The organism is Anaeromassilibacillus sp. SJQ-1, from assembly GCF_046693725.1.
In the GTDB taxonomy this organism is placed as follows: Bacteria; Bacillota; Clostridia; order Oscillospirales; family Acutalibacteraceae; genus Anaeromassilibacillus.
In genome coordinates this window covers 1-230,686 of record NZ_JBKEIV010000048.1, presented here as the reverse complement: position 1 = coordinate 230,686, position 230,686 = coordinate 1, and the positions used below count along the sequence as shown (strand labels likewise).

At 49.0% G+C, this 230,686-nt stretch carries 177 protein-coding genes, 1 tRNA gene, 4 pseudogenes and 1 other annotated feature (1 of these 183 cut by a window edge); of the genes and pseudogenes, 114 read left to right on the top strand and 68 right to left on the bottom strand.

From position 1 onward, the window contains the following. From ACGCCZ_RS14650 to ACGCCZ_RS14635, 4 genes are all read left to right on the top strand, one after another. Positions 1-1,849, top strand: the 3' portion of a protein-coding gene (locus ACGCCZ_RS14650) for a heavy metal translocating P-type ATPase (protein WP_054324628.1). Its footprint begins 50 nt before the window's first position; 1,849 of the gene's 1,899 nt are visible here — the last part of the coding sequence; its start codon lies beyond the left edge, outside the window; its stop codon occupies positions 1,847-1,849. A 197-nt stretch (positions 1,850-2,046) separates the two neighbouring features. Continuing rightward, positions 2,047-3,819, top strand: a complete 1,773-nt coding sequence (locus tag ACGCCZ_RS14645) for an ABC transporter ATP-binding protein (RefSeq protein ID WP_054324629.1) — start codon at positions 2,047-2,049, stop codon at positions 3,817-3,819. A gap of 345 nt (positions 3,820-4,164) precedes the next feature. Next, positions 4,165-4,866 (top strand): hypothetical protein, encoded by a 702-nt coding sequence (locus ACGCCZ_RS14640; RefSeq protein WP_411656394.1) that lies wholly within the window; start codon positions 4,165-4,167, stop codon positions 4,864-4,866. Between the two features lie 21 nt (positions 4,867-4,887). Continuing rightward, positions 4,888-5,310 carry a hypothetical protein gene (locus tag ACGCCZ_RS14635; protein WP_411656393.1) on the top strand — a complete coding sequence of 141 codons (423 nt, stop codon included), beginning with the start codon at positions 4,888-4,890 and terminating at the stop codon, positions 5,308-5,310. A gap of 1,226 nt (positions 5,311-6,536) precedes the next feature. Here the strand turns inward: ACGCCZ_RS14635 and ACGCCZ_RS14630 are convergent. Together ACGCCZ_RS14630 and ACGCCZ_RS14625 are read right to left on the bottom strand one after the other, a co-directional pair. After that, the gene (locus tag ACGCCZ_RS14630) at positions 6,537-7,223 is read right to left on the bottom strand and encodes an alpha/beta hydrolase (protein ID WP_054323826.1); all 687 of its coding nucleotides are present in this window, start codon (positions 7,221-7,223) and stop codon (positions 6,537-6,539) included. Between the two features lie 266 nt (positions 7,224-7,489). Then, positions 7,490-7,855, bottom strand: a complete 366-nt coding sequence (locus ACGCCZ_RS14625) for a DUF6483 family protein (RefSeq protein ID WP_054323825.1) — start codon at positions 7,853-7,855, stop codon at positions 7,490-7,492. 176 nt (positions 7,856-8,031) lie between these two features. On the opposite strand from ACGCCZ_RS14625, the gene ACGCCZ_RS14620 reads away from it, so the two are divergent. Together ACGCCZ_RS14620 and ACGCCZ_RS14615 are read left to right on the top strand one after the other, a co-directional pair. Further along, positions 8,032-8,406: a sulfite exporter TauE/SafE family protein gene (locus ACGCCZ_RS14620; RefSeq protein ID WP_082402155.1), complete on the top strand. Its 375-nt coding sequence runs from the start codon at positions 8,032-8,034 to the stop codon at positions 8,404-8,406. Then, positions 8,403-8,789: a sulfite exporter TauE/SafE family protein gene (locus tag ACGCCZ_RS14615; RefSeq protein WP_054323824.1), complete on the top strand. Its 387-nt coding sequence runs from the start codon at positions 8,403-8,405 to the stop codon at positions 8,787-8,789. The genes ACGCCZ_RS14620 and ACGCCZ_RS14615 overlap by 4 nt, the downstream gene beginning before the upstream one ends. 120 nt (positions 8,790-8,909) lie before the next feature. Here ACGCCZ_RS14615 and ACGCCZ_RS14610 read toward each other — a convergent pair whose 3' ends face one another. Further along, complete coding sequence (locus ACGCCZ_RS14610) at positions 8,910-9,680, bottom strand: heparan-alpha-glucosaminide N-acetyltransferase (protein ID WP_054323823.1); 771 nt, start codon at positions 9,678-9,680, stop codon at positions 8,910-8,912. A 112-nt stretch (positions 9,681-9,792) separates the two neighbouring features. On the opposite strand from ACGCCZ_RS14610, the gene ACGCCZ_RS14605 reads away from it, so the two are divergent. Beyond that, entirely contained in the window at positions 9,793-10,173 is a 381-nt protein-coding gene (locus tag ACGCCZ_RS14605; RefSeq protein WP_054323822.1) for a thioesterase family protein, read from the top strand. Positions 10,174-10,425: 252 nt separating this feature from the next. After that, the gene (locus tag ACGCCZ_RS14600; RefSeq protein WP_054323821.1) at positions 10,426-11,574 is read left to right on the top strand and encodes a hypothetical protein; all 1,149 of its coding nucleotides are present in this window, start codon (positions 10,426-10,428) and stop codon (positions 11,572-11,574) included. Positions 11,575-12,793: 1,219 nt separating this feature from the next. Here the strand turns inward: ACGCCZ_RS14600 and mnmA are convergent. After that, positions 12,794-13,861: a tRNA 2-thiouridine(34) synthase MnmA gene (mnmA, locus tag ACGCCZ_RS14595; protein WP_411656392.1), complete on the bottom strand. Its 1,068-nt coding sequence runs from the start codon at positions 13,859-13,861 to the stop codon at positions 12,794-12,796. Continuing rightward, complete coding sequence (locus ACGCCZ_RS14590; RefSeq protein WP_054323819.1) at positions 13,858-14,439, bottom strand: hypothetical protein; 582 nt, start codon at positions 14,437-14,439, stop codon at positions 13,858-13,860. Before ACGCCZ_RS14590 ends, mnmA begins: the two co-directional genes overlap by 4 nt. Positions 14,440-14,714: 275 nt before the next feature. Here ACGCCZ_RS14590 and ACGCCZ_RS14585 point away from each other — a divergent pair, with 275 nt between their 5' ends. Beyond that, positions 14,715-15,368 carry a CpXC domain-containing protein gene (locus ACGCCZ_RS14585; RefSeq protein WP_411656391.1) on the top strand — a complete coding sequence of 218 codons (654 nt, stop codon included), beginning with the start codon at positions 14,715-14,717 and terminating at the stop codon, positions 15,366-15,368. A gap of 49 nt (positions 15,369-15,417) precedes the next feature. Beyond that, a complete protein-coding gene (asnB, locus tag ACGCCZ_RS14580) occupies positions 15,418-17,268 on the top strand; it encodes an asparagine synthase (glutamine-hydrolyzing) (RefSeq protein ID WP_411656390.1) in 1,851 nt (616 codons plus the stop codon). A 455-nt stretch (positions 17,269-17,723) separates the two neighbouring features. Here asnB and ACGCCZ_RS14575 read toward each other — a convergent pair whose 3' ends face one another. Further along, complete coding sequence (locus ACGCCZ_RS14575; RefSeq protein ID WP_411656389.1) at positions 17,724-18,899, bottom strand: hypothetical protein; 1,176 nt, start codon at positions 18,897-18,899, stop codon at positions 17,724-17,726. A gap of 898 nt (positions 18,900-19,797) precedes the next feature. Between ACGCCZ_RS14575 and thiT the strand changes: the two genes are divergently transcribed. Both thiT and ACGCCZ_RS14565 read left to right on the top strand, forming a co-directional pair. Beyond that, on the top strand, positions 19,798-20,367 hold the full coding sequence (thiT, locus tag ACGCCZ_RS14570; protein ID WP_054323817.1) for an energy-coupled thiamine transporter ThiT: 570 nt from the start codon (positions 19,798-19,800) through the stop codon (positions 20,365-20,367). A gap of 161 nt (positions 20,368-20,528) precedes the next feature. Then, a complete protein-coding gene (locus ACGCCZ_RS14565) occupies positions 20,529-21,014 on the top strand; it encodes a hypothetical protein (protein ID WP_054323816.1) in 486 nt (161 codons plus the stop codon). 232 nt (positions 21,015-21,246) lie between these two features. Here the strand turns inward: ACGCCZ_RS14565 and ACGCCZ_RS14560 are convergent, their stop codons facing one another. From ACGCCZ_RS14560 to ACGCCZ_RS14510, 11 genes are all read right to left on the bottom strand, one after another. Next, complete coding sequence (locus ACGCCZ_RS14560; protein ID WP_054323815.1) at positions 21,247-21,918, bottom strand: hypothetical protein; 672 nt, start codon at positions 21,916-21,918, stop codon at positions 21,247-21,249. A 48-nt stretch (positions 21,919-21,966) separates the two neighbouring features. Continuing rightward, positions 21,967-22,554 (bottom strand): hypothetical protein, encoded by a 588-nt coding sequence (locus tag ACGCCZ_RS14555; RefSeq protein WP_054323814.1) that lies wholly within the window; start codon positions 22,552-22,554, stop codon positions 21,967-21,969. 402 nt (positions 22,555-22,956) lie between these two features. Beyond that, positions 22,957-23,325 (bottom strand): hypothetical protein, encoded by a 369-nt coding sequence (locus ACGCCZ_RS14550; protein ID WP_152918339.1) that lies wholly within the window; start codon positions 23,323-23,325, stop codon positions 22,957-22,959. 2,358 nt (positions 23,326-25,683) lie between these two features. Then, positions 25,684-25,935: a DUF2007 domain-containing protein gene (locus ACGCCZ_RS14545; protein ID WP_082402153.1), complete on the bottom strand. Its 252-nt coding sequence runs from the start codon at positions 25,933-25,935 to the stop codon at positions 25,684-25,686. A gap of 9 nt (positions 25,936-25,944) precedes the next feature. Further along, positions 25,945-26,688 carry a hypothetical protein gene (locus ACGCCZ_RS14540; protein ID WP_411656388.1) on the bottom strand — a complete coding sequence of 248 codons (744 nt, stop codon included), beginning with the start codon at positions 26,686-26,688 and terminating at the stop codon, positions 25,945-25,947. Between the two features lie 300 nt (positions 26,689-26,988). Continuing rightward, positions 26,989-29,898: a transcription-repair coupling factor gene (mfd, locus tag ACGCCZ_RS14535; RefSeq protein WP_411656387.1), complete on the bottom strand. Its 2,910-nt coding sequence runs from the start codon at positions 29,896-29,898 to the stop codon at positions 26,989-26,991. Further along, positions 29,823-30,479: a hypothetical protein gene (locus tag ACGCCZ_RS14530; protein WP_411656386.1), complete on the bottom strand. Its 657-nt coding sequence runs from the start codon at positions 30,477-30,479 to the stop codon at positions 29,823-29,825. The genes mfd and ACGCCZ_RS14530 overlap by 76 nt, the downstream gene beginning before the upstream one ends. A gap of 754 nt (positions 30,480-31,233) precedes the next feature. Beyond that, the gene (pth, locus tag ACGCCZ_RS14525) at positions 31,234-31,842 is read right to left on the bottom strand and encodes an aminoacyl-tRNA hydrolase (RefSeq protein ID WP_411656385.1); all 609 of its coding nucleotides are present in this window, start codon (positions 31,840-31,842) and stop codon (positions 31,234-31,236) included. A 301-nt stretch (positions 31,843-32,143) separates the two neighbouring features. Further along, a complete protein-coding gene (locus ACGCCZ_RS14520; RefSeq protein ID WP_054323807.1) occupies positions 32,144-33,100 on the bottom strand; it encodes a ribose-phosphate pyrophosphokinase in 957 nt (318 codons plus the stop codon). 52 nt (positions 33,101-33,152) lie between these two features. Beyond that, entirely contained in the window at positions 33,153-33,416 is a 264-nt protein-coding gene (locus ACGCCZ_RS14515) for a hypothetical protein (protein ID WP_411656384.1), read from the bottom strand. Continuing rightward, positions 33,310-34,191 (bottom strand): sugar phosphate nucleotidyltransferase, encoded by an 882-nt coding sequence (locus ACGCCZ_RS14510; RefSeq protein WP_411656383.1) that lies wholly within the window; start codon positions 34,189-34,191, stop codon positions 33,310-33,312. The genes ACGCCZ_RS14515 and ACGCCZ_RS14510 overlap by 107 nt, the downstream gene beginning before the upstream one ends. Before the next feature lie 338 nt (positions 34,192-34,529). Here ACGCCZ_RS14510 and ppdK point away from each other — a divergent pair, with 338 nt between their 5' ends. The 4 genes from ppdK to ACGCCZ_RS14490 all read left to right on the top strand — a co-directional run bounded on the left by ppdK (position 34,530) and on the right by ACGCCZ_RS14490 (position 39,866). Beyond that, positions 34,530-37,157, top strand: coding sequence for a pyruvate, phosphate dikinase (gene ppdK, locus ACGCCZ_RS14505; protein ID WP_054323806.1), 2,628 nt, complete (start codon positions 34,530-34,532; stop codon positions 37,155-37,157). A 442-nt stretch (positions 37,158-37,599) separates the two neighbouring features. Then, complete coding sequence (locus ACGCCZ_RS14500; protein ID WP_054323805.1) at positions 37,600-37,833, top strand: helix-turn-helix domain-containing protein; 234 nt, start codon at positions 37,600-37,602, stop codon at positions 37,831-37,833. Between the two features lie 570 nt (positions 37,834-38,403). Further along, positions 38,404-39,543: a DUF5050 domain-containing protein gene (locus ACGCCZ_RS14495; RefSeq protein WP_411656382.1), complete on the top strand. Its 1,140-nt coding sequence runs from the start codon at positions 38,404-38,406 to the stop codon at positions 39,541-39,543. A 248-nt stretch (positions 39,544-39,791) separates the two neighbouring features. Beyond that, a tRNA-Arg gene (locus ACGCCZ_RS14490) sits at positions 39,792-39,866 on the top strand. 141 nt (positions 39,867-40,007) lie between these two features. Here the strand turns inward: ACGCCZ_RS14490 and ytaF are convergent. After that, entirely contained in the window at positions 40,008-40,652 is a 645-nt protein-coding gene (gene ytaF, locus ACGCCZ_RS14485) for a sporulation membrane protein YtaF (RefSeq protein ID WP_054323803.1), read from the bottom strand. A gap of 222 nt (positions 40,653-40,874) precedes the next feature. Here ytaF and ACGCCZ_RS14480 point away from each other — a divergent pair, with 222 nt between their 5' ends. The 5 genes and pseudogenes from ACGCCZ_RS14480 (at position 40,875) to ACGCCZ_RS14460 (ending at position 46,252) form a co-directional block, all read left to right on the top strand. Further along, positions 40,875-41,387 carry a ferritin gene (locus tag ACGCCZ_RS14480; protein WP_411656381.1) on the top strand — a complete coding sequence of 171 codons (513 nt, stop codon included), beginning with the start codon at positions 40,875-40,877 and terminating at the stop codon, positions 41,385-41,387. 107 nt (positions 41,388-41,494) lie between these two features. Next, complete coding sequence (locus ACGCCZ_RS14475; protein ID WP_411656380.1) at positions 41,495-42,346, top strand: trypsin-like peptidase domain-containing protein; 852 nt, start codon at positions 41,495-41,497, stop codon at positions 42,344-42,346. A gap of 662 nt (positions 42,347-43,008) precedes the next feature. Next, positions 43,009-43,929 (top strand): CorA family divalent cation transporter, encoded by a 921-nt coding sequence (locus ACGCCZ_RS14470; protein WP_085531341.1) that lies wholly within the window; start codon positions 43,009-43,011, stop codon positions 43,927-43,929. 336 nt (positions 43,930-44,265) lie between these two features. Beyond that, positions 44,266-45,705 (top strand): MATE family efflux transporter, encoded by a 1,440-nt coding sequence (locus ACGCCZ_RS14465; protein ID WP_411656379.1) that lies wholly within the window; start codon positions 44,266-44,268, stop codon positions 45,703-45,705. Beyond that, positions 45,648-46,252: pseudogene (locus ACGCCZ_RS14460) on the top strand (AAA family ATPase). Before ACGCCZ_RS14465 ends, ACGCCZ_RS14460 begins: the two are co-directional and overlap by 58 nt. 157 nt (positions 46,253-46,409) lie before the next feature. Here the strand turns inward: ACGCCZ_RS14460 and ACGCCZ_RS14455 are convergent. Continuing rightward, entirely contained in the window at positions 46,410-47,210 is an 801-nt protein-coding gene (locus ACGCCZ_RS14455) for an HAD family hydrolase (protein ID WP_411656378.1), read from the bottom strand. A gap of 25 nt (positions 47,211-47,235) precedes the next feature. Here ACGCCZ_RS14455 and ACGCCZ_RS14450 point away from each other — a divergent pair, with 25 nt between their 5' ends. Genes ACGCCZ_RS14450 through tadA form a run of 3 tightly spaced genes read left to right on the top strand, consistent with a single transcriptional unit; the run spans position 47,236 to position 49,001 of the window. Then, on the top strand, positions 47,236-47,439 hold the full coding sequence (locus tag ACGCCZ_RS14450; protein WP_411656377.1) for a hypothetical protein: 204 nt from the start codon (positions 47,236-47,238) through the stop codon (positions 47,437-47,439). A 2-nt stretch (positions 47,440-47,441) separates the two neighbouring features. Further along, entirely contained in the window at positions 47,442-48,485 is a 1,044-nt protein-coding gene (locus ACGCCZ_RS14445) for a CPBP family intramembrane glutamic endopeptidase (RefSeq protein ID WP_411656376.1), read from the top strand. 18 nt (positions 48,486-48,503) lie between these two features. Continuing rightward, positions 48,504-49,001, top strand: a complete 498-nt coding sequence (gene tadA / locus ACGCCZ_RS14440) for a tRNA adenosine(34) deaminase TadA (protein WP_411656457.1) — start codon at positions 48,504-48,506, stop codon at positions 48,999-49,001. A gap of 179 nt (positions 49,002-49,180) precedes the next feature. Here the strand turns inward: tadA and ACGCCZ_RS14435 are convergent, their stop codons facing one another. The 3 genes from ACGCCZ_RS14435 to ACGCCZ_RS14425 all read right to left on the bottom strand — a co-directional run bounded on the left by ACGCCZ_RS14435 (position 49,181) and on the right by ACGCCZ_RS14425 (position 50,717). Then, the gene (locus ACGCCZ_RS14435) at positions 49,181-49,972 is read right to left on the bottom strand and encodes a Cof-type HAD-IIB family hydrolase (protein ID WP_054323795.1); all 792 of its coding nucleotides are present in this window, start codon (positions 49,970-49,972) and stop codon (positions 49,181-49,183) included. Then, the gene (locus tag ACGCCZ_RS14430; RefSeq protein ID WP_054323794.1) at positions 49,965-50,183 is read right to left on the bottom strand and encodes a helix-turn-helix domain-containing protein; all 219 of its coding nucleotides are present in this window, start codon (positions 50,181-50,183) and stop codon (positions 49,965-49,967) included. Before ACGCCZ_RS14430 ends, ACGCCZ_RS14435 begins: the two co-directional genes overlap by 8 nt. Before the next feature lie 327 nt (positions 50,184-50,510). After that, positions 50,511-50,717 carry a hypothetical protein gene (locus tag ACGCCZ_RS14425; protein ID WP_411656375.1) on the bottom strand — a complete coding sequence of 69 codons (207 nt, stop codon included), beginning with the start codon at positions 50,715-50,717 and terminating at the stop codon, positions 50,511-50,513. Between ACGCCZ_RS14425 and ACGCCZ_RS14420 the strand changes: the two genes are divergently transcribed. Next, the gene (locus ACGCCZ_RS14420) at positions 50,707-51,129 is read left to right on the top strand and encodes a hypothetical protein (protein ID WP_411656374.1); all 423 of its coding nucleotides are present in this window, start codon (positions 50,707-50,709) and stop codon (positions 51,127-51,129) included. The two genes, ACGCCZ_RS14425 and ACGCCZ_RS14420, sit on opposite strands and share 11 nt — an antisense overlap. A 344-nt stretch (positions 51,130-51,473) precedes the next feature. On the opposite strand, the gene ACGCCZ_RS14415 is transcribed toward ACGCCZ_RS14420, so the two are convergent. From ACGCCZ_RS14415 to gpr, 3 genes are all read right to left on the bottom strand, one after another. Then, complete coding sequence (locus ACGCCZ_RS14415) at positions 51,474-51,644, bottom strand: hypothetical protein (protein ID WP_153802345.1); 171 nt, start codon at positions 51,642-51,644, stop codon at positions 51,474-51,476. 25 nt (positions 51,645-51,669) lie between these two features. Beyond that, positions 51,670-52,728 (bottom strand): stage II sporulation protein P, encoded by a 1,059-nt coding sequence (gene spoIIP / locus ACGCCZ_RS14410; protein WP_242967175.1) that lies wholly within the window; start codon positions 52,726-52,728, stop codon positions 51,670-51,672. Between the two features lie 198 nt (positions 52,729-52,926). Then, positions 52,927-53,742: a GPR endopeptidase gene (gpr, locus tag ACGCCZ_RS14405; protein WP_054323791.1), complete on the bottom strand. Its 816-nt coding sequence runs from the start codon at positions 53,740-53,742 to the stop codon at positions 52,927-52,929. Positions 53,743-53,861: 119 nt separating this feature from the next. Between gpr and rpsT the strand changes: the two genes are divergently transcribed. Continuing rightward, a complete protein-coding gene (gene rpsT, locus ACGCCZ_RS14400) occupies positions 53,862-54,125 on the top strand; it encodes a 30S ribosomal protein S20 (protein ID WP_054323790.1) in 264 nt (87 codons plus the stop codon). A gap of 210 nt (positions 54,126-54,335) precedes the next feature. Then, on the top strand, positions 54,336-54,488 hold the full coding sequence (locus tag ACGCCZ_RS14395; RefSeq protein ID WP_162838196.1) for a hypothetical protein: 153 nt from the start codon (positions 54,336-54,338) through the stop codon (positions 54,486-54,488). 221 nt (positions 54,489-54,709) lie between these two features. Here ACGCCZ_RS14395 and spoVAE read toward each other — a convergent pair whose 3' ends face one another. Next, positions 54,710-55,066, bottom strand: a complete 357-nt coding sequence (gene spoVAE, locus ACGCCZ_RS14390) for a stage V sporulation protein AE (protein ID WP_054323789.1) — start codon at positions 55,064-55,066, stop codon at positions 54,710-54,712. A gap of 197 nt (positions 55,067-55,263) precedes the next feature. Here spoVAE and ACGCCZ_RS14385 point away from each other — a divergent pair, with 197 nt between their 5' ends. The 5 genes and pseudogenes from ACGCCZ_RS14385 to hemW all read left to right on the top strand — a co-directional run bounded on the left by ACGCCZ_RS14385 (position 55,264) and on the right by hemW (position 59,313). After that, the gene (locus tag ACGCCZ_RS14385) at positions 55,264-55,761 is read left to right on the top strand and encodes an immunoglobulin-like domain-containing protein (protein WP_054323788.1); all 498 of its coding nucleotides are present in this window, start codon (positions 55,264-55,266) and stop codon (positions 55,759-55,761) included. Between the two features lie 177 nt (positions 55,762-55,938). Next, positions 55,939-56,097, top strand: a complete 159-nt coding sequence (locus tag ACGCCZ_RS14380) for a glycosyltransferase (protein WP_152918340.1) — start codon at positions 55,939-55,941, stop codon at positions 56,095-56,097. A gap of 263 nt (positions 56,098-56,360) precedes the next feature. Further along, a complete protein-coding gene (gene lepA / locus ACGCCZ_RS14375; protein ID WP_411656373.1) occupies positions 56,361-58,031 on the top strand; it encodes a translation elongation factor 4 in 1,671 nt (556 codons plus the stop codon). Beyond that, positions 57,913-58,202: pseudogene (locus ACGCCZ_RS14370) on the top strand (hypothetical protein). The gene lepA and the pseudogene ACGCCZ_RS14370 overlap by 119 nt, the downstream one beginning before the upstream one ends. Beyond that, complete coding sequence (gene hemW, locus ACGCCZ_RS14365) at positions 58,195-59,313, top strand: radical SAM family heme chaperone HemW (RefSeq protein ID WP_411656372.1); 1,119 nt, start codon at positions 58,195-58,197, stop codon at positions 59,311-59,313. The pseudogene ACGCCZ_RS14370 and the gene hemW overlap by 8 nt, the downstream one beginning before the upstream one ends. 372 nt (positions 59,314-59,685) lie before the next feature. Here the strand turns inward: hemW and ACGCCZ_RS14360 are convergent, their stop codons facing one another. From ACGCCZ_RS14360 to hrcA, 5 genes and pseudogenes are all read right to left on the bottom strand, one after another. Then, positions 59,686-60,435, bottom strand: coding sequence for a GNAT family N-acetyltransferase (locus ACGCCZ_RS14360; RefSeq protein WP_054323787.1), 750 nt, complete (start codon positions 60,433-60,435; stop codon positions 59,686-59,688). Between the two features lie 249 nt (positions 60,436-60,684). Further along, positions 60,685-61,833, bottom strand: a complete 1,149-nt coding sequence (gene dnaJ, locus ACGCCZ_RS14355; RefSeq protein ID WP_411656371.1) for a molecular chaperone DnaJ — start codon at positions 61,831-61,833, stop codon at positions 60,685-60,687. 252 nt (positions 61,834-62,085) lie between these two features. After that, the gene (gene dnaK / locus ACGCCZ_RS14350; protein WP_054323786.1) at positions 62,086-63,930 is read right to left on the bottom strand and encodes a molecular chaperone DnaK; all 1,845 of its coding nucleotides are present in this window, start codon (positions 63,928-63,930) and stop codon (positions 62,086-62,088) included. A gap of 80 nt (positions 63,931-64,010) precedes the next feature. After that, positions 64,011-64,607, bottom strand: a complete 597-nt coding sequence (grpE, locus tag ACGCCZ_RS14345) for a nucleotide exchange factor GrpE (protein WP_054323785.1) — start codon at positions 64,605-64,607, stop codon at positions 64,011-64,013. A gap of 51 nt (positions 64,608-64,658) precedes the next feature. Further along, positions 64,659-65,698: pseudogene (gene hrcA, locus ACGCCZ_RS14340) on the bottom strand (heat-inducible transcriptional repressor HrcA). Between the two features lie 250 nt (positions 65,699-65,948). Between hrcA and ACGCCZ_RS14335 the strand changes: the two are divergent. The 3 genes from ACGCCZ_RS14335 to ACGCCZ_RS14325 all read left to right on the top strand — a co-directional run bounded on the left by ACGCCZ_RS14335 (position 65,949) and on the right by ACGCCZ_RS14325 (position 68,263). Continuing rightward, the gene (locus tag ACGCCZ_RS14335; RefSeq protein ID WP_411656370.1) at positions 65,949-66,074 is read left to right on the top strand and encodes a hypothetical protein; all 126 of its coding nucleotides are present in this window, start codon (positions 65,949-65,951) and stop codon (positions 66,072-66,074) included. Positions 66,075-66,473: 399 nt separating this feature from the next. Then, positions 66,474-67,166 (top strand): iron-sulfur cluster assembly scaffold protein, encoded by a 693-nt coding sequence (locus tag ACGCCZ_RS14330; protein ID WP_054323784.1) that lies wholly within the window; start codon positions 66,474-66,476, stop codon positions 67,164-67,166. Between the two features lie 89 nt (positions 67,167-67,255). Then, positions 67,256-68,263, top strand: a complete 1,008-nt coding sequence (locus tag ACGCCZ_RS14325) for a GGGtGRT protein (protein ID WP_054323783.1) — start codon at positions 67,256-67,258, stop codon at positions 68,261-68,263. Between the two features lie 62 nt (positions 68,264-68,325). On the opposite strand, the gene ACGCCZ_RS14320 is transcribed toward ACGCCZ_RS14325, so the two are convergent. After that, positions 68,326-68,466, bottom strand: coding sequence for a hypothetical protein (locus ACGCCZ_RS14320; protein WP_411656369.1), 141 nt, complete (start codon positions 68,464-68,466; stop codon positions 68,326-68,328). A gap of 1,178 nt (positions 68,467-69,644) precedes the next feature. Here ACGCCZ_RS14320 and ACGCCZ_RS14315 point away from each other — a divergent pair. Then, on the top strand, positions 69,645-70,136 hold the full coding sequence (locus ACGCCZ_RS14315; RefSeq protein ID WP_054323781.1) for a sigma-70 family RNA polymerase sigma factor: 492 nt from the start codon (positions 69,645-69,647) through the stop codon (positions 70,134-70,136). Positions 70,137-70,232: 96 nt separating this feature from the next. Then, on the top strand, positions 70,233-71,105 hold the full coding sequence (locus tag ACGCCZ_RS14310; RefSeq protein WP_054323780.1) for a DUF3298 and DUF4163 domain-containing protein: 873 nt from the start codon (positions 70,233-70,235) through the stop codon (positions 71,103-71,105). A gap of 1,115 nt (positions 71,106-72,220) precedes the next feature. Here ACGCCZ_RS14310 and ACGCCZ_RS14305 read toward each other — a convergent pair. The 13 genes and pseudogenes from ACGCCZ_RS14305 to tet(W) all read right to left on the bottom strand — a co-directional run bounded on the left by ACGCCZ_RS14305 (position 72,221) and on the right by tet(W) (position 83,479). Next, positions 72,221-73,840: a recombinase family protein gene (locus tag ACGCCZ_RS14305; RefSeq protein ID WP_000945966.1), complete on the bottom strand. Its 1,620-nt coding sequence runs from the start codon at positions 73,838-73,840 to the stop codon at positions 72,221-72,223. 111 nt (positions 73,841-73,951) lie between these two features. Then, a complete protein-coding gene (locus ACGCCZ_RS14300; RefSeq protein WP_000427739.1) occupies positions 73,952-74,140 on the bottom strand; it encodes a transposon-encoded TnpW family protein in 189 nt (62 codons plus the stop codon). Positions 74,141-74,154: 14 nt separating this feature from the next. Further along, entirely contained in the window at positions 74,155-74,994 is an 840-nt protein-coding gene (locus ACGCCZ_RS14295) for an ATP-binding protein (protein ID WP_000200031.1), read from the bottom strand. Continuing rightward, positions 74,991-75,785, bottom strand: a complete 795-nt coding sequence (locus ACGCCZ_RS14290; protein WP_001205019.1) for a replication initiator protein A — start codon at positions 75,783-75,785, stop codon at positions 74,991-74,993. Before ACGCCZ_RS14290 ends, ACGCCZ_RS14295 begins: the two co-directional genes overlap by 4 nt. A gap of 72 nt (positions 75,786-75,857) precedes the next feature. Continuing rightward, positions 75,858-76,244 carry a cysteine-rich VLP domain-containing protein gene (locus ACGCCZ_RS14285; protein ID WP_411656368.1) on the bottom strand — a complete coding sequence of 129 codons (387 nt, stop codon included), beginning with the start codon at positions 76,242-76,244 and terminating at the stop codon, positions 75,858-75,860. Next, positions 76,234-77,901, bottom strand: coding sequence for a relaxase/mobilization nuclease domain-containing protein (locus tag ACGCCZ_RS14280; RefSeq protein WP_009249723.1), 1,668 nt, complete (start codon positions 77,899-77,901; stop codon positions 76,234-76,236). Before ACGCCZ_RS14280 ends, ACGCCZ_RS14285 begins: the two co-directional genes overlap by 11 nt. Beyond that, positions 77,873-78,271: a plasmid mobilization protein gene (locus ACGCCZ_RS14275; protein WP_001126628.1), complete on the bottom strand. Its 399-nt coding sequence runs from the start codon at positions 78,269-78,271 to the stop codon at positions 77,873-77,875. The genes ACGCCZ_RS14280 and ACGCCZ_RS14275 overlap by 29 nt, the downstream gene beginning before the upstream one ends. A 646-nt stretch (positions 78,272-78,917) precedes the next feature. Next, the gene (locus ACGCCZ_RS14270) at positions 78,918-79,109 is read right to left on the bottom strand and encodes a hypothetical protein (protein WP_000841357.1); all 192 of its coding nucleotides are present in this window, start codon (positions 79,107-79,109) and stop codon (positions 78,918-78,920) included. 131 nt (positions 79,110-79,240) lie between these two features. Further along, on the bottom strand, positions 79,241-79,438 hold the full coding sequence (locus ACGCCZ_RS14265) for a helix-turn-helix domain-containing protein (RefSeq protein ID WP_001909500.1): 198 nt from the start codon (positions 79,436-79,438) through the stop codon (positions 79,241-79,243). Then, positions 79,431-79,853: pseudogene (locus tag ACGCCZ_RS14260) on the bottom strand (sigma-70 family RNA polymerase sigma factor). The gene ACGCCZ_RS14265 and the pseudogene ACGCCZ_RS14260 overlap by 8 nt, the downstream one beginning before the upstream one ends. A 170-nt stretch (positions 79,854-80,023) precedes the next feature. Further along, positions 80,024-80,791 (bottom strand): class I SAM-dependent methyltransferase, encoded by a 768-nt coding sequence (locus ACGCCZ_RS14255; RefSeq protein ID WP_000456787.1) that lies wholly within the window; start codon positions 80,789-80,791, stop codon positions 80,024-80,026. Positions 80,792-81,022: 231 nt separating this feature from the next. Then, a complete protein-coding gene (locus ACGCCZ_RS14250) occupies positions 81,023-81,478 on the bottom strand; it encodes an XRE family transcriptional regulator (RefSeq protein ID WP_001071126.1) in 456 nt (151 codons plus the stop codon). A gap of 81 nt (positions 81,479-81,559) precedes the next feature. Next, on the bottom strand, positions 81,560-83,479 hold the full coding sequence (tet(W), locus tag ACGCCZ_RS14245) for a tetracycline resistance ribosomal protection protein Tet(W) (protein WP_411656367.1): 1,920 nt from the start codon (positions 83,477-83,479) through the stop codon (positions 81,560-81,562). A gap of 1,035 nt (positions 83,480-84,514) precedes the next feature. On the opposite strand from tet(W), the gene rlmB reads away from it, so the two are divergent. The 12 genes from rlmB (at position 84,515) to ACGCCZ_RS14185 (ending at position 96,754) form a co-directional block, all read left to right on the top strand. Next, on the top strand, positions 84,515-85,285 hold the full coding sequence (gene rlmB, locus ACGCCZ_RS14240; protein WP_054323832.1) for a 23S rRNA (guanosine(2251)-2'-O)-methyltransferase RlmB: 771 nt from the start codon (positions 84,515-84,517) through the stop codon (positions 85,283-85,285). 16 nt (positions 85,286-85,301) lie between these two features. Further along, positions 85,302-88,949, top strand: coding sequence for a hypothetical protein (locus ACGCCZ_RS14235; RefSeq protein ID WP_411656366.1), 3,648 nt, complete (start codon positions 85,302-85,304; stop codon positions 88,947-88,949). 15 nt (positions 88,950-88,964) lie between these two features. Beyond that, the gene (locus ACGCCZ_RS14230) at positions 88,965-89,576 is read left to right on the top strand and encodes a pentapeptide repeat-containing protein (RefSeq protein WP_054323777.1); all 612 of its coding nucleotides are present in this window, start codon (positions 88,965-88,967) and stop codon (positions 89,574-89,576) included. A gap of 450 nt (positions 89,577-90,026) precedes the next feature. After that, positions 90,027-92,342 carry an anaerobic ribonucleoside triphosphate reductase gene (locus tag ACGCCZ_RS14225; RefSeq protein WP_411656365.1) on the top strand — a complete coding sequence of 772 codons (2,316 nt, stop codon included), beginning with the start codon at positions 90,027-90,029 and terminating at the stop codon, positions 92,340-92,342. Between the two features lie 26 nt (positions 92,343-92,368). Beyond that, positions 92,369-92,563, top strand: a complete 195-nt coding sequence (gene nrdD / locus ACGCCZ_RS14220) for an anaerobic ribonucleoside-triphosphate reductase (RefSeq protein ID WP_411656364.1) — start codon at positions 92,369-92,371, stop codon at positions 92,561-92,563. After that, positions 92,544-93,053: an anaerobic ribonucleoside-triphosphate reductase activating protein gene (gene nrdG, locus ACGCCZ_RS14215; RefSeq protein ID WP_054323776.1), complete on the top strand. Its 510-nt coding sequence runs from the start codon at positions 92,544-92,546 to the stop codon at positions 93,051-93,053. Before nrdD ends, nrdG begins: the two co-directional genes overlap by 20 nt. A gap of 224 nt (positions 93,054-93,277) precedes the next feature. Then, a complete protein-coding gene (locus ACGCCZ_RS14210) occupies positions 93,278-93,421 on the top strand; it encodes a hypothetical protein (protein WP_153802344.1) in 144 nt (47 codons plus the stop codon). Positions 93,422-93,491: 70 nt separating this feature from the next. Further along, entirely contained in the window at positions 93,492-93,722 is a 231-nt protein-coding gene (locus tag ACGCCZ_RS14205) for a hypothetical protein (RefSeq protein ID WP_411656363.1), read from the top strand. A gap of 187 nt (positions 93,723-93,909) precedes the next feature. Continuing rightward, positions 93,910-94,911 (top strand): hypothetical protein, encoded by a 1,002-nt coding sequence (locus tag ACGCCZ_RS14200; protein WP_411656362.1) that lies wholly within the window; start codon positions 93,910-93,912, stop codon positions 94,909-94,911. Positions 94,912-94,987: 76 nt separating this feature from the next. Further along, a complete protein-coding gene (locus ACGCCZ_RS14195) occupies positions 94,988-95,494 on the top strand; it encodes an ATP-binding cassette domain-containing protein (protein WP_054323772.1) in 507 nt (168 codons plus the stop codon). Further along, a complete protein-coding gene (locus ACGCCZ_RS14190) occupies positions 95,491-95,925 on the top strand; it encodes a hypothetical protein (protein ID WP_054323771.1) in 435 nt (144 codons plus the stop codon). The genes ACGCCZ_RS14195 and ACGCCZ_RS14190 overlap by 4 nt, the downstream gene beginning before the upstream one ends. A gap of 223 nt (positions 95,926-96,148) precedes the next feature. Next, positions 96,149-96,754 carry a hypothetical protein gene (locus tag ACGCCZ_RS14185; protein WP_152918333.1) on the top strand — a complete coding sequence of 202 codons (606 nt, stop codon included), beginning with the start codon at positions 96,149-96,151 and terminating at the stop codon, positions 96,752-96,754. Between the two features lie 135 nt (positions 96,755-96,889). Here the strand turns inward: ACGCCZ_RS14185 and ACGCCZ_RS14180 are convergent, their stop codons facing one another. Beyond that, on the bottom strand, positions 96,890-98,305 hold the full coding sequence (locus ACGCCZ_RS14180) for a TrpB-like pyridoxal phosphate-dependent enzyme (RefSeq protein ID WP_054323769.1): 1,416 nt from the start codon (positions 98,303-98,305) through the stop codon (positions 96,890-96,892). 46 nt (positions 98,306-98,351) lie between these two features. Then, positions 98,352-98,598, bottom strand: a binding site (T-box leader). Positions 98,599-98,783: 185 nt separating this feature from the next. Here ACGCCZ_RS14180 and ACGCCZ_RS14175 point away from each other — a divergent pair. The 16 genes from ACGCCZ_RS14175 (at position 98,784) to ACGCCZ_RS14100 (ending at position 117,003) form a co-directional block, all read left to right on the top strand. Next, positions 98,784-99,560, top strand: coding sequence for an enhanced serine sensitivity protein SseB C-terminal domain-containing protein (locus ACGCCZ_RS14175; protein ID WP_054323768.1), 777 nt, complete (start codon positions 98,784-98,786; stop codon positions 99,558-99,560). Then, the gene (locus tag ACGCCZ_RS14170) at positions 99,561-100,355 is read left to right on the top strand and encodes a DNA-3-methyladenine glycosylase family protein (RefSeq protein WP_054323767.1); all 795 of its coding nucleotides are present in this window, start codon (positions 99,561-99,563) and stop codon (positions 100,353-100,355) included. Positions 100,356-100,588: 233 nt separating this feature from the next. Then, positions 100,589-101,527: a class II fructose-1,6-bisphosphate aldolase gene (gene fba, locus ACGCCZ_RS14165; RefSeq protein ID WP_054323766.1), complete on the top strand. Its 939-nt coding sequence runs from the start codon at positions 100,589-100,591 to the stop codon at positions 101,525-101,527. Between the two features lie 620 nt (positions 101,528-102,147). Beyond that, on the top strand, positions 102,148-104,214 hold the full coding sequence (locus ACGCCZ_RS14160) for an elongation factor G (RefSeq protein ID WP_054323765.1): 2,067 nt from the start codon (positions 102,148-102,150) through the stop codon (positions 104,212-104,214). 298 nt (positions 104,215-104,512) lie between these two features. Continuing rightward, the gene (locus ACGCCZ_RS14155) at positions 104,513-105,040 is read left to right on the top strand and encodes a hypothetical protein (protein ID WP_143255200.1); all 528 of its coding nucleotides are present in this window, start codon (positions 104,513-104,515) and stop codon (positions 105,038-105,040) included. A 61-nt stretch (positions 105,041-105,101) separates the two neighbouring features. Continuing rightward, positions 105,102-105,653, top strand: a complete 552-nt coding sequence (locus ACGCCZ_RS14150) for a hypothetical protein (RefSeq protein WP_085531396.1) — start codon at positions 105,102-105,104, stop codon at positions 105,651-105,653. 354 nt (positions 105,654-106,007) lie between these two features. After that, the gene (locus ACGCCZ_RS14145; protein WP_054323762.1) at positions 106,008-106,694 is read left to right on the top strand and encodes a DUF4830 domain-containing protein; all 687 of its coding nucleotides are present in this window, start codon (positions 106,008-106,010) and stop codon (positions 106,692-106,694) included. Between the two features lie 164 nt (positions 106,695-106,858). Next, positions 106,859-107,572 (top strand): pseudouridine synthase, encoded by a 714-nt coding sequence (locus ACGCCZ_RS14140; protein WP_085531398.1) that lies wholly within the window; start codon positions 106,859-106,861, stop codon positions 107,570-107,572. A gap of 228 nt (positions 107,573-107,800) precedes the next feature. Further along, positions 107,801-108,913: an ABC transporter ATP-binding protein gene (locus ACGCCZ_RS14135; RefSeq protein WP_411656361.1), complete on the top strand. Its 1,113-nt coding sequence runs from the start codon at positions 107,801-107,803 to the stop codon at positions 108,911-108,913. 210 nt (positions 108,914-109,123) lie between these two features. Further along, entirely contained in the window at positions 109,124-110,209 is a 1,086-nt protein-coding gene (locus tag ACGCCZ_RS14130) for a PucR family transcriptional regulator (protein WP_054323759.1), read from the top strand. A gap of 351 nt (positions 110,210-110,560) precedes the next feature. Continuing rightward, entirely contained in the window at positions 110,561-111,253 is a 693-nt protein-coding gene (ftsE, locus tag ACGCCZ_RS14125; protein WP_085531402.1) for a cell division ATP-binding protein FtsE, read from the top strand. Beyond that, positions 111,240-112,196, top strand: a complete 957-nt coding sequence (ftsX, locus tag ACGCCZ_RS14120; RefSeq protein ID WP_411656360.1) for a permease-like cell division protein FtsX — start codon at positions 111,240-111,242, stop codon at positions 112,194-112,196. The genes ftsE and ftsX overlap by 14 nt, the downstream gene beginning before the upstream one ends. Then, on the top strand, positions 112,186-113,427 hold the full coding sequence (locus ACGCCZ_RS14115) for a murein hydrolase activator EnvC family protein (RefSeq protein WP_143255201.1): 1,242 nt from the start codon (positions 112,186-112,188) through the stop codon (positions 113,425-113,427). Before ftsX ends, ACGCCZ_RS14115 begins: the two co-directional genes overlap by 11 nt. 198 nt (positions 113,428-113,625) lie before the next feature. Beyond that, positions 113,626-113,790 carry a hypothetical protein gene (locus ACGCCZ_RS14110; RefSeq protein ID WP_153802343.1) on the top strand — a complete coding sequence of 55 codons (165 nt, stop codon included), beginning with the start codon at positions 113,626-113,628 and terminating at the stop codon, positions 113,788-113,790. Between the two features lie 59 nt (positions 113,791-113,849). Then, positions 113,850-115,214, top strand: coding sequence for a murein hydrolase activator EnvC family protein (locus tag ACGCCZ_RS14105; protein WP_411656359.1), 1,365 nt, complete (start codon positions 113,850-113,852; stop codon positions 115,212-115,214). A gap of 364 nt (positions 115,215-115,578) precedes the next feature. After that, positions 115,579-117,003: a S41 family peptidase gene (locus ACGCCZ_RS14100; RefSeq protein ID WP_411656358.1), complete on the top strand. Its 1,425-nt coding sequence runs from the start codon at positions 115,579-115,581 to the stop codon at positions 117,001-117,003. Positions 117,004-117,252: 249 nt separating this feature from the next. Here ACGCCZ_RS14100 and ACGCCZ_RS14095 read toward each other — a convergent pair whose 3' ends face one another. Further along, entirely contained in the window at positions 117,253-118,806 is a 1,554-nt protein-coding gene (locus tag ACGCCZ_RS14095) for a TasA family protein (RefSeq protein ID WP_411656357.1), read from the bottom strand. A 776-nt stretch (positions 118,807-119,582) separates the two neighbouring features. Between ACGCCZ_RS14095 and ACGCCZ_RS14090 the strand changes: the two genes are divergently transcribed. Beyond that, positions 119,583-120,005, top strand: a complete 423-nt coding sequence (locus ACGCCZ_RS14090; RefSeq protein ID WP_085531415.1) for a GtrA family protein — start codon at positions 119,583-119,585, stop codon at positions 120,003-120,005. A 63-nt stretch (positions 120,006-120,068) separates the two neighbouring features. Further along, on the top strand, positions 120,069-121,451 hold the full coding sequence (locus ACGCCZ_RS14085) for a glycine--tRNA ligase (RefSeq protein ID WP_411656356.1): 1,383 nt from the start codon (positions 120,069-120,071) through the stop codon (positions 121,449-121,451). A 250-nt stretch (positions 121,452-121,701) separates the two neighbouring features. Here the strand turns inward: ACGCCZ_RS14085 and ACGCCZ_RS14080 are convergent, their stop codons facing one another. From ACGCCZ_RS14080 to ACGCCZ_RS14070, 3 genes are all read right to left on the bottom strand, one after another. Beyond that, entirely contained in the window at positions 121,702-122,826 is a 1,125-nt protein-coding gene (locus tag ACGCCZ_RS14080; protein WP_411656355.1) for a DUF3298 and DUF4163 domain-containing protein, read from the bottom strand. Between the two features lie 698 nt (positions 122,827-123,524). After that, positions 123,525-124,247, bottom strand: a complete 723-nt coding sequence (gene ymfI / locus ACGCCZ_RS14075; RefSeq protein ID WP_054323830.1) for an elongation factor P 5-aminopentanone reductase — start codon at positions 124,245-124,247, stop codon at positions 123,525-123,527. An 18-nt stretch (positions 124,248-124,265) separates the two neighbouring features. Continuing rightward, the gene (locus tag ACGCCZ_RS14070) at positions 124,266-124,988 is read right to left on the bottom strand and encodes a 16S rRNA (uracil(1498)-N(3))-methyltransferase (RefSeq protein WP_054323748.1); all 723 of its coding nucleotides are present in this window, start codon (positions 124,986-124,988) and stop codon (positions 124,266-124,268) included. A gap of 210 nt (positions 124,989-125,198) precedes the next feature. Between ACGCCZ_RS14070 and ACGCCZ_RS14065 the strand changes: the two genes are divergently transcribed. From ACGCCZ_RS14065 to ACGCCZ_RS14055, 3 genes are all read left to right on the top strand, one after another. Further along, positions 125,199-125,543 (top strand): PadR family transcriptional regulator, encoded by a 345-nt coding sequence (locus ACGCCZ_RS14065; protein WP_054323747.1) that lies wholly within the window; start codon positions 125,199-125,201, stop codon positions 125,541-125,543. Between the two features lie 2 nt (positions 125,544-125,545). Then, the gene (locus ACGCCZ_RS14060) at positions 125,546-126,055 is read left to right on the top strand and encodes an HAAS signaling domain-containing protein (RefSeq protein WP_411656354.1); all 510 of its coding nucleotides are present in this window, start codon (positions 125,546-125,548) and stop codon (positions 126,053-126,055) included. Positions 126,056-126,376: 321 nt separating this feature from the next. Next, entirely contained in the window at positions 126,377-126,889 is a 513-nt protein-coding gene (locus ACGCCZ_RS14055; RefSeq protein ID WP_411656353.1) for a VanZ family protein, read from the top strand. Between the two features lie 117 nt (positions 126,890-127,006). Here the strand turns inward: ACGCCZ_RS14055 and ACGCCZ_RS14050 are convergent, their stop codons facing one another. After that, a complete protein-coding gene (locus ACGCCZ_RS14050; protein ID WP_085531429.1) occupies positions 127,007-128,380 on the bottom strand; it encodes an NCS2 family permease in 1,374 nt (457 codons plus the stop codon). Positions 128,381-130,071: 1,691 nt separating this feature from the next. On the opposite strand from ACGCCZ_RS14050, the gene mgtE reads away from it, so the two are divergent. Then, positions 130,072-131,421, top strand: a complete 1,350-nt coding sequence (gene mgtE, locus ACGCCZ_RS14045) for a magnesium transporter (protein ID WP_082402148.1) — start codon at positions 130,072-130,074, stop codon at positions 131,419-131,421. A 92-nt stretch (positions 131,422-131,513) separates the two neighbouring features. On the opposite strand, the gene ACGCCZ_RS14040 is transcribed toward mgtE, so the two are convergent. The 13 genes from ACGCCZ_RS14040 to ACGCCZ_RS13980 form a co-directional block, all read right to left on the bottom strand. Then, on the bottom strand, positions 131,514-132,443 hold the full coding sequence (locus ACGCCZ_RS14040) for a cation diffusion facilitator family transporter (protein WP_175055203.1): 930 nt from the start codon (positions 132,441-132,443) through the stop codon (positions 131,514-131,516). 106 nt (positions 132,444-132,549) lie between these two features. Further along, the gene (locus ACGCCZ_RS14035; RefSeq protein WP_054323742.1) at positions 132,550-133,164 is read right to left on the bottom strand and encodes a polymer-forming cytoskeletal protein; all 615 of its coding nucleotides are present in this window, start codon (positions 133,162-133,164) and stop codon (positions 132,550-132,552) included. Between the two features lie 12 nt (positions 133,165-133,176). Further along, positions 133,177-133,806: a DUF4004 family protein gene (locus ACGCCZ_RS14030; RefSeq protein ID WP_158088910.1), complete on the bottom strand. Its 630-nt coding sequence runs from the start codon at positions 133,804-133,806 to the stop codon at positions 133,177-133,179. Between the two features lie 358 nt (positions 133,807-134,164). Next, positions 134,165-134,509 carry a hypothetical protein gene (locus tag ACGCCZ_RS14025; protein ID WP_085531444.1) on the bottom strand — a complete coding sequence of 115 codons (345 nt, stop codon included), beginning with the start codon at positions 134,507-134,509 and terminating at the stop codon, positions 134,165-134,167. 1,836 nt (positions 134,510-136,345) lie between these two features. Further along, complete coding sequence (locus ACGCCZ_RS14020; RefSeq protein ID WP_054323739.1) at positions 136,346-136,993, bottom strand: D-sedoheptulose-7-phosphate isomerase; 648 nt, start codon at positions 136,991-136,993, stop codon at positions 136,346-136,348. Continuing rightward, positions 136,990-137,970 (bottom strand): ROK family protein, encoded by a 981-nt coding sequence (locus tag ACGCCZ_RS14015; RefSeq protein WP_411656352.1) that lies wholly within the window; start codon positions 137,968-137,970, stop codon positions 136,990-136,992. Before ACGCCZ_RS14015 ends, ACGCCZ_RS14020 begins: the two co-directional genes overlap by 4 nt. Positions 137,971-138,087: 117 nt before the next feature. Beyond that, on the bottom strand, positions 138,088-139,080 hold the full coding sequence (locus ACGCCZ_RS14010) for an ABC transporter substrate-binding protein (protein ID WP_054323738.1): 993 nt from the start codon (positions 139,078-139,080) through the stop codon (positions 138,088-138,090). 57 nt (positions 139,081-139,137) lie between these two features. Then, positions 139,138-140,184 (bottom strand): ABC transporter permease, encoded by a 1,047-nt coding sequence (locus tag ACGCCZ_RS14005; protein ID WP_054323737.1) that lies wholly within the window; start codon positions 140,182-140,184, stop codon positions 139,138-139,140. A gap of 53 nt (positions 140,185-140,237) precedes the next feature. Continuing rightward, positions 140,238-141,755, bottom strand: coding sequence for a sugar ABC transporter ATP-binding protein (locus tag ACGCCZ_RS14000; RefSeq protein WP_054323828.1), 1,518 nt, complete (start codon positions 141,753-141,755; stop codon positions 140,238-140,240). Positions 141,756-142,078: 323 nt separating this feature from the next. Further along, positions 142,079-143,593 (bottom strand): ATP-binding cassette domain-containing protein, encoded by a 1,515-nt coding sequence (locus ACGCCZ_RS13995; protein WP_411656351.1) that lies wholly within the window; start codon positions 143,591-143,593, stop codon positions 142,079-142,081. After that, a complete protein-coding gene (locus ACGCCZ_RS13990; protein WP_198945581.1) occupies positions 143,590-144,627 on the bottom strand; it encodes a sensor histidine kinase in 1,038 nt (345 codons plus the stop codon). The genes ACGCCZ_RS13995 and ACGCCZ_RS13990 overlap by 4 nt, the downstream gene beginning before the upstream one ends. A 19-nt stretch (positions 144,628-144,646) precedes the next feature. Beyond that, a complete protein-coding gene (locus tag ACGCCZ_RS13985) occupies positions 144,647-144,904 on the bottom strand; it encodes a helix-turn-helix domain-containing protein (RefSeq protein ID WP_411656456.1) in 258 nt (85 codons plus the stop codon). Further along, positions 144,796-146,244 (bottom strand): response regulator, encoded by a 1,449-nt coding sequence (locus tag ACGCCZ_RS13980; protein WP_411656350.1) that lies wholly within the window; start codon positions 146,242-146,244, stop codon positions 144,796-144,798. The genes ACGCCZ_RS13985 and ACGCCZ_RS13980 overlap by 109 nt, the downstream gene beginning before the upstream one ends. A 338-nt stretch (positions 146,245-146,582) precedes the next feature. On the opposite strand from ACGCCZ_RS13980, the gene ACGCCZ_RS13975 reads away from it, so the two are divergent. The 11 genes from ACGCCZ_RS13975 to ACGCCZ_RS13925 all read left to right on the top strand — a co-directional run bounded on the left by ACGCCZ_RS13975 (position 146,583) and on the right by ACGCCZ_RS13925 (position 161,872). Continuing rightward, the gene (locus ACGCCZ_RS13975) at positions 146,583-147,782 is read left to right on the top strand and encodes an ROK family transcriptional regulator (protein WP_411656349.1); all 1,200 of its coding nucleotides are present in this window, start codon (positions 146,583-146,585) and stop codon (positions 147,780-147,782) included. Positions 147,783-148,309: 527 nt separating this feature from the next. Further along, positions 148,310-151,258, top strand: a complete 2,949-nt coding sequence (locus tag ACGCCZ_RS13970; RefSeq protein ID WP_411656348.1) for a GH92 family glycosyl hydrolase — start codon at positions 148,310-148,312, stop codon at positions 151,256-151,258. Next, positions 151,210-154,356, top strand: coding sequence for a glycoside hydrolase domain-containing protein (locus tag ACGCCZ_RS13965; protein WP_411656347.1), 3,147 nt, complete (start codon positions 151,210-151,212; stop codon positions 154,354-154,356). Before ACGCCZ_RS13970 ends, ACGCCZ_RS13965 begins: the two co-directional genes overlap by 49 nt. Before the next feature lie 290 nt (positions 154,357-154,646). After that, positions 154,647-155,861, top strand: a complete 1,215-nt coding sequence (locus ACGCCZ_RS13960) for an ROK family transcriptional regulator (RefSeq protein ID WP_054323730.1) — start codon at positions 154,647-154,649, stop codon at positions 155,859-155,861. Positions 155,862-155,973: 112 nt separating this feature from the next. Then, positions 155,974-156,882: a type I phosphomannose isomerase catalytic subunit gene (locus ACGCCZ_RS13955; protein WP_411656346.1), complete on the top strand. Its 909-nt coding sequence runs from the start codon at positions 155,974-155,976 to the stop codon at positions 156,880-156,882. A 32-nt stretch (positions 156,883-156,914) separates the two neighbouring features. After that, positions 156,915-157,880, top strand: a complete 966-nt coding sequence (locus ACGCCZ_RS13950) for an ROK family protein (protein ID WP_054323729.1) — start codon at positions 156,915-156,917, stop codon at positions 157,878-157,880. A 238-nt stretch (positions 157,881-158,118) separates the two neighbouring features. Then, positions 158,119-158,757: a CARDB domain-containing protein gene (locus ACGCCZ_RS13945; RefSeq protein WP_054323728.1), complete on the top strand. Its 639-nt coding sequence runs from the start codon at positions 158,119-158,121 to the stop codon at positions 158,755-158,757. Positions 158,758-158,805: 48 nt separating this feature from the next. After that, positions 158,806-159,600 (top strand): matrixin family metalloprotease, encoded by a 795-nt coding sequence (locus ACGCCZ_RS13940; protein ID WP_054323727.1) that lies wholly within the window; start codon positions 158,806-158,808, stop codon positions 159,598-159,600. 443 nt (positions 159,601-160,043) lie between these two features. Beyond that, complete coding sequence (locus ACGCCZ_RS13935; RefSeq protein ID WP_152918329.1) at positions 160,044-160,565, top strand: hypothetical protein; 522 nt, start codon at positions 160,044-160,046, stop codon at positions 160,563-160,565. Positions 160,566-160,670: 105 nt separating this feature from the next. After that, entirely contained in the window at positions 160,671-161,267 is a 597-nt protein-coding gene (locus ACGCCZ_RS13930) for a hypothetical protein (RefSeq protein ID WP_054323725.1), read from the top strand. Between the two features lie 446 nt (positions 161,268-161,713). Further along, complete coding sequence (locus ACGCCZ_RS13925) at positions 161,714-161,872, top strand: hypothetical protein (RefSeq protein WP_411655044.1); 159 nt, start codon at positions 161,714-161,716, stop codon at positions 161,870-161,872. Positions 161,873-161,899: 27 nt separating this feature from the next. Here the strand turns inward: ACGCCZ_RS13925 and ACGCCZ_RS13920 are convergent, their stop codons facing one another. Next, positions 161,900-167,212, bottom strand: a complete 5,313-nt coding sequence (locus tag ACGCCZ_RS13920; RefSeq protein WP_411656345.1) for a glycoside hydrolase family 97 catalytic domain-containing protein — start codon at positions 167,210-167,212, stop codon at positions 161,900-161,902. Positions 167,213-167,520: 308 nt separating this feature from the next. Between ACGCCZ_RS13920 and ACGCCZ_RS13915 the strand changes: the two genes are divergently transcribed. The 4 genes from ACGCCZ_RS13915 to ACGCCZ_RS13900 all read left to right on the top strand — a co-directional run bounded on the left by ACGCCZ_RS13915 (position 167,521) and on the right by ACGCCZ_RS13900 (position 172,377). Then, positions 167,521-168,732, top strand: a complete 1,212-nt coding sequence (locus ACGCCZ_RS13915) for a reverse transcriptase family protein (RefSeq protein ID WP_411656344.1) — start codon at positions 167,521-167,523, stop codon at positions 168,730-168,732. A 493-nt stretch (positions 168,733-169,225) separates the two neighbouring features. Beyond that, positions 169,226-171,448 carry a GH25 family lysozyme gene (locus ACGCCZ_RS13910; RefSeq protein WP_161803712.1) on the top strand — a complete coding sequence of 741 codons (2,223 nt, stop codon included), beginning with the start codon at positions 169,226-169,228 and terminating at the stop codon, positions 171,446-171,448. A gap of 184 nt (positions 171,449-171,632) precedes the next feature. Next, positions 171,633-171,893 (top strand): ASCH domain-containing protein, encoded by a 261-nt coding sequence (locus ACGCCZ_RS13905; RefSeq protein WP_082402294.1) that lies wholly within the window; start codon positions 171,633-171,635, stop codon positions 171,891-171,893. A 31-nt stretch (positions 171,894-171,924) separates the two neighbouring features. Further along, positions 171,925-172,377: a GNAT family N-acetyltransferase gene (locus ACGCCZ_RS13900; RefSeq protein ID WP_054324826.1), complete on the top strand. Its 453-nt coding sequence runs from the start codon at positions 171,925-171,927 to the stop codon at positions 172,375-172,377. Positions 172,378-173,560: 1,183 nt separating this feature from the next. Here ACGCCZ_RS13900 and ACGCCZ_RS13895 read toward each other — a convergent pair. Next, a complete protein-coding gene (locus ACGCCZ_RS13895; RefSeq protein WP_054324827.1) occupies positions 173,561-175,315 on the bottom strand; it encodes a hypothetical protein in 1,755 nt (584 codons plus the stop codon). 289 nt (positions 175,316-175,604) lie between these two features. On the opposite strand from ACGCCZ_RS13895, the gene ACGCCZ_RS13890 reads away from it, so the two are divergent. From ACGCCZ_RS13890 to pgsA, 15 genes are all read left to right on the top strand, one after another. Then, entirely contained in the window at positions 175,605-177,392 is a 1,788-nt protein-coding gene (locus tag ACGCCZ_RS13890; protein WP_411656343.1) for a hypothetical protein, read from the top strand. A gap of 180 nt (positions 177,393-177,572) precedes the next feature. Next, entirely contained in the window at positions 177,573-184,322 is a 6,750-nt protein-coding gene (locus ACGCCZ_RS13885; RefSeq protein ID WP_411656342.1) for a glycoside hydrolase family 38 C-terminal domain-containing protein, read from the top strand. Positions 184,323-184,822: 500 nt separating this feature from the next. After that, positions 184,823-185,863, top strand: coding sequence for a peptidyl-prolyl cis-trans isomerase (locus tag ACGCCZ_RS13880; RefSeq protein WP_411656341.1), 1,041 nt, complete (start codon positions 184,823-184,825; stop codon positions 185,861-185,863). A 73-nt stretch (positions 185,864-185,936) separates the two neighbouring features. Then, complete coding sequence (locus ACGCCZ_RS13875) at positions 185,937-190,157, top strand: carboxypeptidase regulatory-like domain-containing protein (protein ID WP_411656340.1); 4,221 nt, start codon at positions 185,937-185,939, stop codon at positions 190,155-190,157. A gap of 1,499 nt (positions 190,158-191,656) precedes the next feature. Beyond that, positions 191,657-191,896 (top strand): hypothetical protein, encoded by a 240-nt coding sequence (locus tag ACGCCZ_RS13870; RefSeq protein WP_411656339.1) that lies wholly within the window; start codon positions 191,657-191,659, stop codon positions 191,894-191,896. Next, entirely contained in the window at positions 191,881-193,026 is a 1,146-nt protein-coding gene (locus ACGCCZ_RS13865) for a VCBS repeat-containing protein (RefSeq protein WP_411656338.1), read from the top strand. Before ACGCCZ_RS13870 ends, ACGCCZ_RS13865 begins: the two co-directional genes overlap by 16 nt. 128 nt (positions 193,027-193,154) lie before the next feature. Beyond that, the gene (locus tag ACGCCZ_RS13860; RefSeq protein WP_054325017.1) at positions 193,155-193,859 is read left to right on the top strand and encodes a response regulator transcription factor; all 705 of its coding nucleotides are present in this window, start codon (positions 193,155-193,157) and stop codon (positions 193,857-193,859) included. 36 nt (positions 193,860-193,895) lie between these two features. Further along, positions 193,896-195,344 carry a sensor histidine kinase gene (locus ACGCCZ_RS13855; RefSeq protein ID WP_054325015.1) on the top strand — a complete coding sequence of 483 codons (1,449 nt, stop codon included), beginning with the start codon at positions 193,896-193,898 and terminating at the stop codon, positions 195,342-195,344. Between the two features lies 1 nt (position 195,345). Next, positions 195,346-196,335: a DUF1385 domain-containing protein gene (locus ACGCCZ_RS13850; protein ID WP_085531478.1), complete on the top strand. Its 990-nt coding sequence runs from the start codon at positions 195,346-195,348 to the stop codon at positions 196,333-196,335. Next, positions 196,332-197,114: a N5-glutamine methyltransferase family protein gene (locus ACGCCZ_RS13845; protein ID WP_411656337.1), complete on the top strand. Its 783-nt coding sequence runs from the start codon at positions 196,332-196,334 to the stop codon at positions 197,112-197,114. Before ACGCCZ_RS13850 ends, ACGCCZ_RS13845 begins: the two co-directional genes overlap by 4 nt. Before the next feature lie 1,489 nt (positions 197,115-198,603). After that, complete coding sequence (locus ACGCCZ_RS13840; protein ID WP_411656336.1) at positions 198,604-198,867, top strand: hypothetical protein; 264 nt, start codon at positions 198,604-198,606, stop codon at positions 198,865-198,867. 528 nt (positions 198,868-199,395) lie between these two features. Beyond that, positions 199,396-200,571: a recombinase RecA gene (gene recA, locus ACGCCZ_RS13835; protein WP_082402315.1), complete on the top strand. Its 1,176-nt coding sequence runs from the start codon at positions 199,396-199,398 to the stop codon at positions 200,569-200,571. A 27-nt stretch (positions 200,572-200,598) separates the two neighbouring features. Next, positions 200,599-201,243, top strand: coding sequence for a regulatory protein RecX (locus ACGCCZ_RS13830; RefSeq protein ID WP_054324993.1), 645 nt, complete (start codon positions 200,599-200,601; stop codon positions 201,241-201,243). Beyond that, entirely contained in the window at positions 201,221-202,543 is a 1,323-nt protein-coding gene (gene rimO / locus ACGCCZ_RS13825; protein ID WP_085531484.1) for a 30S ribosomal protein S12 methylthiotransferase RimO, read from the top strand. The genes ACGCCZ_RS13830 and rimO overlap by 23 nt, the downstream gene beginning before the upstream one ends. 25 nt (positions 202,544-202,568) lie before the next feature. After that, complete coding sequence (gene pgsA, locus ACGCCZ_RS13820; protein ID WP_085531487.1) at positions 202,569-203,168, top strand: CDP-diacylglycerol--glycerol-3-phosphate 3-phosphatidyltransferase; 600 nt, start codon at positions 202,569-202,571, stop codon at positions 203,166-203,168. 43 nt (positions 203,169-203,211) lie between these two features. Here the strand turns inward: pgsA and ACGCCZ_RS13815 are convergent, their stop codons facing one another. Continuing rightward, the gene (locus tag ACGCCZ_RS13815; RefSeq protein ID WP_054324991.1) at positions 203,212-203,556 is read right to left on the bottom strand and encodes a helix-turn-helix domain-containing protein; all 345 of its coding nucleotides are present in this window, start codon (positions 203,554-203,556) and stop codon (positions 203,212-203,214) included. A gap of 194 nt (positions 203,557-203,750) precedes the next feature. Between ACGCCZ_RS13815 and ACGCCZ_RS13810 the strand changes: the two genes are divergently transcribed. The 7 genes from ACGCCZ_RS13810 (at position 203,751) to ACGCCZ_RS13780 (ending at position 210,840) form a co-directional block, all read left to right on the top strand. Next, positions 203,751-204,842 carry a TasA family protein gene (locus ACGCCZ_RS13810; protein WP_411656335.1) on the top strand — a complete coding sequence of 364 codons (1,092 nt, stop codon included), beginning with the start codon at positions 203,751-203,753 and terminating at the stop codon, positions 204,840-204,842. 533 nt (positions 204,843-205,375) lie between these two features. Beyond that, positions 205,376-206,044: a serine O-acetyltransferase EpsC gene (gene epsC, locus ACGCCZ_RS13805; RefSeq protein WP_054324989.1), complete on the top strand. Its 669-nt coding sequence runs from the start codon at positions 205,376-205,378 to the stop codon at positions 206,042-206,044. A gap of 148 nt (positions 206,045-206,192) precedes the next feature. Further along, positions 206,193-207,602, top strand: coding sequence for a cysteine--tRNA ligase (gene cysS, locus ACGCCZ_RS13800; RefSeq protein ID WP_054324988.1), 1,410 nt, complete (start codon positions 206,193-206,195; stop codon positions 207,600-207,602). A 150-nt stretch (positions 207,603-207,752) separates the two neighbouring features. Then, entirely contained in the window at positions 207,753-208,211 is a 459-nt protein-coding gene (ybaK, locus tag ACGCCZ_RS13795) for a Cys-tRNA(Pro) deacylase (protein ID WP_054324994.1), read from the top strand. A gap of 42 nt (positions 208,212-208,253) precedes the next feature. Next, positions 208,254-208,988: a hypothetical protein gene (locus tag ACGCCZ_RS13790; RefSeq protein ID WP_054324987.1), complete on the top strand. Its 735-nt coding sequence runs from the start codon at positions 208,254-208,256 to the stop codon at positions 208,986-208,988. Between the two features lie 43 nt (positions 208,989-209,031). Further along, positions 209,032-209,331 (top strand): hypothetical protein, encoded by a 300-nt coding sequence (locus ACGCCZ_RS13785; protein WP_411656334.1) that lies wholly within the window; start codon positions 209,032-209,034, stop codon positions 209,329-209,331. Positions 209,332-210,633: 1,302 nt separating this feature from the next. Then, positions 210,634-210,840: a DUF6514 family protein gene (locus ACGCCZ_RS13780; protein WP_054324911.1), complete on the top strand. Its 207-nt coding sequence runs from the start codon at positions 210,634-210,636 to the stop codon at positions 210,838-210,840. Between the two features lie 197 nt (positions 210,841-211,037). On the opposite strand, the gene ACGCCZ_RS13775 is transcribed toward ACGCCZ_RS13780, so the two are convergent. Beyond that, positions 211,038-212,342, bottom strand: coding sequence for an MFS transporter (locus tag ACGCCZ_RS13775; protein WP_411656333.1), 1,305 nt, complete (start codon positions 212,340-212,342; stop codon positions 211,038-211,040). Positions 212,343-212,865: 523 nt separating this feature from the next. Here ACGCCZ_RS13775 and ACGCCZ_RS13770 point away from each other — a divergent pair. From ACGCCZ_RS13770 to ACGCCZ_RS13745, 6 genes are all read left to right on the top strand, one after another. Continuing rightward, positions 212,866-214,401, top strand: coding sequence for a hypothetical protein (locus ACGCCZ_RS13770; RefSeq protein ID WP_054324912.1), 1,536 nt, complete (start codon positions 212,866-212,868; stop codon positions 214,399-214,401). A gap of 191 nt (positions 214,402-214,592) precedes the next feature. Next, complete coding sequence (locus ACGCCZ_RS13765) at positions 214,593-214,745, top strand: hypothetical protein (RefSeq protein ID WP_411656332.1); 153 nt, start codon at positions 214,593-214,595, stop codon at positions 214,743-214,745. Positions 214,746-214,884: 139 nt separating this feature from the next. Then, a complete protein-coding gene (locus tag ACGCCZ_RS13760; RefSeq protein ID WP_054324914.1) occupies positions 214,885-215,088 on the top strand; it encodes a DUF6514 family protein in 204 nt (67 codons plus the stop codon). A 499-nt stretch (positions 215,089-215,587) separates the two neighbouring features. Beyond that, on the top strand, positions 215,588-221,143 hold the full coding sequence (locus ACGCCZ_RS13755; protein WP_411656331.1) for a glycoside hydrolase family 2 TIM barrel-domain containing protein: 5,556 nt from the start codon (positions 215,588-215,590) through the stop codon (positions 221,141-221,143). A 301-nt stretch (positions 221,144-221,444) separates the two neighbouring features. After that, entirely contained in the window at positions 221,445-228,467 is a 7,023-nt protein-coding gene (locus ACGCCZ_RS13750; protein WP_411656330.1) for a glycoside hydrolase family 97 catalytic domain-containing protein, read from the top strand. Positions 228,468-230,271: 1,804 nt separating this feature from the next. After that, positions 230,272-230,523 carry a hypothetical protein gene (locus ACGCCZ_RS13745; RefSeq protein WP_411656329.1) on the top strand — a complete coding sequence of 84 codons (252 nt, stop codon included), beginning with the start codon at positions 230,272-230,274 and terminating at the stop codon, positions 230,521-230,523. Positions 230,524-230,686: the final 163 nt, after the last annotated feature.

Sequence of the window (230,686 nt, the reverse complement as noted above, 5' to 3'; positions counted from 1 at the left end):
TCTTCTGGTGGTCGCGGCATTGGCCCCGGTGGATGGAATTTTTAAATTGATTCTCTTCTTGATTCCATACGCCATCATCGGCTGGGATGTTCTGTGGAAAGCGATACGGAATATTGCGCATGGCCAGATCTTCGACGAGAATTTTTTGATGGCCATTGCCACAGTGGGTGCTTTTGTCGTCGGGGAATACCCGGAGGGTGTCGCGGTCATGCTGTTCTATCAGGTGGGCGAGCTGTTTCAAAGTTATGCAGTGGGTCGTTCCCGCCAGTCGATCACTGCTTTGATGGACATCCGTCCGGATTATGCCAATATAGAACAGGATGGAAAGTTGGTACAGGTTGACCCGGAGGATGTGGCGGTGGGCGATACCATCGTGATAAAAGCCGGTGAAAAGATCCCGCTGGATGGTGTGGTTTTGGAGGGGAGTTCTGCTGTGGACACAGCTGCGCTTACCGGGGAATCCCTGCCGCGGGATGTAGTTCCTGGGGATGATGTTGTCAGCGGCTGTATCAACCAAAGCGGCCTGTTGAAAGTACGTGTTACAAAGGTATTTGGGGAATCTACCGTAGCAAAAATTCTCGACCTTGTAGAAAACTCGAGCAGCAAGAAGGCGCGTGCAGAGAGCTTTATTACGCGTTTTGCACGGTACTATACCCCTGTTGTCGTCATTGGCGCCGTCCTGTTGGCGGTTTTACCTCCTCTCTTTTTCGGCGGCGATTGGAGCGATTGGCTGCAACGCGCATTGATCTTCCTGGTGATTTCGTGCCCGTGTGCTTTGGTGATTTCTGTGCCATTGAGCTTTTTCGGAGGAATCGGCGGTGCATCAAAGCAGGGAATTTTGGTAAAGGGCAGCAATTATCTGGAGGCATTGGCAAAAACAGAGGTTGTGGTCTTTGATAAGACTGGAACCCTGACCAAGGGAACCTTCAAGGTCACGGCTGTGCATCCGGATCAGATCAACGAAGAAAATCTTTTGGAGCTGGCAGCATTGGCGGAAAGTTATTCGGAACATCCCATTTCGCGCTCTCTGCGTGAGGCGTACCGCCAGCCAGTGGACACATCCCGTGTGTCGGAAGTGGAAGAAATCTCCGGACATGGTGTGCGTGCAAAGGTGGATGGGCGTGAGGTATACGCAGGAAATAGCAAATGGATGGATCAAATCGGAGCAAAATGGCACAATTGCCACCGCACGGGTACGGTTGTACATGTAGCGGTCGACGGCACTTATGCTGGCCACATTGTGATTTCGGATGAAGTCAAGCCCGACGCAGCTTCTGCGGTTGCAGCCTTGAAGCGGGAAGGTGTTAAAAAGACCGTCATGCTCACAGGCGATCGAAAAGCTGTAGGTGAAGCGGTCGCGCGAGAGATCGGAATCGACGAAGTGCATGCGGAACTTCTCCCGGGAGATAAGGTCCACCAGGTGGAACGCCTGCTCGACGGAACGAGCGAGAAAGGAAAGCTGGCTTTTGTCGGCGATGGAATCAACGATGCACCGGTATTATCTCGAGCAGACATCGGAATTGCAATGGGCGGCCTTGGCTCGGATGCCGCGATTGAGGCAGCAGATATTGTATTGATGGACGATAAGCCGTCCAAGTTGGCGGCAGCGGTGCGTATCTCGCGGAAAACACTGCGGATTGTACGGCAGAACATTGTATTTGCTTTGGGCATTAAATTGTTATTCCTGGCTTTGGGCGCCTTTGGCTTGGCCAATATGTGGGAGGCAGTTTTTGCGGATGTCGGCGTATCCGTCCTGGCAATTCTGAATGCTTCGCGTGCGCTTCGGACTTCTAGCCAGGATGTACCGGCGCCGGATATGCCGGTAAGTATGCAAAAAAGCAATGCATAAAACGACTTCTATAAAAACGTATCTGAAAATTCTTCATAATTTTTCTTGAAATTGAAGCGCTGGATTCTATCAAAAGAATTCAGCGCTTCAATTTGTGTGCCCAGAAACGAACAGAAAAAAACTTTTGAGTGGACAAGGAGCAATAGATGCGATAAACTGAATGAAAGAAAAGACCAACGATAAGGAAGCGATGCGCCATGAGAAGGAAAATGCCCCTTTTCTCCTTGACCAAACAGATTTTTGGCTTATTGCAAAAACGGCAAAAGCGTTCTTTTTGGATTGTCTTGCTGATTCTCGCGGTTTCAGCAGGATTGAGCCAGATTTTGCCCTTGGCGGTTGGCTATTTGACCGATCGTGTGCTTGTAGACCGGGCAAATATTTCCTTTCAAACTACCGTACCAGTCCTTCTGGTGATCCTGATCACCAGTGTGGTCAATGAGGTCATCAAGGTGATCCGCAGGTTACTGGTGGAGGATGCCTCGACGCAGGCGGAGAAAGAAGCTCGCAATCGGGCGGCAGCCTCCCTGATGCTTGCCCCTATGCGTTACTTCCGGCAAAACATGACCGGAAATATCCATGGGAGATTGAATCGCAGCATCGAGGGAACGACAAAACTCGTCAAGCTAATCTTTATGGATTTTGCACCGGCAGTTGCGACTGGCATTGCAGCGGTGTTTGTGATCTTCTCCCAACTGCCGTGGCAGGTGGCATTGCTGATGGTTCTGGTCGTACCAGTCGGCACACTTATTGTGATGCGTCAGATTTCCACACAGAAAGGAATCCGCGTAGAACTTCTACAAACCAAAGCAGATCTGGATGGGACAATGGTGGAACTTCTAGGCGGGATGGAAACCATTCGATCCATGGACAGTGCGGAGATCGAGTGCGCGCGGATCGACCGGCGGTCGGAGGCCTTGCGAACCAAAGAGATGAAACACCACCGGGCAATGGCTTTTTATGACTGCCTGAAGTTTATCAATGAGGCGGCGTTTAACGTAGCGGTGATTGGGATTTCCGTCTTGCTCGCTTTTCAGGGGGCGATCAGTGTTGGTACCGTACTGACTGCTTATCTTTGTTTTACACAGTTGACCGGACCACTGCGTGAACTACACCGCATCCTCGACGAGGTCTCGGAATGTACGGTTTTGGCAAGCGATTACTTCCAGATTTTGGGGATTCCTAAGGATTTCTCCTATGCAGTACAGGGAGAAAAGCGTGTGGAGAAATGGGATTCGAACGATATTCAAATGCAGCATCTGCGTTTCCATTACGCGGAGGAACCGGATAAACCGATCCTGGAAGATCTGAATTTACAGGTCGGTGCGGGCAAATTTATTGGGATTGCTGGGCCGAGCGGATGTGGAAAGTCCACTGTTACAAAAGCGATCGATAAATTGGAGGAAACAGAGGGTACGATTACCATCGGTGGCTATGACCTGGCGGCGCTTACCCGTGCAGATTTGGCGGAAGCTGTGGTATTGGTGCCGCAGGTTCCATTCCTCTTCGCAGATACCATATTTCACAATATCTGTTATGGGATAAAGAGGGAAGTTACTCTGGAAGAGGTACGAGAGGCCGCTCGCCGTGCTTCGATTGATGCAGATATTATGCAGATGCCTGGGCAATATGCGTTTCTGGTGGCAGAGGCCGGACACAATCTTTCAGGCGGACAGCGCCAGAGGATTGCGTTAGCACGCGCCTTTTTGAGGACGCCACGAATCCTCATTCTGGATGAAGCGACATCTGCGCTGGACAATACATCGGAAAAGCAGATTCAAGTGGAATTTGAGCGGATGAAGGAGGTCTACGGGACCACCATTCTATCCATCGCACACAGGCTTACAACACTAAAAAATTGCGATCAAATTGTTGTGATGGACCACGGAAAGATCGTTCAACAGGGCACGTATGATTCGTTGAGAGAACAGCCTGGTCTGTTCCGGGATATGAGCTTGGGAATTGTTCAATAGAATTACCTCCTAGACCGGTGCTTGCCGTATAGAGAATCGGTAAGAATCAACAGCGCCAAGAGGAAATGTAAATACCGGGTGGGGCATAGCTATAGAGAAGCAGTAGGCGATGCAAGGGAAAAGGGAACGAGGCCATCTGTCGCCGTTTAGGAAAAGGTGCGATAACCGGATGGACATAGGCGCAGAAAACCAGCAGGCGGAGAAAGAAAAGACGGGATCAGGAAAACCGAAGGGCTGTTTGCCGTTGTCGATGGAAAGGCGCGACGGGCGGATGGGTATAGGCGCAGAAAAACAGTAAGTGGAGAAAGAAAAGACGGGATTAGGAAAACCGAAGGGCTGTTTGCCGTGGTCGATGGAAAGACACGACAGCGGATGAACATAGGCGCAGAAAACCAGCAGGCGGAGAAAGAAAAGACGGGGATCAGGAAAATCGAAGGGTTGTTTGCCGTTGTCGAGGGAAAGGCGCGACGGGCGGATGAACATAGGCGCAGAAAACCAGCAGGCGGAGAAAGAAAAACGGAATCAAGGAAACCGAAGGGTTGTTTGCCGTTGTCGAGGGAAAGGCACGACGGGCGGATGGGTATAGGCGCAGAAAAACAGCAAGTGGAGAAAGAAAAGACGGGATTAGGAAAACCGAAGGGCTGTTTGCCGTTGTCGAGGGAAAGGCGCGACGGGCGGATGGACACAGGCGCAGAAAACCAGCAGGCGGAGAAAGAAAAACGGAATCAAGGAAACCGAAGGGCTGTTTGCCGTTGTCGAGGGAAAGGCGCGACAGCGGATGAACATAGGCGCAGAAAAACAGTAAGTGGAGAAAGAAAAGACGGGATTAGGGAAACCGAAGGGCTGTTTGCCGTTGTCGAGGGAAAGGCGCGACGGGCGGATGGGTATAGGCGCAGAAAAACAGTAAGTGGAGAAAGAAAAGACGGGATTAGGAAAACCGAAGGGCTGTTTGCCGTTGTCGAGGGAAAGGCGCGACGGGCGGATGGACACAGGCGCAAAGATGTAATAGAAGACGGTGAAGAAAAGCAGATATGCGTTGGCCAGTAAAAGAGGACTAGGAGGAAAAACATGGATTCAAATATGGTCTTTTGGTTTCAAGGATTTGAAAAGGGAATTGCTGCATTGGAGCAGATAGAACGGGAGAAATTGTTCCGTGCATGTGGAAAAAATTGTGTCCAGCAGGGCACGCTTGCCTTTTATCAGGAGCTCTATCAGGCAGCCGGTGGGGATGTACATCGCTTTTTTACAGCTGTGAATGAGTTTCCCGGTCTGAGGAGCGAGACAATTGAGGAACAAAAAGCATATTTCTTTTCGTTTGAGCAATGTTCATGCGTTCTCTACACAGAGGGATATGTTCGGTCTCCCCTGTTGTGCGAGTGCTCTAGGCAGAGCATCCTGTTTGCTTTAGAAACGCTTTGGCCCGATAAGCGCTTTCGAGTGGAGCCGAATGGGACAATTTTGAGTGGCTCGAAGAATGTAAGTGGAAAATAATACTGGAATAAAGGGAATACATATCTGACGAAAAATCGAATAATTGTAAGCCATTTATGTTAGACTGCTTATAAAAAAGAGCAGCCGTAAACAAGTTTCTGTTTCAATGCTTGGATTTCACTATAAAAGCAGCCGATACCTGGACATACGATTTGTCAATCGCGCATCCAGTTTCCGGCTGCTTTTTACTTGACTTTTTGGATTTCTGTACTTCACTCGATTTTGATTCTCTAGTATTTTTTTAACCATTTGGGTTTTAGAAAAATAGCTTTAGCAAGTGATTAGCAAGTGGTATATTCAATAAGAAGACCTCTCGCGACTGCCGTCCCTGTGCTTCTTCATACCCAACAGACATGAAAACAATTTATACACAAGGAACCAATTCAACAGATATATACAGGGCTGTGGAAAATAGGGGAAACAGACATATCCTTAGAGTAATTAACCGCCGAGCTCTGAATATGGAAAAGAAAGCGAACGTCTGACTGCGAGGGCAATCGACATAATTCTGCATATAGAAACCGATTCAACAGATATGTACAGGACTGTGGAAAATAGGGGAAGCAGATATATCTGTAGAGTAATTAACCGCCGAGTTCTGAATATGGAAAAGAAAAAGAGAGTCTGACTGCGAAGACACCAACATAATTCTGCATAAAAACCGATTCAACAGATACATACAGTGCTGTGGAAAATAGGGGCAGCAGACATATCTGTAGAGTAATTAACCGCCGAGTTCTGAATATGGAAAAGAAAAAGAGAGTCTGACTGCGAGGACACCAACATAATTCTGCATAAAAACCAATTCAACAGATATATACAGGACTGTGGAAAATAGGGGAAGCAGATATACTCGTAGAGTAATTAACCGCCGAGCTCTGAATATGGAAAAGGAAGAGGAAGTCTGACTGCGAAGGCAATCGACATCATTCTGCATATAGAAACCGATTCAACAGATATGTACAGGACTGTGGAAAATAAGGGAAACGGATATACCCGTAGAGTAATTTAACTGCCGAGCTCTGAATATGGAAAAGAAAGAGGAAGTTTGACTGTAGGGGCAATCGGCATCATTTTGCATATAGAAACCGATTCAACAGATATATACAGGATCGTAGGAAATAGGGTAAAGCGCCATATTCGCAGAGTGATATAATCGTTGATCTCCGAATGCAGTGGGAACAGGACATCACTTGCTCGCTTTTCCCGGCAGTATCCACTTCACATCACCGGCAGAGCCAGTCCAAGGCCTTCTCAAAACGCCCCGGGATGTTACAAAAATGTCCGCCCGGATTCCATTCCAATGTGCAGGGGACTTGAGATTGCAGGAAGCGGTAGATCTCGCGGGTACAGTTTCCTACGCGAGCCATACGTGGATTGCGAGCTTTTTCTTCTGCAACGCCTAAGGATAGATAGACGCGATGGACCACCGGATGCAAAGCATTTGACAAAAAGAAATCAACCGTTCCATCGTACCACAGGGAACCGGAAAGACAGCCAATCTGACCAAATGCACCACACTGTGTCCCGCTCCACAAAGCATGGAGACCACCAAGCGAATATCCTATCAGTGTTGTGTGGGCCGCTTCTTGGGTGATGGGCAAGTCTTGGCGTGCCTCAGGTAGAAGTTTCTCGGTCAAAAAACGCAAGTATTCCTCTCCTTCTCCCGTAAAACATGGAGTTCTTTGGGAAAGAGCAGGCGCTTTCCAGGGGGTATACTCGCGGTTTCGATCCAACGGAGGCACTGCCAAAAAGACAAATCCGATTGGTGTTTTTCGGGAAAACAGAGCGTCAAAATTCGCGGCGGGCATGTCGCCATCGTTGGAAAGCACCAGCGGGAATCCGCCCGCTGGAATTTTGCGATCTGGTACAAATAGGGAACAGGCACGCCCTGCTAAAGAAATATACTGCATAAAAACTCCCCCTAAAGGCTCTTTTTGGCAGAAATATACTTGATAAAAGGATCGCGCTCCATAACTCTTCCGGAAAGGGGGGCGTTCGAAGGACCATTTACATGACTTCCTTTAGCATTCCCTTACAGAAATTTCTTTGCCCTCTTTTACAGATACGCATGCAATTGTTCATAATGGATCGTTCCATTGCCTATAGAATGTAGGTAAGGCCTGTACCCATTGTCAAGACAATCTGCCTTGTTTACCTGACAGGCAAATCTGGCTAACTACCATGTAAACTGTATACCAAAGAATTTCGTCACAGACTGCAAACCCTCTTCAATCTCTTGACGCGAGTAGTTGTGCGCTTCGAGATAAGCGTCGTCAAACTGATTTAAGCGGGAATAAAAGGCCAGAGCCAGCTCTAACATGTGCAGACGCGAGGAGTCCAGCTCCTCATAAAGGCGGTTTTCAGCTTCATTGATCTTACCCTCATCCAGCATGCGAATCAATTCAATGTAGAGTTGGTCGGAATCCGAAAGCTTTTCCTTTTCGACAATTTCATAATCCGGCTTATCTTTTCCAAATAGGAGACGCGCCAAGACAATACCAATCATTTCAATTTGCCGTAAAATCCAATCCTGTTGAAACATGCGCATCCCCCTTTTTTCTTTTTATCATAGCACAACCTTTGCTGAGGAACAAGATTGTCTTATCTATTTGTATAAATAATAATTATTAATACAAATTGTAGTAAAATGAAATCGGAATAAAACGAGACTTTTTTCAAAAGATAACCGGAGAGAACTGCAAAAGAGGGAGCAAAGGCATGAAGATGGAAAAGTTGAGCAGTTTAAAAAAGTTTACCCCCGCGCTGATTGGTACGCTCTGTGGAATGCTAAACGGCCTATTTGGCGCGGGCGGAGGTATTGCTGCTGTACCATTGCTAAAAGCATCGGGAATTCCACTCAAGAAAGCACACGCTACTTCTTTGGCGGTCATCCTACCGATCTCCCTCGTCAGTGCCATCTTATATTTGGTCAACGGAGCGATCCAGTTTTCCGATGCTTGGCCTTATTTGCCGGGAGGACTACTGGGGGCGATTTTAGGGGCGCTATTGATGCAGAAGATCCCAGATAAACTCCTGCGTAAAGCCTTTGGCGCCTTCATGATTTATGCAGCCGTGCGGCTGCTTCTGCGATGAGCGGGTGGTTAATCGCAGGGATTGCCAGCCTGATTGCCGGTTTTGTCAGCGCTCTCGGCTTGGGTGGCGGAGGAATCCTTGTGCTTTATCTGACCCTGTTCCTTGGCATGGAACAGATGCAGGCGGGTGGAATCAACCTGATCTTTTTCCTGCCGCTTGCTGCTGTCTCCATTTTTATCCATGTAAAGCACCATTTGATCGACTATAAGTTTGCTCTGAAGTGTGCGCCGTTTGGAGTAGCTGGTGCTTTTTTAGGTGTATGGTTGGCAAATACTCTGCATCCAGTGTGGGTGAGCAAAGGTTTTGCGGCCTTTGTGCTTGTTCTGGGAATTCGGGAACTGTTTTCGAAAGGAAAGAAGGACATAGAATCGGAACAAAAATAGCTGCCCGAGCCAATAGGCATCGGGCAGCTAGAAGTCCCTGCTGATGGAAAATCAAATCATCGATTGAGAAGTCTCTCTCAAATCCAAAGATTCACAGAATGGAACGGCCAGAAGTTGTCTTCAAAAGTTGGAAGCAACTGCGCTGACCAACCAGGAAATGCCGTAAATGACCGGTTGATGGACTATGTAGATCACCAGCGCATGGCGCCCAAGCCAGGAGAAAAACGGCACACGGGACCGGTAAGCAAAGGCGGGAAAGCGCCCTTCAACGGCTAGGCGCCCCAAACTTGTGCCGGCAAAAAAGACGAAAATCCATGGAAGCAGGGGAAAATAGTCCGAGGAAAAAAAGCTGGAACTGTGCAGACCGAAAGGTGCAAGCCAGTCGGTGGCATACAATTGATCGGGAAGGGGGATGCTCAGTGGGCCGATACCAAGGATTCCCCGATCGATCTGTGCTGTACACAAATAAAGAAGGACACAGATGGCAGTGGGAATCCAGGTGAAGGGCTGTTTCCGGCGAAGATGGGGCTGAATCAGCCCAAATGCAATCATACATATGGAAAGAAAATGCAAAATTCCAAACAGGATGCGCTCTTCAGGGACCACCAACCAGGTGGCAAGGGTAACCATCAAGGCAACCCCCGCAAGCTTAAGGCCGCGAATCAAATTGGAATGGGAGAGATTGGAGGAGATGCCGGCGATTAAAATGAACAAACCAGCGAACCAGGGTTCTGCGGGCATAAAGAAATAAAGCAGAATCTTGCCAAGCTCCAGATGGTACAGATAGGCAAGGGTATAAAACCCGTGGTAAAAAACCATACAGAAAACGGCAAAGCCGCGCAGCTCGTCCATCAAATGAATACGTTGTTTTGCGAGGGGTGTTTGTTCCATTTTGCTCGCTCCTTTTTAAATGGAAAACAGAAGAACTTTCTTCTGGGGGAAAGTCTGCTATAATAAGACGGCAAACTATTCAGAATTATACCAGGAACAGGAGGCAAATACAATGGAAAAGACGTTTACAAAGGAATGTGTTGTGACACCGGAGTTGCTGGCGACTGCGGTTGGCAGTGGCAGTGTGGAGGTCTTTGCTACGCCCATGGTGGCTGCGCTGCTGGAAGGTGCAGCTGCAGAATTAGCGCAAAAAGAATTGCAGGATGGCTGGACGACCGTAGGCAGCCAAATTTCGATTGAGCATCTGTGCCCTACAGTGGCGGGAGTCAAGGTGACCGCTACAGCGACCCTGACCGAGGTGGACGGACGTATGTACCGCTTTACTTTGGAGGCAAAGGACAATGCGGGCGTGATCGCACGCGGCACGCATGAGCGTGTCAGTGTGGAAAAAGAGCGTTTTCTTTCAAAGGCCCAGGCCCGCAGCCAGGCATAATTTTCCTTTTTCGTGATTTGCGCAAATGCATCGGAGTATCCCAAAAGCCCGATCATCGGAATCCATGACGGAAAGCATTCGAATGAAAAATCGAGTATAAGGGTTCATTGGCTTCTGTAAAGTCGATTTTTTGATGGACAAATTGGAATATATGGTGTATAATATTGTCTAATGTGCTGAAAATGCCGTAAATTATTCGTCGGAACTGCGCGAAATGCATTTGCGTGCCGGCAATTTAAGGAGAGTGTAATAATGAAAACATGGAAAAAATGCTTGGCGGCCGTTCTGTCGCTGGCAATTATGGCGAGTGCCACAGCCTGTTCGGGGGCGGATAAGAGCTGGGCGGTCAAGAACGACAACCTTACGGTGCCGATTGGCGCTTACATCTATAATCTGTACAGCGCATATCAGCAGGCTAGCGTGCAGGTGGAGGATTCCACAAAGCCCATCTTGGAGCAGACCGTGGAGGATCAGGATGCAGCTACTTGGATCAAGGAAAATGCCTTGCGCCAGACCAAGTCCATCCTGGTGATCGATGATAAGATGAAGGAACTGAATATCTCTTTGACCGAGGACGAGCTCCAACAGGTTTCCGATCAGACAGACAGCTATTGGGGTTCCATTTCTACAGCCATGACAGAATACGGTGTTGCGAAGTCCTCCTTTAATCTCGCATATGCCGATTATTACACGAAATACACCAAAGTGTTCGACGCCATTTACGGCAAAGGCGGTACACAGGAGGTTTCTGACGCAGATGTAAAGGACTATTATGTGACGAACTATATGGCGTTCTCCTATGTACTGGCCCCGATCATCGATATGACGACCGGTACGAATTTGAGCGAAGACGAGCTTTCTCAGCTCGATACTGAATTCAAGGATTATGCGGCAAAGATTAACGATGGTTCTATGACCGCTCAGGAAGCGGCGGATGCTTACAAGACTTCCTCTGGAGACGATACCGTCCAACTCTACACCGACGCGGCCAACTTCAATGGGGAGACATCCTCTTATCCAGAGGAATTCGGCACGTCCCTGAAATCCATGAAGGACGGTGAATGCCGTATTGTTGAGGTGCAAGGCCTGTATAAAGTGCTGCTGGTGAAAGACGATGTCACTGCAACGGCAGAGAATAAGATCAGCGACGAGGCCAGCCGTACCGCGATTCTTCAGAACATGAAGCAGGAAGAATTTAAACAGATGATCGATGAGGCGGCAGATGGTTACTCGGCGGAGATCAACCAAAAGGCGATCGATTCCTATCAGCCAGATATGTTCGTGGAGGAAACCTCTTCTGTCGCAGCGTCCTCGGAAACAGCTTCTTCGGAAGAAAGCACAGATAGTACCAGTGAGGCGAGTTCCGAAGCCGACGAGGCAAGCTCTTCGGAAGCGGCATAAATTGAAAATACCTAATAAAGGCGCCGGGAACCGTAGGTTCCCGGCGCCTCATTGGTTAAGGCCCGGCAAAACCGGTGAAGGCGCCCCTTAAAATTTTTGCTTCAAGCATCAGACAGATAAGATGCTGACAACAGCCTTTCCATGATGGAAGGCTGCCGTTAGGACGGGGATTGCCCGTTTACAGACGGTGGGCATGTGATACAAGCAAAATAAAATTTCGTGTGCCCTTCCGCTTGTCCGTAATAGGTCCTTATAGGGCCTTCTTGAGCCTCCCGCTTAGACAGTTGGTTTGACTTGAAAAGGGATTGGCTAAAAGAAGGTTGAGACCTCCCGAATGGGAGGTTTTTATGTCTACAAAAGACCCGGAGCAGATTAAAACAAAATATACAAGCGATGCGAAAGCGCAAAGGTCTTTTGGTTCACTTTCAGTAATTTGTGTGAAGACGGCATAAAATGCCAATGATGTGGTTCCCCTGTAGATGACTTTCAATTGAGAACATAAACAGTGACGCCCGAATAAACACAAGGCTTACTTTCAAAGAGCTTCCTCTTCCAATTTCCCTTCTGGATGGGATTGTTCGATCCATCTTACAAAAAAATCGGTATCCATATATATCGTTTTTAGCATGTACGCTCTTTTTGTAAAAACCTCGCATGGTGTGGAGGAGAGCATATGTTCAATAGAGGAATAAAATAAAAGAGCCGCCTATAAACAAAAGAAACACATACAAGGCAAACTCGAAAATCATAGAATATTTACATAAAGTCGTGCAAATGCATGGGAAAAGAACCGGAAAATGAACCGTTATAATGGAAATTAAAACGGCAAGATGGTTGTCATAAAATCGTAGGGTGATTCTATCGTTACTGTGTTAATGGCAAACTTTCTACGCTGCTATCTTTGCCATCCTATAATTGTATGGCGGAATGGACATGCCTATCAAGAGTGGAGAAAGAGTATTTTGGAGGCTCAAGTGGCATATCCATTATTTTAAAAAGGATGGAACCGTACAGAAAATAGTACATTGGTAGAAATAGCAGATCCATTTCGAGGCAACTGAGAATCGGAACCCTGAAATGGAATTCGTAGAGAATCGAGACAAATTTTTTAGAATGACCATTTGTACAAAACAAAAACCACATAAAACCAGCCCAAGCTCATCCATAAGAAATCTTCCTTGGAGTGGCTTGGGCCTTACTACTTTTTGCTTTATTATGCTTAAAGAATCACACCGCCGCCGACGACCAGATCCCCGTCATAAAAAACGACGGCCTGCCCGGGCGTGACAGAGCGCTGAGGTTCGGCAAAATCTACACGTACACGGCCACCATCCACCGGCGTTAGAACTGCATCAGCGGGCCGCGCCTGATAGCGGACCTTCGCCTGTACCTGCAGAGGCTTGTCCAATGTATCGAATGGGATAAAGTTCAGGTCATCCGCCAGCAAGGATGCGGCATACTGACTTCCCTCTTCACCGAGGGTGATGCGGTTTCGTACAGCGTCGATTTTTGTCACATACATGGGCTTCCCAAAGGAAATACCCAACCCCTTGCGCTGTCCGATGGTATAATGTGTAATGCCGCGATGCCTGCCTAAGATACGGCCTTGTGCATCGACAAAATCACCTTGGGGGGCCTTTGTACCTGTGTAACGTTCTAAAAAAGATGCGTAGTCATTGTCCTCCACAAAACAGATCTCTTGGCTGTCGGGCTTATGCGCCACGCGAAGACCAGCCTCCTCTGCCAGCTGCCGGGCCTCCGGTTTGGTATATGGACCCAGAGGCATCAATGTGTGCGCAAGCTGGTCTTGTGTCAAAGAATAAAGAACGTAGCTCTGGTCTTTGCTCGCAGGGGCCCGTTTCAAAAGCCAGCGGCCGGAATCATTTTGTGTAATTACAGCATAGTGGCCAGTTGCAATGAAATCAAACCCCAAAAGGCGCGCCTTCTGAAGCATGGCGCCGAATTTTAGATGCCGGTTGCAGGCGATGCAGGGATTTGGCGTGCGCCCTGCGGCATACTGCTCGGCAAAGTATTGAATGACATCGCGTTCAAACTGCTCGGTGAAGTTTAAGACCAGATGATCGATTCCCAACTGGTAACAAACCCGGCGGGCATCGTCGATGTCATCCAAAGAACAACATCCGCCTGAGGCGCTCTGCTGCATATATGCTTCCGGCCGAAGGCGCATGGTCATGCCCGTCACATCGTATCCAGCTTTTAACAGTAAAAGAGCGGCGACCGAACTGTCTACGCCGCCGCTCATTCCCAAAAGAACTTTCTTACTCATTGTTCCGCGTCATCCTCTGCCGCTTCCCCGAAAATATCCGGTTTACCTGCGGTCACTTCCGGGTTTATATGGGAAGCCGCTTCGGCGTCTGCATGTATTTCCGCCTCTTGGCGTTCTTCCTCCGCAGCTGCTGCGTCATGTGCTTCATTGACAAAGGGCGCGCCCGGAATATCGTCGTCCGCACCGTCCGCATGGTCTGCACTGTGGGCCAACTCTTGGCGCTGGAACGGGTCAAGTTCTTCATAGTACGGGCATGCGTCACAGTCGTCGTTACAGCCTGCGCACTGTTCCTCTTCTTCCACAGGAGAAGTAATTTCATCCAGCTTATTGAATGCCTTCTTCATGCGTGCTTCGCTTTCTTCAACCGCCTGGCAGAGGTGCTCCGCCTGCGTATCGTCCGGGTTGCGCAGATGTTCCATATAGTATTTTCCCAGCGCAACATAGGCGCGCGCTGTGTTTTCCCGCTCGTTCTTGATAACAATCCGGAGCCTGTTGATCATTGCAGCTTTGCGATTTTTATCGACGACATAGTCGACTGCTTTTGTTACTTCGTTGCCGATTACTCTGAAAATACCCATAGTTTTCCCTCCGGTCCCGCCGCAGCGGCGATATTTGGCGTGGTGCGCCTTTTCAGATATGCTTTGAGCGCTCCTTATGCATCATCCTTATTATACCGCAAAACAACCAAAATGAACAGGAAAAAATTTATAATCTCTCCGACGGAATTTTCCATCCCGCATGGGAAACGTTGTACCTTGCAAAGGATTGTGTTATACTATTTTTTAAATGACATTCTTTCGAAAAGGCTGGATACAGCCCTGAATGATTTGAGAGACTAGGAAGTGAACGATACATGTCTACTGAGATCAGCAAGCCGGTGAGTTGCCCACGCTGCGGAGAGGCGGTCGAGACGCGGATGTGGCCGGGCGTTAATGCCGAGGTAAATCCCAACCTGCGGGAACAGGTGCTTCAAGAGACGTTGTTCAATTGGACATGTCCTGCCTGTGGCTATGTGGCACAGATGGCGTATCCCTGCCTATATCACGATAAAGGGCGCAAATTCATGATCTACCTGATTCCGAATGGTGGAAAAACGGAACTGGATGCGGTTGACGTGGATCACGCGTTCCCGCAGATCGGCTATGTACAGAAGCGAGTGGTTTCCTCTTTGGCGGAATTGAAGGAAAAGATTCTGGTCTTTGAAGCTGGCTTGGACGACCGCGCAGTTGAGTTGGTCAAGTTGGCGCTTGCGTCGGTTGTAGAGAAAAAGGACGGCCAGAAGCCGCAGGAAGGGTATTTTTCCTTTGCAGATGAGGAAAAGAACCGTATCGGGTTTGTATTCTTTTTTCCAGGAAAGCCGGAAGCTGTTCTGAAAACGACCCGGCTGGACGCTTATCGCCGATCCCAGGAAATTGTGGAGGAACTCCATCCGGACCAGAAAGGGTTTGCAGCAGTGGACCCGGAACTGGCGCAGGAGCTTCTGGATACGTACAGAGAAGAGGATTAAAATTTCAGCGCCGTCTGTGCGGCGCTTTTGAATAAGTGAGGTGCCAACCATGTGTGGAATCTGTGGCTTTACGGGCGAGGTGCTCGACCGTGACGAAGTAATCAAGCGGATGACGGACGTCATCACCCACCGCGGGCCGGACAGCTCCGGCGTATTTGCGGGGGACGGCGTGACGATGGGGTTCCGCCGCCTGTCCATCATCGATGTGGGAAACACGGGCGACCAGCCCATCTATAATGAGGACCATACCCTTGTGCTGACCTTCAATGGAGAAATCTATAACTACCAGGATTTACGAAAAGAGTTGGTGGATAAGGGCCACAAGTTTTATACCAATACGGATTCCGAGGTGCTGGTACACGGTTTTGAAGAATGGAAGGAAGGGCTCTTAAACCGTTTGCGCGGCATGTTTGGCTTTGCCATATGGAATACGGTGGACAACAGCCTCTTTATGGCGCGCGACTATTTTGGGATTAAGCCGCTCCATTACACGCAGGTAGGAAATTCGTTCGTTTATGGCTCTGAAATCAAGAGTATTTTAGAGTTCCCGGGTTTCCAAAAGAAATTTAACCGGCGTGCACTGGACAATTATATTTCCTTTGAATATGCGCCGCCCCCGGAAACCTTCTTTGAGAATGTTTTCTGTTTGATGCCCGCCCATTATCTTTGGTATAAGGATGGAAAGGTGACAACCACGCGCTATTGGGAGCCAAAATTTGATGCGGATGAAAACATGACGGAGGAACAGGCGGTAGACGAAATTGAGAAGGTATTTGAGGAATCTGTCGCGGCCCATAAGATTAGCGATGTGGAGGTCGGGTGCTTCCTGTCCAGCGGGGTAGATTCCAGTTACGTCTCCACCCATTTCAAAGGACAAAAGACCTTTACGGTCGGTTTTGACTATGGCGAGAAGTACAACGAGATCGACTGGGCGAAAGGATTGAGCAAAGAGGTCGGTCTGGAGCACCATTATAAGGTGATCTCCACAGAGGAATATTGGGACAGTATCCGCAAGGTTCAGTACCATATGGACCAGCCCTTGGCCGACGCCTCTTGCATTGCGCTGTATTTTGTTTCTAAGATGGCAAGCGAGTATGTCAAGGTGGTTCTTTCTGGAGAGGGAGCGGACGAGCTTTTCGGCGGATATAATATCTACCATGAGCCGGATGATCTTGCGGGGTATAAGAGGCTGCCGCTCTTTCTGCGCAAGGCCTTTGCGGCGATTGCAAAGGCGCTTCCATTTCGGTTCCGAGGAAAGAGCTTTTTAATTCGGGGCGCGCAGACCATTGAGGAGAGCTTTATTGGAAATTGTAGCATGTTTACCATGGAAGAAAAACGCCGGTTATTGCAAGACGGCATGCCGTGTACCCGCCCGCAAGAGTTGACCCGCCCGTTTTATGACCGTGTACAGGGCAAGGACGATGTGACCAAGATGCAGTATTTGGACATCAACGTTTGGTTGGCCGGAGATATTTTACTCAAGGCGGACCGTATGAGTATGGCCAATTCGTTGGAACTGCGCGTTCCCTTCCTGGATAAAGAGGTGTTCCGCGTAGCGTCCCGTTTGCCGCGCCGCCTGCGCGTTAATCCGGAAAACACCAAATATGCGATGCGTAAGGCGGCGATGCGCCATCTGCCACCCGCTACGGCAAAGAAGAAAAAGTTGGGTTTCCCGGTGCCTACCCGTGTATGGTTGCGGGAAGAGAAGTACTATGAGATTGTAAAGGCCGCATTCACCGGAGAAACGGCAAAACAGTTTTTCCACACGGATGCGCTGGTTAAACTTTTGGACGAGCATTTCCAGGGGAAGTGTGACAACAACCGCAAGATATGGACCATTTATGTGTTCCTGATTTGGTATGATATTTATTTCAGTGACCCCAATGGGGTAAAACAGTAAAAAGGCCGCGCTGGAAACGATTGTACCAGCGCGGTCTTTTAAAATTTATTCAATAGGCTTTTTATTGGATGGATCATCGTCTTTGCCTTTTGGCTAGTGCTCCAAACAATACAGTTCGTTCCCCCAAAGGATGTTGCACGGGGACAAAACGATGATTGCCTTGCAACGGGCAGGGGCATTCATCGCTATGTTGTCTTCTAATGTGTGTGCCCCCCATGGGATAAACGGATAAAACCCACGTCGGATGATGGTGGCTCCCCCGAGCGTTACAGCTTGTTTCAGGAACAACCTGTATTTCCGGTACGGGACTACTATTTCGTCTTACACCACACAAGAACATACATAGCTTTACTAATTCTCATGCGTGTGCGTTCATGAAATGAGTCTGGAATGTTTCTTTTTTATGATGATCGATCGTTCTGAAAATACACTTTGTTTTTGAAACAGACTTCGTTTTAATACAAAACGACCGTACCGCCCCGCACCGCACAGGAGCATTCGTAGCTTTGCTGTTCTCCGGTAAGGCAGTCGTAAATCGAATGGAATTCAAAAGAATCGGTTTCATCCGCTAAAACGTATTTGGCTATGATGAAGCGGTCCTCTACGCAGGTAATAAAATCCCCCAATTCCTTACTGTACGGCGCATGAAGATTGGAATGAAGTACGCCTGTAGCGACAAAGCAATCGCCTTGATCCACGATTTTATATGCCCGGCCATCCTCGGTATCGATAGAAAAATAACCGTCCAGTTCATTGGACCGCAAATTGAGTTGTGCGACAATTTGCCGCTTGCCCGTGCGCTTATTGACGGCGCAAAGGCGCTGGTCATTGGATGGAAAATGCTTTACCCGGAAATAGATTTCCTCTTCGTTCATGCCGGCGTATCGTACAAGGCCGTCTGTGCCTGCACTCAGAATCAATTCGAGTGGGACACGTTTTTCTCCGGACTTGGCAGAAACGATGAAATCAAACAGAGGGCACAGCCATACGTGGTCGTTCACATGATCGCCGAGCCACCGCCGGTTGCGGTAACAGTTCCATTTCTCCTTCTCATCGCCGTGAGGTTGCAGCACCAACAACTGCCGGTCGTCCTCAAGACTGTATGTAACAAGATCGTTTGCCGAGGCGTTACAGATCCGGGGGTCGCGCAGATAATAATAGCTTTCCTCTTCCAAATCAAACAGAAGCGCCACACGCGCAAAGCCTGTAAGACGGCGATATTCTGAGAAGAGCTCTGCGTGGGTTTCATCTTCCTCTGTAAAAAGAATCACATGGTTTTCATCCAAGGCGGCACACTCGGAAAAGTTCCCAACGAGGTTCAACATAACGGCACTGCGCTCTTCCCCGGTAATCTTGTCGATTGAAAGCAGCTCAATATGGCTGCTGCCATCTTCCAACACCATAAAGATAATGTCCGGAAAACTAAAAAAATGGGGCACGAAAGCGGGCCTGTCCAAAATATAATTGGCTAAGATGCGTTCCCGCTTGGTGATGCGGTTATATTCCAAAAGGAAGAGACTGTTGTGTCCTTCTTCGTTTTTTTCCTCTGCATAATAGATACGGTTGTCGCTGATCTCGATCAGTTGATCGTTGCAATTGGCAAAGATGTTGCGCAGGTCCACGACCTTCATTGTCACACCCCCTGTAGCCTTTTTTGACATTCCATACCATTTCCCATTGTGTGGAAAGCTTCGCAAAGTCTTTTCTGTATTATAGCATACCCACTAGTAGAATAAAACAGAAAAAGCCAGATGGCCTTTTCGATCGGACATGGAAAGCGTCATTCAGGGGGAATGAGAAAAGCGGTTTCCTGATGGGATGATTCGCTGATTGGTTGATAAAAAGGATCGTTTACCAAACGGTTATTAAAAAATGGAATAACCGTAATACAACGACAACCGCAAAATGGCGGGTAGTCCCTATCGTGAATATTGCGGATTAATTTGTAATAGGGGCTGCGAAAATAAGGCAGACGCCGCAGAATGTCATTACAGTGGGACCCTGTTTAGAAAGAACGGTCATCAAATGCAGAGAAATAAGATGTGCCGGCTTTTCAAAAAGGAGCGTTATCCGTGAAATCCGGCAGGAAGCTGACGTTGCCAACAGGCGGATATGCCCTCCATGTAGGAGATAGGGGGTGATCACTTATAGGATGGATGCTTAGAGGAACCCAGAATGCGGAGTTCAGACATCTCAGAGGTTGTCCAAACGGATTTGTCTCTGCATTTTCAGTTGGGACGGAATATAGTGATTTGTTTTCGGGAGCGGTTCTTATTGACAGATCGGATAAAAGACAGTATGATAAAAATAAATTGAATAGGGGTGCTGGGTATTCCCGGCTGAGAGAAAACGAATAGACGTTTTTCAACCTTACCTGATCTGGATAATGCCAGCGTAGGAACAGAATGCAATTTACGCCTCGCGGTATCCGCGGGGCGTTTGTTTTATGCACCCGGATTCAATCAAACCGGCATCCACCGGCCGTAATAGGTGGACATGCGGAGAGTCCGTGTGCAAAGGAGGAAGTTCATGAAAAAGAACAGTACAACCGTTATTCTGGTGGAAAGTGCGCTGATGATCGCGCTTTCTGTCGTGCTCGATTTCTTTAAGCTGTGGCAGATGCCATTTGGCGGTTCGGTCACCTGTGGAATGGTCCCGCTGGTGTTGCTCTCGTTTCATCGAGGTCCCAAATGGGGTGTTGGCGCCGCATTTACCCATAGCTTGATGCAAATGCTCATGCGGTTTGATGCACCGCCTGCCAAAACATTCGGTGCATTTGCAGTGGTGATTTTAATGGATTATGTCATCGCCTTTACGGTGGTCGGTGCAGCTTCCATTTTTGGCAAGCCATTTAAAAATCGGAGTGTAGGGATTGCGGTTGGAAGTTGTGCGGTGTGCTTAATCCGTCTGTTGTGCAGCTTTATTTCCGGTGTTACCGTATGGCAGGAATATACACCGGAGGGTTGGGCAGTTTGGCAGTATTCCTTGGTTTACAATGCGGCCTATATGATTCCGCAGATGGTGTTGACCGCAATTTTGGCAGTTGTTCTGATGGCTGTCATTGACCGCTACGAAGGACAAAAAACACGCATTGCTTAATGCAGAACGGGAAGATCCCCTCACAGAAAGAAGTGTTCGTTTACTGGGAGGGGGTCTTCCTTTTTCTGACTATTCGCACAAAAAGGGTAGACTTTGAACGAAAAAGATGATAAAATAATAAAACATTCTATGAATTTAATTCTAATGGAGGAAAGGATCTTATGAACAGGACAAAGACGTTTCAGAATATTGGTATTCTGATGCTTACATTTCTCATGGTATTTGCAATGGTTGGCTGCGGCGGAAATCAGGAAGAGAAAAAATGGGAAGAGGATGTCACAGCAATTATGAACGACATCACAACCTCCCAGACCGACTTCAATACGGCGTTGGCGGGAATCCAGCCGGGCGAGGCGGAGTCCCAGACAGCCATGCTCAATGCAATCGATGCGCTGGAAGAGGACTTCAATGCATTAAAGGCGGTAGAAGCCCCGGAGAAGTATCAATCTGTGCAGGAAGAGTTCAACGCGGCTGTTGACAAAGCGCTGGAAGGTACGGCGGCGTTCCGCGAGATGGCAAATAACCTGGGCGATGGAGGCGATTTGGCCGTTGTAAGCGATAAACTTTCAGAAGGCCAGACGAAGTATGAGGAGTTCCTGGAGCTTTGGCAGGCGGCGGTCAACGATCTTGCGGAGATTGCAGGCTAAATTCGAACAGGTACCAATATGAAGGGGCTGTTGCAGAGGATTCTGCAACAGCCTTTTTCTACTTCTGCATCTATGAGAGCTTTTTGTATCTTTCTGTATTTGCTTAATAAAAGACGAAATAGAGAAAACATTGGCAGCACAAAACGATGCTTTACTAGAAAAATAGCAAAAAGCTCCGCTGCAACTTGTGAACGATTGCAGCGGAGTCAAACACATTTTCTGATTCATTTCCTTACTGGTTCAATAAAGGCCTGTCCATTTTTGCGATAGGAGTCTCCGCCGTAGAAGTTTTTTTCGGATTCTTTATCCGAAAATGCCACTTCATAAACCACCATACAGAGAAGACCATGAAAAAATATTCAATCATCACACGACTAAGGAACCAGTATACAGGACCATGGGCTATGTATCTGGGTTTCATCATGGGAAACAGCTGAAAAAGGCACTCTGAAAGATACTCACTTGCATCTACCAGGATGTTAAGCGGAGATCGAAAAATCCAAAAGAAGGCATCATGAAATAATAAAAGTAAAAAGGCAAAAACAAGGAGAACCGTACTCATGATTCTCTTGGTATTACAGATATGCTTTATCTTTTTAATGGCCTGCGAATTTCCTGTAAAAATACAGTCCTCCCATTGAAAAGCCCCGCTTTGTGCGCTGTTTTCCAATTCCTTCCTGCTCTTCCACGACACGCGCAAGGAACCTTTTCCTACAGTAAACAGGCAATATCCTGCAAAAACAGCGAGAACCAATAAGATGGAATGTTCGATTAATATCCTTTGGACGAGGATTGACCAATCGCTGCTCTCGGGAAGCAAGGTGTCAAGGAACTGTATCAATACACCAGCGAGACAGGCGAGAACAAGAGTAACAATGATGCCAATCTTCCTTGTACGGTTCAAAGCTTTTCCTCCTTTCGGGAGGAGATCGTTTTCATACGATCCACTCCATTAGGTCCAGATGGATACGGTCATGTAGTCGCTTGCGCCGCTTGGACCATATTTAGCTATGGCGCTAGCGCTGCATCCAACACTGTCGGCTGTTATATTCACAGACTTGCTGAAGGAATTGCCGCTAATTGAAGTTGTTTTTTCGTTATCTTGTTCACCGTATTTTACTTCTCGGTTAGATAAATATACACTAGAGCCATATGAGTATTTGACACTTACGTTTGTGAGTTGATATTGGACTCCCCTGTCATAGTAGGTGATGGTGGCGGTTACAGAAGCGTCCATTCCACTAGCGTCTTCCGTATTGGTGTCCGTATGTTTTCCTCTAACAGTCAACCGATAGAGATCATGATCATTTGAAGCACGAGTACTAGAAGAACACTTTTCTAGTGTAATGGATTCAAGAGGTATTTTTTCTGTGGACCCATTTTCGTGGGTAACTGTCATAGAAGCCTTTTCCGATAAAGATTGAGGGACAGAAATTTTTTCAAAAGAAATATCCGATGCATCGTTTGTTACAGCCATACTTGGAACATAAAATGATAGACAGAATACAATCAGTAGGCAAACAGAAAGAAACTTTTTCATAGCGATCCTCCTTAATCATAAAATTGCTTTTTGTAATTTTATGCTTTTTTAATTTTTATAAAGTACATTGGACTAATCACACCTTCTGGATATATTTTACAGAACAATAATATATCTATTGCAGAAATATGTCAATATAGTCCGGTATATTTTTATATTAAATTATAAACAATTATTTATAAGTAAAATTGTGTATTATTTTTAAAATGAGACAAGATATTCACTGTTTCAAATCAAAAAATTATCCCTTAACAGAATAAAATTGACATTCTGTTAAGGAATGTGTTAATTGTAACAATCTTTCACTAATTTTATCATAAACAATTTTTACCTACTGTGAAACTCTAACAGCTGGATGGGATCAAACTGACTACAAGATACGCCACAGATGCCAGGAGATTGCTAGGAGAGTGCCCAAAGAGGCGAATGGGATTTCTCGGCAAACAGACGCAATAGCACTTCATAAAACGCCTGGTTTCGTTGCCCAAACCGCCCAATTCCACAGGGCGAACCTTCCAGATTCATTTTCCCTTGGGAATTGACGCTGTAGGACACGGCATCCAGGGTGCCGTCCGGTTTCTCGTAACTGAGATAGATGTCCAGAAAAACGATTCCGTCATTTTCAACCAGATTGCCATTGTCGGTGATGCCAATCCAGCTTTTCCAGTTCACCTTCCGGTTGACCGGGTACCCGTCCAAAAACGATGCGAGATCCTCCAACTCAGAGGGGGATTTGGTAAAGACACTGGTTGTAGTAGTTTTTGGGGGCACGTCCTCCGGCTGAAACGAAACTTCGTATTTCAGAATACTTGCGGATATAAGGGGATTTCCCCCGGCTAGATCGTCCACGGCGAAGGGGCGCGTGTAGAAAAAATAGGCGGCCAAGAGGAAACAGAGAAGGGAAACGAGCAAGACCTTTTTGTATTTGGAATTTTGCGATCCTGTAAGTTTCAAGAAAGTTCCCTACCTTTCCAGTATGGCGTAGGAGGTAAACGGAAACCCGTTGAATGGGCCACATGAATCAAAGCGATGCAGCTCAACTGCCGCTTTTCTACGGGGAATTTGTTTGCGCATAAATATTGCATTTATCATGCATACAGTTCACCAGCGACCGAAAAAGGAGTTAAGGAACTCTATATCCAAGATCGAAGAAATGATTGCAAAGATATATGGCTTGATCTTCAAAGCGATCAGGATCAACAGCAATAGGGAAGTGGAAATATCCGGCCGTCAGGAATGATGGAGATTTTCACGCTTTTGAGCTGGGCCCATCCTCAAGAGGAATCCCCCGTTTCCTGAAAAATGCTTTGAAAAGGACTACACCAGACAGGACATCTAGCAGTGTGATAGTCCCGCTTTCGGGAGCCAATACTGGATAGAACATTCCCCAATAAAAAGCCGAGGTAAGTCCAACCAGACAGACAAACAATAAAAGAAAACCGAAGGAAAACCGGTGCAAGCGTCCCTCGCGGGGAACCACCAAGAGGCACAGGATAAAACCAAAGGCGATTTCTGTGACAAATACAAACACCCATTTTATGACGAACCATTGGGGTTCGTAGGTAAGGGCACGTTGTTTGTCAAGCCATTCGACCAACCAGGATTTTAGGAAAATAAAAAGTATCAGAATCAACCCGAAAATATACGCGTTGGTTCGCTTATAGAAAGCTCGTCCTTTTATACAATGCATGGTATCCCCTCATTTTGGCTGGATGCTTTCCCAAAGTAATACGCCGCAGACGTTTTAGCGGGCCTTTTCACATGAGCTATCATATACGTATCATAAGCGGCGGTATTTCTAGGGAAGGACGTCTTTTAAGTCATTCATTTATGAATGGCTCTTTTTCTTTTTAATTTTCAAAATAAAAATATGCAATAAATTTCCGAATTAAGATTTTTGTTATACCCTAAGCCGGGAGATTATCAGAGAGTTGTCTTCTACAGTTTTGCTTAAAACGATTTGGGAAGAAATGTGAAAGAAATCTTTTGCGAACAAGATGTTTCACTTAGTATGAGTCTTTCCGTTCATTTTTTCGCTTACAAAAGGAAACTTCATATACAAATTAAAGGTGCAGCTAAGTTAACCAAAAATAGGAACCGATTAGCAAACAGAGACAGATCACAGAAAATCCCGTAAATAATAAGAGTTTCCATTTGTTTATGGTCGTTCGATCGTTTTGCCATAATATGGTATACTGGTAGATCCAGACCATACATACGATTGCTGTTGCAATAAACCCAAGGACAAAGCGAACCGTACGGGAAAAGTTTGAACAAGCGCATACCAATATGAGAATAAACGCGAAGTATTTTAGGAAATTACCAATCTTATTCGTTTTTTCATTTGTTCCCATCATCATTTGACCCTCGAAGATTTGTGTATCACTTGTTAAATAGCAATTCTTCCGGTATCGCTGTAGATGGTAGTTATCACCATTGTTTTATAGTGGGAGAATTCGCTACCAACTTCAATTTCCCGGCATCGCTTTTGAATGGTTATACATAAATATGTACGGAGCTTAGGTCATCTTCTATATAGGAACGGACAACAGCTCCACCGGTACAAACAGGCTGAATCGCAGGATGAGGAATAAAAAGACCAATTACAGTCATTCATGTTGCACTTATCCTAGCCTGAAATTGTTTCTCTGCGCATAAGGGACATGGATCAAAAAGTTTTCTGAAACGTCCTCAAACCATGTTTTTGTGTTTTCTGTGGCAATGGGATGACTGCCGCGACTCATCAAGGGAACTTTTATGCGAACAGTCAAAACGCAAATAAAAATGACATCACAAGACATCGTCAAAAAAATATTTAAGAAATAAACTTTTTTATTCTTGTTCTCTGCTTATTATAAAGCTTAAGTATATTTTTATTTACGACAATAAACTTGTTATAATCGTAGTTCTAAATTGAAAATATATGAACTACTCAGCTCAGTCCAAAATTACTCTATAATTAAAATAATAAGGATTATATGAAATTTGTCAATAAAACGTCGAATAAATTCACGGACACTCTGCAAATTTGTTGAATGTACATTTTCTTGTTAGAAATATAAGATTTCTATCAAAAATAGACTTCCGTCACAGGATAGTATCCATATCCTGTGACGGATTTGTGTACATTTAACGCATTTTTCTCAAAACCAGTTGTGCCTTGGGAACATCTTCTCTATTTACCAATAGTTCGACAAAGTCTCCGCGGAGCGGATGAGATAAAGCTGGTGTACGCACGCCGTAAACCCCTCGAGCGAGATTTAAATACTTCACACGAAAAGGAATATGGTTGTTCTCTAGCAAGTTTTTCGCTTCAAATAATAACTTTTGATCGTCGCTGGAAAAAATGGAAACTTGTTTCCTAAAGATTATTTCAATCACCTCTTTGTTTTAATGGAAAGGAATTTGAACGGAAACACTGACTCCTCGGGTACAATAGCAGGTGTAGGTAACTCCACTGTCTGACCATGGTACAACAGATTCTCCTTCCGTCATCATTCTGTAATTAGAAAATCCTGGTTGTGAAAATTCAATTGTGTCGCCATATACACCTCTGCCAGCTTCGCTACCTAAATAATACCTTTGACCGGTAATTGTCCACTCTAATTGAGAAGTTTGAGGATTAACACCTTCATTATGAATTGCCTTCGCACTACCGGTTGCACTATGAAGATGATATCCTTGATCGCCTTCATTGGAGTATTTAACGGATAATGTAGCCTGGACGGCTCCAACACAATCGGTAGCCTGATCGGATTTAGTAAGTAAAGATTCTCTCAGAGAAGAATCTGTAAATATATTACTAACTTCCTGTGGGGTTAATTCCAAACAGTAGAATTCAAAACTACTGTCACAACTCTTAACTTGATATAAACCATTCCGTTCTATCTTCTTTTGTGAATTACTTTCGTCGTATTTTACACGATATAAAGTATTGGAGTCTAAATAATATATTGTATTTGATTGGGAATCGTTCTTAATTATATTAGCACTTTTAGGAAGAGAAATTATTAAATTGGGGGTGGAAAATGTTTCAGACAAATTTATAGAATTATATGCATCTGCCGAAGCTGGGATAGAAATAACACAACAAATCATTACTAAACATAAAATCAAAGAAATAAACTTTTTCATTTTTATTCTCCTTTATTTAAAATGATTGATAAATTTTCTCTATATTTCCAGTATATTTGCATTGGACTAATCACACCTTTCTTATTTAGAAAAGTTTCCAATATAATAATACATAAATAGCATAATAAGTCAATAAAAATCACAAATATTTTATATATAATTATATACAATTATATATAGATAAAATTGTTAAATATTTTTCTATATAGAAATCAAATAAATATTATTCACGTTTTGACGAATAAAAACCCGACGCACGGGATAATACGCCATGCGTCGGGGGAGATGCTTTCATACGATTTATTTCTTCACACTTTTTCGTGCGTCCTCCATCAAATTCAAGGTTTCGCCTAGCACATCCAGAGGAGTCATGGGGGAAACAATCTTCACGCTGATGTACGGCTTTCCGCTTGCATTGAGTGTCACACGCTTCTTGAGCGTGGAGGTCAATGCCGCCATCTGCGCCATGTCCGCGGAGTTCTTCAGACTGAACCCCGGCTTATACAGCAGCAGGCAGTCGTCGCGCTGCTTGACCTCGCTGATGCCCAGGCCGGAAGCCAGGTTGCGCAGCAGCGCCACTTCGATCAGGCCGTTGACGCTCTCCGGCGGTTCGCCAAAACGGTCGATCAGCTCGTCGGTCACATCCAGCGCATCGTCGCGGGTGCGGATATCCGCAATGCGGCGGTAAATTTCCAGCCGCTGGCTGAGATTTTCGATGTACCGGTCCGGAATGTGCGCTTGAATCTGCATATCCACCAAACATTCCTGTCCGTATTCCTGCACGTCCTCGCCTTTTTCGCGGCTAATTGCTTCACTTAGCAGACGCAGGTACATGTCGTAACCGACGGTTTCCATATGGCCGTGCTGTTCACCGCCCAGAATGTTGCCCGCCCCGCGGATCTCCAAATCGCGCATGGCGATTTTAAAACCGGAACCAAACTCCGTAAACTCCCGGATTGCGGACAGCCGCTTTTGGGAGATCTCCGAAAGCACTTTATTGGGGGTAAACGTCAGGTACGCATATGCACGCCGCGAGGAACGCCCTACGCGCCCACGAATCTGATGCAACTGGGAAAGGCCCATACGATCTGCATTCTCTATGATAAGCGTATTGGCGTTTGGGACATCCACGCCGGTTTCGATGATCGTGGTACACACCAACACGTCAATTTCGTGTTCCAGAAGCTTCCGCCATACCTCGGACAGCTCGTTTTCCGCCATTTTTCCATGGCCAAATCCCACGCGGGCCTCCGGAATCTGCGCCTGGATTCGCGCAGCGGTGCGTTCGATGGAAGCTACGTCGTTATGGAGATAATAGACTTGCCCCCCACGCCGCAGTTCGCGGCGGATGGCCTCATTGATGACCGCATTGTCGTGTTCCAAAACATATGTCTGCACGGGATGGCGGTCATGCGGCGCTTCTTCAATGACGCTCATGTCGCGGATACCCGACAGTGCCATATTGAGGGTACGGGGAATGGGGGTTGCGGAAAGGGTCAACACGTCTACATTGTTGCAGAGAGATTTCAATTTTTCCTTCTGTGCGACACCGAAACGTTGCTCTTCGTCGATGATGACCAAGCCGAGGTCTTTGAATTTGACGTCCTTGCTGACCAGCCGGTGGGTGCCGACGATCATATCGACCTCTCCGCGCTTGAGCCTGCGGATGATTTCCTCCTGCTGCTTGGGAGTTCGGAAGCGTGAAAGCAATTCTATGCGGACCGGGAACCCCTCCATCCGGCGCGTGACGGTTTGGAAGTGTTGCCACGCTAAAATGGTTGTGGGCACCAAGAGTGCGCACTGCTTGGAATCACACACACATTTGAACGCGGCGCGCAGGGCAACTTCCGTCTTTCCAAAGCCCACGTCGCCACAGAGCAGCCTGTCCATGGGCGCTTCCCGCTCCATGTCGTTTTTGATTTCTTCGATGCAGCGGAGCTGGTCTTCTGTCTCGTCGAATTCAAAATGGGATTCAAAGTCGCGCTGCCATTCGTTGTCCTGGGAGAAGGCATGCCCTTTGGCCTGCATACGGTCGGCATAGAGCTTAATGAGCTCCTTTGCCATATCCTTAACCGCCGTACGCACTCGGGCCTTAGTCTTTTGCCACTCGGTTCCACCCAACCGGTTCAATTTGACGCTGGCGTCCTCGCGCGGACCAATGTACTTGGAAACCATATCCAGCTGTGTGACCGGGACATAGAGCGTGTCCCCCTTGGCATATTTCAGCTTGATGTAATCCTTGACGACGCCATGCATATCGATCTTGTGGATTCCTTCAAAGACGCCGATTCCATGTGACGCATGGACCACGTAATCGCCCGGCTGCAACTCTGCAATGCTGTAAATTTCCTGGCTGTTTTTCGCTCGCTTGGGCTTTCGTTGTTTGGCGGTCAACAGACGTCCATGGGTGATAAGACCAAAGAATGCGCCGGGGAATTCCATACCTGCCGACAGAGCACCGGAGGTCACCACAACGGTTCCACGTTGGATGGTCTGTGGATTGTCTAAGTAGGCGACGGGCAACCCGGCTGCCTGTAAATCTGCGGTTACAGTGCGTGCACTGCGCTCGTTGCCAGCCAACACCACACAGGACCACTTGTTGTGCAGCATGTTTCGGAGATCTTCCTCTAAAAGCTGCGTGCTTCCGCCCCACACAGAGAGCTGTCTCGCTGTCACACCGATGAGTGTGCGGATAGGGGTATCGTAACTGCCACGGGCAAAGGTATCCAGATAGACGGTATCATGTGAAAATTGCCCCAGAGCATATGTCCAATCGGCGCTGTAGGTATCGAGTCCACGGCAAAGGACGCCTTCTTCCAAATAGTCCTTGAGATCTTCCCCCCACTGGAAGGCCGTACTGCGGGCGCGATCCTTGACTTTTGCCCCTTCGCTTACGAACAGGAGCATATCTTCGGTCCGATAGTCAAACAGAGTGGCGGTTTGTGTATAGAGTAGAGGAAAGAATTTATCTGCACAGCCGAGGTGTACGCCTTGCTCCAATTTTTCCGCCTGTGCGAAGAGGATTTCTTTGGCCTTAGGAGCCGCTTTCCCACGCAAAGTAGAAGCAAGTTTCTGAATCTTTTTGGAAAGAATCTGTGGATCGTCAATCAACGCTTCCACTGCAGGAGCAATGGTCAACTTGTCGATTGACTCGGTGCGGCGCTGTGTCTCCAGATCGAAAGAGAGAGCGTGTCGATCTCGTCGCCCCAATATTCCAGGCGTACAGGATTGGAAGCATCCGGAGTGAAGATGTCCAGGATACCGCCGCGCTGAGAAAATTGCCCGGTTCCATCGATTTGAGCGGCGCGCTCATATCCACAGGCGAGGAGCGCGGAAACCACCTGTTCCATGGGGATGCTCTGCCCGGCTGAGATGGTGACCGTGCGCTTGCGTAACTCTTCTGGAGGGATCGCATACTGCAACGCGGCATCCAGGCAGGCGATCACGGCATCGCATTCGCCGTTAAGAATGCGCGCTAAAGTCTGAATGCGCTGATGTTCGTATTCATGGGAGGCACCCTCCGCGTCTCGGAAGGTAAAGTCGCGCATGGGGAATACAAGTGGGTGCATTCCCATGGCGGAGAGATCGTCACAAAGACGCTGCCCTTCACTCTCATCGCCTGCAAGAATGAACGCCCTGCGGTGGTGATTGGTACAGAGTGTGTAGATAAAGGCAGCTTTGTGTACACCGGACAGCCCGTTAACGGCAGCAGGAAGCTGCCTGCCCTGGACAGCTTCATCCAGCGTTTGAAATTCTTTTAAGTGGTTGAGGGCGTTGAGAAGAAATTTCATATTGACTCCCTATAGATGTCTATACAAGCAGAACCTTTGCTGTTTTAGGTTATACAAATTGTATAGTAAAGGCAAAAAATTACTATTTAACGGAATATTAATGGAAACGCATATCGGTATATCTCGCTTCCTCACGCTTATGCTCTACCTTAAAAAATACGGACGAGATTGATAAAGCCCTATGCCCATTGGCATCCAAAGAGGATGGGATTGAAAGGGCTCAAAAAGGGAAAAATCGCTGGAAGAGACAGCAAGCTCAAAGAAATCTGTATAATATCATATAAATAATACTATTTGTATGAATGAAAAAGGTACTAAACAGTCTAACATAATATGTTTATCGAACGAGCATGCGATTAAGAAGGAGTGAAAATCGAATTTCAGGAACAAAACAGAACGAAAAATCGGTTGCCGCTCGTCCTAGCGGCAAAAGCGGATGCAGAGGATCTCCATTTATCCCCGGCGCCTTTCCGTACCGAGGGGATGGGCGGCCGCCACAGGGAAAGAAAGAGAACGAATCGGTTCAGCTGTTTGACAAAAATAAAGAGGATACATCCAATCCAAAAATTTGCAGCGATGGCCATCGAAACCGGTGGAAAGAATCGGCGCGCAAACGAATTGCTTGGGAGGAGGGCCTTTCCATTCATTGTCTCCTATCCTCTCTATAAGACGTTCCACTTTGCCCGATCGATACCTGCCGGAACCCACCATCTTGCCCATAGTCGGAACAAAAGCCCGTGAAAAGCGGCAAAAATCAATTAAAACGGTTCATTGCCTCTGCGTTTTTCCCATTGACCATCCATTCCACTGCTTCAGCTGCATGGTCGAACACTTCGGAAAGCTGCTTCATCTCCTGCTCTGTAAAACGGCTCAACACCCAGTCGGCCAAATCCCAGCTTGGATTTGGCTTTGCTCCAATCCCGAGTTTTATCCGGGGAAAGGTATCTTTTCCGCTCAAATATATGATATTTTTCATGCCGTTATGCCCGCCGTCGCTTCCCTTCATGCGAATACGCATGCGTCCGACTGGCAGCGAAATATCGTCGAACAGGATGAACACTTTTTCTGCCGGGAGCTTATAGAAGTTCATTGCCTCTTGGACGCTTTGCCCGGAGAGATTCATGAAGGTGGAAGGCTTGAGCAACAGGACGCTTTTTCCACCAACCTGTGCGCGTGCGCAGAGCCCTTTGAATTTCAGACGATCGATCTCCACACCCGCCTTCTCTGCAATTCGGTCAATGGCCATAAAGCCCGTGTTATGCCGGGTGCCCTCGTACTTGCTGCCCGGATTTCCTAGCCCGACGATGAGATATTCCACCGGACCAGTCAGAGGCGCGGGCCGCCTGAATAACTTTTGAAACATAAAAACTCCCTTTCTATTGCCGACGGCGCAATTCCTTTTAGCGCCGGATATTTGATGCCAGCAAATGGATGCGGCATTCCTGGAGACGATGCCCGTCCTGATGAAGCGCTTGCCATACGGAAATGGACGGCGGGTCCCATACAGCGTAGTCCATCCTCTGGGCCGGCGCGTGTTCAGTATGGAACCCGGTGAAGTTTGCGGAAAACCGTCGATTTTCCCGGACAGAAGAAGCAGGCGGGATAGCTGTGCTACCCCGCCCGGTTGTATACGAAACAAAGGAAAACCGTCTGCCTACGCCCCATTATACGAACATCGGGCTGACCGGCTTGTCCTCATAGATGCGCTCGATGGCTTCCGCAAAGAGGGGGGCCACCGGCAAAACGGTAAAGTTCGGAAGCGTCTTTTCCTCCGGCAGTGGAATGGTGTCCAAAAGCACCAATTCTTTGATCGCGCTGTTGCGGATGCGCTCGATCGCCGGACCGGAAAGGACTGCATGCGTCGCACAGGCAGTGACATCCTTCGCGCCCTTTTCCATGATGGCGGCGGCGGCGTTGCAAAGGGTACCGGCGGTATCGATCATATCGTCTACCAGGATAACCTTTTTCCCTTCCACACTGCCGATGATATTCATCACTTCGCAGACGTTGGCCTTTTGGCGGCGCTTGTCTACAATTGCCAGGCTACATCCGATGCGCGCGGCAAAATTGCGTGCACGCGTGACGGAACCCAGGTCGGGGGAAACGACAACATATTCATCGCTGTTCTCACCCACACGCTCCTTCATGAAGGAGGATAGCAGCGGCGCGCCCAACAGATGGTCGACCGGGATATTGAAGAAGCCCTGAATCTGGGCTGCATGCAGGTCCATGGTCAGAAGGCGGTCCGCCCCGGCGGTTGTGAGCAAGTCTGCAACAAGCTTTGCAGAGATCGGATCGCGGGCTTTTGCCTTGCGGTCCTGCCGGGCATAACCAAAGTAGGGCATAACAGCCGTGATGCGGGCGGCGGACGCACGCTTCATGGCGTCGATCATAATCAGTAGCTCCATGAGGTTGTTGTTGACGGGTTCACAGGTGGATTGTACGATAAAGCAATCAGAACCGCGCACGGATTCAAACAGAGAAACCGAGATTTCCCCGTCGCTGAACGTGCCGACCTCGCTCTTGCCCATGGACAATCCCAGGCACTCCGAAATCTGCTTTGCCATGCGCTGGTTGGCGCTTGCGGCAAAAATCTTGATGTCCTTGCCATGAAAATTCATTTTTGCTTCCCCCTATATTTGTATGACTCTTCCCTCTTGGAAGTCCCCGGCTTCAGGAATTTCCAATCACCGTAAAAGGCACAACGGCCTGGCTGGCTGAAATGTTGGTGCGTTCGCAGGAGGCGAAACACAGCGACGCGCCATCGCCCACCGTACAGTCTGTGAGGACAACGCTTGGACCGATGGTGCAATCCGCCCCGACCGCCGTGTTACCACGCAGGATGGTGTTCGGCAGGATGCGGGTGGAACGTCCAATGGAGACGTCCGGCCCGATCAGAACCCCGTCGGTGCAGGGAATCTCCACGCCCGCCAGCATCTGGGCGTGCAAAATCCGCGCCCTGGCGATTTCGTTCAGGGCGTTCAGCTGCACGCAGTCGTTTGCGCCCATCACCGCAGCCGGATCGGATGCGATGTAGGCTCCCGCGTTTTTGTTCTGTTCGATCAAGAGGCGTACTGCATCGGTGAGGTAATACTCGCCCTGTGCATTGTCGTTGCGGATACTGCCTGAAGATGGAAAGCAGATCGTCCGTGCGGAACCAATAGGCCCCGGAATTGATCTCCCGGACGGCAAGGGTAGCTTCATCGGCGTCCTTCTGCTCCACGATGGCGCGGACCAAACCGGTCGACGGATCGCGCACGATCCGTCCATAACCGGATGGATCGTCCAGCTCTGCCGTGATGACGGTGACGGCATTTCCGTTGCACACATGGGCGCCAAGGGCTGCTTCCAACACCTCTGCGCTGACGAACGGCGCGTCTCCATTGAGGATAAGCGTGTTTCCGCCGCTGTGCGCACGCAAAAACGGTTCCGCCATCATAACCGCGTGCCCCGTTCCGTGCTGTTCGGCCTGCAATACATGGTGCAGCCGTGCTCCGCCGGCTTTTTCCGCCGCTTGCAGGTAAGCTTCCACTTGCTCGTGCTTATGTCCCGTCACCACGCACAGTTCCCTCACCCCTGCGCCCTCCGCGGCGTCCATCACCCACTGCAACATGGGTTTGAACAGCACGGAAGCCAGCACTTTCGGATGATTTGATTTCATGCGTTTTCCCTCGCCACCGGCAAGGATAACGGCACAAGTCTGCTCTGGCATAGGCAAAATCCTCCGCATAAACTTTTGAAAGTTCCAATTGTGCAAGGCCGCCTTCCCTGTGTCGGCCTTATGCACGAAAACGCCTGGTTTGCTTAGGCACACCCGGCTCTTGTTATTATTATCTCATATGTACGAAATTTTTCAAGCACTAATTCGCGTTTCCCACCGGTTTTGTGGAACTTCCTCGGTTTTGCGCCGGAAAATTTACAATTCTCGGTGGGTTTTATTGAAAAAGAACTGGTAATCCCGCGCCTTTTTTGATATAATACGGGGAGAGCAATTATGAGAGAGTGTGTGACCTGTGCTCGTTATTTATTTTATTTAGGAGGTATATGTTCATGAGCCATAAGTATGTCTACCTTTTCTCTGAAGGAAATAAGGACATGCGTGAACTGCTCGGCGGCAAGGGTGCAAACCTTGCTGAGATGACCAAAGCAGGGATGCCTGTTCCGCAGGGTTTCACCATCAGCACGGAGGCGTGCACCCAGTATTATAAGGATGGCAGAAAGATCAACGATGAAATCCAGGCCCAGATCTACGAGTATCTCGGCAAAATGGAAGAAGTTTGCGGCAAGAAATTTGCGGACCCGGAGAACCCGCTGCTGGTTTCCGTCCGTTCCGGCGCCCGTGCTTCCATGCCTGGCATGATGGACACCATTCTGAACCTCGGCCTGAATGATGTTGTGGTTGAGGGACTGGCGAAGTTCACCAACAATCCGCGTTTCGCATACGACTCCTATCGCCGTTTCATCCAGATGTTCAGCGATGTTGTCATGGAACTGCCGAAGCCGGAATTTGAAAAGATTATCGATCAGAAGAAGGAAGAGAAGGGCGTCACACAGGACACCGAGCTGGATACCGAGGACATGAAGGACCTCGTCAAGCGCTTCAAGGCCTTCTATAAAGAGAATAAGGGCGAGGATTTCCCGAGCGACCCGAAGGTTCAGCTCATGGAAGCTGTGAAAGCGGTTTTCCGTTCCTGGGACAACCCGCGTGCAAACGTATATCGCCGCATGAACGAGATTCCGTACGACTGGGGTACCGCTGTCAACGTACAGGCCATGGTGTTCGGCAACTCCGGCAATAACTCTGGCACAGGCGTTGCGTTCACCCGCAACCCGGCGACCGGCGAGCGCAAGCTGTTCGGTGAGTATCTCATCAATGCACAGGGCGAAGACGTTGTGGCCGGTGTCCGTACGCCGTCCCCGATTAGCCAGTTGGAGCAGGATATGCCTGAAGTGTACAAGCAGTTTGCGGATATTGCAAACCGTCTTGAGAAGCATTACAGAGATATGCAGGATATGGAGTTCACCATCGAGAATGGCAAGCTCTATATGTTGCAGACCCGTAACGGCAAGCGTACCGCAAACGCAGCTCTGAAGATCGCCGTTGACCTCGTGAACGAGGGCATGATCGACGAGGAAGAGGCTGTTCTGCGCGTAGAGCCGCAGCAGCTCGACGCACTGCTGCATCCGCAGTTTAACGCAGAGGCTCTGAAGAAGGCTACGGTCGTCGGCAAGGGCCTGGCTGCTTCCCCCGGCGCTGCTTGCGGCAAGGTGGTCTTCACCGCCGAGGACGCAAAAGAGTGGGCCAAGAGAGGCGAGAAGATCGTCCTGGTTCGCCGTGAGACCTCTCCGGAAGACATCGAAGGCATGCAGGTTGCTGAGGGTATCCTCACAGTTCGCGGCGGCATGACTTCCCACGCAGCAGTTGTTGCGCGCGGCATGGGCACTTGCTGTGTATCCGGCTGCGGCGAAATCAACGTCGATTATGATGCAAAGAGCTTCACTCTCGCTGGCAAGACCTATAACGAGGGCGATTACATTTCCATTGACGGCTCCACCGGCAACATTTACGGCGAAGCCATCCCGACCGCTCCGGCTTCCATCGCTGGCGACTTCGGCGTATTCATGGGCTGGGCGGACAAGTACCGCAAGCTGAAGGTTTGCACCAATGCGGATACCCCGCGCGATGCGCATCAGGCTCGCGAATTTGGCGCAGAGGGCATCGGCCTCTGCCGTACAGAGCACATGTTCTTTGAGGGCGAGCGCATTAAGGCAATGCGTGAGATGATTATTGCGGACAACACCGACGACCGCAAGAAGGCTCTGGCGAAGATCATGCCGTATCAGCAGGGCGACTTTGAGGCTCTGTTTGAAGAGATGAACGGCTATCCGGTCACCATCCGCTTCCTGGACCCGCCGCTCCACGAGTTCCTCCCGACCAAGGAAGAGGACATCGCAGAGATCGCCAAGGAGCTGAATGTGTCCGTCGAGAAGGTTCATGAGGTCATCGAGAGCCTGCACGAGTTCAACCCGATGATGGGCCACCGCGGCTGCCGTCTGACGGTCACCTATCCGGAGATCGCCGAAATGCAGACCACCGCTGTGATCAATGCAGCGATCAACGTCCAGAAGAAGGGCGTGAAGGTTATCCCGCAGATCATGATCCCGCTGGTAGGCGAGGTCAAGGAGTTCGACTTCGTGAAGAAGATCGTTGTCGCTACGGCGGACAAGATCATTGCAGACTCCGGCGTTGAGCTGAAGTACGAAGTCGGCACCATGATCGAGATCCCGCGCGCTGCCCTGACCGCAGACAAGATTGCGGCAGACGCAGACTTCTTCTGCTATGGCACCAACGACTTGACCCAGATGACGTTCGGCTTCAGCCGTGACGACGCAGGCAAGTTCCTGGATGCTTACTATGACAATAAGATTTATGAGTCCGATCCGTTTGTGCACATCGATGTGGATGGCGTTGGCCGTCTTGTAGAGATGAGCGCAAAGGCTGGCCGCGAAGCAAATGCAGCCCTCCATCTGGGCATCTGCGGCGAGCACGGCGGCGACCCGACTTCCGTCGAGTTCTGCCACAAGGTTGGTTTGGACTATGTCTCCTGCTCTCCGTTCCGCGTGCCGATCGCGCGTTTGGCTGCGGCGCAGGCTGCTGTTAAAGAGAAAAGAGCGTAATAAAACGAGTTAACAGGATAGCACACGGTTTCAGAACGAGGGTATCCCAAAAGTCATGAAATGACTGAAGGATACCCTCGTTTTTTAAACCCAGATATTTTTCCAGACAGAAAGAGGGCGCCCCTTTCCTATGAATCGAAAAATTCGTAGTTTTGGGACACCCTCTTTTGTCTGGTTTGCGCTGAAAACAGCATTTGTAAACGTTAAGCCTGCGGGCAATTGCTCCTAGGTGGGACAAACTTTACTCAAGCGCTTGGTAACATAAGATACAGGGGATCGCAAGGAAATAAATGGCCTGCCATATGAGGAGCCACATGAAAACACTTCCTTTTTTCGATGGTTTTCTTCATTTTACTGCATAACGCGGTATTCGTCAATACTGCAATTTGCGGTAAGAATGAATAAAAAACAGGACTGCGTTATTCTGATGTTAGGTGATCACATGTATCAACGTATCAGAGATTTACGGGAAGACAGGGACCTGACACAGGCGGAAATGGCGCAAATTCTTTATTGTTCCCAGCAGGTTTACAGCAATTATGAGTTGGGACAGAGGGATATTCCCACAAAGGTTCTCATCAGCTTGGCAAAGTACCACCAGACGACGACCGATTATCTATTGGGCTTGACGAATTACCGGGGAATTCCAAAGGAATATACGGAAAAATCCGAATAAGGATAGGATGGGCCACCGATGTATATGCCAGGAGAAGCGCTTTCTTACTCAATGGATCAACAGGCGATGCAAAACCGCTTTTCCAGGGAGGAAGGAAAGTGATCGAAAGTCCTCAGCGTACAGCTGGGGACTTTTTTCTTACCATACAAAAACCGCCGGCTGTCGGTGCTTACCTGTTTCCTGTAGCAATATATTGAGAGGGAATGTCCCAAAGGCGATCGTTATAGGGGGCTTACAAGCTGAGAAATGTTGGAGACGAACGGAGCGATCATAACAGGGAGTCTGCAAATAAAAAGTCAAGCCCCAAATGAAAAAAATTGAGAGCTTGAAAAAGGGTACGACAAAGTAACCAGTGAGCGAAATATCCATCGGCGGAGGCGAAGATATAAGGAATGTAAGATGTCTTATAGAAAGATGATATAGGGCTCTTTCCAAACAATATATAGATTTTTGCTGTGTCTGCGCAGGGTTGGTCCGGAAAAAAGTCCCATAAAATTTGGGAACATATGTGTAACGCCCTGTGCTACAATAACAATAAGAGCCCGATCAATTTTGAAGGAGGAAATGATTATGAAGAGGCGTGGACGGCTTTTCGTCTCCCTATTGTGTGCATTTTGTGTCGCATCGATGCCTGTGACTTGCGCATGGGCGGAATGTGCTACACAAAGTGACTCGAATCTTTTGTCCGTTGAAAAATCTACCGAAACCTTTGCGGATACAGCCGTTTTAACAGAAGGAACGGCTTTGGGAAATTTGGCAAATGGCGGGACCTGTGTGGCCGGCGGTGGATATGTATTTTATGTACGCAATGGAGATATCTGGCGTATGGCGCCGAACGGCTCTGGGGACACCTGTATTCGGGCCGCGGACGGTACGGGTATTTGGAACCTCAGTTATCGAGACGGCTGGCTCTATTATGCCCGGAGCGATCAGGGGATTTACCGCTGTGATATATCTGGCAAGCAGACCACCTGTTTGGTAAAGCTTCCCGGCGTAATCGGCCAATTCTGGTTGGATAAGGATCAGATCGTGATTGCCTGCGGTCGGGATTCGGTCTATGATTTCTACCGCTGTGCGCTGAACGGTACGGGTTTAACAAAGACCTGTACCAATCCAGGTAGATTTATGTATACCTCCTTGTCCTATGCAGACGGCTGGCTCTATTTTATGGGCGGAAAGTTTGGCGAAAGTGATGCGGTCTTATATCGGATGAAGCCCGACGGGAGCGGAAAAAGTCAAGCAGTCCCTGGAAATGTAGACGATGATTTCTACATTATGGACGGTAAGTTGTATTACCAGGAGGTCTTGAACTATCATGCGGAAACAACAAGCGATGATACCACATATTATACCGGAGAATATGGGGATTTTTATGTGAAAAATCTGTCGACTGGAGAGAGCACTCGGTTGATGCAGCATTATATCGTTGAAAATAACGAGTATGTGTTTTTAGATTTGGAAGGCGCAGCGTATGGAAAACTGTTTTTCGATAAGGAACAGACGCTTTATATGACGGATGCGAATGGAAAGAATGGCAAGGTGTTGCCTTCTCCGGCTCCGTCCTTTTGGGATATTCAGTATGCTGGAGGGTGGATTTTCTGCCGTGGATGTGATACGCCTTCGACCTGGGTGACCCCGAGCAACGCCTATCGAATGCAGGAAAATGGAAGTAATAAACTAAAGCTGTACAACGCTTCGATTGCAATATAGGTTTTGATGATAGGGGATAGATGAAGAAGTGGGGATGCTGTTCGAGGAATGGCGTCTCCACTTTTTCATAGGGGACGAGGGGATTTTCCCTAGGAGTAAACCTGTGGAAATATTGACAAGCTTTGGCAGACCACCTATAATATAAAAACAGGTGTATTTACCTCTATAAAATTAGATGGATAGAATGAACCCTTTTTAAAATCGAAGGGGCCAAACCCAATTGGGCTTGAAAACAGAATATTTTATATGCCTCCATAGTTAAATGGATATAACGAGCCCCTCCTAAGGGCTAATTGTAGGTTCGATTCCTACTGGGGGTGCCAAAAGGGACAACACGGTTCATTGAACCGTGTTGTCCCTTTTTGGCAAGAAACTACCACCGAGAAGGGAACTTTCCTGAGAATGTGCTGTACATTGCAGAAAGCGAAGAGCTGTCTCATCGGAGGAGGACGATGGCAGGCATCCTATGTAAGCTTTAAGAAGGCCAACACCATTAACAAAAGCCCACTGACCCAGGACAAATCCAAGGGAACCTTCTCAGCAACTTTGTTCCCCACCAGACACCCTAGACAGACGGCGGCGACATTGATAATCAAGGAAAACAGAATGGCTTGAATAGGATTAACATCGGAAAGAGCCGCACCAAATCCTACCGCCAGCCCGTCGAGAGACAGTGCAATTGCTAGGGGCGCTGCTTCTTTTGGGGACAAACTTTTGGAGCAGTCGCTGTCCGCATTTTCCGGATTGGCATATACATCCAGTATGAAACGCAAATGCATAGCGGAAAAAGAGATTTTCTTGTGACCCCCCTGTGAGCGCCGGATAAACGATTTGATGGCGCTGTCGCACAGCTTGACAATACCGAGCACAAACAGGATAGCAAAGCAGAGTAGGCCGGCAAAATGCGTTGGCATAAATGGCCGGATTAGTGAGCCTAGAAAGAGAGAGACTGCGAAGATTGCGCTACAAATAATGCTGATGACTGCCACGGAACGTAGGGGAATTTTGATTCGGTTGGTTCCGTAAGCAAAACTGGCGACAAAAGCGTCCACAGAAAGAGCTGTGACAAGAACCAGTATTTCCACAGTAGAAAAGAATGGATTGCCCAAGCAATCACCGCCTTTAGGCTTTTTCTCTATACTATTCTGAACGAGAAAAATGGTGACAGGCGATGTACAGCTAGATTTGCTTTAAAGCGGATTGACCCGATGTGTATCTTAACATTAGGAGATATGTTGGAAAACCCCTGTGTTTGTCTAACGATTTAAACAGGCTTGCTGCTTGCGGTACAGGATACTTTGTACTATAATAACGGTGGAGGTGATTGGTTTATGTTAGATGTAAAAATTAAGGATCTTTTAAACCAACAAATCAACAAAGAGTTTTATTCTGCCTATCTGTATCTGGCTTTCTCCAACTACTTTTCGGAGAGAAATCTGAGCGGCTTTTCCAATTGGTACCGCATTCAGGCGCAGGAAGAGCGCGATCATGCAATGCTGTTCCTGCAATACTTGGAGAACAATAGCGAGACGGTTGTGCTGGAGGCTGTGGACCGTCCGGAACAGGACTTCCAGGGTGATATGGCGGTTCTCGAAAAGGGATTACAGCACGAACGCTATGTCACGGATTTGATTCACACCATTTATGATGCGGCATATTCGGTCAAGGATTTCCGCACCATGCAGTTCTTGGACTGGTTTGTCAAAGAGCAGGGCGAGGAAGAGAAGAATGCAGAGGACCTCTTAAAGAAGATGGAATTGTTTGGAGGGGACCCGAAGTCTCTGTATTTGCTCGACCAGGAGTTGGCAGCGCGCACATATGCAGCGCCATCTTTGGTCCTATAAGACTGTTGTTGAGGAAGCTCCCGGCCTATGTGGGGGCTTCCTTTTTTATACTTACATGCTATGCGAATCGTATCTTTGCGGAAAAATAGAGGAGGATGGGGAGAGCAATGAAAAAGATCGCATTCTTTTTGGCCATGTGCGTGGGCCTGGGAAGTTTGACCGCTTGTATGCCGTCGCAGGGACAGAGAAAGGAAGAACCGGCAGGACTGACTGAGACAATGATGGAATTGTCAGGCGGACATATGCTTGAAGATAACGATGGGATGCCGGTCCCAGATACGGATTATTTACCATTGCCTTCATTTGGGACGTTGGAACCTGGATCGGTCTTCAATGTAAATTGGCGGACGACAGAGGGGGAATATATGGCGGGTACAGCCTTTGTAGCACAGATTGAAGAAAGCGACCAACCGCTTCTTCTGACGGCCTGCCACTACTTTTCTTCCGACGAGGTAGAGGTTGACGAGAAGAATTTGAGCAGCTACGTACAAGGTGGGGACCTGTATGACATCTTCGACAGCAATGTCGAAACGATATATGGTACAGTTTCAGGCGTATTACCGCTTCCGGATGCGGCGTCCATCTCAGAAACTGGAAAGGCGGGAAAGGATCTGGCAGCCTTTTATGTGGAAAAGGGGGATAATGTAAAGAGCTTTTCTTTGGCGGAAGAACCTTGCCAGAGCGGCGATGTAATCTATTTGGCAGCATACATCAATCCAGATGATACATTGTATTATTACGACGATTGCCTATACCCCTGTGTGGTCATCTCCGACGACGGGGAGGAATTGGAATATGTGCTCAGTGATGAATTTGGAACACAGGGAGCCAGCGGCGCACCACTTCTGAATGATAAGGGGGAAGTGGTGGGAATCCATATTGGTTCCGATGGATCACATCGATATGGACATTCTGCACAGAGCATGAAAGCGCAATTAAAGAACGCGATGGAAAACTGAAAAAACGCCCGGGCAAAGAGCGGTGAGATTAGAAACTTTTAGGGACAGCCCGCAGCTATCCTTTCTATTTTCTTAAAGCAGCGCCCTAAAAGGCACGTTGAGATGGAAAGAACCTGAGTGGGACGCGAATAGCAATCTTCCCTAGGCGGATTGTTAGCCGCCCCTACAGGTTTTCTTAAAACAACGCCCTAAAAGGCACGTTGAGATGGAAAGAACCTGAGTGGGCGCGAATAGCAATCTTTCGTAGGCAGGTTGTTAGCCGCCCCTACAGGTTTTCTTAAAACAACGCCCTAAAAGGCACGTTGGGATGGAAAGAACCTGAGTGGGATGCGAATAGCAATCTTCCGTAGGCAGGCTGTTGGCCGCCCCTACAGGTTTTCTTAAGACAACGCCTTAAAAGGCGCGTTGAGATTGAAAAAACCTGGGTGGGACGCGAATAGCAATCTTCCCTAGGCGGATTGTTAGCCGCCCCTACAGGTTTTCTTGAGACAACGCCCTAAAAGGCACGTTGAGATTGAAAAACCTGAGTGGGGCGCGAATAGCAATCTTCCGTAGGCGGATTGTTAGCCGTCCCTACAGGTTTTCTTAAGACAACGCTCTAAAGTACCGGATGTTTTATACATGGATCGGAAGGAATCTCTAAAGTTTGGAGGGAAGGGCGGATGTACTACCAACTGGGAGAACGGATGGAAAAGATACAGGCATGCCCTAAGCGGCTCGACCAGCCGTATGTGGCTGTGCTTTCCCAACAGGAATTGGAAAAAGAGGGAACCCGTATGGGATTGAATGCCCGTACGGTGCGGGAGTGCGGGCATATCCGTATGACCAAGACAGAGGTTCACAGCCAGTATCTGTTCGGCACACTGTACATTCCGGTCCGGCGGGAGAAAGTCCAAAACAACAGGCACATTCCGGTTGGCTTCTATGTGCAGGACAATTTCCTGGTACTGGTGGATGAAAGCGGTGTGGCAGAGCGAGCGCTGCACCAGCTGTACGTACGTAAAAAATGGCGGAATCCCACGTTTGCCCGCGTACTTTATGATTTTCTGGAATACCTGATCGGGCCGGATCTCTTGTTCCTTGAAGAGTTGGAGGAACAGCTCACTCATATGGAAGATGCGGTTTTGAACGGAGATTTTGACGGCTTTAACCACCGAATGATGGCTATGCGAAAAGAGCTTTTGTACCTGCACAGCTATTATGAGCAGTTGATCGATCTGGGAGAAGCATTTCAGGAAAATGAAAATGGTTTTTTTACAGAGACAGAGCTTCGATATTTTAAACTTTTTACAAAACGTACGGAGCGGCTCTGCAATAATGTCCAGCTTTTGCGCGACTATTCGATACAGGTACGCGAGGTCTACCAGGCCCAGGTGGACATCAAACAGAATCAGATTATGAAGGTGCTCACGGTGGTGACGACTGTCTTTTTGCCGCTCTCCTTAATTGCCGGCTGGTATGGAATGAATTTTGCCAATATGCCAGAGTTGCACTGGTCATTTGGGTATCCACTCGTTATTTTGTTCAGCGCTTTGGTTGTTGGCGTTTGCATATGGATTTTCCGGAAAAAGAAGTTCCTTTGAGTTTTGTGCAGGACGCCAAAAAGGAGCCAGCCTCGTATGCGAAAGGATGCACAAAGATTTAATAAGATGCAATTTTTGCTTACATTGCGAAAAAAGTTCCATTATAATAAAAGGGCCGGCGTTTCGGTAAAATGGATGTGTTCCATCTAAAACTCGATATAGATGTAAGTCCAGCTCCTGATAGCGTGTTGTCTATGACGGTTTTCCGTTTTTAGATGACACGTTTTTTTGTTGCCTTCCTCAGAAAAGTCGGATGGATGTGGCAGAACAAGTGGGAATTGCTTTCCCGGACCCATACGCCGAGAAAAGTATTTTTATAGTGAAGGAGAGTACAGAATGTCGGAAACAAGACAGGATGCAAACGCATACCTTGCAGCAGCGCCGGTTGGAAAACTACTTTTGAAGTTTTCGATCCCGTGTGTGCTGTCCATGCTGGTAAGCGCTTTGTACAACATTGTGGATCAGATCTTCATCGGGCAGAGCGTGGGGTATCTCGGAAATGCAGCTACCAATGTGGTCTATCCATTTACGGTGGTGGCATTGGCCCTAGCCCTTTTGGTTGGGGACGGCAGCGCTGCATTTCTGAGTTTGTCTCTGGGAAGCGGAGATCAAGAGACCAGTCACCGATGCATCGGAAATGGCATTGTTTTATCGGCCGTGGTGGGGATTGTATTGATGATTATCGGCCTTGTGTTCACAGATCCCATCCTACATCTGTTCGGCGTGACAGAGGCGTGTTATGCATATGCTTGGGACTACATGCGGATTATATTGCTGGGGATTCCATTCTATATTTTTACATCGGGGATGAATGCGGCAATCCGTGCGGATGGGTCACCAGGATATTCGATGGTTGCAACTGTGTTAGGGGCCGTCATCAATCTGATTTTAGATCCAGTTTCGATCTTCATTTTTCATATGGGGGTCAAAGGCGCCGCAATTGCCACCATTATTGGACAGATTGCTTCCTGCATCATGACGGCGGCGTATTTTCACAAGCCCAAATCCTTCCGTTTTCAAAAGCAGAGTTTTCGGTTGCACAGCCGGATTGCGCGAAGAATTTGTCAACTTGGCGTTTCCAGTTTTATCACGCAGATTGCCATCGTTGTTATTATCAGTGTAGCGAACAACATGATTGTTCTTCAAGGGCCGCAGTCTCCTTATGGAGCGGATATTCCTCTCTCTGCGGTGGGAATCGTGATGAAAGTGTTTGGCATTGTGATTGCATTTTCTGTGGGAATTGCCGTGGGAGGCCAGCCGGTCATCGGATACAACTATGGAGCGGGCAATTTTAAGAGGGTATTCTCTGTGTACCGGTTGGTGATTCTGGCGAACATCGCGGTAGGAGCGATCTCCATGTTGCTGTTTGAATGTTGTCCGCAGGTGATTGTGCACCTATTTGGCAGCGAGAGTGACTTATACAACGAATATGCAAATCTCTGTTTCCGTATCTATCTAGGAGGCATTCTTTTGTGTTGTATTCAGAAGGCCAGCAGCATCTTTCTGCAGGCGATCGGCAAGCCGGTCAAAGCGACCGTACTCTCCTTGTCCAGGGATGTGGTATTTTTGGTACCCGGCGTGGTGATCCTGTCCTCGCTTTTTGGCGTGACAGGGATGCTGTGGGCGGCCCCTGTGGCAGACGTATTGTCCTTTTTACTCACGATTTTACTGATCGGAATGGAATCCAAGTCCATCCGCCGAAAGGAGGAATCCGAGGAATGCAAAAGCGCATTGCCACTATCAGCCGTGAGTTCGGTAGCGGTGGAAGAAGTATAGGACGGTTGGTTGCACAGCAACTCGGCGTGGCGTTTTATGACAAGGAACTGGTAAAAAAATCGCGCTGGAAACCGGTTTTGACGAACAATATGTGGAGCAAGAAAGCGAAGATGTGCCAAACAAGAATTGGTTTGCATACGCTTTTTCTACGCGGGGGACCCAAGGCGCGATGAACGGTATGTCCACAGAAGACTTTCTCTGGGCCATGCAAAACAAGGTGATTCATCAGTTGGCGGAGAAGGGGCCCTGTGTAATTGTAGGTCGTTGCGCCGATTACATCCTGCGGGAGCGAGACGATTGCTTCCACGTATTCGTACATGCAGATCTGGGAACAAGGGCTCAACGGATTGTCCGTTTGTATGGGGAATCGGAAAAGAGTCCGGAAAAACGATTGGAAGAAAAGGATCGAAAACGGCGCCTCTATTACCGCCATTATACGGACCGGGAGTGGGGAATGTCACAGAATTACCATCTATCCCTGGACAGCGGTCTGATTGGTGTGGAACCCTGTGCGGACTTGATCGTCCGGCTGGTTCGTGCCTTGTAAGCGGTAAGACCAGATTGCGCAATCGGGGCTTATTCGATCTTCCAAGCAGGAGCAAAACAACAAAGACGCCCAAAACCCGGTCAAGTGGACCGCGTTCTGGGCGCCTCTTTGTATGACGAAACTAGAATCATTCTGGAATCGTTCGTTTCGCGTTTCTTTAAATCAAATGGAGTTTTTGTAACGCTGAGTGAATACCATCCTGCTGGACCGTTCCGGTGACCATACACGATACCTGCCCTAGTTTTGCGGTATGGCGCCCCATGGCGATCCCGGTCCCGACGCTGCGAAACATATCGTAGTCGTTGTCCGCATCGCCAAATGCATAGGCATGTTCCCGCGGAATCTGAAAGTACTCTAAAACGTTCTTCACGCCCAGGCCCTTGGAAATACCACGTTGTCCGACGTCGCATGCCTGATTGCCGGGTTGATCTGTGATGTCATACCGGTCGCTAAAATCGTGTAAAAACCGGTCCCGCTTGTCCACACAGTCGTAAGTGACCATCAGCTTATTAATGTGCAGGCCTTCGAGCGATTGCAGAGGAAGAAACCGATCGATGGGGAACGCATATTTACGCATCATCCCCTGAAAGGATTCTTCAGAGAGATCCCGGCAATAACAATACTCCGGTTCCTCCAGAACCGAATTGATTCCCACCATATCGAGATAGGTAACAAGGGTGCGCAATGCCTCAGGTGCAATGGTCTGATTGTGAATCACCGTGCCGCCCGCTTCCGAACGCGCGCCATTGGCGGTGATATAACAGTCAAACAAAAGGAGGCTGGGGAGCACATAACACTGGGAACGTCCAGTGGCGAGAACGGTGAGAAATCCCTGTTCGCGCAACTGTGCGATTGCCTCTTTCGTTTTTTCAGTGGGAGCAAAAATCCCAGACGGCCCATCGATCAGCGTGCCATCTGCGTCGAAAAATACTGCGCCCTGGTACATTTGAGTCAACACCCTTTCTGTCTATATGTTCCGGCGGATGAAGCGAAAACATTGCCGTTCCGATTTTACCACTGCATCGCCGGATGGGTCAAGGTTTGACAAGATGTTTACAGAGATGGGATCAAACGGTCCTTCTACGCGGGCGATGCGGGAACATCTTCTACAACTTGCGGTATGGCGCCGGGTGTGCTATAATACGTTTTATTTAAAAGCAGGTTGTTACTGTCCAAAGGGGGGCTAAAATTGACCAATTATCATCCATATCTACCGCAACAAAATGATCCGTATATCCCCTATCCACAGGCTAGAATGGACCCGTTTTACGAGCAAAGACGTGAAGAAAAACATATGCTTCGAAAAACGGCGAGCGGCCTGAGCTGGATGCTTCTGTTGGTCGTTTTGCTGATGGCGGTTTTGCCGTCCGTAGAAAACGGTTTTTTGCGAATGGTGGGGTACCGTTGGCAGGGAGAACTCCAGTTCGGCGGGTATACGTCCCTGCTGTATTACCTGGTCAATGGCGTCACTTATATTTTGGCGTTTGCCTTGCCGCCGCTTTTGTATCTGGCGATCAAGCGGCAGCCATTACAGAGGGTCCTGCTGTTTGAAAAGACACCGTTTTCCACAGCGCTGGCGTGTGTTTTTCTGGGAATGGGTGTGTGTATGCTGGCGAATTTTCCAGCGAATTGGATGGCGGACTTTTTGGAGTGGGCAGGCTACAGTGGGACTTTGCCGGATTCTCCACTCACCGGAGAACCGTCCATTCAGGCGCTATATTTTATTTCGCTCGCGGTAATTCCACCACTTGTAGAAGAGTTGGTTTTCCGCGGCGCAGTGCTGCATGGCCTCCGGCGGTTCGGGGATGGCTTTGCCATTGTTGGTTCCGCGTTTTTATTCGGCATGTTCCACGGGAACTTGATTCAGCTGCCATTTGCCTTTCTTTGCGGTCTGGCGTTAGCCTTTGTAGTGGTTAAGACCGGAAATCTTTGGGTATCCATAGCGATTCATTTTCTCAATAATGGTCTATCGGCTGCGATTACCCTTCTGCAATGGTATCAGGGAGATCTCTTGGCGAATACAGTCTATCTGATCGCCTTTGCTGCTTGGATTCTCCTGGGTATCGGCTCCGTCGTATTTCTAGCTGTACGTAGAAAGGGTTTTTTCCGTTTGTCCCGGACGGCTTGTGCACTGACGGTAGGACAAAAATTTCTCCATATGATCGTCAATCCAGGAGGCTTGGTTCTATTTGGCTACTGTGCCCTGTCCTGTGTGCTGATGATGTATCTATGATGCCGGGGAGGGTTTCTTCTGGAAAATCGTGACGAAGCATTCATGCGGGAGGCCTTGGAACTTGCCCGGGAGGCCGCTGCGGAAGGAGAGGTTCCCGTCGGGGCGGTGATCGTCTATCAGGATCGTGTGATTGCGCGCGGACGAAACCGGCGGGAGGTCGGGAAAAATGCACTTTGCCATGCGGAGTTGGAGGCAATCGATGGGGCTTGCCGTGCATTGGGAGGCTGGCGCCTGTGGCAGTGTACGCTGTATGTGACATTGGAGCCCTGCCCTATGTGCGCCGGTGCAATTATCAATGCGCGAATTCCGCGCGTGGTATTTGGCGCGAAAGACCAAAAGGCGGGTTCCTGTGGTTCCGTAGTGAACCTCTTCGCATTGCCGTACAACCATGCGCCGGGTGTCACCGGCGGCGTGTTGGAAGATGTGTGCGCGGGATTGCTGACCGCCTTCTTCAAAGAGTTGCGTTCTCGCCGGAAGAGGGAAGCCAGGCAGAGTGCCGAGCCCAAAGGCCGGTAAAGTTCGGAAGGGATGCCGGAGATGTGCATATGCACATCTCCGGCATCCCTTCTTGTGTGGGTGTAAGAACATTGGAATAAGGGGTTTGGGCGCAAAGCATTCCATGATGCAGATTGCGGGAAGAACCATGGCTGCATACTCTTTGTGCTCGGCGCCTGCAACCCTTTAGGCATCATTCTTCAGAACAGCTGATAATGTTTGCAGGCTTTATAAATGCCATCGTCGTCAATACCGGCGGTTACGTATTCCGCCACGTTCTTTAGATCCTCCACTGCATTGCCCATTGCGATGGAATGGCCCACGACTTTCATCATGGTGATGTCGTTGTATCCATCTCCAATGGCATAAGCATCCTCCGGCGAAATCCCAGCCTCCTTCAGAAAGATCTGTACGCCACGGGACTTGTCTTTTCCCTGGAAGGAAAGATCTGCGGCCAGGCTGCCGGGATGCTTATTCAGAACCATCGGCTTTTGGAAGGCTGGTTTGCACCGGAGATAATGCGCCTCATCCTGAAAAACAAAATCGATCAGGCTGGCGTGAACGTCTTCCGGCTCCCAGTCGGTCTGTAGATAACCGGGCATGCCATAGCTTTCGTTTAACGGCTCGATTTGTTCCTCTGGAACATGGCGAGCCCATCCCCGGGTGTTCCCTACAAAATTGTACCAGCAGCCATAGCGGTCGAAATATTCAATGTACTTCCGGATTTCATCCGGAGAAAAGCACTCTTCAAAGACCGTTTTTCCATCCACCACCACATGGGCGCCGTTCATCGCCACATAGTTGGAGAAGATGCCGGGAAAATATTTATGAATAAAGAGTTCTGGTCTTCCAGAAGAAATAGCGACAATATGTCCATTTTGCTTTAACTGTTTCAACGCTTCCAGAGCGCTGGGTTCCACATAAAAATACCGCTCATTGTGTGAGGAAAGCAGTGTGCCATCTATATCAAAGAAAATGACTTTTTTACTCATATGCCTCTCCTTTCTGGTCGCTCAGTCCCAGAATATAATCGGTTGATACGTGGTAGTATTTTGCCAATTTCAGCACAGCCCAGACAGGGATCTCGCGAATGCCCTTTTCGTAACGGCGGTAGACCTCCCGCTTGCAGCTTAATACATCGGCAATCTCCTGCTGTGTCTTATCGTGGTCGATTCGTAAGTCCTCAATGCGTTGGAAAAACATGGCCCCACCTTCTTTCTCTATGCTACTATTTTGTAGCATAGAAGATACGCTTTTGCAACCAAATGGTGGCTAAATGAACATAGAATTAAAATGAGATAATTACTGGTATCGCATAAAGAAGAACAGAAAATTTGGATTATATAAATAAATTTTTGTAGAAAAGATTCATTTTTTCAACTGCTATAGAGAAGGAGAGTGCCCCAAAACTGTGAATTTTTAAGTTCATAGTTTTGGGGCATCCTCCTTCTGTCTGGAAAAATATCTGAGTTCCTAAAAAATGAGGGTATCCTTCCGTCATTTCATGACTTTTGGGACACCCTCAATTGCTTAATATTTCAAATTGCGATAATATTTGTCGTTCAATAGATGCTTTTTACGGCGTTTCGGACGACGATAACGCTTGCGGCCACTGCCGCCGCGCGGTGGCCTCCGGTTGCTCAAAATGACAATCACAACCACTACAACGCCCAGTCCGATACATACCCATGCGATGATACCAATCCAATTGACCGTGCGGTTTGAGGTGGGCGCCATACTGGAGGATGGAAGCAAGCTGCTATCATCCGGCACACTGACCGACGGGAGAGAGATCGAACTAGAGGATTCTGAGCTGGAAGATTCCGCCTCAGAAGAGGAACTCGACGCGTTGGACGAAGCTTCCGGTGTGGAAGAGCGGGAACGGCTGGAAGTGGACGGTCTTCTGGAGGCCGTCTGCGAACTGCTTGGAGCCGTAGCCTGCGAAGAGGGAGGAGCCACAGGCGGTGTTGATGTAGCAGGTGGCTCTGACACCGGCGGCGCGGTGGATGTTGTGGAGGGGGCCTCTGACGGTGTTTCAGAGGAAGGGGGCGTTTCGGGTGACGGGTCTACGACCGGTGTGGTGGGATCTGGGGTCGGTTCCACAGCAGGTGGGGCGGATTCCGGAGTGCGGCCGATCACCTGTTGTTGAGTCTGTTGGGGCTGTTGCGGGTCCGTGGAGACCTCGGTTGCAAAAGCTACTGTTCCAAAGGTGGACGCCACACCGAATACGATCATAAAAACGAGCAACAACGCTCTACTATGTTTTTTCAATTTGAAACCTCCTGAGATAACCGGCAGGGGCGCGGGCTCCCTATGGGCAACGGGACCCTGTCGAGGGAATGGTCGGAAAATCTCTTCAATCAAGGGGGCGTTTTTTGCCGAATCTGCGCATATTTGCGGGCTACAAGTAATTATAGCATATTTCGAAGAGAAAGCAACCGAACCAGCCCGGCTGGCCTACATACAGCGGTTAATTTTTTATGAACAATCTGCCTAGAGGTGCAAATCCCATCCGGTCAGCGTATGAATCAGTGTTTGGTCGTCGCCAAACCCAGTCTGACGCGAATAATAATCCACTTCCAGAATACCGATCGCCAAAACTAAGATACAAAGCGTGCTGTAGAATGAGACGGCAAAGATCCGTGCATTTGTATTCCGTTTCATGATACGTCCTGTTCCTTTCCGAGGGTTACGTAAGTTGGTTCAATGTTTCTGCCAGGGCTTTTCCGAAGAGCTGCCCGGAGTACTTTACCTCTTCCAGTGTATTGACTTCTGTGCCAAACTCCACCAGTAAAGAGCCTTTTGTCATGTGCTCGTTGTATTTACGGGGGCAGAAGCTGAGGGGGCGCGCCAACCCTGGGTATAGATCGGAGAGGCTTTTTTGAACGCGGACTCCTAAGCGAAGATTGTACTCCCAGTCGGGGAATCCCAGAGTTCCGTCATCGTCACAACCTGAAATAATCATGATTTGGGCAGCTTTCTTCCCCTGGATCATCGCGGTGGGTTTCAGACGGATGCCATCCTGCGTTCCCATGGCATCGCGGTGAACATCCAATGTGACCTGGATGTCTGGATATTTTTCCAGATTTCGTTGGATGGTTTCGCCAGAGCGGTCGTAAGCACCGTTATAACTGGGGTAATCATGACAGGTGGTGTCATGAACCACGCCGAAGCCAGCAGCTTCCAGCTGTTTTTTGATTTCCTCACCTACTGCCACCACATTTTGAGAGTTGTCCTGTGTGCGGGAAGAACCCGCGAACGCCTCGGTTGTATGTGTGTGGTAAATAAGGATTTGGATGGTTCCGTCCTTTTTCATTTTAACCGCTGGTTCCTTGGCTAATTCAGCGCCAATGTCGATATCGTGATTTTGATTGGTATTTTTGACCCACATGTTTTCGTATTGAATGCCGGAATTGCTGATACTCAACTCTTTGACATTTCCAGTGATTGTTTCACTGACGGTACCTGAGGAAACGGAGGAGGAAGACGGTGTGCTGGAAGAACTGGCTGGTTCACTAGAAGAGATTGGGGCCTGGGAGGACGAGACAGCCGGTGTGCTGGCGACGGTATCCTCGGAAAAGTCTGTGCGAAACGCTTCTGCTGCACCACCCGGAAGGATGAATCCCGCCGCTGCGAGCGCGGCATCCCCCGCGTGCAGTTCCGGCAGGCGGGCTGCCGTACAGAATACTGCCACAGCGGCAAGCGCTGCAGAACAAAGCATCCGTCCATATTGTCGCCAATTTTTCATGTTTTGCATTCCCCCGCCATTCAACCGATTCGGCCCTGCTTTTGACGTACAAAAACCGTAGCCGTGCTTCTTAATGTGTATGCAGGTCCATAGAAATACAGACCTGTGGAAAAATGGGACATCTTGAAAAAAGCACAATTGGAGAAGAAGCGAGAGTGGGCGTGAATGGCGTCCCCCAGTTTGGAGAACTTTATGGGGTTAGCTGGCCAGGATGGAGAATTCCTCAACAGAAAGCGAGGGGTTTAAGGCGGTATTGATGGCCATGGCGACCATGCGTGCAGCGCGGGCAATGAGCAAATCGATCTCGCGCGGAGTAACCACCATATTTGCACCGCGCGGAGCAACCTTATCTTTAGGAGCGGCGTATCCAAGCAGATCAGCGGCAAGTGTGCCGGCGTCCACCACAGTAGGAACGCCAATTCCAACGACTGGGACGCCGAGCGTTTCCCGGCTGAGCTGGGGACGGGCGTTATTGACTCCGGAGCCGGGGGAGATGCCACTGGTACTGAGCTGTATGGTACATCCCAGGCGGCCTAAGCTGCGCGCTGCCAATGCATCGACTGCGATCACAGCGGCAGGCTGAAATTCTCGGGCCAACGCGGACAGAAGCTCGCGGGTTTCGACTCCTGTACAGCCCAACACCCCTGTGCTGACCACTGCGACGGGGCGCAAGCCGTCCAGCCCCGTGACCCGTGCAATCTCTCCCCGGATGTGTCGCGTTGCAAGAACCTGTTCTGCGGTTTGCGGTCCCAAAGCATCCGGGGTGATCGCTCGATTGCCAAGACCTGCCACCAAAACAAGCCCTTTTTCTGGCAGAAGTGCACGGAGTTCATCGCGCAGTTGGTGCAGAAGTTCGTCCCCACTGTCGATATGATCCGAGATGGCAGGGACCTCCAACGTGATATATTCCGCGCCGTTTTCTCGTATGCGTGTAATTGTACAATTCTTCTTTTTCTCTACCCGCTGGCTTGCTGGCTCCGTATATTCCAGCGCAAGGTCGGTACGGTATTCCATATACATTTCTCCCTTTTGTGATTTCGTAGAAAGGCGCTGCTTTTTCAGAAAAAGCTTGATTTTTTGGAACCTTAATGGTAGAATAAAAACTACATGACAGCACCAAAGGAGGTGGAACTATGCCGAATATTAAATCTGCTAAGAAGCGCGTGAAGGTGACTGCTACAAAGACGCTTATCAATAAAGCATTCAACTCCAGCCTGAAGACGGAGATCAAAAAAGCAAACCTTGCAGTAGAGACCGGTGCGGAAAATAAGGCTGAGGCCGTCCGTGTTGCGGTGAAGAAGATCGATCAGGCGGCTGCAAAGGGCATTCTGCATAAGAACGCAGCTGCGAGAAAGAAGTCCGCTCTCGTTCGCAAGCTGAACGGTGCGCAGGCTTAAGTCGAATACGCGAGGAAAAGCTGAAAGCAGAGCATATGCTCTGCTTTTTCTCATATTGCATGGGAAATCATTTCCAAGGGGAATTTCATTTGACTTTTTGTAGGAAAACGGTTATCATATAGATAACAATTTGGTTGTATCAACAAGCTCCTCGCCGCGGCGGCGTTCCCCGGCCTGCCGGGCTTGTATTTACAAATGGAGGTGCTCGCATTGAAAAAAGGAAATAACTTTGCTGTTTTTATTACAATTGTTTCTGCTCTTGCAGCTGTAGCCGCTGCTGCTGTGGCTGTTGTCCTCTTTTTTGAAAAGAAGCGGAAGGACGAAGAGGAGCTTGAGCACTATTTGGATTGCTCCATTCAGTGAGGACGGAGATTTTCTTCCGTATGGACGGGAAAGGATACGGGCAGGTATGCTACCTGCCCGTTTTATTTTTGTGTCTTCTCCGGAATTCCCGCCACCGTTCAATGTCACGGCGTGTTTTTTCATAGATATGCTTCAGAAGTTTGTACAATAACATGCCGATAAAGCGTCCCTGTAGGATGCGAAGGCCACGGTAAGCATATTTCCCATATCGGACATAGCGATTAGCTCTTATCTCCGGGTTTTGAAAATATCGCGGCGAGATAGCCAAAGAATACTGCGGCGGCAATCCCCGCTGCTCCCGCCGTCAGTCCACCGGTAAATATACCCAGGAATCCTTTTTCCCGGATTGCTTCCAGGGTTCCCTTTGCCATATTGTAGCCAAATCCCGTCAGGGGAACTGTAGCGCCTGCACCTGCAAAATCGACCAAAGGCTCATAGAGGCCAAGCCCACCCAGAACAACCCCAAGCGTAACAAATAGGACCAAAATACGGGCTGGAGTCAGCTTGGTGTAATCGATTAACAGCTGACCGACGACGCAGATCGCTCCGCCGACAACGAATGCCCAAACATATTCCATATGTTTCACCTCATGGATTAGTATGAGGAAAGGGCTGCCATTTTATGCAAAATGTGATTGGATTGCTGCCTAGAAAAAAGGCTAAAGCGTACGGCATGGAACGTTTTGAAATCAATGAGAGTGACCGGGGAATAGCTTTTGAAAAATTTTCTTTGTACCGGTGGTATTCCTTATAAATGGAAAGGGAGGGACGCTGTATGAAAAAGGCGATATGCACCGCGGTTTTGTTAGGGGCCTGTGCAGCACTGATTGGCTGCACGACAACTTCTCTGCAAGGACCGGAAACGGTTTCTCATCGAATTGAAACATCCACATCCTTGGTACAGCCTTCTTCTGAAGAGGAGGAGATGGTTACAGATGGCTTTTCGCTTTCTGTGCAGGAAGGAACAATTCTGCCCGCCCCGAAGGAAATTGTAATCATCATCAATAATGGGACGGAAAAGGAAGTCGGATATGGGGAGAACTATTGGCTGGAACGTCAGACAGACAATGGCCGATGGGAGAAGCTGGACTATTTACCGGATGCTGCCTGGCATGACATCGGAATATTGGCAAGCCCTCACTCCCGCAGCGAACACCGGATTCATCCGGTGGATTCCTATGGGGAAGATGCCCTTTCGCCGGGGCACTATCGCTATGGAAATACGTTTGGCGGCGAAATATATTATGCAGAGTTTGATATTGTCGCATCTTAAGATGTTTCGAAAATGCATCTGTAATCATTGGTCTTTTGTTTCGAATACTTTTCATGAAAGCGAATCCATTATACATGGATTTTTGAACGGTCAAATGAATAAAGAAACAGGTGATTGTCATGAAAAGGATTTGTGTGTTATGATATTTTATCAAAGAAGGCTGTAACAAAGACCTGAATTGGCGCAAGAGTAGGAAGAGTTAAGGAGCAACGACAGAATAGAACGTTTTCCAAAGGGCCGATCATCATTCCAGTTTACAATGTAGGGCAATATGTATCAGAATGTTTGGATAGTGTCGTTAATCAGACAGTAGTAAATATGGAAATATTTGTGTGAATGATAGTCCTACGGATTGTTCAGGCAAAATTTTGGAGCGCTAGGCGAAGAAAGATAACCGTATCACTGCTATAAATCGAAAATACTGCGCAAAATGAAAGGGGTTCTTCGCTGCTATCGTGAGCATGGAATGTCCTATACGCTCAATTGTATACGTGTAAGCCTGTTTGGAAGATAAGTCCTTTTCGTTGTTAAGGAAAATTTAGCAGCTGCGGTTATACCTTGTGCTGGAAGTTCGGCTGTTGCTGTGATATAATCTATCCGTGTATTTTAATAGGAAATGGAAACGGGTGATTCATTTGTCAATACCACGCGAACGAATCCGCAATTTTAGTATTATTGCCCACATCGATCACGGTAAGAGTACGTTGGCGGATCGCATATTGGAGCAGACGAAATCAGTCGCGCTGCGCGACATGGAAGATCAGATTTTGGACGACATGGACTTGGAGAGAGAGCGTGGAATCACGATCAAAGCCCATGCAGTTACATTGGTATATCACGCAAAGGACGATCAGGACTATGTGTTCAATCTGATCGATACGCCTGGTCATGTGGACTTTAACTATGAGGTATCGCGCTCTCTGGCAGCATGTGAAGGAGCGGTCTTGGTGGTGGATGCCTCACAGGGGATTGAGGCCCAGACTCTGGCCAACACCTATTTGGCAGTGGATGCGGGATTGGAGATTGTGCCAGTTATCAATAAGATCGATTTACCGAGTGCCCAGCCAGAACATGTGCGGCAGGAGATTGAGGACGTGATCGGTATTCCAGCGGATGAGGCTCCTTGTATTTCGGCAAAGATGGGGACCAATATCGGCGCGGTGATGGAACAAATCGTCAAACAGGTTCCACCGCCCGAGGGCGAGGAAGACGCCCCTCTGCGCGCATTGATCTTCGATTCCTACTACGATGCCTATAAGGGCGTCATCGCGCATGTACGCATCAAGGATGGGACGGTTCACCCCGGCGATACCATCCGTATGATGAGTGTAGGCAGTGAGTTTACGGTAGTGGAATGCGGCTACATGCGCGCCACCAGTTTTGAACCGATGGACTGTCTGCGCGCAGGCGAGGTTGGTTATATTGCGGCATCGATCAAGGCGGTCCGTGAAGCGCGTGTCGGGGACACCATTACCCGGGCGGACAATCCGGCAAAGGAGCCACTGCCGGGATACCGTGCAGTACAGCCCATGGTGTTCTGTGGGATCTATCCCGCGGATGGAGCAAAATATCCGGATCTGCGGGATGCGCTGGAGAAATTGCAGCTCAATGACGCGGCGCTCTCCTTTGAGCCAGAGACCTCCATCGCGCTGGGCTTTGGATTCCGCTGTGGTTTTTTGGGGCTTTTGCATATGGAGATCATCCAGGAGCGCCTGGAACGGGAATACAATTTGGACATTATTACGACTGCGCCAAGCGTTGTCTACCATATCACAAAGACGGACGGAGAGATGATCGCGATCGACAACCCGACCAATTATCCGGACCCATCGTTGATAGCGCAGGCGGAGGAACCGATCACCAATGCCCACATTTATACACCGAAGGAATACGTGGGCAATATTATGGATCTTTGTCAGGAACGCCGCGGTATTTTTAAGGACATGAATTATATTGACACAGACCGTGTCGATATTCACTATGAGTTGCCTCTCAATGAGATCATTTACGACTTTTTCGACGCGCTGAAATCGCGTACGCGCGGTTATGCCAGCTTTGACTATGAGCTGGCCGGTTACCAAAAGAGCAACCTAGTCAAACTGGACATCATGCTCAATGGCGAAGTCGTGGATGCATTGTCGTTTATCATTCATGCGGACAAGGCATATCCCCGTGCACGCAAATGGCAGAAAAGCTGCGCGAAAAAATTCCGCGCCAGCTCTTCGAAGTACCGATTCAAGCTTGCGTGGGGGACGGATTATTGCCCGTGAAACGGTCAAAGCGTTGCGCAAGGATGTTTTGGCGAAATGTTATGGCGGCGACATTAGCAGAAGAAGAAGCTGCTCGAGAAGCAGAAGGAAGGTAAGAAGCGCATGCGCCAGCTGGGAACCGTCGAGGTCCCGCAGGAAGCGTTTATGAGTGTGCTGAAACTGGATGAGTAAGATTGGGCTGTATTTGCATGTGCCGTTTTGTGAAAAGAAATGTCCCTATTGTGATTTCTATTCCATACATGCCTCTGAGGAATGGTTAAATTTATATACGGATTGTATGATTAAAAGAATGCAATACAATTCGTTTAAATTAGGCCGTTTGGCGGACACTCTCTATTTTGGGGGAGGCACGCCCAGTTTATTGAGGGGAACCCGGATAGCGCGTCTGATAAAACAAGCGAAAATTTCCTTTGGCTTACAGGATGCGGAGATAACCGCAGAGGTCAATCCCGGTATCGACCTGGACGATTTTTTACAGGGCTTTCGGGCAGAGGGGGGCAATCGCCTATCGATCGGGATGCAGTCGGCGGATGACCGGGAACTCAAGCTCTTGGGCAGGCGGCACACGTTTGCACAGGTGGTACAGGCTGTAGAGACTGCGCGTAGAGTAGGCATCGACAACCTTTCCCTGGATCTAATGCTTGGTATCCCTGGCCAAACGGTGGAAAGCGCCAAGCGTTCGGCGGCCGTTTGTGCCGAGTTAGGAGTGCCGCATGTGTCGGCCTACCTCCTGAAAATTGAGCCAAACACGGCCTTTTATCAGCGCAGAGAGCAGCTGCAATTGCCGGACGAAGAAGAGGCATGTACTCTGTATGAAGCGGTCTGTGACGAATTGGAGCGGCATGGTTTAAGACAATACGAAATCTCCAATTTTGCCAAGCCGGGCTTTGAGAGCCGTCACAATCTGAAATATTGGCATTGTGAAGAATATCTGGGACTTGGCCCTGCAGCACACTCCTTTCTAAGTGGAAGGCGTTTTTATGAAACGCGCGATCTTCGCGCATTTTTAGCTGGACAGCCGCCCATAGAGGACGTAGACGCCGAGATACCTGCGGGGAGTCCGAAAGAATACGCCATGTTGGCACTCCGATTAACAGAGGGATTGCAGGATCAAAAATACAGCGCACGCTTTGGAATTTCCCTCCCAACGCATTGGAAACGCAGTGCGCAGAACTATGCACATGCAGGTCTGACAGAATGTTGGCCGGGAGGGTTCCGATTTACCCGAAAAGGTTTTTTAGTTTCGAATGCTCTGCTTGCAAAGATTTTATACGAATCGTAATATTATATATAATAATACAAATAGAATATTCTGTTGTTGGCGTATGTCCTTTTTGTATGGGAACTTTAAAAGGAGAGCGTTCCAATTGAGGGAGTCCTTTTGGCGGTAATTTCGGATGCTTGTTTGATTGTTCAGGCCAATGATACACCCTTTGGCGATTGGAAAATGGGCATATCGCCTGTTATACAGCGGATCATTCGTTCATCCTGAGATTTTTAAATCTTTTGGATGATGGAAAGTGGAAGAGAAGAAAAGGCCCTGCATCCGGTGTAGAACACTGGATGCAGGGCCTTTTTTAGACAATTTAGGGTTTCCCTCTGTACCGATTTTATCAGACGCCTTGCTTTCTTGGGGAACCGCCAAACCGTCTGTTTACTTCTTGAGGATTCTCTTTAAATAGGCTACGTCCAGCAGGTTCACGGTCTCGAAATTTCCTTTATAAAACACGGCCCAATTATTGAATACACAGGGCAATTCCTTTGCTTTTTGTAATGTATCGACCTGAATAAACGATACAGGTACGTCATTCGCTGCGCAGTACTGCCGAATGGTCTCCACGCTTTGATGGATATAGGGACACTGCATATCATAGTAAATGGTTAATTCCTGATTTGCAATTTTCCCAATTTTTGCATTTGGGGCGAATCGCGGTGTTGTTCCATCAAAAGAACACGCAAGCAGTTCATAGCCTGGATCGGCCGTATCAACGCACTCAAAGCCAAATTCTTTTGCAAATGCTTGATCGGAAAGCCAGGGCTTTTGCCTTTTTGCGCCAAGCATACAAATGCCGGATTTTCCCTTCTCTTTGGCATCCGCGAAACAATACTCCATCAGCGCCTTCCCATACCCTTTTCCTTTGTAGTTGCCAGAAACCCACAAGCAATATAGGTAATAGTAGTTGTCGCCAACTACAGGAACCCAAGCGGTTTCGAGAGGCGCATATTCGATAAAGACGGTTGCCTTTTCGTTCAACTTCCGAAAGACATGACCCTCTGGAAGCCGGTCTGAAAGCCATTGTCTCTTTGCTTCCACCCCCGGATGGGGCTTCCTGCTGCGAATGATACAGCACAAATGCTCGTGTAATAGGTTTTCGGATGTTAAATTTATAAACTCTGTATCCATATGGACCTCTTTTCTCCATGGTTCTGGTGAGTACGATCCCTTGCTGTGGTCTCACTATTTTGAGAAGAATCCAATACTTTGGAAGAGCGGTACACTCTTTAATCAAAGAATCTGCCTGCTGAGGAAAGGAAACAATGGAAAGCCGATGCATTTACTTGGAATCAATCCTTGTAGGAGCGACTCTTTTATCCATCCTCTTGAATAGAACAAAACCAGGACAGGGGACAAAGAGGCCCTGTCCTGGTCCGGTTATGCTTTTTTATCGTCGAACATCTCTTTAATTTTGTCGAAAAAGCCTTTGCGTTTTTGGTAGTTTTTCTCTTCCGCGCAGCTATCAAATTCTTGTAAAAGTTGCTTCTGCTTTTGAGAGAGATTTTTGGGGACTTCGATGGTCATCCGGACATATTGATCTCCCCGGCCCCTGCCGTTGATATGGGGGATTCCCTTTCCTTTGAGTTTAAACACATCCCCGGGTTGTGTGCCCTCACGCACTTGGTAACTTACACGTCCGTCAATGGTCGGTACGGTTACCTCAGCACCGAGTGCCGCTTGCGTAAATGTGATCGGCATTTCACACCATACATCGTCCCCGCGGCGCTCAAAGATCGGATGCGGCCGCACATTTACATAGACATGTAAATCGCCGCTAGGGCCGCCGTTTGCACCTGCATTGCCTTGTCCGGAAACATTGAGCATCTGGTCATTGTCAACACCGGCAGGGATGTTGATCTCAATCGTCTTTTGTTTGCGCACGCGTCCGCTGCCGTTGCAAGTGTGGCAGGGAGATTCGATCACGCGGCCAGTACCGCCGCAGCGGTCACAGGTCCGCGCGGTCTGTACCACGCCAAACGGCGTACGCTGGTTGATACGTACTTGTCCCGAGCCGCCACACTGAGGGCAGGATGCTGGACTGGTTCCCTTCGCGGCGCCTGTGCCGCCGCAGTCCGGACACGACTCAATTTTGTTGAAGGATATGGTTTTTTTACAACCTTTTGCAGCTTCCTCGAAGCTGATGTTGACGACTCCCTCCGTATCGCTGCCGCGGCGCGGCGCATTTGGATTGGCGCGGCGCGCGCCGCCGCCAAAGCCGCCAAAAAAGCTGTTGAAAATATCCCCCAAGTCGATGTCGCCGGTGAACGGGCTGCCGCCTGCACCGCCACCGAAGTTGGGGTCCACCCCGGCATGGCCGAACTGGTCGTACCGGGCCCTTTTATCTTTGTCCGAGAGTACCTCATACGCCTCATTGACTTCTTTAAATTTTGCCTCCGCCTCTTTGTCCCCCGGATTGAGATCCGGGTGATATTTTTTTGCCAATTTGCGGTAGGCTTTTTTTATTTCGTCTTCGGTGGCGTTCTTTGGCACACCCATCACTTCATAAAAATCCCTTTTATCGGCCACACCTATCACTCCTACAAATGCGCAAGCCGCCTCAGCTCTGTCTGGAAATCTTTGCCCACGCGAACTCTCATTTTTATGCGGCACAGCCGCGTTCTCTATCCTATCAGGTTTTCCGCCTGTTGTAAATCACTTTTAGAGAAAATCCACTTCGCCATTTTACGGGTGAAAGCTGTTGTGGGTATCATCCACACCCACAACAGCCTTACCATCGTTTATCAGGAACGAATACTGCCATGCAGTACGCCCGAAAGTTTATTTATTGTTGTTGTCATCGACGTCCTTGTACTCTGCGTCATAGACCGGATTGCCGTTTGTATCCTGCGCCGGGGCCCCCGCATTATCTGCCGGCTGGCCGCCTTGCGGTGCAGCTGCCTTATACAGCTTTTCGGAAACGGCATACAAAGCTTTTTGCAGTTCTTCTGTACGGCTCTTGATATCCGCGACATCATTGCCGGAAACCGCCTGCTTCAGCGCATTGGACTTTGCTTCCAGGTCGCTCTTGTCAGAGGCGTCCATCTTATCGCCGCTGTCCTTTATCAGTTTTTCGACCGAGTAGCAGAGATTCTCCGCCTCGTTCTTTGTATCGACCTCTTCGCGGCGCTTTTTATCCTCTGCGGCATACTTTTCCGCATCCTTGACAGCCTTGTCGATGTCGTCCTTGCTCATATTGGAACTGGAAGAAATCGTGATGTGCTGCTCTTTGCCGGTTGCAAGGTCCTTTGCAGAAACGTTGACGATGCCGTTTGCATCGATGTCGAACGTGACCTCGATCTGGGGGATGCCGCGCGGTGCGGGTGCAATGCCGTCCAACTTGAACAGCCCCAACTGCTTGTTATCGCGCGCGAATTCACGTTCACCCTGCAGTACGTTGACTTCGACCTGTGTCTGGCCATCCGCAGCCGTGGAGAAGATCTGGCTCTTCTTAGTCGGGATGGTGGTATTGCGCTCGATTACCTTCGTCATGACGCCGCCCATGGTCTCAACGCCGAGGGACAGGGGCGTGACATCCAGCAACAACAAGCCTTCGACTTCGCCGCCGAGCACGCCTGCCTGCAATGCAGCGCCAATGGCAACGCATTCATCCGGGTTGATGCCCTTGAACGGCTCCTTGCCAGTCAGCTTCTTAACCTCTTCCTGAACAGCCGGGATTCTGGAAGAACCGCCGACGAGCAGAACCTTGCTGATCTGGCTGAACTGCAAACCGGCATCCTGCATAGCCTGACGAACCGGGCCAATGGTCTTTTCTACGAGGTCAGCGGTCAGTTCATTGAACTTTGCGCGGGTCAACGTCATATCGAGATGCTTTGGACCGGTGGCATCGGCGGTGATAAACGGCAGGTTGATTTGGCTCGAAGTCATGCCGGACAGTTCGATCTTTGCCTTTTCTGCCGCTTCCTTCAGTCTCTGCATCGCCATCTTGTCGCCGGAGAGATCAATTCCGCTCTCCTGTTTAAAGGAGCTGACCATCCAATCGATGATGCGCTTATCAAAATCGTCGCCGCCCAAGCGGTTGTTGCCAGCAGTTGCAAGAACCTCCTGAACACCGTCGCCCATCTCGATGATGGAAACGTCGAATGTACCGCCGCCGAGGTCATACACCATGATCTTCTGCTCTTCGCCCTTGTCGATGCCATAGGACAGAGCAGCTGCGGTCGGTTCATTGATAATGCGCTTTACATCAAGACCGGCAATCTTGCCGGCATCTTTTGTAGCCTGACGCTGTGCGTCGGTGAAGTATGCCGGAACAGTGATAACCGCAGAGGTGACCGTTTCGCCCAGATAGGCCTCTGCATCTGCCTTCAGCTTTTGCAAAATCATTGCAGAAATTTCCTGCGGGGTGTAGCTCTTGTCGTCGATAGCCACTTTATAGTTGGAACCCATCTCTCTCTTGATGGAAGAAATGGTGCGGTCTGGATTCGTGATCGCTTGGCGCTTTGCCACCTGACCCACCATGCGCTCGCCAGTTTTGGAGAATGCCACTACGGACGGCGTTGTACGCGCCCCTTCTGCGTTGGCAATTACGACCGGCTCGCCGCCCTCAATTACGGCTACGCAGGAATTTGTTGTACCAAGGTCAATACCAATTGTCTTACTCATAATCTATACCTCCAGTTTTGATTCGGTTGTTTTCGTCAGTAATTTATATTTGGAAAGGGGATTGCGGGATGGCGAACCGCTCAGTTTGCAACCACGACCGTTGCATGCCGGACGACTTTGTCGCCGATCTTATATCCCTTCTGATAAACCTGTGCGACCACATTTTCCGCTGCGCTCTCGTCATCGATGTGCGATACAGCATTGTGTAACTCCGGGTTGAACGCCTCCCCTGCGACGCCCATCTCGGCCACGCCTAGCTTTTCCAGTGCCCTTTTCAGCTGTGTCTGGACCATTTCAACGCCCTTGCGCAGATCTTCGACACTGCACTCCTGTTGCTCGAGCGCGCGCTCCAGATTGTCTGCCACCGGCAGAAATTCCAGCACCGCTGCGGCTGTCGCGTCGGAATAAATCGCCGCTTTTTCACGCTCGGTCCGCTTGCGGAAATTGTCATATTCCGCTGCGGTGCGCAAAAATTGATCTTTTTGCTTTTTCAGGGCCTCCTCTGCTTCTTCAAGCTTTTTCTGCATCGCTTCTTTCTCTGCTTTGGCCTTTTTGCCGCCAAAGCCTCCTTTGTCCTTTTTGTCTGCCTTTTCCGCTTGTTCGGAAGCCTCCGGTTCCGCGCTCGCCTGCGGTTCAGTTCCGGCCTCTGTCTGCGGATTCTTTTCCTCCGTATTCAACTGCCCGGACCCTCCTTCGTTTTAAATTGCGCCTTTTGCGCTCTATCATGATTAAGCATTATAATCCATCAATTCGGTAAGCATTTTTCCCACTGCATCGGATAGATACTCCATGTGGGAGATCACCTTGGCATAATTCATGCGCATGGGACCGATGATCGCCAGCGCACCAGCATCTTTGCCTCCAACGGTATAGCGGGAGATCACCACACTGGAATCTTTCAATTCCGGCCGGCCGGTCTCATCGCCGATCAGTACCTTCACACTCTTGCTCCGCTGTTCCAACAGACGGTTCAATTCATCTGCCCGTGCCAAAAAATCCATCATCCGGCGCGCCGTAAGGGAAAGTTCTGGATAAAAAAGGAGATTCGTCTGTCCCTCCATACAGATTTCCGCCTGCATGGAATCCCGAGCGACATCGAGAACAGCCATGAACGCAGAGGACATCAGGATCGCCATTTCTCCCATCGAGGCCGCCATATTTTGAATAAAGGCGGGCGTTACCTCTGAAACGGGCATTCCAGCCAACCGCTCATTAAACACCCGGAAAAACACCGTAAGATTTCTTGGGACAGATCAAAATCGCAATGGAATACGCGCGTTTTCATGGTCCCAGCAGAGGTCATCAAAATAACCATCGCTGTCCGGCGACTCGTCTGTACGAACTGAATCGCGCGGATATTGGCGCCACGCCCGCTCGGCGTAGTTGACACTGCGGCAAACCGCGTAGCGGCTGCCAGAACTCTGGAGACGCCGTCCAGCAACTTTTCCGGGTCATAGGCGCTGGAGAGCAGCTGGCTGTCCAGGAAACGCTTCTCCTCGCGGGTGACGGGCTTTCTTTTCATCAGGGTGTCGATATAAACTCGATACCCCATCTGTGTGGGCACTCTGCCCGCCGAGGTGTGCGGTTGGTCCAAAAGTCCCATTTCGGCCAAATCGCTCATTTCATTGCGAACAGTGGCAGAAGAGACCGCAAAGTCTAGGTTGTCACAAAGCGCCTTTGAACCGACTGGCTCGCCGGTAGAAACATACAATTCGACGACTGCTGCCAGGATTTTTTTCTTCCGTTCGCTGAGTTCCAACCTTCCCACCTCTTTTATTTAGGTTTTAGTTTTAGCACTCTTTTAGATCGAGTGCTAACTCTAGTTATTAATTTATCATTACTTTGCCCGATTGTCAATAAGATAAATGTAAATTAATTATGAATCTGCCAAGAGAAAACCAAACAATTTGCGCAAAAATCGGAAAAGAGGAAGGCAAGATATGCTCTTTGCAATTTTGGGCGTCTTCCGAGCAGCCTTTTGGTACGGTTTTCCCTACACAATATAGAAGGAACCCCTCTTGACCTGGCAGAACCCTTTGAGCGGTTCCATCGATAGAGCGATTGCTTGGATTCTGCTTTATCCTGGGGTACATGAACAAACAGGTCGAATCGTTTCTGACGGTGGATTTCCAGTGGATATTTGAGATGGTATATTTTATTGGTATTGTGTTCGTTTGAAATAAGTTTGATTCAGCTGATTCTCTCACGGATCCAATGGCGGCCAGTGAGAGAATCAGCCCCTCTCAATGAACTTGTTTTGGCAAGAACTCTGTTACAGCTGATTGGAAAGGAGAATTTCCTACATTGAGAGGTCTTTACCTATGGCCTGTGCTTACCAGAACGGTACAATTGTTTTTGATCGAAAGACACTGTATAAAAAGCAGGCTGTCCACTTTCCAGAGTTTCCCGAAAAGCAAGGAAAATCGAGAGGGATTTCCTATAATTTTGCCTGGACAAACTCTTGCTAAAATTCGGAAAATGGCCTATAATCAATATGTATGGTGGTTAAACCAAGGAAACTTGAAACCGAAAGGAGTACCGATATGAATTATTCCCATGAAGTGGAAAACATGTGTCCTGTAGCCAAAGGTCCCCATCACGGTCCCGCACCCATCCCGGAGGAGGGCAAGTGGGTAAAAGCCTACGAGATCAAAGACATCTCCGGCCTGTCCCATGGTGTGGGCTGGTGTGCACCGCAGCAGGGCGCTTGCAAATTGACCCTGAATGTAAAAGATGGCATTGTGCAGGAGGCTTTGGTGGAAACCCTGGGCTGCTCCGGCATGACCCATTCTGCCGCTATGGCAGCAGAAATTCTCCCGGGTAAGACTCTGTTGGAGTGCTTGAATACCGACCTCGTTTGCGATGCAATCAACGTCGCAATGCGCGAGATCTTTAAGCAGCTGGCCTATGGCCGCAGCCAGACCGCGTTCTCCGAGGATGGTTTGCCGATCGGCGCAAGCCTGGAAGACTTGGGCAAGGGCCTGCGTTCCCAGGTTGGCACTATGTTCAGCACGGGTGCAAAGGGCGTCCGCTACATGGAGATGGCCGAAGGCTATGTTCTCAAGACCGCTCTGGACGAAAACAATGAGGTCATCGGCTATCAGTTTGTCAAACTTGGCAAGATGATGGAAGATATCCGCCACGGTGTGGACCCGAAGACTGCTTATGAGCAGAATATCGGCCAATATGGCCGCTTTGACGGCGCGGCGAAGTACATCGATCCGCGTGAAGAATAATTCGGCAGGGAACATACCGAACTTTCCAAATCAGGCGTATCCCAACTGGGGGATCGCTGAAGAAAGCAGAATAAAGGAGGACAACTTACATGGCTAACGATGTCAAGTTTGAAGGTAAAGAAAGAAGAATGCCCAAAATCGAAAAGTGCCTTGCCGAGTATGGCCTTGCCAGCCTCGAAGATGCGCGCGACCTTTGCCTGAGCAAAGGAATCGATGTGGATAAAATTGTCAAGGGTGTACAGCCCATTGCGTTTGAGAACGCCAGCTGGGCGTATACATTGGGTTGCGCAGTTGCTCTGAAGAAGGGTTGCGCTTCCGCCGCAGATGCTGCAGAGTCAATCGGCATTGGCTTGCAGGCATTCTGCATCCCGGGTTCTGTTGCAGAGAACCGTAAGGTTGGTCTGGGCCACGGCAACTTGGGCGCACGGTTGCTCCGCGACGAAACCAAGTGCTTTGCATTCCTCGCGGGTCACGAGTCTTTTGCTGCGGCAGAAGGTGCAATCGGCATTGCCAAGACGGCAAACCGTGCCCGTAAAGAGCCGCTCCGCATTATCCTGAATGGCTTGGGCAAGGATGCTGCATACATCATTTCCAGAATCAATGGTTTCACCTATGTGAAGACCGATTACGACTTCTTCAACGACGAGTTGACCGTTGTGGAGGAAAAGGCATTCTCCGAGGGCGAGCGTGCGGCAGTCAAGTGCTACGGCGCAAATGACGTCCTCGAAGGTGTTGCGATTATGAAGAAGGAGGGTGTGGACGTCTCCATCACCGGTAACTCCACCAACCCGACCCGCTTCCAGCATTTGGTTGCTGGTACTTATAAGAAATGGGCAATCGAGAATAACCGTCCGTATTTCTCCGTTGCTTCCGGCGGCGGCACAGGCCGTACCCTGCATCCGGACAATATGGCGGCTGGCCCGGCTTCCTATGGCTTGACCGACTCTATGGGCCGTATGCATGGCGATGCACAGTTCGCAGGTTCTTCTTCTGTTCCGGCGCACGTCGAGATGATGGGCTTGATCGGAATGGGCAACAACCCGATGGTTGGTGCGACTGTGGCATGTGCAGTTGCCGTATATGAGGCCTGCAAATAATTGGACAATCGGGTTGCCAGATAGTCCGGCAAGCCTGATTGAGAGAGTAATATAAAAAATGTTCAAAGCTCCCGCAGATGGGCGGGACGCTTGCCAGCACGCTGCGGCGTGCTGGCTCCGGCCGCAAAGCGTCCGGGAAGGCGGTTCATACCGCCTTTTAGCGTCCCGTTTGCCGGGGGCTTTTTCTCTTTATAAGATCCCATTCGGTTTTATGTTTCGGTTAGAAACAAAAGATATTTCAGTGAACTCTTTATGCTTATAAAGCGGCACCGGGAAGGAATCCTTCTGTGCAGGCTGGCGGAGGCGTAATCGAGCGCCATTTGGTTACGGCCCCACTTCGAAATAAACAGAGGAATACAATATTATAATGTAGGCGTTTTTGGAAGAATGCCATGTTGATTTGGCAAATTGTTTCAGGAACAAACATCTCAATATATCGAAATCAATATTTTTAACAGGGACAGCCACCGCAAAAGGCGGGGTATCCCTATCGCTATTAAACGAACGGATATTTGTAATAGGGATAGAAGTGGTAAAGCGACAGCCACAAAAGGCGGGGCCCCTATCGCTATTAAACGAACGGATATTTGTAATAGGAATAGAAGTGGTAAAACGACGGCCACAAAAGGCGGGGCCCCTATCGCCATTAAGCTAATGAACGTTTTTATAGGGACAGTCGCCGCAAAGGTAGGGCATCCTTGTTGCTATTAAGCCAACGGATACTGTTTTATCAAATATTAAAGCGACAAAGAGCATCCAATATGGAACAATCCACGAAGCAATTGATAAAGAATACGTTACTGAATCGATTAGAGAGAAAAGCTGTACGAGAAGGTGTAAGTGAATGGGTCGAGGCATTCATTCGAAGGGATGACTGGATAAATATAACCAATATAGTAGTATGGAATTCTCTGGAAATTATCTCGAATATGGATGCAAAAACTACCCCGCACAGGATCCTTATGTGAGTGAGAATATAAAAGATAGGATGGAGCACGATCCCAATTGGTAGAGCGAAACACGGCCAGGGGCGGCGGGATTTGGATACAAAAACCATTCGCTCAGGAACCATAATGGATTAACGAAGGAGTTGCCTTTCTTTTAAGGCAGCTCCTTGCTTATACCCTCCCGCAATGAATACAGATTTAGTTGGGTACATCCAACTCCGGAAACAAAAAAGAAGATGGAAAGCCTCATGATGAAGCGGGACCCACAGGAATTGCCATTACCCCTGGGGAATGGGAGGGGAGAATACAGGATTCAAAAAGTGGTCGGAGGTTTTCTCCATAGACAGCTTTTCACATTTGTATCAACTTTTTTGGGCTGGGAAGCGTCTAATAGACAGAATAAGAAATATAGAACAGATTGGTGGGGCTGGATTATGGCAACAACCCAGGATTTTCGGGAGTATATCACACAGAATCAGCAGGCTTTTTATCGCCTGGCTTATAGTTATACCAAAAACAGTGATGCGGCATTGGATGTGGTGCAGGATGCAGTCGTCAAGGGGATAGAAAAGCTGCATACGCTTCGAAATCCCGCTTATATGAAGACATGGTTCTATCGGATTCTGGTAAATCAGGCCCTTACTTACTTGCGAGGAAAAAAGGTTGTCTCCCTCGAAGAATATACGGAATCCACCTGCCCAGCCGCAGAGGAACAGGATGTCGCACAGAATGTAGATCTTTATCGTGCGGTTCAGGGCCTGGAGCCCATATTGCGAACCATTGTGATTTTACGCTTTTTTGAGGATATGAAGCTGGAAGATATTGCGGCTATCACTGGAGCACCGCTCAGTACGGTGAAGTCGCGTTTATATAAAGCACTCAAGCTTTTAAAGGTCGACCTTCAAGGGGAGGTGGTCACAACATAGTGTCCTATAAAAACCATGATAGCTCTGAGCTTGGTCTACGGTCACCCGGGAATGCCGTAGGAACAAACTTTTATATATATGTTTAGGAGGATACCAATGATGACAAATTTTGAAAAGGCGAAAAAAGTTTATGAATCCATGGAAATTCCGGAGCAGCTTCCAAATGTTATAGATCAGGCGTTTGTACGGGCATCCTCTCGTCGAAGGATCGCTTGGTACAGACCAGTTTTGTCCGCCGCAGCAGCTGTGTGTATCCTATTTGTTGCACTTCTGAATCTCAGTTCCACCTTTGCCAGTGCTATGGCTGAGGTCCCCGTGCTGGGAAATGTAGCGAAAGTATTGACATTTCGTTCGTATTCCATTGAGACAGACTCCGAATGGATCACAGTCAATCAACCATCCATTGCTGGAACAGGAAATACAGAACTGGAGAAACGCGTCAACAGGGAGATTCAAGAAAAAATAGACGCCATTGTTGCTGACGCCCGCCAAGAAGCCAAACAGAATCGGGAGGAAGCGATTGCACAAGGGCAGGACCCCACGGAATGGATGCCGGTTATTTTGGATATTACCTATGAGATCAAGAGTTCTAACGAAAAAATATTGTCCTTTGTCATTCATAAGACAGAGACAGCGGCAAGCGCTTATACACAGCAGATCTTCTACAATCTCGAACTGTCCTCCGGAAAGGATCTCACCTTGGAAGATGTATTGGGACCGGACTATAAAGAGATCGCTAACCAAGCAATCCAAGAAACCATCGATCAACGTATCGCAGAAGATCCGGTACAGTGGCCCTACTTTGTTCCAACACCGGATATGCCGGATGAGGGATTCCAGGGGATAACCGATGACCAAAAATTTTATATCGATGGTAGCGGCAATGTGGTTATCAGTTTTGATGAGTATGAAATTGGACCGGGCTCTATGGGAATCCAAAATTTTACGGTTGGAAAGTCATTGGTTTAAGGCCGGTTTTTCCTCCGTTTCAAGGAAGAAGGATGACGGACTTTATTACAAACATAAAAGGCATTGAATGGGGATGTCAGACCATTACTTCTTATCTGGACCGTTTAGGCAACGAGATGTCCCATACTTATGGCTGGATGCCAACAAAGTCAAGGTACGTTTATAGTAACAAGACGCGTCCTACAAGAGGCAACAGGGCCATAGGATGATGCCCATATAATAGCAATCCCCGTATGATTGAACTCATACGGGGGATTCTGTCTATCATTCCATCTTGCGGTTCACAGGGAAAATTCGCTTACACGGTGCGAGGGGCGGTCCCTTGACAGCATCAGAACGACAAAACACTCTCGGGCCACAAGCTTTTGTTGGATGAAAATAAGGCGCCGAAAGGCGTATGATGCGCCTGATAAAAGATGTAGAGGGAATTTTTGTCCGTTTTAGCAGTTGTTGCAGCGGTTCTTCCATGTAATGACTTGTTCGAGGATCGGACTCTTTCATGGATTAATTTATATAGGAGGGGGCTTTATCATTTTTAGAAATGCTATATTCTAAGAAGATATAAGGAAAAGCTGTTTTGGAATCCATCCGAAAATCCATGCAAGCAAAGAGAAATCAAACGCCCCAAGAACATAAAAAATAATCGTATCCATTGGGCAAGGAATTACACAACTTTCACCAATTTCCACAGAGTTTTCCACCTAGCTTTTCACACAAAATAGGGCAACATCTTTCTTTTAGAAAAACTATTTTCCAAAAAACCGCATGGGAATGCGGTTTTATACGTCTTGTATTTCCACAGGTTTACATAAACCACGTGGAAAACTCTGTGGAGAGTGTTGAAAACTTGGTGGAAACAGTGGAGAAATGCCGGGTGTAGCTTGTTTAAAGTTGGGAAAAAGCCCATCTATAAAATGTTATGTAAACGGATAAATGAAATGGTAAAAACTATGCGTAAAGTTTTTTTAGCTTTAAAAAGAAAAAAGAGCAAACTTTCCACATTTCCGCAAATGAACCCTTAGACTTTTGCTAATGTGCGATAAAGAAGTAATAGAAGTGTAAAAAATTTTGCCGTTCCTATCCGGCACTTAGGGCTGTGTCGGATAGGTCAGGCGTTAGGCTTCCGGCAAGTCTATCTTGCCGACAAAGCTGTAATAAATCTCAATGTCCTGCCTGCGGGTGCCGTTCTCGTCATAGCTGCACTCATGCACGACGATTTTCTCAATCATTTCCCGCAAGAGGGTGGGGGTCAATTCTTCAAAAGCAAGGTGCTTTCTCACAATCCCCATGAATTTCTCGGCGTTGACGGTGGCGGCCTGCGACTTGGAAAGTTCCTCCTGCAAAGCGGCAGCCCGGTCTTTCAGTTCCCGCTGCTCCTGCTCATAGTCCGCCGACAGCTCCATGAAACGCTCGTCGCTGATTTTGCCGCTTACATTGTCCTCATACAGCCGCTTGATAATGCGGTTCACTTCGGCAATGCGTGTCTGGGCCTGTTCAAGCTGCTTCGTGGCTGCGGCGGTCTTTCTCTTGCCGCCGATTTCGTTCTGCTGGATGAGCAGCTTTACAAAGCGGCTCTCATGCCTGGCGGCGTATTCCGTCACTTGCCGGAGATTGGAAAGCACGCCCGCCGTCAAAAGGTCGGTGCGGATAAAGTGTGCCGTACAGTCACGGGTACGCTTCTTGTAGCTGCCGCAGATATAACAGTCCTGCTTGCGGTTCTTGTTCTGATACCGCTGCTGATACAGCACATGGCCGCAGTCGGCGCAGAACAGCATACCAGAGAACAGCCCCACTTCATCATAGCGGTTCGGGCGTTTTCGCTGCTTGCGTAACTCCTGCACACGCTCCCATGTTTCCGTGTCGATAATCGGCTCATGGTGATTTGGGAAGATAGCCTGCTTCTCGATGGGGTTCTCAACGCTGTGCTTGACCTTGTAAGAGGGCTTCTCCGTCTTGAAGTTTACCAGACAGCCAGTGTACTCCCGGTTTTCCAGCAGATGGACGACGGTGTTTGTCGCCCACTTGCACTCATAGCCGGGGTGGTAGCGTCGGGTGCTGCCCGTCCTGCGGTATTCCAGCGTCCCCGGCGTGGGGATTTGCTGCTCCGTCAGCATACGGGCAATCTTGGTCGGGCCATTTCCCGCAAGGCAAAGCTGGTAAATCTGCCGGACAACCGGGGCGGCTTCCTCGTCAACGATATAGTTCTCGTCCTTGTCCATGAGATAGCCATAGACTGGCTTGCTGGTTACAGGCTTGCCGCTCATGCCTTTTGCTTTCTTTACTGCCTTGATTTTCTTGCTCGTATCTCTCACCAGCCATTCGTTAAATAAGTTCCGCAGAGGGGTAAAATCATTGTCCATGCCGCCGTTTGCGCTGTCCACGTTGTCATTGACAGCGATAAAACGCACGCCCTTTTGAGGGAACAGCATTTCCGTGTAAAATCCCACCTGCAAGTAATTACGCCCCAGCCTGCTCATGTCCTTGACTATGACGGTGCCGACTTTCCCGGCTTCAATGTCTGCAAGCATGGCTTGAAATCCGGGCCGCTGGAAGTTCGCACCTGAGTAGCCGTCGTCGGTGTACCAGCGCAGATTGGTAAAGCCGTTCTGCTTGGCGTAGGCTTCCAAAATCCGTTTCTGGTTGGAAATGGAATTGCTCTCGCCTTGCAATTCGTCCTCATGGGACAATCTCGGATAAAGGGCGGTAATGAGGTTTTGGGTGGCTTGTCTTAACATAAAATCCTCCGTTTCCGACAGCCAGCCCCACTATTCCGTGGTTTCATTGTACCACGGAACAGGGGCGGCTGTACAGCGGTAAAAGTGATAAATCTGCTTCTTTACAGCTTGTCAAATCGCCTTTTTTTGTGTAGCAGCGGCTTCCGCTTCCAGTACCCTCGCCATCTTGTCGGCGGCGGTGCTGGTGGTGTCTTTCTTGAAAAAGCCGGACACGACAAGAACGGTATTCCCCATGCGGATTTCCGTCACGCAGTCGGGGCGGCGGGTGGTACGGTGGTCGTGCTGCTTGATATTCTCCATAGGCAATACTCCTTTCATTCAGCCAGCAGTTTCTTCATGGTTTCCATTTTCCGCTTTGCGGTTTCCTGCCGGAAGTTGACGCCAGTAAAGCGTATCGGGACGCACATGGACAGCAGTCGGTCATAAATCCGGGAATGGGCCGTGTCTGTCGGCTTTTTCAACTCGTCCAGCGGGCGGTTGGTGGTGGCGATCAGCGGCTTGTTGCTGCGGTATCGGGTATCAATCACATGGAATACCTGTTCCAGTCCATAGTCGGTGCCACGCTCCATGCCGAAGTCGTCAATGATAAGCAGCGGATAGCGGCAAAGGCGGGAAATATACTCATTCCGGCCTGTAAAGCCGGGAGAGAGGTCGCCCAGGATAACGGCGAAGTTCGTCATATATACGGGGACTTCTTTCTCCATGAGGGCGTTTGCGATACAGCCCGCAAGGTAGCTTTTCCCGTTGCCGACGTTCCCCCAGAACAGGCAGCCGATGTTTTCGGCCTGCATTTCTTCCCAATGCTCCGCATACCGCCGGGCAATCCCGGTCTGCGGGTTTCTGCCGTTGTCGTTCTCGAATGTCCATTGCTGCATGGCTGAGTCGGCAAAAGCCCTCTGTTTCAGATTTTCCACGGCTTCCACATGGCGGCGGTGTTCCTCGGCGGCCTGCCGCTGCTCACGGGCGGCTCTCTGGCAGTCGCACTCTGCCGGGTGGCGGTCACGGCCAAACAGCTCCTTACCCTCCGGGAAGTAGGCTTCTTTCGGCGTATGGCACTTTCCGCAGTAAAGCAGTCCGTCCTCGCCGATATAGTCCTCCATCTCCGGGGCGGCGGTTGTCATGTTCTCCAAAATATCTTTGATTTCACTTGTCATAAGCTTTCTCCCTCCATACAGGTATAGTCGGGGATGCCCTGTTTTACGGCTCCCTTTTTGTCATTGGCCGCCCATCTGTGCAAGGCGGCGGCATAATTCTGGTAGGCTTTCCCGCTGGCGGCAAGGTAATGGCTCATTTCCTCAATCAGCCGTTCCAGCCTGTCCGGGTATTCTGCCTGTAACTCGTCATATTCGTCCTTTGACAGAAAAATATTCTCATATCGGCCATAAGCTGTGGGCGGCTCCCCACTCGCTCTCATTGTTTGGTTCTCTATTAAGTTGTTTATATTAGTTTTGTTAGGGGTCGGTTTTCCGACCATCATAGGGTCGGTTTTCCGACCGTCATAAGGTCGCTTTTCCGACTGTATGAGGGTCGCTTTTCCGGCCATCAGTTGGTCGGAAAACCGTACCACTGGGACAGGCGGCACTTTCACATAAAGCCGATTGGGTGCGGAGAAGCCCCGCCGTTCCCGTTCTAAAAGCCCGGCTGCGTCCAGTTCTTTCAAGGCTCCCTTGATGGCGGTACAACCCTTGTCCAGCATTTCCGCTATCTCCGCAACGGGGTAGACAATGAATATCCTGCCCTCGCCGTCCTGCCAGCCGTTCTTCTGTGACAGGGTGGAGCGGTCTAATAAAAGCGCATACAGCAGCTTGGCGGTCTGTGAAATCTCCATTTTCAGCAGGAAACGGGGGTATGGAAGATAGGCGGGCAGCGTGGTGTCTGCCCTGATATAATCAGCGATAGTATCACCTCCCTCTGTGTTGTGTCGTTTTTGGGCTTTGTCACGCATTAGGACGGCATTTCCGGGGGGAAAGGATAAATGTATCGCATACCCTTTGACACCCACGAAAAAAGCCTTGATTTATGCGGGTTTGAAAGGCTCTAAAGCGTGACATTTCTGCCTTTGTTTCCGCTTTCTCTCGGCGGCTTTGCGTTTCTTCATGCACCCGGCGCAGCCGGGGCAGTATCTCCCCCGGTTGGATTTGGGGACAAAGGCCGCCCCGCAGACCGCGCAGCGTTTCCGGCTCCCCCGGTACAAGAGGGCTGCGGCCAGCTCCCCGTCAAGGGGCAGGACAGCCACACGGAACCAGCGGCACATGAGGGAATAGGAAATGCTCTGGACGCACACGCAAGGCTCCCCGTCGTCTAACAGCAGGCAGTTCCCCTCGTCGTAGTTACAGCACTCATGCACAAGGCGGCGGGCTGCCTGGTGCTGGCGGTAGTCCATGCGGGACGGCTTATCGTTCATGGCTCTGCTCCTTTCTGCGGTGCGGCTCTTCCCGGCGCAAAATCTGGTCGATGTTCCGCTTGACGGTCTGCAACTCCCTGAACCGCTGCTTCTGTTCGTGATAGGTGTTGTACAGGCCGTCTTTCTCGGAGATAAGCTGCTCGATCTCGGCCTGCAACGCTTTTCGGCCGGGCAGCTTGGTAAGCCCCTGTGCCTTGAAATACCGGGCGGCGGCTTCGGCTATGATAAAATCGCTCTCGTTTGCCTGGCGGTATGCGGCGCGGGCTTTCTCGGATTTCTGCGCTTTCAGCCCCTCGCGGATGGGCTTGGTCTTGGCATAGGCAAGTACCTGTTGCCGCAACTCCCTTTTCCCTTGCAGCTTCGTTTCCAGTGCTTTCAGTTCGCCGCTGGTCTGGCGCATTTCCTGATAGGCGGTAGCAACGGCGGCTTCAAGCTGTTCCGGGGAAGAAAAGCCGTACTGTTGGTAGATGGTCAGGGTCTTGGCGGCCTGTTTCAGATTGTGTATCTTCGCCCATCGTTCATAGCCTTTGCCCTTGCCCTCGGCCATCTTCTGCTCAATGTCCACAAGCCGCTGCACACTGTCCTGTCTGGGGTCGATTTTCCCTGTCTTTTCGCCCTGTAAGCGGCCTTTCCCGGCGTGTAGGTATTCGGGTATGGCTGCGGTCTGTTCGGCGGCTCTGGCGGCTTGGTGCTGCGGGGTGTAGCGAACCGTTACGCCCCTCTGGGCGTTCTGCTCCAAAACGGCAAGGACGGCGGTGCGGTCAAAGTCGCCGCCCAGCTTCCGGGCGGTGATAGGCTTCGTCCTGTCTGGCGTGAGGTAGGACAGCCGCCCCCGGCTCTCCTTGACGGTCACACCCTCCCGCAACAGCAGAGAGGAAAACTCGTCAAAGCTGGCAGCGGTGGCAAGGGCTTTCCGTAGGGTCTGCCGCAGCTTCTCCTTGTTCGTTTCAAACTTGGTCTGCCGGGGCGTGATACCGCCTGCAATCATGGGGGCGTTCTGCTTGTCCAGTGCGGCCTGTCCCTTTTTCTGCGCCCAATATTCCCGGTCTGTGACACGGTTCTTGCTGCCGTTCAAGAGGTCGATTTGGTAAAGTCCTTCCCGGTGGCACATCTCCATGACCTCGGACTTGAAGTAGCGTAGGGCTGCGTCGGTGCAGCGGTGCTTGCACCCGGCTTTCGTGTCCGCTGGCCTGTCCATGTAGGGCAGGAACGGCACTTCCTCTATCCGCAGGCTGTTAATGACGATATGCACATGGATGTTGCCGCTGTGGTTATGCCCGTCCGGGTGGGTGCAGACAAGGGCCTGATGGCCGGGGAAATGCTCTTTACAGAATTGCTCCCCCAACGCCTGCGCCCGGTCTACGGTCAGGCCGTTGTCCGGCCCGTCCCGTGGGTCAAAGCTGATGATATAGTGGTGGCTTTTCACATCCTCCCGCCGCTGATTTTTCTCATAGCGGAGATTGGAGCGCATACACGCAACGGCAAAATCCTCGCCGCCGCAGTTCAGCGTGGACAAGCGATAATCCTCACGGGGGATAAGCCTGCCGTTTTCATCAAGGACGGGCTTCATAGTAAATTCGTCATGCTCAAAGAGCAGGTATTGTTCGGCGGCTCCGTAGTCGGCGTTCTTAGAGCCTAAATGCTTGAGTGTTGCCAACGGCGTCACCTACTTTCTTTAGGACTTCATACTTGAGGGCGGCAAGGTCGGCGGCCGCTTCCCGCAATTCCTTTGCCATAGCCGGGTAGGGGCTATGCCACTCGTTGAGGGTGCGGGCAATCTGGTTGAGATTGCCGCCAATCCTGCCGTACTCGGCTGTGAGCTTCCCGACAGCGGAGAGCAGCTCGTCATTGACTGACGACACATGGAGTACGGGGCGTATGGTAGTGCGCCGGATGGCCTGCCGGAGAAATTCGGACTGACTGATACCATAGGGCGCAAGCCGTTCTGTGAAGTCGGCGTATTCTTCATCGGTCAGCCGGGTTTTCACAACATGGCTGCGGTGGGGGGTGTTGTATCGCTTCGGCATGGGCTGTAAACCTCCTTTCACTTATCACAAAAAATGGGCTGGTCTGTTAGCTATTTTCGGGGCATTTCCTGTCTGCCGGACAGAAATATTTTTGCGGCGTAAGCCGCATAGCAGGGTTTGGGGAAGGCACTCCCCAACAAGTTTCCCGCGAGGGGCAAAACCGCAGAATTGCGGATTTTGGCACCGTGGTAGAAACTTGCTCTAAGTAAGCCGTAGATTTCCCCTTGCACTTACTACTCGTATAGCTGCCGCCTGTTTTGGCCGGATTTCTGCAAAAATCTTACGGCGTGGGGCGATTTTTACCCGCAGTTCTTTCTTTCCGCTAAAGATACATTTCAAAGGCCGCCAGCTACCCGCTTGCCGGGAATTTTCTCAAATTTTCCTTTGCCTTAGAAATACAGAAAATGCAGATTTGGCTACCGCCGCAGAAAATTTTTTGTTTCCGGCTTCACCTACCTACTACGGATGACTTTGCGATTTTGCCAAACGGATAAAGAAAAAAGCAGCAAATCTTTTTCAGACTTACTGCTTTCGCTGGCCGCCGATGGGCGGTGGATATTCAGTTTTGAAAGTTCAGGTCAGGTTGGCCCGATGATGGATAGCACAATAAATTCCTGTTTTCCCTTTAAGGCATTGTGCATTTTTTCTATTTCTCTTGATGATTATTTTTTTCATAATCAATCAATGTACCTATAACAATTCCAATCAACATTCCGATACCTGCACAAATAGAAATAGCAAAAAGATTTTGCAAAAACGCCCATGCCAACACACCTATGCAACCACCGACAATAAATCCTGTTAATAAGCCAATAGTTAAGTATTTATTACTTTTCATATTGCTATATCTCCCCTAAAAGTATATTTGTCGTTGGTTCTATTATACTATGACCTGCTTCCTTTAGGAATAGATGAATTGTAAACTGGCTGGAGTGAAACCGCTAATGACAGCCAGTGTTTGTTCTTTGTTTATCGGTCAAAGCGAAATTTGAACAGGGCGGCAATGAGCTGTTGCTTTATATGTTCCTCAACTTCGGCGTTGACTTTCCCGTGTACTTTGGAACAGTAGCGGATATATCCGGCATAGTGGGAAAGAATGGTGTCGATTGCGTCCGGGTCGCCCTCATGGGCTTTGACGATTGTTTCATAGGGGAGAAGTTTACTCATAGTCATTTCCCTCCATGAGCCGCCTTAACCGCTGCAAGGCAAGCCGGATATGCCGCCCCGCTGTGCTGCGTGTCCGGCCAATATGTACGCCGATCACTCGCTGCGGCTGGCGCAGGAAATAGTAACGAAAAATTTCTTCCTGCGTCTGCTCCGGCAAAAGGGCAAGGGCGGCGGCAAGCTCCGCATGATACAGAACGGCGGTCTGGCCGCAGGCGGTAAAAAGATATTCTTCAAGCTACTCCGGCTCGGCAAGCTGGACAAACTTTTCACTCATCAGATAATCAAGGGAAACTTCCCGTTCCCACCTCCGGCGCAGCTTCAAGATTTTATCTATGGCTGCGTGACGAATGACTACCTTGCAAAAGGCATTGAATGTGTACTGGATATGCACCTTGTAGGCTTCATCTTCGGTCATGGAAATTCCCCCTCTCTGAATAATAGTGCGGGGCGGCAGTACTCCTTGCTGTCGCCCCTTGATTGCCTACCAGCAAAGACGGGCGGGGCTGTCAACGACGGCGCGAAGCGGCGTTCATTTTATCGTTGACTGGCTCGGCTGGGTTTGCTATTTACCCGACAAACTTGAATTTATTTTAAGCTATCACGTTTTACCTTCTTAAGCCTTACTATCATTACCATAGGAATTTCTTTGTTGGTTTTGAAACATTCTTCATAAAATCCATCAATGACAAATCCAGCTCTAAAACAAAGGTTAAAAATATCTTGTATGGAACGATGATAATAAATCTGCTCTTTCGGTTGCCCTTCAATCGCTATATCATAGTAACTGTGCGGTGTCATATATTTTTCAGTCAACGTGACAAAACAAGGGTGTTGCGTTGCAAAGACAAAAATTCCGCTTTCCTGCAACAGTTCATAAACAGCCATAAGAAGTGGTTCAATGTCCGTAATATCCATAATTGCCATATTAGAAACTGCTTTCGTAAAGGCTCGATTTCTTTTTAATTCTAATATACTTTTTCTATCGGTCGCATCCGCCACACAAAATTCAATTTGTTTTGCATATTGTGATTGCCGTCTTTTAGCCAATTCTATCATTTTTTTGCTGTAATCAAAAGCGACAACCGAAGCACCTCTTTGTGCAAGATACGAAGAATAATTTCCATTGCCACACGCAATATCCAAAATGTAATCCGCAGGATTAGGAGATAGAAGTTCCGTTACTTTGGGGCGCACTACCTCTCTGTGAAATTCATTAGATTCGTCACCCATTGCATTATCCCAAAATTGTGCGTTCTCCTCCCAGATTTTTTTACTTTCCTCTGTTCCCATGTTCTCTCCCACTCCCAAAATTTGCTTTTTTGCTTCCATTAAATCTTCCTTACTATATTCCATTGTTACCCTCCATAACTTCTGATTGTTGTCGTCTTGACTATTATGTATCTTTTCTTTCCAAAATGGTATAGGCTTTTATTTTTGTAATGCTGCAAAACTTTTCTTCTGTAAGGTATTCAAAGGATATTTCCCTTTGCCGCCGCTTGCATTAAGCCGCCGCTATTGGAAAGCCAAAAGCAGCGGCTTTTTTTACTCGGTATTACCGAAAAGTATAGAAAGCAGGATATGTCATCATTTGTCATTTCTTCTCAATGTAATAACTGCATGGCATATCAAGCCAAATACAAGAGAAAAACAGCCACCGCCAAATAGTGATGCTCCCCACCCTGCACCTGACATTGTCATAAAACCGCCAACAAAGAAAATACCAATGCCAAGAAATATACCAACACCATAAAAAAGTCCAATTGCCATATCGTACTTATTAAATTGTCGTTTCTCCTTTTTTTCATATGTTTCCATCTTTGTTATTACCTCCTTCGCAAAATCGTCCATGTTGACTCCAAAAAGAAAGCAAATTTTTTTCAACATATTTAAATCGGGTTCATTAACATCTCTCTCCCAATTCGATAGTGCCTGCCGGGTAACATTCAATTCCCCGGCTAGTTCTTCCTGTGTCATTCCCAATTGTGTTCGCAGATGACGTATTTGCTTTCCTGTTGTAATATTCGTCTGTTCCTGGTTCAAAATAGTTTCTCCTCTCTGATACTGATTTTATCAATGATATTTCGCAATAGCCAGCAATGAACGCTTGCATTGCGCAAGACGTTACATTATCTTCTGAAACATATAGCGCACCTTGTCCAGGCGGCTGTTTGGACGGCGGGGCTGGATGACCGGCTGGCCGACAGCGGCCTGATACCCTTTTAGCTCTGTAAGGCATACGCTCTGCCCGTTGGTGTAAAAGGCCAGATCAGTACGGTATGCCTGTATACAGCGGGCGGGAATCTCGCCAGTAAAGACAACTTCATCCTTTTTTACCTGGGCCGTTTCGATGGTGGCACAGTATTTCGGTGCATCATGATAAGCCCTGGAAAGGTATTCCTGGGGCGCATAGAGGGTGAAGGAGAGATAAGGTTCCAGCAGCTGCGTCCCCGATTCCTTCAATGCCTGTTCCAATACAATCGGGGCCAATGAGCGGAAGTCCGCCGGCGTGCTGACTGGACTGTAATAAAGCCCGTATTCAAAGCAAATCTTACAGTCCGTTACGTTCCAGCCGAACAAGCCCTGCTCCAGCCCGTAACGGATACCATCCCTGACAGCGTTTTGAAAACTCTGGTTCAAGTATCCCAGCGAAACCCGGCTCTCGTATTGTACGCCGGAGCCAAGCGGGAGTGGTGTAACAGACAGTCCGATAGATGCCCAAAACGGGTTGGGCGGCACCTCGATATGGATGGTGTGGCTGGCTGCTTTGAGCGGCCGCTCCATATAAATGACGGTGGGTTCCTTTACCACTGTTTCAATCTTGTATTTTTCCGACAGCAAAGCGGAAACGACCTCCAACTGCACCCGGCCCAAAAAAGAAAGAATGATCTCATGGGTGATGGAATCCACTTCGCAGCGCAAAAGCGGGTCAGTATCCGCAAGTTGCGTAAGAGCGTCCAGCAGCCGTTCTCTTTGCGCTGCCGTTTTCGGCGCAATCGTCGTCCGCAGCATGGGGAGGGGGGCCTCGCGCCACCTTTTACGAGGGAGCCGGGTTTGATCCCCTAATACATCGTTTAACCTCACGCTGTCGCTGGGAAGGATAACAATTTCACCCGGATAAGCGGTGTCTGTCCGAACAATTTCCCCTTTGGATGGAATACGCATCTCTGTGATTTTCAGCTTTTCTCTCCCGGCCAGGGCCACCGTATCCCGCAGGCGCAGCGTTCCGCTGTATAGCCGTAGATAGACACGCCGCTGGCCGCAATCTGTATACTCCACCTTGAAAACGCTGCCGCATAGGGCGGCGCTCCCCTGTTCCCCAATCGGTTGGAACAGCCCTGTCACCGCATCCATCAACGGTTGAATGCCAAGGCCCTTTTTGGCGCTGCCATAATAGACCGGGAACAGGGAGGCGTCTTGAACCCGCCGCTGTTCCTCCCGCACAAGTTTTTCCCGGCTGATTGGTTCTCCTGCGATATACTTTTCCAATAATTTATCGTTATTTTCGATGACCGCATCCCATGCTTCTATGTCGGTATTTTCCTCCAGGACTATTTCCGGGGACAGCGACACCGTCTGCTTGATGATAATATCGGCGGAGAGCTTATCCCGAACAGACTGAACCACGCTCTGCAAATCAACGCCAGCCTGGTCGATCTTGTTGATAAAGATAACGGTGGGAATGTTCATTTTCCGCAGGGCATGGAACAGAATACGGGTCTGGGCCTGCACGCCATCTTTAGCGGAGATCACCAAGATGGCCCCATCTAAAACAGCCAAAGAGCGGTACACCTCCGCCAAAAAATCCATGTGGCCGGGCGTATCCACAATGTTGACTTTACATCTGTGCCACTGGAAGGAAGTGACTGCCGCTTGAATGGTAATCCCACGCTGCCGCTCCAAAAACATGGTGTCCGTCCTCGTTGTCCCTTTTTCGACGCTCCCCGGTTCTGAAATGGCTCCGCTGGCATATAGCAGGCTCTCCGTCAAGGTCGTCTTTCCAGCGTCTACATGGGCAAGAATTCCAATATTGATTATTTTCATGTGATTGTCCTCCCTTTACTGCCCCGAAGGGCATAAAAATCCCCAGCAGTAAAATACTTTTACCACTGGGGATGATAATTTGCGGACATACACATATACAGCATACACCTGTTTGTGAGTGCTGTTTTTGGGGATATGTCAAAATTGATAAGGCAAAAGTATTCTTAAATTGGGTACAAAAAACTAAGCCCCTACAAAAGGGACTATCATAATCCTTTGTTCCCACTATTTGATTATAGTTTTATTTAAGAATACCTTGCCGCATATTTTTTACTCCTTTTCTGGAATTGAATTATTATATCACATCAGTTTTAGGAAAACAAGTATCTAAAAGAAATTTTTCTTCCCCTTATATGTAACAATCATACCGGCTTCCTAACGTTCAGAATGGTTTCTACTGTCTGCTGCGGTGTTTGGTTGGAATTGTCCAGCCAAAAGCCGATCCGTGGTGTTGTCTGCATTTTACTAAATACAAATTCAATGTATACAGAAAGAAATATATAAGGAGTGGGAGGGATTCCGCCGTAGTCGGCATTGTAGGAAAATCCAAAAGTTTAGATTTTCTCAAAATGCTTATCTTTTGGTCTTTGGTTCGGAATAGTGTAGTGCTGGCGGTCTATCTATTGTTTTCGGTTGCTTGCTTCTTTACCGTACATGAGCATTTCCACAAGAGTTGTCTCACAGAAGGATAAGGTTGTTTTCATACAACAAATCCATTATAATAATAACTTCAAATCGCATGAAAACCTTCTGTTTCTCTGTATCAGTCGTACACGGGGCAGATACGGAAGATAACTTGTCTGGAACTGTATTTTCATGTCCTCACCGGGAGGATTTTATGGTATAATAACTTCACACTTGGAAGCGTAGGGGAACGTATAAGGGCGTTGTTCTACGATAGATAAAAAATGGGGAAGATAAAACCGTTCGAAAGAGGACTGCCAATCGTTTCCTTGAACGACCAATCGGAAAACTCGGCAGGCCAAAGGACTTTGGAATATTTGACTTTAACATAGGAAGCAGGGAAAGGTGTATATGAGCAAGGAAGAGCAGAGCCGCCGTGGGGAAGATGTGATCGCGGGCCGGAATGCGGTTACGGAAGCGTTGCGTAGCGGCCGTCCGATCGACAGTTTGTATGTCGCAAGGGGTACACATACGGGGAGCATTGGTGCATTGATTGCAAAAGCAAAGAAACAGGGGGTCACCATTAAGGAGGTAGACTCCAAAAAATTGGACTATTTGTGCGGTAACGCGGTACACCAGGGGGTAGTCGCCTTGGTTGCAGCGCATGCATACGCCACGCTGGAGGATCTTTTTGCTTTGGCGCAGGAGCGCGGCGAGCCGCCATTCTTTATTGTAGCGGATGAATTGGAGGACCCACACAATCTCGGCGCGATTCTTCGGACGGCGGAATGTGCAGGGGCTCATGGGGTCATTATCCCAAAACGCCGCTCGGTGGGATTGACCTATGCAGTCGGGAAGGCCTCTGCTGGGGCGGTGGAATATGTACCGGTTGCCCGCGTGACCAACATAGCGGCTGCATTGGAGGAGATCAAACAGCGTGGAGTTTGGACCTATGCGGCGGATATGGACGGACAGAATTGGTGTTCGGTGGATTATAAGGGGCCGGTTGCACTGGTGATCGGTTCGGAGGGATTCGGCGTCAGCCGTCTTGTAAAAGAAAAATGTGATTTTGTCATATCCCTGCCCATGAAGGGAAAAATAAACTCGCTGAATGCCTCGGTTGCATGTGGCGTGATCTGTTATGAGGTAGCGCGTCAGCGCAGTGGAATTGTGACCAAGTGAGACAGGGGGAAGAGGAATGGATAAAAAGACCAATATGCCCCACGACGACTTTTCCGTGGAAGAGATTTTACAAGAGGCGCGCCTGTTGCGTGAGCAGCAGGGAGAAGAGAATGCGATTCCTGCTACGGAGGAAGATGCCAAGCCTGCTCCGGAGCGTGCACGCGCATTGCCCGTCGATGAAACGCCCCAGACGGCTGCCCAACAACCGGTCAAGGAACCGGTGCACCGTCCAATAGAGCGCAAGGAGCCCGAACCGGCAAAAAAGATGGAAGAACCCGCCATTACTGCCCCGAAAACGGAGCGGATGCTCAAGGACACGCCCAAGGCGGACCCTATTCAATGGACAGAAACGCAGGAACCCGAGGAAGAAGAACCCCGAAAGTTGAGTTGGGCAGAGCGGCGAGCAGAAAAGAAACGTATGAAAGAGGAGCGCCGCCGGCTGAAAAAGCAGTCCGGCGTTTTCACATCGGAAGAAGAGGATATTTATTATGGACTGCAATTAAAGCCACTGGAAGAATACAAACAGCAGTATGAACAGACGCTTCAATCGAACAGCGGAAAATCCGGCACCGAGAAGGAAAAAGCAGGTTCTTCCATGAAACAGCCGGGTAAGCCCGTAGGAAGTCCGGTTGGGGACAAGACTGGTTCCATTTTTTCGTATTTGTTTGACTCAACAGACGAAGAGATGGATGAGGAGATTGCAGCCCGTTTTGAAACGTTGCATCAGGAACGTAAACAGCGTTTGGAGGAGACCGCCCGTCGAACAGGTGCCTTCCAAGTGCATGAGAATACCATAGAGATTCAATTTCCGAAGCGATCGCCGGAGGCGGTCAGCAACGCTGCAAATCCTCAGAAACCCGTTGAAAAAATTGGAACAGCTTCCCAAACAGCTGCGGCCGGGAAGCCGGATGAACCAGCCCAAAAGGTCGAGCCAGCTGCCCAAAAGATGGTGAAAAAACAAGAACCTGTAAAGCCGGTCGCAGAGCATAAGGTGCAGACGCCGCCCATTTTAGACGGATTCCCCGTAGGGGATGAGACCTTTGAATTTCCTGCAATGGGGAGCTTTGCACGGCCAGTGCAGAGGAAAGGGGCGGAAAAAACGGTTACTGCCCCGGATTTACCGGTGGAGGGAGAAACCTTTGAATTTCCAGCGGTTGGGGGATATGCGGTGCCGCCGCAGATCGAGGACACCCATCCAATCGAACCGCTACAACCGACAGAACCTACGAAGCCAACAGAGCCGGTTCAGCCAACAGAGCCCAAAACGCCAGTGAAGCCCCGAAAGGCGCCGAAACAAACGCCAGAGCAACCGGTTGAGCTGCCAGCTACCCCTGTTTCTACGCCGGAGGCTCCAGTCCATACAGAGCCGGGGACGCCTACGGTGATACCGGAAATGCCGGTTTCGCCCGATATGCAGCCTGTTGTAACGCCGATTCGTGGAGAAGAGTCCGCTTCGGCGGATACATACTCGCAGGAGAAGCCGTTACAGCCACGTCCTGGCGGGAAGGTACGGCGCGCCGACTATCGTCCGGCAGGTGTGACGCCGGTCCATGTGGTAGAATTACACGACTATGCAGAGGTCATTTTAAAAGAGGCAAAGACTTATCCAAAGGTCTCTACAAAGCTGCATACAACGCCGCTTCCTAAGCTCGAGGAAATGGCAGACGACCAGAAAGAGGAAGAAATCGCTCAAACCGTGGCGGAAAAGAAAACGGTCGAAGAAGCGCCTGCGCCGGAGTGGGAACCCATCGTCCCAGAGGCGGAGCGCCGGACAGCCGAGCGTTTCTCACAGAAGGACGAGCCCCAGCGGCAGGAGGACAAAGAGGAAATTGTTCCGCCTTTGCCCAAGAAAAAGAAGAAATTTTCCATTATGGGAGAGGAAGAACCCGACAACGATCCACAGGAAGATCTCCCAGAGGAACCGGACGAACTCGACGACTATCAAAGGCCGTCCGATGCGCCGTCTGTTACACATGAGCTTGGTTCCAGCTTGCGGAAGCTCACCCTTCGCCTGGCGGTGACGGGAATTGTCACCGTGTTGTTGCTGGCCCTGGGGGTTCTCGGAGAGATGACCAGCCTGTTGCCAGAGGCGATCCGGTTTACATTGCCGACGCAAACCTATCTGATTTTAAACCTTATCTTCTTGGGGATTGCCTCCCTGTTTTGTTGGGTCACCATATTCAACGGGATCAAATCCATGGTCAGTCTGCAGGCCAACTCCGACAGCGGCGTGGCGGTTGCTGCGGTTGCAGCGCTGATTCAAAGTGTCGCCTTGCTTTTTGCACCCGAGAGCGTCGCTTCGTCGAGCGTCCATGCCTATGCAGCGTTGGCTTCTGCAGCGCTTTTCTTGAATACCGCGGGAAAATTTTCGCTCATCAAACGCATTCGGCACAACTTCCGCTTTGTCGCATCGCCGGATCAGAAATATGCGGTGCAATATTTCGATGACCACAATACGGCGTTGCAAATGGCAAAAGGTTGTGTAGCGGATACCCCTGCTATTGCGTATCAAAACAAAGCAGGTTTCCTAAAGCATTTTTTGAGTTTAAGTTATGAAAATGATCCCAGTGACCAAAGTTCGCACATCATTGCGCCCATTGGCGCTATCCTGTCGTTGGTACTCTGTATTGTATATTATGTTTTGAACCAGGACGTGATCGGTGCGATTACGGTGTTTGCAGCGGCCACATGTATCAGCGTACCGATGATGAACATGTTGAGTGTAAATCTTCCCCTCGCGCGGCTGAGCAAATTGGCGACACGCTGTGGAGCAATGGTGGTTGGGTATCCCGCTGTGGAACATTTTTCCACCGCCAATGCTGTGGTGTTGGATGCGAAGGATCTGTTCCCGAAGGGAACCGTGATTCTCAATGGCATTAAAACTTTTGGAGGGCAACGGATCGATGACGCCATTGTGGACGCAACTGCGCTGATGTGCGCGACAGGCGGCCCTCTGAGCGACTTGTTTGACCAAATCATCAAGAGCCACCACGATATGCTCCCAAAGATTGAAAACCTCAGCTATGAGGATGACAAAGGAGTCGTCGGTTGGGTATCGGGCCGCCGGATTCTGGTCGGAAACCGGGATTTAATCAAGGCGTATGGCATTGAGCCTCCGTCAAGGGATTACGAAGAAAAGTATTTGCTGGGCGGCAAACAGGTGGTATACTTGGCTTCGGGCGGAGATCTGGTTGCAATGTTTGTTCTCTCCTATAATTCGGACCGCCGCCGTGCGGCCGAGCTTCGCCGGATGGAGGACAACGGTATCAGCTTGATTGTGCGCACCTGTGACCCAAACATCACTCCACGCTTGCTGGCGCAGGTGTTTGATCTGGATGAACACGGTGTTCGCGTGTTGCCAGAACGCTTGGGCAAAGAATACATGGACCTGGTCGAGGAGCCGGATGAGCGTGTCGATGCTCTGTTGGCAACCAAAGGGCGTCCAACCGCTATGATGCGTATGCTGACGGCCTGTGTGCGGCAGCGCAGCAATATCTCTGTAGCGATTGCCCTACAGACCGTGGCGGTGGTTTTAGGTTTTCTGCTGGTGGCATTTCTGGCCTGTTATTCGGGCCTCAAACAACTCAGTACAGCCGCTCTGCTATTATTTGAACTGTTCTGGCTGGTAGCAGTGCTGATTGTTCCGCGGCTACGCAAGCCTTGACCGGAGGAGAACACCATGGAACTTGCATTGACGGCCAAACAATATGAGGGGCAGGACCTGGGCGATGTGGATTTTGCGGACCGGGAACTGCGCGGTGTGCGCTTTGTCAACTGCCGGTTTTACGGGGCGGCGATGAGTGGGTTGTTCACACGGGACTGTGCCTTTTTGAACTGCATTTTTTCGTTTGCCGCTTTGAATGGAAGCGTCCATATCGCTACCTTGTTCCAAAACTGTACGTTTAACGGAGCCAGTTTGTTTAGCGCAGAAATGAAGGACTGTAAGTGCAGTGGCAGCAGTTTTGCCGGCGCCAATCTAACAGGTTTCACGCTCCACGGCGGAAATTTTTCGGATACTGTCTTTGATGGCTGTGACCTGCGCATGATGGACCTACAAGGAATCTGCTTCTCTCATGCATTTTTTCAAGGCGCCAACTTGGAAAAAGCGGATCTACGCGGCTGTGACTGTTCGCATGCCGTATTTGCAGATGCTTTTTTGAAAGGAACGGATCTGCGCGGCGCCAAATTGAACGGTGTGGATGTGCGGAGGATGCGTTTCCAGAACACCCGAATCGATTTGGAGCAGGCGGTTCAGTTTGCGGAAAGTTTGGGATGCACACTATCCGGTTGACCAAAAGCACACAGGGAGGCCCTAGAACTCCTTTTGTATGGTTGGCGGATCGCAATTCCGGTGCTCCTAGCAGGAATGTTTAAAAAATTTTTTGGTACAAAATGGGAACAAATTATACAGAATGGAATCGACGCGCGGAGAGCAAGAACGGCTTCTTCCGCGCGTTTCCGGCGATTTGGGCCCTTTTTAGATGGGTGTTTTCAGTAAATACGACATCTAGTATTTGTCAGACTATATGTTGACATGAACCCCAATATGTAGTAAAATGCAATCCTGGTAAAAGGAGCTTGTAAATACAAATAAACGATGCGGGCAGAATAAAGCCAAAGAGAGCTGCTGGTAAGCGCACGGTGCAAAAAGTTTTTTGTACCCTTTGTGAAAAGGAAAAGCCGGCATCGGTCAGAAAGATTCCCCAGCGGACCGGAGAGCCGCCCGGAATATTCCCGCTGGATGTCGAAAGAGAGGATGGAAGCTGTGGCACTTCAAATAAAAAAGAGAAACGGCGTTGTGGTCGAGTTCAATGCCCAAAAGATTCGCAATGCCATTTTTAAAGCCAATGTTGCGGTTACCGATGAAGGAATGACCGGTGCAGCGTTGGATCAGTTGACGAAAAAGGTTGCAGATGCATTTACAGACAACGTGATCCCCACGGTAGAGGATGTACAGGACAAAGTGGAAGAGATGTTGATTGCGGCAGATTATGCTAAGACTGCAAAGGCGTACATCTTGTACCGCGCGGAGCATGCAAAGATTCGTCAGGCTGAAGGAGACCTGATGGATATTTATAAAGAGTTGACTTTTCGGGATGCGCGTGACGTGGACATCAAGCGCGAGAATGCAAACATCGATACCGATACAGCCATGGGAACCATGCTCAAGTATGGCTCTGAGGGCTCCAAGTACTTTATCAACAATTATGTACTGCCAAAGGATATTGCATCAGCGCACATCAACGGCGATATCCACATCCATGACGAAGATTTTTATATGCTGACAGAAACCTGCTGTCAGATTGATCTGCTCAAGCTTTTTAAGGGTGGATTTTGTACAGGGCACGGTTTCCTTCGGGAGCCGAACGACATCCGCAGTTATGCCGCGCTGGCGTGTATTGCAATTCAGGCCAATCAGAACGAAATGCACGGCGGACAGAGTATCCCCAATTTCGATTATTCCATGGCGCCGGGCGTTGCCAAGACCTTCCGCAAGGCGTACTATCGTGAACTGGCGAAATATCTCCATATCACAAAGGGAATGTCCATGAGCGATGCCAAGGCGTTGGCATCTACCGTTCAAAACGATCTGCCCGGCCCGGTAAAGCTCGGCAATACCGACGAATACGGCAAGGCGGTGATCGCTTATCTGCCGCGCCATCAACGGGAGAACGGCTTTGAAGAAATCACAGAAGCAGAGGCCCGTGAGGCGCATCAATATGCAGTGGAGGCGGCGACTACCAGTACAAATGATGCTACTTATCAGGCGATGGAAGCACTGGTGCACAATTTGAATACCATGCATTCCCGTGCAGGCGCCCAAGTGCCATTTTCCTCTTTGAACTACGGCACCGATACGTCCCCGGAGGCGCGTATGGTGATTCGAAACCTGTTGCTTGCCACAGACCGCGGCTTGGGCGACGGGGAAACCCCCATCTTCCCTGTGCAGATTTTTAAGGTGAAAGAGGGAATCAGTTACAACGAGGGAGATCCGAACTATGACCTCTTTAAACTGGCTTGCCGGGTAAGCGCAAAGCGGCTGTTCCCCAATTTCAGTTTCCTCGACGCGCCGTTCAACCTCCAGTATTACAAAGAAGGCGATTATGATACGGAGGTCTCCTATATGGGCTGCCGGACCCGTGTGATGGGCAATGTGCATGACCGTACACATGAGACTACGTGTGGGCGCGGCAATCTGAGTTTTACTTCCATCAATCTGCCCCGCATCGGTATTGAAGCAAAGGGCGACATCAAGCGTTTTTACGAGCTGCTCGACAAGCGCATTGATCTGGTGATTCGCCAGCTGTTACACCGGTTCCAGATTCAGTGCAGCAAGAAGGTGTACAATTACCCCTTTCTGATGGGACAGGGGGTTTGGCTGGATTCGGATAAGCTGGGCCCGGAAGATAATATTGCAGAGGTGCTCAAGCACGGTACGCTCAGCATCGGGTTTATCGGCTTGGCTGAAACCTTGAAGGCCCTAACCGGAAAGCATCATGGGGAGAGCGAAGAATGCCAAAAACTTGGTCTGGAGATCGTCGGCTATATGCGCAAGCGTATGGATGAGGAAAGTGAAAAGAGCGGGCTTAACTTTACGCTCTTGGCTACGCCTGCGGAAGGATTGTCCGGCCGTTTTGTCCGTATTGACAAAAAAAAGTATGGCATTATCCCTGGAATTACGGACCGCGAGTATTATACCAACAGTTTCCATATTCCGGTGTATTATCCGATCAATGCCTATCGAAAGATTCAGTTGGAAGCACCTTATCATGCGTTGACCAATGCAGGCCACATCAGTTATGTGGAATTGGATGGCGATACAGCGAAGAATGTGGATGCATTTGAGTCCATTATCCGCTGTATGAAGGAGGCCGGCATCGGGTACGGTTCGGTAAACCATCCGGTAGACCGTGACCCGATCTGTGGTTATACCGGCGTGATTGACGACGTTTGCCCGCGGTGTGGACGCCATGAAGGGGAAGGAATTTCCATGGAGAAGCTGGATGAGCTGCGCAAGCGCTATCCCGGCGTGCCACACTTTGCAGGAAAAACTTGAGTAAATGTTGATAGAACACATTTGGAATGAAAATAAATCTGAAAAGGAGTTTGATGATGATGGCAACGACTCATGTAACAGCAAATTTGGTCGGCGAGGGCGTCGGCTTTGAAAGAATCCGCAGGATTACCGGCTACTTGGTCGGCACGATGGACCGGTTCAACGATGCGAAGCGCGCGGAAGAACACGACCGTGTGAAGCATGGCCTCTCTAAGAATTAGCGGTATTGTACCGGAGTCGATTGTGGATGGAAAGGGCATCCGCTATGTGATCTTTACACAGGGATGCCCACACCACTGCCCCGGTTGCCATAACCCACAGACACATGATTTTTTCGGCGGCCATATGGTGGACACGGACGATCTTCTGGAGGAGCTGCGGGAGAACCCGCTGTTAAAAGGGGTGACCTTCAGCGGAGGAGAGCCTTTTTGTCAACCGGCGCCGTTGGCGGAGCTGGCGCGTAAAATCCACGCGTGCGGCCTGGACGTGACCGTCTATACGGGGTACACCTATGAGCAATTGATCGACCAGCACAATCCGGATACGGATGAACTGCTTCGGCAGGCGGATGTTTTGATTGACGGCCGCTACGAGCAGGACAAGCGCGACTTGACGCTCCGCTTCCGCGGGAGCAGCAACCAGCGTGTGATCGACATGAACCGCACCCGCGCAGAGGGGCGGGTTGTCACCGACCCGTTGGATGAAGAATAAAATCGAAGAGCCGTTGCCTTACAATCCCAAAAAGGGAATAAAAGGCAGCGGCTTTCTTTATTGCAAATTTGTAATATGTAAAAAATAACCTAAATATTGAAAAATTATCAAAAATGTTTTATTCTATATTTAGAAAAGATACTAACGGAGAGAAGTTTTCTCCAGCGCGCGGAAAAACTCTTTTAGGAAAGCATGCAAAACAGAAGTTGATAAGGAGGTTTATCATGAAAAAGACAATGCGACGGACAATTGCGGTCTTATGCATGGCCGCGACAGCAGTCACCTGCACGCTCCCGGCGTTTGCAGCTTCCGATGCGCTTATACGGGCGGCGAAACGCGGAAAAAACAGCGTTTGCGTTTACAATTGAAAACAGAGGAGGGTCTGTAAGTTCTCCGGATCCCGCCGATAAGGCGGATGGTTTACATGCATGGGTTTCCGTGGACAGGAATCCAGTATATTGGCCGTCAGAGGATGGCATTGTGTTCAGGGTGAGGAATGAGAAGCGGCAGTATGCTACAGAAGCAAAGACCTTTGACAATGGGGCGAAGGATACACTGGAATATTTAAGCGGACAGAATTATTATGGAACGAAATGGCTGTATGGGAGTATCGATGATACAAAGGCTGGCGATGATTCCCTTGTTGTAAGCGGGGAGCGGACCCCGTAAGAGTTTTTCGGGGGAATCAGCGATGGTTCCCCCCTTGCCGTAGTGGGAGGAATGATTGGTGAACTATAAAATGGTTTGTTGCGTTCTGGCCATATGTTTTTGCTTTTGTGCAACTTCATGCGTTAGAGATTCGGGGGAAAATTCTGAAACGATCTCTTCTTCCACATCCCTTTCCGATTCAAAAGAATTGGGAGAGAAAAAAATACATGAGGATATAACCTTCGAGCTGTCCCAAATTGAGAATGCAGGGAGAGCGCACGGTTCCAGTTATTCCGTAGAGAAAACGGATTTTGTATGGACACAGGTAAAGGATATTCTTTTAGAGGATAAAGAGATTGAAACAGAGCAGGAGCTATCGGAAGGATATACGTGCGCAACCTCTGATAGCGACCTTCTCACCGTGACCGGGGGTGGCAATATTTTTTTTGCCACAGATCGATATCTCAATAAGATAAGCCCGACCGTGACGGTTCAGGAAAATGCGCCCGGTTATAATGGGGATCATTTTGACGCCCAAAAGGATCTACCTTTTATGACGCAGGACCAAGCAATCAAAAAAGCGTTATCCTTGCTGGATAACCTCAAAATAACCAATATGGCCGTACAAAAGACATATGTTTTGGAGCACAGTCAATTGCAGAAGGAACAGGATGCATTAGCGGAAGCAGGGGAAGCCTGGACATTTGATAAAGAAAAAAATGAACGAATTCCAGTTGCGGTTCAGTATACGGAGGAAGATGACTTCTATTATTTCACCTTATGGGAGACGTTGGATGGGATCCATATTACCCCATATCCACACGGCTCTCCCGACGACGATTCCTATGTGACGGGCGCCAGAGCAGAGATGATCTTATCAAGCAGGGGAATCGAATATCTGTCTGTGGAAAGCCATTACATGGTCATGAATAAAGAAGAAGAAGAGGCGCTGATTCGCCCTGAACAGGCCATTCAAGCTTTAGAAAATAAGTATGATCAGATCATTCTTTCCAATCCGGTCACCGTGGAAAATATGTCCCTATTATATGTACCGGAAATTGTCAATAAAAATGAAAATAAATTTGAACTGACCCCTGTATGGGCCTTTTTTACAACAGAAGAGATTACAGCCCTCGGCGCAAAGGATAACAAGGCAATTAAAGAAACCATGGTTTATTTCAATGCGGTTAATGGGAAAGAAATTGTTTGAAGATCCCGAAACGCTGCCGGATATATCAATGTTTTGTCCTGTTAGAAAAATTGTTTGATGATCTGAACAGGAAGAGATGGAGTTAGAGATGCGTGTTTCTCTCAATCTGTTAAAAATGGATTTATTGCGCCTGGTAAAAAGTCTGGATTTTTGGGGAGGCATTGTGCTTATTTTCTTTTTTCTCTGGTTTGGAATATGGGATGATTTTAAGATCAGTTCCGCTGATGTCGTTTATTATGTTAGCCTGTCTCACCTGACTATTTTTTATCAATTATCGCTGGCTAAAAACAAGGTTGGCCACTATTCTATGGGGATGCGTCAAAGGCTGGGGATTGCGCAGTCGATTATGGAAAGGCCAAGGATATTGATTCTCGACGAGCCAATGAACGGGTTGGATGAGGATGGGGTAAGCGAGATGAGGAGCCTTTTTAATGATTTAAAAAGAAAGGGGACTACAATTGTTTTGGCAACGCACAATTTGGACGACATGAAAATCCTATGTGATTTTGTATACGAAATGAAAAAAGGCGTTTTACAGCCTAAGGGAGTTGGGCAATCCGGTGGGGATGGGGAACTTTCATGAGGCCAAAGTGGAAAAGGTTTCTTACCGTGGCGGCCGTTTTGGCTGCCCTCGTTTGTATCTGGTTCTTTACAGGAAATACGACGATACAAGGGGACGCCATCGACCGGCTGGTGATCTCTTCGATCCCACGGATGGATTTGCAGAAGGAGACGGAGAACCCGGAGGACATCCAGATGTTTGCCGGGCGCTGGAACCAGCTCCCCTGCTATCCGTCGCTCCCGCCGCTGGGCAACGGGACCATCGGATGGTTCCGGTTCCGCACAAGGGAAACCGGCAATGTCCACCGGGTATTTATCACCGGTTCCCACACGATCACTTTTGACAATCGGCCGTACTATACCCCGGTGGATTTGGGCCAGTGGTTTCCGGAGCTCTACCAATCCCTGGAGGATGTGCTGGAGGAGCCGTTTTCCTATGAGACTTCGTCATAAGCGAATGTTTCCATCGAATCCTTCCCGGACATGGAAGATCGAATCGAACCCGGTGGCAAGAAGAAGGGCTTTGAAGAGCACGATGTCGTTGTGAAAAAGATGCACATAAGGAAAAAACTTATAATGAGTGTGTTATTTTAAAGCTAGTAAATTTAAAGCTAATCAAGCGGAGAATGATTTGGCTTTTACCTTCGATGAAACCATTTGGATGGGAGGAAATCCGATGATCTGCATTCAAAACAAAAGAGGGACAGGCCGTGCGATTTTGTTGACCCTGTTTCTGGCGTTCCTTTTACCGGCGGGCGCCGCGCCGGCACAGGCGGCGGGCGGGACCAGCGTCTCAATGGATGGCAAAGATGTGAATTCCAGCACAGTGGTCGTTTTGCCAAAGGATGCAGCCGTAGCGTTTTCACTCAAGTTGAACGGAACTTATGGAAAGGGATATACCAGCGGGAATGGCACTGTGGCGCAGACCGGGACGGTGCAGCGGTTTGCCGACGGGCAGGCCGTCTATGCGGTCAAAGCGGTCGGGCAGCCGGGCGAGAGCGCGGGTCTGTACATCGACGGAGAAAAGATTTTGGAAATGAAAATTGCAGCGGGAGCGGTATGTCCCGCCTGCGGGGAGACGGACTGTGCGTTTGTCCAAGTGGAAGATGGAAGCTGGCGGACGGACGGCGAACAACGGGACTGTGTACATTATGCCTATGGGAAAGATACCCGCGAGGCAATGGACGTATATAATATCTATACATGTTCCAAATGCGGGGCATCCCCCAAAATGCAAACCGGGATTGCACACCGGTGGATCTGCCATGGTTCACGTGGGTAATGTGATTTCCTTTCCACAGAATACCGGATAAGTCAAAAACGGAAAAACAGAAGCTGGAACCCAAGATGGATTCCAGCTTCTGTTTTTCTATCGGATTTCAGGTTAAAAAAGAAGGTTGTATACAATACCATCGGATTACCGGCGTGCCGGCGCGGGATCGCGGGCAGGTTCCGCCGGGCGGCCGGGAATCTTTGGAAGGGAATCGAAGCCCGGCTGCAAGTCAGCGTCGGTCGGGATGTAATCGGTCATGGTCTTCTCCATGTAGGAGGTATAAGCGGCCATATCGAAGTAGCCGGTCCCGGTCAAGCCGAACAGGATGGTCTTTTCCTCGCCGGTCTCCTTGCACTTGAGGGCCTCGTCGATCGCCACGCGGATGGCGTGGGAGGACTCCGGTGCGGGAAGGATGGTCTCCACGCGCGCAAACAGCGTTGCCGCGTCGAATACCTTGGTCTGCTCGACGGAACGGGCTTCGTCGATCCAGCCGTCGTGGTAGAGTTTGGACACGATCGGGGACATGCCGTGGTAACGCAGACCGCCCGCATGGTTCGGAGAGGGGATGAACCCGCTGCCCAGGGTGTACATGCGCGCCAGCGGCGTGACCTTTCCGGTATCGCAATAGTCGTACGCATACAGGCCGCGGGTCAGGGACGGACAGGAGGCGGGCTCGACCGCGATGAAATACGGGTTCTTTTTGCCCAAAAGTTTATCTTGCATGAAGGGGGCGATCAAGCCGCCCAGGTTGGAACCGCCGCCAGCACAACCGATCACAATATCCGGGTACTCGCCGAGAATATCCATGGCCTTTTTGGCCTCCAGGCCGATGATGGACTGGTGCAATAGGACCTGGTTTAGAACCGAACCGAGCACATAACGGCACCCCTGGGTCGTGGTGGCCACTTCGATTGCTTCGGAGATCGCACAACCCAAGCTTCCCGTCGTGTCTGGATTGTTTGCCAGGATAGCGCGGCCCACCTGGGTGGTGTCGCTTGGACTGGGGATAACATTTGCACCAAAGGTCTGCATAATCGCCTTGCGGTATGGCTTTTGATTATAAGAGCCCTTTACCATAAAGACGGTTAGTGGGATTCCAAAATATCCGCACGCTTCAGCAAGGGCGGTTCCCCACTGCCCGGCGCCGGTTTCCGTGGTCAAGCTGGTCATCCCCTGCTTTTTGGCATAGTAGGCCTGCGCGACCGCAGAATTCAACTTATGGCTGCCGGATGTGTTGTTCCCCTCAAACTTAAAGTAAATCTTTGCCGGTGTGCCAAGGTATTTTTCAAGGTCATAGGCGCGGTTCAGCGGGGAGGGCCGGTAGGCTTTATAGATGTTCAGCACTTCCTCGGGAATATCAAAATAGCGAGTCGTGCTGTCCATCTCCTGCGCCGCCAGTTCTTCGCAGAAAATCGGATAAAGCTCTGGGGTCTTGATCGGCTCAAAAGTTGCCGGGTTCAGCATTGGGTCGGGCTGATCCTTCATATCCGCGCGCAGATTGTACCATTGTGTGGGGATTTGCTCCTCTGTTAAATTAAATCTGTGTGGAATCTTTGCCATGGTCGTTTCCTCCTTTGTTCAGATAAACAAAAAAGCCCTTGCCCCTCTCAGGGACAAGAGCATTTACTCCTGCGGTACCACCCGGATTGCGTTTTCACGCCGCTTGTTCCGCACACTTCCATGTGCGCTCCCTTGGTAACGGGTGGAGATCCCGTCGGAAGCTACTGGGAATTTCATCCGTTCGCCCCGCCCTCATAAGCCCATTCCATAGACCGCTGCCCACCACAATCACACCACCTGTGGCTCTCTTTTGAGCGCTTTGCCTATGTACTCTCCTTACTCAACGGTTTCTTTTGTTGATTTCATTATAGAAATCGGAGGCGCGTTTGTCAAGAGAGAGATTCAAATATTTTTATTTTCCACTTAAATTTAACGCTTTATAGCAAATAATACAAAGAGAGCGTCGTGTTTTACTTGCAAAAATAGGAGTATAGGGATATAATCATACAAATACCAAATTTTTAGGAGGAACCAATTTATGCAGCTTAACCAACCTGTTCAAAATCCTGCGTTTATCAGCAAGCTCAAGCAGTTTGATTCAAATAAAACAAGGAAAGACGAACTGGAACTCATCGAAGAAATGCGCAAAATGCGCTACATCACCCCGGTGACCTTGACCGGAAAATCCGAAGATGGAACGCCCAACCAGCAGACCCAGGTCAAGTTCCGGGCCGCGACTACCACAAAGGGCGAGAGCTTTTTTGCTATGTTCTCTGATATGGACGAGCTTAAAAAGTGGGCAGCGGATGCAGAGGACACGATGACCCTCGATTTCTCCGAATTGCGCACGCTGGTACATGGCCAGAAAGGCCAGGTGGCGGGTTTTGTAGTCAATCCATCGACGCAGAACTTGGTGATCCGCACCAACACCATGGAGCAGATCGCCCATCCGCTTCAGCAGCGTCCGATCAGCCCCGACATGGTTGTGTTGTCCAAGCCCGATCCGTATCCGACAGAACTGGTAAAGGCGCTCTGCGATTTCTTTAAAACCCGCAACGAAGTGCTCAGCGCATGGCTGTTCACAGCGAACTACAAGGCCAACGCCACCGAGCCGCATCATCTGGTAATTGTCAGCCTCACCCAGGGGGTACAGCAGGAAGAACTCTTTAAGGCGACCATCGACGCTTGCCATAAGGCAATGAAGGCGGGAGAATTCCTGGATCTGATGCCGTCGAGCGGAAAGTTTGGCAAAGAGGCAATCGAAGACAAAAAGCCGTTCTATCGCAAAGGAATCACGGTTGAACCGGAGGCTTAAATGTCCGTTCTGCGCGATTTTGATTTAACAGCGACTTTGGAATGTGGACAGTGCTTTCGCTGGGACAGACAACCGGATGGCTCCTATCGGGGAATTGCTGGAGGGCGTTTACTCTGCATAGCGGAGAACCACACAGAGGAGGCCGAGAAAGATCCGTTTTGGCGCGTCTATTTTGACTTGGACCGCGATTACGCGGCCATTCGGGATGAACTGGCACAGGTTGATCCGGTTTTGGCAAAAGCAGCAGCTTTTGCCCCTGGTATCCGTATTTTGCAGCAAGATCCGTGGGAGGCGCTCTGTTCGTTTATTATTTCACAAAACAATAATATTCCTCGAATCAAGGGGATTGTCGCGCGCCTTTGCCAGGCGTTCGGTGAGAAGACGGCGTCCGGTATTTTGTGTTTCCCGACGCCGGATCGTCTTGCCCGCGAGAACGAGGAAGCACTCGCGTGCCTGCGCTGTGGATTCCGGGCACGGTACATACTCGATGCAGCACGAAAAGTGGCGGGTGGACAGATCGACTTGGAGAGCCTTCGGACCCAACCGCTTGCAAAAGCGCGTGAACAGCTGATGACCATCGTAGGGGTTGGCCCAAAGGTGGCGGACTGTGCTCTGCTTTATGGACTGCACCGGCTGGATGCTTTCCCCATGGATATATGGATGAAGCGTGCTATGAAGGAATGGTTCCCGGGCAAACAGCCGGAGGACTTTGGTCCGTACGCTGGAATTGCACAGCAATATCTATTTCACTACATTCGTACAACTGCCTCGGGGGAGCGGTCTGTGAGTGCGTAAGAGAGGGAAAAGGCAATCGTCGATTTCAGGCACAGGTGGGGTTTTCGCCTGTGCCTTTTTGCATGAAATAACTTTTTGGACGTTCACGAAGGATGTAATAGGAGGGGGCTTTTATTTGGTTAGCCTCTGCTTATAATCTCACCCATTCTCTGCTTGCTTTTTTGCCAAAAGGTATTTCTTTTTTGTAGAATGTGCGGTATAATAAAGGCATCTAAAAGATAGGAGTGATTCCAATGGCATTGGTAAATACCAAGGAAATGTTCAAAAAGGCATACGACGGTGGCTATGCGATCGGCGCGTTCAATATTAACGATATGGAAATCATCCAGGGCATTATGAGCGCCTGTGCGGAGCTGAAGGCCCCTGTGATTTTGCAGGTTTCTTCCAGCGCCCGTAAATATGCGCATCCGGCTTATCTGGTAAAGATGGTCGAAGCTGCTGTCAAGGAGAATCCGGACATTCCGGTTGCTCTGCATTTGGACCATGGCCCGTCCTTTGAGATGTGCAAGGCTTGCATCGACGACGGCTTCACTTCCGTTATGTATGACGGTTCCGCAAAGCCCTATGAGGAGAATGTGGAAGAAGCTCGCAGAGTGGTAGAGTATGCACACAAGTACAACGTCACAGTAGAAGCCGAGCTGGGCAAGCTCGCCGGCGTTGAGGACGACGTCAAGGTAGAAGACGACAAAGCACAGTTTACGGACCCGGACGAGGTTCAGGATTTTGTAACACGGACAGGCGTGGACTCCCTTGCGATTGCAATTGGTACGAGCCACGGTGCTTACAAGTTTAAACCCGGCCAGAAACCGAAGCTGCGCCTTGATATTCTTGAAGAAGTTTCAAACCGCCTGCCGGGCTTCCCGATCGTACTGCACGGCGCCTCCTCTGTCCTCCCGGAGTTTGTGCAGATGGTCAATCAGTTCGGTGGTCAGATGCCCGATGCAATCGGCATCCCGGAAGAGATGTTGCGTGAAGCGGCAGCAAAGGCTGTCTGCAAGATCAACGTGGACTCCGATCTCCGTCTTGCAATGACTGCGACGGTTCGCAAGTATTTTGCAGAGAATCCGTCCCACTTTGACCCCCGCCAGTATCTGGGCGTTGCGCGTGACGCAATTCAGGGCCTTGTGGAGCATAAGATTAAGACGGTTCTCGGCTGCGAGGGCAAAGCATAATTGTAATACTTCTCAATGAAATCTGTAGAGGGTGTCCCAAAAGTCATGAAATGACGGAAGGATACCCTCATTTTTTTGAAACTCAAATATTTTTCCAAACAGAAAGAGGATGTCCCTCTCCTATGAATCTAAAATTCATAGTTTTGGGACACCCTCTTTTTGATTAGGCACCGAAAAGGCAAGAAAAAACCACCAGCTGAACTTGTGAACAGCTCCAGCTTGTGCGGACCGTACAAAAAGCCCCTATGTAGGAAATATTGTGTTTTAAACGGAGAGACGTCGCGCAAGCGGCGCCTCTCCCGTCTTTAACTGGATGCGCTCGTGTTGTTGCTTTTTGTTGCATTCTGCGCATAAGAGGAAATGGCCTCGTATGGAAAGACGGTTCTTTCCGGGGAATCCTCCTATTTTCGCACATTTAGCCGAAGCAAAGAACGCCGTTTGTGTAAAATATACAGAGGCATATGTGGAATTTATAACTTTTGGAGAAAAACTTTTGCGTTCTACTCGGTTTATTTTTGCTTTTTGGCTTGTAATGTTTGTGAGAATACGATATAATTGTTATTAATTTGATTGAACAATTGTAAAGTTGTACCAATCAACCCCTGAAAGGAGTTTTTAAGGTGAAATTGTACAATGCAAAAGATATTCTGAACATTGCAATCGCGGGGCATAGCGGAGCGGGAAAGACTTCCATCGCGGAGGCGATGCTTTATCTTTCCGGTGCTACAGACCGTTTTGGTAAGGTTGGCGAAGGGAATACCGTATGCGATTATGACCCGGAAGAAATCAGAAGAAAGACAACCGTCAGCGCGGCAGTTGCCCCGTTGGAGTGGAGAAATCATAAGATCAACCTATTGGACGCCCCCGGCCTGTTCGATTTTGAAGGCGCAATGTGTGAAGCCGTGCGCGCAGCAGATTCGGTTTTAATCGCAGTTTCCGGCAAGGATGGCGTCAACGTGGGTACAGAAAAGGCAGTGGCAGCGGCGGATTCCCGCGGGCTGGCGAAGATTTTCTTTGTCAACGGCCTGTGTGATGAGAGCGCACGTTTCTATCGTGTGTTTGAGGATCTAAAGGCCAGCTTTGGCCCCTCGGTCTGTCCGGTAGTTGTCCCATACATTGAAGATGGAAAAGCGAACATATACATCAATATTTTGGAATATAAAGCATACGACTACTCCAACGGAAAACCCGTCGAAGTGGCAATGCCTCCCATGGGTGACCGTCTGGAGGGCCTGCGCACAGCAATCTATGAAGCAGTGGCGGAAACCAGCGACGAGATGTTTGAAAAGTACTTCTCCGGCGAACCGTTTACGCCGGAAGAGGTCATCGTTGGTGTCAGTAAAGGTGTCAAATCCGGCGCCATCTCTCCGGTGTTTTGTGGCGACGCGCTCCTGATGCGCGGCATGGAGCAGTTCTTGGATGGCTTGACCTGGTTGGCGCCCTCGGCGCTTGAAAAGAGCGGCGAGCTCGCAGCGGATATCGACGGCAATCCGGTTGAGCTCTCCGTCAATCCGGACGGGGCAACCGCAGCCATCGTCTTTAAGACCATCGCAGACCCGTTTGTCGGAAAGATGTCCTTCCTCAAGACCATCTCCGGCAAGGTTGCCACGGATGCACAGCTGATGAACATGCGTACAGGTAATATCGAGCGCATTGGCAAGACGGTCATGATGCGCGGTAAAAAGCAGGAGGAAATGAGCTGCATTGCAGCCGGAGACATCGGCGCGGTGCTCAAGCTGGGGAACGTCTCCACAGGCGATACGCTGTGTTCCCCGACGCGCAAGGTCACATTGGATGGAATTACCTATCCGGTTCCGACGCTTTCCATGGCGATTATGCCCAAGAAAAAGGGCGAGGAAGATAAAGTCGCCCAGGGTCTATTCCGCCTGATAGAAGAAGACCCGGTTATTAAATTTGAGAACAATGCAGAAACCCATCAGATGGTTATCAGCGGTTTGGGCGAGCAGCACTTGGATGTAATCGTCTCGAAACTCCGGACAAAATTCGGGGTAGAGGTCACATTGGAGCAGCCTCGCGTGCCGTACCGTGAAACCATCCGCAAAAAGGTTCAGGTGCAGGGCCGCCACAAAAAGCAGACGGGTGGCCACGGCCAGTTCGGCGATGTTTGGATCGAGTTTGAACCCTGCGACAGCGAAGGGTTGGAGTTTGGCGAGCGCGTTGTAGGCGGTTCTGTTCCGAAAGGGTACTTCCCAGCGGTCGAGAAGGGCTTGCAGGATTGTATCGCTCATGGCCCATTGGCTGGTTATCCAGTGGTAGGCTTGCGTGCGACGCTGTACGATGGCTCATACCATCCGGTGGATTCTTCGGAAATGGCATTTAAGACAGCGGCTTCGCTCGCTTATAAGGCGGGTATGCCGCAGGCAGGCCCGGTTCTACTGGAACCGATCGGTACTCTGCGCGCAACCGTCCCGGACGCCAACATGGGCGACATCATGGGCGAAGTCAACAAACGCCGCGGGCGTGTGTTAGGTATGGAACCCGCAGGCCCTGGCAAACAGACCGTTGAGGCAGAGGTTCCGGTGGCGGAGATGCACGATTTCTGTACGTTTGTCCGCCAGGTTACACAAGGACGCGGCAGCTATACGTTTGATTTTACCCGTTATGAAGAAGCGCCTGCCCAGGTGGCCCAAAAGGTGATTGAGCAGGCAAAGGCGGATGCAGAATAAAGATGATACCATGTTTCCCAAAAGGGACCCTGTGAAGTGAAAGTCTGCCCTCTGGACGGATGGTTCGTATTTTTACAGAAGGTTTGCTTTGATGGGAAAAAAGAAGGCGTGTTATGACAAATACAGGCAGTTGTGCTGGTTTTGGCGGCCAGCTCAACTGCCTTATTTTTTGCCCAAATTTAACATAGAAAAAATATCCTTTTAACGGAGGCCTACTATGCTATATATCGGAAACAGATCCAGCTGTTCGCAGAGAAGGAACGGCTTTATACAATTGGCTTTCGAAAGGTTGTTTACAATGGAAGAGAAAAAGACAAGCGCCCATAAAAAAGGGCTTTTCATCGCCGTGGGGATTTTATGCATGCTCCTACTGATGGGAGCTGGCGTGTTTACTGGAATGCACTATCAGGAATGGATGGACGCCCGCTATGCGGAAGCAGAGCGAGTTACACCTGAACTGGACGATGCCGCTCAGGATTGGACGGGCGCCGCGCCGCCGAGCAAAAACGGAGAACAGCAGGGCATCAAAATTCCAGGATACGCCTCAATTTCCATTCCAGCAGGGGAAACAGATGCAAAAATTCTGCTTTTAAATCCGGAGGAAAACCCGTGCTATTTTTCCTTTGAACTGATTCTGGACGAGACCGGTGAATCGCTATTCACCTCTAAGATGGTGGAGCCCGGAAAGGCCATTCAGGAGGAAACACTCTCCCGCGCCCTAGAAGCGGGGGAATACGATGCAACTATTAAAATCAGCACCTATTCCTTGGATACCAATACCCAAATGAATGGCGCCAATGTAAAAACCAAACTTTTGGTGGGATGATGTTTACTTTTATCCACTTGTGGGATATTTGTATAGATGACAAAAAATGGAGGAAACAATCATGAAAAAAACGTTGGCTTTTTGTCTAGCGGCTATGATGGCCGTGGGGATGACGACTTCTGCCTTTGCGGCGGAGAGGTCGATCACTCCGGGAAATGTGATCTTTGACCAGGATACGGACGGGGCCGCTTCTGTAAAGCTGGAGTATAATGCTGTGACAGAACCTACCTATACCATTACGATTCCACAGGGTGTACAGCTTGAAAAGGGTGGAAGCACGTCTACTTTTAAGGCAGAAGGTGTTTCCAATTTGGATGGCGGAAAAGTCGTTTTGTCCATTACCAGTACCCGCAAGCCCGGCATGCCGGAAGATTGCCCAGATTTCGCACTGTATCGCGGCCACAATTATATTCCCTACAAAGTGCAGGGTTTCTACAAGGACGGTTCTTCCCGTGTAATCAGTAAACTTAATACAGAGTTGATGTCCTTTGATGAAGATGGCGAATATCGCTACAAGGTGATTCCTTCCAAGGTGGTCCCGGAGTCCGGCACTTATTGGGGCAACATTACCTTCCAGTTCGACATTGTGGAAGCGGAAGAGTCCGATAAATAATCCGAGTGCAGGCATACCCGTAAGATGAAATTTCGGCATAGTTTTGGGGCGGAATTTTACCGTTCCAATAGAGTACCGGCATCCGGGTGGCCCCTTTTGTAGACTTTTAGTTTGAATCCCAGGCGCATGCTTGGAATCCCTCTGAAGGGGAATCCCCTTTTGGCTTTTGAAAATCTTCTTTTTTGAATCTGTATGCTCCCCCCGAAGTGTCCTGTCCGGGTTCCCGCCGGATTGGGCACTTTTCTTTTGTATGGATTCCTCCAATATGACCCTGGCCGCCAGGCATGTTTCCCCAAAAGGATGCATATCCATTAGGGATGAAAAAGCGGCAACCGCCGCGGGGAGGGATTATTTGTGTTTGTATGTTCCATAAAGGCAGGAAAGAAACGATGGATAATTGTAGCGCTGGCGGTGATTTTGGCAGCTGTGACAGTCTTTTTGGCAGCTGGAAAATGGAATGCCGCGGCAGGAACCGGTAATGAGAAAGGATATATTTGTACGGCATCCACAAACGATGAACGCATCGCGTTTTTGGCACAATTTGGCTGGCAAGTGAGCTCGGAACCACTGGAAATTCGAGATGTTGCGATTCCGAATCCGTTTGACGAGGTATACACGAAATACAATGTGTTACAAAAGCAACAGGGGTTTAATTTGGAACCTCTAGCCGGAAAGGTATGCCGCCAATGGGTCTATGAAGTGACCAATTACCCGGCCGATACGCCGGTCCATGCCAATTTGTTGATTTATGAGGACCGTGTGGTGGGCGGCGACATCTGTTCTACAGAACTCAACGGTTTTATGCTTCCGTTTGATGGGCAAGACAGTGGTTCCCAGGGAATGGCTTCCTCTTCTGCAGTGAGTAATGCCGCTTCGGGAGGTACCGACATTTCACAGCCGGTGGTTTCCTCGCAGGAACCCGGTTCTTCACAGGCGCCTGTTTCGTCGCAACCGGCCGCCTCTGTGCAGCCTCCAGTTTCCTCCCAACCCACTCAAGCATCTTCCTCGGAGATTCCTGCCAATGCCTGGCCGACGGATTAAACAAATAAAAAGGGACAGCACAGCGTCGAAACCGTTTTTCGACGCTGTGCTGTCCGGTTCGTCCAAGATCGGCGGAGGACATAGAAAATCGCCCGGAAAGAACGATTGTATTCGCGCAGGAAACCCGATATAATAGAGGCATTAAAGTGGATGGATGTGAAAACATGCCAAAGGAACGATTGGACAAGGTATTGGCTTCGCAGAATGTCGGAAGCCGCAAGGAGTCGGGAGCGCTGATCCGGCGTGGTACGGTGGCAGTCAATGGTACGGTGGTACGGCAGGTGGACTGTAAGGTGGACCCGGAACAGGATGTGATCTCCGTGCAAGGCCAGCCGCTCCACTTTCAGCGGTTTCATTATATTATGATGAATAAACCGGCCGGGGTACTGTCTGCGGCGCGGGATTTCCGTCAAAAGACCGTGGTGGATCTACTTCCGCCGGAACTGAAATGTCGGGGGTTGTTTCCTGCAGGGCGGTTGGACCGCGATACAGAAGGGCTACTTTTGTTGATGGACGATGGAGATTTTGCACATCGCATGCTTGCGCCTAAAAATCATGTTTATAAACTCTATGAAGCCAGGCTCGATCAACCGGCCACCATGGAAGACGTACGGATTTTTGCAGAGGGGGTTGAATTAAGCGACCGGACCTGCCTCCCAGCGGAGCTTTTGCTTTTGGGGGGCCAATGCGTACAGGTGCGCATTTGTGAAGGTAAGTTTCATCAGATCAAGCGCATGTTTCATGCGGTGGGAAAAGAGGTTGTGTACCTAAAGCGGTTGCGCATCGGCGCCTTGGATCTGGACCCGGCGTTGCAGCCGGGACAAGCCCGACCGTTGCTTCCTGAAGAGCGGGAGAAGGTCTTTTGTTTGGAAGATTGACAAAATTTTGGGGTTGAATTTGTCTTTTAGCGGATTTTCATAAAGGCATTGTTGCATTTTTGGGTAAAAAACGCCTGTTCAAACGGAAATGCATCTGATATGATTAGGACTAACCTGCTTTTCAAGATGAAAAAATGGATTCGTTGATTCACATTTTATTGCCGTGTAAGTCAACGATTTTTCATCGGATAGAAATAAAGCCAATCGCTTTTTGGAGGAATATGAACTATGGCGAACGTATCATTGAGACATGTTAGTAAGACGTTCAAGAGCGGTGTAACAGCGGTTCGCGATTGTACAGTGGAGGCTAACGACGGGGAATTTCTGGTTGTGGCCGGCCCGTCAGGTTGTGGAAAATCGACCTTGCTGCGGATAATCGCCGGTTTAGAAACACCGGATGAAGGCGAAATCTACATTGCAGATACAATGGTAAATCTGCTGTCCCCACAGGAGCGGGATGTCGCGATGGTTCTGCCGAATCATGCTCTGTATCCGGAGTTGAGCGTCCGGGAGAATATGGCATTCAGCCTTAAAATGCACCGGATACCCGAGGAAGAGGTCGAACGGCATGTGCAGGAGACTGCGGAAATTCTTAAGATGGAAACGTTGTTGGATCGCAAGCCCAGCACTTTGACCACTTCGCAACAGCAGCTGGTGGCGCTTGCCCGTGCAATGGTGCGTGGCCGGAAGGTCTTATTATTGGATGAACCGTTTGCCAACCTGGATCGCAAACTGCGTGCAGAGATGTGGAAAGAACTCCGTGCGCTCCATAAGCGCCTGGGCCTGACAGTTCTCTATGCGACGGAAAACCAGGAAGAGGCAATGGCTCTGGGCAACCGGCTGGTTGTGATGAAAGAAGGGTTTGTACAACAGGTGGGTACACCGGAAGAGTTGTACCATTCGCCGGTCAATCAATTTGTTGCAGGGTTCCTGGGGGACCCACCGATGAATGCGATCAATGTTAAGGTGGGAGACGGCGGTGCAGACTATACCTTTGCATTTGGAAAGAATACGGTGCGTATGCCAAAGGAATGGGATAAGCTCGGCGCGTTACAGGAATATCTGGGGAAAAATGTTGTTTTGGGGATACGCCCCCAAGACGTACACGACGACCCAGCCCTGGTGGAAACCCTGCCCAATGGAATGGTGGATGCAGAGGTGGAAGTGATGGAACCGGTTGGCGGAGAATTCTATCTCTACCTGACATGTAGTGGCCATTCGGTTACAGCGAGTGTGGATGCGGACGCTATGCGGCAGAGCGGGGAACAAATTAAAGTTGCATTTGATATGGAAAAAATCTATCTCTTTGACGGGGATACAGAACATACCATCTGGCGTTGAACAGGATTTTTATACCAGTTTGAGGCTTTTCTGGAAATATGTTCCACGCAAATATGAACAAATTGTAAATTGCGCGGCAATTTCCACAAAAAATTTTTTTATTTTGTGATATATAGTTGAAATGTGTGCTGCTTTTATGTAAAATATATGTAGCCTTTCTATAGAATCAATCATCAAGATTAGCAAATATAGATAAAGTGAGGGAGCAGCATGTCAAACAGACTATTTCAAGGGGTTATTCACCAGATGAGGGATGCCATCGACCGCACCATTGGCGTGATTGATGAAACTTCCGTTATCATCGCCTGTAGCGAGCTGGGACGGATCGGCGAGGTCAATGATAGCATTACCGCCGATGTGTTGGCTGCACCGGGAACCTTTGTGGTGAATGGCTACACTTACAAATCCTTTGGCAGCAGGCCGAGACCGGAATATGCGGTGTTTGTCTCTGGTTCTGACCCGGAGGCCAGCCGGTATGCATCGCTGCTTGCCATCTCTCTAAGTAGTATCAAACAATACTATGATGAGAAGTACGACCGCAGCAACTTTATTAAGAACGTCATTTTGGACAACATTCTTCCGGGCGACATCTACCTGAAGGCGCGGGAACTGCGGTTCAATTCCGATGTCAGCCGGGTTTGTATGTTGATTAAGATCACGAACAAGTCCGACATTTCGGCTTATGATGTGATTCAGAACTTGTTCCCGGATAAGAACAAGGACTTTATCATCAACATCAACGAAACGGACATTGCTTTGGTCAAAGAGATTCGTGCAGGGATTGAGCCAAAGGACCTGGAAAAGCTGGCTGGTTCCATTGTGGATACCCTTTCCAGCGAGTTCTATACCCACTGCGTGGTTGGCATTGGCACCATTGTGACCGGCATCAAGGATTTGGCCCGTTCCTTTAAAGAAGCGCAGGTTGCGTTGGAGGTCGGCAAGGTCTTTGACACGGAACGTGCGATTGTCAGCTATGACAATCTGGGTATTGCGCGCCTGATTTATCAGTTGCCGACGACTTTGTGCGAAATGTTCCTCAAGGAGGTCTTTAAGCGCGGCTCCATCGAGTCCTTGGATCATGAGACCCTGTTTACCATTCAACGCTTCTTTGAGAATAATCTGAATGTTTCGGAGACGTCTCGTAAACTTTTTGTACACCGCAATACGTTGGTCTATCGTTTGGAGAAGATCAAAAAGATCACCGGCTTGGACCTGCGCGAATTTGAGGATGCCATCGTTTTCAAAGTGGCTTTGATGGTCAAAAAGTATCTTTCTTCGAATCCGGTCAAGTTCTAATTGCACGATTTTTGTCGAATCCTATTGGAAGCTCTAAAAATTACAAAAATATTACAAATTGTTTCTTCTTTAGAATAATAAATGCAGCACCCGTTGGTATTATGTAAACACGCCAATGGGTGCTGTTCTGTATGTCTGTAGCAGCTTTTGGGAGAGAAAATTTGGAATCATACAGCGCCCAATTTGTGAAATCGGAAATACAGGGAAAGCGAAAGATCGCATTCGGATAAAAATTACCGTGTGTTTTGCGGACCTTTGCGGCGCTTTTTACGGATGGAATTGCGTTTGATGGGATGGAACGATCCCACGCATAAGGCCAGTGGAACACCTATGGGCTTTGGGAGAGAGAAAATGATTGAGTTTAAAAATGTGAGCAAAACGTACAGTAATGGTACGCATGCGCTGCGAAACGTCAACTTGACGGTGGAGGACGGCGAATTTGTATTCATTGTGGGCTCCTCTGGCGCAGGAAAGAGTACGTTTTTGAAATTGATTATGTGTGAAGAAATGCCAAACGAGGGCGAAATCATTGTCAACGATACACATGTTTCCAGCCTAAAGAAACGTGAGATTCCATATCTGCGGCGCATGATGGGCATTGTCTTTCAGGATTTCCGCTTAATCGACAATATGACGGTTTATGAAAATGTGGCCTTTGCGATGCACGTGATCGGGGCCACACAGAGCGAGATCAAAAAACGAGTCCCTTACATATTGAGCTTGTTGAACCTGCAGGATAAGCAAAAATGCCGTCCCAATGAACTCTCTGGCGGCGAACAGCAGCGTGTCGGCCTTGCAAGGGCCCTTGTGAACAATCCCAAGCTCATCATTGCGGACGAGCCAACGGGGAACATTGATCCGGCGCTCTCGTTTGAGATTGTCGATCTGCTCAGCGAAATCAATCGCCGTGGGACCACTATTCTGATGGTGACGCATGAACATACCTTAGTCAAGCACTTCCACAAGCGCGTAGTAGAAATCCATGACGGCCGTATTGTGGCCGATACAGCTTCAATGGAGGTGCAGCAGGATGAACAGGAATAAAACCGTACATACCTCCAAAAAGAAGACCGGGTCGCGGCTTTCCAGCCTGGGGTATCTGTTGAAGGAGGGCGTCAAGAATATCTGGAGCAACCGCACCATGAGTTTTGCCTCGGTTGGCGTGTTGGTGTCCTGCTTGCTGTTGACAGGGGCAGCGGTGCTTTTCTCAATGAATGTGGATGTGGCGATGAAGTCATTGGAGGGAAATAACTCCACAACCGTTTACCTACAGGAGGGCTTGCCCACACTGACCAGCCTCAAGGTGGGGCAGGAGATCAAGCAGCTGGACAACATCGAAGAATGCGAATTTGTCTCTAAGCAGGATGCTGTACAGAATATGTTGGACATGTTGGGCGATGATGGGACCGTTTTGGAAGGGCTTCTGGGAGATGAGAACTTTTTGCCGGATGCATTCCAAATCTCTATGAAGGACTTAAATTTGTACGATGAGACAGCGGCGCAGATCAAGGCGATCAACGGCGTGGATGAAATTATCGATTATTCCGACATAGCAGAACAGCTTACCGATCTGGACAATTTGGTGACTTCGGCGGGATTTTGGATTGTTCTCATCCTAAGCCTAGTATCTCTGTTTATTATCTCCAATACGATCCGTGTGACGATGTTTTCCAGGCGTTTGGAAATCAGCATTATGAAATCAGTCGGTGCGACAAATTGGTTTGTTCGTGTACCCTTTATTGTAGAGGGTGTGATTATTGGTTTGCTTTCCGGCGGAGTGGCCAGCGGGCTCTTAATCTTCTTGTATAATAAGTTGGTGGCCTCCATTGCATCCATTCCGCTGTTTTCGCCAGTGGACATCGGCCCGATGGCTTGGCGGATTACATTGATCTTTATGTTGGCGGGTTCCTTGTTTGGCGCATTGGGTGGCCTGATTTCTTTGGGCAAGTACCTCAAAAAAGAAGGAGGAGATTTGGGTGGTCTGTAAAAAAAGGGGACTGAAGGTCTTTTTGGCGCTGGTTCTGGCGTTTTCCATCTTCTGCGCACCGGCTCAGATGCAGTTGCATGTGGATGCGGCGTCGTCCGATCAGCTTTCCGATTTGCAGCAGAAGCAAAAGGATTTACAGCAGCAAAAGCAGGAATTGGCGAAACAGCAAGCACAGACCAACCAGAAATTGGCCAGCTTAAAGGCGGACAAGGAAAAACAGCTGGAATATAAAAATACATTGGACGAGCAGATGGAAAATTTGCAAAGCCAGATTGCCGTTTTAAACGAACAGATCGACACACTGGACCAGAATATCACAGAAAAGACGGCGCAAATCGCCGATAAACAGGCGGACATTGATTTCAACTATGAGCAGTTAAAAGAGCGCCTTTGTGCCTTGTATAAGACCGGCGAGGCAAGCAATTTGCAAATTTTATTAAATTCTGAAAACGTGATGGACTTAGCAAACAAGACGCATCTATTGAAAATTATTACCGAGCATGATACCGAGCTGATCAACACGCTTAAAGAAGAGATGCAGGCGATTGCAGACGAAAAAGCAGAGATCGAGCAGAACCGCCAGGAAGTCGCCGCGGCAAAGACCGAGTTGGACAACAAGCGCAATGAATTGGGCGAGTTGGAAAGCGAAGCGCAGCGTGTGTTGGATGAGTTGACTGCCAACGAACAGTCCATGCAGTCGGAGAGCAACAGTTTGGCGGCTCAGCAGAAGAAGATTGAGCAGGAGGAAGCACAGGCGGCTGCGGAGATTGACCAGTGGTGGGCAAATTATTATGCGTCCCAGAACGGAGGACAGAGCAGCAGCGGGAATACGACAACCCCGGAGAGTTACGTCGGCGGCCAGTTTACATGGCCGGTCCCGGGGTATACGCACATCTCATGCGGTTATAGCAGCAGCCACAAGGCGATTGACATCAATCGGACCAACGGCAAGAGCATTTCCGGCGCACCGATTGTAGCGGCGAATGGTGGCAAAGTCGTGGTAGCAGGCTGGCACTACAGCTATGGGAACTATGTGATGATCGATCATGGCGGCGGGTACTCGACGTTGTATGCCCATGCGAGCAGTCTAGCTGTAAGCAAGGGGCAGCAGGTCAGCCGGGGACAGACCATCGCCTATGTCGGCAGTACGGGCAATTCGACCGGGCCGCATCTTCATTTTGAGATTCGTGTCAACGGTGTGCGGAAGAACCCGTTTAATTGGTTCTCCTGATTGGTACGAGGTGGAATGAGACAGGCATGTCCTTTAGGGAAAGACCCCTAGCTTTGTGGAGGGGGCCCCATTGTTTCCTGTGAAGGGAATGGATGGAATTTCCAGTGGGGCATGCCTGTTTGAGACTTTTCGGAAGATATAAAGGGGACAGAGTTTGGTGTTGCTTTTGAGAAAAGTAGGGCAAAGGGATGGAGAACGATGCCCCTGATAGGCATGGGGATTCCTGCTGCGAAAGATGTGGTTTTACCCTATAGCCCTGCCATCGAGAACCCATTGGACGCCGGTTCTGTTGTATGCATTTTTCGCTGGAGCTTGCAATGGATGCTGTTTTTTGCCTATATTCGAATTTGTACCAGCTTGTGAAATCGCGTGAAAACGGGAACTTGTTATGGAAAAATTGAGATTATTTAGGGAGGAAATCCATGAATCAAGCGAAGAAGGCCCGGCGAATCGCCGCAGCCTTGGCAGTAGCAGTTTTGCTGAGTACCTCCATGGGGACGCTTTCGTGCGCCGATGCGGCGGTATCGGACGGAGAATTGGACGCGCTTCAACAGGAACAGCTGGAACTACAACAGCAGCGTGAAAAATTGGAGCATGACCAAGCCGAAAATAAAGCAAAACTGGATCAGTTGCGTGCGGACAAGACACAGCAAGAAACCTATAAAGCGGCGTTGGACAGCCAGATACAAAATGTGCAGCAACAGATCGATGTCCTGAACCAGCAGGTTACATCTCTGTCCGCCGGCATTGAGGAACAGACGAGCCAACTCTCCGACAAACAAAAGGAGATAGACACAACATTTGAGGAGTTAAAAAAACGCCTTTGTGCGCTCTATAAGACCGGAGAAGCGAGTACGCTGCAAATTCTTCTGAGTTCCCAAAATGTGATGGATTTGGCCAATAAAAGTTATCTGCTCCGGAGTATTACAGAGCACGATATGGCGTTAATCGACGGATTAAAAGAGGAGATGCAGGAGATTTCAGCGGAAAAAGCGAAGGTCGAGCAGGACCGTGCCGACCGATTGGAAGCGAAAAATACATTGGATCAAAAGCGTACCGAACTGGGAGTTCTTCAAAGTGAAGCGCAGAGCGTTCTGGATGGAATTGCCGGACAGGAGCAGGGCATCCTTGCGGAAGGCAGTGCGCTTTCCGCAGAAGAGCAGGAAATCCGGCGCAGAGAAAACGAAGCGGGCGACCGGATTGACCAATGGTGGGCGGACTATTATGCAGAACAAAAGCGCCAACAGGAGGAACTGAAACGGCAGCAGGAAGAAGAACAGCGCCGGCAGGAGGAGCAAGCCCAACAAAATCAGGGACAGACTCCGAGTGCAGAACCGGCCGAAGAACCAGAGCAGCAGCCTGCGGTGCCGTCAGATGAGAGCAATGCTCCAGTGGACTATGTAGGCGGACAATTTGCCTGGCCGGTTCCGGGGTATACACATATCTCCTGTGGATATAGCAGTGACCACAAAGCGATTGACATCAACCGGACGAACGGCAAAAGCATTGATGGCGCGCCAATTGTAGCGGCGAATAGCGGAAAGGTTGTCAAAGCGGGCTGGGATAACAGCTATGGAAACTATGTGATGATCGACCATGGCGGCGGATATTCGACCTTGTATGCCCACGCCAGCAGCTTGGCGGTGAGTACCGGACAGCAGGTGGATCGGGGACAGACCATCGCCTATGTGGGGAGTACAGGCGACTCCACAGGGCCGCATCTGCACTTGGAAGTGCGGGTCAATGGTGTCCGTCAGAATCCCATGAACTGGTTCTCCGCGGGGTGACATCCTTTAAAATATAGGGTTCCAAAGGCTTTCCTATGGAAGAAGTACCTATGATCCACGTGTGTGAAAGTGGGCAAAAGGAGTGCGGAAGGAGCCGAAATTCCGCAGAGGAGTTTTTTTCGAGTATGAAACCCTATTTTGGGATATGCTTGTAAAAGAAGAAGGAACACAGGACCTTTCACGGAGGAAATGGCGTAAAATTTACATTTAGCGGTATAAATAGGAATAGAAATCCGGTATGATAAGAAAAGGATGCTGCACATTGGCGAAATTTGCCATGGCAAGCCTCGGTTTCTTTTGGATTAAAAAATGTAGATCCAGACTGAAAGATGGGAAAAACCTGCATAGTAAGGAATGATCGGTGATGGGTAAAAAAATATCTCTGGGAGCAGCAGTCGCCGTTGCTGGAATTACAGCAGCGGTAACCGTATCCCTGACTTATGTATACGCAATGAACAGCTTCAACGACAAGGTAGCAGACGTCAATGAGCGGCAAGCTATGTACACCAAGCTCAGCGAAATCGACCAGAAGGCGCGCCAGGATTATATCGGCCAGATCGATGAAACAAAGCTGACCGATGGAATCTGTGCGGGCTATGTTGCAGGCTTGGGGGATCTACAGGCGCAGTATATGTCGGCTGAAAAGTATAAGACCTACCAATCGGGAACAGCGGGAAAAGATGTCGGTGTTGGCATCAAGACCATTATGGATGAGGATGGCAACATGGAGGTGATCCAGGTGATCCCCAACTCGCCGGCGGAAAAAAGTGGGATTCGCAAGGGCGATACCATTGTTTCCATGGATGGGAGGGAGATTGTCCGGATCACATATGGAGATGCACTGAACCGGCTCGATGGAACAGCGGGAACCACGGTGACCTTTGGCATTTATCGGGAAGCTGCCCCATTGGAAACGGATACAGAAGATACATCTGCCAGCAGTGCGACTTCTTCGGGGGCAGAACAGCAGGGGGAAACCCTGGAGATTACCGTCACCCGGGCGGAGTATACCAAACAGAGCATTACCTCTACAGTCATCAATGGCAATGTGGGATACATCAAGATCTCTGAATTTAACGATAGCAGTATCGAGCAGTTCAATTCAGCGCTTTCGGCCTTAAACAAACAACAGGTGGCAGGGCTGGTGATCGATCTGCGCAACAATTCCGGCGGAAGCATTGAAGCGATGGCGTCCATGTTGGATACGCTGCTGCCAGCCGGAAATTTGGTGACGACACAGGATAAAACAGGCAAAACGACCGTTGAATATACCTCTAAGCCCAATGAGATTGCACTGCCAATCAGTGTGATTGCGAACGAAACAACCTTTGGAGCCGCGGAAATTTTTGCCGCGGATATTAAGGAATTCAAGAAGGGCTTGGTTGTAGGGCAGACTACGGCGGGCTATGGAACAAAAGATGAGGTGATTCCTCTGTCCGACGGCTCTGCGATTGTATTGTCTGTGGCAAATTATCTGACTCCAGGGGGTTCTGCGTTCAACGGAACCGGAATTGCGGCAGATATTTCTGCGAAATTGACCGAAGAACAGATGGAATTGTTGGCGCGCGACCAGTTAGAAAACACTGAGGATGCACAGCTACAGGCTGCTGTAAGCGCTCTGGTGCGTCAAGGAGCGGCGGTTGCAGAAATTCCAGGGACACAGAATGCGCAGGGAACCGATGCGATTCCGGAGGAAGGTGCTACACAGGATACCTCGTCTACATCTGCGGCCTCTGCTCCTGTTCCGCAAGAGGAAGCAAGCAGTTCCCCCAGCAGCACAGCGGGATAAGTTTTTGTGCCGAAATAAAGGGCGAGAGACTTTTGGAAAGGCCTCTTTGGATAGGTTTTTGCAGAGGACGAGGCATTTGGAAAGGGTTACACCCTTACAGATGAGGGGGTTACCCATCGCTCGATTCATTTGAAATTCAAAATCCTCTCCACAGAATTTTCTGTGGAGAGGATTTTTTGATTGTAAATATCGACTTGTCAATTGTCCATGGGATAGTGATTTTGCCGTGGGATGAAGCTGCGATTATGCTTACGGCATTTGCTCTGCTGGAAGGACTTCAATCCCTGCGGAAGATCCACTGGCAACAATGACCGGATATGCAGTATCCAAAACCTTGCAGCCGTCTACTTCGGCGTAGTCCTCCAAGTGTCCAGCGAAATTCCCTGCATATTCTTCTTTTCCCTCGTCTGGGACAATTGCCCCTTGGTTGGAGCATCCGGAGATCGAAAGCGAGACATAAGAGCCAGTATTGATGGAACTACCTAAAACACCGCCGAGGTATCCCCAGCCTTTGATTGTGCCATAATTGTGGCAGTTGGTGATTTCGTTTGAGGAAACACCTGTTGCGCCCACGATCCCGCCAGCGCCGCCGGACGGGCCTATGACCTTTTGTACTGTGGCATAGTTCTTGCAATTTTCGACTGTGCCACCGTATACATATCCAGCGATTCCGCCGACATTGCTGTAACCGGTAATGGTTGCGTCGTTTACGGTCAGGTTCTTGACGGTCGCCCCACGAATATAGTTGAATACACCCGCGTAATTCCCAGTGGTTGAATCTGGGCGGTTGATTGTAAAATTCTTAATGGAATACCCTTGGCCGTCATACGTTCCGCCGAAATAATAATTGATGTCTGCACCAATCCCAGGAAATTCATGGCCGCCCAGGTCAATATCTGCGACTTGAATCAACTCTTTATTTGAAAAGTGTTCCCGGTCCTGCCAAGAGTCATGCTGGGTATTTACCTGCTGTGCAACCCATGCCAACTGCGAGCCGGTTGCAATCTTATAGACGTTTCCCTCCGGGATAACAGGCTCAACACTTTCTCCGTCCCAAACTTCTTCGGAAGGTTCCTCTGCAGAGACGGTGTCGGGCTGTACAGCCGATACAACCATTTCTCCATGGAAGTGCTTTGCCTGATATTCATTGCCAACCGTTTCCCCCGGTAACCATGCAGCTACGACGTAGTCCGTGCTGGCGCCGGCTGCCAGCGTTTCGGGAAGCAGATATGTAACAGCCTGTCCATCCTTCCATACAACAGCCTGCGTGCCGTCGGAACAGTTGACCGGAACAAGTGCGCCCTCCGCATCCTGCTGATAGAGCAACAACTGAAGAACGTCTGCCAAACTGTTGTCGCAGGCAGCCTGCTTTCCTTCATTCTTTACCCCGCCAGAACCGTTTTCCACAATCTGCGGCAGATTCGTCTCACTACAGGGACCCGAGCTTTCTACAGAGAGAGACACCCGCATGGGAAGACTACCTGCGTTTTCAATGTGGATTTTGTGAAAATATAGAGGCAGGTTATCTGCAAGATATCCATCCGCTACGTCTTCAAGGTTTCCTACCGGAGTTCCATTCTGGAAGCTTGCTTCAAGCTGCGCCAAGGTGAGAGGGCGCAGGTTGGTGTAATCGATGGCTCCTTCTTCATTTGGGTTTTCCGGGGTCAGAATCGCATCCAATACGCCTGCGGAGAAATTCGCTCCCGTCTTTTCTGTGTCGGTGAACCATGCAAACGATGCCCCAACCAGCAGACAGAACACCAGGAGAACCGAAACGCCGGACAACACAATTCGTCTTTTCATTTACACATACCTCCTACTAATTGGTTTGTTATAGCGGCAGTCGTTCGGCTGAAGGCATCTATCCATATAGGGAAACATCCGAGGTCCGCCGTGTTCCTTTCATTCTAACGTATGTTGTTTATAAATACAATGTTTTTTTCAAAGAACAGATTTCTTTTTAGTGCAATATATATATATATATATATATCGAGAATATTATTTGTCGAATAATCTAAAAATTAATAAAAATAGAATCCTTTCTATGAAAAATGGTTTATCCTTGTCAAGGGCCTTACCTATATTTTATAGGCCACCGGGGTTAATCAATATGGCAGTTGGCTGGATTTGCCGATTAGGGAAACAAGGCAGATCCCTTTGACCATTCGCTTTACTTGCGCATGTGCGGTATAGGTAACCCCGGCACGCCATCTTGATTACTTCCTTTGCTTGTCTGCATTCAGCACAGGTAAATGCGGCAAACCATTTTGATAATTAGCTGGGCATTAGTCTATACGTGACATAGGCTAATCTGGCACATTATCTTGATAATTTGCCTATGGAGGCCAGTAAGGCAGATTATCAAGACCATTATGACATGCATTTGCATATATCCGATCGGCAAATCAGTCTAACCAATATGGTGGTTAACCATATGGCCCATTAGGCAAACAAGGGCAGATGATCTTGCATAGCTCAAATCGAAGTAGGGGACCCATCGGAAGAAAAAGCGAAAATCCGCCTTGCAAGCTAGCGGATACAATGTTAAACTATAAGAATACGAAAAGGATGGGATTTGCGTGGAAAGACTGAAAAAAATCGTACGGTTTTTGACTACACCGGAAATGCTTCTATACATATTTTTCGGGGTTTTAACCACGGTGGTCAATATCCTGTCCTTTGGGTTGCTGCGGGATGTCCTGCGATGGCAGCTGTTGACGGCCAATACACTTGCGTGGGTACTTTCGGTCGCGTTTGCCTTTCTGACAAACAAGGTGTTTGTCTTTCGAAGCAAAAGTTTTGCCGCGAAACAGGTTTTGCGGGAATTAACTTCCTTTGTGGGTGCGCGATTGTTTTCCCTCGCGGTGGATACCGCGGGCATGTGGCTGCTGGTAGACGTTCTCACCTGGAACGACTGGCTAGCAAAGATCCTTATGAACGTTATCGTCGTTGTAATCAATTACGTGTTCAGCAAGCTGTTTATCTTTAGACGACCGCAGTAGATTGCATTTCCCAAAAAGAATCAACGGAGCGCAGCCAGCGCCCCGGACAATGGAGGATTTTACATGTTAGCAACGGAAAAGACCATGGAAAAAATCGTGGCACTCTGCAAAAGCCGCGGCTTTGTTTACCCGGGCTCTGAGATTTACGGTGGCCTCTCCAACTCTTGGGATTATGGTCCGCTCGGCGTGGAGTTCAAAAATAACGTCAAGCGGGCATGGTGGAAAAAATTTGTCCAGGAGAGCCCCACCAATGTCGGGTTGGATGCAGCCATTCTGATGAATCCTGAGGTTTGGGTAGCTTCCGGCCATGTAGGAGGGTTTTCGGACCCACTGATGGATTGCCGCGATTGCAAGACACGCCATCGTGCGGATAAATTGATTGAAGATTATACCGGCCAACCAGCGGATGGGTGGAGCAATCAGCAGATGATGGACTTCATCAAGGAGCACGACATCAAGTGCCCCAACTGTGGTTCTGCCAACTTTACGGATATTCGCCAGTTTAACTTGATGTTTAAGACTTTCCAGGGTGTGACAGAGGATGCAAAGAATGAGTTGTATCTCCGCCCGGAGACGGCGCAGGGAATCTTTGTGAACTTTAACAGCATCCAGCGCACTACGCGGAAAAAAGTACCCTTTGGCGTCTGTCAAGTCGGCAAGAGCTTCCGCAATGAGATCACCCCTGGCAACTTCATCTTCCGCATCCGTGAATTTGAGCAGATGGAGTGTGAGTTTTTCTGCAAACCCGGCACCGATCTGGAATGGTTCGAATATTGGCGTGGATTCTGCCGCGATTGGCTCCTCTCTCTCGGCATGACAGAAGAGAATATGCGCCTGCGCGACCATGAAAAGGAAGAGCTTTCTTTCTATTCCAAGGCGACGACGGACATCGAGTATTTGTTCCCATTTGGATGGGGAGAGCTGTGGGGAATTGCAGACCGCACGGACTATGACCTCAAACAGCATCAGGAACACTCCGGCAAGAGTCTGGAGTATTTCGATCAGGAGGCCAATGAGCGTTACATTCCCTATGTGGTGGAGCCGTCCCTCGGTGCAGACCGTGTGGCGCTGGCCTTCCTTTGCGATGCTTATGACGAAGAAGTGGTGGATGCGGAGAAGAAAGATACCCGTGTCGTGATGCATTTGCATCCGGCGCTTGCACCGTTCAAGGCGGCTGTGCTGCCTCTTTCCAAGAAGCTGAATGACAAGGCGCAGGAGGTTTATTCAAAACTGACCAAGCACTTTATGGTGGATTACGACGACGCGGGGTCCATCGGCAAGCGGTACCGCAGGCAGGATGAAATCGGTACGCCGTTCTGCATTACCTATGACTTCGATAGTGAGACCGACGGTTGCGTAACGGTGCGCGACCGCGACAGCATGCAGCAGGAACGTGTAAAGGTTGACGATTTGGTCCATTACATTTTGAAAAAAATTCAATTCTAAGAAGGAAGCTGAGTACGTGTCCAATGGATGGTTATCCTCTTAGAGCTACAAGAGGAGGATGCCCCCAAACTACGAATCTTTGGATTCATAGGAAAGGGGCATCCTCTTTCTGTTTGGAAAAACATCTGCGTTTCTAAAAAAAGAGGGTATCCTTCCGTCATGTCATGACTTTTGGGACACCCTCTTTGTAGTTATGGTATTTATAAAAGATTTCTTTAATAGGCGAATGCGGAAGAATGTTTAACCATTATCAGTCCTTGATCGTGTAAATCCGCAGAATGTCATCCGGCCCATAAGCAACCAGATGATTGGCATCATCCGGCGCGAGCGCAAGAAAGTCGGTCAAAGTCATAAAAGCGCCCCCGTTTGCGTAGGTGATCGGATATTCCTGACTGTCGATGATACAGACTTGATTTTTTACCGTGGCCTCCATTCCACAAAGACGCGCAGTTTCTGGCATTGGGAGCAATACGGCGGTATTCCCTTCAGAGCCAAGCATCATATTCCGGCCGAGTTCCGTATCCTGACCATTCGCCCGGATGGTTCGGCGCGCTGACATAGAATGTAAAGCGACCGTTGTATCTGGCAAGGAAACCAATGGAATCGGGACGCGCACAATTCCAACCGCATAGGGCAATACATCGTATGGCTGGAAGTAGACGACCAGGTTCTCACCTTCCAGATAGTAGGAATAATCCCCGTTCAGCGCTTGAATTGCTTGGGACGCGGAAGGATAGAGCGATTGATCGGCATCGTCCGGAAGAATCCCCTTTAAATAAGAGAGGATTTTTTCAGTAACTTCCGGGATCGCTTCTTCGGGATTCCGAAAGAGATCGCGGAAGGCATAGAATTCGCCCGTCTCCGGGTTCAAATTGTAAGAGCAAACCCAGTTCATCCCATGTGCGCCGCCGGTGTAATTCTCATTGGTCAACCAGACTGACAGGAGACCGTTTTCCTGATAGTCGAATACGCTTTGATAGAACAGAGAAGAGGTAGCGCCGGTTTCCGCGCCACTGTTCGCAATGGAGCGGAGCTCCGCGATACTTTCCTGTTGTTCCTGTTCGATTTTGGCATTGAGCTCGTCCGCTCCAGAAAAACCGGAGAAGTGCGGAGAGGCAATTTTGACCTGAATATTTCCTTCGGTCTGATTTTGGATGGATATGGCCGGCGCAGGAATGGTGGCCTGAACTTCTGGAAGCGGAGCTTGTGAAGAGCCGACAATATCGGGCTGAGAGTCAGAAACGATGGAAGAACTCTGGGAAGAGGATGTTGAGCTGGAGGATTCCTCTCCATTTGGGGAACAACCGCTTGCAGACAAGCAAAGACAGACCGCAAGCATCGCTGTACAGGCACGCAAAAAAGCGATATATTTCATAAAGATTCTCCCTTTGAGACCGCCATAAAAACGGAGTTTGTCCAAATTAAGCTGTATTTATTATAAGGGATTTTTGACAAATCGCAATAGAAATGACATAATTGTAAGCTTAGGTTACAAAGCCTTGCAGTGTCCCGGCCAACAACACGCAGATCGATGTCGATCACTATTTTAAGCGTCCGTATTCGAATCCACATCCTCTGTATGGAGGATGACGGTTGACAAGGTTGTTTCGGATTGTCGATAGGAATCTAAACAGTTCAGATCCGTTGATATACCCAAAAGGAAAAACCATAATTCACATGGCCTTTCCCTATGGGGAAGTGTGTGATTCAGAACCGTATAGCTTGGTCAAGATACCTTCATCCAAACGATTTGTAAAAGCAATGACATGCGGAGGCGTTCCCACAGGCCTAACGCAAAACGTATTTCAATCCACACCGCTATGAAACGGTGACAGCAATCATCATTTTAACCGCATCGATGATATAATTTATTTCAACCCTCGCGCTCTTATGAACGGCGACTGGCAGAAGACTATCGCTACAGGAAATGAAAAGGGAAGTTCCTTTGCCCGTGCTTAAACAACAGCGATTTACAAAGCTAGGCCACTCGCTCTTTCTAAAGCCGTATGGCCGCGAGACGACTCTTTGGCAGGGACCATCCATCCTCCCGGACAGGCTTCCTTTCCTTTGGCCTTAGATAATCATACCTCCATTGACGCCTAAGACTTGGCCGGTGATAAAGGAAGCGCGGCTGGAAACAAGAAAACGCACAGCGTCGGCGATATGGGCAGGTGTTCCCAGAATTTCCAAAGGGGTTTCCTCTCGCAGGCATTCCAGCGTTTCTACCCCCAACAGGGCATTCATGTCCGTCTCGATCACTCCGGGGGCAATGCAATTGACACGAATATGGGAAGGCCCCAGCTCTTTTGCAAGCGATTTTGTCAGCCCGATTACCGCTGCTTTTGCAGCGGAGTAATGGACTTCGCAGGAAGCGCCGACCTGCCCCCACATGGAGGATATGTTCACAATAACGCCATCCTTCTGGCGGATCATGTGCGGAAGCGCCAACTGGCAGCAGTGGAAAACACCCTTCACGTCGACTGCGAACATGTGGTCCCAGTCCTCTTCTGTCAAATCGGTGAATAGTTTTTGTTGGGCAATTCCCGCATTGTTGACCAAAACATCCACATTTCCCACAGCAGCAAACATCGCTTCCGCCTGAGAACGATCGGAGACGTCGGCACGTACGGCCAAATGGGGCAGATTTGTCAACTGTTGTAACTCCTGACAAAGCGTCTCTGCGGCCGTTTGATTGGTATGATAGTTGATGGCTACCCGATAACCATCTGAAGCCAATCCCCGTGCAATTGCGGCCCCAATTCCACGGGAAGCTCCTGTTACAAGTGCCGTCTGCATGGTCACTCCATTCCTTTCCTACAGGTTATCAGTGGCGAGCATGACAGCTGCCAGCGCTGCGATGGGGGCTGTTTCTGTGCGCAGAATCCGCGGCCCAAGGGTTGCGACAGATACACCTTGTTCTTTTGCAAACTGAACCTCCGAGCTGGCGAAGCCGCCCTCCGGCCCTATGAATAACGAGAGTTCCCGTATTTCCGAATCGACCAGAGACGAAATGTGTTCACCGCCCCCTTCATAAAAAAACAGAGCTTTTCCGGTCTCAATCGCTTCTTGAATAGCAGAACGGAAAGAAAGCGGCATAGAAACTTGAGGAATCACACCTCGACCGCTTTGTTTGGCCGCTTCTTCGGAGATTTTTTGCCAGCGGTCAATCTTCTTCTTAACCGCTTTTTCGTCCGGCCGGGAAACACATCGTTCAGAAAGCATGGGGACAATCCGTGTAACCCCAAGTTCTACGGCCTTTTGAACAACGGAGTCCATCTTGTCTGCTTTTGGAAATGCTTGATAGAGTGTGACATGAACCGTAGGTTCGCTGACGCTTTGGCAGAAATGAAGCACCTTTACGGTCACAGTATCGCCTTCAACCCGCTCAATTTCACAGTGATAGTCCGTGCCAATGCTGTCACAGAGAATCAACGATTCCCCTGGCCGCATTCGCAGGGATTTGGCAATATGATGGCCATCGGTTCCCGTGAGGACAGCGCGTTCCTCCGGAATATAATCAATAAAGAATCTTGGCATGACGATTCCCCTTTATGATCTTATTATCTCATTCATAATTATAACATTTTTATACCCCAAGACTCAACCTGTAGGAGTCTTTATCGCCCTTTTTCCAGGGGCCTGATGGTAGAAATTTAGAAAACCTTTGGGATAGGGGGTTGACAAATGGGGTGTTTTGCATATACTAATATTTAGTAATACTAAATAATTGAGAACAGGAGAAAAGAAATGGATGTGCGATATGAGCGGCAGCTCAAGCGCGGACTGCTGGAGATTATTGTCCTTAAGCTTTTGAGCCAGGGACGCGCTTATGGCTACCAACTCCTGCAACGCCTTGATCAAGAGAGTGGAGGCCTGTTCCGCATCAAGGAAGGAACGCTCTATCCCATCTTGTACCGTTTGGAAGACGACGGCCTGATCGTGTCGGAATGGAGTGTCCCAGAGGACAAGAGCGTAGCCAAGAAGTATTACCGTTGTACACCCGAAGGGAACATTGCTTTGAAAGAGCTATTGGGATTATGGCGCAGATTTGACGGTGTAGCCAATCATTTTTTACAAGGGGAGGACGAATAAAGATGACAAAAGAAACCTATGTCCGCGCAATTGTGCGGAATTTGCGCTTACCTCATAAGACTAAAAGGCGGATAAAAAACGATTTGTTGAACGACTTTATCGTCCGCATGGAGGCGGGAGAATCCCAAGAACAAATTATTGCAGATATGGGGGCTCCCGAGAAGGTAGCAGCAGAATTCCATGAGAATTTTTCCGACCAGTTGCTTCCCCATCGTACAGCGTTGGATTGGATACTCTTCATCGGTGGAATTTTTTTTGGCGTATTGGCGCTTTGGCAGGTAATTGACAGTTTTCTTTTCCCAGCACTGCTTCATGCAATAATGGGGAATTTCGATATGCATTCTGCTCCTTCCGGGGATATCGCAATAATCGGCGGTGCGGACGGCCCGACCTCCATCTTTGTGGCAGGTTCCTTCAATCTGGTTGCTCTATTGGTGCCGTTACTCCTGTGTGGAATATGCATAGCATTTTATCTGTGGCATCGAAAAAGAGAAAGATCCTCCCGTGGATAAATGGCCTCTTACAGCGAGGATATACGGGAATGGACTTTACAAAAAACATATAAAACAAAATGATGCGCCCTGAATCACAGTCATCAAACAATGTGATTTAGGGCGTTACCTTATGTGCTTTTTTATGAAATCCTGCATGGAAGCCTCTCCTTGGTTCCCGTATTTTACCGCTTGACAGAAAAAAGGAAATATGCCATACTTAAACTGTACTATTCAAAATAATACAGATATTACATATGTTAAATAGGTGGTGTATCAATGTTTTTGGGTGTGTTGATGGTAGGAGTGCCCTTTTCATTGCTTCTGGGGGGATTTCTCTATTTGCCTTATTATTTGTGGCATCGAAAGGAGCGCCGTCCCGTTTGGCGGCACTTGACGGTGTATGCATGGTTGTGCTTTACGATTCTGGTCTTGGATGCGACTCTTCTCATTGGGGGCATTGATTTTGCGCCAACATACCATTTTCTGAATCTGGCGCCTTTCGAATGGATACGGCATCCTTACGAGATGGGGATCAGGGATATGGTCAGCCAGCTGGTGCTGAATGTTTTCATGTTTATCCCCTTTGGAGTATTATTGCCCATGGTATTCCAAAGGCTTCGCGCCCTTTGGAAAACGGTTTTAGGAGCGTTTGGCATAACTGTGATGATTGAGACATTGCAGTATTTCACAGGACGGTCTGCAGATATTGACGATGTCATCATGAATGTGTTGGGAGGCGTTCTTGGTTACGGCGTCTTTGTTCTGTTAAACCATTGTCTGAGTGAGAAGCGATGGTGGCATGCTATGCTCGGAATGGCCTCTTCCAATGACAAAACCATGAATCCGAAATGAGCAATAAAAATGTAGAATTTGATAGGCATAATAGGTGGCTTCGCATAGAAAAACAATGAACCCCCGCTGCATGGGTTGCAGCGGGGGTTTTTAGATATATGAACAAATGTGGGAAACTTATACAATATGGATGTACTGGAGCACGTAGCGGATCAAGAAGAGAATCGAAATCGCGTACATAACCGGATGGACCTCTTTGGCTTTGCCACGGACCAGTTTGATGATTGTATAGCTGATGCAACCAAAGGCAATGCCTTCGGAAATGCTGTAGGCAAACGGCATCATGGCAATGGTGAGGAAGCACGGAATGGCGATCTCCATGTCGTTCCAGTCGATATCACGGACGCCGCCCATCATCATAACGCCAACCAGTACCAGCACGGGGTATGTCGCAGCGCCCGGAACAAATCCGAGGAAAGGCGCGAGGAATATCGCCAAAACAAAACAGATAGCCGTCGTGACGCTGGTCAAACCGGTTCGGCCGCCTTCAGAAATACCGGAACTGGATTCTACATAGGTGGTGACTGTCGAAGTGCCCAGGACAGCGCCAACCGAAGTTGCAATAGCGTCTGCCATCAGAGCCTTGTTGGCGCCCGGCAGCTTGCCGTCCTTTGTCAGGAATCCAGCTTTGCTCGCAGTACCATACAGTGTACCAACGGTGTCGAACATGTCGACCATGGTCAAAGAAATCAAAACGGAAATCAGGGAGAAAATGGCAACGCCGATTCCCTGGTCCAACTTGAGCAACTCACCAAAGCCGCCGAGGAACTGGCCAAAGGTTGGGGCCAGAGAATTGCCGACAGACAGGCCCTTTGCAATCCCCACATTTGCGCCAAATCCAAACTGCATGATTGCGCCGACAACGGTTGTGATCAGGATGCTGATAAACAGGCCGCCTTTGACATGCCATACCACAAGGACCGTGGTGATTACGATTCCAATTACAGCAAGCAGTACCTTTGGATCGCTGAAATTTCCGAGAGTAATCAAAGTAGAGTCACTGTTTGCAACAATCCCCGCATTAATCAAAGCGACAATTGCAATGAACAGGCCAATGCCACCGCTGATCGCTTTTTTAATGGGCAGCGGAATTGCATTTACAATCGCTTCTCTGCCACCGGTAGCGGTCAGAAGGATAAAGATCAAACCGGAGATAAAAACAGCGGCCAAACCAGCCTGCCAGGAGTACCCGTATGTGCCGCAGATAGTGAATGCAAAGAACGCATTCAAGCCCATACCAGGTGCCTGCGCCAACGGATAGTTGGATAAGAGGCCCATCAACAGGGTGCCAATGGCAGCCGAGATACAGGTTGCCAGCATAATTGCGCCTGTGTCCATGCCGGTGGTACCCAGGATGGAGGGGTTGACGAAGATGATGTACGCCATCGTAAAGAAGGTGGTCAGGCCGGCCACAATCTCTGTGCGTACCGTGGTCTTGTTCTCCTTCAACTTGAAGAAGTCTTTCCGGGATACAGTGGATTCCTTTGCCATGGGGTCACACTCCTCAAACGTTTTTCTTCCTTATTCGACAGGATGGCCGAGAAATACCGCAACATGGATTGCTCAAAACAAATTTCTCCATGAAAAGCCATTTTTCGCAGAAGAGATGGGAAGCGGCCGCTATCTTTTTCTGTATAGAGGACAGCAGGAGAATTTGCAGAACATGAATCACAAGGGCGCCCCGCCAAAGAAGGAAATAGATACTTCTATTATATAGATTCTGTACACGTGAATCAATAGCAAAAATCAGAATCAAACGGGAAGGAAATGTGGGAAGAGAAAAGATGGATGGCTAGCAAAGGAGATGGTCGTTTCTTTTAAGAAGTTGAAAGAAAATCAAAAGAATCGGAAACAGTTGTCGGGTCATGTGCAATTGTAGAAAAACAGGATTGCAATTTCGTATGGAATGTGATATGAATAAAAACAAAAGATGGATTAGCTGAGGTTTCTGAAAAAGGGATAGAGCATGCCCCAAGGGCATCCATGCTTTGCCTATCCTTCGAGAAACAGTTGTTGGCAAGAACAAAGAGACTTTTTTAGAAAACAAGTGGGTAACTGGGGGTGAAGGTATCGCGTTTCATCATTGAGATATAAACATTGATTTTTAGTTCCTATTTTTGGGATTATGAAAAGGTCGTTGTTCGCAAGAACGCGAGGATTGAAATACAACACCCCATATGCCCAGGCCAGCCCCCAGAGCCGTCACTCTTGGAAAGAATCTTACAAAAAGGTTTTTTCAGAAATGAATAGACCTTTTTAATGCAGGTTTTCCAAGGGTGATGTGGATGGAAAGAGAAAAACTCTGTGGTGGAACCACCGGGTAAACAGTCGCCTTCCATGGGGAGGTGTGGATTGAAATGCGTGTCTGGTGTTCACTCTGACAGCACCGCTCTACTTCTATGAGACTTAGAGGGCGGTAAAGAGTGGGAACAAAGGCTTTGAGAAAGCTTTTGTTCCTCCTGGAGTTTCCTGTCGTTGGTTGAGCGAATACGAGGGTAGAAAAGTGGAACAGGTGAATGAGCAATTTGTGATTGCTGGACACAATCGGTAAGGACGGTGAGACGGTCAATCACAATCATGGTATTTGTTTTTTATCGGGATAGGATTAAAAGACAATACACACAATAGCCATCGATCATAAGGCCGCGATGGGAACGAACGATCGAAATATCCCACAACGGTCCCAGAAGGCAGACAGCAGGCACGGTTGTCTGTATTGGAAGAGCCGCCGCCCTTATGGGCGGCGGCTCTTCCAATGTCCAGATTTCGTGAATGATTTGATAAGGAATCCTTTCAGGTGCAACCAAAAGAAAACAAAAATAAATGGCGTACAGATTGTATTTCTGTACGATTCCTAAAAATTGTGTAAAATTGTTAAAACATGAGAGATTCCCTTGAAAAGAAAGATAAAACGTGATATTCTCTAAATACAGACGAAATAGGCAAAAATTCGGCTGAAATGAATCAAAGGAGGGAAAATCGGTGGACCTTTGTGGACGAAGTACGGCACAGGACAAAGACGTTTCTTGGCGTAGAACAGCGGTTGGGCCATCGGTTTTTCCGAGGTGTTTCTGCTGAAAGTTTGCGAAGAGATGTTGCCATAAGGGGATGTGCACAATCCCCTTATGTTTTGTTCCTTTGGCGGCTTCCTCCCTGTAAAATAAAGACAGGAGGAGAACCCAATGGAGAGAATGGATCGTTTGAATGCCTTTCAAAACCTTTTGGAGCAAAAAGAGTATCTTACGCTGCGGGCAGCCATGACAAGAGAAAATGAGGTGGATATCGCCGAATTTATCGAAGGTTTGTCAAAGGAAAATGCGGTTATCGCTTTTCGCACGTTGCCCAAGGAACTGGCAGCCGAGGTGTTTTCGAATCTGTCTCCGGATATGCAGCAGGTCATGGTGGACTCGTTCACCGACACAGAGCTCTCGGAGATGGTTGAAGAACTGTTCGTAGACGATGTGGTGGACATGCTGGAAGAGATGCCTGCCAATGTGGTCAAGCGTGTTTTGAGGAGTGCCCGACCGGAAACACGTAAGCAGATCAATACCTTTTTGAACTACCCGGAAAATTCGGTTGGAAGCATCATGACAGCAGAGTTTATCGACTTGCGCAAGGATATGACTGTCAGGGATGCCATTCAACGCATTCGCCGCACAGGTGCAGATTGCGAATCCATCTATACAGCTTATGTCATCGATGAGCAGCGCTTTTTGCAGGGGGTTATCACGGTAAAGGAGCTGCTTTTGGCCGATGATGATGTTACCGTCGAAACGATTATGGAACCGGATGTAATTACCGCAACAACCTTGGAGGATCGGGAAAAGGCTGTTCAACGGATGATGCGGTACGATTTCCTTTCCATGCCTGTAGTGGACCATGAAAACCGTCTGGTTGGTATGGTGACTTTCGACGATGGCATGGATGTATTGGAAGAAGAGGCTACAGAGGATTTTGAAAAGATGGCTGCAATGCGGCCCTCGGAGAAGCCATACCTCAAGACCAATGTTTTTATACTCGCAAAGAATCGCATTGTATGGTTGTTGGTACTGATGGTTTCCGGGATGATTACCGGTGGAATTCTTGGAAAATTTGAAGCGGCCTTTGCTGCCATGCCCTTATTGGTCACTTTTATTCCGATGTTGACCGATACAGGTGGAAATGCGGGGAGTCAGAGCAGCACTTTGATTATCCGTGGTATGGCGGTGGGAGAGATTGCCTTCCACGACTTTTTTCGTGTGCTCTGGAAAGAACTACGGGTCAGCCTGTTGGTGGGGATCGTTTTGAGTGCGGTGAATTTTGTACGTCTGGCGATCTTCTACCCCGGACAGGAGGGAATTGCCTTGACCGTGGCGATTGCACTCTTGGCGACCGTGATGATGGCCAAAACCATCGGAGGCGTTCTTCCCATGCTGGCGAAGGTATTGCATGCCGATCCTGCTATTATGGCAGCTCCGCTGATTACGACGATTGTCGATGCATGCTCGCTTGTAATTTACTTTTCTGTCGCACAGGCATTGTTGGGGTTATAAAATGATGAAGCCCCCTGAAATGGTAAAAAACCGTTTCAGGGGGCTTTTGTTTGGAAAGAAGATGCGGGACCTTCTATCCTTCACAGAGCGGTTTACCGTTTAATCGGTATCTCTAGCACCATAGGATTGACATGAATCATACAATGCTTTACTGTGGGGAAATACGCTTCTACAGCGTCATGGGTCCTCTGCGCAATGGCGTGTGCTTCGGTCAGTGTTTTGTTTCCATCTGCCCGAATTTCGATGTCTACATATATTCGGTCACCAAACAGGCGCGTTTTCAAATCGTCAATGCCAAGAACACCCTCCTGCTTTAGGATGAGCTCCTGTAGCTTTGCGACTGTTACATCGTCACAGGAATGGTCAGTCATTTTGCCGATCGCATCACGAAAAATATCCCAGGCGGCCTTTAGAATGAACAGACAAATCCCAACGCTTGCAAGCGGGTCTAAAATAGGGAGTCCTAAGCGCGCGCCAAGAATTCCGGCAAAACTTCCGATGGAGGAAAGTGCATCCGACCGATGATGCCATGCGTCCGCCATCAATGCGCTGGAATGGATACGTTTTGCTGCGAAATATGTATACCAGAACATGGCTTCTTTGGTCAGAATGGAAATTCCGGCAGCAGCCAAGGCCAGAAGTCCCGGGGCGGGTGGAAGATACCTGCCGGAAAAAATTTGCGAGATTCCGGTCGCACCAATTCCAAAGCCAGTAGCTGCCAATAATACTGCCAATAACATAGCGGCGACACATTCCATCCGCTCATGTCCATAAGGGTGGCTTTTGTCTGCCGCCCGGTGTGCAACTTTTATTCCAACCATAACCACAACTGTGCTGAACACATCGGAGGCCGAATGGACAGCATCGGAGATTAGGGCACTAGACCTTGCGGCAAAACCTGCAAAAAGTTTAAAGCCCGAAAGCAGAATGTTGCCCACAATACTGACAGAGGAAACCCGGAGAGCCGTTTGTTCGGGCGTATGCGCTTTCAATTTGGAGCCCCCTTTTTTCTTTTCGTCCATTTTATGCAACGGATCAAAGAAGTGTTCTTGAAAGAAGGCTTTTTGCCGGTTATTCTTAAGATAGGTTCATACGTAAAAAGGATTTACAACAGAGGGAGAATCGGCTTTACTCTTTATCATATATGGTATATTCTCCGGTGATATGTTGTACTGTGGCACTTGGGTCGATGGACAGTGTTCCATTACAGTCCAGATGCTCGATCTGACATTTTGGGCCAATGACCACTCGGCTGCCATTGACGGTCTGTGCGGTAACACCCTTCAATTCTACATAAGTGGCTTCAATCAGTTCGATCTTGGAACCGCCTTTTGTAAAAAGCTTTCCCCATGTTCCCAGGTAGGATTGAATGATAATGCGATCTCCCACAATTTCTCGTGCGCGAATCAATCCGTCTGCCTGAACAGTATCCGCACAGATCTGTCCATCCATGCTGATGCTTCCGTCACAGAGGACTTCGTCTGCTTCCAATTTAGAGCCGTTCGTCATTGCTAGAAGTCCATCCACAGAAAGACGTCCAGCCTGGATGTCTTTGTCGAAGCGCGCAGTGCCGTCGCAATTTAGCTCTTTTACTGTAACCGCCCCACGGCATTTGAGCAACCCATCCACTTTGAGCGTATCCGCTTCCAAATCTCCAATACATTCGCCGACGCCATCGATCACAAGCCGGCCAAAGCTTCCCCCTGGAATTTTTCCAATCCCATCAATTCGTATATCCTGCATATCCGATTCCTCCTAACAATTTCGTATGTTTTGATACCGAAGTTTCATCTGATTGGAGAGTTCTCCCAAGGGACGTACATCTAAGACCTGGATTTCACAGTCAAATTGGATTGGTACGGTACCTTTTGAAAAGGCAAGATGATACATGCCATGTGAAATAAATACTGTACAAGTCCAGTCCAATCCCTTGAGGGTGGAGAGTATCGATGAGCCTCTGCGAAGGAGATCCTCCATGTGTTCCCGAGAAATGTCTTGATTCCACGCAGTTTCAGAAAGGGCTGCGAAAAGTGTAATCTCGGCGAGGCTATAGGCTTCTTTGGGACAGGATGCAATGATTGCAGGTAGAAGGCTCCCGCTGATTTCCTCCATTTGTTCCAATGCATCCGCAGGGTAAAGTTCTGAGGAGTCCTCAGGAGAAAGGATTTTTGCCAGTTCTTCCAGCGAATACTGGTCCTTTGCATCGAGTATCGCTTGAATACGCCGCAGGACTTGTTCCCGGGGAAAGAAGGTTTCCTGCCCAGTAAAGGCAGATTGCTTCAAAAACCACTCCTCCGGGATCAGACGTGCCCGTTTCCAACGATAGAGCTGCCCGTAGGAGATGCCAGTTTGTGCCAAAAGTTCCTTTTTTGAAATAAGGTCCAAAAGATAATCACCTTCTAACGTAACAATGTTTTGTTTCACAAACGTAGTATAACAAAACATTGTTACGCTGTCAAGAAAAAAGATTTCTATTTTCAATAGTGCGGCTTTTATTGGTTAGCTCCATTTGCCTATAAAATGTAGGGAAGTTCTGTAACAATTATCAAGATGGTTTGCCGCATTTGCCTATGTTGAATATAGACAAGCAAGGGAAAATGATCAAGATGGCGTGCTGGGTTTACCTATACCGCATATGGGCAAGTAAAGCAGATTATCAAGATCATCTGCCCTTGTTTGCCTAACCGACCATCCGGTTAACCACCGTAAAGGTTTACAACAAAAAAGGAGACCGGCTGCATGCCTATCTCCTTTGTGAATCGTATTCGTCTAACACGTTTTTTATAGCAATATTCACCAGTTTATAAATGCTTACGCCATATTTTGCCTTGAGGTCCTCTAACCCGGCGAGATTGCTTTCACGGATGAGCAACGTATGTGTGACAGAAAAATCGTTTGCTGCTTTTTTGTAGAGAGAAATTTGTTCACTCTCAATTAAGTGTTCTAGGGACGCATTTACAAGGTCGGTGACGGTTGCATCGTAAATGGTAGAGAGCTGTTCCAAACGCACATAAAGACTGTCGTCAATCTCGTAGTTTCGTCGGTACTTCTTTTCGCGTTTGTGAAATTTCTGATCAAAATATCCCATATTCCCACACTCTCATCGCTCAACACGTTTTATTCATATTTTATAGGTATATAAAGCATTGTTTAAGTGTATATATAACTATATTAATATGGTATAATAGTCTTGATAAAAGAGGAAAGAATATGTATAATGGAATTGAAAAAAATTAGGAGCCGGCTTGATTGGATTCAAAGAACGACTTCAAACCAGCAAAGGCCCTGTTTATGGATTCGATTTTTTACAGAAACACTTCAATCATACGACCTTGTGTTGGAAATAAAAAGGGCCATGCGTGTATTGTTATGAAACATGGGGCGCGAATAAGGGTACATACTGGCCAAAAAAGAGCACGTCGCGAAAAGTAGTTTCGCAACGTGCTCTTTTCTTTATCCATAGAACTGCCTTAGGAACATACCCGTGAAAAGCCACCACGCCTATCTCGATTGTAGAAACCAGCAGATTGTCTCTCAAATGTATTTTAGGGAAAAAAGATCCACAATCCGGTTGCAGATCGGTGTGCCAGTCGCATTTCAACCCACCTCTCCCTGTGAAGTGTGGTAGGAGAATGTCTGGATATATTACAAATATATCCAATTCCCATTCACACGCTCCGTGTGAAGGAGGACACGTGTTTGCTGGTATTCCGGCCCCGCCGTTGATAATTTCGATCGACACTTCTCCACATGGAAGAGGACTTTACTGTTTCAGTAGCGCTTTATCATTGTATTGCTTTCAACTTGTACTCTACGTGTGAAAAGGGACGTTCTGATAGGCGTATTTTACACTAAAGTTCGTAGGATCTCAACCTATCCCCTTGACATGAAGGGTGACACACGAGAGACAAGATCGGTTAAATGCTCAATCGGATTTCAATCCATACCCTCCGCATAGAAGGGAACTTACGCTGTTGTGAGGCGATGTAGAAAATACGGATTTCAATCCGCGCGCTTCGCAAGAAGGACGACGTTCAAAAGCTCCTCTATAGCCCAAAGAGAAAACGGATTATTCTGTGTCCTCTTTTATAATCCAATCATCAAAGCCATGGGAGGCGATTCGCTCCATCCTTTACCATAAAAAATCGCAATATCTCCGTAGTCTAGATGGATAGAACACATGCCTCCTAAAAATCGAATCGTTCGAATCCTGGAGTCCTTCAAAATGAAATATTTTCTGTATAAGCCCCCGTAGCTCTGTTGGATAGAGCGCATACCTCCTAAGGAGGCCACCGCCTCAAAGCAGAAGCGCTTCGACAATCATCGAACTTTCATCCATTGATTCGGTAGTTGAACGGTCTTTTATCGGAAAAGAGGCAGCGCCAGAAATGGCATGATTTGGCCTCCCCGGATGCGTTTGGCCACCGGCAAAGAAAGGAGTACTATAAGCCATGATAGTTCAATCCACACATGATTGCGAACCACATTGCGGACTGCGGCAGTTAAAATGGTTTACCGCATTTGTCTGCGCTGAATACAGACAAGCAAAGGAAATGATCAAGATGGCGTGCCGGGTTTACCTACACGGCATATGAGCAAATAAAGCAGATTATCAACAACGTCGTTATCTGAAGTGATTTGTTTATATGGAATTATTTTTTAGTTCCAGAATACAAGGTTGTTTTTACACCTCTTGCGGCAAAAACTTCAGGTTTTCGATTGAATTCATGAAAATGATACGAATGACTCAACAAAAGGTTCCGATCCGTCACAAGCACCGAAAAAAGAGGTGTTAAAGGGCTCTCAATTGGGTAACCAGCAAGTGAAATGTGGGCAACGGAAAAGGGATTACCGGCTTTGGTTGGCTACCCTTTGTTATTTTAGGATAAAAGGTGAGACTTGCATGCAATGGTTCCCATAAGGCTTATTGTGTAAAGCATTCGGATTCCACAGCGGCACAAAGATAGTGGTACATTGCCAAGTGATATTCCTGTATACGAAACGTCCGCGTCTCCGGCGCGGTAAGAGCGCAATCTGCCAGTGAAGCCAATTTTCCACCGCTTTGGCCGGTCAATGCGAGAACCTTTGCCCCACATACATGTGCACACATCGCTGCAGCACAAACATTTTTGGAATTGCCTGAAGTGCTGATTCCTAGAAGGATATCCCCAGGATTTGCATATCCGAGTACCTGCTGTGCAAAGGCCAGGCTGGGATCGACATCGTTAGAGAAGGCGGTGCTTAATGCCGTATGTGTGGATAGAGAAATAGCAGGCAGCGCCTCCTGCAAGACTTCCGCGATCTGCTTGCCATCCTCGCCAAACAGATTTGTGAACAGGTCCTTTTTATCCGATGAAAGTGGGCGCTTGAGCAAAAATCCTTTCATGAGCTCCCCAACAATGTGTTCACTGTCAGCGCTGCTGCCTCCATTTCCGCAGATCAGGAGTTTCCCGCCAGAGCGAAAGGTATCCAAAAGTAGCCGGAGCGCTTTTGACAATTCGGCTTCGAGGAATGTCAAATCCGGATGGAGTGTATAAAATTCCTGCATAATTTGCTGTGTACGCATGTTCATATGTGGTTCTCCTTTTCTTGATAGTAGAGTGCGACGGTAAGCGCTGCGATGTCTCCAACGGATTCTGAAAGAGCGCAGGGGACGACAGAACAGGCGGCGCGTGCAGCAGGAAGCGTCTCTTCTGCAATCACACGTTCAGCAGCTGGCCAGAGCTGTTCCTGGCAACGGGCAAAGATGCTTCCGATTACAATTCGTTCTGGATTTAGTAAATCAATCACAATCGAAAGCCCTTTGCCAAGCTGTTCACCGGCTGCTTGTAGAATACGCAATGCCAAAGGATCACCGGCCTGTGCGGCCCGGCCTACGTCCGCGGTGGTGATCGTATCCAGCTGTTCGACATGCGGGCAGAGATCTGGCTTTTTACCCCTTTGTAGCTCCTGCAACAAAAACATACGGGCCAATTGTGCGATTCCGCCGCCGCTACAAAAGCCTTCAAACGACCCCATTTTTCCATAGCCAACGGGCCCTGATTCTGAGAGACGGATATGTCCCAATTCTCCTGCCATGTCACTAGCCCCAGTATAGAGATGCCCATCCAGAATGACCCCTGCCCCCAAACCGGTTCCAAAGGTCAGAAATAGCATGCTGGAACAACCGCGTCCTGCGCCGAAACGCCATTCTGCCAGGGCACAGGCGTTGGCATCGTTGCAGAGCCAGGCGGGAAGCCCTGTTGGTGCTTGAAGTCGTTCCACAATTGGAATATCATCCCAGCCGGGGAGATTGGGTGGGGATAGGATGCGGCCTGTCCGGCTATCCAATGGGCCGCCACAGCTGATGCCAATTCCGACCGGCCGGTCGGGGGCATGGGCCATACAGTCGCGTACATCCTCGGATAACCGGTGAATCATCTCCTCCGGGGAAAATGAAGCGGTTGGGTGTGGTGTACATTTATAAAGAATTTCTACGGAATCCTCGGACATCTGGCCCAAGCATACAGCACATTTTGTACCTCCAATGTCCACTCCAATGGCAAACATAAAATCCCTCCTATGGTGATGAGAGCAAAAGGCGGCCTCCGTCTTCGGAAGCCGCCTTTTCAAGAAAGTTAAAAAGAGGATTAGAGAAGAAGATATTATAGATTAGAGAAGAGAGAATTAGATGGAATCTTTGTCAATGACGGAAACACCGGTATCAACGAATTCTTCGCCGATGTCCTCGCCTTCCAGGGCCTTGACTGCTGTCTGGATGCCCTCATAACCCATAACGTCCGGGTTCTGTGCCATAGTGCAGAGAATATAACCATTCTTGATCAGGTTGAGGATCGTATCGGACTTGTCAAAACCAACGCCGATGACGGTCTGGCCAGCTTCCTGAATAGCGTTGCCGGTACCGACGGTGGAGCCTTCATTTGCGCCGAAGATGCCAACACAGCCCTGGGTGATGTAGTTCGCAGCGATGTCCTTGGACTTTGCTGCATCGCCATCGCCGTACTGGGTTTCCAGGAGTTCAAAATTGGTTCCTTCAAATGCTGCACGGAAGCCTTCTTCACGGGCAACCGTGGAAGCAGTTGCTGCATTGACGTTGACGATACCGATCTTACCCTCGGTGATCCCCTGTGCCTCAAGAGCCTTAATCATCTCTTCGCCAGCGATGGTGCCAGCTGCCTTATTGTCCGTTGCGAGGGTCTGTACACCCGGGAAATCTGCTGCGGAATCAACGTAGACAATCTTGACGCCAGCGGCATCCGCTTCTTCCAGAGCAGCGGTTACAGCGTCCGGACCATTGGCTGCCAAAAGAATGGCTTCTGCGCCACCGGCAACCGCGTTATTTACACATTCAATCTGCTTCGCGTCGTCTTTGACATCCGGAGCCAGCCAAGTGTAGTCGACATTGCCGAGCTCCTCGACTGCCTTCTTACAACCTGCATCCACATTGACCCAGTGCTGGTCCATCTGGTCCATTGTAATCAGGTAAATTTTGTGATTACCACCTGCGTTGGTATCGTCGCCGGTATTGGTATCGGATACTTGGCCGTCTGTGGTGGATTCGGGGGCGTTGCTGGTTCCTGTGTCACCGCTGCAGCCAGCCATCATACCGGCCATCAGTGCACAAGACAGGAAAATGGATACGAGCTTCTTGAATTTCATGATTCTTTCCTCCTGATATTGTTTTTGATATTGTTTAAAGCGTCTACATGAAAAACGTCACGCCTTAACTCCTACATTTTTGGATTTTGCCTCGGAAGAGGACTTTTCCTTTTTTCTTCTCGGCTTGCCACTGCGGACGACGACATCCAACAAGACAGAGATTACAACAATGATGCCGATCACGATGTTGCGGATTGCGACCGGTGCGCCCGCAAACTGTAGGCCATTCTGAAGCACACCCCAGATGGAAGCGCCGATCACGGTGCCGAGCAGGATACCCTGGCCGCCGAGGGTGGATACACCGCCGATAACAGAAGCGGCTACTGCATACATTTCATACATGTTACCTGCGTCCATAGTACCCATACCACTGGTAGCGCAGATAATGAGGCCGACTACGCAGGCACAGACGGAGCTGACTACATAGGCCTTTGTTGTGCTGGCGACCACGTTGACGCCGGACAGACGGGCGGCCTCCACATTGCTGCCAATGGCGTAGATATGACGGCCCGTGCGGGTTTTGCTCAACAGGAAGTTGAAGAGAATCCAAAGAACAACAGCAATCCAGATGGTGTTGTAAACGCCGAGGAACTTGCCATAGTAGAAAAAGTCGCGGAAAGCTTGCGCGCCGTCACCGATGGAATCGGTGTTATAGTTGTTGTTGACGATCTGTGCGATACCACGAGCGATGGTCATGGTGCCCAAGGTTGCGATGAAGGGCGGCAGCTTGCATTTTGCAACGAGCTGACCATTGAGAACACCCACCAGGATGCAGCAGATGAAGGTGATTCCAACAGCAATCCAAGGATTGATCCCCTTGGTCATCAAGGTGGCGGAGATCATACAACTCATACCCACCACAGAGCCGATGGAAAGGTCAATGTTTCCGGTAATCAATACATAGGACTGGCCAATACCGATCAGAAGAATCGGTGCGATCTGACGAAGAAGATTGGCGACATTTTGTCCAGAGAAGAAGATCGGATTTAACACACCGAATACGATGCACAGAATAATCAAGCCGCATGTGACCGTGATTACCTGGCCCATACCTCGAATCGCCAATAGCCTTTTAAACGGGTTTTGTTTTGCTTTGTTTTCCATATTTGTCTCTCCCCAATTCTGAATCTTGATGTTATCGGATACAGGTCCGGCCGTTAAGCGCCGGCCTTTTGAGAAATCTTGTTTTCAAACCGGGTGGCGCACTCCAGAATCTGATTCTGGGTAACCTCTCCGGAGAGAAATTCCCCTGTGATGCGGCCGTCGCACATGACTAGGATTCGGTCGCTGATGCCGAGAATTTCCGGCATTTCCGAAGATACGAACATGACGCCGATGCCCTGTTGCTTGAGTTGGTTCATCAGGTTGTAGATTTCAACCTTTGCAGCGACGTCGATGCCCCGGGTCGGTTCATCAAAGATCACCACGCGGGAGTTTCGCGCCAGCCATTTCGCAACAACGATTTTCTGCTGGTTGCCGCCGGAAAGACTTCCAGCGTCCGATTCAGAGCTTGCCAGCTTAATGGTCAGTTCATGGACGGAACGTTCCACCATCTCCGTTTCTTTTTTGTGATTGACCACGCCGAATTTGTTGCACAAAATGTCCAGATTCGGCAACGCAATGTTGTCGCGGATACTCAACTTGGTACACAGGCCATCCTTTTTGCGGTCTTCCGGTGCGAGCACGATACCAGCCCGAATGGCGTCCATTGGTTTGCGGATATGGACCGCCTTACCGTCAAGAAGAATCTCTCCGCTTTCCTTGGGATCAATCCCGAAGATGGCCCGCGTGGTTTCCGTACGTCCTGCGCCCATCAGACCGGCAATTCCAACGATTTCGCCCGCGTAAAGATCCAGGTTGATATCGCGGACCAAACGCCCAGCGTTCAAATTTCGAATCTCCAAAATTTTCTTTCCGCGTGCACAGTTTACACGGGGGAATTTTTCCTTAATTTCACGCCCGACCATATAAGCGATGATCTCGGACATATTGGTATCCTGGAAATTCATGCTGGTGATGTACTTTCCATCGCGCATGATGGTGACGCGGTCGACAATGTGCTGCAATTCCTCCAAACGGTGGGATATGTAGACGATGCCGTGCCCGGCTTCACGCAGTTTACGGATGATTACAAACAGGTCGTCGATCTCTTTCGATGTCAGAGCGGACGTCGGTTCGTCCATGATTAAAATCTTGGCATTGGTGGAGAGCGCCTTTGCGATTTCCACCATCTGTTGCTTGGATACTGGAAGGTCGCCGACAATGGTATCTGGGTCGATGTCGATGTTGAGGTTGCCAAGAATTTTTGCAGCCTCCTTGCGCATCTCGCGCTCGTTGAGGATGCCTGAATGCAACCTTTCACGGCCGAGGAAGATGTTCTCTGCCACGGTCAGGTGGCCACACATGTTCAACTCCTGATGAATGATCGCAACGCCAAGGGCCTGCGCTTTTTTGGGGGTGAGTTCGTCGATCTTCTCGCCAAAGAGCTTGATGTCCCCGCTATCACGCGTATACACGCCGCTGAGGATTTTCATCAGGGTCGATTTGCCTGCGCCGTTTTCACCCAGCAGAGCGAGGACCTCGCCAGCCTTTAGGTTAAAGGATACGTCGTCCAGCGCTTTTACGCCGGGGAAGGATTTGTTGATGTGCTCGAGTTCCACTATGTATTCTTGCATCAAATCCACCTATCTTTTTCCTGGAACGATCCGGTCTTGTGGAAATACCGTTTCGTTCTGTTAGTCAATTGTCTTTACGATGGCTTTATTATAGCATTCCCGCTTTGGAAACATAAGGGGGCTGTGTTTGGTCTTATGGGGGGTTCCTTTTGGAAATTTTGTGCGTTATGAATTCTTTTTTTCGAATAGTTTGGCAATATTTAGATAGATTATGATGAAGCAAGAAGGAGGAAAGGTTGCGCGAATATAGATAGAGGACACCCAGAGGTGTCCCCTTTTTCAAATGCGTTTCATTTTGATCGAAAAACCGTGGAAAAAATCGGTTAGTAGGAGTCTAGGGAAGAGGTATCTGTATTTGCCATTTCGCTTGAGAGATGAAGAAGCGACTGCCCGGGGGCAAACGCAAGATGATGAAATTCATCCCGCAGGTACTCTTTGCGAAGGTTTCCGTCTTCAAACATCAAAAGGCGGTCTGCAACAAAGAGGCTATCAGAGAGGCTGACGGCCAAAATGACAACGGTGATTTTTCGCTCTCGCAGCTTATTGATTAAATGAATCAAATGGTGGCGTAGATACATATCAGCCCCGGCGAAAGGCTGCATCAAAAAGACCACCTTGGGGTGGTACAGGTGAACCCGGTAATAGATCAGGCTATAGAGGGAATAGGGGGACAGATGGGTGATGTCCTGTGCGCGTATGTCCTTGCCGATCAACGGTTCGTATTCCAGAAGAATGCTTTTTTTAATACGCCGGCTCATCCACAGAGTAGGGCATCGCCAGTCCATCGCAAAACAGAGATTGTCAATATAGGACATTTCTCGGAACAACATGGTCTGGATGGGATTTTCCCGGATAAAGGAGACCTTATGCTTGAGTTTCTCATGGTTGGAACACCAGTCTCGGGCATCCAGAAGGATTCTTCCCGCTTGAGGGAATCGATCGCCAGTCATCAGATCGGCCAAGTCGTTCAGAACGAGGCTGTTGCTGTCCAACAGAACGACACATTCCCCTTCCTCAATGGTACAGTTCATGTCGTGGATATGGTCTGTAAAGAGATGACGCAACTTCAGCATTCCGTTGCGTTGTTCCGGTCGAACAGGCGGTGTCAATGGATGCCGGAAGTCCAGGGCATAGTGCAGGATGATTTCGTCTCGGAAATCTTCCCGGAACAAAAGCTTTCGTACACGGCCGTTTTCCATGAGAGCTACACGGTCACAGATTCGAAAGGTCTCCTCATGGTGATTACAGATATAGAGAAAGGAGAGGCCTTCTTTTGCATAATGGCGAAGCAATTTTAAAAAATGGATCAGATCGGCTGGTCCGAGAAAATTGCTGATGTCGCGAAGAACCACCAGCTTGGCCCCAGAAATAATGGCCTTCAAAAGCTCAGCGACACAGCGTTCAAAATGGGTGAGATTTCCGGCGAGCTCCCCGGCGTCGATCTGCACGTCAAGCTCCTGCGTAAACAGCGAGAGCTGTGCACGCAAAATCCGCGGGGCGATCAGATATTTTTTGAACCCCCGCCGCAAAACAAAGATATTGTCTGCAACGCTGAGCCCTTCTGCCATGTGGCTTTTTTCCTCAATCACGGCCACCCGGTTGGGCTCCATGGAACTGTGGCGATAGCTATTGACCAGCTGCTCTTCGAAGTAAATATATCCATAATGTATGGGAACATTTTGACAAAGGAGATTCACCAAAGCGTCCTGCCCATTGGAATTGAGACAGACAAGCCCCATGATTTCGCCCTCAAATATGTGCAGGTTTAAGTCATCCAGCAGCGTAACCTCGCCCTCCATCAGGGTGACACGGTCCAAACGCATAATTTCTTTTTTCATGGTGTATAATCCTTTGATTTGCCGGTGATCCGCGGGAGGGTGACCTCTACATCCGTGCCAACCCCTTCGGTACTGTAGATAGTGACGCCATATTGCTCCCCAAAGAGAAGGCGGATGCGGCTGTTGACATTGATGATAGCAATACCGCCGCGCTTTTCCCGATCGGGGGTGACAAAGTCCAAAAAGGGAGTCTCCAACTCACGGTTGAGCTTTTGCAGGCGCGCCTCATCCATACCGACGCCGTCATCCGATACCGTGATGATTAAGCGACTGGGGGTGGCCTCCAATTTAATACGGATATTGCCGCGCCCAATTTTACATTCAATGCCGTGGATGATGGCATTTTCGACAATTGGTTGAAGAGTCAGCTTGGGCATCCGGCACTTGCTGAGTTCGTCACGGTCATCCTCATCGTCGTACTCAATGCTCAGGTTGATGCGCTCGCCAAAGCGATAGCGTTGTATGACATAATAATTTTCAATATTGCGCAGTTCGTCCTCCAAGGAGACAAGATGTTCCACGTTGGAGATGGTGTAGCGGAAGAAGGTGGAGAGGGCCTCCGTCATCTTTGCGACGGTATCCAGCCCTGCGGCGAGCGCCTCTCCGCGAATCCCCTCCAAGGTGTTGTATAAGAAGTGGGGATTAATCTGGTTTTGCAGGGCCAAATATTGCGCCTGTTTTTTGCTGGCGTTGATGAGCTCTCTGGTGTTCAATAGACTGTGTAGCTTGTCCAGCGCGCGCTCCATGCCAGGGCTCATCGGATAACGAAGCTCATACGGGCTGTTCATGGAATACCCGTCAACAAATAGTTCGAGCATTTTTTCCGTTTCCCGGAAGGGAAGATACACCCATCGGTAACCAAAATAGAGTGCACCCCCCAGCAGAGCGGCGCCCCCCAGTACCGCCCAGGTGGCCCAGGGTTCCTCTGCGATATAGATCGCCAGAGCGACCAACAAAAGCACAGCCAAAACGGCTAAGGCAAGGATAAACAACATACAGCGGTCAAATAGATAGCGGGATTGTATCTTTTTCATTTGTAGTCCCCGTCCTTTATCACGAATAGAGCTTCCGGAACTCGTTTGGCTTTAATCCGGTTGCTTTTTTAAAGCTCTGTGTAAAGTGTTTCAGGTCGCTGTATCCGACTTGGCTACAAATATTTGCCACCGTAAAATTGGTCTGCTTGAGGAGCTCTTTTGCACGGTTCATCCGCACTTCGGAGAGATATTCCAAAAAGTTTTTACCACTCTCCTTTTTAAAGAGGGTACTGAAATAGGAGGCGTTGAAGCCAACAAAATCCGCGACCTCCTCCAAACTGATCGGCTGCATATAATGCTCCTGAATATATTGCTTTGCAGCGCGCACCGGCTTTTTTCGGCCTGCCGGCGATCTTGAAGAATGGAATCTAAAGATTCGCAGAGGATGCCATTGAGATGCCGAAAAAGCTCTTGCGAACTTCCACAGCCATCGCTTTTCTGAGAAAAGCGATGGTAAAGCTCATCCGCGTTTTCTACGTGGATTTGGTGTTTATGTAACACCATCAGATAAATCCGGCACGCCTTTAAGGACAGAGCCAGCAGGCGCTGTCCATTGATCCCCGGCGCTGCAAGCGCCTCCCTTTGAAATTTCTTTAAAGCCGCCGTCAGCGCCTCACGGTCCAGTACCTCCATTGCTGCTTCTACTTCGCAGGTGAGTGCCGAAAGAAGGCTATCTGTGTCAAATGGTTCCGTTGGAACGGCTGCCTCAATGACCTTTCCTGTGCCCTCTAATAGACGTTGTGCGACAGCAGACTCTGCGCTGTGCAAGGAGGCCTCCATCTGTTCGGCTTCCTCCACCGCCTTGCCCAGCCCGATGGTAAGCTGTGTGTTTTCAAACAGGCCGAGTTGGACCAGGAGCTCATCCATAGCAGAAAGAATGCGTTTGCGCACGGTACCACGGCGTTCCTCTGGGTAGTTCAAAACGCTGTAGGCGCGGCTTCCCGTAAAGCAGACCTCCATATCGCTGCATACAGGGCGCAGGGCGGTGCATAGCGTATGTAATATTTTTTCTTCCAAGACCTTGATGCTGTCCCGCGAAAGAGGGCAGTCCACCTTCACGATGAAAATTTGATACAGTCCGGGCGTGAACTGAAAATGGTAGTCCCGATTTGCCTGTTCCAGTGTGAGAGGACCATCTGGATCGGCGTTCAACAGATGTGTGAATAATCCGGAACGCAGCTTGTCGATGTCACTCTGTAACCGCATACGCAGACGCTCCTCGTTGCTGAGCTGTTCATTGCGCAGCTGATACCGCCGGCGCATCTTTTCCAGCGTGGCACAGAGTTCTTCTTTTTGAATGGGTTTGAGAAGATAATCGGAAACCCCGTATTTGATGGCGCTTTGCGCATATTCAAAATGACGGTACCCACTGATGATGACGAATTCAAGTGTGTCCGAAAGCTGCTTAGCTCTGGCGATCATTTCGAGGCCGTCACAGCCGGGCATGCGAATATCCGTTACCAACAGATCTGGGTGGTATTGCCTTACCATTTCCAGCGCTTCTTCTCCATTGTGAGCAACTGCAACGATTTCCATATCGAAGGCACTCCAATCGACCAAATTGCAGATCAATTGGCAAACTTTGACTTCGTCGTCCGCGACGACTACCTTTATCATCTTACAACTCCCTTTCCCCTTTGCCAGCTTGTGGCGACAAACGTTTCCGGACAATCCCCTCCCCATGGGGAGAATTCCTCCTACTTCACTGAGTTCTGCTCGAATAAACACCGTAAAAATATACAAAAATTTATTCATTCTACAAAAACATTTGATTTTTATTAAATTATTATATAATATGTATATTAGTAAAGTCAATATACCAGGGCGTAAGAAAGTGGCTGCGAAAGGGAGTATCCTCAGAAAACGATTCTAAGAATAACGCTCTGCGCGATATTTCCAAACCATGGGTACATAAAAAGGGGAAAACTGGTTTACTCCAAAGCGGAGGGATACGTTTGACAAAAAAAACGGGAATGAACAATCAAAATTTAAAATATCAAAATCGGGGACTGCTGTTGCGGTTGCTCTGCACACATGACGGCGTGTCGCGCATTCAACTTGCGCAGCGGACCGGGCTGACAAAAATGACGGTAAGTAATATCATTGCCGGTCTGATGGAACAGGATTATGTGGTGGAACGCGCACCGGAGCGCAACGCCGGCGTGGGACGGAATCCCATCATTCTGGATATTTCGCCGGGGGCACCGAAGGTGCTGGGCGTACAATTGGGGCGTGAAGGCGTGACAGCCGTATTGTTCGACCTAAAACTCCGGATTCTGAAGAAGGAAGAGGAACCTTTTGCACAAGAGAACACAGATTCTATATTGCAAAAGCTTTTCCGCGCTGTAGACCGAATTCGCATACAGGAAAGCAATATCTTGGGGTGCGGTGTGTCCGTGGTGGGACCCTTGGATGTGGGCAGCGGCGTTGTGCTGAACCCGCCCAACTTCTTCGGAGTGTCCAATTTGCCCTTGCGGCGTCTGTTGAGCAACCACATGGGACTGCCAGTGGAGCTGAACAACGATATGAACTGCGCTGCGTTGGGGGAAAAGCTTTTTGGGGCGGGGCGTGAATTTCATAATTTCCTCTATGTCGGCCTATCCACCGGAATTGGATCGGGGATCATCGAGAACGACGGGCTCTATCAAAACAGCAGCGGCTTTGCCGGAGAGCTGGGGCATACCAGCATTGACTGCAATGGTCCGGAGTGCGGTTGTGGAAACCGGGGATGTCTGGAGGAATATGTCGGGATGCCAGTCATCGAGGCACGCTTGCGGGAGGCGACCGGACAAGCGGGTGATTTTGCCAGCTTTTGTGCGCAGACAGAAGACCCACACGTTGATGTGGTTTTATCGGATGTAATCGAGAAGATTACAAGGGCGCTTGTCAACGCGGTAAACCTTCTCAATCCCCAAGCCATCCTGGTAGGACATAATGGGACGCATTTACCAGCGCGATACCTGGAACAAATGGAGCGGGAACTAAACCGAAGAAAGTTTTCGCAAGACTATTTGAAAATCCGAGTAAAAAAATCTCGCTTTGGCATGGATTCTTCCCTTTATGGAAGCGGTTGCCTCGCGTTACGCCAACTTTTTGAATATGGACGAATAGAAGGTTATGAAGAGGAGGGAACTTCGCCTTTCCCTCCCTCTTGAAGAACGAACGGGTTGCTTTATCGTCACACCCGGCTAGTGTTAAAAACATAAAAGGTTTTGGGAATTTCCTTGTAGGTAACAGTAGCGCCCATATTTAAATGATTTGAACAAAGAGTAAGGTTTGTGAATTTGTATTCTTTTCAAGACAGAGGTATTCTGAAAGGAACGTCCCATTTAATGTTTTTTACTTATTCAAAGAATTATTAAAAGAATATCGATAAATTTGCCTACACAATGGTTTATAAATAGATTAAAGAATTAAAAAAGAGGATATTTAAGAAAATATCATTAGATTTTAAAATAGTTTAATAAAAATCCAAAAAAGCGCCGCCTTTTTCTAAAGAATCCCCCTTTGACCTTTACAAGAAAGGTTGCTAGAATGTAGCTGAATTACTTATATTTGCGCTGTGAGTTTATTTTTATTGTTTAATTTGTTTGATAAACTGGCAGGCAGGAACATGAAAAAGGAGGGGAAGGAAGCTCATTTGGCAATCTGGTCGTATAGACACGAGAAAAGGAGGAAAACAATGAAAAGGTTCCAGAAAATCATAGCGATGGCTCTGGCAGCCACCTTAGCGGTTCCAGGGTCGGTGCTCTCGACCTTTGCCTCGGCGCGCGTTGAGGAGGGAAAAAGCTTCTTTACGTCGTTTGAAAATGACGAGGAATGGTCGGATAATTTCAAGGCCAACACATTGGAAGTCGTGGATGGCAAGGGAAAGGCTCAAAACGTGTCCTCCACTACAGCGGATCGCTTGGTAGGCGACATTACCAGCTTGGTGGAGCTGAGTAGCATTCAAGGTTCGGAAAACCATAACAATAATGAAACAAAAGAGAAACTCTTCGACAACAATTCCGGGACGAAATTCCTTGCAAAGCAAAGTGCTTCGGTAGAGAACCCGGTGTGGGTATCGTTCCAGATCCAGGAGCCCAAAGCGGTCAAGGCATATTCGATTGTTTCAGCAAACGATGCGGAAGCGCGTGACCCGGTGGATTGGACCTTCTCTGGCTCCAATGATGGAACAACCTGGACAGAACTCGACAGCCAAACCGGCGTCCGGTTCAACAGCCGCTATGAAAGCAAGACATTCACCTTTGAAAACGATACCGCCTATGCCTACTATAAGATCAACATCACCAAGAACAACGGCGACAGTGGGATGGTCCAGTTTGCCGACCTGAATATTGCGACGCTTGATGAGACGGACGACGATATCAATTTAACGGTCATGGGGACCACCATTGAGAGCGGACCGGCTTCTGTGCACGATGCAGCTTCCAATAAGGGCTGGACAGGAGATAAGGCACTGAAGGTCACTGGTTATCACAAGGGAGAAGGCGAAGCGTATGCGTATAACGTCATTTACGACGGCCTGAATATCCCGGTAACGGAAAATACGCAGTTGAGCTATACGATCTTCCCGGAGTGGACGACCGGCTCGTATGACTTTGAGTACACCTCTACTTATATCGCAGTGGATCTCGGATTCAGTGATGGTACCTATCTGAGCGACTTGAATGCCGTGGATCAAAATGGAAATGTCGTCTCGCCAATGGAGCAGGGACTCTCCAAGACCCTGACGACCAAGCAGTGGAATAAGATCTCCACCTACATTGCTTCAGGTGAGGACACGATCGGTAAGACTATTACGAAGGTGTTGGTCGGTTACCACAAGCCTTCTAATCCCACCGGTGCGGATGATGCCTTTACCGCGGACATCGACGACATCCGTATTGAAGAAGTCCCGCAGGTCGAACATGAACATCTTTCCGACTATGTGTATACCCTGCGCGGCACCAACGATGGCACGAGCTATTCCCGCGGCTTGGTCTGCCCCGGCACCACGATGCCGCACGGCTTTAATTTCTGGGCGCCTGTGACTCGCGCCGGCGACAATAAGATGTACAACTATCAGCTGAGCCGCGATGGTAACACGCTGAAACATCTGACAATCAGCCACCAGGCTTCCTATTGGACCGGCGAGCGCGGCACCTATGAGTTCATGGCAAACAGCAGCTTTGACCCGGCTACGGTTACCAGTATTGGAACCGGCGTGCGTGGCGCTGCATTTACCCATGAAAATGAAATCGCAAAGGCGCATCACTACAGCGTGACCTTCAATGAAGACGACGAGAAGGCGGGCGGCGTGACCATGGAAGTCACCCCAACCGAACATGCGGCGGTTCTTCGCTTCACCTTCCCGGAGAACGCTCCGTACTGCAACATTCTGCTCGATAGCGACCGCGCCAGTGGATCGACCACCTTTGGCGAGGATGGAAAGAGCTTTACTGCATATTCTGACCACAACAGCAATGGTATGCAGCGTATGTATGTTTATGGCGAGTTCAGCCAGCCGTTTACGACGGGACGTTCCATCGGAAAGGGCGGCATTGCCAGCTTTGAGAAGGCCTCTTCCGGCGAAACAGTGATCGAGATGAAGGTCGCCACTTCCTTTATTAGCATCGAACAGGCCAAAAAGAACCTCCAGCAAGAGATTGCAGAGGATGAAGGCTTCGATGAGATCTTTGCCAAGGCTCAAAAGACTTGGGACGACCAGCTCGGGATCATCGAAATTGAAGGCGCGACCCCGGATCAGATGACCAGCTTCTATTCCGGTATGTACCGCCTGTTCATGTATCCGAACATGCTCTCCGAACAGACCGGCGAAGGCTCTGAAGATGGTTGGCAGTACCGCAGCCCGTATGGCTCGCATGAGGTCAAGGACGGCGTGATGTACTACAACAACGGCTTCTGGGATACCTATCGTACCACTTGGGCGGCCTATTCGCTGTTTACTCCGTCGAAGGACATTGAGATGCTCAACGGGCTTGTCGAGCACTATAATGACCAGGGTTGGGTACCGCGTTGGATCGCTCCGGGCGGCACCAACAGCATGGTCGGCACAAGTTCCGACGTAATCTTCGGAGATGCAGCAAAGAAGGGTCTGGACTTTGAGGTGGAGAATGCCTTCTGGTCCTCCATTAAGAACGCCTCTGTGGTCTCCAACAACCTGACCAACGGCGGACGCAATGATCTGACCCGCTCTATTTTCAATGGCTATACCAGCCTGGACATCGGTGAAGGATTCTCTTGGTCGATGGAAGGCTATATCAATGACTTTGGCATCTACCAGATGGCTAAGGCGCTGGGATATGCCGATGAGGAACAGTATTATCTCAACCGCGCACAGAATTATGTCAATCTGTTTAACGACGAGATCGGCTGGTTCATGGGCCGCGATGTCAACGGCGCTTTCCGTACCAGCAGCGATGACTTCAACCCCGGTATCTGGTGGGGCGATTACACAGAAACGAATGCCTTCAACATGGCGTTCACGGTGCCGCAGGATGGCCAGGGTTTGGCAAACCTCTACGGCGGCCGTGAAAAATTGGCAGAGCGTTTGGACGGATTGTTCAATGCCTCCCGGATTTGGTTCAGGACGGCACCATCCATGAGATGGTGGAGGCCCGCGACCTGAAGATGGGCCTGTATGGACATAGCAACCAGCCGTCGCACCATATTCCGTATATGTACAACTATGCGGGCCGTCCGGACCGCACACAGGAAGTTGTCCGTGAAGTGCTGGCGCGCGCCTATGTGGGCAGCGATTTTGGCCAGGGCTATATCGGCGACGAGGACAACGGCGAGATGTCCGCATGGTACATTCTGAGCGCCCTGGGTATTTATCCGGTGAACATGGGCAGCGGCGAATACGCCATCGGTTCTCCGCTCTTCACCAAGGCCACCATACATCTGGAGTGCGGCGAAGACCTTGTCATCAATGCGCCGAACAACAGCAGAGAGAACATCTATGTACAGGGTGTTAAGCTCAACGGGGAAGAATACAATAAGACTTATTTCAACTACAGCGACCTGATTCATGGCGCAGTCATCGATTTTGATATGGGTGACACGCCGTCCGATTGGGGAACTTCTGAGGATGCCCTGCCGACCTCCATCACAGAGGGTGACCAGGTGGCAGAGCCGAGCCAGGATATGACCGTCACTTCTCCGGTTGTTGGAGAGGAGATCCCCTCCGGCGATGTGATACAAGATACGGTCTACAGTGCGGCGACGGACCGTGTAGAGAATTTGTTTGACAATACCTCGGACACGACAGCCAGCTTGAATGGGAACACCGCATCGGTTTACTATGGATTTGCGACTCCAGCCTATGTGGATATGGTCACATTGACTTCCACTTCCGATCCGGAAAAGGCGCCGGTCAGCTTTGAACTGTTTGGTTCAAACGATGGGAAGACCTGGACCTCTTTGGAGAAGCGTGATGAACTGTCCTTTGAATGGGCAAAGTATACCCGTCCATTTGCAGTCAATGCGGAAGAAAAATACGCGAACTATCGCATCGATTTCACAGGTTCTGCGGATTCCATCGAATTGGCAGAGGTTGAATTGATGGGCAACATCAAAAACTCCATTGACCGTAGCACGCTGGAAAAACTTGTCGAGGCAGCTGAGGCGAAAGATCTAACAGGCTATCCGACGGCAAAGGTGGAAGAATTCCAGAAGGTTCTGGAGGAGGCCAAGGCTGTATTGGATAATGAAGAGGCTACCCAGGACGAGATCCGTGAAGCGGTCGAAAACCTGCAAAAGGCGTCCAGTAAATTGGGCGCGATCCGCAATCCGTATGTGCGTCTGGAGGCAGAGGATTATGACGCTGGCGACGTTGTGAAGGATGTCGACAGTAATCGCAGCGGCGGCGGTAACATCGGCGGTGGCAAGAATGGCTGCTATGCCATGTACAACAACGTAAACTTCGGCGACAACGGCGCTGTACATGTGGTTATGAGCTATTCTAGCCAAGGCCGCGACGCGACCAATGACGGCCGTATCCAGTTCTTCCTGGATTCTATGGAAGGCGAGCCGGTGGCCGAGTTGAAAACGCATAACACCGCAGAAGATAACTGGAGCACCTATGTGCTCACGGAAACCGACATTGAGCCGCCGATCACAGGCTCACATGACTTGTATATCAAGTTGGTCGGCACCGAAGACAAGGCGTATGTTGCAAACATCGACTACTTCGACTTTACAGAGGGCCAGGGCGGCGTCAGCGGCACCTATGACCTTACCGTTGCGTACAGCGGGCGCGATGCCAGCCTGAGTGTAAATGGTGAAGAGCAGAGCATTGCAGACCTTATCAACCAGTACAGCAAAGAATTGGAAACAGGTACAGAAGTAGAGTTGACCTTTGTTCCCCAGGTGGAAGGCAGAAGCTTTGCAGGTGTCACCCTGAACGGAGAAGCACTTGAACTGACCGTTCCGGATTCCTTTACATACCGTTATACCATGGGTACAGCGGATGAAACGCTGAAATTCGAATTCACAGTGGTCAACAAGTCGGTATTGCAGTCGATTATTAAGGCTGCTGAAGCGCTTCTGGGCAGCGAAGAACTCGAAACTGTGTTGCCATCCATCAAAGAGCGCTTTGACAAGGCCCTTGAAACAGCCAACGAAGTCAATGGTCGTTTGGAAGCAACCCAAAAAGAAATTGATGCAGCTTGGAGCGAACTGTTGGATGTCATGCATCTGCTGAGCTTTGAGTTAGGCGATACAACGACTTTGGAAGCATTGTTGGCAGTCGCAGATGAGCTTTCTGAAGAAGGCTTCACAACCAGCACATGGGCGGCGCTTGTAGAAGCAGTGGAAGCAGCAAAAGTCGTTGCCGATCAAGAGGAACCGCTGAAAGCGGACGTGGAAAAAGTTACAGAAGATTTGATCAATGCACTTTATGGTTTGGAAGAAGTTGCGGACTTTAGCCAGTTACAGCTCTTGATTGAAAAAGCAGAGGAAATCGACCTTGTATTAGAAGAAGACTATGTGCAGGACGAAGAGGCGATCTCCGCATTCCATAAGGCGCTTGAATATGCAAAGACATTGACAAAGGATTCCGCACAGGAAGACGTCGATGAAGCGGCAAAAGCGCTGACCAAAGCAATGGCCGATCTTCGCAAGAAGGCAGATAAGAGCGAACTGGAAGAACTTCTGGAGGAGCTCAAAGAGCTTGATCCCGCGGACTACACAGCGCAGAGCTATGCGTTGGTTGCGACAGCGATCAAGAACATGGAAGTGATTTTGGCGGACGAAACCTTGGACGAAAGCCAGCAGGCGGTTGTAGATAATGCAGTCAATAATGCCCGTGTTGCAAAGGCAAAGCTGGTTAAAGTAAATGATCCAAAACCGGATCGTCCATCCAAGAATAATTCCAGCAACAAAACAGCCGTTCCGAATCATTCTTATGGAAACAATGGTATTGTTGTCGCAGGCCAAAAGGTTGCCACGGCAAGCGCGTATGTGCGCAGTGATACAACGGTCAACTTCATATTGAAGCATGGCCAGGCCTATTGTTTCAAGATGTCTGTGGTCAATGGGAACAATCTGGCGCCGAACTTCACAGTCGGCAATGGTGAGGTCCTCAAAACGCAGTTTGTGGCACAGGTTGGCAATGATTACTACTACAGAGTCTATGCAATCGGCGCATCCGGACAGAGCACAGGTGTTTATACCTCCCTGCCGGGCCAGAATGTTGTAAAGCATTGCACGGTCACTATTGCATAAACGTCTCTTTCATAGGGGCAAACATCGTTCATTTTGATTGCGACGCCTCTTTTTAAGGAGAGAACGCTTTCTCATCAACCGTAAAAAAGAAAGAAGCCAGCCGGTCGCATGACATGGAAGTGCGTGTGGCCGGCTGGCTTTCCAGCCAGAAAAAGCCTTGCTTCTTTCAATACGATGATTCGCTCCCGGCATAGCCGCGGAAAAGCATCCTATGTTCGCGGCGTACTGGAAACAGTCCGCCGCGACGATGCGTTCAGGACAAAAGATCAATCCAACAGGGGGAATCCAAGATGCTCGGCAATATAAATAGCGAAACGATGCGAGCGACCAATTTGCAGGTGATCTTCGACTATATTCGGCGCAATGAACCGGCCTCCCGGCGTGACATCGCAGAGTTCGGTGGTTTAACAGTGGCGGCAGTTTCCAATATCACTTCCAAACTTTTGGCGAATGGATTGGTTGTGGAAGTAGGTGCCGGAGAGTCTGTAGGTGGCCGGCGTCCAACGCTATTGGGGATCAATGCGGACTGTCGCTATGCAGTGGGGATCGATTTGACCACCAAACAGATCAAACTGGTCATCACCAATTTTAAAGCACAGATCATTCAGGAATGCGCCTGTGAGACCCCACTCGACTGTGGTCCAGAGCATGTTCTGGACAGCATGGCTCGGATGGTCAAAGAATCCGTAAAGAGCGCCGGGATTGATCCCCAGAAGGTGATCGGGATAGGAATCGTATCCGCAGGCCCTTGCGACCCAGAGCGGGGAATCATGCAAAGCCCGCCAAATTTCCCGGATTGGGGAAATGTTCCCATTCGCGATTATATACAGGAGCATACGGGGTACCCTGCGATTTTCGATAAGGACTCCGTGGGGGCCGCGATGGCGGAGTATTGGTTTGGTAAGGTGGGAGGATGTGGAAGCGCCTTTGGATTCCTGATTAATCGGGCGGGTGTAGGCGGCGCCCTTCTGGTAGACGGAGAAGTATTCCGTGGGTTTAATGGAGGAGCCGGCGAAGTCGGTCATACAATTGTGGATGTACATGGCGCGAAATGCTCCTGCGGAAATTATGGGTGCCTGGAAACGTTGGTGAATGAACAGCGATTGGTTCGAGAGGTAGCCACAGGGTTAAAAATGGGACGGGAGTCGGTACTGGACGGTATCGAGGACTATGACTCCATTACTCTGAAGCAAATTATGCAGGCGGCAGAAGACGGGGACATCCTCTGCCGGAACGCTTTGGATCGCATGGCGGATTATCTTGCCATTGGGATTCGCAATATTGCGACGCTCTTTTCACCGGAGATGATTGTGCTTTCGGGCGGGATGATCTCCCGATATGCTTATTTTACCCAGACGGTCTTGAAAAAGGCCAAGCAGAGACAGCGCGAAAAATTTGTCAAATGCATGAACGTTGTGGAGTGCAGTTTCCGTGAAAACCAATGTGCGCTTGGCGCCGTTGCGCTGGTTCTGGAAAAATTTTATAGAAGTATCCAATTGGACTGAGGAGAATGTATATGAAACAATATCCAATGCGGCTCCATCCAGCGTTCAAGGATAATCTCTGGGGTGGAGACCGCTTAAAAAAGACTATCATAAACAGACGGAATTAACCCCGTTGGCAGAAAGCTGGGAGTTGAGTTGCCATAAGGACGGCTGTTCTACCATTGAAAACGGCCCGTATGCGGGAAAGTCCCTGGCAGATTATCTCCGCGAATTTCCAGATGCGGCCGGAATCCGCGGCCAGGAATTCCCCGCGTTTCCCATTCTGTTTAAGTTGATCGATGCTAAGGACAATTTGTCCATTCAAGTTCATCCGGATGATGCGTATGCCATGCGCGTTGAAGGGGAATATGGAAAGACAGAGATGTGGGTGGTATTGGATTGCCAACCCGGGTCCAAGTTGGTATATGGCTTTAAAGAACCGGTCACAAAGGAGATCTTCCAGGCCCACATTGAACAAAATACTCTGATGGACCTTGTGAATGAGGTGGAAGTTCATAAGGGGGACGTGTTCTTTATCGCGTCCGGAACGCTTCACGCGATCGGAAAAGGGATTGTCATTGCAGAAATCCAACAGAGTTCCAACACTACCTATCGTGTTTATGATTATGGAAGAAAGGATGCCAATGGGAACCCACGCGCCTTACATATTGAGAAAGCGCTCGATGTGACCAATCTGGAACCATATCACCCCCAAAAAAATCATGATCCTGTGCGCCAGGAAGGTGGCGCAAAGGTCGAAACACTGGCAGATTGCCGTTATTTTCACACGGACCGGATTCACCTTTCTGGGGAAACGCGGCGTACAGTGGATGAAGAGTCCTTTGAAGGGATTTTCTGTGCAGAGGGAACGGCCGTACTGTGTGCAGAGGGAACGGCCGTACTGTGTGCAGAGGGAACGGCCGTACTGTGTGCAGATGAAACGGCGTTGACCTTGCAAAAGGGAGACACCGTTTTCCTTCCGGCCGGAATGGGAACCTATACGCTCCGTGGAGAGGCCATGTGCCTTTCAATGCACGTATAGGACAGAAGTACGATTAGAAAAGAGGCGAGCGTATGAAGTATTATGCAGGAATTGATCTTGGAGGAACCAACATTGTAGCAGGCATTGTAGATGAAAACTTTGTGATCGTCGCTTCCGCAAAACGCAAGACTGCTTTGCCACGCCCTTGCGACGCCATTGTGGAGGATATGGCAACTACTGTAAAAGAGGCGGTTGCGCAGGCAGGTATTTCCTTGCACGATCTCGAGTATGTCGGCTTGGGATGTCCGGGGATGATCGATTATCAAAATGGCGTGGTGGTTTATTCCAACAATTTGGAGTTCTACCATGAACCGTTGGGAGAAAAACTCTCAAAACATCTGGGCCTTCCCATTCTGATGGCAAATGACGCAGACGCTGCAGCATTTGGAGAATTTAAGGCAGGCGCGGGCCGTGGAAGTGAAAACATGATTGCCATCACGCTGGGAACAGGTGTTGGTTCTGGAATCATCATCCGTTCCAAGTTGTATACAGGGTTTGCTTATGGAGGGGCGGAAGTCGGCCACAGCCTCTTGGTAAAGGACGGGGAACTCTGTACCTGTGGGCGCCATGGATGCTTGGAGGCGTATGCCTCTGCAACCGGTCTAATCCGTATGACCAAAAAGCACATGGAAGAGCATCGAGAGAGCCTGATGTGGACATTTGTCGACGGAGACCTCAGTCGAGTAAACGGGCGGACCGCCTTTGATGCCATGCGTCAGGGCGACGCAGAGGGAACTCGTGTGGTTGAAAAATATACGGAGTATCTGGCGGAGGGGATTGTCAACATCGTGAACATTTTCCAACCAGAAATCATCTGTATTGGCGGTGGAATCTCCAAAGAGGGGGAGACGTTGCTAAAGCCTATTAACCGGTATATCGGGCAATATGCATTTTCCCGTTTTGCAGACAAAAACACCGTCGTCCGCATTGCAGAGCTTGGCAACGATGCGGGTGTGATTGGCGCAGCGTTCCTCAAGGACGCGTTCCATTGCAGGTAGTAAAAATACGAATAGAACAAAAATCCCATCTTTCTAAAAGATGGGATTTTTATACATATTTTTATAATTGCAAATTTTTACGAATGTTTTTGTTAAATTTTATAAGAAAATAAAATTATTATATGTCTATTTTTCAAATATTTATGCGTTGTTAATAAATAAGAAATGATAAAGGAGTGATTCCGATGCAGGAATAGATGATAGTCGCCATATGAGAAGATAATAAGGAGTGAAATTTATGAAAAAGGGAGCCTTTGAAAAATTTTTGTCATTTGTATTATGCCTCTTATGCATTGCAGGTATGACTGGCACGGCGGTTGCAGAACCGATCTCAGATACTACCCAAGATTCGACTAAAGGTATTGAGGGATGTACGGTAGAGGACATTCAATGGGAAGAAGGCCCTGTTGATGAGGTATCTTTATTGGATATACAGGATGATACCCTCCCAACAGAAGGAATTATGGATCAACCGTCTGCTCTGTTTCATATTCAACCGTTGAAAGATGATATAGCTATAAATACAGCTCGTGCGACAATGCCTGATTTAACATTTGGAACTGTTACTATGGATCATAGCCAACCATTCCCCAGTAATACCAATATTAAATATAATGTCCAAATTAAAAATACTGGCTCAGCTTCAGCAACAAATATGACTGTTTCAATGTATCTTGAAGATACCTTTCAAGGAATGTATATGATTGAAGGGACGCTTGGAGCAGGACAAAGCGGTATCTTTTATTTCAATGTAAATATGTTCGGCGGTATGCATACGATAAAACTAGTCCTGAATGAGAACCATGCCATTACAGAGTCCAATTATGATAATAATGTTATCTTATCCGTTGGCACCTGGCAGAGCTGCATTGCATGATTGATCGACACATTTGACGCAGAAAATGGAACCTATGAGGTACACTCGATGACTCCAAAAAAATTTGAATTTAAAGTGACCAATAGGGGAAATGTCGCTGTTGAGGAAGGATACATCATGTGCAAAGTAGATGGCTCCCCCGTCAATTTGACTACATTCAATTTAGGGGCGCGAAGGCAATTGATTGGAACGATACCGTTTACTTTTAAGAAGGCAGGAACTTATAAACTGGAAGTTAGCGTGGGACCTGGAACTTCTCAGACGGACATAACGCCAGATGACAATGTAAAGACACGCTCTTGCAATGTTACTTATGATATTGAATTATGGGCGGGGCGTTGGTCGAATCCGCAAAACCTTGATATTCAGGTATATAGTGGTGTATTCGACTATATCTCACAAAAAGATTTGAAGAATGCTATTAATCAATGGAATGGAATTGACTCAAAAGTATCCTTTAATACGAGTCAAATGCTTTCGGTAGATGAAGACAAGGGAAAGAAGGTCACCTTTGCAACCTATATCGATGAAAATACATCTGTATTAGGAGTTACGAACGTTTTTAAAAATGATGAAAAAACATGGGATCAATGGGTTGATTCTCCTGAAGATGAAGTATGTGTTTATAAAAAGGCAAATATTGGTTTTAATTTAAATGGTGACTTTCCCAATCTAAACACAGGATTTAAGAAGGCTACAGCCACACATGAGTGTGGGCATTTATTAGGTTTAAAACATACATCATGTAATGATATGGCAATTATGGTTGATGGTATTCATTCTCCACTCTTTGCTACTACAATACAAGAGCATGATCGCTATAACCTGAAGATGAAATATTGAGATGATAAGGTTGAAGCATCAGGAATAAACCGGAAATAAGGCAAAAACGAAAAAAGCGTACAAAAAACAAGCCCAGTATCTGGACCGCTTTTGCACGCTATTCCGTCTCGGTTGAAGAATAGGCCAAGGCATTTGCCACAACACCTGCATGTCAGGCGCAAAATTGACGGTAAATCCTACGCCAAACACCGGGAGGTCACTATTTTAAAATAAATTATATCGTGCTGTGTCACATAGGTCAAGTGGGTTTCATATCCCTTTGGTGCCTTGTAGCGCAGCGGAAAGGAATGGTCATAGAAATGAAAAAAGGGATCAAAATCTTATGCTGTGTACTTCTTCTATGTAGTTTCTTAATAGGGTCAGGAATGACATGCTTCCGTGGGACTGAAAACGAGTTTGACAATAAACAGGGCATGGAGACAGAGGAGTACCCTGTAAAAACAATGAAAGTAGAATCTTTATTGTCGGTCAATCCGGACAATTTAGAAGATTTAGAAACATATTCCGATTATGTTGTCAAGGGCATCGTTTTAGACGGATCTGAATCCATGCCTATTTATGCAGAGGGATCGGACGACCTCCTCATGTCGTTTACCACAGTAACCCCGTTACAAATTACGCAAACTTACAAGGGCGATTTTAAAGAGGGGGAATGCATCGATATATGCGAAAAATATATGAAAATAGACAGCGGTAATAACACGGGAATCTTACATTTTGGAAACTATATGCCGTCAACCGTTGGAGAGGAATATATCTTCTTTTTGAGAGATTGCCCAAAGGATACAGTGTGGGAAGGCAAATATTCGGTTTCCTATTTTGAAAGATCAAGGTATCCAGTTCTTCCACAGCCGTATGGAGCCATGTCCATTGATAAAATGAGCAATGAAGAATTGGATTTGGATGATGAGGATGCGACCATATACAAAAATCTTCTAAAAGAGGTAATGGAGAAATACGGCTGAGATCTTAGATAAGGAGAAATGTGTACGAAAAAGATTGTGCAAAGTTTAACAGTGATACTCCTGCTTGTATTAGCAGGTTGTAGGGGTACTTCTCAAAACCATCCTATGGATTTAAGCAGATCTCTTGATACAGACCGTCCATCCTTGCAGGCCGGTCAACAGGAACAGCTGTCACAGATGAAAACCAACCAGGCGGACTGCCTGCTCCTCTATTATCCAGATACACTGCAAGGGTTGGAAGAACATTGTACGTATATTGTGCGGGGAACGGTACTCGATGGTTCGGAGCAAAAGACCATTCAGGAGGACCCGCAGGATTTTCCCTACATCTATACAGAGACGCCGCTCCAAATCAATGAGGTATATCAGGGAGGTCTGTCCGAAGGAAGTATAGTCCCTATCTGTGAGAAGTATTATGTGAAGCAAACCGAAGGGGAAGATGTGCTCGTCCATTACGGCAATTATATGCCCTGTGAAGTGGGAAAGGAATACATCTTTTTCTTAGTGGATGGTGTCAATCGAAGCGATTCGGAAGAACCGAGCTATTCTTTAACATTTTTAGACCGCTCGCGTTATCCGGTCTTACCAGAAGAAAGCGGCTTATCCACCCAAAACTTCCAGGCGGCAGAGGCGGATGAGGCTGCCTACCAAAAGCTGTATCAAGAAGTTGCTGCAAAATATCTGGATTTACAGATAGAATAGGGTCCATAGAACCGTCCCTGTTCCGTTGGCCGGAATGGCTTTAGAGAGTATCTTGGCTGCAAATAAAAAAGGTCCTCTTCCTGGAGAAAGCCAGGGAGAGGACCTGCTGTTTTATAAAAAGGAACGGGCAGTACTTCCTTCTAGCGAACTTATGCATCAGCGGTGATCCAACCGCAACTGCGCAGTGTTTGCCTGCGCTCTGGCCCGATGGACGCACAGCGCCTTTCGCGTCCCTACGAAAGCAGACTGCAAAGAGTTTGCTTTCCGTTCCACAGGGGAAGCCCTACAAGAACAAGCAGAAACCTTCATACAGGCAGACATCACAAACCTGCCACATGCAAAAAATAGATGGATAAAACATAGAAGGACCTAATCCTGGGAATCCCCAGGATTAGGTCCTTTGTTTATCAGGAAGAAACCTTCCCTCTTATTTCGATGTCCAGTCCATGATTACACAATCGTCACTGCACAATGCTTTACTGGAACATTGCCCGGCGGCATTATGCCGGTACTCGTGCTTCAAACCGATGGACGCACAGCGCGTTTTTCGTACCTACAGTGTTTCCTGCGCAGGCTCTCTGATCAACTGTTACTTGATCGGATGACTTATGTTCCTTACAAGTGTCCAGTATTTAACCAATGGCCACTGTGCAGTGTTTCACTGCGTTCTGCCCCGGCAGTGTCGTGTAAACGCCCGTGCTCTGGCCCGGTGTGCCGGTTGCATAGACTCTGTAGTAGTAATCGTTTCCAACCTTCGCTACAAACTGCGTCTTGAGAACGCTGCCGTTGCCCACCGTAAAGCTCGGCGCCTGGTTGTTTCCATTTACCACCGTCATCTTGAAGCAATAGGCCTGCCCGCGTTTCAGGGTAAAGTTCACCGTCGTATCGCTGCGGACATAGGCGCCAACTGCCGCTACATTCTGACCTGCGGATACCACACCGCCGGCCCCATAGGAATTGTTCGCGTTTGCAGAAGAACTGCCAGAACTGCTGCCCTTGGACGGCTTATTGGTATCAACCTTCACCAGATTGTTCTGTGCCTCGCGTGCCTGCGCCACAGCTGCATCGATCTTCTTCTGGCCTTCCTCCGCGTCCAGGCTGTCATCCGCCATCAACGCGTTCAAAACCTCTTTGACCTCTGCTACTGCTGCATAGCTTGCCGCTGTATATTCCGACGGATCGAGCGCATTGATTTCCTTCAGCAACTCTTCCAGTTCCGTCTTGTCCGCCTTCTTGCGCAGGGCCGACATCGCCTGCAACAGATCCTTCGCGGCCTGGTCCACTTCTGCCTGTGGGGAATCCTTGTCCAGCTTCTTGGCAGCTTCCAATGCCTCCAAGAACGCTTCCTGTCCGTCCGGCAGGTATTTGCCCGCTTCGATGTCCGTTTTGATTTCTTCCGCCTTTTCAATGGCGGTATTCAAATTGCTGACGTCCGATGCGCGAATCAGTTGCTTGGACGCAGATGTCAGGTCTTCATATGCCTTTGTGATGTCACCCTCCAACGGTTCTGGGTCTTCGACCACTTCTTTTGCCTGCTCCATCGCTTTTTCAAACAAGGTCCAGCTGCTGCTTGTGAAGTCATCCTCCACAAGGTCGCTCAGGATATTGTACAGCTCTTCCAGGGCGCTCTTATCGCCCGGCTGGAAGTTCAGATAATGCAGTACGTTCAGCAGGTCGCTCCAAGCCTGGTCAATCTCCGTCTGCGTCGCCGCTGTATTGTTCAGCACAGCTTCCGCTGCGTCATATGCCTCCAGGAAGGCCTCTTTCGCCTCGGTGACCAACGAATCGACCGTCCCATCATCCACATAGGGCTTTGCATACTGATAGGTTTGCTCCAGAATCCGCTTGTCCGTCACCTCGAATATGAAGTCCAAGTCGACGCCTTCGCCCGTCATCTCTACTGTGTAGGTGTACGAATCGCCGCTGATGAGTTCCTCCTGGCCGTTGACCGCCACCGAGCGGAAGTTCTTGCCTGCCACGCGTGGTTCAAAGGTCAGCTCTACGCTCGTTCCCTCTGCCACGTCTTCCAGCGTAAACTCGCCCGTCAGGTCTGCGATCTTCTGCGGCTCGCCGTCCACCTTCAACGTTACGTCCTTGTTGTTATACTGCAAGAAGATGGTATTGGCTTCTACCGGCTCCTCAGAAACCGTTACTTCCGCGGATGCCTTGAGATCCATCAGGTTCATTACACCGTCAGCCAACGTAATGGTGCCTTCGAGTTTATAGACTCCTGCTGTATCGCCGTCATAGTCTCCTTCCGACCAAGTAACCGGCAAATCCTTCTCCGTACCGTCAACCAAAGTTACCTTCACCGTATCCGGCAACTTCAGATCTGCAAAAGCAGTGCCCGTGCTCGCACGCAAGGTCACAGGAGCCACCTCTGCGATGCAAGTGTCTGTACTTACAGCAAATGGTATGATTTCACCCTCGCCTTCTGCGTTTGCATAATAGGTGAAGTCCTCAATGCGAATGTCCACGCCATTGTTATTGTTAGCGCCATTGCCGGTATAGACGCCAATCCTAATATTATCCGAACCGGATACCTGCGGACATTCAAGCTCTGCAATCTTGGTCCACTCTACGCCGTCATAGCTGTAATAACCGGTGAAAATCTGCCCCTTCTTCTCCAACTTCAGATAGGCGTCGTCGCTTGCCTGTGTATCCTTTGCAGTCTGCTCGTTGTAACCGCCTTCAAAGCGCATCAACTCAAAGCAATTACCGCCAAAGCTCGTATGGTACCTTCTCATGACGGAGACGGCCTTGCTGCTGTCGACAAACGCCGTCAATGCCACAGTCTGGAACGCTGTGGTCAAATCTCCACTTACCTTTACAGTCGCTGCAAAATTTTCTTCCTGCAGCGGGAAAAGGACCATGTTCTGCGGCCACTTGCTGGAGTCCTGGTTGCCGTCTACGTCGCCAGACAGTGAAACCTGCTGGATGGACGTAGCTGTCGGATAGGAGATGTACTGGCTATTCTCGCGCTCAATTGTCCAAAAATCGCGATCCAAGGTGTATTTTTCCATCTCGACCGTGACGGTGCAGGAATCTGATACAGAGTCGTCAACCGGCGACGTCGCGGTAATCACTGCCGTTCCCGGACGGATGCCAGTAACCTTTCCGCTGCTGTCCACCGTCGCGACCGTCGGATCGCTGGATTCCCAAATCAGGCTGGAAATCAAAGGCTTCTCCGGTGTGATCGTGACATCGATGGTGGTATTTGCATTGCGCTCTAAGGTCATTTCGTCCTGTGCAAACTCGATGGTTTCAGCCGCAGAGGGTTTCTCTTTTGTAAAGATCACCGCACAGCCTCCGCCGTCCTTCATCGGCACTTTAAGGGTGTCGCCCTTGGTGACCTTCTGGATTTCTAGCTTCAAGCCGCGGTTATCCGTCCCATCGTCCGCATAGATCATCGCATAGTACTGTCCGTCATCCAGGAAATCGAGCGGGAATTCCGCATCGCGCGCATCTGTGGTGATGGCGCAACCGTACCATTTATCGCCGCTGCGGCGGGCCAAAGTGGTGTATTCGCCTGGATAGCCGTCAATAAAATGCGAATCATCCCAAACGGATGGAAAATCCTTATAGAAGGATAGCGCCGGGCTACCCTGATAGTCCTCTACGCTGCTGGCCAGGCAATGCATGCCGCTGGTAATCAGGACGGACAACGCAACCTGGAAGCCCGTGGTCGTAGAACTTCCTCTGGGATAGAGGGTTTCCGTCACATCTGCCGGTCCAACTGCATTGCGGGTGAATGGCAGGATGGTGTACTGTACCGGACTCAGGTCGCCCATTTCCTGGCCATAAATGCCCTCACGGGTCAGGATGCCAGGATGTGTGCGGACCTCGCCGGTCGGCTTATTGGCGCCGTGGACGTTTGCCACCAGGTGCAGTCTCTCACAGTCTGCATAGACGTCTTCCATCAGCTGCACGCGCTCGTCGGTTTCACGGTCAAAGAAGTCCACTTTGATCCCTTTGATCCCGAGCTCTGCCCAGCGATCCAGACGCTGTGCACGTTTTTCCGGCGTATTGAGATCATCGACGTGTACCCATGCAATCAGGCCGACCCCTTTTTCATTTGCATACTCTACCACGTCATCAATCCAATCGTATTCGCCATAGTAGCGAGTGCCGTCGCCCTGCTGAGAACGCGGCTGCCAGCCTTCGTCCATAATGAAATACTTCCATCCCATTTCGGAAGCAAAGTCGATGTACTTTTTGATCTGTTCCGGATCGGATTGCATGCTTGCACCGCCGACCAACCAAGTCCAGGAGCAAACGCCCGTCTCAGCCCAGGAGTAATCCCCCTCTGCTGGATCAGGACTCAGGTTTTCCGTCATTGTATTTTCGTTGATGTCCCCCAACGTGCCAACAACGGCAAACCGCCACGGGAATGCAAAGGTTCCCTCAACAACGGGATCTTCACTTTGAAGAGGCGTTGCGGAGATCTTTAACGTTCCATTCTGCGCTTTGACCATCGATCCCATATACCCTGTGAGCTGAGCTTCGGAAATCATTCCAAAGGTGCCGTCCGGCGTCTCGAACAACAGCGGGATGGACTGATCGCCGCTAATCGTCTCTGCGGTATATTTATAGAACGTGGATTCATAGGAATAACTGCCGCTGCCATAGCCCATTGCCCAAACATTGGACTTCGCCGGAAGCTGGAAGGATGTCGCTTCGTCCTGTACCTGGATCTCTGTGCCATCCTCCGCATGGATGACGTACCGGAAGGCAAGGCCATCATCATAGGCGCGTACAACCACATCAAACTGCACGCCGTCCTTTTGGAATGAAATCGTGCGTTCTGTATAATAATTGCGATACTCGTCTTTTTTGCGCGAGTTGACGGTATAGGTCTCATCTACTGTCGTCGCCTCGGAAACGGACAGGAATTCCAGCCCTTCAGTGAAGTCCCCTAGATTCGTGCTCATGCCCATTGCGCCAAAGTTGAGCACAGACTTTTCATCGCGCTGGACGCTATAGGAAAGACTTCCGTTGTCGTTCAACATGAAAATTCCGCCAACCGCGTCGCTTGGTGAGGCGATGGACCACACCTTTCCTTCCACTTCGTCGCCGACAATCAGATCAATGGAAGTACTCTTGGTGATGTCGCCCAACGTCACGTTGCACTGGATTGTCACAAGGCCGTTGGCTAAAGCGGTCACCACGCCCTGGTTGTCCACAGTCGCAGTCTGCTCATCGCTGCTGGTATATGTAATTGTTGCGCTCGAGAGGTCTGCATCGGTATCGTCTACTAACGTACCTGACACGGTGAGGTTCGCCGTCTCTCCGACTGCCAGGATAGTCTGATCTGCAGAAACAGCTACTTTATAAAGATTCTTCTGCACAGAAGAATCCAAAACGAGCTTCGCATCCGCCCAAACGCTGTGGTCGGAGTTGTTTCCGTCTCCGCCGTCCGTTGTGATTAGGGTCAGCTGTTTGGCCCCCTCCGGAATCTCGACGTTAACAAATTCCTGCGCTTCGGATTCCGACATCTTATCCACGCGGAACAATTCCTGATCGTCCGCTTTGACAATAAAGCCGCAAGTTCCTTGCTTAGAGTAGTTCACACCTATATATGCCTGGAAGCCTTTCACGCCGCGCCCCTCAATATCATAAACCAATTCCGAGGCGGCATGTGCACAGATACCCTTTTCATAAGTTTGGGTTCCGCCGTCCTCTGTGCGCAACTTCAACGGCAAGTTTTCCAGCCCCTGGTCGAGCATCAAGCTGCCCCAACCGACCGTGGCCTTTGTTGGGTCCATATCGCTGAGATAACGGACCACTACATCCCCTTCGCCGTCATTTTGCAGCGATACAGAAACAGGACGGCTGGGTTCCAAAGCGACAGCATTTGTCTGAGCCATCGCTGTCACACCGCTTGCGACGGTCATCTGAACAGCAATTAACAGTGCAATTGCAGATCGTAACGTCTTTTTTTTCATGAGTCTCCTCCTTATTTCAAACAACTGCTTCCCAAAATGTAAAATATCGGTTATTTCGATTTCTCGCCCTTTTGGCGCTCTATGCAAATTTCCTCCTCTCTGCTTCTTAATCGAAACAAGCGATTGAATTCGGGAATATTATAGCACTCTGACATAATCTTTTCCAGTATTTATGAAAAATTTTTGTGAAAAAATTTATATTCCTCTTTGGTACGAAAGTATTTATCATATAAAACAAAAGAAAAGTTGATTTTCTAAGAGGATATGCTATAGTAGACATTGGACGGAACAACAGCGCTAACCGTGTGATGCATACATGGCTGGACGGCGAGTCGCCCTCCAGAAAGATGACTTTGGAAAAAGAGGCATGCGGCCTTCGCCGTGTCAAGATACACAAGGTGTATTCCCACACGGCTATGCCCGCATCCCTTCAGGAACGATTTGTGTTGTTCCGTCCTTTTTATCAACCATACAAACAGGAGGGGCAGAGGATGATTCAAACATTGGAGGAGTTTTGCGAATGGCTCGATCCAAGTGTCTCTCCCCGTATCTTACAGAAAAAAGTCTACTGGTTGCGTTCTTTGCGCTCTGCGAAAAAGAAGCGCAAAGAATACTGCCTTTTCTGGTTGGCAAAACGAGGGGGAGGGTACCGCCCAGTAGCTTCTCCTTCCCCGGGTCTGAGACAGGTTCAAAGGGGAATCCTCTCGCTCTTGGCCTATGGCGAAATCGCGCCCCCAGCTACAGCGTATCGCCCAGGCAGGAATTTACTGGACAATGCCGCCGCACATGTCGGACAACCAATACTTGTCAAACTGGATATACTTCATTTTTTTGGCAGTATTCATTTTCCGTCGGTCTTTTGTGCGATTGACCGTACATTGTCCCAAAACCCGGAAATTGCTCCTTACTCCAAAGAGTCCAACGGAAAGAATGCAGGGAGTACACGCGCAGATTCCTTTAACGCTCTTTTGAGTTTTTTCTTTACAACCTTCTGTACGCTGGACGGTATACTTCCACAGGGTTCCCCCGCCAGTCCCATGCTGTCTAATTTGGTCTTTTTTCCGTTAGATCAGCAGATTGCGGCCTTTTGCGGCCAACGCCACATTCACTATACCCGCTATAGCGACGATCTGACTTTTTCAGGGGATTTCTCTCCGGAACCGCTCATCCGCTTTGTGTACCAACTTCTGCGCGAAAACGGATTTTTGTTGAATCCTGCTAAGACCATCATCGCCCGGCAAGGCAGACGGCAACAGGTAACTGGCATTCTGGTCAATGACCATCCACAGGTAGGGCGGGATTATCGCAGGCGTATTCGGCAAGAAGTCCACTATTTGCGGCGTTTTGGCGTGGCCTCCCATCTGTTGCACGAAGGTCAAACCGGCTGGGCCCTTCATCCGGCTCCCTATCTGCAAAGCTTGCTTGGACGCATTCAGTTTGTCTTACAGATCTGTCCCTACGATCGGGAATTTCTAGAGTATCGGGCGTACGTCCTGCGTCTGCTAAAGAGTTCCTTATGAGAAAAATCGTTCAATAGAGGAGATGGCTGCTGGCCATCTCCTTTTTATTTCCTTCTTTGGGTTCCGCTCCGTTTACTGGTTGCCGAGTCGAGGATATGGTTTCCCTTTCAAATATGAACAGAAACACCGCACCAGACCAATTTTTGGAGGTTTTCTTTCCTGATATCTGAACCGTGGAAAACTGGCTCTCTACTTGACATAATTCCGGAATTCTCCTATAATCAAAAGCATTCAAATCGTGCAAAATTCGTCGGATTTTGTACGCCATTTTGTGTCGGTATGCGGCCCGGCCAACCAGAATAAAAGGAGGATATGCGATTGAAGAAAATTTGTAAAACCATGGCAAGAAAGCGAACAGGAATACGAACCGTTATTCTGGCTGCGTATTTCGACGACGCGGCCGCTTTAAAGGAGGAGCCTAATTGAAGAAACTACTCGCTTTACTTTTGGCGTTTTGCCTCACCTTTTGCGGGGAACATCTGCATTTGCAGACGTGGCATCCACTGTCGCAGTTGCATCCACCGGAACCTTTCAGATCGATAACACTTCGATTGCTATAAAAATCGGAGAAAGCGCGGTCCTTACCGCCTATGAAAACGGTTCTCCAACGATGAACGCCACCTGGACCGTCAGCAATCCGAGCATTGCCACAGTCAGCAATGGCCTGGTTACAGGGCATCAGCTCGGTACCACTGCGGTAACCGCCACCAATAGTGCCGGAGAGAGTGTCACTTGTTATGTTCATGTCATTTTGAAAGGTATCGATGTCTCCTCCTGGCAGGGCAACATCGACTGGGGTACGGTCAAAAATCAGGGGATTGATTTTGCTATTATCCGCACCGGTTATGGCAAGACGGCCCCAGAAGTGCAGACGGACGCCTATTTTGAACAGAACTACAGCGGCGCGACAGCAAATGGCATCAAAGTTGGCGCATACCATTACAGTTATGCGGAAAACGTCCAGGATGCTTTGCAGGAGGCGGATTTTTGCCTGAGTATTCTGAATGGAAGAAAATTGGATTATCCGGTTTTCTATGATATTGAGGACACGATCCACCGCACGATGGACGCCGATCTGATGGCAGATATCGTGGAAGCTTTCTGCGGAAAAATGGAAGCTGCCGGGTATCGCACAGGCGTATACAGTTCGGTCAATATCTTTAATTCCAATCTTTCCAGCCCACGCTTGGACAAATACGACCGCTGGGTGGCCAGCTGGGGAAAGGATGTCCCCAACTTTAACAAGGCATATACCATTTGGCAGTATGCCTATGGTACCCTTTCCGGTGTAAACGGAAATGTAGACCTCAATTACTCGTTTAAAGACTATTCTCAGGCGGGTACGCCGGTGAACCCTTCCACCCCTTCTACGCCAACCCTAACCTGTGACACGTCTTCCTATACCTTTGGTTCGAACGATGTATATTATTATAAGGTCTTTACATCCAGCGCCACGCAGCCAACCGCGACTTCTTCCAATCCATCCGCTGTCTCGGTGACCTTTGGCAAAAAAGTGAGCGACGGGTACATTTTCCAGATCAACAATGTCGGTGCTGGTACGGCTACTATTACGACTACCACAGCCGAAGGCGCATCTGTCAGTTTCCAAGCGACCGGGAATCGATCAGCAACAGGTTCTAAATTGACCTGTGACACTTCTTCTTATACATTTAGTAATAATTCTGCTTATTATTACAAAGTATTTACGGACAGTATTGTTCAGCCGACCGCGACTTCTTCCAATCCGTCGGTCGTTTCTGTGACCTTTGGCAAGAAGGTATCCGATGGATATATCTTCCAGATCAACAATGTTGGTACTGGTACGGCGGTCATTACCACTACTACTGTGGATGGTGCATCTGTCAGCTTCCAAGCCACTGGAAATAAGTCCATTGTTTCCAAACCTCCCCTGGCTTGCGACACTACATCTCCGTATACGTTCGGTAGCAATTCGACATATTATTACAAAGTGTTTACAAATAGCGCCACGCGGCCAACAGCGACTTCCTCTAATCCGTCGGTTGTTTCTGTGACCTTTGGCAAGAAGGTATCCGATGGATACATCTTCCAGATCAACAACGTGGGTACCGGTACGGCAGTCATTACGACAACGGCAGCGGATGGTTCTTCCGTCAGTTTCCAGGCAACGGGGACTAAGTCCACTTCGACGAGTTCTCCTCTGAAATGTGACACTACTGCGCCGTATACCTTTGGAAGCAATTCCTCCTATTATTATAAGGTGTTTACGACCAGTGCTACACAGCCGACCGCTACCTCCTCCAATCCGTCCGCTGTTTCCGTAACCTTTGGCAAAAAAGTGAGTGACGGATACATTTTCCAGATCAACAATGTGGGGACCGGTACGGCAGTTATCACGACAACAACGGCGGACGGTTCCTCTGTCAGCTTCCAGGCAACGGGCACCAAAGCTTCGTCGGGGACCGCACCTTCCAGCGGGAGTTTGGTCTGCGATACCACTTATCCATTCACCATCAAGCGAGGGAATGTTTATACGTTCCTCTTTACTCCAAAAGGAACTGTCGGAACACCACAATTTACCACTGGAAACAGCAATGTTTTGATTACAGCCGGCCTCAAACTGCGAAATGGCTCCTATCTGCTTACAGTGAAAGGGGTCGGAACTGGAAGCACTGGCGTTTACGCCACCATTCCTGGCCAGGCACCGATCAATTATTGCACGGTAAATGTTCAATAAGGCTGGATTTGTCGCGTGTTTGAAGGTTCCATTTGAGAGGAACGATAAGGTTCACTATAATCTTGATACAGAAAATTCGATTATCCGCATAAATACAGCGTTTAAGGACTATTCATCTCATAAAAAAGCAACTATTTTACCATGATTGAATGAACCTTGATATGACAGAAAAAGAACAAGGGAGATTGCACAAAAATGTGTATCTCCCTTTTCTCATGGTTACAATTTTATTTCACTTTGGTGTACAAACAAAAAAGTAACTATTGTTCCATTTCATGAGGTATCAGTAGAACATGCTTACAAAGAGGGTGAGGGTAATAAAACTTTAGATTTTTGGAGAGAAGCTCATGAAAAATTCTTTACGGAGTGTTTGAATCAGGTTGGATTGAAATTTACTACTGACATGAAAGTCGTATGTGAAGAATTTTCAGTTGTATATAAATAGTATTTAACTTTTAGTATGAAGGAGGATTAAAATGGAATTTAGAGAAATTGATAAATACAACTATTGGGATTGTATAGAATTAACTATTGATGATAACCAAGAGGGGTTTGTTGCAGATAATAAACAGTCATTGGTAGAAGCTGCTTATGAGGACGGTCTATATACTTTAGGAATATATCTTGAAGAAACGATGATAGGTTTTATCTTATATAATTATGATGAAACTTTTCCTGGCTGGTCTATGAGTCGTTTTATGATTGGAAAACAGTTTCAAGGAAAAGGTTATGGAAAACAGGCATCAATAGAATTTTTGGAGTATTTTAAAAACAAACACAATACCGATAAGTTATATATTAGTGTTTCTTTAGAAAATATGCTTGCACGTAAAATGTATTCTTCGATTGGATTTACAGAAATCAAAGAGGTAGAATATGCATTTGGAGACAAGTATTATAAAGAAATTCAAATGGTAAAAGAATTGTAATGGCAAACAAATTGCGGCTTAACAACTTCATATTCATACACACAAAGCAGTTAGTCTTAGGATTGACTGCTTTTTAAAAGACACCATTTAAGTGTAATGATGTCTTTTGGGTGTTATTTTATAGTTCATATCAAGACTCATTCAATCGTGGTAAAATGAATGGTTTTCTATACTTCAAAATACTTGAAAGTATAGTGTTTATGCGGATAATCGAAAATTAGATATATAATTTAATTCAATTTATTAAAAACTATAAAAAGAACACCTTACTTTTCGGTTTTTCCGCCGATATAGGGTGCTCTTTTTTTTTGAATCGTCTTTTTCATTTTTGTAGAATGCGCTGGGGATTGCCCACCAACGTTTTTTGGATACCCGCTATGCATAGCATTTAGGTTTCATCATTTTGCAATGAAAAGCGAAAATTATAAAAGCGCTTACTTGTTTTTCGGCTGTTTCCGGCGTGATGTTCGTTTTCTCTCACACGCAGGTAACAGCTTGTTTTCCTTGCGGTGATGCGCTCGACAAGCCTCGCATTTTCCGTGCCGCTTACAGGATTTATACCGGCATGGGCAATCTTGCTTTTCCTCCATTGGACTTCCTCCCCGAATCAGATTTTTTAAACAGTTTCCCCTTTTTGAGCAGGGGTTAAACGGACGATTGGCAATTTTGTTTGTCCCTGGGAAAGGCAACATTCCCGCCCCGTGCTATCCTGTTCAGAAGTTTAAAATGTCTTTTACTCCCTCAGTACACCGAGCATATTCTATTTTCACAAGTAGCCGAGTGGCGGCCGTCACCGGTATAGTTAGGGCTGTTTATCCACAATTAACCAATTGACAATGTTTGTACAGATTCATCATTGAGCATCATATTCCCTAGGAATGATACAGTTGGATCTGTGAGATTGACAAAACAACAAAATCTTTTATTTACTCTTACGCATCGACTATGGCCGGGTAAAGGAGCATCTGGCTTCTTTGGAAAACGACGATGGGCCGCTTCCATAATCTTTGAATTTGAACGGCGCTTGCACGGCGGTTTTTCTGCATTGCTCTTTTTTCGCCTCCTTTTGCGCCTACAATTTTTTCTCGATTGCCCATTAACTTTTTATTTGCAGAGTTGTTGGAGACAAAGGGGCTGCTATGCAAAGCACATGCATAGCAGCCCTTTTTGACCTGTTTCTTAGTTAAGAGGATTCTCCCTGTATATTTGCGCGGGTATTATCCACGGGAACACCCTGTGTGGTTAGCCAATCTTCCCACTTTTGCAAATTTTCTTCATCTGCTAATAACGCATATCGCAGCATTGGTTCATCGAATGGTACACCACATACCTGTGCACGCAGTGCATATTGCTTGAGCAATGTCCAGATCACAGGGCAATGTTCCTTGACCAGCTGTTCTGTCTCTGCATCTGCAAACGAAGCCTCTTGAAATATAGGCAGATTCTGTAATCTCCGTGCTGTCTCCAGGTCAGGCAGATCACAGGGATATTGTCCCAGCTGGCTGGTCATCCAGCTTGCCAGCATGGTTTCTACATCCGCCACATCGTCCAACGCACGTTGCTCCGGATAGGAAGGATCGGCCTCCTCCCACAGGGGCAATAGTTCTTCCGACTGGAACCAGCGGTTGTATACTTCTCCAGCCTCTGCTCCTAAGAGGTCCGATAAGAGGGCCGCGCAGGAAAAGTCCGCATCCGGATCTGCCAAAATGGCGTGCAAAACCGCATCTTGCCGCCCAGATAATTCAGATGCACGATCTTCCACAAGTTTGACTACCAATGGCGCCTGTATGTAGTGTAGAAATTCCTTACGCCCTTCGGATTCTGAAATCAACGCCTCATCCATAGGAGCAAAGGAGAAGAGGGCCGGGTCCTTGATCCGGATGGTCAAGTACCGGTTAAATAGGGATTGAAATTGCCATTCCGGCCGGATGCCCAACTGCTCACGTTGTTTTTCTGGTAAAGCACTCATGGATGCATTCTCATAGTAGGTCGCCAAACCTTCATAAAACCAGAGGTTCGGCGCCGCGTGGAACGTTTGGGTTGGAATCCTGCTGTCGAAATAGGCATGGAACATCCGATGGCTGAGCAGTTCCCAGTCCCTTCGGCTTGTCTCGTCAAAGGTTGCACAAACACTATGTATCCCCGCTCCCCCGATGACTGCTTCTCCATCATCTGGAAGCAACAGAATCTGATATGGTTGTTCTTCCATTCCAAACCGCTGTGCATAATAAGCGCGCAACGCTGCGACACCGGAGGAAAGATCCTCAGAAAAGCGCGCCTCTTCTCCAGCGAGCCCATAGACCGCCGCGCCTCCGGTCTGTTCCGCGGAAAAATATTGCGTAAAGTTCCCCATGGCAAATGCATCGTTGCTCAAATTGTAGGCATCTGCCCAAGAAACCTCCCGAAGCTCCTCAAAGGGCAGAACCGCTGTCCAACCTTCCCGGGGATTCATAGATACTTGCAGCGATCGGACTACGGCCTCCTCCTGAGGGTACCCATCTTGGTAAAATTCCATGGGCAGAAGCAAAGCCTGCCCTCCATCAAATACACAATAATCTTCCCGCACGGATCCCCGCTGTCCATGTTTTCCGGAAGCCCCCAACGAGATCTGGTACACCAGTGAGACCTTTCCTCCCCGTTTCAAAGCAAAGCTGAGAGCATCATCGGTTTGTTGGGCGGGTACGCTTACCCCATCTGCACCCGTACAGGATTGGATGGCTATATTTTTATCTCCTATATAAAAAGAAACCGTTCTATCTTTGGAAAGTGGCGTGCTTTGTACATCGAGGACAATCTCTAATGTCCCTTCTTTTACCTGTGGAGCCGATACTGTGTAATGCAGATCATATTTTTGATCCAAAGTAAAGAAAAGAATGGCCGCTACGGTCAATGCAACGATCACACTGCTAAGGGCTATCCACCTGATCTTATGACGCATCGTTTCTCCCCCGAAATTCATCCTTTTTCAGACCTGGTTCCATGACATTTCTGTCAATGATATAGAATATTTTATTAATTTTTATCTACTTATTTCAAGTAAATTATTTATTTTCCCAAAGACACCCCCCTGTATTCAAAAAATGTTCCCCTACTTTTTCCAAGGAGAATACCTGTATAATATTGATAAGAGGAGTTTACCAATTCACTGGAAGGGATTTTATACACGTACATTTTCATCAATCTGCATAGATTTTTAACCCCGCAACTTTTTGGAGGTGTGATCTTTTATGAAAAAGAATCGATTGATCGGCGGATGTGCCGCTTTGTTGCTTGTGAGTCTGGCCTCGTTTGGTCTGTGGCATACGCAGGGGGATGCCTCTTACCATATGGACACCGATCTCGCACAATTTGGAATCGGTTACACGGTCGAGCCTACCGACATCGATGGAAAAATCCTAAGCGTATCGATTGAGTTAACCCCCGACCAGCTGTCGCCGGACCGTATGTTTTATCTGGATGTTGGTGAGGTTGAGGCGTCTGAGCCCACCTGCACCGAGGCAGACGGCATAGAGGTCGCCTTGAACGACCTGGGAAGTGCCTGGGAAATCGGGCCGGTGTCCGAGGACTGCGAATCGCTCGTTTTTCAATACGACGTCAAACTCGGTGAAGGCACCGACGTTGATTTTCAGGTGGAAGGGGATCTCTACAAGGATCTGTTGGCTTTCCAAGGCAAAAAGGTGCTGATGATGCCCTTGTTTGACGCCAACAATCTCCCGTATATGGAAAAGTATATCAGCAGCGTATCCTTCCAGCTGACGGGAGAAAACGATTGGAATTCCATTATCCCCTTCACTCCCGCCAATAGCACCGAGCACGCCTTTCAGTTGGAGCGCCCTACTTGGTATGACTTCTACGATCTGATTCAATCAAGCTACTGTTTTGGCAGCTTTGAGCCTCTGAATCTCTCTTCTGATGGAGAAACTGCGGTGTTCTATCTCGACAGCGCCATCCGAGAAAGCGCCGAATTGAGCGACCTGAGCGCTGTAATTTCTTTCTATAACTATTATGTGGATGTATTCGGCAGCAATCTGGAAAAACCCGTCGTCCTTCTGCGAACCAATGAAGACGGTGAAAGTTCCATCCTATCCGGCGTCGGAGGAGAAGGTGCGGCAATTTCTCTCTCCATGTACACCCCGGATGCCTGTCAAACGATGTCGCGCACCCTTTACCATGCGTTCTTTGACAGCAAGGTTCATGCGAGAAACTTGCATTATCAGCCAAATGAATGGTTGTATCGCGGCTTGGGGGACCGTTACATCAATGCCTCTGCGGATGCGCTTCCCCAAGAGTTGAAGGATCTCTATGGCATCGAGGTGCAGGATAATCTCAATACCCGCTATATGAAGTATTTATTTGTCTCGTTGAAGGACCCCACCATGGCTGCCCTCTCCTCTGACATGGAGGGATCGATGGCAGCTGGACAAGAAGATTTTTACTTCAACGTCAAGGTGCCTCTGATCTTGGAAACCATCGAAAGCTTCACCAGCCAAACACAGGGAAACGCCCTGCTGCACTATTTGATGGAATTACCCCAGCATCAGGATGTAAATATCTCCCGATTGATGCAGGATTTGTTGGGAGAAAACGAAGCCATGGTGCGCGCGTACTTCTCCGGGACCTCGTTCATTCCAAACTATTGGAACCTCTCTGCACAGAATTGGAGTCCGGAGTACACGGTCAATTTGCTGGCCAGCTATGAGGACAACCTCTCTGCTTTATTCGATCAGCAGTATGTCCTCTATCCTTACGATCCAGTCTTTTTGATTGAAACAGATCAACTAAAACAGGAAATTGAGGAACGCGGGCTGTCGTTTGCAACCCCGGAAGTAGAACAGTTGGTAAAGAACTATTCAGAGACACTTTACCTGCTCCTCATGCAGAATGCCCTGCGCGCCGACCTCTGCGGCATTGAGGATCCCGGCGCCGCGGGGGTAAAAACCGAACTCAATTCCCAGGAAAACGGGCAGATATGGGCTGACTATGTGACCTCTGTTGGAATAGAGGAATCCATCTAAGCTGACAAAACATCGGTTTTCGATGTTTGCAGATATTTACAAACTAAGCCTGCGCTGTCACGTAGGCACAACCCAAACGAATTGAAAGGAGCGTGTGTAATCTATCGGGAAATCACCCAGCGCTTTTTAAAAATTTGCGCCCCGCTTTGGGCGGACGTGCAAACAAAGAAGGAGAAACGTATGAAAAGGAAAAACTTTAAAAAGACAGTCTCGTTCATGCTTGCAGCAATCATGGCAGCATCGGCCATGACCCAGGCAATGGCTGTCCGGGAAGACCCACCTTCCAATGCCCAGATCGACAGCAGCTGGACCATGTATCTGGTTCCAAACGCTCATATTGACACAGCATGGCAGTGGCCATTTGAAGACACGGCGCGAGATGTCATCAGCGATACTTTTAATCGCGCAGTCACAAACCTGAAGAGCAATGAAAACTACAAGTTTACTATGTCCGCTTCCAAGCACTATGAATGGGCCAAGGAATACTATCCAGACATGTATGAAGATGTCAAAGAGCTCATCGCCAACGGCCAGTGGGACAACCCCGGCGGCCAGGTGGTCGAGCCGGACCTGAACCTCCCCAGCGGCGAGGCTTTGGTTCGTCAGAGCTTGGAGGGGCAGCGCTTCTTCGAACAGGAATTCAACCAGATGAGTACGGTCGGCTATGTGCCGGATACCTTTGGCTTTAACGGCCAGTTCCCTCAGATCCTGAAAAAATCCGGTATGGACAATTTCGTCACTACCAAGTTGAATTGGCAGCAACAGAACACGGAACGCGATTCCGACATCTTTAAGTGGAAGGCGATCGACGGCACCGAGGTTCTCTCCTATGCGCCAATGAAGGATTATGTCAACATCTACAGCGACAGCCAAATCGTCAACGCACTCAAGCGCAATGAACAGACCGGAAAAGAAACCGGCGTTAAAAAGGCGCTCGGTATGATGGGAAATGGCGACCACGGCGGCGGCCCGGACTCTGGACAATACGCTACTGTTCTGAAGCAAAACGGTTCGGACGGGGTACAAGGCGCCACGGTCGAAATGGCAACGATCACGGAATACTTCGACAGTGTGCGTGAAACAGAGGACCTGAGTAAAGTCCGGACGGTGGAAGGGGAAATGTACTTTGAAAACCACCGCGGCACCTATACTTCCTGGGCGCGTGTAAAAGAGTACAACCGTAAGAACGAGATCTTGGCCGAAAAAGCTGAGAAGGCTGGCACCCTGGGCAATTGGCTTGGCGTTCTTCCGAATGCAGGGAATGAAGAGATCAGCAAGGCGTGGGATAAGATCTTAATCAACCAGTTCCACGATGTTCTGCCGGGCTCCTCGATCCCGTATCAGTATGAAGTCACCTATAACAACCAGGAATTGGCCAAAAACCTGCTGAACAATGTCCAGAATGACGGCCTACAGGCCATCGCCTATAAGGCGGATACCAATGTCGACGGCACGCCGGTCCTGGTGTTCAACCCATTGTCTTGGGAACGCAGCGACATGGTGGAAACAACCGTAAGCTTTGCCGACGCTGTTCCGGAACAAATCGCCGTTTATGACGGGGATTCGTTGGTTCCATCCACCGTGACCTCCCGCGACGAAGAGAAAAAGACGGCTACCATTCGCTTCCAGGCAAACAATTTGCCGTCCGTCGGTTTTAAAGTCTTTAATGTGAAATCCGGCGATGGAACCGTTGAAACCAATCTCAGCGTTGAAGAAAATGAGAATCTCTTTGTCATGGAAAATGCGTTCTTAAAGGTCGAAATCGACAAGAACACGGGAAACATCGCTCAGGTTTACAACAAGAAAGACGGCAATCGTCCGGTCTTTGCCGACGGCTACCAGGGCAATGAGATCCATATTTATAAGGATACCGGCGGCAGTTCCTATCCTGCATGGGATCTGGTCATGGAGGAAATGAATGCCGATCCGATCGCTATTCTGGATGACACTCCCGAAGAGATTGAAATCATCGAGAATTCGCCCGAAAAGATTGTGGTGCGTGTCTCCAGAAGTTGGTCCGATTCCACCATGTACCAAGATATTACGATGTATCCGGACAGTGACCGCGTGGATGTCAAGATGCATGTCAATTGGAATGAAGATCAGCGCCTGATGAAGATTTCCTTCCCGTTTGCAGCTGAATCCGACCATGCCACCTATGAGATTGCCTATGGCGCCCTGGAACGTCCGACCACCCGCGACAACAGCATCGATAATGCAAAGTTTGAGGTTTCCGGTCATAAGTGGGCCGATGTCACCGACGATAGCGGTGAATTTGGCGCCAGCATCCTGAACGATTCCAAGTACGGTTGGGACGCCATTCAGCTGAAAGATGAAGATGGCAATGTGGAGGCCACCCGCCTGCGCTTGACCGCCCTGCGTTCCCCGATGGGCGCGGCCGTCCGTTGCAGCGGTTGGGACCCGGCGGCCTATTACATTGACAAGACCACCCATGATTTCACCTATTCCATCTATCCACATTCCGGCACCTGGCAGGAGGCCAACTCTGTCCAGAAGGCTGCCGAACTGAACTATAAGGCAGAAGCAGTCCAGTCCGAACGCCACGACGGAGACCTTGGATCTGCGTATTCCTTCGCGACCTCCAGTGCGGACAATGTGCCGATCAGCGTTATCAAAACGCCGGCCGACGATCCGGACGCAAGAGATAAGCTGATTGTGCGTGTCTATGAATCCGATGGCCAAGACAACACCGATGTCACCCTTACACTTCCTTCCAACGTGAAGTCCGCCAAAGAAGTCAACCTTTTGGAGGACGACGATGAGGATCTGAATAAAGAGATCACGATTGATGGCAATCAGATTCATTTCTCCATGGATAAATATGAGATCACAACCATCGCGCTCGAGGTGGAACCTTACGGCGGCGAAGAGGTCCAGTTGAAGTCTGCTCCAGTCGATCTCTTCGATTACTACAACGTTGATGCTGTCAGTTTCAATGAGGACCGCAAGGACGGCGACTATGACGGCGAGGGCAACACCATTCCCGCAGAACTTTGGAAAGATTCCATCACCTTTGAAGGGGTCGATTTCCAGCTTGGACCGACCAACGACGGTTATGACAACGTGGTGGAGGCCAGAGGCCAAACGATCGCGCTTCCCGAAGGCAATTACAAGTATGTCTACCTGCTGGGCGCCGCAGCCGGTTCCGGTGAAAAGAGCGGCGTGTTTACCGTCAACTATGCAAACGGTGAACAGACCAACAAAGAGATCAAGTTCGCAGATTGGGATTCGGAGCTCTCCGGTTGGGACCGCTTCAGCAATACGGACATCCGCCCCTATGTGCGCGACCAAGTCGGTTACTTCTTCACCCATTTCCACAATGGTACGAAGGACCGCATGACAGTCGACAATTATCAATTTGTCTATGCAATTCCGGTCGATCCAGAGAAGGGGCTGGAGTCCATCCAGTTACCGGATGCATCCGGTATTAAAATTACGGCCATTTCCGTTGCAGACAGCGACTATCTACGCGTTGCACAGGAACCCACTACACAGGAAACCATCACATTGCCTGCGATTGAAAATGTGCGTGCAGAACTTGTGACTGGCGAAGGTGCTTTGGGCGACAAGGCCACCGTCACCTGGGATGCAGCTGACAACATTTCCACTTATCGTATTTACCGCGGCACCAGCGAGGACTTTACCGTAGAAACCGGGACGCTGGCCGGAACAGTGGATGGCCGCAAGACCTCCTTCACCGATACACTCCCCGCTAATGGCGAGTATGTCTACAAGGTGGTTGCAACAGACAATGACAGCAATCTGACCGAGCTCTCCAAACCGTCCAATATTGTCAAGGGCGGGCTGGATAATGCCTTCCTCTCCGTTCCGAAGGATAAGATCACCGCTCCCGGCGGCTACACCAACGAGGAGCCCTATAAGGCCTGCGATGGAAACACTTCTACCAAGTGGTGTTACCGTCAGGACGACGTTTATCTACAGGTTGATCTCGGTGAAAATAACAGTTGGACCATCGATAAGTTCACGTTGGTCAATGCCGGGAATGAAAACCCCAACTACATCACCCGCGATTTCCGCATCCTTACCAGCGATGACGGCGTAGAGTGGACCGAACGCGCAAATGTCACCGGCAATACGGAGAATGTCGTGGAGCTGGTCATGGAAGAGCCGGTAAATGCCCGCTACTTTAAGCTGATTCCGGACTATGCAGGCCAAACCGATTCTGACGCGAACTGTCCGCGTATCTATGAGTTCCAGGCATGGGGCCGCTCGAATGAGGCCGTTGCTCCTTCTGCTGAGAACGTCAACATCAGCCTTTATAAGGACCCGGACGATGCTTCCAAGGTCACGATGGATGGCACGTATACCTATGTAAATGCAACCCTGTCCGGCAAAGAAGGCGAGTCCAAGTTCCAGTGGTATCAGAGCGAGGACGGCGAAACCTTCACTCCCATCGACGGCGCAACGGGCTTGAGCTATACAATGGATAAGGCAGACGCCCTATCGTTGGCCGCTATCAAGTTCGAAGTGATTCCGGTCGATAAGGACGGTGTGGAAGGCGAGCCTGTGAGCAAGTCGGTCGTCATAAACGATGATACCAACATCCTGGCTGGTAAATCGGTTGAAGCAGATAAGCAGTTCAACGCTTCTGAAGCTGGCTCTATGCTGACGGACGGAGACTTCCTGACCAAGTGGTGCGCAGACGGTGTCTCCGAAAGCGATCCACGTGTTGCAATCATTGACATGAACGGCGTGTACGACCTGAGCAAGCTTACCCTGCGTCATGCGACCGCTGCATACGACGAAAAAGTCCCGGGCGCAGACGAAAGAGACCGGTTCAAGGAGTACAATACACGCAAATACAATCTCTATGTCAGCAATGACGGAAAAGAATGGACCCAGATCACCGCAGCAGAAAACCCGGAGGGACTCGGTGTCACCGAACATACCTACAGCAGTGGTGAAGCGGTTGGCCGTTATCTCAAGGTGGAAATCACGCAGGGCGTTGCTCTGAACGACGACGGCAGCCCGTACGATGGCAACAGCTGTGTACGTCTTTATGAAGTCATTGGAGAAGGCACCCTCCTCGACTTTGCAGACAAAGAGACCGATGACGGCAACGATGATAGCGACATCACCGATGTGGTACCTGAGAACGTCAAAGTGGTCAATGCAACTGCAGACCGCGCACCGATGGTTGGCGATACACTTGAAGCATCCTTTGATGTGGACGAACAGTATGTCGATTATGCGCGTTTCCGTTGGTTGGTGGCAGATTCCAAGGACGGTCCGTTCTCTCCGATCACAGACTCCTACTCTTCCACATTGCCGGTGACCGAAGATCTGGCTGGCAAATGGATTCGCGTCTCTGTGCGTATCGATCAAGGTTTGACGATCTACAGCAGCCCGGTCGAGGTTTCCGAGGACGTACAGCCCACAGAGCAGACTCTCACCGTTAGCTTCCCAGCAGGCGATGTGGAGATCCACGCGGAAGATATTGACATTGGTTTTGCAAACCTCACTGGCGTTTTGGAGACAGAACTTCTGTCCGGTTCCCCAATTCAACTGACCTTCACACCGGTTGCAGAGGGAAGAGAATTTGCAGCTATCTCTGTGAATGGAGAACCTATTCCGTTTGATGAAGAAACCGATACCTATTCGTATACATATGACGGAACGATGGATCGCGCCGACACGGCGTTGGACTTCTCCTTCACCGTTGTGAACAAGCTTACCCTGCGTTCCACAATCGAAGTCGCTGAGGGGCTTGTCGGCAGCGATGAGTATCAGGACGCTGTTACAGCCGTTCAGAAGAAGTTTGACAATGCACTCGAAACAGCGCAAAATGTAGAAGCTGATAAGACAGCCGATCAGAATACGATCGACCGTGCATGGTCCGAGCTGCTGGATGCTATCCAAATGTTGAGCTTTAAAGAGGGCGATGTCTCCGCACTCCAGACGCTGGTCGAAATGCTCGCCGACCTGGATGAGAATGACTTCACTACGGACAGCTGGGCAAACTATTATGAAAAGTACCAGAATGCTGTGGATGTAATCAACGACAACAATCCGTTGGAAGTCGATGTCGAAAAGGCGACAAAAGAGTTGAACGAAGCGTTGAACAAACTTGTACGTGTAGCGAGCAAGGAGGACCTGAGCGTCGCTATTGCACAAGCAACCGTTATTTATAACGCACTCGATCAGTATGTTGAAGCTGGTAAGGCAGAATTCATAGAGGCGTTTGAAAATGCTCAGACCGTATTCAATAATCGCGATGCCAGCCAGAAAGCTGTAGACGATGCGGCAATTGCGCTGGTGGATGCAATGGCTGCTTTGCGCAAGATTCCGAACAAGGATGTTCTGAAGGAACGCCTCTATCAGGCGACCCATATCGACCGCAGCAAGTACACCCGTGCGAGCCTTGCAATCTTGGATGCGGCGATTGCCTTGGGCAACGATGCAATGGCGAACGACAACATCGGACAGGAAGAAGTCGACTCGGTTGCCGACACCATTAAGAAGGCCCAGGCCGGTCTTGTAACCGTATCGCACAACTCTTCCAATAGCGGTCATAAGGGTTCCAGTTCGTCCAATTCTTCCGGTAAGACCTCGGGAGAAGGCACCGCCGTGGCAGTTCCATCTGCAATCGTCACAGCGGCACAGGGCGTCTCTGCTCAACAGGCGTATGTCCGCAGCGACACCACGCTTCCGTTTACACTGAAACATGGTCAGGCCTATTGCTTCAAAATGACTGTCGTTGGTTCGGATGCTGTTCCAAGCTTTACAGTTGGCAATGGCAACGTGCTCAAGACACAGTTTGTCGCAAAGGCTGGCAACGATTACTATTACAGAGTATATGCGATTGGCACACCGGGCCAGAGTGCAGGCGTATACACGACACTGCCGGGTCAGAATGCGGTTAAGCAATGTTCTGTAACAATTGGCTAAATGTTTTCTAGTGGAAGCCAAAGGGATAAAAAGGGTTCGATCATCCAATCCAAGCAGAACCCTTTTTATGAAACACCAATGACGACACTCCCAAGCAATCTTTAATAAGGCACTGTGCTGGATTTTCTATCCAGCACAGTGCTTTTTCTAGTTCTTTTTTACGATTTCTTTGTATCCGTTTTTCCAGTTTTCTTCATCCATTTAAATAAAGAATAAAAAGCTTTCTTTGAGCAAAACAACTAAATTGTCTAAACGTTGGTTCTGTTTTAGATAGTTTCCCGTTGAAAATCTATATATTTTTTGCTTTTCTATTGATTTTGTAGTATTCATTCATAAAATAAACACTTTTATACTCGACTTAAAATACAAAAATAATACCAGTATTTCCAAAAAAATTACTAATGCTTTTATGAAAATCCATATAAAATGTAGAGGTAAAAATGTATTTTAAACCGTTTGCTTTTCAAGCGGCCTCGTACTACAGATAGGAGGAACGCCCTTTGCAAAATACAACGTTTAGTCGTATCTTTGTGGGATTGATGGCTATGCTTCTTTGCATCCATCCCCTTGTAGCATGCAATACAAGCCACGAACCCGATCCTTATCAAACCGTCGGCGAAATTGCTGGACAGCCGGTCGCCTTAGGAGAATTACAGCTGTTTGTAGACGATGTTCGCCAGCAGACCAACAGTTATTTCAAAAAGAACTATTCTCTTGATGCCATTACAGAGGAAGAATGGCGAAAAGATTTTTCTGGTGAATCACCGGTCGACTATGCCATTGGGCTGGCCATGGAGGAATTGGTTCCCTATAAGGTAGTCGAGCAAAAGCTTGTAGAGCTCGGTTCTTTCGAAGATTTCTCCTATCGCGCCTTTGTCAATCGCTGGCAAAAAGAAAATGAGGACCGACAACAAAAAGAGGCATCTGGAGAAGTGATCTACGGCCCTGTCCAATACACAGAACGGGTCTACTACGATTATCTGAATGAATCCTATCAAGAGGAATTGGCAGCCCAGTTTCGGGAGGAACCGACGGAGGAGGAACTCCAGGCCTTTTATGACGATAATCCGGATCTCTTCCAGGAATTTGGCAGCGTAACCTTACAATGTGTAGTTCTTCCGCAGGAGGACTTTTCTCAAGAACAGGGCGAAGAAGCGCGCAATATTCTCCTTCAGGCATTGGCTGCGGGGGCTACCTTCGCCGATGCATCCGTTCAAGCGGGAATTGACGAATATACACAGGAACGAACGTTTACAGCGGAGGACCTCAGTAGTCCGGATGTCCGTGCATTTCCAGATGTGGAAGACGCTGTTTATACCTTACAGCCGGGGGATACAACGGATTTGATACAAAACGGCGACCTAGAATGGCTTTTCTTTTACTGCGAAACGCGCCAGGAGGGTGGACGGACTCCTTTTGCAGAATGTAGAGATGCATTAGAGGAGATCTACGTCGAACAGGCTTTTGATATGAGTTTGGAGCAGGCACAATCGTCTGCCCAAATCATCATATATGACCAAGCGAGAGAGTTGATCGACTGACGGTTTCTGTTCTTGAAAGGAGGAGGGAAGAACCACAGAAACCTTGCTGAATGAAAAGAAAGGGAGGATTTTTATGCAGTTTAAAAAGGGAAGTGTATTCACAAAAGTGCTCTCCCTGACTCTGGCAATTATGGTATCTGCCAGCAGTCTTCTCGGAGGTACCGCTTTTGCTGCAGAGACGACGGAACTGGATTCCGGCCGTGCTGTAAATGGGCTTTCCTCCGCTGCCAACACGGAAGCGGAAAAGGATGATTTCACTACCGTTGAGAACTATGCTCTGAATGGAAGTATGGAAGAGGATACCAACGGTGCGCTGACCTACTGGACGCCAAACCTTATGGAGGGCAGCGACGACAACACCATTGCGAAGGCCACCAGTATTCGGTATGGTGATGTCAACATCGGCAAATACGACAATTATTTTGCCGCCATTCGACCGGGCAGTTCGTATGTTCCTTATGAAGCGGCTCTGGAGCAGTTGTTGCTGCTGCCAAACGGCACCTACACCCTCTCCGCTTATGTCTATTCCGTTACCACCGCGGAAGACAAAGAGAACGGCGCATATGCCAAGATGTATGTCTACGAGGATGACGGTCTGGAAGCCATTGAAATCGATCTGGACGAAACCAGCGAATGGACCCGGGTGGTTATCCCGGATATCACGATCACGAATGGAAAATGCCGCATCGGCTTTGGCCTGAAATCGGTAGGCGCCGGTGAAGAAGAGGCCCGTGCGTTGGCAATCGACGACGTTGTCCTGTCCATCCCGGCGGGCACTGTCAATGGCACGGTAACCAGTCCCGATGGCGACAAGGTTGCCAATGCTACAATTCAGATCAAAGATAGCACCGATACAGTCGCTTCCGTCACCACGGATAGCGAAGGTTCCTATGCAATCGATGTACCTGCTGGAGATGATTTTGTTGTAACCGCTTCCAAAGCGGGCTTCCGCTCGGTCACAGAGGAGGGTGTCTCCTTTGTGGAGGGAGAAGAAACGACCTTGGACTTCCAGTTTACGGAGATGGTGGAGGAAAATGCCTACTACGTAGACGCCGAATTCGGTGACGACGACAATGACGGCCTATCGCCAGAACGCGCATGGAAAACCATCGCCAAGGTGAATGAGACCGTTTTTGAACCGGGCGATTCCATCTTGTTCAAGGCCGGTTGTTCCTGGGAGGGAGAAACCTTAAAGCCCCAGGGCAATGGCGAGGAGGGAAACCCCATTCATGTTGGCAAGTATGGCGAGGATGATCTATATCCGGTCATTCACGCAAACTATGTGCCGGGAACCCCTCTCTCTGAAATGGAAACCAACAACAAAAACGCTTTGGAGATCACGGGCATCAGCCACTGGGAGTTCCGCGATCTGGAATTGACAAACTACGGCATCTACAATGACGACTCTACGGCCAATGAGCAGAAGGGCCGCCGCGCGGTTACGATTCGTTCCGACGGTGGAACCATGGAGGATGTCACTTTGGATGGATTATACATCCACGACATCAACGGCTGGAACCCGAAGGGCAACGAGGACAACGGTGCAGCCATTTCCTTTGGTGCAAATGGACAGACCTATATCGATGGATTGACCATTGAAAACTGCTTGATTAAGGATGTGACCCGTGACGGCATCACCGGCGGTGGCTATACTGGCACCCGCCCGTGGGGATGGAACTCTTGGGATAAGCAGGATGGCGTCCCGCTTCGCCATAAGAATGTTGTGATCCGCAACAACGTCCTTGATACCATTGCAGGCGATGGGATTGTGCCGGGAGGCACCTATGAAGTGCTGGTTGAACACAACTTGGTCAGCCATGCCAGCAACAACCCTACCCCCTATCCCAATATGAGCGGCAATGCAAAGTCCAACCTTTCTGCCGCCGTATGGCCGTTCGATGCGGACAACTCGATCTTCCAGTACAATGAAGTCTGCTATACGGGTGTTCCGAGAGGAACAGAGGTGGCAGACGGTGAAGCATTTGACTCCGACTATTACTGTGTAAACACCCTGTTCCAGTATAACTATAGCCATGATAACGAGGGTGGATTCCTGATGCTCTGCGGACCGGCATATGCCTATAACGACGGCACGGTTGTGCGCTATAACATCAGCGAAAACGACGGTTCCCTGTATGGCAAACGCACGATTTTTGAAATTGGCGGCGGCGGTGGCGTCGACCACAGCTACATCTACAACAACACCATCTATACGAGTGAGGATCACTCTGTGTTCTCCGTCATGCGTGGCGAACCGTGGGATGGAAAACCGAAGGGGACCAATTTTATCAATAACATCTTCGCAATCAATGGAAACGTGGCGCAGTTTGGCTTTGCCGGTGACCCGAGAGATAAGGGCAAGGAAGGTATTGTCACATACGACCACAACCTGTACACGGGCACGCTCTTCGAGGGTACACTGAAGGATATGCCGGAGGATAAGAATCCTGTATTTGGCGATCCAAAGTTTGTCGATCCCGGCAACGCTGGCGACGGGTATGAGAATGCGAAGGCTTATCAGATCCAAGAAGGCTCCGCTGCCATCGGCGCAGGAATGCAGATCGATCAAAGCTGGTTGGGTCAAAAACTGGATACTATGTCCTACACAGCTGGTGACGGTTCCACCGCAGAGAATAAAGCGGTCTATTTCCATGTAGATGGCGAAGAATTCCAGTGGCAGAATCCAAATGGCGGCATTGACTTCTTCGGCAATCCGCTGCCTACACGAAGCGCCCCTGACATCGGTGCCCACCAATTCTCGGTAGAACCGCCAATGCCGGAAGAACATACTCTGACGGTTCAGTTCGACCTTACAGCGCAGATGGTCGGCGAAGGCATGGATATTGAAATTGCCAACAAGGTGGGAAGCTATCAGACGCAGGTGATGGGCGGAGATCCAATTACCTTTACATTCGTTCCCACCGCAAAAGGACGTGAATTCCGCAGTATTACGGTGAATGACCAGCCCGTTATCTTTGACGAAGACACCGATACATACAGCTATACCTATGAGGGCACCATGGATAACCAGGATATGAATCTGGTCTTCCACTTTGAGGTCGTTACAAAGCAAGCTCTCGTTACTGCTATTGAAGAAGCTCAGGCTCTTGTCGGAGGAGACGAATATAATACGGTGATCCCCTCCATCCGCAAGTTGTTCGATGAAGCATTGGCAAGCGCTAAGGTTGTCCGTGATAACAAACAAGCAACGCAGGATGAGATTGATGCCGCTATAGAGCAGCTCTTAAAGATTATTCCGTTCCTAAGCTTTACTGCTGGCGATACCACTGCATTGGAAAGCTTATTGGCTGTTGTTGATAAACTGGATGAAGCAAATTATACTGCCTCCAGTTGGGCAACCCTTCAAGAAAAAGTTGCGCAAGCCACAACAATCGTCGAAAAAGAAGAGCCCCTCAAGGTCGAGGTCGACGAAGCTTATGAAGCACTCTACAATGCTTTGACCAGCCTAGAATACAAGGCCGACACCAGCACTTTGGAGGCAGTAGTAGCGCGTGCTCTGGAGATCGAAGCTGTATTGAAGACCGATTACCTGGAAGTTGGCCAAGCCGAATTTATAGCTGCTCTTCGTTTTGCACAACAAATTCTTCAAAAGCCTGAACCAACCCAGCAAGAGATCGCAGATGCAGCAGACGCGCTCAATTTAGCAATGGCAAATCTTCGTAAGATTCCGGACAAAACCGCTTTGGAAAGCCTGGTGAAAGAGCTCAGCGCTATTTCCGGAGATGGTTATACAGCTGAAAGCTTTGCTGCTCTGCGCGCTGCCTTAAACATCGCACAACAGGTCCTTGCTAATCCGGAGGCAACGCAGGAAGAGGTGGATTCTGCCCTCTCTACCTGCAAAGATGCAAAGGAGAAGCTCAATAAAGTACACAATTCCTCCAGTGGACACCATTCAAGCAACTCCGGCAATTCCAGTTCGTCCGGTAATATCTCTGGAAACGGTACTGCCGTTGCTGTGCCGTCCACCATCGTCGCAGCTGCACAAGGTGTATCTGCACAGCAGGCCTATGTCCGCAGTGATACGACGGTGAACTTTACTCTGAAACACGGGCAGGCCTATTGCTTCAAGATGACCGTGGTAAACGGAAACAACCAGATGCCGAGCTTTACCGTAGGGAACGGCAGCGTTCTCAAGACGCAGTTTGTGGCGAAGGTTGGAAACGATTATTACTACAGAGTGTATGCAACTGGCACACCGGGCCAGAGCACGGGTGTCTACACGACATTGCCGGGCCAGAATGCAGTCAAACACTGCACGGTGACCGTTGGTTGAATCTCGAACAACTTGTGAAGGGCATAAGCCATTCGATCAAGGAACCGCTGCTGGAAGAGAACCTGCGTAGGAACGCCATAGGCGCGAAAGACGCTGGGCGTCCATCGGGCTAGAGTACGGGTGTCTACACGACACTGCCTAGCCAGAATGCAGTCAAACACTATACAGTGACGGTGGCATAAGCGTTCGGGAAGAAAAAAGAATATGGAATGTCTCTGACGGACAGCTTTTCTACATGTACCTGTATATCCTAATCGCATGTGGATGATTTGCCCCTTATGGAAGCGAATACATAGGGAAGACAAAGTAGAGATATTCCACACGATATGACCCAGCAGGAGCGTTCGCAAAGGAGAATGCGCCCCTTGCTGGGTCAAACCTTTTATAGGTATTGGGATGCACTGTATGGTGACGAACTGTGCAGTAACAGTTGGACGGATGTGGGTCAGTTTTGGGGGACAGCATAAAAGTTGTTTCCATCGGAGAAATCCGGCAATAATCGATAAATACCGGAATCGTGTTGTACAAAGAGTGAAAGTAACTCGTATCCAATCAAGGCTTGGCAGTTAATAGCAGGGAACTTCCATAGACATCGGCCTTTCGATTAAACAACCGCTGTTGGAAGAGAACCAGTATAGAAAACGCCGTAGGTGTGAAAGGCACTGTGCGTCCATCGGATCAGAGTAAGACGTTTACACGACACTGTTTGGGCGGAACGTAGCAAACCCTGCATAGTGGCCATTGGCCAAATATCGGATACGCTTCGAAAGGTATGGAAGTATCCATATCCGAACCCGACCAAATATCTGACAGCCGACAGTGGGGAAGCTTGCGCAGAAACCGTGGCAGATGTGAAGGACACTGTGTGTCAGTTAACAGGAAGTTTTATTGTAACCCCCTGTGTAAAGTATAAAAGATATGTTATCACATGATTCAGTTCATGCAGGTGGTGGGACCTGTGGATAAATGTTTTCATGGATATAAGGAAATAAAAAATATTTCGCTAGCTTTCAGATTTTTCTGTATTTTTAAAAGGATTTCTCTTATGTATGGGTCCCCTAATTTCAGGGCATTCAATTGAATAGTACAGGTGAATCATGGAGGCATCCAGACGCATGTTTATAATGTGTCCGGCTGTTCTTGTTTCTTCTTAGTTAAAATCTGGGCGGTGAAGGGCCTATTTTTGGGGGAGAAAACGCGGGGATATAGATACAGAAATAGATTCACAGGTTTGCTTATAAAAGCTGCTCAATAAGGAGGGGATAAAAAGGAACCGCTTCTGTTGGAAGGGGAGGGAGTGGAAGATTTCCCATTACAGATTTGATACTGTTCAATTTGCGCAGAAGATGCTATAATAGCAAAGATATCAGTGGATTTTTTAGAACTATTTCTTATATTAGGTTAAAAAATAGACGATGTATTCCAAAATAATAGGGAATATGGATACAGAATCATCCCTTTATCGATCATGGGGTTGCTTGGAAAAGGAGGGCTGCGGATTGTCTCATAGATTGCGCATTTGGTGCACGGCGGTTGCCGTAGCTCTGGTTATTTCGACGCTGTTTTCAGGGTGCTCTCTATCGGCCTTGGACGCGCAGTCCTTAATGCGTCCGCCGCGTCCCACAGGGGAGCGTGCACAAATCCACGATGAATTGGAAAAATCGGCGGGCGGAAGCCTGACCCTCAAATATCCCAGTCGGGGGAATACCGTTCGGCCATTGTTATGCATAGCCTGGTAAGCGCGGGGCAAGAGGATGCTATTGCTTTTTACCAGAAAAAGGGCGATAGCGCTGGCATCAATGTCATGTTTATCCATAAGCAGGAGGACAGCTGGAAAGCGATTGGTGACTTTAATAATCCAGCTAGTACGGTGGATAAGATTTGCTTCGGCGATGTAAACGGCGATGGCCACGATGAGGCTGTGATCGGCTGGGGAAGCAACATCAACAACTCTACAACCATCTGTGTGTATTATTTTGATCGGGGGGAGATCCATGAACTCAAGTTGGAACAATCCTATACCGAAATGGTTGTGATGGACTTCGATGATGACCGGTGCGACGAGATTTTTACCGCGAGCGTTACGGTGGGCGACCAGCCGGCCATTGCGCGGCTTTTGCGCGTAAAAGACAATCAGCCGGAAATTGTCGGCTCTGCCAATTTGGATACCACGGTGACCAGTTATGCTTCTACAGCAGCTGGAATCATCAGCGAAACCGGGGAACTGAAAGGGGTTGTCCTCGACGGCCGCAAAAGCGCAGATACCCTGGTGACGGAAATGCTGTACTGGGATGAAGAGACTTCTACTCTGCAATCTCCGTTTTACGACAGCAACGCACAGACATCCAATTACACCACGCGCAAAACGCGCGCTGTATCGCAGTCCATCGGGGACAGCAAGATTATCGAGATTCCGATCGTAACCCCTATGCCAGGTTATACAGCGGACAATGCGCCCGATGAGACAAGCTATCTTACGAACTGGCACCGTTTTGATGAGCGGGAGGGAACGTTGGTGCGCAGTGTTTCCATGGTGATGGATTATACCGACGGGTATTCCTTTTTAGTGCCAGACATGTGGCGTGGAAAGGTCAGCACCCGGATGGATGCAGCCACGCGCACTCTGACGTTTTATGAATGGGTTGTTGCAGATGAAACGACGGGGTCAGGGGCGATGGGCGCGGCATTATTGCGTCTACAGGTGTTTACCAAGGATAAATGGGAAAAACAGGAGGGAACAGACGGCTATTATCAGTTGGTCGATAACAACAATCTGGTGTTTGCCGCGTCGATTCCCACACCGGATAACGCACTGTCCCTTACTATCAATGATATAAAAAGCGGATTTGAACTGATTCATCAGGAATAAACGTCGTCTTTGCACGCTGCCTTTATTCCAGGATAGTGATACAAAACCCATGGGGGAGAAGCCCCTGTTTTTCGATGGGGAAAAGCGGAACAGCCGCTGGAACGTTCAGGTGGAAAGGTTGTATTGTTATGAAAAAAGTACTGGTTGCGGAGGATGAACAGGCCATCCGCGAATTCGTTGTAATCAATTTGAAGCGCGCCGGTTATGAGGCATATGAGGCTTCAAACGGGGAAGAGGCGCTGGAGACTTATGAGCGGGAGGGCAAGGATTTTGATGTAGCCATTCTCGACATTATGATGCCCGGAAAATTCGATGGCCTTGCCGTTTGTAAGGAACTGCGAAAGCAGAGCGGCTCCATTGGTATCATTATGTTGACGGCGCGCACCCAAGAGATGGACAAAGTCAGTGGGCTGATGATGGGGGCGGATGACTATGTGACAAAGCCGTTCAGTCCTTCGGAGTTGGTCGCCCGTGTGGATGCCGTTTATCGCCGTGTTGCGCTTGCACAGATGCGCGACGAAAACAATTTTAAGGAGGAAATCCGCTCTGGCGAGTTCGCACTCAATTTGCGCAACCGCACATTGATGAAGCGTGGCACGCCGATCGAATTGACACAGGTAGAATTTCAAATCATGGAATACTTTTTTTCCAACCCTGGCACAGCCCTGGACCGTTCCGCCATATTAAAACATGTTTGGGGGGAAGCCTACTATGGGGAGGAAAAGATTGTCGATGTGAATATCCGCCGCCTTCGTATGAAAGTAGAGGATGAACCCAGCAACCCAAAGCACATTGTCACGGTTTGGGGCCTGGGCTATAAGTGGGAAGCGTAAGGCAAGGCGATTGCTTGAGAGAGGAGGGAAACCCGCATGGTGGTAAAAGGCATTACAAAACGCTGGCTTTTGAATAGCCTTGGTGTTATACTGATCTTAATCATTGCGCTGGTTTTCAGCCTTTCGTTTGCCATTCAGAATTATATTTATTACGGAATCCAGCAGGCAATCAACGGCCGTGCGGGAGAGATTACCAATGTCTTTTCCGATTACGGGCAGCGGTCCTCGCAGGATTTTATCACGGTTGCACGTAACTATGTAGAGAATTTCCCCAATAAAGAGAGCATGGAATTGATGGTCTTTAATGCAGAAGGCCACATCATCACGACATCCATCGGCTTTGCCCCCGATGAGAGCCAGCCAATGCCGGACTATCAGCAGGCTTTGGCAGATTCCAATGGCTATGGAACATGGACCGGGAATCTGACCAGCGGGGAGAAGGTGATGGCCGTCACACGGGTGATCCATAACAATGCCGGCAGTGTTGTGGGGGGCGTGCGGTATGTTGTCTCTTTGGAGGAGGCAGACAAACAGATCGGGATGCTGGTGTGCATCTTGATTTTAGCAGGTGCTATTATTTTGCTGTTTATCTCGGTTTCGAGCTACTATTTTATGAAGTCCATTCTCACGCCGATCAAAGAGATCGGCGCAACCGCGCGGCGCATCGCTCAAGGCGATTTTAAAGCGCGCATCGAGAAGTCAAACGACGACGAAATTGGGCAACTGTGTGATACCATCAATGACATGGCGGTAGAGCTGGGGGCGGCGGAAAAGATGAAAAATGATTTCATTTCCTCTGTATCCCATGAGCTGCGTACACCTTTGACAGCTATCAAGGGATGGGCGGAGACGATGCAGGGTGGCGGAATGGACGACGCCACGTTTGACAAAGGAATGAGTGTGATTATTCGGGAATCGGAGCGGCTTTCCGGTATTGTAGAGGAGCTGCTGGATTTTTCCCGCATGCAGAGCGGCCGTATGACCTTGACAATGGACAAAATCGACATCCTTGCCGAGTTGGGCGAAGCGGTCTATATGTTCAGCGAGCGCGCAAAATCCGAACACAAATACCTGCTGTACGAGGAACCGAGGATGCTTTCCCCGGTGCTGGGGGACATCAACCGGCTGCGTCAGGTATTTGTCAATATCTTGGACAATGCGTTAAAATATACAAACGAGGGCGGAACCATCAGTGTGGTTGCCTCCGAGGAAAACGGATTTATCCGCGTCGCAATCAGCGACAATGGGTGTGGAATTCCGCCGGAGCATCTCCCCAACGTGAAGAAAAAATTTTATAAGGCGAACCAGACCGTCCGTGGCTCTGGAATTGGTTTGGCACTCGCCGACGAGATCATGCGGCTGCATTCCGGCAGTCTGGAGATTGAGAGCCACGAAAATGTAGGAACAGTGGTCACTATTCGAATTCCTACATTCCGCGAAAGAACGCCGGACCCCGCGCAAGACAAAGAAAGGATACCCGAATAGAATGGCTAGAGAAACAACAAAACGCATCACCTCCATCGGCGGGCAAGCTTTGATCGAGGGCATTATGATGCGTGGACCGAAGCGTACAGAAATTTCTGTTCGCATGCCGGACGGCACGATTTCCTCCGAAACCTTGGAGACGGGCGGTTTGGCAAAAAAGTATAAGATTTTCCGCGTCCCGATTTTCCGGGGGATTGCAGCGTTTATCGATTCGCTTTCCACCGGATTTAAAGCGCTGAATATTTCAGCGGAAAAGTCCGGTATGGCGGAAGAAGAGGGGGAACCCTCAAAGTTTGACCAGTGGATGGAGCGCGTTTTTGGCGATAAGCTGATGAATGCGATCATGGCAGTAGGAACGGTTTTGGGTCTGCTGCTGGCAATTGTGCTGTTTTTCTTTTTGCCGACGTGGTTGTTTAATGTGTGTGAGCAGTACCTCTTTGGCGAAGGAATCGAAGGCTGGCGCTCCATTGTGGAAGGCGCCATGCGCATCGGAATTTTTGTTGCGTATATTGCAGTTGTTGCGCATATGCCGGAGATCAAGCGTGTGTTTCAGTATCACGGTGCAGAACATAAGACGATCTTCTGTTATGAAAACGAAGAGGAACTTACGGTGGAAAATGTGCGCCGGCACGGACGCTTCCATCCGCGCTGTGGCACCAGCTTCATGATTATTATGCTGTTGTTGGGCGTGATTATCGGCTTCTTCATTCCGTTTACCAATCCGATTTTGCGTACACTGGTCAAATTGTTGTGTATCCCGTTGGTGGTGGGCATTGGTTATGAGCTGATCCGTATTTGCGGCCGTTATGACAACCTTGCAACACGCATCATTTCGGCCCCTGGCCTTTGGATGCAGCGCCTGACAGTGAAGGAACCGGACGACAGCATGATCGAAGTGGCGATTGAGGCAATGAAAGCGGTGATTCCGGAGGATGGTACCGATCTGCAATGCCCATTTCAAGCCAAACAGCCGAAGGAGAAAACAGCATGACGCTGCGGCAAGTTTATCAAAAAGGAAAAGTGCTTTTGGAAAAGGCAGGGATTGAAACCCCTGCCTTTGATGCTGTTTGCCTTTTTCAGAAGGTCTTCGGACTGGATCGCCAGCAGTTGATTATCCACGGGACGGAAACAGCCGCCGATTCTAAGGCAGACGCTTATTGGATGCTCTGTGAAAAGCGTGCCAAAGGCCGCCCGCTTCAATATATCCTCGGAGAATGGCCATTCATGGACTTTACCCTCCGCGTGGGGGATGGCGTGTTAGTACCGCGCGAAGAAACAGAATTATTGGTGTATACCGTTGCAGAACACATAAAATCGGCTGGCCTCGCCCGAGCGGATTTGCAGGGGGCCGATCTTTGCGGCGGCAGCGGCGCGGTGGCGTTGGGATTGTCGTCCCTGTTACCAAGGCTGAAACTTTTCTGTGCAGAGTTTTACGAAGAGGCTTTTCACTATCTCGAAGAGAACGTCCGCCTTTTGGAAAATAAGGCGGTATGCCCCGTCCGGCTGGATGTTCTGTCTCCGGAGGCAGCGTTGCCCGTTTCGAGACTCGACCTGGTAGTGTCAAATCCCCCATACGTAGCGGCATCTGAAATTGCCGGACTGCAAAGAGAAGTGCAGCAAGAGCCGTATACAGCTTTGGACGGGGGAGGACGGCTTGCTGTTTTACCGAGCGATTGCCCGGCGGTGGATTCCCCAAGTACGTCCCGGAGGAATTGTAGCGGTGGAAATTGGAGAAGGACAGGCGCAGGCCGTGATGAAGTTGTTTCATGATGCAGGGGTTCGGGCACTGGAAGTGTATAAGGATTTCAATGGATTGGACCGGGTCGTCATAGGAACGGTTGAAAACGGTGTCTCATCGTCCGGCTAAACGGTCAACAAAAGGGAGAGGGTCCCAACAGTCATGAAGGGACTTGAGAATATCCTCTGAATACTCTCGCTTTTTCAAATCTAGATATTTTTCAGGTAGAAAGAGGATGCCCCTTTCCTATGGATTGAAAAATTCGTAGTTTTGGGACATCCTCTCTTTTTGGTTAGGCTCCCCGGCAAAGCTGGTGGAGGAACTCTGTAAAAAGCTTTCGTATCGGGCAAAGTGAGCGGATCACAACAATCTTTTGATGAAAGAAGGCTGCCGTTAGAAAGGCGATTGCCCGTTTACGGGGTGTGGGGCAAGTGATATAACCAGAATAAAGTTTATACGTCTTGAGATGTTTGCAGGAATAGGCCCTTATTAGGGGCTTATGCTTCCTTAGCCGGTGGATTTGGCTACCGGATATGGACAGCCCAATTTTTCAAAATACAAGGAATCATAGAGTCCTCAAAACCTATAAAGGCGAAGATGAGGAAAACCTGCCTTGCTTGCCTATAAAATGTAGGTAAAGTCTGCAACGGATGTCAAGACGATCTGCCCTGCTTGCCAATAGGCAAATCCGGCGAACTACCATAATGGTTCCCTTCATTTACCTAAAAATGTAGGGAAGGCCTGCAACGGATGTCAAGACGATCTGCCCTGCTTGCCAATAGGCAAATCTGGCGAACTACCATAATGGTTCCCTTCATTTACCTAAAAATGTAGGGAAGGTCTGCAACGGATGTCAAGACGATCTGCCCTGCTTGCCAATAGGCAAACTTGGCGAACTACCGTAATGGTTCACTCCATTTGCCTATAAAATGTAGGGAAGGCCTGCGACGATTGTCAAGACGATCTGCCCTGCTTGCCAATAGGCAAACTTGGCGAACTACCGTAATGGTTCACTCCATTTACCTATAAAATGTAGGGAAGGCCTGCGACGGATGTCAAGACGATCTGCCCTGCTTGCCAATAGGCAAATCTGGCAACTACCATAATGGTTCCCTTCATTTACCTAAAAATGTAGGTAAGGCCTGCAACGGATGTCAAGACGATCTGCCCTGCTTGCCAATAGGCAAACTTGGCGAACTACCGTAATGGTTCACTCCTTTTGCCTATAAAATGTAGGGAAGGCCCGCAGCGGATGTCAAGACGATCTGCCCTGCTTGCCAATAGGCAAACCTGGCAAACTACCGTAATGGTTCCCTTCATTTACCTAAAAATGTAGGTAAGGCCTGCGACGGATGTCAAGACAACCTGCCTTGTTTGCCTAATAGGCAAACCCGGATAACTGTCGTAATGGTTCCCTTCATTTATCTATAAAATGTAGGGAAGGCCTGCGACGATTGTCAAGGCAATCTGCTTTTTTACCTAATCGGCAAATCCAGTTATCTATCGTAATGGTTAGCCCCATTGGCTTATAAAAAATATAAGAAAGACCTACGACAATTATCAGGATCCTTTATACTGGAGTCAAAGGGAGCGGAGAGAAACAGTCGGGAAAATAGCGCTTTTCCATTCTGTATCGAACAAAAAAGGAATACAAAAAATGGGGAGAATATATTTTCACAGGATAAAACAGGTGAATCGGTGCCACCCAAAGAGCAAAACGAAGGGACATTATTGGGTAAAGAACCGATTGCTTGTGAACAACAAGTTTATATTCGCTATCGGTAACATTTTAAGATCTTTCTATGGTGGTTTTGACCGCAGGAGTTACATATACAGGTTTCCATCGTAAAAGAAAAAAGCTGGCTGATAGGCTTTTACACGAACGCCAATGATCCTAGAAGATGTCGTCAAACCGATACCGAATCATGATGCGTAGAAAACAACAGAGAGGATGAATCCAAACGGTCTGTTGGGCACTGAAACTTTATATGGATATAGACTAGGGGGACTCTCCTTTTGCATAGAACGCTTGAGATAGAAACCCGGGCAAATCTTTGTTCGAAATTGTTCGGAATCCATTGCTTTTCTTTGAAAAATACGATATAATAACCTCACACACGAAGCGGGAATCGACGATATCCGCTTCATAGAAGAACGATGGAATCCTTGATGAAAAACAAAGTCCGTTTTTCATCGGATTTGTGAAACAATCGTCCGTTTTGTGTTCGTCAATTTTATGTCATAAAAGCTGTCATTTTAAGACGCCGGAACGTTTTCCGGCGTTTTTCCAATCAAAAGACCGGAGGGAATCAAATGGCCATCGATAAAAGTCGCGGCGCAGCTGCGGGAAAAACCATGGATAAAAAGGCGGCGCTGGAGACAGCGCTTGCGCAGATTGAAAAGCAGTTTGGCAAGGGCGCGGTGATGCGTCTTGGCCAGAATGAGGCCATGCATGTAGAAGCGATTCCCACGGGTTCGCTTTCTTTGGATCTGGCGCTTGGCATCGGTGGGTTGCCGCGCGGCCGTATTGTCGAGATTTACGGGCCGGAGAGTTCCGGTAAAACCACCTTGGCCCTGCATTGTATCGCGGAGGGACAAAAGAACGGCGGGAATGCGGCATTTATCGACGTGGAGCATGCGCTTGATCCGGTGTATGCCCGTGCGCTCGGCGTGGATGTAGATGGATTGCTGGTGTCCCAGCCGGATACCGGTGAACAGGCGTTGGAGATTACAGAGGCACTGGTACGCTCCGGCGCGATCGACGTAATTGTTGTCGACTCCGTAGCAGCGTTGGTGCCGCGTGCGGAAATTGAAGGGGAGATGGGCGACAGCCATGTTGGGCTTCAAGCGCGCCTGATGAGCCAAGCACTGCGCAAGTTGGCGGGCGCGATCTCGAAATCGAACTGTGTGGCGATTTTTATCAACCAGCTGCGTGAGAAAGTAGGCGTGATGTATGGCAACCCGGAGGTTACCCCTGGCGGCCGTGCATTGAAGTTCTATTCCTCGGTGCGTATCGACATTCGCCGGGTCGAAACCCTCAAAAATGGCACGGAGCAGATCGGTTCGCGTACCCGCGCGCGCGTGGTGAAGAATAAGATTGCGCCGCCGTTCCGCGAGGCGGAGTTCGATGTCATGTACGGCCGCGGCATTTCGCGCGAGGGAGAACTGCTGGACCTTGCGGTTAAGCTCGACATTGTGCAGAAGAGCGGCGCTTGGTTCTCCTATAAACAGGAGCGTTTGGGACAGGGGCGCGACAATGTTAAAACCCTGTTTGCTACGAATAAAGAGCTTGCAGATGAAATTGAACAGCAGGTCCGTGATAATATCGGCGCTCTGTATGCGAAGTCGGCAGTTCCCATGCCAAATGCATCGCCTGCAAAGCCGTTGGAGGTTCCAGCTGCTTCTACGCCTGCGGCAGAGCCGGCCAAACCGGCGGCTTCCCGGGCTGGAAGTGCGAAGATCGACATAGAGGCTGACGACGTAGAATAAACATAAGCATAAAAGGATGGGGATCGTTTGCTGATTACTGCGATGGAACCGCGCCGGAAACGCTTGACAGCTCTGTTTTTAGATGGAGAGTTCGCCGTGAAACTGGATACGGAGACGCTCCTGCAATCCGGTTGGCGGGTGGGAATGGAGATGGACGACGAGGCGTTACACCAGCTCATCCAGCGCAGCGATACGCATCGGGCGCAGGAAAAGGCGCTCTATCTGTTGGAGCACCGCAGCCACTCCAAAAAGGAACTGACGGAGAAAATTTCCCGTACGGCAGGCCGGGATGCGGCAGAACATGCCGCGCAGCGGATGGAAGAGCTCGGCCTGATTGACGACGTGCAGTATGCACGGCGCTTTGCAGAAGAACTGTTACAACGGAAACGCTTTGCCGCCCGGCGGGCGGAATATGAACTTTTACAGAAGGGGATTGACCGGGAACTGGTGCGTACCATTGTGGATGAGTTGGCGCCGGAACCGGAGGAATCGCTCCGCCTGCTGATTGAACGGAAGTATCGAAGCGCTTTATCGGACGAAAAAGGCCGCCGCCGGGTATTTGCCGCATTGCAGCGGCTGGGCTATCGCACGGAGGATATCCGCAGTGTACTGCGAAACTATATCGACTACGAAAATGAGGATGGGATGAATGGCATCGGTTGGAATGATTAGCCTTGGCTGTGAAAAGAACCGCGTGGACGCAGAGATTATGATGGCGCGCCTGCAAAAAGCAGGATATACGTTGGTGGACGACGCTTCCTGTGCGGATGTGGCCATTGTCAATACCTGTGGTTTTATTGAGGCTGCAAAGAAAGAATCCATCGGGGAGATTTTGGAACTTGGAAGGCTCAAAAAGGCTGGCTGTATCAAAGCGCTTGTCGTCACGGGCTGTATGGCAGAACGCTACCAGCAGGAGATCCGGAAGGAATTGCCGGAAGCCGACGCGGTGTGCGGCATTGGAGCGGACGCCGATATAGTGGAAGTGGTAGACCGTACTCTGCGCGGGGAGCATCCGGAACTCTTTCCGGATAAAATGTTGTTGCCTCTATGCGGGGAACGCATCCAGTCAACGCCTCCCTATTCATCCTATTTGAAGATTGCAGAAGGCTGTGACAATCGCTGTTCCTACTGTGCCATTCCATTGATCCGCGGGCCGTACCGTTCCCGTCCGATGGAGAGCATCTTGGAAGAAGCGGAAACCTTGGCGAAGAATGGAACAAAAGAATTGATTGTCATTGCACAGGACACGACCCGTTATGGCTGTGATCTGTATAAAAAACGGATGTTGCCAGAACTCCTGCAAAAGCTTTGTAAAGTGGACGGGATTGTGTGGATTCGCGTTTTATACTGCTATCCGGATTTTATGACGGAAGAGTTGATGGACACCATTGCGCGCGAGCCGAAAATTGTCAAATATATAGACCTTCCTTTGCAGCATTGCAGCGGCACGGTATTGCGGGCGATGCGCCGTTTTGGCAATCGGGAAAAACTCACGGCATTGATTCAAAAGATGCGCGCGCGCATTCCAGGATTGATTCTGCGTACGACGATGATCGCAGGATTCCCGGGGGAAACAGAAGAGGATTTTGCGCAGTTGTGCGCGTTTATCAAGGAAATACGCTTTGAGCGTCTGGGATGTTTTGCTTATTCGCAGGAGGAGGATACTCCTGCGGCAGAGATGGAAAATCAGATTGAAGAAGAGGAAAAGCGCCGCCGGGCGGACCGGGTGATGGAGACCCAGATGGGCATCATGCAGGATTGGGGCGAGGCGCAGGTTGGCAAAGTATTGGATGTGTTGACCGAAGGCTTTGAGGAAGAGACCGCCTGTTGGTTTGGGCGCAGTTATGCCGACGCGCCGGAGATTGACGGCAGAATTTACTTTACCGCCGGGGAGGCGCCGGCGCCCGGACAGTTTGTGCGGGTACGTATCACGGCTTGCATGGACTGCGACCTGATGGGTGAAGCGGAATAATCCGCGCCCGGTTGGAGGAATGAAAATGAATTTGCCCAATAAATTGACGGTGCTGCGGATGGCAATGGTACCATTCTTTGTAGGAGCGCTACTATGGCAGGGGTTGCCGCACCGGTATCTGGTCGCGCTGCTGCTGTTTGTTGCGGCGTCCTATACAGATCATTTGGATGGAAAAATTGCTAGAAGCCGCAATCTGATTACGAACTTTGGAAAGTTTATGGACCCCTTGGCAGACAAGATCCTTGTGATTTCGGCCTTGATTTGCTTTGTGAGCCTGGATTTGATCAATCCGTGGTGGGTATTGGTGATTGTGGCACGCGAATTTCTTGTTACATCCCTGCGATTGGTTGCTGCGGATGAAGGGGTTGTAATCGCCGCGAACAAGTGGGGAAAGGCAAAAACGGTAAGCCAGATTGTTGCAATCGCATTGATTTTGGTGATGCAGTATGTGCAGGAATTGGTGGCCATGGGCGTGCTTTCCGCTTTTACAATGGGCGGGTTGCCAAGCTCGGCAATTTTCCTTTGGGCCGGCGACGGGTTGATGGCAATTACGGTGTTTTTCACCGTGCTTTCCGGAGGAATCTACTTAAAGCAGAATTGGAAGGTCATAGGGAACTCCAAGTAAATACAGAAAGGCCACGGAAAGCGTTGGGACGCTCCGTGGCCTTTTACTTTTTTGGTAAGTTTTTCCTCTGTTTTCTTCGTACCTTTTTAAATCGTAAAAAGGCGACATATTCCCGAACTTCTCTTTTCTCTGAATCCTCAAATTCCGCGGGCAATACGATACAATTCTTTGTCCTCAGGAACGAATACGGTTCATCCACCAAACCAAGCAGGTAGTCAAGCGATATATCAAATAGTTTAGCAATTTCCATTTTCGTTTTGTCGTCTGGAGCGCTGCGGTTTCGCTCATACGAGGAAATAGTGTGAATGGATACGTTGAGTTTATCCGCTAAATCCTGCTGGGAAAGGCCATGATCCTTCCGAAGTTCCTGGAGCCTTTCACCTAACATGGGTTTCCCCCTTCGTATATTCGTTTCTTTCGTTTATCACTATCATTATAAAATTTCTACGAATTTATACAATTAAATGAAAGAAAACTTATGGGTTTTTCTTGACACCCATATGAAACTACTGTATCATTTAAATAATCCGGAAGAAACTTATGGGTGACCGCGCCCCCATAATCCCAAAAAGGAGGAAAAACATGAAAACAAACAAAAAGAGGATTGTTTTGTCGGCTCTTTCCTTGGTCCTGGTGTTTTGCCTGATGGCTGGCGGGACCATGGCTTGGTTTACCGACACAGAGAAGGTGGCTGGAAATTTCTCTGCCGGCGTATTGGATATTGAGGTGAATCCAGACGAAGATGGTTTTACAACCAAAGAACCCATGGAATTCAAAAATCTCCGTCCGATGCTCCTGAAGAACTTTGATAAGGAATTGGTAGAATCCGGCGACGTAAACAATCTGGAGAACAATGGACAGGACCCGGACAACTATCCGCAGGACAACCTGCCGATCTATTTCCGGCCCGTTCGTGTAGAGAACAAAGGCACACTGCCGATCTACATTCATCTGGGCATGGAGCCAACCGGAAGTGACGATAAGGAGCCGGTCCTCTATGGTGACGACGAGTTCAATATCAATCAGGACTCGTATGGGGTCAAGGATTGTGAAAACACGCTTGAGACGGCGCTCAAAATTTTTGTCTATAAGCAGGTGAAAAATTCAGAGGACCCAAGTCAATACACATGGGAACGCGTCAGAGGTGTAAACCTCAACGAAACTTCAAATTGGACAGGGGAGAGAAAGTGCTACGACCCAACCGAGGTAATTGGCGCTGGTGAAGAGGTTACATACATCATTGGCGGCTATCTGCCCTCTCAGACAGGCAATGAATATCAGGGCATGCATTACCATGGGAACCTGGTGGTTTACGCACAGCAGGCGGATCAAGGCCCCTTCAAGCATGGCGATGGCAGTGAAGAGCCGGAAAATATCACAGTAAATGTCCCGGCAAAGATTCTTGACCAAAGTGATGTATCGAATCCAAAATTCCTCGAAGACGTGGAAATTCCGATGACTTTTGACCTTGGAACAGAGGTAGCAGATTCGGAGGAAATCGTTGCGTATCTGAAGGATTACCTGGAGACCTATGAGCACGAGGGACAGAGGTACAAATATTTTGGGAATATGCCAGAAAAGTTTAAAATTGTCTATAATAGGGAGACTGGTAAGTACGAAGCCGATTTTGACGGTGCAGAATACTTGGCAATTGGCGTATTGCCAATAGAGTAAGTTGTTATGAAATGACTGAAAGATTGGACGGACGTTTTATTTGATAATTCTATGATACAGGAAATATATCGTGGAGCTTATTTATGAATAGAACGAGCAATCTGGAATGATGAGGGCGCAATATTGCTGCATAAGTTTTGAAAGCCTCTTTTCTTTGCAAAGAAAGCCGTTTTAAAGTTTCCTTTCCTGTTCTCTTTACATTTTCCGGTGGGCAGCATATAATAAAGTATACAGAGTATATTTTGAAATGCAGTGAGCGGAAAAAGTACCTCCGGTTAATCCTACAACAGAGAGAAAGCGTCGTTGGCTGAAAGCGTTTTCATGTGGGCCCCGAAGGAAATTGCGTCCGTGATGCCGGGGAAGAGACCGGCAGTGCAGGCGAGGGGAAAGGGATCGTATCTTCGCACGGAAGCCGCCGTTACCGGCAGCAACGAGAGATAAAACGGAGTGGAACCGCGGTTAACGACCGCCTCCGTCCCTTAGGGGACGGGGGTGGTCGTTTTATTTTTGGAAAGCAGGTGACGAAGGAAGCAATGTTTGACCAGTTAAAGGCAGAGCTGGACTCGATTATGGAGCGCGACCCGGCGGCCCGAAGCCGTTGGGAGGTTTATTTTCTCTATTCGGGTTTTAAGGCAGTGCGCTCCTATCGCAAAGCACACTGGTTCTATCAGCATGGGCACAAGTTTATTGCACGTTGGATCAGCCAGCGTGCCCGGCATAAGACGGGGATTGAGATTCATCCCGGCGCGACGATTGGGAAGGGGTTGTTCATCGACCATGGCATGGGCGTTGTGATCGGTGAGACGACTGAGATCGGAGATAACTGTACTTTGTACCAGAATGTCACGTTGGGGGGAACCGGGAAAGAACACGGAAAGCGCCATCCAACCCTGGGGAACAATGTGATGGTGGGGTCCGGGGCAAAAGTATTGGGCCCCTTCAAAGTGGGGGATAACGCCCGCGTAGCCGCTGGGGCAGTTGTATTGGATGAGGTCCCGCCCAATGCGACGGCAGTTGGCGTGCCCGCCCGCGTGGTACGAATCAACGGTGTAAAGCCGGACAGTCTGGATCAGGTCCATGTGACAGACCCGGTTTCGCAGGAGCTGTGCCGCATGCAGGCAAAGTGTACCCATCTGCAAAGACGGTTGGAGATATTGGAGAAAGAGGTGGATATTTCTCCAAAACTGCCGGAGGAAGAATAAAGCAAGTTCGGATGGCATGTGCAATCCCCTGAAGCCCATTCGATGGAAATGACAGGTTGCGTCTTGTATTTTTCCGGAAAATCCCATATAATAACGGGTACTGGAACTTGGAGCGCACAGAATAACAAAGCTGGGAGGAACAAGGACAATGAAAATCTATAATACCCTGACGCGCCAAAAGGAAGAGTTTGTACCGATTACAGCAGGCGAAGTAAAAATTTATGCCTGTGGTCCCACCGTGTACAATTATATCCATATTGGCAATGCGCGGCCGATCTGTGTGTTCGATGTGTTGCGCCGCTATATGGAGTACCGTGGTCTAAAGGTCACGTATGTACAGAACTTCACCGATGTGGATGACAAGATCATCCGGAAGGCAAACGAGGAGAACAGCGATTATCTCACCGTTTCCCAGCGCTATATTGAGGAATACAAAACCGATGCGGAAGGATTAAACGTCCGTCCTGCCACCATTCATCCCTTGGCGACGGAAAACATCGAAGAGATTATCAACATGGTTGCAACGTTGATTGACAAAGGGTATGCTTACGCGTCGAACAATGGAGACGTTTATTTCCGGACCAACAAGGATAGCAGCTATGGAAAGCTCTCCCATCAGCCGTTGGAAGATTTGGAGGCTGGAGCGCGCATCGCGGTTGGAGAGGAAAAAGAGGACGCAATGGATTTCGCTCTTTGGAAAGCAGCGAAAGAAGGGGAACCGAGTTGGGTTTCCCCTTGGGGAAATGGGCGTCCGGGATGGCATATTGAGTGCTCTGCAATGGCAAAGCACTATCTGGGAGAAACCATTGACATCCATTGCGGAGGCCAGGACCTCATTTTCCCGCACCATGAGAATGAGATTGCACAGAGTGAATGCTGCAACGGCGCTCCGTTTGCCCATTATTGGATGCATAATGGCTACATCAATGTCGACAACCGCAAGATGAGTAAATCCCTTGGAAACTTTTTCACAGTGCGCGATGTAGCAGCACAGTTTGGCTATGAGCCCATCCGTTATCTGATGGTGGCATCGCACTATCGCAGCCCAATCAATTACAGTGTCGAGGTGATCGAACAGTGTAAAGCCGGCTTGGAGCGCCTGTACAATTGCCGGGATAACCTGTCCTTCCTGATGAAGAATGCGCCGGAGGGGGAAAAAGAGGGCGAGAAAGAAATTCGCCGCCGGTTTGGTGAATATCAGGATCACTTTATTGAAGCGATGGAGGATGACCTGAATACGGCGGATGCACTGTCCGCACTGTTTGATCTTGCAAGGGACATCAATTCCACGTTAAATGCGTCCTCTGCACCTAGCCGGAACTTGTGCGCCTATGCATTGGATCTTTTCAATGAGTTGGCAGGTGTATTGGGGTTGCTTTACAATCAGAAGGAGGACCAGCTTTTGGACGAAGAGGTCGAAAAGCTGATCGAACAGCGCAATGAAGCCCGTAAAAACAAGGACTGGGCGACGGCGGACCGTATCCGCGATGAATTAAAAGCGCGCCATATTGTCTTGGAAGATACGCCACAGGGCGTTAAATGGAAAGTCGAAGAATAATTGGAAGTGAACGGTTCGTACCATACAAATCCATGTTGTACGATCTCGCAGCGGCACTCCCGCCGGCAATAGGTCCGGCGGGAGCGCGGTTTATTTGGAGAGAAGGAGCGTTTCCGATTGGCAAAGGACAAGGAGAACAAAACAAATGTTATGCGGATCTTGGACAAGGAAAAGGTTCCGTACAAGTTTTATTTCTACGATCACGAGGACGGAGCGATTGACGGCGTTGCGGTTGCCCGAAAATTGAATCAGAATGTTGAGCAAGTATTTAAAACTCTGGTGACAAAGGGGGCTTCTGGAGCGTTTTACGTCTTTGTTGTACCGGTAGCAAAGGAGTTGCACCTCAAATCTGCTGCCAAAAGCGTCGGGGAGAAATCAGTCGAAATGATTCACGTCAATGAGATCAACCGAGCGACTGGTTACATACGCGGGGGGTGTTCACCGATAGGAATGAAGAAACTGTATCGCACTGTGGTGGACAAGAGTTGCGAAGCGCTTCCCACGATCATCGTTAGCGGCGGGAAGATTGGCGCGCAGGTGGAGGTTTCGCCGCAAGATCTGCTGCGTTTGGTACAGGGAACCGTGGCGGAGATCGCAGTGGAGCCGTAAGAATTGTAGTAGGGCACATGGGAAGAGAGAGGGAGTGGCGAAATGACGGAAACTTCGCTTTTGCAGGCGATTGAAACGATGATCGATCGAAAATTGGAGCCCATTCGGGAGGACATGGCCCGGATGAAACAGGATTTATCCGGGATTCGGCAGGAGCAGGCAACCATGCGGCGCGACATTACTGCGGACAGTCAGGCGCTTGTGGGGACGAAGCAAAACCTTGCGGAACTGAAACAGGGAATTGCCACATTGAAGCAGGAAATCAACACTGTAAAGCAGGAGACTATGGACGCCAAACAGAAATTGGTCGGCGTCATACAGGATCTTTCTGCTGTGAAGCAGGGACTTACTGCCATTAAGCAGGCTGAAACAGAGTTAAAGCAGCTAGTTTCCGGTGTGGGACAGGACACTTCGGGCTTAAAACAGGCAGTTGCAGCGGAAAGGCAGGAGTTGGCTGGATTTAAGCAGGAGTTCTTGGCAGTCAAACAGGTGTTGTCCAATTTGGAAACGGTTGTATCCGGCATCGAGCAGGATGTCTCCACAGCGCGTCAGGACATCTCAAAAGAGCGAAAAGCGATGGAGCTGTTGGCGCAAAAGACCGTGCAGGTGGAAGCAACCTTGGAGAATACGACGAATCCACGTTTGCAGGCGGTACAGGAAAGTCAAAAAGCCATGCAGGCCCGTTTGGATGCATTCGACCGTCTGGACGAAAAGTTGGAGAAAATACATAGCATCGTGGATGTCCTCCGGGCAATCCGGATCAATCCCCAATATTAAAAAAGAAACCGGCAAACACCGTTTGTCAGCCTCGGCTGTCAAAGTGTTTGCCGGTTTGTTCTACTATGAAGGCTTTAAAGATGCAGATCGACCGATTATCCAATACGGAAAAGCCAATGAAATCCAATCGTGGCCACGGCGGGAAACGTTTGACCACTTTTATAAGCAGATACCCAATGGGATTACCATTACCGCAGATGTGGATGTCGCCTCGATGCAGGATGCTGCTAGGGGAGGAGCAGTACTTTTCTCCTCCGTTTTACATTTTCTCTGCTGGGTGTCCAACCAGCATGCCAGTTCGCTGCATTTGCCTGTGCCGAATACGGACAATCAAAGTAAATAATCAAGATGGCGTGCCGGGTTTACCTATACCGCATAGGGGCGAGTAAAGCAGATAATCAGGATGGTTTGCCGCATTTGCCTGTGCTGAATACGGACAAGCAAAGGAAATAATCAAGATGGCGTGCCAGGTTTACCTATACCGCATAGGGGCAAGTAAAGCAGATAATCAGGATGGTTTGCCGCATTTGCCTGTGCTGAATACGGACAATCAAAGTAAATAATCAAGATGGCGTGCCAGGTTTACCTATACCGCATAGGGGCAAGTAAAGCAGATAATCAGGATGGTTTGCCGCATTTGCCTGTGCTGAATACGGACAAGCAAAAGAAATAATCAAGATGGCGTGCCGGGTTTACCTATACCGCATAGGGGCGAGTAAAGCAGATTATCAAGATAATGATTAGCCGCATTTGCCTATATCTGATAGGCAAATGCGGCTAATCGATAGGATGAATTTCAAATGATCCATAGCGCCGAAGGAGAAGCGGTTATCTGGCAGCAGGTTCTTCTCAACGATACGGTATTTTAAGAGGAAGATGCCTCATTTTACAGCTTAAATATCGCTTATCACCCGGCTTTATCGATTTTTTACGAAAGAGCCGTGGACAATCTCGAAGAGAGCAAGCTTCTACGCAACCCCATTGGCGTGAAACCGTCCAAAGCACATTCTATGTTTCATGTACGCCATGATTCCGTTATTTAGGATTTAACCTTCGGATGCATGATGATGGAAGACTTCTATTCCCGATTATGATTATTGAAAGGTATTAATATTGATTTTTTCTTGTAAATCAAGGATTTATAAAACATCCAAATCATGAAATATACAAATTTATACGAATATTTGGCACAAAATGGCCAGCCATGTTATTGACTGTCTCAAGTCTGTTCCCTGACCTCGCTGTCAATAATAACACCATTCTTGCTTTATATCATGCGCGCAAGGGCCGCTAATAAATTTCTACCTCTCCTTTATAGAGTGGTCAAACAGGCGAGTGGTATTTTCACCAGGAAGAACGCCTGCTCTTACGTGGAAGGTTTGAATTTTCCACAAAACGAACGATACTTCCCTTCACGGTACAAATCCATCATACCTGTGCGAATGATTTTCATATGGTGGCCTTCTATCACGAACTTCAAAAGGAGTTGGACGGTTTCTCTTTGGAAACCGCCGGGAGAACAGCAGAGACATTTGATATCCGATCCTCCTAGAAAAAAGGATTATTTTCAATTTTTCTTCGACAGGCTTCCGTGCCTTTCTCCTTCCCTCCGTGTTACAATGTCGATGAAAGGGGAGGAGCGAACATGCGGATTACCATCTGCTGTTCTGTACAGGAGGATGTGGATAATGGACCATACCGGACCTATGGCCTGCAAATGGGGGCGGTGCGTATAGACGATATTTCGACGCACAAATGTACAGTGATGCGTTTACAGCAGAGGCTTGAGAGAAATCACATATCCCCGCTGCATCTGGTGGATGCAGTGGAGGACTTTTTAGCAGCGGATTGATACATTTAAACAGCAATATAAATAAAAACGTCTCCTGCCAGGGAAAAACTCCTTGACAGGAGACATTTTTATACGCAATAAGAAATGGACTCCCAAAAGCTCATTCTATTTGTCTTACACCGAGAAGGAAGTACCAGAAACAAACGGATTTAAAGACTGACAAACAGAGAACGAAAAGTGAAAGCTCACGTTCTTTATCATTTGGAGGAGCTTTTCTGTTCGAGGAGCCAGATGTGTTTATCTCTTCGGAATACAAGGCATGTACCGATCCCACAGATAGCCAATATACTGTAAAGAAGGGCAGCACCGGTTCCCTTTCCTTGGCCAAAGAGCTGGACAAGCAAACTCCCTTTACTTTGAACCTGCATCAATGGCTCAAATATCCAGTCGACAGCCATACCTCCCATCAGGTATCCCAGAGGGATGGTGAAAAACTGTAGGGCGTTTCGTATCGAATACACACGTCCCTGCATAGCAACGGGGATATGTGTCCGAAGCAAAGCGTCCAAATTGGTGTTCATAAAAGGAACCGTTAACCAGCCGAGAACAGCGCCAAGGCACCAAATGGGAACGCTTTTTCCAAATGCAAGGAAAAAGTTCTCTGTGCACATGGAAAAAAGCAGAGTATTGCAAATCACACGGGTGCGGCTCTTTGGGGCAGGCAAGAGAGAAGCCGCGATACTTCCCACAAAAGTGGCGATACCGGTAAAGGTACTCACCATTCCAAGCGCCGTGGAGCTTCCACCTGTTCGGGAAAGCAACATCGCGGGCAGTGCCGCTTCATAGACAGAGGCGATGAGATTGATTCCTGCGAGAAAAAGAATCAAATCGAGAATTCCACGATTCTCTTGTAAGAAGTGGAAGCCCTTTTTAGCTGCTTGCCAAAATGGTTCCGGTGTGGTTTTCTCTCCCTGTGAAGTGTGAGGGATTGAGATACAGACAGCCAGTGTCAGAAAGGCGATGGCAAAGCTCATCAGGTCAAACAGCAGAATGGCGTTCATTCCAGCCAATGTCAGTACAGCCGTTGCAAGCACGGGTGTTAAGATGGTCACCAGTGAGCGCGAAAAGGCTTGCAAACCACCGATCCGTTGATACTGTTCTTTGGGGGCTAAGAGACTGACCGCGACCTCCGATGCAGGCTGTTGAACAGAATTCATCATACCGTTGACTGCATTTAACAGGTACAGATGCCATATTTTGAGATTGCCCGTCGCCAGCAAGATCCATACGGTACAGGTGGTCACAGCGGCCAGTGTGTCACAAGCGAGCATCGTATATTTTTTATTCCAGCGGTCACTCACAACCCCCGCAAAGATACTCAAAACGACGTAGGGGGCATAGGAACAGACCGAAAGCAATGCTGTGGTGAGTGCAGAACCCTGCTGTTGGTACGTCCAGATCACCAATGCAAAGCTGGTCATGGAACTGCCCAATGTGGATAGCGCCTGTGTACTCCAAAGGGTTATAAAGGGCCCAAGGCCCCAAAGGAATGTTTTTTTCATGTTGACTTTGCTCCTTTTTATCGTTGTTTTCCTGATAAAAATGCAAAGCCCAATTGGACGAATTGTCCTCCATGCAGGTTCGTCCCAATATCAGACCTTGCATGGAGCGAAAGCAATACAGATTTTCACCGTTTTCCCTCCCTTCTATTGAGATAAAACCAGTTTAAACCGAAGTCCGCGATCTGTCAAATGTGTTGCCATTATGATGTATGCTTTATAACCTGTTTGATAAACATTGCGTATGAGTGACGGAAGGACGCCCTTTATTGACTTCCCCTGTCGGTTCCGTTACGTATACCGTTTGCCTAAAACGATATTTTCTTGTGGCGAAGGTCTGCTAAGCGCTTGGAAATATCCCCAGAAGGAATACCCCAACCAATATGTGATTGTGTTTTGGATTGGATACGGTACAGGATTGAAAATAGGGTACTTTTTCTGTATAATAGAAATGATTTTCGTCTATTTTTTACGAATTGATAGACGGATGGGAAGGTTAAAAATGGGAAACTGAAGGAGGCGCGCAATGAAAGTTCACCGGAGTACAAAACCCCTTGTGATGTTGCTGGTTCTACTGTTGTTTGCTGTAGGAATTGCCACGCCGTATGTATATGCGGCGGAAGAGCAGGAGAGCACGGACAAAATTCAGATTACTTACTACTATTTCTCATCTTGTGAGAGCTGCGAGGATGGACAAAATTTCCTCAATTCTTTGCAGGGGCAGATTGAGGACGCCATTTCGCCGGATGAGTATGAATTCCATTTGAAGAATGTGTTTGAAGAAGACATCTATAATGAATTCATGGAGCGCACCAAGGACATGGCGACGGACGAGTTTGCTCCATCTCCCCCCATGCTGGAAGTGAATGGAACCTGTCTGTTTGGAGTGGATGATATTACCAATAAGGCGCGCAGCGTAATCTTAGAAGAAAAGGAAAACCTGCGTACGGAGGAAGAACGTCTGGCGAGCTTCCGTGATATTCCGGCGGAAAACTCCTATTTTGTGTATTTCTATATGCCTGCCTGTGATGACTGTGAGAAGGTGCAGACCTACCTGGCCAATATGGATAAAGAATTTGCACTGGAACAGAACCGTCTTTCCAAGTTGCAGGTGAACTATGTCAATATGGGAGACCTGGACAATGTTCCATTGGCGCATTGGTTTTTTGATCAGTACGGTGTTCCAGAGGAGCGCCAGAAGGCGCCGGTTATGTTCTATCAAAACGGATATTTACAGGGCTATGAGGAGATTGTCGCCAATATGCCAAACCTCATTATGAATGGAAAGGCGTTGAATTGGCAGGACATTGACTATGTTCCCAAAGATCAAGACATGAGCTTTGGTTGGAAAGACTGGATATTTCTTGTGTTTACAGGGGTTGTCAATGGGTTGAGTCCGTGTGGGATTTCGTTGCTGTTGCTTTTGTTCTCCCTGCTGCTGTCGAAACATGCAAATGTTTTAAAGCTGGGGCTCACCTTCATTGTGGCGCGTTTCCTGACCTTTTTATTGTTGGGAACCGTGCTGTACTCTGCATTTGAACAGATCAGTGCAGTTCTTGAACCAGTGGGAAGGATTTTGCAGATTCTGATTATCCTTTTGTCCATTGTCTTTGCTGTATTGAATTTTATCGATTTCTTTATGGCCAGAAAAAATGAATATGGGAAAATCCGCTTTCAATTGCCGCCAAAACTCCGAGCCTTCCAGCGCAATTATCTGGAGAACACCCTGAACTGTGGTGGCAAATATTTGACAGGAACCGTATTTATTGCAGGGATTGTGTTGTCTGTGGGGGAATTTCTCTGTACGGGGCAGCTCTATTTGGCGTCCATCCTATACATGATGCAACGGCAAACCGCGTGGGATTTCATCGTGGTTTTGGAGTTTGTGGTTTATTTGTTGGCCATGTCCTTGCCGCTTTTATTGCTGACTGTGTTAGCAAAGCGCGGATCACAGGTACTACAGCTTTCAGAGATGACGCGCGGGAAATTGCCTTGGATCAAACTGCTCTATGGTGTGTTGTTTCTACTGTTTGCTGTTTTGTTGTTCCTGTTCATGAGGTGATCGATGGTGTTTGGGAAAAAGAAGAAGCAGACCCCTGCTGCACCCGTTTTTTTGATATTGGACTCATCGCATGCGCCGCTGAAGCGCTTCGATGCAGTGGCATTGCCGTTGCATCGAAATGTTGTTTTGGAAAAGAGCGTTGAGTTTTTCAGGACCCCAATCCCTGCGCCATTCATGAAGGCGCTGTGCGGATGCGGATGCTGGGAGAGCTGGAGGCGTATTTAAAGGGAAAAGGGACCGTGCCGCTTTCTGCGATGCCGGACTCCTTGCGCCGGTATCTGGAATTAGGGGAGGATGCTGTTTTTATAGCGCTTTTGGAAGATGGGATGACAAATCCTGTCTAAAAGAGAGGTTTATTTTGCTATATAGGAAGGCTTCTACCCAAATCAATCCAGCAACGATTGGTAATTTTTCACAATTCGCATAATAGCCTTTTCATTTCTCCTTGACTGCTCTATAATGGGTACAAGGGGGGATAAAGAAATGGTCTATAAAGTGCTGGAAGAGACGGTCGCCGACGAAGAACTCGGACAACGCCGTACATATGGGATTATCGCAGAGGCTGCCGAAGTCAGCGATATTTCGGACAAGCGCGATGTTGTAGAGCTGTTAGTCGAGTTGCTGAATACACGGCAGGTGCCCCTGATGCACTTCAAAGATGTGATCGAGGACTTCCTGACACGATAAAAGAACTCTCTTCTCAATTTTTTTGAGAAGAGAGTTCTTTTTTTACAGGGATCCTTTTATAGAAAAACCGCCCAATTGGGCGGTTTTTCTAAATAAAGAGAAGAAAAGGAAAATTTATGAAAAAGAGAAGATCTTGTAATCAATGAATTGGTTTCCGTTTGGAATGGTTCTTAGTATAAAAGGTAAATGTGAACATTGGATGAAAGAAAATTGACATTTTTTCAAAAATACCGTGGAAATCTTGTTCATAAAAATAGACGGCCTAGTATTTGTTTAAAAAATATAAAAAAGAAAAATATTGACTAAATCTTGCAAATATAGATTAGATATTTTACCTATAACTAGTAGGATTTATGGATAATTTTAAAGTTATTTAGAATGTTTGTGGAAAATTTGGAACACTTATGGAACACTTTCTGCACTATAATTATTTTTGCACAATTGAGGGTTGTGCGGGGAAATTGGGTTTGGCTGGAATGAAAAGGAGGTAAGAAAGAAAATGAAGTTGAATGGAAACAGGCCGTTCCGAAGCATACTGGCTTTGGTACTGGCTGCTGCAATGACGGTGAGCACCTGTAGTACCGCTTTTGCAGCGCGTTCCGCAAAGACCAGTGAGGATTATGTCCCAACTGGAGAACACACGGAGTGGTACGACGGTATTGAGACGCCGGCGGTCAATCAGGAACCGTATCACGCACAGTTTATACCTTATGACAGCCGTGAGCTCGCCTTGGAGAATGAGGCGTCGATCCTGGATGAAGACGAGGAAACCTCGCCGTATTATCAGCTTTTAAGCGGCAAGGATTGGGACTTTGCCCTGGTGCGGAATCCAGAGGAGGCTGCTGAAAAGGATTCTGCCTATTTGGCGGAAACCCTGGATGAGGAAGCCCAGGAGGATTTTGAGCCGGAGTATGTTCCGCAGGCGTGGCAGACCTATCGGAATGAAGACGGCAGCTTCAAATATTTTGACGAGCCGATGTACACCAATAGTATTTATCCGTGGGGATCCATTGTGGAGGACGGCGTATGGCAGCAGATTGCCTATAAAGATCCGCATGCTCCCACGATGTACAACCCAGTAGGGTATTACCGCACCACCTTCCAGACACCGGATGAATGGGACGGCAGGGAGATCTTTGTATCTTTCCAGAGTGTCTGTTCAGCCTACTATCTGTATGTGAACGGAGAGTATGTCGGTTATGCTACAGACAGTTATACGGCCCACGATTTCAATATTACACCGTATCTAAACGAAAAGGGCGAGGAAAATACCCTTGCGCTCAAGGTGTTCCGTTGGTCGATCGGCAGCTATCTGGAGAACCAGGACTATATCAACGAGAGCGGTATCTTCAGAGACGTCTACCTCTATTCCAAGGGTGATGTTGAGATCCGCGATTTCTTTGTCAAAACACAGTTGGATGAACGCGATAACAAGGACAGCGATGCAACCTTGGAATTGGACGTGGATATTCGCGGACTCCATAACGCAGAGGCGGGCGAGTACTATGTGGAGGCCACCCTGCTGGACATGGAGAACGAAGAGATCGGTTCCATGGAGTTTGATCCTGTGGAAATCGAAGCGACGAAGCCCAGTGCAGAGCAATCCAAAGAGGAATTCCTGGACAAGGTGGCGAGCACGGGCGAGACCGTCACCCGTTCCATGAGAGTGGAAAACCCTGCAAAATGGTTCCCGGATACGCCGAACCTCTACAAGTTGCTCATCGAGCTGAAGGATGAATCCGGCGAGGTGATCGAGGCAGCTGTCCAGCGCATCGGCTTCCGCGAGGTCTATAAGGTCAATATCAACGAAGAGGGACAGGAACAGATGCAGATCACCGGAGAGAAGGCGGTGTTCCGCGGTGTCAACCGTCACGACGCGAATCTTATGACCGGCCGTGCGCTTTCCAAAGAGGATATTTATCAGGATCTCAAATTGATGAAGGAGTATAACATCAATTCGATCCGTACATCCCACTACCCGAACGACAAGCTGCTCTATGAGATGGCGGATGAGATGGGCTTCTATGTTTGCTGTGAGGCCAATATCGAATCGCATTATGGCGGCTATATAGACGAATACGACGATCCCTCCCAGGTTATCCCCTCCGGCAGTAAGACGTGGGTACCGCCAGTGATGGACCGTACAGAAAATATGTTGGAGCGCTATAAGAACCATGCCTCCATCGTCATGTGGAGCTTGGGCAACGAAGCGACCTATACCACCCACAACTATGATGAAAATTATTGCTTCTGGGTCAGCTCCCAGTATGTGCTGGAAAGAGACCCCAGCCGCTTGAGAATGTATGAACGCGAGTCCGACGGTTACTATCACCGCTATCAGAAGGATGAGGGCGCAGACCCCATGGATATGGACCAGCGCTGCAAGAATATTGTGGACGTCCACAGCACCCAGTATCCGGCGCCGAGCGCGGTAGAGAGCTATGCCAAGAACCCGGACTATCAGATGCCGTACATGGAGCAGGAGTATGCCCATGCGATGGGCCAGGCTCTGGGCAATTTCAAAGAATTCTGGGATTTGGTTCGCAAGTATCCGAACTTGCAGGGCGGATTTATCTGGGACTGGGTCGATCAGTCCATCGCAACGAAGGTTCCGGAGGATATCACGACCTATGTAGTACGGGATACAAAGACCGGCACTGAGGCGGTGCTCAGCGACACTGCGGCCTGGACGGAAGGCCGTGATGGGACGCAGGCGATTGAAAATGGTTATATCACGGTAGCGCGCGGCGATGACCTGCGGGCAAAGGGTAACGCTCTGACTATGGAGGTCTGGATCAAGCCGGATGCAATTCCCAGCAGCGACCAGGGCTTTATCTCTACCGGTGATAATGGCCTGGGGCTGAAAGTGAACGCGAGAGGCGACCACCCGTACTTCGAGCTGTTTGTGGACGGTTGGGCAGCAGGAACTGCTGCGACAGCCGGACTCCCGGATAATTATGCAGACGGTAACTGGCACCAGCTGGTGGGTATGTGTGCTGCCGACAAGACCCTGCATTTCTATTGGGATGGCCAAGAACTCCCCAATACAGGGGCAGCGTCCACGACCGCTTCCGCACCGTTTGACAGCGCCAGCGAAGCACTGACGGTGGGCCTGGATTCAGCTTCTGCGGACCGTGTGTTTACCGGCGCGATTGACAGTGTCCGTATCTACGAGAGAGAACTGACTGCGGAGGAAATGGCAGACCCGAACCGCACCATGGATGACGAAGGCGTTGTCTATTGGCTCGACTTCACGGACGATGAGATTGAATCCAAAGAGACCAATTATCACTGGTTGGATGATAAGCTGGACGGCTACTATTGGGGCTACGGCGGCGACTGGATCGACAGCCATTCCAATGCGGACGCATTCTGCGCAAACGGCCTGCTATTTGCAGACCGCACTCCTACTGCGAAGGCAGTCGAAGTCCGCAAAGTGCATCAGCAGGTCAATTTCTACGATGATGGTAAGGCGACCCAGGGCGAGGTCCGCGTAGTCAATGAATTCGAAAATACCAACCTGGATCAGTATGAAATCATTTGGAAAGTGACGGAGGATACGGAGACCATCGGATCAGAGCAGGCATTGGAGCTCGACCTCGCACCATTCTCGGAAGAAACCATTCAACTGGATCTGCCGGAGTTTACGCCGAAGGCTGGTTCGGACTATCTGCTGGAGTTCAGCGTCCGCTATAAGGAGGATACCTCCTGGGCGAATGCGGGCGACGAATTGGCGTTCGATCAGATCCCACTCACCGTTGAGACCGGCGACCGGATGGAGATGGATACCTCCGCGATGCAGGCGTTTAGCAATGTGGAAGAAAACGAGCAGGAGATCAAGATGGAAGGCGTCACGGCGGAAGGCCAGAACTATTCCATCACAATGGACAAAGAGACCGGTGTGATTACCAATTACTCCTTGGATGGGGAAACCATTTTGGAAAAAGGCCCGGTCCCGAGCTATTGGAGAGCACAGACCTATAATGATATTACGAACTATTTCCCGACCGAGCTCCGCAATGCAGAGGATACGATGCAGAACGTGGAAGTGACTGTGGAAAAGGATGAAAACGGAAAGCATATTTCCATCGCAATCTCGGAGGATCTTTTGGTGGATGCCTCCAACTATGTCACCTACGACATCTACAGCAACGGTGAAATCGTCGTCAGTAACCAGCTTGTGCCGCACAGTAACTTTGCACCGGGCGGCAACGGTGAATTTGCACTCCCCAAGGTGGGAATGCGTATGCAGGTTGCAGAAGGCTACGAAAACCTGGAATACTACGGCCGCGGCCCGGACGAGAACTATTGCGACCGCAAGACCGGTTCCAAGTTGGGCGTGTACACGAGCACAGTCGACGAACAATTCATGTATAAGTATGTCAAGCCGCAGGAGAACGGCAACCGCACAGACGTGCGCTGGACGTCCCTCACAAACGACGAGGGCACCGGCCTGATGGTTACAGCAGACGGCACCATGGAGACCTCGGCGCAGCATTACACGGCGGAAGAGCTGAACCCGGCATTGAGCACTCAGCCGTATAACTCCGCCAGCGCGTATCGCCATCCTTATCAGGTTCCCATGCGTGAAGACACCATCTGGTGCATCGACTATATGCAGCGCGGTGTCAGCAATACGGCGTTCTTCGGCCATGTGCCGCTCGATCCATACCGCCTTGATACCGACAAGACCTATACCCATGCATTCCGAATTTCTCCGGTTTCAGGAGAGACCGATAAGATGGCCAACAGCAAAGTAGCGGTCGAGCCGAGCACGATCCAGTATCCGATCACCGATATCCAAGTGGACGGCACGTCCATTCAGGGCTTTGATCCGTCGAAGACCGAGTATGTGGTTGAAGTTGCAGCCAGCAGTGAACTGCCGCAGGTGACGGCGACCACTTCGCTCTCCGGAGTGCAGGTAGACGTCTCCTTCGAGGGCAGCACAGCGACTGTGCGTGCAACCCTGTCCGGGCAGACCAAGACCTATACCATCCGTTTCTCCGAGGTGGATGTGACCTATGTAAGCGATCTGGACCAGAGCGATTGGGTATTAGAAGGCGGCGGCAACGTCACCTTGGACCGCACGGCGTTTGACGGCCCGCTCTCCTTGAACTATAATGGCACGACCACCTTTGCAAAGGGTGTTTCTGTACAGCATCCGGATGCAACTTATGAGTCCCGCCGTATCATGGTCCAAAAAATCCCGATCGAAGGACAGGGCTATGAACGTTTCTACACGATCGCTGGCGTGGATACCGTCACGCCGAACTATGCGTCTCTAAAGATCGAAGTCGTCACCACGGATGGCGAAACCATTACCCTCCTTCCAACCACGGCGTGGCTGACTGGTACTTCTGCTGCATTGAAGGTCGATCAGATGTTGCCAACCAATGCAAAGACCCTGATCTTGACTACGGAGATGGATAATTCCAGCGTGGTCGTCGATTACGCGGATGCGAAGCTGATAAAGAGTGTGGCCGACGGCCGTGAGGCTTTGGAAAATCTGATTGCGAAGGCAGAACAGCTCCAAGAAAAGAATTATACAGCGGAAAGTTGGGCTGTCCTTGAGACCGCTCTGCGGGAAGCAAAAGAACTGCCGGAAGATGCATTGCAGGCGCAGATCCAAGCGGCTGCGGATGCTCTCCAAAATGCAATGGCAAAGCTGGTGAAAAAGCCGAGTGGTGGTTCCAGCAGTAGCTCTTCCAGCTCGTCCAACGGAAGCAACAGTATGGGTTCCGATGGATATGCCGTGGCAATCGGAACAGATGCGGCAACCGCTCCGGCCAAAGTGGTCTCGGATACGACGGTTGACTTCTCTGTGAAGAGCGGCAGCGCGTACTGCTTCAAGATGACCGTGGTCAATGGAAATGGTGTCATTCCGGTCTTTACTGTGGGCAACGGCAATGTACTGAAGACCCAGTATGTAACACAGATCGGAAATGATTACTATTTCCGTGTATGGGCCGTTGGTACACCGGGCAGTAGCACGGGCGTTTATACCACTCTCCCAGGCCAAAATGCTGTGAAGCATTGTACCATCACGATTGCATAGGCCTCAAAAGGCATCAATATTGAAGTATAAAAAAGCGATATGATAAAAAGCCCCGGTTCTGGAAGCCTCTGGAACCGGGGCCTTTTTATGGAAAATCAAGAAGGATATGCAGAAAACTAATAAATATTTCTTTTTAGCAAGCAAATATACAAAGAAACGTATTTTTTTACAAATTTATTAGTATTTCCTAAAAGAAGAAGTGAATATGGAACACTTTTGGAACACTCTGTTTTATATAATAAAGTCCAGGCCAAAGTATTCAGAATTTTGTGCCAAAAATCCAAGAAGGGAGAAAGGGATCATGAGAAAAAGAACATGGCGGTCTGCACTTGCCTTGCTCCTGGTATTTGCGCTTGTATTTACCAGTGGGCTTCCCGCGGTCGCGAAGACTGAGGAAAACCGTGCAGATCCAACAGAGACAGCCGCCGTATATCTCAGCGATATGGAATGGACATCCGCTGAGGATGGATGGTGGCAGGTCCGTAAGGACAGAGATGTCAACGTACATAAGATTGTCCTGACGGACGAAAATGGGGAGGAGGTTTCCTTTGAAAAGGGCCTCGGTACGAGTGGTAACGCAACGATCGTCTATGACCTGACCGGCTATGGTGCGCTGCGTTTCCAGGCACAAATTGCCATTCAGTCGGATAACTGGTGGGGAGGAACAAACTTCACACTGAAGGCGGATGGCGAGACGTTCTATACAAAGAATTTGACCAGCAGCAAAGGGATTATACCGGTGGATGTGGAAATTCCGGAAGGCACAACCGTGCTGACGATGGAAAACTCCGGTGGTTCTAATTCCGTTTGGGCGGAAGCACAGATTATCTGCGACCGCGCTGTGATGGACCGTCTGAAGACATTGTCCGTACAGCCGGAAGAGCCGGCTGTTGCAGTAGGGGACAGCACCAATCTGGTGATCTCCGCGTATTCCAACGGTCAGGAGAGCATTGCAATCACCCCGGAACAGTGCACATATTCCAGTAACAATCCGGAGATTGCAACCATTGATCCGGATACGGGTGTCATTACCGGCGTTGCAAACGGCATTGCAACGATGACTTGTACAGTGGTGGATGCGGTCGATTCGAGCATCAGCCGTACAGCGACCTGTGAGATCATTGTTGGCGAAGGGAAAGAGGGCGCAACTTGGTCGGTTGCATCGCCCGACGAGAATATCTCCGCACTGTTCTTTATGGACGCTGAGGGCGCTGTCCGCTTCTTCACGACATATGCAGGAAAAACCGTTGTTTCCAGCTCCCCCACGGGACTGGTAACGAACGTTGGCGATTTCCGCGACGGCCTCACCTTTGTGAGCCGTGAGGATGAAGAGGTTACGGACTCCTATGACCTGATTGGCGCTAAAGTGGACCATGTGGACGCTACGGGCAACCAGATGACGCTGAACTTTACAAAGGGCGGCGCTTCCTATAGCATCATCGTTCGTGTGTACGACGATGGCATGGCGTTCCGTTATGTGATTGAAACCGAAGATGGCGAGGAACTCACCATTTCGGAAGAGAATTCTGGATTCCAGCTTGCAAGCGGTTCTGTTGCACAGGCGATGGAATATGAATATGCAAATGAATCCGTTGCACAAGAGGAAGAGGCCCATAAGCTTCGCGGCAGCTACTGCATGCCGCTCCTCTATGAAACCACCGATGGCGTTTGGGCGCTGCTCTCCGAGGCAGACCTGAATTCTACCTATTGTGGCGCACAGCTTGTAGGCGATGGCACTGGTCTGTTGAATGTTGCCTTTACTCCGGAACAGACCGACGACGTCGTGACAACCGCTCCGTTTACATCTCCTTGGCGTTTTGCCGTCATCGGTTCCCCGAAGACGATTGCAGAAAATACCATGGCGGAGACCTTGAGCGAGGACTGCAAGTTGGAAGATACCGGCTGGGTAGAGTCTGGTACAGTTGACTGGACTTGGCTCAATGGCGACCTTCGTCATACAGACCCGGATGTGGATTTCGAGAACGAAGCTTTTGAAATCTATAAAGATTATGTCGACTTCGCAGTAGAGATGGGCTGGGAATATCAGCTGCTCGACGAAGGCTGGCAGAGAAAGAATACGGACCCGAATGACAGCTCCATTTATAAGGGGTATTATGACTGGACCGAAGATCTGATCGAGTATGCCAACGAAAAGGGCGTTGGCTTGATCGTTTGGGCGAACAGCTCCGACCTGAAGACCCCAGAACAGCAGGAAGAGCGCATTTCTGAATGGGCAGAGATGGGCTTCAAGGGCGTCAAGCCGGACTTCTTTGATTCCCAGGATCAGGCAACGATTCTGCAAATCGAAAACCTGGCAAAGACTACAGCGAAATATAATATGCTGTTAAACGTGCACGGCGCTGGTAAGCCAACTGGCGAACGCCGCACCTATCCAAACGTTATTTCCCGTGAAGCGGTGTTTGGCGCAGAGCAGTATGACTTTATTCCTGATAATGTCAGTGCACGCCATAACTGCACGCTTCCGTTTACCCGCAATGCAGTAGGACCAATGGATTATACCCCCATGGCTTCCTATGGCGCGAGCGGCGATTATCGTCAGTTTACCTTGGCGCATATGGCTGCCCTGCCGGTCGTATTTGAAGCTGGCGTGCAGTGCATGGCGGACAAGCCGGACGTTTATCGTGCGCATCCGGCCTATGAGCATTACTTTAAGAACATGCCTTCCGAGTGGGATGAATCCATTCTTGTAGATGGAGAACCCGCGGATTATGTGAACTTCGCCCGTAGAAATGGGGACGACTGGTATCAGGGAATGATCTGTGATAATGCTCGCAATGCAGAGTTCTCATTGGATTTCCTCGGTGAAGGAACCTATACTGCCTACATCTATACGGATGGCGAAGATCCGATGGAGACCGTCGATGCGGAAACCCGCACGGTTACTAAGAACGACACGCTGAACATTGCGCTTGCTGAAACAGGCGGCGCAGCGATTCACTATGTGAAGACCGAGGATGCACCGGTTTGGGATACGACCGCAGAGTATCGAATCCTGACCTCCTTGAAGGATGCAGGAATTGAAGTATACGGCGGCAATACCAGCGCTGGAGCAAAGGTGGATCTGTGGTGGAACTACAATCCGGGAGATGCACTGTGCTGGCGTTTGATTCCGGATGCAAATCAGGAATACTATCGCATCCAGCCCAAGAACACGACTGCTACCGTTTTGATGCCGACCGGTTCTGCGCCGGAAGTCGGTACAGCTTTGACCCTCGGGAACATTGACAATGCGGATGATTCCCAGCTGTGGAAGATCGTAGATACCGGAAACGGTACGTATCGAATTCTGAATAAGAAGGCCGAGCTGGCAGGCACGCCGCTTTACATTGCTCTCGACGGCGATGATACAACGGATGGAACGCTCATTGTTCTGGCCAATGAAGATTCTATTTCCAACCAGTGGAAGTTGGTACAGGAAGCAAAGCCAGAGCCGGAGCCACAGGACCCAGTTGTGGAGTTGGCAGTTGACCAAACGTTGTTGAATGTGGGCGATGTCACCAAGGTATCGGCTTCCGCATGGGACAACTATGGTGAGGCAATTGAAGATTATACCGTAGAAAGCAGCAATTCCTCCATCTTGGAGGTTAGTAAGACCAATTCTGGAATCACTGCAGAAGCAAAGAGCAACGGCACGGCCTCTGTTGTGTTTAAAGCAGAATTGGAAGATGGTTCTACACTCGAGTCCTATGTCCAAGTGGTTGTTGGGACCGAGCCGGTTGAAGGCAGCATTTTTGAAGTGACGGCACCGGCTGCAGATGTAAAGGCACTGGTTGCTTATGACGCTTCTTATGGCGCTGTTTCGTATCTCGCCATAAAGGATGGCGAAGTAATGGCTGGCGTATCCCCGACTGGCCTGATGACCAACATGGGTGATTTCCGCAGTGGATTGGTTCTGGGACAAGTTTCTTCCAAGAGCGGAAACGATTCCTATGATCTAATCGGCGGTAAAGTAAAGCATGTAGACAAGGATTACAACGAGACAACCTTCCCGTTCACCAAGGATGGGGTAAGTTACAGCATTCTTGTTCGCGCCTATGATGAGGGCGTTGCTCTCCGCTATGCAATCGACGGAAACGGCGATGAACTGGAGATCACAGAGGAATTCACTGGATTCCAGCTCCCCGAAGGTTACCAGAAGTTCTGGGGTCAGAGCTGCGGCGACAATTCCAGCGTTGCAAACGAATGGCCGCACAGAGAATGGGGAAGCTATTCCGATCTGGATGGCCAGCTGTTCAATATGCCGCTGTTGTATGAGACGGAAAGTGGCAGCTATGGTCTCTATTCTGAGGCGGATATCATGACAGGAACCTATTGTGGTTCTGTGCTGGAGGGCGGCGAGGATACGATGCTCTCCGTGAAATTTGCACCTGAGCAGGATGCAGAGGGACCGGTGGTCACTACTGCACCGTTCACTTCTCCGTGGCGTTTCCTGGTGATGGGCGATCTGGCGGACATCATGGACAATACGATGCCGGAAAACCTGAGCCCGGACAATGCAATCGGAGACACCAGCTGGGTTGAATCCGGCGTATCCAACTGGACATGGCTGAATGGCGATCTGCGCCATGACCAGATTCCGGCTGATAAATTTGAGACAGAAGGCCTGCGTATTTACAAGGAATATGTAGATTTCGCAGCGGAAATGGGCTGGCAGTATCAGCTTTTGGACGAAGGCTGGATGGTGCCGTATGAGCGCACTGAGAACAAAGAAGAGCAGCCCGGTTATGATCCGGATGCGCCGGCTGGCCAGCGTTATCTCGGATATTATTCCTGGACGGAAGAATTAGTTGAGTATGCAAAGAGCAAGGGCATTAAGCTTTTGGTCTGGGTACACAAAAACGATATTGTGACAGAAAAACAACGTGAGCGCATTGACTACTGGGCAGAACTCGGAATTGCTGGTATTAAGCCGGACTTCTTCGATTCTGCAACGCAATCCATGATGCAGTTGTACGATGCCCTGCTGAAGCAAACTGCCGAGAATCATATGATTATCAACCTGCATGGCACTGTAAAACCGGCAGGCGAACGCCGCACCTATCCCCATGCTCTAACAAGAGAAGGCGTCGGTGGTGCAGAAGGTTACGCCGTAAGTGACTGGCGTGACCCGAACGATTACGGCGGCGGTACTTATCCGTGGGGCGGCGATTTGACGGCTGCGAATAACTGTGTTATTCCATTTACAAGAGGCGCAGTTGGTCCGTTGGATTATACTCCGATGGCATCTTTTGGTGCTTTGAACAATGTACGTTTCGGCCCGACAGACCCGGATACTGGAAAACCACAGGAATTTGACAACCCGCCGATGTTTACCTTGGCACATATGTATGCGCTGCCGATCATCTATGAGAGTGGCATTCAGTGCTTGGCGGATAAACCATCGGTTTATAAGGCGATTCCTTTCTATGAGGAATATTGGAGCAGTATGCCGGCCTCTTGGGATGAGAGTAAGCTGATCGGTGGCGAAGTTGGCGAGCTGGTAGAAATGGCACGCCGCAATGGCGACGATTGGTATTTAGGTGTCATTTGTGCATACGAAGAGACGAAACCGGTGGACATCGATCTCGATTTCTTGGGCGATGGCACTTATACAGCATATATTTACAGAGATAATCCGGACAATCCGCTGGATTTGGATGAACCGTTGAACGGCGTGATCGCAGAAACAAAAACAGTCACAAGTGCAGATACTTTGACCATTGACCTTGCTGGCCTGGATACCCCGGTTCTGGAGTATGAATTTAAGCAGGCAGATGGTTCGACGGTCACTGCACATAGCCGCAGCGATTTGACGACCTCTGGCGGCGCAGCGATTAAGTTTGTGAAGAACACAACCCCGACCGAGCATATGTTGACAGTAAGCTACCCGACAACGGTGAAACTGTCAATCGATGGGGAAGAGCAGACGATTGCAAACCTGATCGGCGCATATAAAGACGTCGTGATGGCAGAAACTTCGCTCGATCTGACCTTTGAACCGAGAGTTGAAGGAAGAGAGATCGCAGGCGTGACAGTCAATGGCGAGCCGGTAGAGGCGTTTGATGTCAATGAGTATGTATACAGCCTGGCAATGCCAAATGCAGACACCACGATTGAACTGGGCTTCACGATCGTGGATAAAGAAAATCTGCGCGAAGTGATCACAATCGCAGAGAGCGAGAACGTGAAAGCGCAGGTAGAGGCGGCAGTCCCGTCGGTACAGAAGAAGTACAAGGAAGCGCTGCAGGCAGCGAAAGCGATCGAAGAAAAGAAGACCGCAAGCCAGGATGAAATCAACAACGCGATGTTTGAGCTGATCGAGGCATTACAGTATCTGAGCTTTGCAGCAGGGGACAAGAGCCAGCTGGAAATCCCGATGGAGATTGCAAAGCAGATCAATCGAGAGAACTTCACGCCGGAGAGCGTACAGGCGCTGGACGACGCCTACAAGGCGGCAGAGGACCTGATGGACGACGAGGAAGTTCTGGAAGCAGACATTCAGGCGGCGGCAGAAGCGCTGTATGAAGCGCTTGACAACCTGGTCTTCCGTGCAGATAGGACGGATCTGGAAGCTTTGGTAGCAGAAGGCAAGAAAATTGTAGAAAATGCTTCGAAGTACATCCAGGATGAAACATGGGCTACCTTTAAAACCATCCTGGGCGATGCAGAAACTCTGTTGGAAAATGACAATGCAACCCAGGAGGCAGTGGATGAGAAGGCTGAAGAACTGCTCGATGCGATTACAGCACTGCGTATGATTCCGAACAAGGACGCTCTGAAAGACCTGATTGGAAAAGCAGAGGCAGTGAACACCAGCAAGTACACAGCAAAGAGCGTGGCAGCGATGCAGAAGGCATTGAGCAACGCAAAGGTTGTGTTGAACAATGAAGCAGCGACCGAAGAAGAGGTCAAGAGTGCCGTAGAAGCACTGGAAGCAAGCATCCAGAACCTGGAGACAAAGACGACGATAGCGAAGAAGAGCGGCTCCACATCGAGAAATGTAAGCAACACATATGGAGCAGCGGGTGTGGTTTCTGCAAGCCAGAGTGCAGCGGCAAGTGTGCGCAGCGATGCGGCAAATGCCATCACGCTGAACAGAGGAAGCATGTACACCTTCAAGATGACCGTGGTCAATGGAAATGGACTGGCGCCGAGCTTCACAGTGGGCAACGGAAGCGTTCTGAAGACGCAGTTTGTGTCCCAGATCGGCAATGACTACTACTACAGAGTGTATGCAGTTGGCACACCGGGCCAGAGCACAGGCGTTTACACCACACTTCCGGGCCAGAATGCGAAACTACATTGCACGGTAACCATTGCTTAAGTTGATTTAGGGACTTCCTGCAGATGAAGATCCGATGGATCTGAGCAATCGTGGGATAAGAGTTGTTTACTTGATGGAGTGAAAGCTATACCAGTCAATATGCGTTTAAGCTCTCCTTCCAAGAGAATGATGAAAATATAAGAAGGAATCCCCATCCCAAAATTTTGGGATGGGGGTTCCTTCTGTTTTTCAATGTGGATTATTGTATGGGGAACGATAGGGAAAATTATGTGGATAAATATGTGCCAATTTGTAATCATAGCAAAGTTTTACACTTTTAGATTCTACAGGCATGACGGCCTTGATCAATTCATCATCTGAAAAACGGGAGTTGTATAATCGGCATCAATGAGAGGGAAATGTTATCAAATATTCCAATATAGGATTTTGCTTGTTTCGCTCAAACGCCTTTGTCTTATAAAATGAAGTAAATTAAGAAACGTAAAGAGATCCGTGAACAATTGTTTCTTATTAGCCTGATGAAAGAAAGCTCTCACAAATACAACACAAGAGAGTATTCATCCCAGCAGACTCGGATGAGCATGCCTTTGTGTTTTTATTTAGACTGAAGCTCAAAGGGATATTCACGGAAGTCTCTAGCCATTGGCAGTTAGTTTGGTTGAATGCGAACAATTTCATATCTTTTGAATAGTGCGGACACACAGAGCTTTTCACACCATAGGCGTCGATTATGGAAGCTCCATGCTATCGGTTGTTAGGAGCTTAATTTGGATACCAACTACTTTTATTCTTTCCTCAACACGCTTCCGGTGTTTGCCTATCATCAACAAACCCATCGCAATTTTTGCGTCATCGGCATCCTTCTACGAAAGCTCCCTGTTATCGATTACCGGCCACTTGATCGAATACGAACTACTTTCACTCTTTCCGTAACACGATTCCAATGTTCGCCTATCAACGCCGGACATTCGGCACCTTTACACCTATGGCGTTTCCCTACAGGAGTTTCATGCCACCAATCGCCGGGTACTTGATTAGTTACAGATTTCTTTCACTCTTTCCCAAAGATAATTCCGGTATTCATGGATTATTGCCGGATTTCTACGGTGGAAATAGCTTTTATGCCGTCCCTAAAAGATCCCCACATCCGTCCAACTGTTACTACACAGTAACAACGTCGTACAACACATTCCCATACCTATGAAAAGTGTGACCCAGCAGGGGTTATTCACATTCGCGTTTGCGAACTCCCCTACTGGGTCATCTCGGTGGAATATCTCCGTTTTGGCTTTCCTATGTATTCGCTCCCATGAGAGGCAAATCATCTACATGCGATTAGGATATACATGTACATGTAGAAAAGCTATCCGCCAGAGACATCCCATATTCTTTTTTCCGAACCCTTATGCCACGTGTTTCACCACTTTCTGGTCCGGAAGGGTCGTGTAGACGCCTGTATTCTAGCACGGTGGACGCACAGCGTCTTTTGCGCCTTAGGCATTTCCTACGCTGGCTCCCCTCCATCAGCGATTGCTGGATCGAATCACTTATGCTTTCCACAAATTATTCGGCATTCAACCAATGGTCACTGTACAGTGTTTCACCACATTCTGACCAGGCAAGGTTGTGTCAACACCTGTGTTCTGTCACGGTGGACGCACAACATCTTTCGTGCCTAGGGTATTGCCTACGAAACTCTTTGCTGTTGGTTACTGGGTTCGATCGGATGTAGTTTACCTTCTCGTTGTTCAGAACAGATTTGGTACTCAGCCGATTGTAACTGTACAGTGTTTGACTGCATTCTGCCCCGGCAGAATCGTGTAGACACCTATGCTCTAACCCGGTGGACGCACAGCGTCTTTCGCGCCTCCGGCGTTTCCCACGCAGGCTCTCCTCCATCAGCGATTGCTGGATTGAATGGTTTACACCCTTCGCTGGTATCCGGTATTCAACCAATGGTCACCGTGCAGTGTTTCACTGCATTCTGACCAGGCAGTGTCGTGTAGACGCCCGTGCTCTGGCCCGGTGGACGCACAGCGCCTTTCGCGCCTACGGCGTTTCCTACGCTGGTGCTCTTCCATCAACGGTTACTTGATCGAATGGCTTATGCCCTTCACTGGTGTCCGGCATTCAACCAATGGTCACCGTGCAGTGTTTCACTGCTTTCTGCCTTGGCAGTGTCGTGTAGACGCCCATACTCTGGTTCGGTGGACGCACAGCGCCTTTTGCGCCTTCACGTTTCCTACGCTGGCTGCTCC

Excerpts from the sequence above, each read along its gene's own strand:
- ACGCCZ_RS14645 (WP_054324629.1), top strand. The coding sequence starts at position 2,047 with ATGAGAAGGAAAATGCCCCTTTTCTCCTTGACCAAACAGATTTTTGGC.
- ACGCCZ_RS14635 (WP_411656393.1), top strand. The coding sequence starts at position 4,888 with ATGGATTCAAATATGGTCTTTTGGTTTCAAGGATTTGAAAAGGGAATT.
- ACGCCZ_RS14630 (WP_054323826.1), bottom strand. The coding sequence starts at position 7,223 with ATGCAGTATATTTCTTTAGCAGGGCGTGCCTGTTCCCTATTTGTACCA.
- ACGCCZ_RS14625 (WP_054323825.1), bottom strand. The coding sequence starts at position 7,855 with ATGTTTCAACAGGATTGGATTTTACGGCAAATTGAAATGATTGGTATT.
- ACGCCZ_RS14620 (WP_082402155.1), top strand. The coding sequence starts at position 8,032 with ATGAAGATGGAAAAGTTGAGCAGTTTAAAAAAGTTTACCCCCGCGCTG.
- ACGCCZ_RS14615 (WP_054323824.1), top strand. The coding sequence starts at position 8,403 with ATGAGCGGGTGGTTAATCGCAGGGATTGCCAGCCTGATTGCCGGTTTT.
- ACGCCZ_RS14610 (WP_054323823.1), bottom strand. The coding sequence starts at position 9,680 with ATGGAACAAACACCCCTCGCAAAACAACGTATTCATTTGATGGACGAG.
- ACGCCZ_RS14605 (WP_054323822.1), top strand. The coding sequence starts at position 9,793 with ATGGAAAAGACGTTTACAAAGGAATGTGTTGTGACACCGGAGTTGCTG.
- ACGCCZ_RS14600 (WP_054323821.1), top strand. The coding sequence starts at position 10,426 with ATGAAAACATGGAAAAAATGCTTGGCGGCCGTTCTGTCGCTGGCAATT.
- mnmA (WP_411656392.1), bottom strand. The coding sequence starts at position 13,861 with ATGAGTAAGAAAGTTCTTTTGGGAATGAGCGGCGGCGTAGACAGTTCG.
- ACGCCZ_RS14590 (WP_054323819.1), bottom strand. The coding sequence starts at position 14,439 with ATGGGTATTTTCAGAGTAATCGGCAACGAAGTAACAAAAGCAGTCGAC.
- ACGCCZ_RS14585 (WP_411656391.1), top strand. The coding sequence starts at position 14,715 with ATGTCTACTGAGATCAGCAAGCCGGTGAGTTGCCCACGCTGCGGAGAG.
- asnB (WP_411656390.1), top strand. The coding sequence starts at position 15,418 with ATGTGTGGAATCTGTGGCTTTACGGGCGAGGTGCTCGACCGTGACGAA.
- ACGCCZ_RS14575 (WP_411656389.1), bottom strand. The coding sequence starts at position 18,899 with ATGAAGGTCGTGGACCTGCGCAACATCTTTGCCAATTGCAACGATCAA.
- thiT (WP_054323817.1), top strand. The coding sequence starts at position 19,798 with ATGAAAAAGAACAGTACAACCGTTATTCTGGTGGAAAGTGCGCTGATG.
- ACGCCZ_RS14565 (WP_054323816.1), top strand. The coding sequence starts at position 20,529 with ATGAACAGGACAAAGACGTTTCAGAATATTGGTATTCTGATGCTTACA.
- ACGCCZ_RS14555 (WP_054323814.1), bottom strand. The coding sequence starts at position 22,554 with ATGAAAAAGTTTCTTTCTGTTTGCCTACTGATTGTATTCTGTCTATCA.
- ACGCCZ_RS14540 (WP_411656388.1), bottom strand. The coding sequence starts at position 26,688 with ATGAAAAAGTTTATTTCTTTGATTTTATGTTTAGTAATGATTTGTTGT.
- ACGCCZ_RS14530 (WP_411656386.1), bottom strand. The coding sequence starts at position 30,479 with ATGAAATTTCTTCTCAACGCCCTCAACCACTTAAAAGAATTTCAAACG.
- pth (WP_411656385.1), bottom strand. The coding sequence starts at position 31,842 with ATGTTTCAAAAGTTATTCAGGCGGCCCGCGCCTCTGACTGGTCCGGTG.
- ACGCCZ_RS14520 (WP_054323807.1), bottom strand. The coding sequence starts at position 33,100 with ATGAATTTTCATGGCAAGGACATCAAGATTTTTGCCGCAAGCGCCAAC.
- ACGCCZ_RS14515 (WP_411656384.1), bottom strand. The coding sequence starts at position 33,416 with ATGCTGGCGGGCGTGGAGATTCCCTGCACCGACGGGGTTCTGATCGGG.
- ACGCCZ_RS14510 (WP_411656383.1), bottom strand. The coding sequence starts at position 34,191 with ATGCCAGAGCAGACTTGTGCCGTTATCCTTGCCGGTGGCGAGGGAAAA.
- ppdK (WP_054323806.1), top strand. The coding sequence starts at position 34,530 with ATGAGCCATAAGTATGTCTACCTTTTCTCTGAAGGAAATAAGGACATG.
- ACGCCZ_RS14500 (WP_054323805.1), top strand. The coding sequence starts at position 37,600 with ATGTATCAACGTATCAGAGATTTACGGGAAGACAGGGACCTGACACAG.
- ACGCCZ_RS14495 (WP_411656382.1), top strand. The coding sequence starts at position 38,404 with ATGAAGAGGCGTGGACGGCTTTTCGTCTCCCTATTGTGTGCATTTTGT.
- ACGCCZ_RS14480 (WP_411656381.1), top strand. The coding sequence starts at position 40,875 with ATGTTAGATGTAAAAATTAAGGATCTTTTAAACCAACAAATCAACAAA.
- ACGCCZ_RS14475 (WP_411656380.1), top strand. The coding sequence starts at position 41,495 with ATGAAAAAGATCGCATTCTTTTTGGCCATGTGCGTGGGCCTGGGAAGT.
- ACGCCZ_RS14470 (WP_085531341.1), top strand. The coding sequence starts at position 43,009 with ATGTACTACCAACTGGGAGAACGGATGGAAAAGATACAGGCATGCCCT.
- ACGCCZ_RS14465 (WP_411656379.1), top strand. The coding sequence starts at position 44,266 with ATGTCGGAAACAAGACAGGATGCAAACGCATACCTTGCAGCAGCGCCG.
- ACGCCZ_RS14450 (WP_411656377.1), top strand. The coding sequence starts at position 47,236 with ATGAAGCGAAAACATTGCCGTTCCGATTTTACCACTGCATCGCCGGAT.
- ACGCCZ_RS14435 (WP_054323795.1), bottom strand. The coding sequence starts at position 49,972 with ATGAGTAAAAAAGTCATTTTCTTTGATATAGATGGCACACTGCTTTCC.
- ACGCCZ_RS14430 (WP_054323794.1), bottom strand. The coding sequence starts at position 50,183 with ATGTTTTTCCAACGCATTGAGGACTTACGAATCGACCACGATAAGACA.
- ACGCCZ_RS14425 (WP_411656375.1), bottom strand. The coding sequence starts at position 50,717 with ATGGCGCCCACCTCAAACCGCACGGTCAATTGGATTGGTATCATCGCA.
- ACGCCZ_RS14415 (WP_153802345.1), bottom strand. The coding sequence starts at position 51,644 with ATGAAACGGAATACAAATGCACGGATCTTTGCCGTCTCATTCTACAGC.
- spoIIP (WP_242967175.1), bottom strand. The coding sequence starts at position 52,728 with ATGAAAAATTGGCGACAATATGGACGGATGCTTTGTTCTGCAGCGCTT.
- gpr (WP_054323791.1), bottom strand. The coding sequence starts at position 53,742 with ATGGAATACCGTACCGACCTTGCGCTGGAATATACGGAGCCAGCAAGC.
- rpsT (WP_054323790.1), top strand. The coding sequence starts at position 53,862 with ATGCCGAATATTAAATCTGCTAAGAAGCGCGTGAAGGTGACTGCTACA.
- spoVAE (WP_054323789.1), bottom strand. The coding sequence starts at position 55,066 with ATGGAATATGTTTGGGCATTCGTTGTCGGCGGAGCGATCTGCGTCGTC.
- ACGCCZ_RS14385 (WP_054323788.1), top strand. The coding sequence starts at position 55,264 with ATGAAAAAGGCGATATGCACCGCGGTTTTGTTAGGGGCCTGTGCAGCA.
- hemW (WP_411656372.1), top strand. The coding sequence starts at position 58,195 with ATGAGTAAGATTGGGCTGTATTTGCATGTGCCGTTTTGTGAAAAGAAA.
- ACGCCZ_RS14360 (WP_054323787.1), bottom strand. The coding sequence starts at position 60,435 with ATGGATACAGAGTTTATAAATTTAACATCCGAAAACCTATTACACGAG.
- dnaK (WP_054323786.1), bottom strand. The coding sequence starts at position 63,930 with ATGAGTAAGACAATTGGTATTGACCTTGGTACAACAAATTCCTGCGTA.
- ACGCCZ_RS14330 (WP_054323784.1), top strand. The coding sequence starts at position 66,474 with ATGAATTATTCCCATGAAGTGGAAAACATGTGTCCTGTAGCCAAAGGT.
- ACGCCZ_RS14325 (WP_054323783.1), top strand. The coding sequence starts at position 67,256 with ATGGCTAACGATGTCAAGTTTGAAGGTAAAGAAAGAAGAATGCCCAAA.
- ACGCCZ_RS14320 (WP_411656369.1), bottom strand. The coding sequence starts at position 68,466 with ATGGGATCTTATAAAGAGAAAAAGCCCCCGGCAAACGGGACGCTAAAA.
- ACGCCZ_RS14315 (WP_054323781.1), top strand. The coding sequence starts at position 69,645 with ATGGCAACAACCCAGGATTTTCGGGAGTATATCACACAGAATCAGCAG.
- ACGCCZ_RS14310 (WP_054323780.1), top strand. The coding sequence starts at position 70,233 with ATGATGACAAATTTTGAAAAGGCGAAAAAAGTTTATGAATCCATGGAA.
- ACGCCZ_RS14305 (WP_000945966.1), bottom strand. The coding sequence starts at position 73,840 with ATGTTAAGACAAGCCACCCAAAACCTCATTACCGCCCTTTATCCGAGA.
- ACGCCZ_RS14300 (WP_000427739.1), bottom strand. The coding sequence starts at position 74,140 with ATGGAGAATATCAAGCAGCACGACCACCGTACCACCCGCCGCCCCGAC.
- ACGCCZ_RS14295 (WP_000200031.1), bottom strand. The coding sequence starts at position 74,994 with ATGACAAGTGAAATCAAAGATATTTTGGAGAACATGACAACCGCCGCC.
- ACGCCZ_RS14290 (WP_001205019.1), bottom strand. The coding sequence starts at position 75,785 with ATGCGTGACAAAGCCCAAAAACGACACAACACAGAGGGAGGTGATACT.
- ACGCCZ_RS14285 (WP_411656368.1), bottom strand. The coding sequence starts at position 76,244 with ATGAACGATAAGCCGTCCCGCATGGACTACCGCCAGCACCAGGCAGCC.
- ACGCCZ_RS14275 (WP_001126628.1), bottom strand. The coding sequence starts at position 78,271 with ATGCCGAAGCGATACAACACCCCCCACCGCAGCCATGTTGTGAAAACC.
- ACGCCZ_RS14270 (WP_000841357.1), bottom strand. The coding sequence starts at position 79,109 with ATGAAAAGTAATAAATACTTAACTATTGGCTTATTAACAGGATTTATT.
- ACGCCZ_RS14265 (WP_001909500.1), bottom strand. The coding sequence starts at position 79,438 with ATGAGTAAACTTCTCCCCTATGAAACAATCGTCAAAGCCCATGAGGGC.
- ACGCCZ_RS14255 (WP_000456787.1), bottom strand. The coding sequence starts at position 80,791 with ATGGAATATAGTAAGGAAGATTTAATGGAAGCAAAAAAGCAAATTTTG.
- rlmB (WP_054323832.1), top strand. The coding sequence starts at position 84,515 with ATGAGCAAGGAAGAGCAGAGCCGCCGTGGGGAAGATGTGATCGCGGGC.
- ACGCCZ_RS14235 (WP_411656366.1), top strand. The coding sequence starts at position 85,302 with ATGGATAAAAAGACCAATATGCCCCACGACGACTTTTCCGTGGAAGAG.
- ACGCCZ_RS14230 (WP_054323777.1), top strand. The coding sequence starts at position 88,965 with ATGGAACTTGCATTGACGGCCAAACAATATGAGGGGCAGGACCTGGGC.
- ACGCCZ_RS14225 (WP_411656365.1), top strand. The coding sequence starts at position 90,027 with ATGTCGAAAGAGAGGATGGAAGCTGTGGCACTTCAAATAAAAAAGAGA.
- nrdD (WP_411656364.1), top strand. The coding sequence starts at position 92,369 with ATGAAAATAAATCTGAAAAGGAGTTTGATGATGATGGCAACGACTCAT.
- nrdG (WP_054323776.1), top strand. The coding sequence starts at position 92,544 with ATGGCCTCTCTAAGAATTAGCGGTATTGTACCGGAGTCGATTGTGGAT.
- ACGCCZ_RS14210 (WP_153802344.1), top strand. The coding sequence starts at position 93,278 with ATGAAAAAGACAATGCGACGGACAATTGCGGTCTTATGCATGGCCGCG.
- ACGCCZ_RS14195 (WP_054323772.1), top strand. The coding sequence starts at position 94,988 with ATGGAGTTAGAGATGCGTGTTTCTCTCAATCTGTTAAAAATGGATTTA.
- ACGCCZ_RS14190 (WP_054323771.1), top strand. The coding sequence starts at position 95,491 with ATGAGGCCAAAGTGGAAAAGGTTTCTTACCGTGGCGGCCGTTTTGGCT.
- ACGCCZ_RS14185 (WP_152918333.1), top strand. The coding sequence starts at position 96,149 with ATGATCTGCATTCAAAACAAAAGAGGGACAGGCCGTGCGATTTTGTTG.
- ACGCCZ_RS14180 (WP_054323769.1), bottom strand. The coding sequence starts at position 98,305 with ATGGCAAAGATTCCACACAGATTTAATTTAACAGAGGAGCAAATCCCC.
- ACGCCZ_RS14175 (WP_054323768.1), top strand. The coding sequence starts at position 98,784 with ATGCAGCTTAACCAACCTGTTCAAAATCCTGCGTTTATCAGCAAGCTC.
- ACGCCZ_RS14170 (WP_054323767.1), top strand. The coding sequence starts at position 99,561 with ATGTCCGTTCTGCGCGATTTTGATTTAACAGCGACTTTGGAATGTGGA.
- fba (WP_054323766.1), top strand. The coding sequence starts at position 100,589 with ATGGCATTGGTAAATACCAAGGAAATGTTCAAAAAGGCATACGACGGT.
- ACGCCZ_RS14155 (WP_143255200.1), top strand. The coding sequence starts at position 104,513 with ATGGAAGAGAAAAAGACAAGCGCCCATAAAAAAGGGCTTTTCATCGCC.
- ACGCCZ_RS14150 (WP_085531396.1), top strand. The coding sequence starts at position 105,102 with ATGAAAAAAACGTTGGCTTTTTGTCTAGCGGCTATGATGGCCGTGGGG.
- ACGCCZ_RS14140 (WP_085531398.1), top strand. The coding sequence starts at position 106,859 with ATGCCAAAGGAACGATTGGACAAGGTATTGGCTTCGCAGAATGTCGGA.
- ACGCCZ_RS14135 (WP_411656361.1), top strand. The coding sequence starts at position 107,801 with ATGGCGAACGTATCATTGAGACATGTTAGTAAGACGTTCAAGAGCGGT.
- ACGCCZ_RS14130 (WP_054323759.1), top strand. The coding sequence starts at position 109,124 with ATGTCAAACAGACTATTTCAAGGGGTTATTCACCAGATGAGGGATGCC.
- ftsE (WP_085531402.1), top strand. The coding sequence starts at position 110,561 with ATGATTGAGTTTAAAAATGTGAGCAAAACGTACAGTAATGGTACGCAT.
- ftsX (WP_411656360.1), top strand. The coding sequence starts at position 111,240 with ATGAACAGGAATAAAACCGTACATACCTCCAAAAAGAAGACCGGGTCG.
- ACGCCZ_RS14110 (WP_153802343.1), top strand. The coding sequence starts at position 113,626 with ATGCCCCTGATAGGCATGGGGATTCCTGCTGCGAAAGATGTGGTTTTA.
- ACGCCZ_RS14105 (WP_411656359.1), top strand. The coding sequence starts at position 113,850 with ATGAATCAAGCGAAGAAGGCCCGGCGAATCGCCGCAGCCTTGGCAGTA.
- ACGCCZ_RS14100 (WP_411656358.1), top strand. The coding sequence starts at position 115,579 with ATGGGTAAAAAAATATCTCTGGGAGCAGCAGTCGCCGTTGCTGGAATT.
- ACGCCZ_RS14095 (WP_411656357.1), bottom strand. The coding sequence starts at position 118,806 with ATGAAAAGACGAATTGTGTTGTCCGGCGTTTCGGTTCTCCTGGTGTTC.
- ACGCCZ_RS14085 (WP_411656356.1), top strand. The coding sequence starts at position 120,069 with ATGTTAGCAACGGAAAAGACCATGGAAAAAATCGTGGCACTCTGCAAA.
- ACGCCZ_RS14080 (WP_411656355.1), bottom strand. The coding sequence starts at position 122,826 with ATGAAATATATCGCTTTTTTGCGTGCCTGTACAGCGATGCTTGCGGTC.
- ymfI (WP_054323830.1), bottom strand. The coding sequence starts at position 124,247 with ATGCAGACGGCACTTGTAACAGGAGCTTCCCGTGGAATTGGGGCCGCA.
- ACGCCZ_RS14070 (WP_054323748.1), bottom strand. The coding sequence starts at position 124,988 with ATGCCAAGATTCTTTATTGATTATATTCCGGAGGAACGCGCTGTCCTC.
- ACGCCZ_RS14065 (WP_054323747.1), top strand. The coding sequence starts at position 125,199 with ATGGATGTGCGATATGAGCGGCAGCTCAAGCGCGGACTGCTGGAGATT.
- ACGCCZ_RS14060 (WP_411656354.1), top strand. The coding sequence starts at position 125,546 with ATGACAAAAGAAACCTATGTCCGCGCAATTGTGCGGAATTTGCGCTTA.
- ACGCCZ_RS14050 (WP_085531429.1), bottom strand. The coding sequence starts at position 128,380 with ATGGCAAAGGAATCCACTGTATCCCGGAAAGACTTCTTCAAGTTGAAG.
- mgtE (WP_082402148.1), top strand. The coding sequence starts at position 130,072 with ATGGAGAGAATGGATCGTTTGAATGCCTTTCAAAACCTTTTGGAGCAA.
- ACGCCZ_RS14040 (WP_175055203.1), bottom strand. The coding sequence starts at position 132,443 with ATGGACGAAAAGAAAAAAGGGGGCTCCAAATTGAAAGCGCATACGCCC.
- ACGCCZ_RS14035 (WP_054323742.1), bottom strand. The coding sequence starts at position 133,164 with ATGCAGGATATACGAATTGATGGGATTGGAAAAATTCCAGGGGGAAGC.
- ACGCCZ_RS14025 (WP_085531444.1), bottom strand. The coding sequence starts at position 134,509 with ATGGGATATTTTGATCAGAAATTTCACAAACGCGAAAAGAAGTACCGA.
- ACGCCZ_RS14020 (WP_054323739.1), bottom strand. The coding sequence starts at position 136,993 with ATGAACATGCGTACACAGCAAATTATGCAGGAATTTTATACACTCCAT.
- ACGCCZ_RS14015 (WP_411656352.1), bottom strand. The coding sequence starts at position 137,970 with ATGTTTGCCATTGGAGTGGACATTGGAGGTACAAAATGTGCTGTATGC.
- ACGCCZ_RS14010 (WP_054323738.1), bottom strand. The coding sequence starts at position 139,080 with ATGAAATTCAAGAAGCTCGTATCCATTTTCCTGTCTTGTGCACTGATG.
- ACGCCZ_RS14005 (WP_054323737.1), bottom strand. The coding sequence starts at position 140,184 with ATGGAAAACAAAGCAAAACAAAACCCGTTTAAAAGGCTATTGGCGATT.
- ACGCCZ_RS14000 (WP_054323828.1), bottom strand. The coding sequence starts at position 141,755 with ATGCAAGAATACATAGTGGAACTCGAGCACATCAACAAATCCTTCCCC.
- ACGCCZ_RS13995 (WP_411656351.1), bottom strand. The coding sequence starts at position 143,593 with ATGAAAAAAGAAATTATGCGTTTGGACCGTGTCACCCTGATGGAGGGC.
- ACGCCZ_RS13990 (WP_198945581.1), bottom strand. The coding sequence starts at position 144,627 with ATGAAAAAGATACAATCCCGCTATCTATTTGACCGCTGTATGTTGTTT.
- ACGCCZ_RS13980 (WP_411656350.1), bottom strand. The coding sequence starts at position 146,244 with ATGATAAAGGTAGTCGTCGCGGACGACGAAGTCAAAGTTTGCCAATTG.
- ACGCCZ_RS13970 (WP_411656348.1), top strand. The coding sequence starts at position 148,310 with ATGAAAAGGTTCCAGAAAATCATAGCGATGGCTCTGGCAGCCACCTTA.
- ACGCCZ_RS13960 (WP_054323730.1), top strand. The coding sequence starts at position 154,647 with ATGCTCGGCAATATAAATAGCGAAACGATGCGAGCGACCAATTTGCAG.
- ACGCCZ_RS13950 (WP_054323729.1), top strand. The coding sequence starts at position 156,915 with ATGAAGTATTATGCAGGAATTGATCTTGGAGGAACCAACATTGTAGCA.
- ACGCCZ_RS13945 (WP_054323728.1), top strand. The coding sequence starts at position 158,119 with ATGAAAAAGGGAGCCTTTGAAAAATTTTTGTCATTTGTATTATGCCTC.
- ACGCCZ_RS13940 (WP_054323727.1), top strand. The coding sequence starts at position 158,806 with ATGACTCCAAAAAAATTTGAATTTAAAGTGACCAATAGGGGAAATGTC.
- ACGCCZ_RS13935 (WP_152918329.1), top strand. The coding sequence starts at position 160,044 with ATGAAAGTAGAATCTTTATTGTCGGTCAATCCGGACAATTTAGAAGAT.
- ACGCCZ_RS13930 (WP_054323725.1), top strand. The coding sequence starts at position 160,671 with ATGGATTTAAGCAGATCTCTTGATACAGACCGTCCATCCTTGCAGGCC.
- ACGCCZ_RS13925 (WP_411655044.1), top strand. The coding sequence starts at position 161,714 with ATGATTACACAATCGTCACTGCACAATGCTTTACTGGAACATTGCCCG.
- ACGCCZ_RS13920 (WP_411656345.1), bottom strand. The coding sequence starts at position 167,212 with ATGAAAAAAAAGACGTTACGATCTGCAATTGCACTGTTAATTGCTGTT.
- ACGCCZ_RS13915 (WP_411656344.1), top strand. The coding sequence starts at position 167,521 with ATGCATACATGGCTGGACGGCGAGTCGCCCTCCAGAAAGATGACTTTG.
- ACGCCZ_RS13900 (WP_054324826.1), top strand. The coding sequence starts at position 171,925 with ATGGAATTTAGAGAAATTGATAAATACAACTATTGGGATTGTATAGAA.
- ACGCCZ_RS13895 (WP_054324827.1), bottom strand. The coding sequence starts at position 175,315 with ATGCGTCATAAGATCAGGTGGATAGCCCTTAGCAGTGTGATCGTTGCA.
- ACGCCZ_RS13890 (WP_411656343.1), top strand. The coding sequence starts at position 175,605 with ATGAAAAAGAATCGATTGATCGGCGGATGTGCCGCTTTGTTGCTTGTG.
- ACGCCZ_RS13885 (WP_411656342.1), top strand. The coding sequence starts at position 177,573 with ATGAAAAGGAAAAACTTTAAAAAGACAGTCTCGTTCATGCTTGCAGCA.
- ACGCCZ_RS13875 (WP_411656340.1), top strand. The coding sequence starts at position 185,937 with ATGCAGTTTAAAAAGGGAAGTGTATTCACAAAAGTGCTCTCCCTGACT.
- ACGCCZ_RS13865 (WP_411656338.1), top strand. The coding sequence starts at position 191,881 with ATGCATAGCCTGGTAAGCGCGGGGCAAGAGGATGCTATTGCTTTTTAC.
- ACGCCZ_RS13860 (WP_054325017.1), top strand. The coding sequence starts at position 193,155 with ATGAAAAAAGTACTGGTTGCGGAGGATGAACAGGCCATCCGCGAATTC.
- ACGCCZ_RS13855 (WP_054325015.1), top strand. The coding sequence starts at position 193,896 with ATGGTGGTAAAAGGCATTACAAAACGCTGGCTTTTGAATAGCCTTGGT.
- ACGCCZ_RS13850 (WP_085531478.1), top strand. The coding sequence starts at position 195,346 with ATGGCTAGAGAAACAACAAAACGCATCACCTCCATCGGCGGGCAAGCT.
- ACGCCZ_RS13845 (WP_411656337.1), top strand. The coding sequence starts at position 196,332 with ATGACGCTGCGGCAAGTTTATCAAAAAGGAAAAGTGCTTTTGGAAAAG.
- recA (WP_082402315.1), top strand. The coding sequence starts at position 199,396 with ATGGCCATCGATAAAAGTCGCGGCGCAGCTGCGGGAAAAACCATGGAT.
- rimO (WP_085531484.1), top strand. The coding sequence starts at position 201,221 with ATGGCATCGGTTGGAATGATTAGCCTTGGCTGTGAAAAGAACCGCGTG.
- pgsA (WP_085531487.1), top strand. The coding sequence starts at position 202,569 with ATGAATTTGCCCAATAAATTGACGGTGCTGCGGATGGCAATGGTACCA.
- ACGCCZ_RS13815 (WP_054324991.1), bottom strand. The coding sequence starts at position 203,556 with ATGTTAGGTGAAAGGCTCCAGGAACTTCGGAAGGATCATGGCCTTTCC.
- ACGCCZ_RS13810 (WP_411656335.1), top strand. The coding sequence starts at position 203,751 with ATGAAAACAAACAAAAAGAGGATTGTTTTGTCGGCTCTTTCCTTGGTC.
- epsC (WP_054324989.1), top strand. The coding sequence starts at position 205,376 with ATGTTTGACCAGTTAAAGGCAGAGCTGGACTCGATTATGGAGCGCGAC.
- cysS (WP_054324988.1), top strand. The coding sequence starts at position 206,193 with ATGAAAATCTATAATACCCTGACGCGCCAAAAGGAAGAGTTTGTACCG.
- ybaK (WP_054324994.1), top strand. The coding sequence starts at position 207,753 with ATGCGGATCTTGGACAAGGAAAAGGTTCCGTACAAGTTTTATTTCTAC.
- ACGCCZ_RS13790 (WP_054324987.1), top strand. The coding sequence starts at position 208,254 with ATGACGGAAACTTCGCTTTTGCAGGCGATTGAAACGATGATCGATCGA.
- ACGCCZ_RS13780 (WP_054324911.1), top strand. The coding sequence starts at position 210,634 with ATGCGGATTACCATCTGCTGTTCTGTACAGGAGGATGTGGATAATGGA.
- ACGCCZ_RS13775 (WP_411656333.1), bottom strand. The coding sequence starts at position 212,342 with ATGAAAAAAACATTCCTTTGGGGCCTTGGGCCCTTTATAACCCTTTGG.
- ACGCCZ_RS13770 (WP_054324912.1), top strand. The coding sequence starts at position 212,866 with ATGAAAGTTCACCGGAGTACAAAACCCCTTGTGATGTTGCTGGTTCTA.
- ACGCCZ_RS13765 (WP_411656332.1), top strand. The coding sequence starts at position 214,593 with ATGCGGATGCTGGGAGAGCTGGAGGCGTATTTAAAGGGAAAAGGGACC.
- ACGCCZ_RS13760 (WP_054324914.1), top strand. The coding sequence starts at position 214,885 with ATGGTCTATAAAGTGCTGGAAGAGACGGTCGCCGACGAAGAACTCGGA.
- ACGCCZ_RS13755 (WP_411656331.1), top strand. The coding sequence starts at position 215,588 with ATGAAGTTGAATGGAAACAGGCCGTTCCGAAGCATACTGGCTTTGGTA.
- ACGCCZ_RS13750 (WP_411656330.1), top strand. The coding sequence starts at position 221,445 with ATGAGAAAAAGAACATGGCGGTCTGCACTTGCCTTGCTCCTGGTATTT.